The following is a 230,686-nucleotide window of genomic DNA, read 5'->3' as shown; positions in this document are numbered from 1 at the left end:
CGCGCGCAGGACCGACGGCGTGGTGATCGTCGCCTCGCAGCTGTCGACCGGCATCCAGGCCCAGCTCAGCGCCCGTTCGCTGCCGTTCGCGGTGGTCGACCCCGAGGGCGAGCCCGCCCCCGGCGTGGTCTCGGTGGGCGCCACCAACTGGAACGGCGGCCTGTCCGCGACCCGCCACCTGCTGGAGCTGGGCCACCGCAGGATCGGCATGATCAGCGGCCTGTCCGACATGCTCTGCAGCCAGGCCAGGATCGACGGCTATCGCGCCGCGCTGGAGACGGCCGGGCTGCCCGTGGCGCCCGAGCTGATCAGGCGCGGCACGTTCCTGGTCGACTCCGGCTTCGACCAGGCCCACGCCCTGCTCGACCTCGACGACCCGCCCACGGCCATCTTCGCGCACAGCGACCTGATGGCGTTCGGCGTCTTCGAGGCGGCCAGGCAGCGCGGGCTGCGCGTCCCCGAGGACCTGAGCGTGGTGGGCTTCGACGACCTGCCACTGGCCAAGTCGGCCTGGCCGCCGCTGACGACGGTACGCCAACCGCTGCAGGAGATGGCGGCCCTGGCCACCCGTACGGTGCTGGCCATGGGCCACGGTGACGTGCCGGAGACGAAACGGGTGGAGCTGGCCACGGAGCTGATCGTCCGGGAGAGCACGGCCGCGTACGGGTGAACCCCGGGGGTCACCCGTCCCTGAGCGGCATCCTGAAGACGAACCGGGCGCCGCGTTCTGAGTCCTCGACGGTCAGCGTGCCGCCGTGGGCCGTGACGATCTCGCGGGCGATGGGCAGGCCGAGCCCGCTGCCACCGGCGTCGCGGTTGCGCGCGGCGTCCAGGCGGGCGAACCGTTCGAAGATGACCTCGCGCTGCTCGGGCGCGATGCCCTCGCCGTCGTCCAGGACCTCCAGCACGGCCTGCCCGTCCTCCTCCCGCACCGTCACGGTGATCTGGCTCTCGGCGTGCCGGTCGGCGTTGTCCATGAGGTTCGTCAGCAGGCGGGCCAGTTGCAGCCGGTCACCCGTGACGACCACGTCCCGCCGCACGTCGGTGACGACCCGCTTCGAACGCCGCCGCACGGCCTCGGCGGCGACCGACTCGGCCAGGTCCACGGGCTCACGGCGGCTCGGGGCGCCCGCGTCCAGCCTGGTCAGCACGAGCAGGTCGGAGACGATCCCCTGCAACCGGTCCAGGCTGGCGAGCACCTCGGCGCTCGTCTCCATCCAGTCGGTCTCCTCGGGGTAGAGCCGGGCCTCCTCGATCTGGGCGCGCATGGCGGTGATCGGGCTGCGCAGGTCGTGCGAGGCGTCGGCGGCGAACCTGCGCTGCCGTTCCATCGCGAGCTCCTTCTCCCGCATCGCCGTCTCCAGCCGCTCCAGGGTGCGGTTGGCGGTCTCGGCCAGAGCGGCGATCTCGTCGTCGCTCTGCGGCACGGGCACGCGCATCCCGCCGCCGAACGCGGTGAGCTCGGCCAGCCGCTTCGTGATGGCGCTGACGGGGGCGAGCGTCCTGGTCGTCGCGCGCCACACCGCGAACCAGGTCAGCGCGACAAGCGCCGCCGCGAGGGCGACCTGCGAGAGGATCACCTGGGGTCCGACGTACCAGGGCACCGCAGACTCGAAGGCGTAGATGATCCACTCGCCGTCCGGCTGGTACGCGGTCAGGGCGACCACGAGCTCGCACTCGCCGGGGAAGCCGCTCAGCCCGCAGAGCTCGGCGACGGCGTTGGCCTGGCCGTCACGGGGGATCGCCGCCGTCTGCCTGGGCAGCCCGACCAGGTTGAGCGTCGAGGTGACCGGGCGCCCCGACGGGTCGATGACCTGGACGCCGTCGAGCCCGGCGTCCTCCAGCACCTGGGGCAGGCGGTCCGCCTTGATCTTGAGCAGCACGGACACGGCCCTGCCCGACATCTCCTGCGCCTGGATGTCGGCGAGCTCGTCGCGGATGCCGTGCAGCACGAATGCGCTGACGACGATGATCAGCAGCAGCATCGCGATGCCGGCGAACATCGCCAGTCGCACCCGCAACGACCGGCCCAACCATGCCCTCACGCGCCTTCCCCCGGCCATCAGAACATCACAGGCCTGACCTTGGCCGCCAATCCAGGGAGATTCCCGACAAAAGCGCACCTGCCGAGGCGCCCGGCTCAGCGGCGGCGGGCTCGCGAGGCGGTGGCGTGGGCGCGGTTCGCGCACCGGGTCGAGCAGAACTGCCGGCGGCCCGGGCGGCTGCGGTCGACGAAGGCGTCCTGGCAGGGCTGGGCGGCGCACAGGCGCAGGCGGTCCCAGCCGCCCGAGGCGGCGAGGTCGAGCAGCTCCGCCACCGCGCGGACGGCCAGCCGCTCCGCCACGGAGGCGCCGCCGGGCGCGGTGAGCCGGGCGCGCGGTGTGCCGTCAGAGTCGGCGACCGTCACCCGGACCGGCAGCTCGCTCGCCCACCGGGCCAGGGCGGGCGTGCGCTCGGGCGGGTCGCATGCCAGCACGGCGCGCAGGCGGGCGCGCACCGATCTCACCGCGTCGAGGTCTGCCCCGGCCTCGTCATGCTCGCCCAGCTCAGCGCAGAAGCGACGCAGCGCCGCCACGTCCGGCAGCCGCTCGGGATCGTCCAGATAGGTGTCCCAGGTGTTGGCCAGGTCGATCGCCACCACACCCGTCTCGGCGAACTGGCGCATCCGCGTCCCCCTTGCTACCGTCACGACTATGACCATAGTAACTCCTGACAGAAGATCGACGATCCTCGACGCCCCCTCCAACCTCGGCCTGCGCCCGCCCGCGGCCGGCGCCGTCCCCGGCTGCTACAAGGCCCCCTGGGCCCTGCGTGACGCCGGGCTGGTCGAACGGATCGGCGCCATCGACGCGGGCGCCCTCGTCCCGCCCCGCTACGTCGCCACGTGGCGGCCGGGCGACGGCGTGCGCAACGGCCCCGCCATCGCCGCCTACACCCGCGGGCTCGCCGGCCGCGTGAGCGCGATCAGGGCGTCGGGCGGGTTCCCCATCCTGCTCGGCGGTGACTGCTCGATCCTGCTCGGCCCTGCCCTGGCCCTGCGCAGGAGCGGCCGGTACGGGCTGGCGTACCTCGACGCGCACGCCGACTTCCGGCACCTCGGCAACTCCCCGCACGTCGGCTCGGCGGCCGGGGAGGACCTGGCCCTGGCGACCGGCCGCGGCGACGGCTACCTGACGGACATCGACGGGCTGAGACCCTACGTCAGGGACGAGGACGTGATCGTGCTCGGCGTCCGCGACGAGGAGGATCTGCGGGACATCGAGGGCAGCGGCATCGCATACGTCCCCGGCGCCGACATCTCCCTGGACGCCGCCGGGAAGGTCCTCGTCCGCGACGAGCTCGACGGTTTCTGGATCCACCTCGACGTGGACGTGCTCGACCCGTCGATCCTGCCCGCCGTCGACTCGCCCACCCCCGGAGGGCTCGACGCCGGCCGGCTCACCGAACTGCTGCGCGGCCTGCTCGCGCTGCCGGGCGCGGCCGGTCTGGAGGTCACGATCCTCGACCCCGACCTGGACGAGGACGGCGGCCAGGCGGCGCTGCTCGCCGACATCCTCGTCGCGGCGCTGGCCTAGCCGATCACGTATGGGCTCGTGCTGGTGTGGCCGGCGCCGTTCGTGGCCGTGACGGAGGTCCACGAACCCTGGGGAACGTACGGGGCCCACGCCGACTCCAGCCGGCCGCCGGAGTGCCACTCCTGCCGGACCACCGTGCCCTCCGGGCCGAAGCGCAGGGAGCCGCCCCGCAGGTTGTGGCCCTGGACCAGGATGCCGGCCCGTCCGTTCCTGTCCTGCCGCACGGCGTGGACGATGACGGGCTGCCGCCAGCCCTTCGCGATGTCGTCGGCCAGCGAGGGCGTGTCGTAGCGGGCCTGGCAGGTGAAGAACGGATCCCACCCGTACGAGATGATCTTCGTGGCGTGCGGGCCCGAGGCCATGATCTGCTGGTCGAGCCGGCTCTTCGTGGTCCGCCCGCGCAGCGGCAGCGGATCGACCCGCCCGCACTCGCCGGCGGCCGGGGTGGGCTCGAAGCCTTCGACGTTCACCCACAGCTCCACCCCGTCGGGCACCTCGCCGGCGGCCGCCTCGACGTAGTCGCGCGTGGCGCCGTGGTAGGCCTGGGCGTTGCTGACCTCGCCCACCACGGGCACCAGCCGCGGCACGACCGTGGCGCCCGCCTCGTGCGGGCCGTGGACCGGCACCTTGCCCGTGCCGCGCCCGTCCTGGACGGCGATGGCCATGGGCGCGCCGGCCCGCGTCGCCGCGATGTCCTCCACGCCGTCGCCCGCCTGCTCGGGCGGGAACCCGCGCCCGCGGCGGGCGTCGATGTACGGGCTGACCAGGATCGGCTTGCCCGGCAGGGCGCCGGCGACGACGGCGTGCTGGGCCGTGTAGAGCTCGATGATCGGGTCCTTCGGCGCGCGGTCCCGCATGGCCAGCTCGAACGACTGGTAGACCCCGCCGAAGGCGCCGGACGCCCCGAAGCGCGCCCGGTAGTCGGCGAGCACCCGAGCGGTGAAGGCGTTCAGCGCGCCGGTGTGGTCGTGGTCGGGCTCCCACGGCTTGTCCTCCCGCTGCGCGGCCGCCGGCAGCCCGGGGAAGACCTTCATGCCGTACGCCGCCGCCTCAGCCATCAGGTTGCCCAGCCCGTCGCCGTCCGTGGCGACGAGCACGAGGTCGTGCACGGGTTCGCGGCAGTCATCGGCCAGCGACAGCCGGTAGAAGACGCGGCCCTCGCTCTCGATCCGCCGTTCGAGCCCTGGGCAGCGCAGCATGCCCTTCCCGAACTCCTCGCTGGTCGTGTACGTGTAGACCTGCCTGATCCGCTTGCCCGGCACCTGCGCGCACGGGCGGCCGTCGACGCGGCAGGCGGCGAACCCGGGGTCCTCGCGGGCGTTGAAGCGCGGGCCGAACGTGATGAGCGTGTCGCCGCCGATGGTGTGGATCGCCTCCACCATGCGCTGGGTGACGCAGCGGTCGGCCCGCGGCATGACCCAGTAGCCGGTGATCGCGTAGGGGGCGGTGACCCGGGTGTCGCGCGGCGGGCACCCTTCGGGCTCGGAGGCTCCGGGCACGAACGCGCCCACGACGAGAGCCACCGCGACGATCGACCAGAGGATCCGGTGCACCCACGCCCCTTCCACGCCTGCCCCCACAGCCTACGCACCGGCGCCGGAGCCGGTGCGTGCCCGCGGAAGACCGATCGCCGAGAATGGCAGCAAGGGGGTGCGGAATCGTGCACATCGATCTCACCGGGAAGACCGCGCTGGTCACCGGGTCGACGCAGGGAATCGGGGCGGCCATCGCCGCCGTGCTGGCGCGGGCGGGCGCCCGGGTCGGGATCAACGGCCGGGGCGAGGGCTCGGTCGCCAAGGTCGTCAAGCGGATGGAGGGCGACCTGGTCGCGGCGCCGGGCGACGTGTCCAAGGACGACGGGTGCGAGCGGGTGCTGAGCGTGCTGCCGCAGGTCGACATCCTGGTCAACAACCTGGGCATCTTCGGCGCGCAGCCGGCGCTGGAGATCAGCGACGACGAGTGGCGGCGCTATTTCGAGGTCAACGTGCTGGCCGCGGTCCGGCTCACCCGCGCCTACCTGCCGGGCATGATGGAGCGGGGCTGGGGCCGGGTCCAGTACATCGCCAGCGACTCCGCCGTCGCGATCCCCGCCGAGATGATCCACTACGGCATGAGCAAGACGGCGCTGCTGGCCGTGTCCAGGGGGTTCGCCAAGGAGGCGGCGGGCAGCGGGGTCACCGTCAACTCCGTGATCGCGGGGCCGACGCACACCGAGGGCGTGGAGGACTTCGTCTACCAGCTGGTGAGCAGGGAGCTGCCGTGGGAGGAGGCGCAACGGGTGTTCATGCTGCGGCACCGGCCGCAGTCGCTGCTGCAGCGCCTGATCGAGCCCGAGGAGATCGCCAACATGGTGGCCTACCTCAGCTCGCCGCTCGCCTCGGCCACGACGGGCGCGGCGGTGCGGGTGGACGGCGGCTACGTGGACTCCATCCTCCCTTAGGCGGTGGACGGGCCGGGCGTGCCAGGATCGCCCGTATGGCTTTCGCTTCCAGAAGTTCCGCCGGGCCGTCGGACATCCCGGCTCCCACGCAGCCGTCGTGGATCCGTCCTGTCTCCGAGGGCGCGGAGCGGGCGGCGCCCAACGACTACGACAGCTTCGCCGAGGCGTACTCGGCCGAGAACGAGACCAGCCTGCTCAACGCCTACTACGAGCGGCCCGCGATGCTCGACCTGGCCGGTGACGTGGCCGGCCGGCGGATCCTCGACGCCGGTTGCGGCTCCGGCCCGCTGTCCGCGGCGCTGCGCGACCGGGGCGCCGTCGTGACGGGCTTCGACTCCAGCGCCAAGATGCTGGAGCTGGCCCGCCGGCGGCTCGGCGATGATGCGGACCTGCACCTGGCCGACCTGGGCGAGCCGCTGCCGTTCCCCGACGCCGCGTTCGACGATGTGGTCGCGTCCCTGGTCCTGCACTACCTGGAGGACTGGACGGCGCCGCTGGCCGAGTTGCGGCGGGTGCTGGCGCCCGGCGGCCGGCTGCTCGTGTCCGTCAATCACCCGTTCGTCGACTTCCTGGAGGCGGCCCGTTCCGGCGGCGGCTATTTCGGGGTCCGCGAGGCTCGTGAGGAATGGACCCTCGGCGGGCACACCGCGTTGATGCGCTTCTATGGCCGGCCGCTGCACGCGATGACCGACGCCTTCACCGCGGCGGGCTTCCGGATCGCGGTCATGAGCGAGCCACCCCCCGCGCCGGGCGCCCGCGAGCTCTTCCCCGACGTCTTCGCGGACAAGCCCTCGGACTCCTTCGTGTGTTTCCTGTTCTTCGTCCTTGAGTCCGCCTGATGCCGTGAAAGGCCACGTCCTCGCCGTGCGGCGGAGGCCGGCGGTCAGCGCCGGTCCAGGCCGGACAGCTGCCAGGCCAGCCGGCGCCGCACGGCGGGCAGCCGGCCCGCCAGCCGCAGCACGAGGTTGCGCAGCGGCCGCCTGGCCGCGCTCATGGTGGCCAGCCTCGTCAGGCGGCTCGCCAGCCCCACCACCTTCTCGGCGACGGGGCGGCGGGCCGCGGCGTAGCCGTCGAGCAGGTCGGGCGAGCCGCCTCCGAGCACTTCCGACAGCGTCTCGCCCAGCATGACGGCGTCCTCGATGCCGAGGTTCATGCCCTGCCCGCCTGCGGGCGAGTGCACGTGCGCGGCGTCGCCGGCCAGCAGCACCCGCCCCTTCCTGTACGTCTGCGCGATGCGGTGGTGGACGCGGAAGCGCGATCCCCACACCACCTCCTCCACCACGGCGGGCACGGCCTCGGGCCCGCGCGTGGCGAGCAGCCGCTGCACGAACTCCACGCCGGGCTCGTGCGGCGCCTCGTCCACGGTGGCCACGATCCGGTGCAGCCCGTCGGGCAGCGGCGCGACCACCACGAGGCCTTCGGGCGAGAAGTACAGGATGACGTCGTCGGGCGGCACGCCGCCGCTCAGCCGCACGTCGGCGAGGGTGAATGACTCGGCGTAGGTGCCGCCGCCGAAGGCGATGCCCGACTGCTCGCGTACGAGGCTGTTCATGCCGTCGGCGCCCACCAGGTAGGCGGCCCGCACCGAGCGCCCGTCGTCGAGCGCGGCGGTGACACCGCCGGCGTCCTGCGCGAACGAGGTCACCCGCACGGGCCGCAGCACCTCGCCGCCCAGCTCCTTCAGCCGGGCCAGCAGGTACGCCTCCGTGTCCGCCTGGGAGATCATCAGCGTGTACGGGTAAGGCGTGGGCAGCCCGTCGAAGGGCACCGGCACCAGCAGCCGGTCGCGGTCGCGGATGGTGAAGCGGGGCGTGCGCACCCCGCGCTCGACGAGCGCCGGCGTGACGCCGTACGGCTCCAGCAGCTCCAGCGTGCGGGAGTGCACGACGGCGGCCCTGGAGGTGTTGGCGCCTTCGGCCTGCCCGTCGACGACCACCACGTCGTGGCCGAGCCGGGTCAGGACGACGGCGGTGGCCAGCCCCACCGGGCCGGCGCCGACGACGAGCACCTCTGTGTCGATCATTTCTCCTCCTCAGGAGAGCCAACGTTCGTAGGCCAACACATGTTGACATTAAGGAGGACCGCCGCGCTTGTCAACAGTTGTTGGCCTACAGTTGTTGGCATGAGGAGATCATCCAGCGAGACGAAGGCGATCATCCTGGCCGCGGCCCGCGAGCGGTTCGCCGCCGACGGCTACGAGCGGGCCACGATCAGGGCCATCGCCGCCGACGCGGGCGTCGACCCGGGCCAGGTCATGCGCTGCTTCGGCAGCAAGGACCGGTTGTTCGCGGCGGCGTGCGCCATCCACCTGAACCTGCCCGACCTGCTCGGCACGCCGTCCGGCGAGGTCGCCACCGCGCTCGTACGCCACTTCCTGGAGCTCTGGGAGTCCGACGAGACCCTGCAGATCCTGCTGCGCACGGGCGTCACGAACGCGGCGGCCGCCGAGCGCATGCGCACCGTCTTCGTCGCACAACTCGTTCCCGTCGCGGCCGCTCTGACCGGCGACCCGGGGGGCGCTCCGGTCCGGGCAGGACTCGTCTCCGCGCAGATACTCGGAATGGCCCTATGTCGTTATGTTCTGGCCATCCCTCCCATGGTCGCGCTGACCAGGGAAGAAGTCGTCGAGGCGATAGGCCCGGCCGTTCACCGCTATCTCGGACTCGAATCGTGACGCACAACAGCCCCACCATTAACTGTGTTAGCAACTGCCCTCTTTGCACACACAACCGGATCATGTTAGATGGAGAGCAAAGGAACTGATCATGCGCCGGCAGAGAGGACCGGGCACCGTGACGCTGATACTCGATGGCGTCTTCGTGCGGCGGCGCGGGGAGACCTGGCTCGACGACATTCACCTGGAATTACCGAATGGAATGACCACCCTCGTCGGCCCCATGACCGCGGGAAAGACGACACTAATGCGCGTCGCAGCCGGTTTGCTGCCGCCCGAATCCGGCCGGGTGGTGGTCGGCGGAAAGGACGTGACCGGCATTTCCGTGCGCAAACGCTCGGTCGCCTTCGTCTATCAGCAATTCATCAACTACCCGTCCCTGACCGTCTACGAGAACATCGCCTCGCCGCTCCGCCTCGACCCGAAGTTCCGCCGCGACGGGATCGACCGGCGGGTCCGCGAGGTGGCCGAGCTCATGGGCATCGCGGGGCTGCTCGACCGCCGGCCCTCCGAACTGTCGGGCGGCCAGCAGCAGCGCACCGCCATCGCCCGCGCCCTGGCCCGCCCCGTCGACGTGCTGCTGCTCGACGAGCCCCTGGCCAACCTGGACTTCAAGCTGCGCGAACAACTCCGCGCAGACCTGAAGACCATGTTCGCGGACTCCCCCGGCGTCGTCCTCTACGCCACCGCCGACCCGAACGAGGCGCTCACGTTCGCCGCGCCGACCGTGGTCCTGGGCGAGGGCAAAGTCCGGCACACCGGCGAGGTGGCCGAGATGTACGCCCACCCGCCCACGCTGGACGTGGCGGCCACGCTCAGCGACCCGCCGCTCAACCTGCTGCCCGGCGTCGTACGCGACGGCCGCATCGAATGCCTCGGCACGTCGTTCCCCGCGCCCCGCGCCCACGCCGACGGCCACCGGGTCATGCTCGGCGTGCGCCCCCACCAGGTCAGCCTCACCTCCAACGGCGAAGCCGCGCTCGAACTGCCGGCCGAGATCCGGCTCGCCGAGGTCACCGGCAGCGCGACGTTCCTGCACCTGCTGCTCCGAGGCGGCCTCCACCTGGTCGCCCACCTGGAGGGCACCCAGCTCTTCACGCCGGGCGAGTCCACGGTCGCCTACGTGGACCCGGCGCACGTCTTCGTCTTCGACGAGTCCGGGGGGCGCCTGCTCGCCACCAGCGCCGCGGAGGTCGACCTGCATGGCTGACATCCGCCTCGAAGGCGTGGGACACAGCTACGACGGCGGCCGCACGTGGGCGCTCAAGCCGATGACCTGGACGTGGCAGAGCTCCCGGGCGTACGCGCTGCTGGGGCCGAGCGGCTGCGGCAAGACCACGCTGCTGAACATCATCTCCGGCCTGATCACGCCCACGGCGGGGCGGATCTGGTTCGGCGACCGCGAGGTCACCGGCGTGCCGACGGCGGGCCGCAACATCGCGCAGGTCTTCCAGTTCCCGGTCCTGTACGAGGAGATGTCGGTCTACGACAACCTCGCCTTCCCCCTCCGCAACCGGAAATTTCCCAAGAAAGAGGTGGACCAGCGCGTCCGCCAGGTCTCCCAGCTCCTCGGCCTCGACCAGGTCCTGCGCCGCAGGTCGCGCCGGCTCGACCCGGGCCGCCAGCAGATCGTCAGCCTGGGCCGCGGCCTGGTGCGCCCACAGGTGGCGGCGGTCCTGCTGGACGAGCCGCTGACCGTGGTCGACCCGGCGCTCAAGTGGACGTTGCGCAGCAAGCTCAAGGAGATCCACCGCGACACCGGCCACACGCTGATCTACGTCACGCACGACCAGACCGAGGCGCTGACCTTCGCTGACGAGGTCGTGGTGCTCAACGACGGGGCGATCGTCCAGGCCGGCCCGCCGGCCGAGCTGTTCCTGTCGCCGGCGCACGAGTTCGTGGGGCACTTCATCGGCTCGCCCGGCATGAACATGGTGCCCGCCGAGATCGACGGCGGCGTCGTACGCGTCGGCGCCACCGACGTGGGCGCCGCGCCCGACGGGCTGCCGCCGGGACCGGTCAGGATCGGGGTGCGGCCCGAGTTCGTCAGGATCGCCGGGCCTGACGCCGCACCCGGCGCGTCCGCCACGGTCACCGGGACCGACCGCATGGGCGCGTACGACCTCGTGCACATCCGGGTCGGCGAGCACCCGGTGATCGCCAAGACCGGGGCGGGCTCCGCCTGCGAGCCGGGCGCGGCCGTGTTCCTCCACTTCCCCGCGGAGCGGACGTTCCTGTTCCGCGACGAGGTCAGGTGCGGCTCCCTCGCGCCGCTGAACGGAAGGGGGCCGGCATGACCGACCAGACCACCGTCGCGCCGAACCCGGCCGGCCCCGCCGAACCCGCGCCCCCTCCGGCCGAGGAGGCGAGGGACGCCCGGGTGGACCCGAGGCCCAAGAACAACCGCGCGTGGTGGCTGGTCCTGCCGGTGGTCGTGTCCGTGGCGTTCACGGCGGTGATCCCGCTGATGACCGTGGTCAACTATTCCGTCCAGGACGTCTTCAGCCCGAGCGAGCGCATCTTCGTCGGCCTGGAGTGGTTCCGCGAGATCGCCCGCGACCCGGAGGTGCGCGGCGCGTTCGTGCGCACGCTGCTGTTCTCGGCGCAGGTGCTGCTCATCGAGATCCCGCTCGGGGTGGCCATCGCCGTGGCGATGCCGCGCCGCGGCGTGTCGGTGTCGGTGGCGCTGGTGCTGGTCGCGCTGCCGCTGCTCATCCCGTGGAACGTGGTGGGCACGATCTGGCAGATCTTCGCCCGCGGCGACATCGGGCTGGGCGGCTGGGCGATCAACAACGTGCTCGGCGTCAACTTCAACTACACGCTCGACTCCACCGACGCCTGGCTCACCGTGCTGGTCATGGACGTGTGGCACTGGACGCCGCTGGTGGCGCTGCTGGCGTACGCGGGGCTGCGCTCGATCCCCCAGCCGTATTTCCAGGCCGCGCAGATCGACGGGGCCTCGGCGTGGGCGACCTTCCGGCACATCCAGCTGCCCAGGCTGCGCGGGGTGCTGACGATCGCGATCCTGCTCAGGTTCATGGACAGCTTCATGATCTACACCGAGCCGTTCGTGGTGACGGGCGGCGGCCCGGGAAACGCGACGTCGTTCCTGAGCATCCTGCTGTCGAAGATCGCGGTCGGCCAGTTCGACCTGGGCCCGGCGGGCGCGTTCTCGCTGCTCTACTTCCTGTTCGTGCAGATCCTCTGTTACGTCTTCTTCACCGTGCTGACCAGGTCGGGAAGGTGAACCGATGAGACGGCTCCCGTGGGCGCGCACGGTCTTCTGGCTCTACGTGGCCACGCTCATGTTGCCGATCCTGTGGATGTTCGGCATGTCGATCCGGCCGAACGAGGACATCCTCGGCAGTTTCTCGCTCATCCCCGAACGGGTGACGTTCGACAACTACGCCACGTTCTTCGGGGAGACGTCGTGGTATTCGAGCTACCTCAACTCCATCATCTACACCGCGCTCAACGCCGTGATGTCGCTCATCGTGGCGTTGCCCGCGGCCTATGCCTTCTCGCGTTTCCGGTTCGCCGGTGACAAACATCTGTTCTTCTGGCTGCTCACGAACCGGATGGCGCCGCCGGCGGTGTTCCTGCTCCCGTTCTTCCAGATCTACCAGAGCGTCGGCCTCTTCGACACGCACCTCGGCGTGGCCATCGCTCACATGCTCTTCAACGTGCCGCTCGCCGTCTGGATTCTCGAGGGTTTCATGTCGGGAATTCCCCGGGAGATCGACGAGACCGCCGCGATCGACGGCTATTCGCTGCCGCGCTTCTTCGTCCGGATATTCCTGCCGATGATCCGCTCGGCCATCGGCGTCACCGCGTTCTTCTGCTTCATGTTCAGCTGGGTCGAACTCCTGATCGCCAGGACCATCACCTCGGTGAACGCCAAGCCCATCGCCGCGACGATGACGCGGACGGTGAGCGCGGCGGGCGTCGACTGGGGCCTGCTGGCGACCGCTGGAGTGCTGACGATCGTGCCGGGCGCGATCGTCATCTGGTTCGTCCGCAACTACATCGCCAAGGGCTTCGCCATGGGGAGGGTGTAGCCGTGCTCGACTGGATGGTCTGGACCGTCCCCACGGCCCTGGTCTTCGCCGGCCTCGCCGTGCTGCTGATCGCCATGACGGTCTGGGGCCGCATCTCGCCTCCCGTGGCCAGGCGGGGCTTCCTGCGCATCGAGACCGATCGCGGCGACCGGCTCTACATCGGCCTGATCAGCGCCGCCGTCGTGCTGGCGGGCTGGATCGCAATCACCGACCTGTCCATGTGGCTCGCGCTCGGCTGCGCGCTGCTCGTGGCGGTCGCGATCGGCATATGGGGCTAACGGAAAGGGAGTCAGACGATGAGGCGACGGACGACGAGGTCCGCGACCATGGGAGCGGCGGCGCTCATCCTGGTGGTGGCCGGCTGCACGCAGGGCGCGGACAAGCCCACGAGCGACTTCAAGGAGGCCGACGGCCGGGCCGCCGCCCAGCGGTGGGTGTCGGACGAGTTCACTCCGAGCACGCTGAGCAAGGACGAGCAGCTCGCCGAGATGGAGTGGTTCATGAAGGCCGCGGCCCCGTACCGGGGCATGCAGATCAACGTGGTCTCCGAGACGATCACCACGCACGAGTACGAGTCGCGCCAGCTCGCCAAGGCGTTCACCGAGCTCACCGGGATCAAGATCAAGCACGATCTGATCCAGGAGGGTGACGTCATCGAGAAGCTGCAGACCCAGATCCAGGGCGACCAGAACATCTACGACGCCTACGTCAACGACTCCGACCTCATCGGCACCCACTCGCGCGGCGACTACGTGCTCCCGCTGTCGGACTACATGGCCGGCGAGGGCAAGAACGTCACCTCGCCCACGCTCGACCTCGACGACTTCATCGGCATCAGCTTCACCACCGGCCCGGACAAGAAGATCTACCAGCTGCCCGACCAGCAGTTCGCCAACCTCTACTGGTTCCGCTACGACTGGTTCACCGACCCCGACATCAAGAAGCAGTTCAAGGACGCCTACGGCTACGACCTCGGCGTTCCGGTCAACTGGGCGGCCTACGAGGACATCGCCGACTTCTTCACCAACAAGGTCAACGGCGACGGCACCATCGACGGCAAGAAGGTCTACGGCCACATGGACTACGGCCGCAAGGACCCGTCGCTGGGCTGGCGCTTCACCGACTCGTGGTTGTCGATGGCGGGCAACGGCGACCCCGGCATCCCCAACGGCCTGCCGGTGGACGACTGGGGCATCAGGGTCGAGAACTGCCGCCCGGTCGGCTCGTCCGTCACGCGCGGCGGCGACACCAACGGGCCCGCGGCGGTCTACTCGCTCACCAAGTACGTCGACTGGCTCAAGAAGTACGCCCCCAAGGAAGCGGCGGGCATGAACTTCAGCGAGGCGGGCCCGGTCCCCGCCCAGGGCCACATCGCCCAGCAGATCTTCTGGTACACCTCGTTCACCGCCGACATGACCAAGCCCGGGCTGTCCGTGGTCAACGAGGACGGCACGCCCAGGTGGCGCATCGCGCCGAGCCCGCACGGGGCGTACTGGAAGGAGGGCAACAAGCTCGGCTACCAGGACGCGGGCTCGTGGACGCTGCTGAAGAGCACGCCGGAGGAGCGCAGGGCCGCCGCCTGGCTGTACGCGCAGTTCGTCACGTCGAAGACCGTGTCGCTGAAGAAGTCGATCGTCGGGCTGACGTTCATCCGCGACTCCGACATCAGGAGCGACTACTTCGCCGAGAACTCCAAGAAGTACGGCGGGCTCATCGAGTTCTACGGCTCGCCGGCCCGCAAGCAGTGGACCCCGACCGGCACCAACGTGCCCGACTACCCCAAACTGGCCCAGCTGTGGTGGCAGAACGTGGCCACGGCCGTGACCGGCGAGACCACACCGCAGCAGTCGATGGACAACCTGGCCAAGCAGCAGGACGACATCCTGTCCCGGCTGGAGCGGCTCTCGCGCGAGCGGGAGGGCTACGGCGGCCAGTGCGCGCCGAAGCTCAACCCCGAGCGTGACGCCCAGTACTGGTACGACCAGCCCGGCGCCCCCGCGCCGAAGCTGACCGACGAGCGCGGCAAGCCCGAGACGCTCGACTACGACAAGCTCATCGCCACCTGGAAGAAGTCCGACTAGCACCGCACGTGGCAGGAGCGCCGCCGCCCGTGGCAGGCCGGGCGGCGGCCGTCCGTCAGCCCGCCAACCGGCGGGCCAGCCAGTCGAAGGCCCGCTCCTGCATGGGCACGTCGAAGCTGTGCGGCACGTCGGCGAACACCGCCTCGTACGCTTCCTGGGCGTCGCGGTAACGTTCGCCGATCGTGGCGTGGGCGCGCCGCATCCCCGGCTCGGGGAACAGGTCGTCGCGCAGGGCGTACTGGACCATGAGGGGTCCGGGTGCGCGGGCGGCCACCAGGTCGGGCCAGTCGCCCAGGCGGGGCAGGCCCGGCGGGTAGAACATCCAGGTGTGCCTGGCGACGTGCCCGCCGAGCATGTCGCGGTAGGAGGACATCATCGCGGCGACGACGACCGCCCGCACCTGCGGGTCGAAGGCGCCGAGCAGCCCGGCGCGCAGCCCGCCGCCCGACAGTCCCGCGCACCCGACCGGCCCTACGTCCGGCCGGGAACGCAGGTACGCCGCCGCGGCCAGGTCCTCGCCCGCGACCACGCCCGCGAACGACGTGCCGAGCATCGCGCAGTGTTTGGCCACGACGTGCTCGTGCGCGACGGCGGCCCGGTCGTAGCGGTCGGCCTCGCTCTCCGGGCCGTCCCCGGTCTCCAGCGGGAAGCGGCGGCTGCCCCAGACGAACACGTCGTGCGCGAGCACCGCGAAGCCCCGGCGGGCCAGCTCGTTGGCGAACGCGCGCCCGCCGTACAGGTCCTGCCGCACCCTGCTCACCTCGGGCGACGGCCCTTCGGGACCGTCGGCGATCTTCTCCTTGCCGGCCCATTTCATCCCGGCGTGGCAGTGCAGCGCCACCACCCCGGGCAGCGGCCCGTCCGCGTCGCGCGGGCGCAGCAGGAACGCGCGGGTGCGCGGCCCGAACCCCACCGACCAGGACAGTTCCTCGCCCGCCAGGTCGCCGTCGGTCCACGTGCGCTCGACCCGCACGTCGCGGGCGGTCAGGTCGAGCACCCCCATCGCCGCACGGGCCGCCGCGCGCAGCTCGGGCCCCCCGAGCACGGGGTAGAGCCCGCGCTGCGCCGCGGCGATCTCCGCCAGCTCAGCGAACACGCGTGCCGTCGTCCTCCAGGACCACGGGGGCCCCGGTGCGGGCGGACATGGTGGCCGCGACGCCCGTCAGCACGCTGCGGATGCCGTCGCGGTAGCCGGCCTGCCTGGCCAGCGGGTCGTCGCCGGGGCCACGGAAGACGTCGTCGAGCAGGAGACGGTCACCACCGCCGTGCCCGCCGGCCCCGGTCTCGATCGGCACCTCCTCAGGCCGGCTCCAGTGGCGGCGCAGCGTGAGCCGCTCCCACGCCCCCGACGCGTGCTCCTTGGAGGCGGCGCTCGGGTCGATGGCGGCGTGCGGCGGCGTCCACTCCCGCTCGACGACGTCCAGCTCCAGCCGCCCCTCCGTGCCGTTGAAGGCCACGCGGTAGCCCTCCCAGGGTGCGTGGGCGTGCAGCGAGTACGTCATGATCGCGCGGTTGGTGTAGCGCACCAGCACGGACATGTTGTCGTCGATGGTGACGCCCTCGCCGAAGACGTCCTGGTCGCGGACGTAGCCGTCCTCGTGCTCGGCCTCGAGGTAGAGGCGCTTGAGGCGCGGGTCGGCGGAGATGTCCAGGATGAACGGGTCGCTGCCGAGGCCGGGCGCGCCCTGCCCGCGTTCTGGACGCGGGTCGAGCCCGCGCTTCCTGGCGTTCTCGGCGCCGTAGAAGCGCAGGTCGGTCTGCGCGAAGACGAGCGCCGGGGCCGCCCCCAGCCACCAGTTGACCAGGTCGAAGTGGTGGGTGGACTTGTGCACGAGCAGGCCGCCCGAGCTGTCCCTGTCGCGGTGCCAGCGGCGGAAGTAGTCGGCGCCGTGGATGGTGTCGAGCGTCCACTCGAAGTGCACCGAGGTCACCTCGCCGATCGCGCCGTCCATGAGGATGCGGCGCACGGCGGAGTTGCGCGGCGAGTAGCGGTAGTTGAAGGTGACGATCAGCTTGCCGCTGCTGCGCTCGGCCGACGCCGCGATGGCCGCGCAACCCTCGGCGTCGACGGTGAGCGGCTTCTCGACGACGACGTCCTTGCCGGCGTCGAGCGCCGCGCACACGTAGCGGGCGTGCGCGGCGTCGACCGTGGTGACGATGACCGCGTCGGCGAGCTCGAGCACCTTGTCGAACTCGGCGGGCGTGAAACGCGGCACCTGGGCACCGATCCGCTCGGCGTAGTAGTCCATGCGCGTGCGGTTGGTGTCGCACAGGGCGACGATGGTGCCGGCGTCGCGCCACTCCCCGAGCAGCGCGTCGACGTACATCTGCGCGCGGTGCCCGAGCCCGACGAACGCGTACTTCATGTCTCTCCTCTGGTGCGAAGGATCAGCCCGCGATCGAGGCGTTGGCCTCGGTCAGGAACTTCTGTGCGGCGTCGTCGGGGGTCATCCTGCCGAAGAGGACCTCCTCCGAATACCGCGTCAGGATGTCTTCCATGGCGCTGGCGCCCTTGGGCGGCGCGGCCGGCGGGTCCGACAGCTCGCTCCTGACCTCGTCGATGAAGTCCAGCGTCTTGATGTCGGTGTCCGGCAGCTTGTCCTTGACCGCCGCCAGGACCTTGGAGCTGGCCGGCAGGCCGCGGTCGCTCAGGATGATCTCGCCCGCCTCGGGGTCGTTGATCATGAAGTCGATGAACTTGGCGGCCTCGGCCGGGTGCTCGGTCTTCGACGAGGCGGTGTAGAGCATCGCCGGCTGCAGGAACATGCCACCGGTGGTGGCGCCCTCTGCCTTCGGCATCCGCAGCAGGCTGACGTCCTGGCCCGAGGCCTTGTTGATGGCGCCGAGCTGGTTGCTCCACCACATGCCCATCGCGCCGGTGTTGGTGCCGAGCAGCGACTGGTCCACGCTCTGGGCGCCGATCTCGACGCTCTTGGCGGCGTCGGGGGTGCCCTTGGACTTGATCAGGCTCTGCATGTTGGCCCACCACGCCTTGAGCGTGTCGGGCGAGATGCCGAGCTTGTTGCCCTGGTAGAACTCCTCGCCGCGCTGGGCGGCGAAGATCTGCAGGTAGCCGGGGTTGAAGCTCTGCTGCGTGCCGAAGACCTTGCCGCCGCTCTCGGCGGTGATCTTCGTCGCCAGGTCGACGTAGTCCTTCCAGGTCCACGTGGTGTCGTCGGGCAGCTTCTGCCCGTTCTTCTCGACCAGGTCCGGGTTGACGACCAGGCTGAAGGCGTTGACGCCGGTGGGGATGGCGTACTGCTTGCCGTCGAGGCTGCCGGTGGCCAGCACCTTGGCGTCGATGTCGGCGGTGTTGACCTTGCCGGCGAGATCGGCCAGCGCGCCGCGCTCGGCATATTCGCGCAGGCCGCGGATCTCGATGGTGATGACGTCCGGCGCGTCGTTGCCCGCGACCTTGGTGGCCAGCGTCTCGTAGTAGCTGCCGAAGTCGGAGAACTCGCCCTCGATGTCGATGTTCGGGTTCTTCGCCTCGAACTTCTTGATCGCCTCTTCGGTCATCTTCTGCCGCGCGTCGCTGCCCCAGTAGGAGAAGCGCACCTTGACCTTGCCGTCGGCGCTCTCGCCGCCGCTGTCACTGCCGCAGGCCGCGGTGACCGCCAGCACGGCGGTGGCGAGCAGGGCCGCAGACCACATCTTCTTGCCAGAGCTCACGGCTCTACCTCCTAGGGGGTCTTCTGGGTTGGGGGGTGGAGGAGCTACTTCAGTCCCGTGGTGGCGACACCACGGATCAGGTACTTCTGCCCGGCCAGGAAGAAACCGAAGATCGGGCCGAGCGCGATGATCGACATGGCGAACATAGGGCCCCACGACGACTCTCCACTAGAGTCCAGGAACGTCCGCAACGCGACCGGGACGGTGAAGTTGTCCGGGTTGTTGAGATAGAGCAGCTGGCTGAGGAAGTCGTTCCACGTCCAGATGAACGTGAAGATCGCGGTGGTGGCCAGGGCGGGCAGCGAGAGCGGCATGACGACCCTGATGAAGATGCGCCAGTAGCCCGCGCCGTCGATCTCGGCCGCCTCGTCCAGCTCCCTCGGCAGGGTGCGGATGAACTGCACCATGAGGAAGATGAAGAACGCGTCGGTGGCCAGCACCTTCGGCATGACCAGCGGCCAGATCGTGTTGATCAGGTCCAGCTCGGAGAACATGATGTACTGCGGCACGATCACCACGTGGTGCGGCAACATGATCGTGCCCAGCATGATCGTGAACCAGAGTTTCTTCAGCGGGAAGTTCAGCCGCGCGAAGGCGTAGGCGGCCAGCGAGCAGGCCACCAGGTTCGCCACCACCGACAGCGCGGTGATGACCGCGGAGTTCCACAGGTAGTAGCCGAAGGGGTGCTTCAGCGCGGTCCAGCCCTCGGTGTAGTTCTCCAGCGTGACCTCGTTCGGCAGCAGGCCGGGCTGCCGGAAGATGAGCTCCTCCGGCTTGAGCGAGCTGGAGACCATCCAGAGCAGCGGATAGAGCATGATCACGCCGAAGCCGATCAGCAGGAGGTGCTTGACCACCCGTCCGCCCTTGAGCGGGCGGAACAGAACCGGAAGCGGCCTACTTGGTGTCGCCATAGAAGACCCAATACTTGGAAGCGAGGAAGTTCACCCCGGTCAGCCCGGCGATGATGAGCAGCAGGACCCACGCCATCGCGGCCGCGTAGCCCATGTCGTAGTCCCTGAATCCGTTCAGGTAGAGGTAGAGCGTGTAGAACAGCGTCGAGTCGGCGGGGCCGCCGGTGCCGTTGCTCACGATGAACGACTGCGTGAACGACTGGAACGACTTGATGATCTCGAGCACCAGGTTGAAGAAGATGATCGGCGTCAGCAGCGGCAGCGTGATCGCCCTGAACTGCCGCAGCGGGCCGGCGCCGTCGACGGCGGCGGCCTCGTAATAGCTGCTGGGGATCTGGCGCAGCCCGGCCAGGAAGATGATCATTGGGGCGCCGAACGTCCACACGTGCAGGATGATCAGCGTGCCGAGAGCGTAGTCGGGGTGGCCGACCCAGCCGGGGCCCTGGATGCCGAATGCCCCGAGCAGCGCGTTGACCAGGCCGTCGGCGCCGAAGACCTTGCGCCAGAGGATCGCGATCGCGACGCTGCCGCCGAGCAGCGAGGGCAGGTAGAAGATCGAGCGGTAGATCGCCAGGCCGCGCAGCCCTCGGTCGAGCACCAGGGCCAGCGCGAGTGCGAAGGCGAGTTGCAGCGGCACCGAGACGACCACGTAGATCGTGGTGACCTTCAGCGAGGAGATGTACCTCGGGTCCTCGGTGAACATCTTGACGTAGTTGTCGAAGCCGATCCACTTGGCCTCCTCCAGGAGGCTGTAGTCGGTGAACGACAGGTAGAGCGAGGCGAGGATCGGGCCGATCGTGATGACGAGCAGGCCGGCGAACCAGGGGGCCAGGAAGAGATAGGCGGCCCGCGCCTCGCGACGGGAGCGTTTCGTGGAGCGGTGTCCGCCACCACGCGCGGGTCCGGTCACCGCCTCCCGGGGCCTCACCGCCACCGAGTCAGCCATGACGGAACTCACTCCTCATCAAGAACCCTCCGGCGAGATTGGTACTGGATAGCGCTTTCCTATAGCTGGCGGGAAAGGAGCGTCAACCCTTTGCAGCCGTTACCTAGCCGTTACCGATATATCGTTGACGTGTTTGCCCTGCTCAGCGAGTTGGCCTCAACAGAAGTCAGATGAATTTGGCCCTCGTTTAGTACAACCGTTTGCAGCCCTCCGCTAACGCGGAGCAGCCGTGGAGTCCCTCACGACCAGCCGGGTCTCCAACGAGGTGGTGGCGCTCACCTCCTGGATGAGCAGATCGACCGCGAGCCGCCCCGCCGCGGCGGTGGGCATGGCGACCGTGGTGAGTTTGGGACGGTTGAGCCGTCCGGGCACGATATCGTCGATCCCCACGACGCTCACGTCCGCGGGCACGCTCAGCCCCAGATCGGCGAGGCCCTCGATGAGCCCGATCGCGACCAGGTCGTTGTAGGCCAGCACGCCCGTCACCCCGGCGTCGCGCACCCGGCCCGCGGCGGCGAAGCCGCCCCGCTCGGTGGGCGCGTTGGGGCCGATGACGGCGAGCTCCACGCCCGGCACCTGCTCGGCGGCGGCGCGGATCTCCGCGCTCGTCCACGAGCCGGCGGGACCGGACACCAGCGCCACCCGGCGGTGCCCGAGCCCGGACAGATGCTCGACGGCCAGCCTGGCGCCGTGGCCGACGTCCATCAGCACGGTGGCGGCCCCCCGCAGCCGCCGGTTGATCACCACGAACGGCACCCGCTCGGCCAGCCGTTCCAGCGCCTTGTTGGACGAGCGCGGGCTGCACAACACCACGCCGTCCACCTGCTTGGAGAAGGCCTGCACCAGCTCCTCCTCGGCGGCCGGCTCCTCGTCGGTGTCGGCCACGAACAGGTGGTAGTCGCGCTGCCTGGCAGCCGCGTGGGCGGCCTTGATCAGCGGCGGGAAGAACGGGTTGGCGATGTCGGCCACGATCAGGCCGAGATTGTGGGTGCGCCCGGTCGTGAGCGCCCTGGCCGCCCGGTTGGGCCGGTATCCGAGCTCCTCGGCCACCGTCAGCACCCTCGTGCGGGTGGCGGCGTTCACCATGTGCGGCGCGGAGAACGTCCGCGACACGGTCGATACATGCACGCCGGAGGCCCGGGCCACATCACGAATCGTCACAGTCACAATCGCACACCCTAACGCAACCGCTTGCAGAGGCCATGGGGCAGATGAAAGCGCTTGCTGTACTATCCCGCACCCTGAGCAACCAGAAAACCCCAGCTAGACAGCTGGCCACGAAATCACCTCTTGACGCCCTGGCCTTCCTGACACAAAGGTTTAGTGCAACTGTTTGCAGTCTTGAAGGAGCCCCTCACGGTGAGCAGAGTCCTCGTCACCGGAAGCGCAGGACGCCTCGGCCGCAGCGTGGTCACAACGCTCGCGAAGGCCGGGCACGAGGTCGTCGGCGTGGACCGCGCCCCAGGAACCCCAGGTGAGGCCGCCGCCACCTTACCCGCCGACCTCACCGACACGGGAGAGGCGTTCGAGACGATCGCCCGATTCCGGCCGGAGACGGTGATCCATCTGGCCGCGATCGCCACCCCCTTCAGCCGCCCGGAGTCGGTGATCTACAAGATCAACACCCAGCTGGCGTTCAACGTCTGCGAGGCGTCCGTGGCGCTCGGCGTGGCCGGCGTGGTCGTGGCCAGCAGCCCCACCGTGCTCGGGTACGGCGCCCCCGGCGGCTGGGCGCCGGCGTACCTGCCGATCGACGAGGAACACCCCGTGCGGCCGTGGAACGCCTACAACCTGTCCAAGGTGGCGGCCGAGCAGACGATGAGGGCCTTCGCCGTGGCCGGGACGACCAGGATGGCCGCGGTCCGGCCGTGCTTCGTCATCCCGCCCGAGGAGTGGGCGGGCGCGCCGACCCAGTCGGGGCACACCGTCAAGGAGCGGCTGGACCGGCCGGAGCTCGCCGGCGTCTCGCTGTTCAACTACATCGACTCCCGCGACGCCGCCGACATGATCGCCGTGCTCGCCCAGGCCCTGCCGGAGCTGCCGAACGGCGAGGTCTTCTTCGCCGGCGCCGCCGACGCGCTGGCCAGGAAGCCGCTGGCCGAGCTGCTCCCCCAGGTCGTGCCCGGCACCGAGCAGCTCGCGGCCGGGCTCACCGGCGCCTCCCCCGCCTTCTCGACCACCAAGGCAGAGCGCCTGCTCGGCTGGCAGCCGAAGCGGAGCTGGCGCACCGAACTCAAGGACGTCTGATGAATCTCAGCGGTGTGCTGTTCTTCCCCGTGACCCCGTTCGACGCCGGCGGCGGGCTCGCCGAGGAGGTGCTGGCCGAGCACGTCTCCCAGCGCATGGAGCACGGCCCGGGCGCCGTCTTCGCCGCCTGCGGCACCGGCGAGTTCTCCGCCCTGTCGGAGTCCGAGCACGCCCGCGCGGTGCGGGTGGCGGCCGAGGCCGTGGGCGGCCGGGTGCCGGTGTTCGCGGGCGCGGGCGGCCCGCTCGGCGCGGCGCTGAGCCAGGCGCGGGCCGCCAGGGAGGCGGGCGCGGACGGGCTGCTGCTCATGCCGCCGTACCTGGCGCAGGGGCCGGGGCACGGCTACACCGCGTACGTGTCGGCGATCGCCGCCGAGCTGCCGGTGATCATCTACCAGCGCGGCACGGTCGTGCTGGAGCCCGACGCCGTGGTCGAGCTGGCCGGGATCCCCGGGGTGATCGGGCTCAAGGACGGCCTGGGCGACATCGACAGGATGCAGCGCACCGTGCTGGCCGTGCGCGAGAGGTTCCCCGGGTTCCTGTTCTTCAACGGGCTGCCGACGGCCGAGCTGACCATGCCCGCCTACCGGGGCATCGGCGTCGAGCTCTACTCCAGCGCGGTGTTCGCGTTCGCGCCGGAGATCGCCACGGCCTACCTGAACGGCGACGAGCGGCTGCTGACGGAGTTCTACGCCCCCCTCGTACGGCTGCGCGGCAAGGTCCCCGGCTACCCGGTCTCGCTGGTCAAGGCCGGAGTCCGGCTGCGCGGCCTGGACGTGGGCGGCGTCCGCCCGCCGCTGGTTGACGTCACCGCAGAGCATCTCGAGGAGCTGGAGGCGCTGATCAAGACCGGTCTCGACCTGGTGGCGTCATGACCGTCACCGAGCTGCGTACCGAGCTGCGCAGCGTCCCGCTGCCCCGTCCCTGGGGCGCGGACGTGCCGGCCAACCACGTGATCGTCACCCACGTCACGCTGGCGGACGGGCGCACCGGCAGCGGCTTCTCGTGGACGCCGCAGATCGGCGCGCACGCCGTCAAGGCGCTGCTCGACCACGACCTCCGGGAGGCGCTGATCGGCCTCGACCCGCACCCCGAGGTGGTGTGGGACCGGCTCTGGCGGCACCTGCGGGAGGCCGGCCCCGGCGGGATCACCACGGTCGCGCTGGCCGGCGTCGACCTGGCGCTGTGGGACCTGCGCTGCGGTGAGCGCGACCTGGCCGGCGTGCTCGGACGGCGGCGCGACGAGGTCCCGGTCTACGGCAGCGGCGTCAACCTGCACTACCCCCTGGAGGAGCTGGTCGCGCAGGCCCGCCGCTGGGTGGCGGCCGGCTACCGGGGCGTCAAGATCAAGGTGGGCCGCCCCGACCTGGCCGAGGACGTGGCGCGGGTGGCCGCCGTCCGCGAGGTGATCGGCCCCGACCGGCTGCTGATGATCGACGCCAACCAGCGGTGGGACCTGCATCGGGCGCGGCGGGCCCTCGCCGCGCTGCGCCCGTTCGACCTGCACTGGATCGAGGAGCCGCTGCCCGCCGACGACGTGGCCGCGCACGTGGAGCTGCGCCGCTCCACCGACGTGCCGGTCGCCGTCGGCGAGAACGTCTACACCGCGTACGGCTTCCGCGACCTGCTGGCGGCCGGCGCGTGCGACGTGGTCCAGCCGAACGTGGCGCGGGTCGGCGGCATCACGCCGTTCCTGCGCGTCGTGGAGCTGGCCAGGACGTACGACGTGCCGGTCTACCCGCACCTGCTGAGCGAGATGTCGGGGCAGCTCGCGCTGGCCCTGCCGCTGCCCGCCATGGTGGAGGACGTGGAGGACGCCTCGTTCGCCGCCCTCGGGCTGCTGGCGGAGCCGTACCCGGTGGAGATCTCCGGCGGCGCCCTCCGCGCGGGCGCGCACGCCGGGCTGGGGCTGAGGTGGTCGTGATGGCGGCGGCGAGAATCGTGCTGGCCGGAGCACACGGGCACGGCCGGCACCACCTGCGTCAACTGCACCTGCTGTCCGACTCCGGCGTGGCCGAGCTGGCCGGGATCTGCGACGTGCGCCCGGTCGAGGTCGGCTTCGGCTCGCCCCTGCAGTCGTCCGACCTGCGCGAGCTGATCGCGAAGACCGGCGCGGAGATCACGATCATCTGCACGCCGATCCACACCCACGCCGACCTCGCGGTGGCCGCGCTGCACGCGGGCTCGCACGTGCTGCTGGAGAAGCCGCCCGCGGCGACACCCGAGGCGCACCGGAAGATCGCCGCCGCGGTCGCGGAGACGGGGCTGGCCTGCCAGGTCGGCTTCCAGTCCCTCGGCTCCGCGGCGATCCCGGCGCTGCGCGAGCTGATCGCGAGCGGCGGCATCGGGCGGGTGCGCGGCATCGGCGGCGCGGGCGCCTGGGAGCGTCCCGCCTCCTACTTCACCCGCTCGGCATGGTCGGGCAGGCGCCGGCTGGACGGCGCCGACGTGGTGGACGGCGCGCTCACCAACCCGTTCGCGCACGCCGTGGCCACCGCCCTGGCCCTGGTGGACGGCCCGATCGCGGACATCGAGACCGAGCTCTACCGCGCCAACACGATCGAGTCGGACGACACGTCCTGCGTGCGGATCCGCCTCGACGACGGCCTCGTGCTCACCGTCGCGGTGTCGTTGTGCGCGCCGGAGCGGCACGAGCCGTATCTGGTGGTGCACGGCGACGCGGGCCGGGCCACGCTCGTCTACACGCAGGACAGCGTCAGGGTCGAGCTGCCGGACGGGTCGGTCACGACCACCGTGTACGACCGTACCGACCTGCTGGACAACCTGCTCGACCACGTGCGCACGGGGACCCCGCTGCTGGTCCCGCTGGCCCGTACGGAGAGGTTCACCCAGGTGCTGGACGCGGTGCGGCTGGCGCCCGAGCCGCAGCCGATCGCCGAGCGGCACCAGGAGGTCGAGCGGGACGGCGAGGGCGCGGTCGTGCGCCGGGTCCTGCCGGGCGTCGCCGGCCTCACCGCCCGCAGCGCCGAGCGGCTGGCGCTCTACTCCGAGCTGGACGTGCCGTGGACCCGGGTGGAGCTGCTGGCCGGCGACCGTCCGGTGGCCCGCTACAAGACGCGGCCCGACCTGCCGGTGACCGACTCCCCCCGCCCCTACCTGCACCGGGTGCGTACGCTGGGCGGCGTCGAGGTCACCGAGGTCAGGCCCGAGGACCACGTCCACCACCTCGGCGCCGGTGTGGCCATCGCCGACCTGGGCGGGGCGAACTTCTGGGGCGGCCGCACCTACGTCAGGGACCAGGGGCCCACCTGGCTCGACGACCACGGCGTCCAGCGGCACGTGGCGTTCTCGCGGCTCGACGACGGCGGTTTCGTCGAGCAACTGGAGTGGATCGGGCCCGGCGGCAGGCTGATGGCCCGCGAGGAGCGCGCGGTCACCGTACGGCCGCTCCAGGACGCCTGGGCCCTGGACTTCGCGTTCACGCTCACCAACCTCACCGGAGCCCCGCTGGAGATCAACAGCTCGGCCACCAAGGGCCGCGCGGGCGCGGGATACGGCGGCTTCTTCTGGCGCGCGCCCGGCGCCTCCACTGCCAGGGCCACGGTGCCGGGGGACGAGCGGGCGGTGCACGGCAGCCGGGACCGCTGGGTCGCCATGTCCGGCACCGACCCGGACGGGCGGGACTGGACGCTGGTGTTCGCGCAGGACGGCGACGACCCCTGGTTCGTGCGCGTCGAGGAGTATCCGGGGGTGGGCCAGGCCCTGGCCTGGGACCGGCCGCTGATCGTCGAGGACACGCTGACCAGGCGGGTGGTCACGGCGGTGATCGACGGCCGGCTGGACGCCACCGCCGCCGGGTCCGTCGCGGGCGAACTGCTGCGATAGCGCGGGGGCCGCTGGAGTGTCGTCCGGCGACCCCGCCTCTCCACGCTGCATATCTAACGCCGTATGAATATTTCTTGACCTATGGAGCGGCCCATGTGAAGATCACCCCGACTGTCGACCTGGGGGACGGCGAGACACGGTGACCGACACGCAGCCGGCCTATCCAAGATTCTCCTGGCGCGATCTGAGCCTGGCCCGGATCCAGGACACCTTCGACGAACGAAGACGCCTGCTGGCGCTGTTACGTTTCAGCCGCCCACGTACGCTGGCCGCCCTGTGCGCGACGGTGGCCACCTCGGTCGCCGCGGCCCCCTTGACCGCCATCTTCGCCAGCCACGCGGTACATGCGATGACGGCGGCGTCTCCCGAGGCCGGCCTGCTACCGCTGGTGTGGCCGGTGGCGGGGTTCGCGGCCGCGATGCTGGCCAGGCAGGCCGCCGAGGTCCTCGCGTGGGCGCTGAAGGCGTCGGCGAGCAGGCGCATCGACGGTGTGGTGCGCTCCCGGGTACGGCGAATCGCCCTGCGCCCGGATCGCATCGCCCACCTGGAGGACCCGGAGTTCCACGACGTGGCCGTGCGCGCCGGCGACCAGGGCTTCACCTGGCGGATACGCTCTCCCGGTGCCGCTGCCGTGGGCCAACTGGAGATCACCGCGCGAACGATGTCGGCGGTGGCGATGGCGGCGGTGCTGGCCGCGTACTTCCCCGTGCTGGCGGTGGTGCTGCTGGCGCTGTCTGTGCTGATCCGGTCGATCACCCGGCGGCAGTGGATGCATCTGGAGGCGGTCAAGGACGCGGCGACCCCCGAGCGGCGCAAGGTCGACTTCTGGGCGGACCTGGCGGCAGGGTCCGACGCGGCCAAGGAGGTCCGGCTGTTCGGTCTGGCGGGGTGGGTGAGCGAGCGGCGTCTGGCGGCGCACCACGCGTGGGAGGCCGGCCACTGGCGAACCCGCCGGCGCGTGCTGCGCAGCCAGAAGGCCACGTTCCTGCTCGCGGCGCTGTGCGCTGGACTGGGCCTGCTGGTCCCCGGGCTCGCCGCGTGGGCCGGGGCGCTGAGCATCGCCGAGCTGTCGCAGTGCCTGGTGGCGGTCTGGGGGATCCTCGCGATCTCGGCGATGGGCGGGGAGTCGTACGACATCGACTACGGCAGGACCGCGGTGACGGCGCTGCGGAAGCTGGAGGACCTGACCGGCCCGGATCGGCACGCCCCTCGGGAAAGCGCTCCCCCTGACGGCCCCGCGCCCCTGGTGCGGTTCGAGGACGTGTCCTTCCGGTACCCGGGCGCCTCCGTGCCCGTGCTGCGAGGGCTGAGCCTGACCATCCGCCCCGGCGAGCGGCTGGCGATCGTCGGAGCCAGCGGGGAGGGCAAGACCACGCTGGTGAAGCTCCTGGCCGGCCTGTACGAGCCCACCGAGGGCCGCATCACCGCCGACGGCACAGACCTTCGCTCGCTGGATGCCACGGCGTGGCGGCGCGGGATGACGGCGCTGTTCCAGGACTTCGTCCACTACCCGCTCACCGCGCGCGACAACATCACGCTGGCCGCTCCTGAAGCCGCGCCGGCCGACGACGAAAGACTCCTGGAGCTGGTACGGGAGGGCGGCGCGCAGCCGGTGCTGGACCGGCTGGAATCGGGGCTCGACACCGAACTGTGGCGGACCGGCGCCGACGGCCGTGACCTGTCGGGCGGGCAGTGGCAGAAGCTCGCCGCGATCCGGGCACTCTACGCGGTGGAGCACGGGCGGCGCCTGGTGGTCCTGGACGAGCCCACCGCACACCTGGACGTCAAGGCCGAGGCCCGCTTCCACGAGCAGGTGATCGGCTCGGTCGGGGACGCCTCGGTCGTGCTGATCTCGCACCGGCTCTCCACCGTGCGTCCCGCCGACCGCATTGTCCTGCTGCGGGAGGGCCGGATCACCGAGGAGGGCTCCCACGACGACCTGATGCGGCTAGGCGGCGAGTACACCCGGCTCTTCCTGCTCCAGGCGTCAAGATTCCACAGGCCCACGGCCGGCGACGACAGGGCCACCGGCAACGGAGCCGCCGACAGCCGGGCCGACGGTGCCGGGGCCGTCGATTCCGAGCAGGGAGCCGTCGCTCGCGAGGGCGGCGAGGAGGCGCGATGACACTGCGGGACAGCGCCCGGATGGCGCGGCACACCCTGGCGCTGGGCCTGCGCGCGGACCGCCGCGTGAGCATCACGGTGGGCGTGCTCGTGCTGCTGCAGGCCGGGATGGCCGCCGGCATCGCCTACGCCCAGCGGCATCTGGTCGACGCGGCCGGCGCCCACCTGCTCGGCGGGCTGCTGGCCGCGGTCGCGCTGGGGATGACCGCCCACGCGCTGCAGCTCATCGGCTGGCGCTTCACCCACAACCTGCGCAATGATCTGCGCGACCGGATCCAGCTGGCGCTGGAGCAGGAGATCACCGAGGCAGCGGCGAAGATCTCGACCATCACCCACCTGGAGCGGGCGGACTTCCTCAACCGGATCGCCATGTTGCGCCGCGGCACGCTGGCGCTGTCGAAGACCGGGTGGGCGGCGGCGCACACGGCCTCCACCCTCGCCGGGATCGGGCTGAGCCTGTGGTTGCTCATCCAGGTGCATCCCGCGCTCGCGCTCCTGGCGGTGGCGGCCGTGCCGATCCTGCCTCTGGCCAACCGGGCCATGCGGATGCAGCGGCAGGCGCTCGACGCCACGGCCGAGTCGCTGCGCCGCGAGAGCAGGCTGCACGACCTCTGCCTGAACCCCGACCCCGCCAAGGAGGTCTGGATCTCCGGCAACGGCGCGGAGCTGGACCGGCACGCGCGCGCGTTGTGGGAGGAGGCGGCCGACCTGGAGGCCAGGGCTCGGCTGCGCGGGCTCGGTGGCGAGATCGGCGCCTGGGCGCTCTACTTCTCCATGCTGGCCGGCGCGCTGCTGGTCGTGGGGCTGCTCCTGGCCCGCGGCCAGGCCACTCCCGGCGACGCGGTGCTGATCATCTCGCTGGCCGGTCAGCTACGGCAGCAGCAGCAGAGCGCGGTCGAGTCCATCGCCCTGGTCGCCGACGGCGGCCGGGTGGCCGAGCACCATCACTGGCTCCTCACCTACGCCGCCGAACACGGCGTACATCCTGCGGGGACGGCCGTGCCGGCCCAGCTGACCGCCGGCATCGAGTTGCGCGACGTCTGCTTCACCTATCCGGGAACGGACACGATGGTGCTCGACCACGTGAACCTCACCATCCCCGCCGGCTGCACGCTGGGCCTGGTGGGCATCAACGGCGCGGGCAAGTCCACCTTGATCAAGCTGCTCATCGGGGTGTACCGGCCCACCTCGGGCACGATCCTGGTGGACGGCGTCGACCTGCGCGATTTCGATCCGTCCGGATGGGCGGCCGGGTGCACCGGCACGCTGCAGGACTTCCTCAAGCTGCAGACCCCAGTGGCCGACTCGGTCGGCGCCGGCGACCTGTCCAGGATCGACGACACCGCCCGGATCGGGCTGGCGCTGCGGCGAGCGGGCGCCGGCGGGATCGTGGAGAGCCTTCCCGACGGCCTGCGGACGCAGCTCGGACGGACCTTCGGCGGCGCCGAACTCTCCCACGGCCAGTGGCAGCGCGTCGCACTCGCCCGTGGCCTCATGCGTGAGACTCCGCTGCTGCGCGTCCTCGACGAACCCACGGCGGCGCTCGACCCGCAGGCGGAGCACGACCTCTTCGAGCTGTACGCCGAGCAGACCCGCGACTTCACCGAGCGGGGCGCGGTGACCGTTCTGGTCTCGCACCGGTTCTCGACCGTGCACATGACCGACCACATCGCGGTGTTGTCCCATGGGCAGGTGGTGGAGCAGGGCAGCCACGCCGAGTTGCTCACGGCGGGTGGCGACTACGCCGACCTCTATCTCACCCAGGCACTCGCCTACCGATGACCGCCCGCCGGGCTCTGAGCCCTAACAGGGCTCCGGAGGGCGCGGACCTTCGTCGCGGCCCGCGCCGGACCTGAGCAGGCGCAGCGCGCCCCGCGACAGGGCCACCAGGATGTCGGCCGCCTCGTCGAGGTCGGGGTAGCGGCCCTCCAGGTGGCCGATGGCCAGGGCGTTGGTGGCCGCGTTGATGCCGTCGGCGATCATCTCCAGCCGCCGCCTGTCGTGCTCGTCGTCGGCGGTGTAGCCGAGGGCGGCCAGGTCGGCGGCGTGGTGCTCGCGGTAGGCGGCGGCGGTCTCCGTGGCGAAGTCGCGCAGCGAGGACGACGGGTCGTGCCGGGCCCGCAGCTGGATGCGGAGCAGCTCGGGGTGACGGCAGATGGCCTCCAGGGGGATGCGGAAGGTGTCGCGGTGGGCTTCGAGGTCGCCGGGGGCTTCGCGGGCGGCGCGCCGGGCCTCGCGCATGGAGTTCCGCAGCCGCCGGCCGCCCTCCTCGGCGAGCACCAGCAGCAGGTCCTGCATGTCCTTGAAGTGCACGTAGAAGCTCGACTGCGCGATGCCGGCGGCCCTGGCGACCTTGACGGTGGTCAGCCCGGCCTCGCCCTCCTCGTCGAGGATCGCCAGCGCGGCCCTGACCAGCTTGCGCCGGGTCAGGTCTTTCGCCTCGCTCCTGCTGCGCGGTGTGCTCGTCATCGATGCTCCCTCCCCTCCCGTAACGATTCTCCCGTGGCTCTTGTACGGATTTTCACCGATAGTACTATCGGTGAAATTGCTCTCGGGGGCCTACCGGGAGGAGGCGCGGATGAAACGCTGGAGGACGCCGGCCACGTTGATGCTGGCAGCGGCGGTGATGCTGGCGTGCAGCGGGCAACGCCCCGTCGCCACCCCGCAGGCGGGCGCGTCCGGCCCCGCCCAGGGCGGGCGCCTGGTGTACGGGTTGAGCGCCGACGCCAACGGGTTCAACCCCGTCACCGACCAGTTCGCCGGGCAGAGCTACAGCATGGCCGGCACGATCATCGAGACCCTGACGGCCGTCGACGCCAACGGCGACTGGAAACCGAACCTGGCCGAATCGCTCACCCCCAACGAGGCACACGACGAGTGGACGATCAAGATCAGGGAGGGGATCTCGTTCTCCGACGGCCTCCCTCTGACCGGTGACGTCGTCAGGGCCAACCTGGAGGCGCAGAAGGCATCCCCGCTCAACGCCGCCGTGCTGGCGCCGGTCAAGGCGATCGAGCCGGCCGGCCCGATGACGGTCAAGGTCGTGCTCAAGCAGCCATGGGTGGCCTTCCCCTACTACCTGGACGCCCAGGTCGGCATGATCGTGCCGCCCGCCTCGCTCGAGGACCCCAAGGCGGCCAGCCTGAAACCGGTGGGCACGGGCCCGTTCCTGTTCAAGGAGTACGTGCCGGACAACCGCATGGTCGTCACGCGCAACCCGCGCTACTGGCGGCAGGGCCTGCCCTACCTCGACGAGATCGAGTTCCGCATCCTGCCCGACAGCCAGACCCGCGCCCAGACGCTCGACGCCGGCGGCATCGACGCCATGGGCACCTCACGCGACGAGGACCTCACCAAGTACGCCGCCCAGAAGGGCGCCTACACCGTCCAGCGGTCGGAGGGCATGGCCGTGGCCGAGTACATGTTCATGCTCAACACCACCGTGCCCCCGCTGGACGACCTGCGCGTCCGCAAGGCGCTCGCCCACGCCACGGACCGCGAGACCGTCATCTCGACCCTGCGCGGCGGAATGACCGAGCCGGCCGACGGCCCGTGGACGAAGGACTCCAAGTGGTACGCCGAGGGCGGCGGCTACCCCGCGTACGACCCGGCCAAGGCGGCGGCGCTGGTCAAGGAGGTGGAGGCCGAGAAGGGCCCCATCCGCTTCGAGATGATCTCCACGCCCGACCCGAACACCATGCAGGGCATCGAGCTGGCCCAGGACATGTGGCGCAAGGCCGGCATCGAGGTCACCATCAAGCAGGCGGACCAGGCCGACCTGATCAACCGCGCCGTCACCGGCAACTTCGCGGCCACCGTGTGGACCCAGTTCTCCTCCCCCGACCCCGACGGGGAGTACATCTGGATGCACCAGGCCTACTCCCAGCCCGTCGGCAAGGTGTCGCTCAATTTCTCCCGCTTCAAGGACAAGCAGCTCAGCGACGCCTTCGACGTCGGACGCACCGACCCGGACGAGGCCGCGCGCAAGAAGGCGTACGCGACCGTGCAGCGGCGGCTGCGCGAGCTGGTGCCGTACGTGTTCGTCGACCACCTGAACACCGGGGCCATCGTGGCGCGCACGAAGGTGCACGGCATCGGCGAGCACCGGCTGCCCGACGGCGAGCCGGGCCTGCCGCTGACCGGGTCGCCCATCCCCTACCACCCGTTCGCGCAGCTCTGGGTCGACGCGCAGTGATCGTCGTCCACCGGCTGGTCCGGCTCGCCGTCGTCCTGCTCGTCGTGACCTTCCTGTCGTACGCGCTGCTCGACCTGCTGCCCGGCGACCCGGTCACGCAGATCCTCGGCCTGTCGGCGACCGAGGAGGCCCGCGCGCAGGTCCGCCAGGACCTCGGGCTGGACCAGCCGCTGCTGGTGCGCTATCTCGGCTGGCTCGGCGGGCTCGTCACCGGCGACTTCGGCGAGTCGTACATCACCCGGATGCCCGTCGCGAGCGAGCTGGCCGAGCGGCTGCCCGTCACCCTGGAGCTGCTGGTCGCGGCGCAGGTCATCGCGCTGGGCCTGGCGATCCCCGTGGGCGTGGCCGCCGCCCGCCGCGCCGGCCGGGCTCTCGACCAGGTGCTCACCGCGCTCAGCTTCGCGCTGCTGTCGACCCCGGTCTTCGTGCTGGGCGTGCTGCTCATCCTGGTCTTCGCCGTCACCTGGCAGGTCGTGCCGGCGACCGGCTGGACCCCGATCTCGCTCGACCTGGGCTGGAACCTGACGTCGGTGATCCTGCCGGCGATCACGCTCGGGTGCGGGCAGCTCGCCGTCTACGCGCGGCTGCTGCGCACGGACCTGATCGCCACCCTCCAGGAGGACTACATCACGCTGGCCCGCGCGCGCGGCCTGTCGCCGCGCCGCATCCTGTGGCGGCACGCGCTGCGCCCGTCGGCCATCTCCCTGATCACCGCGGTCGGGCTCAACCTGGGCGCGCTCATCGGCGGCACAGTGATCATCGAGACCCTCTTCGGCCTGCCCGGCGTCGGGCGGCTCATCGTCGACTCCATCTTTTCCCGCGACTACCTGACGGTTCAGGGAGGCGTCGTGCTGATCTCGGTCGGCTACGTGGCGGTCAACTTCGCGGTGGACCTGGTGTACGCCGCCGTCGATCCCAGGATCCGGCATGCGTAGCCGGTTGGGGCGCGGGTTGGGGCGCCGGTTGGGGTGGGGGTTCTGGGCCGCCGCCGGCTGGATCGGGCTGGTGCTGCTGGCCGCCGTCCTGGCCGACGTGCTGCCGCTGGCCCGCTACGACGAGACGCTGGCCGGGCCGCCGCGCTCGGGTCCCGGCGCCGCGCACCCGTTCGGCACCGACGGCCTCGGCCGTGACGTGCTCAGCAGGGTCGTGCACGGCGCCCGCGTCTCGCTCGGCGTGGGCGTCGGGGCGGTGCTGCTGGGCCTCGGCATCGGCGCGCCGCTCGGCATCCTCGCCGGCTACCGCCGCCGCGCCACCGACGCGGTCATCATGGCGGTCAACGACGTGGCGCAGGCCTTCCCCGCGCTGGTGTTCGCGCTGGCCGTGGTGGCCTTCGCCGGGGCGAACCTGCGCAACGTGCTCATCGTGCTCGGCGTGCTCGGCGTGCCGTCCTGGGTCAGGCTCATCAGGGGCGCCACGCTGAGCTACGCCGAGCGCGAGTTCGTGCTGGCCGCCCGCGTGCTCGGCACCCGCGACCGGCGCATCCTGTGGCGGGAGATCGTGCCGAACGTGGCCGTGCCCGCGGCGTCGTACGCGTTCATCGGGATGGCCGTGGTCGTCGTCGCCGAGGGCAGCCTCGCCTTCCTCGGCCTGTCCGTCCAGGCGCCCACCCCCACCTGGGGCGGGCTGATCAACGAGGGCCGCACGCTGCTGGACAGCGCGCCGCACGTGGTGCTGGCGCCCTCGCTGGTGATGTTCCTGACCGTGCTCTCGTTCAACCTGGTGGGCGACCGGCTCAGGTCGCTGACGGACGTGCGGGAGAGCGGCCTGGAGCCGGTCCGCCAGGCCGCCCCCGCCCCTGCCGGGGAGCACGAGGTCCGAGCCGACTGCCTGCTGCAGGCCGAGGACCTGCGTACGCACTTCGTCACCCCGCGCGGCGTCGTCAAGGCCGTGGACGGCGTCTCCTTCACCCTGCGCCGCGGCCGGACGCTGGCCATCGTCGGCGAGTCGGGCTCCGGCAAGTCGATGTTGATCCGCTCGATCCTGGGCCTGCTGCCCGGCTCGTCCGTCAGGAGCGGCCACGTCTACCTGTCGGGCGACGACCTGACCGGCCACAGTCCCGCCCGGATGCGCTCGGTGCTGGGGCGGCGGCTCGGGACCGTGTTCCAGGACCCGATGACGGCGCTGAACCCCGTACGCACGATCGGCACCCAGGTGACCGAGCCGCTGCGGGTGCATCTCGGCATGAACCGCCGGCAGGCCCGCGCCGACGCCGCGCGGCTGCTGGCCTCCGTCGGCATCCCCGACCCCGAGCGCACGCTGCGCCGCTACCCGCACCAGCTGTCCGGCGGGATGCGGCAGCGGGTGACGATCGCGATGGCGCTGTCGTGCGGGCCGGACGTGCTGTTCGCCGACGAGCCGACGACCGCGCTCGACGTCACCATCCAGGACCAGGTGCTGCGGCTGCTGCACCGGCTGCGCGAGGAGCGGGACATGGCGGTGGTGCTGGTCAGCCACGACCTGTCGGTGGTGGCCCGGTGGGCGGACGAAGTGATCGTGATGTACGCGGGCAAGGTCGTGGAGCGGGGCCCGGCGGCGGAGGTGTTCGCCCGGCCCCGGATGCCGTACACGGAGGCGCTGCTGCAGGCCGCGCCCAAGCTGACGGACCCGGTGCACCACCGGCTGCGCGTCATCCCCGGCCGGCCGCCCGACCTGGTGGACCTGCCGCGCGGGTGCGCCTTCCAGCCGCGCTGCCCGTACGCGCGGGACCGCTGCGCGAAGGAGGCGCCGCCGCTGACCGGCTCCTACGCCTGCTGGTACCCGCGCGAGCACGCGCAGGCTCTGAAGGAAGGGGCGGACAGCGGTGGCCGGTAGCGGAAACGCGCACCTGCGTCCCCGTGACGAGGTGCTGCTGCGGGTGGAGGATCTGGTCGTGGAGTTCCCCGCCGGGCGCGGCCGTACGGTGCGGGCGGTCTCCGGCGTGAGCTTCGACCTGGCGCGGGGCGAGACGCTCGGGATCGTCGGCGAGTCCGGCTGCGGCAAGTCGAGCGCCGCCAGGGCGCTGGTCCAGCTCCCGCCGCCGCGGTCCGGGTCCGTCCGGCTCGACGGGCAGGAGCTGACCGCGCTGCGCGGCGAGGCGCTGCGCAGGACCCGCCGCCGCCTCCAGATGATCTTCCAGGATCCCGTCTCGTCCCTGAACCCGCGCCGCCGCGTCCGCGAGATCGTCGGGGAGGGACCCCGCGTGTGGGGCCTGCCCGGCGACCGGGTGGACGAGGTCCTGGAGGCGGTCGGCCTCGATCCGCGGGCGGCGGCGGTACGCAGGCCGCACGAGTTCTCCGGCGGCCAGTGCCAGCGCATCTCCATCGCCAGGGCGCTCATCCTCGATCCCGAGGTGATGATCTGCGACGAGCCCGTGTCGGCGCTGGACGTCTCGGTGCAGGCGCAGATCCTCGGCCTGCTGGAGGACCTCAAGGACCGCTACCGGCTCACGCTCGTGTTCATCGCCCACGACCTGGCCGTGGTGAAGAACGTCAGCGACCGCATCATGGTGATGTACCTGGGCAAGGTGTGCGAGCTCGCGCCGAGCGCCGAGCTGATCTCCCGGCCCGCCCATCCGTACACGAGAGCCCTCATCGCCTCCATCCCGGGCGGCGGCCTGGACCTCCCGCCGGCAGACACCCTGATCAGCGGCGAACCGCCGTCGCCCGTCGACCCGCCGAGCGGGTGCCGGTTCCGTACGCGATGCCCGCGCGCGTCCGCCAGGTGCGCCGAGGAGGAGCCCCGGATCCGGCGGGTCGGTGCCGATCACTGGCTCGCCTGCCACCACCCGACCGGCTCACCTGACTGACCACGAGGAGCAGCATGGCCATCGACTTCACCCTCGCCCCCGAGCACGAGGAGATCCGCAAGCGGGTCCGCGCCTTCATCCAGGGCACCGTCGCGCCCGCCATGGAGGAGCTGGAGGAGGGCGACCGCGACGCCTACCTCCGCACGATCTTCCACCTGCGCTCCCTGGCCAAGGCCGAGGGGCTGTGGCTGCCGCACATGCCGAAGGAGTGGGGCGGCATGGGCCTCGGCCACGTCGAGCTGGCCATGGTGCAGTCGGAGGCGGCCAAGACCCGCATCGGCCCGTGGGTGCTCAACTGCCAGGCCCCCGACGAGGGCAACATGCACACGCTGCTGCACTGGGCGAACGACGAGCAGAAGGAGAAGTACCTCCGGCCCCTCCTGGAGGGCACCAAGATGTCGTGCTTCGCCATGACGGAGCCGGAGGTCGCGGGCTCCGACCCCACCCTGATCCGGACGACCGCCGTACGCGACGGCGACGAGTGGGTGATCAACGGCCACAAATGGTTCATCTCCAACGCCCGCCGGGCCAACTTCGCCATCCTCATCGCGAGGACCGAGCAGGACGTGCCCGAGGGCTCGCGGGGCGCCAACACCGCCTTCCTCGTCGACCTGCCCGATCCCGGCTGGAACGACGTGCGCGAGGTCGAGACGATGCACGGCTCGACCGGCCACAGCGAGATCGTCATCGAGGACCTGCGGCTGCCCGGCAGCCAGATCCTCGGCGGCCGGGGCAACGGCCACCGCCTCGGCCAGTACCGCCTGGGCCCGGCCAGGCTCGCCCACTGCATGCGCTGGATCTCGCAGGCGGAGACGGCCCTCGACATGATGGTCGGCCGCGCGCTCACCCGCTACAGCCACGGCTCCCTGCTGGCCGAGAAGCAGGGCGTCCAGTGGCTCATCGCCGACTCGGCCATGGAGCTCTACCAGTGCAAGCTCATGGTGCTGCACGCCGCCTCGAAGATCGACAAGGGCGAGGACTTCCGCACGGAGGTCTCGATGGCCAAGCACTTCGTCGCGAACAGCCTCAACCGCATCATCGACCGGGCCATCCAGGTGCACGGGGCCCTCGGCTACTCGACGGACACGCCGCTGGCGCACATGTTCCAGCACGCCCGCTGGGCCCGCTTCGCCGACGGCGCCGACGAGATCCACCAGATGCGCATCGCCGAACGCACCATCGCCGCCTACCAGGCCACCGGCTCCACCGCCTCCGCCACCGGCGACCTGCCCCTCTGACGCCGACAGTCTTCCTACTCATTTGATAATCTGGTTCCATGAAGGAAGACTCGTACGCCATCGGCGAAGGCCCTGCGACCAGGGTCAGCCTTTCCCTGCCGGAAGGCACGGCGGCGGCCATAAGCGAGAGGGTCGGCAAGCGCGAGTTCTCGGCCTACGTCGCGGCCGCGGTCGAGCGCGAGCTGCGAGGCCAGATCCTGGACGAATACCTCGCCGACTACGAGCGGCGCAAGGGCGCGATATCAGCGCAGGAGCAGGACAAAGCGCGCCAGATCTTCGACGAAGTGTTCGCCGACGAGGCCCAGTGGCCCGCCGCAAGCTGAGCCATGAGGGGACCCTCGTCCTGGATTGCGAAGGTCTCTCCAGACTGTTCGACGACCACGAGCCCACGGCCGCGCGGGTGGCCGAGGCTCGTCGCCGGGGCATGGAGGTCCTGATCAATGCCCTGACCATCGTGGAAGCCACACATCGCCACACCGACCAGACCCGGCTGGCCTGGCTCCTGTCCGGTCTGCGCATCTCACCGGTCAGCGACAAGGAGGCCAGAGCGGCGTCCGCTCTCCTGCTCGGCGCAGGGCTGCACGGGCACAAATACGCGATCGACGCTGCGGTCGCCGAGATGGCCATACGACAACAACGGCCTGTCGTCATGCTGACCTCAGATGTGGACGACATGAAGAAGCTCTGCGGAAATCGGGTACGACTCGTCGGGATATGAGTCGGGCAGCCTCGCTGCTTCAGATGGCCACCTGGGGAGCGGGCAGTGGGACGATCTCGCGCTCGTAGAAGGCCCTGAAGTCCTCCCCCGCGGCGAACAGCTTGTCCAGCTCGCCCCTGCAGGCCGCGATCACCTCCGGGTCGTCGATCCGCCGGGCGCCGCTGTGGGTGCCCAGGGCGTCGTACGTCACCTCGTACATCACCGAGGTCCCCAGCACCACCAGTTCGGGCAGCCGCCGGCCGACCTCGAGATCGGCCACCTGCTGAGCATCGAGCACCCGCACCTGCTCGCCCGCCCTGCCCCGCAGTGCCAGGACGTGCATCTCCCACCGCAGGTAGGGCGTGATGGGCGGCTCGACGACCCGCAGCCGCCTGCGCGCGAACCCCCCGGCCCCAGCCTGCCCGTCGTCGATCAGCTTGAGCGACCGGTCCCAGTCGTCCGCCATCAGCGCGGCCCAGCCCGGCTCCTCGGCCGCGCGAAAACTCTGGGCGCGCTCGAGCTTCCACAACACGTCGTCGGTCCGACGGTAACTCGGCCAGAAGTCGTCGAGGTAGTCATCGGCGCTCAACAGGACGGCCGGTATCTCGTGGATGCGCTCAAGCATGAAGACTGTCCCTCGTGGCCGGCCGTCGCTGCAGGTCGTTACGGTGCCTATCACCGGCCAGGCCCCGGATAAACGGATGCGGCTAGCCTGGTGCGGTGCGTACGTGCTCGGACGAGACGCGGCTGATCGTGCTGCGCGGCAACTCCGGCTCGGGCAAGACGACGGTCGCGCGGGCCGTCCGCGACGCCCTCGGCCACGGCCACCACGTCGTCCTGGAGGGCATCCTCACCGCAGCCCGCTATGGCGACATGCTGACCGCGCTGCGCCGCGACCATCCGGGCCGCAGCCACTTCTTCTATCTCGACGTCTCCTTCGAGGAGACCCTGCGCCGCCACGCCACCCGCCCCCAGAGCAGGGAGTTCGGGGCCGACATGATGCGCGGCTGGTACGTCGAACGCGACCTGCTCCCCGGCGCCGGCGAGATCGTCATCGACCAGGCCAGCTCGCTGGAGGAAACGGTCAGGCGCATCGTGTCGCGGACGTTCACCACGGCACCGTCTTCGCCTCCCGCAGATCCGCCAGGGTGGTCCGCCCGTTCCTGACGTGGACAGTGATCAGCTCCAGCGCCTCGTCAACGGTCACGTGCCGCCCGTGGGAGCACCGCGCCTGGGGATCGGGCGACTCGGCCCACAGCCGCATCCCCGGCTCCCACGCGAGCTGCAGGGTGGGCCCCGACCGCCCGCGGTAGCAGACGAAGTTGCCGTCGTGCGGGGTCAGCCAGAGCAGCAGGTCGCGGCATTCCTGCGCCGACATGGTCAGGGGCTCGTCGCGCCAGATCGAGGTGTAGTCGCAGAAGGTGACCGGCACGGTGGGCTGGGCGGGTGCCCGCTCCGCCCCCGGGTGGCCGGCCAGTGGCCCGAAGCGCCGCCGCTGCCAGTCGAGCGGCACGTGGACGCGCTGCCGGACGTCGCCGTCCCATTCGGGCTCCAGCCCGCGGCGCCGGCAGGCGGCCACGATCTCCGCGCCGATCTCGGCGGCGTCACCGTCGCCGGTGGCCCCGTAGGCGAGCATGACGCCGCCGCCCCCGGCCGCCGCCTGGGCGTCCTGGCGGTGGTAGAAGGTGTAGCCGCGCATGCCGGGGAGCTCGGCGAGCTCGCCGCCGAGCTCCGTGCGCCCGCAGTTGAGGCAGTCGGTGTAGCTCTCGCGCGGCAGGATGCCGGCCAGCGCGAGGTCGATCATGGCCATGCTGAGCCGGTCGCACGCGGTGACCTCCGGCCAGGTGTCCTGCGCCGCGAGGTGCCCGGCGAACTCGCGCCCTGCGATCTCCTCGGCCGCGCGCACGAAGAGGTCGTGGTCGTCCGTTTCCTGCTCCCACACGTCCAGGGCGCCACGGATCACCTGCTCGAACGTGCTGCGCCCGATTGCCACCTCTGTGCGGATATGGGCGGTGAGCACCTTTCGCATCAACTCGTCGTCCATGGCGATCACTATGCCACCTGGCGGAGACAGGAAAGATCCTCCTGGGGCGCGAGATAGCGCCGCACCACCGGACGCCAGCGGTTGCCGCCCGGCAGGTCCCGCAGCGCCGCCATCCCGATGCAGTATTTGCTCACGCTCACCGGCCGCACCCCCATCCCGCGTAACACCCTGTCGACCAGCGCCCTGCCGTCAGCCGACTTCGACTCCAGCAGCACCAGGTCGCGCCGGGCGGGCACGTGCCGGCGCCCGTCGTGGCAGAGCAGGCCCGTGTCGCAGGTGAGCCGGGCCGCGCCCGCCCGGTCGATGAGCGTCACCCGCCGGTAGTCGGTGGACAACACCGGTGCGAGCCCGGCGGGCGGGGCGAGGCGCAGCTCCCCGACCAGCGTGTTGTGCACGAAGTCGCGCGCCTCCCGGGTGAGGACGTGCGCGGGCACGCCGTCGTACGGGATGCGGTGCTTGTCGGTGCTGCCGCGCGCTCCGCTGAGCTTGAGCTCCAGCCACCGCCCGCCGCCGTCCAGGTAGGTACGGGTACGGAGCTTGAACCTGCGCCGCCTCCCCTGGCGGTGCTGGCGGAAGGTGAGCAGGTCGGGGGTGTCGAAGTAGGTGGAGGTGTAGCGGAACTGCCGTCGCCCGCCGATCCGCAGCACGGAGAACCGGTCCCCCAGCTCCCCCGCCAGCCGGGCCATGGTCGCGCCCGTCACGAGATACTTGTTGTCGACCCGGCTCATCAGCTCGGGCACGTCGGCCAGCCCGACCGGCCTGGCGGCCGCGGCCACCCCGGCGAGCAGCACGTCCGCGTCCGTCATCGCGGCACCCCCGTCGCCTTGGGCGCCGTGACCGCGTACCGCACGTCGACCACGGTCACGTCACGCACGTAGTCGACCTGGGTGACCACGTGGTGCAGCACCCGCGCGCGCAGCCGGCTCTCCAGGTCGGCGCGGAGCAGGTCGGGGTCGGCGTGGACGACGTCCAGCGTCACGACCTGCTGCCGGGTGCGGCCGAGCAGCCGCGGATGGTCGGCGACGTACATGATCGCCAGCAGCACGCCGTTGAGCAGCAGCGCGGTCAGCGGCCACGCCCCGGCCAGGCCGTTGACCAGCCCCAGCACGATCGCGATGAAGTAGTAGGCGATCTCCTGCTGGGTGATCTCGCTGGACCGCAGCCGGATGATCGACAACACCCCGAACAGCCCGAACCCGACCGCGATGTCGACCCGCTGGACGAGCAGCAGCGACACCACGGCGAAAATGCCCACATTGAGCGCGACGTAGGCGAACAGCAGGTCGCGCCGGTGGTGCCGCCGATAGTAGAGCCCGTACGCCAGCGCGACGATCGCCGCGAGGTCCATCACCAGCCCGGTTGCCACGTTTTCTCCCTCTGTAGTGCCGTTGATGAACAGCCTCTACGTACGGGGTGAAGCAACCGTGAGGTGATGATTAGGCCACTCTCATCCGGTAGCCGGTGCCGCGGACGGTCTCGATGCGCTCGGCGCCGATCTTGCGTCGCAGATAGCGTACGTACACGTCCACGACGTTGGAGCCCGGGTCGAAGTCGAAGCCCCACACGTGGCTGAGCAGCTGCTCGCGGGTCAGCACCTGGTCGGGATGGCGACAGAAGATCTCCGCCAGCGCGAACTCCCTGGCCGACAGGTCGACCGCGTGCTCCCCCACGTACGCCCGCCGCGTGCGCAGGTCGAGCGACAGGTCCGAGACCCGCAACACGGTCACCTCGGGCGTGCGCTCCGCGCGCAGCCGCAGCCGCACCCTGGCCAGGAGCTCCTCGAAGGCGAAGGGTTTGGCGATGTAGTCGTCGGCGCCGCCCTCCAGTCCCGCCACGGTGTCGCTCACGCTGTCGCGAGCGGTCAGGATGATCACGGGCATGGTGACCCGCGACTCGCGCAGCCGCCGCAACACCGTGAACCCGTCGCTCAGCGGCAGCCCGATGTCGAGGATGAGCAGGTCGAACCCGCCCGCGCAGGCCAGGTCGTACGCGGCGACCCCGTCGCCGACCACGGCGGTCACGAAGCCGTTGGCCCGCAGCCCCTTCTCCACGAAGGAGGCGATCCTGGACTCGTCCTCGGCGATCAGAATGCGGTTCACCACTGCCTCCACACCTGCCGCAGCGGCAGGGTCATGACAAAACGGGCTCCTCCGCCCGGAGCCTCGGTCACTTTCACGTCGCCCCCATGGGCCTCGGCGATGGATTGCACGATGGCCAGCCCCAGGCCGGCCCCGTCGTGGGCGCCGGTGCGGCCCGTGCCGCGCACGAACCGCCCGAAGATGCGTTCGCGCTCGGCGGGCGGCACGCCGGGGCCGCTGTCGCGTACCCACAGCTCCACCTGCCGGTCGCGGACGGCGGAGCCGACGGCGATCAGGTCGCCGTCGGTGGTGTGGCGCACGGCGTTGGCCGCCAGCTGCATGAGCGCCTGCGTGAGCCGCTGCCGGTCGGCCGGGAGCCGCGCCTCGGCCACCTCGTCGACCCGCCACCGGCGTTCGCCGAGCGCGCGGGCCTTGGCGACCACGCTGACCGTCAGGTCGGCCAGCTCGACGTCGTCGACCGTGAGGAATCCCGGCTGCTCGGCCTTGGCGAGGGTGAGCAGGTCGTCGACGATGCGGTGCATGCGGTCGAGCTCGTCGGTGACCAGGGCGATGGTCTCGGCGCGGTCGGCGGGGTCGTCGCCCATGAGCTCCAGGTGGCCGCGGATGACGGTGATCGGGGTGCGCAGCTCGTGGCCGGCGTCGTCCAGGAAGCGCCGCTGCCCGACGAACGCGCGCTCCAGCCGGTCGAGCATGTGGTTGAACGTCGCGGCCAGCGCGGCCACGTCGTCGTTTCCGGGCACGTCGAGCCGGCGCGTGAGGTCGGTGGAGTCGCTGATCTGCTCCGCGGTCTGCCTGACCAGCCGGACCGGGGCGAGCACGCGCCCGGCCACGAGCCAGCCGGCGCCGCCCGACAGCGCCATCGCGGCCAGCGCGGACAGCCCGAGCGTGCTCACCGCCTCGACGATCTCGTCGCGGTGCCGCTCGTAGAAGATCGCCACGACGAAGTGGCCCCGGCGGGGGTCGCCCTGCACCCGCACCGGGATCACGGCGTACTTGACCGGGCCCTGCTCGCTCTCGACCGTGCCGCGCTCGGCCTCGGTGGCCTCGGCCATGTCGGCGACCAGTTCGGCGTCGGTGTCGATGCGTACGGGCGGCGGGATGGCGGTGACCTTGTGCGCCTCGCCGTCGACGATGCTGAAGAAGGTCTCCCACCGGTCGGGGGTGTTGACCGACAGGTATCCGTCGAGCAGGTCTTCGAGCGCGGTGAACGAGTGGCCGGTCTTCGGGTGGACGTAGGCGCGCAGCTTGTCCACCTCGTTGCTGATCTCGAGGTTGATCCGGCTGTCGAGCCGGGCGAGCAGGACGGACCAGGTCGCGAAGATCGACACTGACAGGGCGAGACCGACGACGGCGAGCATCCAGCCCACGATCCGGGCACGGGCGCTCACCCGCATGCGACCTCCCCGTCAGTCGTCGTCGTCATCGTCGTCGTCACCATCATCGTCGTCGTCGCCACCGCCCGGTCTCGGCGAGGGTGGCCTGACCGGCTCCGCCTTCGTCCTGCGCGGTGTGGGGCCGACGCTGTGGCGGGGACCGGGGCTCGTGGACGGCGAGCCGGAGACGGCGGGCTCGGAGGTCTGCTGGCCGCTCGGGCTGGGATCGGACGTCCGGGGATCGTACGTGCTGTGCCCGTCCGGTGAGGGCGTCACCACGACGGGCCCGCCCAGATCGGGCTCCTCGGCCGCCTGCACCAGCCCCACCGACATGAATCCCGCCACGGCCGCCGCCAGGACGAGGAGGATCACGGTTCCCCGCTGCTTCATGGGGTCGAGCCTGACGCCCTTCGAGGAGACCACGCTGAGGTGCAGATGAGAGAACTCTCATCTGGGGGCAGCGCCGACGCAGTAGAATGTTGTTCTGTTACCGGTCGATCGTCTCAGGCTTTCAGGAGGAGCACGGATGCGCGCAGAGGGCAAGGTCGTCGTCGTCACGGGCGCGGCCGGCGGGATCGGCAGGGCGATGGCCCGCAGGTTCGCCGCTGAGGGGGCGGCGGGCGTGGTGGTCGCCGACCTCGACGCCGCCGGAGCGAGCGCGGTGGCCAAGGAGATCGGCGACCGGGCCGCCGCCGTACGCGTGGACGTGTCGTCCGAGCAGGAGGTCGCCGCGCTCGTCGACACCCCGTTCGGCCCCGTCGACCTGTTCTGCTCCAACGCCGGCGTCATCGACGGCCACGGCCTGGACGCCTCCGACCAGGACTGGAACCGCCTCTACGCGGTCAACGTGCTGGCCCACGTCTACGCCGCCCGCGCCGCCGTGCCCTCCATGATCGCCCGCGGCGGGGGCTACCTGCTCAACACCTGCTCGGCGGCCGGGCTGATCAGCTGCCCCGGCGACGCACCATATGCGGTGACGAAGGCGGCGGCGATCGCGTTCGCCGAATGGCTGGCCATCCACTACGCCACCCAGGGCATCGGGGTCAGCGTGTTGTGCCCGCAAGGAGTGCGTACGGCGATGCTGGAGCAGGGCCTGGCGGACGACCACCTGACCGCCCGGGCCGTCAGCGCCTCCGCGCCCGTTCTTGACGCGGAGGACGTGGCAGGAGCGGTGATCGAGGGCCTGGCGGCGGAACGGTTCCACATATTTCCTCATCCGGAAGTGGCCGAGTACGTCCGCCGCAAGGCCGACGACCCCGATCGGTGGCTCACCGGGATGTCCCGCTTCGTCGACTCACTCACGACCTGAAGCGACCGCCCGCCCTCGGACCGCACCGCGCTCGCCGGCCCCCGGATCGGCGGCGCGGCGACGGCCTCCGTGGCACGGCCCGCGACAGGCCCCCTCGCTAGACCGGCTCGCTAGACCGGGCAGCTGGGGCCGAGCCGCTGCCAGGGCGAGCAGTTGTCGGCGGAGGACGAGCAGCACAACCTCCTGTGCCAGCCGTTCGTGAAGCACTTGTACTGGTACGCGCACACGGCCGCCGCCTTCTCCTCCGGAAGTACCAGCTCCAGAGCCCTGTCGATGATCACTCTCACGTCCTGCCTCCTCGTATCGCCTGCCTGCTGACGGTTGTGGCGATTATCGGGAGGGGCACTCGCCGCCGGTTAGCGCGGCGATAGCGCGGCGCGCGCCGCCGGCGAGCGAGGCAGGGCACGGGCGGCACCGGCCCAGATCGCCACCGTCGCCATCGACAGGCTCGCCACGGCCGTGGCCGGTGGCGCATCCACGGCCAGCAGGATCGTGCACGGTGTCCAGCCGAGCCCGCACAGCGCCAGCGCGAGCGTGAACCTCGCCGCGAGCGGGTCGATGAGCGCGCCGGCCAGCTCGCTCGCGCCGGCGATGAGCACGGCGGTGATCGGAGCCAGCAGCACCCCGGCCCACCACATGGTCGCCCCGACCGCGGGCGAGAGGATCTGGGGCAACCACAGCACCTCCAGCGCCACGGCCGTGCGCGCCACCGGGAGGATGTTGGCCCAGATCAGGACCCGCTCCATCCGCATGCCCGTCACCCGCGCGAAGTGGTGGTCGCGCTCGACCGCCACGCCTCCGACGAGATGCTCGCCCAGCAGATGCGGCACCGCCGGCAGCAGCGGCACCCAGCCGTACGCGGGAGCCACCACCATGAGTCCCGCCACCGCCGCCAGGAGCAGGACGGGCATGACCAGACGGTCGGCCAGTACCCGCCGCTCCTGCGCCAGGGCCCGGTAGAGCACCGCCCGCTCACCGGTGAGTGCCGACGGTCGCCTGAGCGAGGCGACCCCCGTTCGGAACCGCTCGGCTCCCAGCTCCTGGCCGGAGTGGGAGTGGCGCAGCACCTCCTGCGCGCCGGCCCTCTCCCGCGCAGCCGCGTCGGCGGGCTCCTGGTAGCCGTCGGCCATGGCGATCAGGAGAGCCGCTCCGCACATGAGAGACGCCAGGCCGGCCAGCAGCAGCGGCGCCGATCCTGGTGCCGGTTCGAACAACAGTCCGGCCAGTCCCCGCACGAGCGGCGCCAGCCGGACCCAGGCCGCGGCGGGCAGGTCGGAGGCGTATGAGATCAGCATCGCCACGGCCCACACCGCTCCGGCGACGCGCAAGGTCACGCGCGCCGCGGCGGGCCCCAGCACCAGCAGATGGCGTACGCACGCGACCAGTCCGAACAGCAGGAGCAGCGCGGCGCAGGCGGCGGCCGGCTGCCACGCCCACACCGGGTCGAGCCCCGCCCACCAGCGGGTGAGCGCTCCGGCGGCCAGGACCATCAGCGCGAAACGCGCCGGCCCGGCCAGCAGATGCCTGGCCAGCAGAGCGCGGCCGCCTCCGGGAGCGGTCAGCGACCACGAGGCGTCGGCGGTCGACAGCCGCAGCGGCGAGCGACGCGTCGCGGTCAGCAACAGCAGGGGAAGGATCAGCGGCGCGACGGTGGTGACCCGGTCGGCCACGCCGTCCTGGCCGGGAGGCGCGAGCGCGGTGAGCCGCAACTGGAGCAGGGCCACCAGTGCCGCCCCCGCCGCCAGCAGCAACATCCGCCACGGGCGCAGCTCCCGCACCCGCCGGGACCAGGCGGCGCAGGAGAGGTAGGCAAGGGCGCGGCTCGCGGCCGCGAACGCCCTCACCGGCTCTCCGCCGTCAGAGCGAGGTAGGCCTCTTCGAGCCCGATCGGCCCGGACAACCCCGCCTGGCGCACGAGGCTGGAAAGGTCGCCGCCGGCTATGACCCGTCCGCTCTCCAGCACGATCACGCGATCGGCGATGCGCTGCGCGTCGTGCAGGATGTGGGTGGCCACCACGACGGCCGCACCACCCGCCGCCAGGTCGGCGAGGGTGGCGCGCAGCCGCATGGCGCTGTGGGGGTCCAGGCCGTTGAACGGCTCGTCGAGCAGCAGCACCTTGGCCCCGTGCAGCAGCGCCATGACCAGGGCGAGCCGGCGCCGCAGCCCTTGCGAGAGCTCGTGGGGCAGCGCGTCGCGCCGGTCGGTGAGCTCGAATCGCTCCAGCAGCTCGCGGGCGCGGGACTCCCATGCGGGCAACCGGTAGGCCAGGGCGACGAAGGTGATGTGCTCCCAGAGCGACACCCCCGGGTACAGGTCGGGCTGCTCCGGCATGTAGGACACCGCCTGCTGGGCCCGGGTGCTGCCGGGTGAGTGGCCGCCGACCAACGTGGCGCCCGCGTCGAGCCGTACGAGTCCGGCCGCCGCCTTGAACAGCGTGGACTTGCCGGCGCCGTTGTGCCCCAGCAGCGCGGTGATCTGCCCGTACTCGCACCGGAAGGTCGCACCGTCCACAGCCGTCCGGTCCGCGAACCGTTTGACGGCTGCCTCGCACTCCCACGCCGCCGTCATCGTGCGCCCACCACGTCCGCCTGCCAGCCGCGCACGAGGTTCTGCCAGCCCTGTGAACCGAGAGGGCCGCTGCCGCGCACCACGCCCGACTCCACGTGGCAGTAGAGCGGCGTGGCCTGCCGCGGGTTGTAGAGCTCGCGCAAGGGGTGGCCCGGCGCGGCCAGCACGGTCCTGGCGGGGACGTCGTGTTCGGCGACCAGCCGCTCGGCCTCGGCACGGCTTCCTGACTCCTCGTCGAAGACCACCATCACCAGGTCGCTCCCCGCGGACGCGGCCAGCGACCACAGCGCTCTCATGTGAGGGAGGTGCTCGCGGCAGCTCGGACAGTGGTGGGAGACGAAGACGAGGGTGAAGGCGCGCTCGGCGTAGTCCTCGGTGTCCACCACCGCCCCGTCGAGCGTGGACGCGGAGAAGGCCGGCGCGGGCGTGCCCTCGGGGAGTCCCAGGTCGGCCGGCTGATGGCGGAAGGGATCGAGCACGAACCTGAGCTTGGCCGCCATGAGGAGGGTCAGCGCCACCGAGCCGAGCAGGACGGCCCAGGTGAGGGCGAACATCGTCGTCGTGGTCATGAGAGGCTCTCCTTCGTGGCCGCCGCCTGCCGCGCCGGGCGCAGGATCAGGCCCAGATCGGGCAGGCGCAGCCAGACAGTGACGAACAGCAGGGCCATCACCGCGACGAGCGCGAGCGCGTCCGCGCGGAGGACACCCTGGTGCGGCGTCAGCACCCGCAGGACGAGCGCGGCGCAGGCGCAGGCGATCAGCCCGGCGTTACGGAGCAGGTCGAGCGCCGAGATGGGCTGCGTGCTGCGGCCGAAGCAGTTGCAGGAGATCCTCCGCCCCCTCAGCAGGGCCAGCGTGAGCTGGGCCGAGAACAGCAGCAGGAGGCCCGCAGCGAGCAGGAGCCCCCACGTCAGCGCGGCGCCACCGGCCGCGATCAGCACGGCGGCGGTACCCTCGGCCAGCACCACCGCGGTCGCGGCGGGCCGGGCTGCGCGGGCGGGCAGGCCCGACAGGTCGGCGGTCGCCTTCGTGAAAGCCGGCAGGTTGCGCAGCTTGGCCACAACCGCCAGGACGAAGACCAGCGTCAGGCTCAGACGGAAGAACAGCAGCGCGTATTCGGGAAAAGGGCTCAGCATGCGCGTTCACCTCCGGTGTGGTCGAACTCCCAGTAGGGGCGGGGCGGCTGGTCGGGCGTGGGGGCGGTGAAGAACCTGCGGGCGCGAAAGCCCTCGGCGTCGGCCACCATGCCGAGCAGGCCGCCGCTTTCGTCGCTGCGCACGAGCCACTCGCGCAGGGGCTCGGCACAGCGCCACATCAGCTCCTCCTCCCGCGGACTCGGGATCGTCACCCGAAGCCCCAGCCGCGCGGTTTCGGCACGCGTGATGGCGTGGCCGTGGCTGTCGTAGCCGGAGACCAGCTCGTCGACGACGCGGGCGCGTCCCTCCTCGTCCAGGCCGGGCCGCTGGAGGGCGATGAGCTCCCGTGCCGCCCTGCGGATGTTGCGGTCGGCGCGGTAGAAGGTGGACAGCGTCGTGGGGAACAGCCGCTGGCTGACGGCCGAGAAGATGTGCAGCTGGTCGGCCTTCTGGTCCAGGCCGAACCACTCACCGGCCATCCGGGGCAGGAGCCGGATGTCCTCGGCGGAGATACGGCCAGGACCTGCCGCGTGCTCTCCCAGGGCGGAGACGTGCGGGTCGATCGGCCCGAGTTGCGCCATCGGGCCCAGCACCAGCTCGTCAGCGGCCAGACACAGCAGGGTGCCCGCGGATTCGGCGTGGTCGGGAACGAGCACGGTCAGCCGGTCGGCGTGCTCGCGCAGGAGCAGGGCGATGCGCCGCGTGGCGTCCACGTCGCCTCCGCTGGTGAAGAGCACGAGGTCGATGCGCTCGGCGCGCTTGCGGCCGCGCAGGCACTCGTACAGAGCGTAGGCGTGCGCGGCGTCGAGGCGGTCGGCCAGCAGCGCGAGAGCCCGGCCACCGCGTACGCCCTCCAGCTCGGCCAGCGCGTCGGCTACCGCGTGCCCGCTCACGACGGTCGTCCCGCGTTGAGCAGGCAGCCGGCCAGCGCGTCCGTCATGCGCAGCTCAGGCACGCGCTCTTCGATGTAGACGAACTGGCCGATGGGATTGTTCTCCAGGAAGACGTGGCGGCCGTCCGGAGTCAGGATGAGGTCGAGCGCGCCGAAGGTCAGGCCGTAGCTGTGCACGAACTCCAGGCATCGTCCCGCCACCTCGTCGGGCAGCCGGGCCGCGCGGTAGGGCACGTCCACGTCGAAGTGCCGCAGGTCCACCGCGGTCTCCGGCCGTTCCTGCGAGTGGATTTCGGCGGCGAAGACCTCATCGCCGATGACAGTCACCCGCAACTCCCTGTCCTTGTCGACGTACTCCTGGAACAGGCAGGGGGTCAGGCGAACGGCCTCCAGCGCCGCCAGCTCGGCTTCCCCGAGCATGGTGGTCGGCATCTCCAAGGCGGTCGGCGGTCCGGGCACCCCTGCCGCGACGGACTCGACGGAGGCGAGCGCGGCGGGTCCTGTCATGCTTTTGAAGATCGTTCTTCCCCCGCACTCGGCGTGGAAGGCGCGCACCGCTTCCGGGTCGCTGGTGATGAGCGTGCGCGGCACCTCGAACCCCATGCGTGCGGCCCGCCGCAGTTGCTCGGGTTTCCAGCTCGCCGCCCTGACGTCGCCGGGACGGCTCATCCAGTAGCAGTCCAGCGATGCCAGGAGCCCTCCCATGGTCTGCTCCAACTCCGCGGCGGCGAAGGCGCGCTCCGTCGGCCCCAGCGCGGCCGACGGACCGTAAGGGTAGGGGCGGCGCAGCCACACCGACCGCACGCGCTCCAGGTCTGCCACGCGGTCGCCGGCACTTATGTGAAACCCGCCCGTCCAGCGCGGGCCGCGCAGCGCCGTACGGATCACCGCCGCGTCAGGCAGGTCGTCGGAATTCAGCCGCACGGGCTCATGACCCCAGCCGGTCAGCTTTTTTATGATGACGTCGGCATGCGGGTCCATCGTGTTCGTGAATATCAGTATCTGCGATTCCTGCATTTCTGCGGCCCGCCAATTCGTAGGGATGGAACGGGGTGGGGAGCTCGGGGGCGGACGCCGCGGGTGCGTCCGCCCCCGAGCTGTCCCGGCGGGTCAGCAGCCGATGGGGCCGGTGTCCCAGAGCTGGCGGTTGTAGGTGATGCAGCCGCCGAGGGCGCACACCTTGAACTTGGTGCAGTAACCGGCGGAGACATCGTCCCCGCCGACCCACACCTGCTGGTCGGCGTCGTAGGCGCCGGTCGGCTCGCCGGTCGCCTCGGCGGGGACGGTGCGCGCGATTCCCAGACCGAACGGAGAATTCATTTTCTGTTCCCTTTCTTTGGGGCGATGTCTTTATCGTGCCGACGGCCGGGCGATGACGACAGTCACGAAAACACCTGACAGCCGCATAGTCAGGCAACCGCGCAGGCAATAGAGTTGAAGATCATTGATCTCGCGCGGCTGGAGGTCGTACGTGGACGGTCGGGTCAGGCGGCTCGTGGGCAGGCAGGCCGAGCTCTCGGCGCTCGACGGCGTGCTGGAGACCACTCTCGGCGGGCGTTTCCAGCTCCTGGCGGTGACCGGCGAACCCGGCGTGGGCAAGTCACGGTTATTGGATGAGGTGACGTCCAAGGCCGAGCAGCGTGGCATGTGCGCGGCCAGGGGACTGGCCTCGGAGTACGAGTCTGATCTGCCGCTCGCCCTGGTCGTCGACGCCCTCGACGAGCGGCTTGCCGGCCTGCGCGAGGAGCTGCGTGAGCGCCTCGGCCGACCGGCGATCTCCCTGCTGGCCTCCGTCTTCCCCGCTCTGGCCGGCGAACCGGCCGGCGAGGCGCAGCTGAGTCCCTTCACCCGCAACCGGTTCTACCGGGCCGTCAGGGGCGTGCTGGAGGAACTGGCCGCTCCCAGGGGTCTGGCTCTGGTCCTCGACGACGTGCACTGGGCCGACGAGGCCTCGGCGGAGCTGCTCGGCTATCTGATCCGCCATCCGCCTGGCGGCGGCGTGCTCATGGCGCTGGCCTACCGTCCCGCGCAGGCCCCGTCCCACCTGGCCAAACTGGTGCAGCCCGCCAAACACGCCCACCGGCTGGCGGTGGATCCCCTGAGCCATGCCGAGGTGGAGGAATTTCTCGGCCCGGCGGCCGGGCCCGCCCGTTCACAGGCGCTGTACGAAGTCAGCGGCGGCAACCCTTTCTATCTGGAGGTCCTGGCCGACCTGGATTCACCGGTCATGGCCGAGGCGCCGCCGGGCGGCCTGCCCGCCGACCTGCGTACCGCGCTCAGGCTCGAACTCGACGCGCTGCCGCCCGACGCGCTGCTGGTCGCCCACGGTGCGGCGGTCGCAGGCGAGGAGTTCGATCTGCCGATCCTGGAGGTGGCCGCTGCCCTGCCGGAAGAGGCGGTCGCGGAGAGCATGGACCGGCTGGCCGCTCGCGACGTCATTCGCCCGGCCAGGTCGGCGAGTCACTTCCGCTTCCGCCACCCCCTCGTCAGGAGCGCCGTCTACGACTCGGCAGGCGCCGGCTGGCGGGTGCGGGCGCACGCGCGCATCGCCGCGTACCTCGCCACGATAGGCGCGCCGGCGTCGTTACGCGCCCACCACCTGGTGCAGTCGGCCCGGCCCGGCGACGCCGGCGCGATCCGGACGCTGAAGTCGGCAGCACGATCGGCGGAGGAACACGCTCCTGCCACAGCCGCGCGCTGGCTGCAGGCGGCGCTGCGCCTGATGCCGGAGGAGGAGCAGGACCGGGTGGAGGTCCTCATGGAGCTGGCCAGGCTCCAGGCGATCAGCGGCCAGCTGAACGAGGGCAGCAGCACCGCGCAGCAGGCGCTGCGGTTGCTGCCCGACTCCGATCACGCGCGACGGGCGTCGGTGGTCCGGCGCTCGGCCATGATCGACCGGATGCTCGGCCGACCGGCCGAGGGGCAGGCCCTGCTCATGGCGGAGCTCAACCGCATGCCCCATCCCCTGCTGCGCGCGGCGGTGCCCCTGCGGCTACGGCTCGTCGGGGACAACCTCATGCGCGGTGACGTCCAGGCCGCCCGGCACTACCTGGATCTCATCCCGGAGATCTCCGTCCAGGAGGAGCCGGGCATGGCCGTGGCCGTGGCCGCGCTGCGGCCCATAACGGCCTATTCGGCCGGGCGGGCGGAAGACGCGCTCTTCCACATCGAGGCCGCGGAGCGCCTGGCCGGCAAGACCTCCGACGAGCACCTGGCCGAGTGGATCGACGCCCTGTCCTGGTTCTGCTGGGCACAGACGCTGCTGGGCCGCCAGCAGCCGGCCCTGCACTGGTTCTCGCGCGCTGTCGCCGTGGCCCGATCGACGGGCCAGAACTACATCCTGCCGAACCTGCTGGCCGGGCAGGCTCGGACGCTCTGGCAGGCCGGCGAGCTCTCGGCAGCGGAGATGGCGGCCGACGAGGCGACAGAGATGGGCAGATCGCTGTCCTCGGTGCAGCTGCTGGTCTTCGGACTGACCGAGCGCTGCCTGGTGGCCTCCTGGTCGGGGCGTCACGAGGAGGCCCTGCGACACGCCGAGGAAGCGATGCAGGTGTGCGCGGGCAGAGCGGAATCGTGGGCGGCCACCGCCCGCTACGCCGGTGCACGGGCGCTGATCAACTCGGGGAAGGTGGCCGCGGGCGCGCAGGCGCTGGAACAGGTCTGCGCGCCGTCCACCAGGATCCTCCTCGACCGGGCCACGCTGCTGGCCTGCTACGAGGCCATGGCCTTCGCCGAGATGGCCCAGGAGCGAGGCGAGCAGTCCGCGCTGTGGGCCGAGCGCGCCACCCGCGTTGCCTCGTCCGCCTTACCCGCCTCCCAGGCAACGGCCCGGCTGAGCAGAGCCCACGCGCTGCGCCTCGACGACCCCGCCGCCTCGGCCGGGCAGGCCGCACGCGCAGCCGAGGAGTTCACCCATGCCGGCCATTGGGTGGATGCCGGGCGCGCGTGGCTGGTCGCGGGCACCGCCTTCACCACCGCGAACGCGCGCGACCCCGCCCGTGCGGCCCTGCAGCGAGCAGCGGAGATCTTCGTCCGATGCGGGGCCAGGCACCTGCTGGCCGAAACCGTCCGGGAGCAGCGCAGGAGCGGCGTGCGGGTGTCGTCGTCGCCGGGCCGCGCGGCGGGGCCGTTCGGGCTCTCGCGCCGCGAGATGGACGTGGCCGAGTTGGCGGGCGGCGGCAGCAGCAACAAGCAGATCGCCCAGCAACTGTCGATCAGCATCCACACGGTGGAGACCCACCTGTCACACATCTTCACCAAGCTCGGGGTCACCTCCCGCATCGGGATGAAGAACGCTCTCGATGGCTGGATGTGACCACCACGCACCCTGATGCGGCCGATCGCGGGAATCAAGGTTTACCGCGATGTCCGCGTGCGCCCTCGTGCCGCATGCTGAGCAGGTCCGTCACAGAGCTTGGGGTGCCCATATGACGATCATCTCTGTTGTCTCACCATCGCCGATCCTCACCCGCGGCCTGTCCGAGGTCCTCCATGAGGAGGGCATCGACGCCGCCACCATCACACCCGTCCTCCTCCTGGTGGCCGGCGGGGAGCGCGGCGAGCTGATCGAGAGGGTCGTGGGAGTGATTCAGGAAGCGGTGGAGAACGACCCGCCCCCGCATCATCCCGATCTGTCCATCAGGGAGAACGAGGTTCTCCAGCGGGTCGCCGACGGCCTGACCCAGCAGCAGATCGCGCAGAGCCTGGGCATCAGCCGGCACACCGTCGACACCTACCTGCGCAGGATCAGGACCAAGCTGGGGCTGGGCAACAAGGCCGAACTCACCAGGGCGGCCGTGCTCGGCCATCGGGCTGAGCCGGCGCTGGCGGCGGGCCGGAGCGCCTGAAGCGGCACGCCGCGTATCGCGCCTGACCGCGGAGTCCTTCAGCCGCTCCAGGAAGAACGCCGGGTCATTCGCCGGCGTCCTGCTCGTAGGCGGCCAACGCCGGCTCGCCGCCTTCGCGCAGCTCGAAGAGCACGCCGTGGTCCCCCGGATAGCCCTGCCGGTGGTCGAAACCGCCGAAATAGATCTGGTCCGGCACGCCGCCGGGAAACGCCGCGCAGAACGGCAGGACCCGGTCGGCCGACGTCGTCCCCGCCGGGTTGGCCCGCTTCCTGATCCGGGAACACGCGTCGCAGATGGCCGGCCGTAGCCGCATGTCCTCCCCCTCATGTCTTCTCTATGGCGGTTCGTAGTCGGGGTTGTCGTGCCACGGACCATATTCCGGCTCGGCCAGATGGTTGCCGACCGCTTCCTCGTTCAGCATCACCCGGAATCTCCGCACGTGCTTGAAGGGGAAACCTCCGGGGATGGCGACCTCCTGCTGGTGCCCGCCGTACAGCTCGCTGCCGACGGTCCTGTCCGCGTCGACGCCTCCCTCCAGGTCGAGCTCGTACTGGTATTTCCCGCGCCAGGGCATCACGGGATTGCGGCTGGTCGACACGAAGGCCCTGTTGCCCGCGCCGAGGTGCTGGTCGAGGTCGGCGTCGTGGATGTCCTTCGCCAGGAAACCGGTCTCCTTCAACTGGTCCGGGCCGCGGTTGTCCACACGGTAGAGCGGCTCCCGCGTCTCCCGTATCACCACGTTGTCGACATGGTGTCCCAGGTTGGTGATGACGTATTCCGACAGGGCCTTCCACTGGTCGTCGGTCCTCGGAGGGGCGACCCGCCCGGCCGCGTACTCGTTCGGCGGGGCGTAACCGGTCGGCGAGATGCCCTTGGGGAAAAGGCTGAGGCCGAGCCGGTCCTTCACCCGCCCGCGCTGCTTGATGTCATCCTCCGTCCGCACCGCCATGTCCATGATGTGGGCCGGTATCCAGCGCTCGCCGAGGCGCGTGTCCCACACCGTGCGCTCGATGACGACGTCGGCGCGGACGGCTCCGATTCTCTTGTGCAGCGGCAGCCGCCCGTCAGCCGCCACCTCCACCTCGCGGCCGCGCCGGTCGTAATGGACCCCGCCCCGGACGCGATAGCCCCACACGCCATCGAGCAGGCCCGGCCCGTGGCCGGCGAACCACTCGGCGAGCTCCTCGCGGGCGTACGTCATGGCAGCGTCCTTGGCGGGTCCCGCGAAGTGCACGTCGCTCCTGTGCAGATCGGGCCGGGCCTTCTTGACGTGCTCCATCCCCGCTGCCCAGGCGGCGTCGACGGCGTCCGTCAAGGTGTCCCTCAGGTGGCGGAGCGTCCGCTGGATCTGCCGCTGCACGAGCCGGTGGTCGTTGGGCAGCGCCGGATCGTTCAGCGGCGATACGAACTCGCCGCGGCGCGCCGCCGCCTCGGCCTTCTCCTCCGCCCTCCTCACATGGCCGGCGGCGTCGGTGGACAGCGAGACCACGCCGGCGCCGGCCGAGGACGGCTCCGCCGCCGACGGGCGCGCGCCGGAACCCGCGCGATCGCCCTCCCCCGCCGTCCGGCCGCCCTCGCCCTCCGGGTAGAGCTCCTCGTGCGTCCTGCCGAAATGGTTCCTCAGCGTCCCGTAGACGTAGTCGTGGCCCTTCCTGATGTCGCGCCATCGCGGATGATCCGGCGGTACCGCTCGCCCGTTCTCCTGGAACTCCCGCCAGGCGGCCAGGTCGTCGAGCCCGGCGGCGATGACCAGCTCCCGCTCCGAAGCCTTGCCCTCCTCCCAGCGAACCCACTGGTGGTTCCGCGCCGCGGCGGCACGGTCCTCCCCGATGTGGAAAGCCTCCAGCGCCACGTCCACCCAGAAGCCGTCGGCGTCGTTCGGCCGCGGGGAGAAGGCGTCCCTGGCATGCACCTCCTCCAGCTCCCGCGTACCGGACTCCGCGGGACCGCCTGGCCGGCTCGCCGCGTCACGGGACAGGTGCCGGTCGATCAGCCGGCCGATCGCCGTGGCCAGCGGGCGCGGCCGTTCGGCGTTGTGGAACTCGGTGAACGCCTCCGCGATCATCTCGTGCGGGTCGGCCGCCCCGATGGTCGACAGGTGCCACTCGACCTCGGTCCTGATCGCCGGGTCGTCGTGGAAGTCCCCCGCGTCGTACCGCATGCGCAGCACCCGCGACACGGCCCGGTCGAGTTCCGCGCGGAGGGCGGGGTCGCCCAGCAGGCCCTCGGCGAGCTGGTGACCGTACTCGTGGTGGACGATGCCTTCGACCGTGCCCCCGCCGGGCACCGTACGGCCGGTTTCCTCGTCCCGCGCCGCACGCGCCACCACGCCGGGGGGGTCGGCGAACTGCCGCCGGTTGAGATAGACACCCCGGCGTTCCCCGGTGGTGACGGCCACGGCCGGCTGCGTGTCCGCGCCAGGGATGTGGGCGAAATCCTCATCGAAGTTCACGGCCCGGAAATGGCGGAGCCCTTCGACCGGATAGCGCTCGGCCAGCCTTCGCACGGCCGCCGCACTCGCACGCGCCGCCTCCGGGTGCATGCCGTCGAGATCGACGCGGAGGCCGGTGCCAGGCAGGCGCTCGGCCGGCCGTTCCGCCTCCCGCCGCGCCTCGCCCTCGTACGTCTGCTGCCCCGCTTCCCTCGCCACCGCGCCGGGTGCGGCTCCTGCACCAGGAACGTCGTGGGCCGCTGTCACCGGCTGGGCCGGCGCAGAGGGCGAAGCCGCGGGGGCGGAGGACGCGGTTGCGGAGGCCGTCGGGCTCCCGTGGGCCGGGCCCTGCTGAGCCGCGGGCGGGGAACCCGCGGGAGCTGGTTCGGCCGTCCGCGCCGGCGCGCCCGACGACGGATCCGCAGAGGGAGCGGCAGGGCTGGTGACCGGGACGTCCGTCCCGCCGAGCGCGCTCGTCAGATCGGCGGCGGACGGGACGACGTCCTCACGCGCGAGTCCGGCGTCGTCACCGGAGGAAGGGAGCGGGGCCGCAGGCGTGCTCGGCGCTCCGGCATCCGGCGGCGCGGCGTGCATCGGCCCGCCATCTTCGTGCCCTGCGTGACCGGACACCCGGGAGGCCGAGGTCGGGGAGGGCGCGGCCGTGGGAGGACCGATCGTACCTGGCGCGGATGGCGCCGCGGCGGCCGGGTGATGGGACGGACGCGGTGCGGACCCGGCCGGCGGAGCCGGTGCGGGGTCGGTGTCGGCGACCGGAGGTCCGGCGGGTGGGAGAGACGGGTCCGCCGCGGGCGAGGGGCCGGCGCCCCCGGAAACCGGCGCGGCGGACAGGCCCGCGCCCCTGGGAGGCCCGGAAGGGGGTTCGGCGGTCCCTGCCGGGCCGGGAAGGGACCCGGAAGCGGAGCCGGCGGGCCCCGAAGAGCCGGTCGACGGCGCGGCGGGCGCCGGGCCGGCGTCGAACGGGGTGATCAGCTCGCGGATGTCCGTGGCCGTGCCGATGACGGATTGGGAGACGCCCGCACGAGCCATGTCCTCGAGCGAGACGGGCTGCCCCGTGATGAAGCCCATGACAGCGGCCGCAGCGGCGCCACCGGTGGCGCCGCTGAACGCGCTGTGGCCGGCGGATCGCAGCAGCAACATCCGGCCGGCGTCGGCGATGCCGGTCGCACCCGGCGTGCCCCTGCGGTTCAGGGCGCCCTGGGTGAGGCTCTGCACCACCGACTCCATGGCCTCCTGGAAACCCTCCATGGCGGCCTTGCCGAGATCGATCCGGCCGCGGTTGCCCTGGAACGCCTGTATGCCCTGGACCGCCATGGACAGACCGGCCCCCGTCGCGAAGTCGACGGCGGCGTACCGCACCAAGGCCTGCAGCAGTTGCCGGTAGATGAGCGTGATCCGCATGCGCTGCTGGGCCAGCCGGGCCGCGACCGCAGCAGCGGTGATCCCGCCTGCCCAGAGCGCGGTCACGAGCCGCACGATCGACACGACCACCACGGCCAGGGTGGCGAGGATCATCATCTGGGCGTACTCGATCTCGGTGGCGGCGTCCTTGAACTGCGTGCCCATCGCCCGGCAGAGCTGTTCGAGCCGGGCGGCCGACTCGCGCAGCTCGGACGCGCGGCCCGAGAACGCAGCGGACGAGTCGCCCTTGTTGTGCGACATCACCTGACCGAGGGCCTCGTCCAGGGCGGGAAGGAGCGCTTCTATGCCGTCCGCGGCGCGCAGCCACGCGTCGCCGAGGCGGCGCATGCCCTCCAGGTCGACATCCGGCCACTTGCAGCCGCCGAGCCATCCGGCCGCCCATTCGGCCCAGGCGGGGAACTCCATGGATCAGGCCTTCATGCCGCCGTCGGTATCCGCCGCGAGGCGACCCGTGGCCTCGACCTCGTCCGCGGTGCCCGACAGCTGCGTGACCACCTGGCCGAAAAGGTGCATCGCGACGTCGCTGTTGGGCTCGAGCGATTCGGCGAGCTGCCGGCCGGCCTCGTCGTTCCGCTCCCAGCCCTCGTTGGCGGCGATCTCCCCCTCCAGCATCGACCTGATCTCGTCGAGCTCCCCGGCCAGGGCGCGCAGCCGCGCGGCGTCGCCGGACAGCCCTTCAGGCTGCACTTCCATGCGCCCGACGTTCACATTCCGCCCTTCCTTGCGTGGGTTACGGCGCCGATGGCTGAATATCAGGTCAACTATCGGCGAAGTAATGTGAACGCAGTTTCGGATTGCGGCATCAGGCCATCGTACTGTCGCTGCGCCGCAGGGCAGAATGCATGAAAAAACTTCGAAACATGCCCCGCGCCTTCGGCGGAAGCGCCTCCGGCAGACCGGCCCTTCAGCCCGCGGGAAGGTCATGCGGGAGACGACAACGAGCCGGCCGGGCAATGGTCGCATGGCGGCCGACGGCAGCCCGGCCGTCGGCAGCCCGCCGGTCTACTGCTGCTCGGCCTTGGCTGCGGGGTCCGGGTCCGCCGGGCAGCGGGTGCCCTTCGCGGGCACCTTCAGCGAGATCAGGTACTTGTCCATCGCCGCCGTGGTGCACTGGGTCATGCCGTAGATGCCGTGGCCCCAGCCCTCGTAGCTGAGCAGCGTGGCCTTGGAGCCGAGTTGGCGGGCCACGTTGGCCGACCACTTGTACGGCGTGGAGGGGTCATGCCTGGAGGCGCCCACCAGCAGCGGAGCGCTCCCGGTGTACCGAAGCCGGTGCTGCGGGTTGTTGACCGGGTGGCCCTGGCACCTCGGCATGTCGCCCATCGGCATCGGGTTGTACCGCATGTCCGGGGCCGCCGCGTTGGCGCCGCGCATCACATCGGCGTACTCGGCGTAGTCGCGGAGCTTGAGGTTGAAGTCCTCGCAGAGGATCGCGGTGGGGAATTCGGCGTGCTCACCGCTCACGGGCCCGTTGCCGGGAGGGTCCGGCATGTCATCCGGCACCGGCCCGCCCTCGAGGGCGCGCAGCACCTTGGCCTCCAGCGGCCAGTCCGGTCCCTCGTTCATCACCACGCCCAGCCAGAGCAGGTTGTGGGCACTCACCGGACGGTCGGAGACCCCCGGCCAGTACAGCTTGCCGCGGTCAGCCTTCTTGAGCAGTCCCTTCCACAGCGCCCGGACGTCGCGCCCGTGCAGGACGCAGTCGGTGTCCCGCTCGCACCAGGCGACGAACTCGTCGAAGCCGTCCTGGATGGCGGCCGCCTCGCTCACCTGGAACGCCTTGGCGTTCAGGCTGTGGTCCATGTTGCTGTCCAGCACCATGGCCCGGACCCGGTTCGGGAACAGCTCGGCGTACATCTGCTGGGCCAGCGTGCCGTAGGAGACGCCGTACGAGGTCAGCTTGTCGTCGCCGAGCGCGGCGCGAATGGCGTCCATGTCACGGGCCACGTTGACCGAGTCGATGTGGTCGTACAGCGGGCCGGTGAGCTTGCGGCAGTCCGCGCGCAGCTTCTTGTTGAAGGCGATCCACCTGTCGTAGTCGGCCTGGCTGGTCATGACCTCGTACGGGATCTTGTTGTACAGCGAAGCCGAGCAGGTCACCGAACCGCTGCGGGCGACGCCCCGGGGGTCGTAGCTGACGATGTCGAACCGCCGCTGCACATCCTCGCTGAACCCGGAAGGGCGAAGGATGTCGTTAACGCCGGAGTTGCCCGGTCCGCCCGGGTTGGTCAGCAGGCTTCCGATCCGCGCGGAGGGGTCGGTGGCCTTGCGCCGGGCGAGGGTCAGGTCGACGGTGGGTCCTTTCGGCTTGGACCAGTCGATCGGTACGGTCAGCGTGCCGCACTCGACGGTGGGGGCTTCCTTGCACGGCGCCCAGGCGATGCCCCGTTGTCCGACGCTTCCCGCGGCTTTCCCTCCCGGGGCCGCCTCGTTGCCCGCCGCGCTTATCGTGGCGGTGACAGCAGCCGCCGTCACCACGAAGGCGGCCAGCGTGGACAGTCCTCTCCGCACTTTGCTCCAATCGTCGATCGGCGGACCTGGTCGCGCACACGGAACACGACCGACCTCAACCTGGCGCATCCGCCAGCCGCACAGAGCGGAAACAGAGGCTCGCCGACATTCAGCCGCAGGCTATTGAGCTGGCCTTATACCGCTACAGCATCATTGGTGCCTGCCATTTTCGATCTTCTGACCATCGAATATAACAGACATAATCCTCATTTCGTCCTCAATATTGCATCGCCCCCTTGCGACCGGCCTGACGTCGGCGACCGACCAAGATGGCCGGCAGCCCCGCAGGCGCGCCAGACATACGGCTCGCAGCCAGGCTCAGGCCGGCCACCGGCGAGAACGTGACGTGATCACGCGACCACGCCAGTGATCCCGCTGAAGCCGCATCGATCCTGGTGGCGGGCGTTCCCAGGTAGGGCCGGCCCTACCGAAACCCCGGGCCGCCGCCGAAGCGCGCGGCATGGAGATGTACGGGATGTCCGGAGAATGCCCGGTCATCGTCCTGGCCGGGCCGTCGTCACCAGGAGAGCGTGACAGGGACAAGCCGAACAGCCAGAAGGCTGTTCGACCACCTGATGAGGGAACGGATCCGCTGCGGCACGTCGTGGCTCCACAGCCCTCGGAACGGAAACCACCATGAAGAGAATCCACCTGCTCCTGTCGGCGCTCGCCGCCGCCGTCCTCCTCCTGGCCGCATCCGCCGCGCCCGCGGCAGCAACCGCCGAAACACCGGCCCCATCCGGCCAGTACTGCGTGATGGTCATCGGCAAGGCGCCGCCAGGAAAGGCGTCCCCCGTCCGGTCACACGAATGCGCCGACGACTATGCCACCGCCTCCCGCAAGGCCGGCGCGAGCGACACGGTGCTCCTCATGGAGTGGTTCTGGAACGCCAACAACTCACCCTCCAACCTGACCCGCATCCACGGCGACTACGGCAACTGCGACGCCGATGGCTATCACATCAACATCCTCGACCATTGGGCTAACAACATCTCCGGCTTCAACTCCTACAGCCGGTGCAACGTCGTCACCGGATACAACTTCACCCTGTGGGAGGGCGACCGCCAGACGTGGTCGATGAACAAACCCTGCCGGTGTCTCCTGCAGGGATGGGTGGGCTCGTACATGAACGACCGCATCGAGTCCTTTTGGATCCGCCAAGGCTGACCGACCTGTTCATGCAGAACGAACCGGGAGGAGGGCGGGCACCCGGCCCGCCCTCCTCTCGCCTTGTGCGCTCCTTCGACCCGTGGGAAGAGACGGAATGTCATGCTCGAACCAGCTCGCTTCGTGGAGCAGACTTTCAATTGCGATCAGGCAAGCGAGGGCCAGCAGACCGCCCTGTCCACGCGGCTGCGCGATTGGAGCCTTTCCACGAGAGCGAGGTGCGGCTGAAACAAGGACACCACTCCATGCGCATTCCGACGACTGACGGCATCGAGACGGGATTTCTCGCTGGCTTTCGATCTGACCCGTAAGGGCGCGGCCGACGCCACGGTGCTGGATCTGATCCAGGCCGTACGCGGCATCCACGATTCGCTGCGGGACGCGGCGGGAGGGGACGAATATCGCCTCCAACTGCTTCAGCTGGAGTTGCCGCTGCTGGGCGGACGACTGTGGTCACGCACCGACGCCGGCCGACGCGACGACCATTCGTGGATCAGATTCGTGTCGGCCCGAGTCCAGGAATATCGCGAACGCGCCACGACCTTACGGCAGGCGGTGGAGCAGTGCGTGACCGATGAAGACAGCATTCGATTAGCCAGGGACATCGAAGACGTCAAGAGGCAACTCCTGGAGCGCAAGCAGTGCGCCTTCTCCGGAGCACAGCCGTACCAACGGTTCCTCTACCGGGAGTTCGTCGATGCGTGGAAGCGCGCCGGAAGGTGAAGCTCTCGGCTGACGGGCTCAGGTGACGAGGCGGTCCAGGGACGTGGTCGGCAGGGCGATCCAGCCTTCCGTGGCCGCGGCCTGTGCCTGGTCCCCGTCGGGCATGGTCGCGAGGCCGAGCGCCGACGCGCGGGCCGCGAGGCCGGAGATGACGGCGTCGGTGACGTCGTCGGAGGCCCGGCAGAGCGGCTCGTACTCGCCCAGGTCGAGCCACGGCGCCGCCTCCCGCAGCCGGTCGACGAGCTCTCCCAGCCCGGCGAGGTTGGCGGTGCGCTTGTAACCGCGGTGGGGCAGCCCCCACTGTTTGAGGCTGGCGGCCGGGTAGACCTCGACGACCGCGCCGCCGCCCCGCCGGTCGACGGGCCGGCCGCGGCGGGCCAGCTCGGCCAGCAGCGCGGCGCAGCGCATGGTGGCGTGCGCGATGCGGTCGGCGGAGACGCTGAGCGGCGTCAGCCCGGTCCGCGCGTGCACCACCTGGTCGGTGACCCGCCAGGCCAGGTCTCGCCGCCAGGCCCGGCCGGCGAGCCCGTCCGGCACCCGGACGTGCCCGGCGCGGTGGGCGGTGACGAAGTCGACGAACCTGTCCGGCCACCCGAGCGGGCAGTCGACCCCCGCCTTGCCCGCCTCCATCGCCGCCTCGACGATCACCTCGTCGTCGGCGCCGGTCCGTACGTCGACGAGCCGTGCGCGGCCGTCGTGCCAGTCGAGCCAGGCCACCGCGGTCCGTGCCGCCTCCGCTGCGAGATCGACGCCGATGGTCAGCATTCGTCCACGGTAGAGCCCCGGGCGGGCAGAAGGGCGGCGGGAAATACGGACCGGGCAAACTCGAATTTCGGCTGTAATTCGCCCTGGGCCGATATCGAACGACTGCATAACAGCCACACATGCGTCGGATAGGCGGATTAGTCTTCAGGTGATCCCGTCGCAGGAGGGCGCCCTTTCACATGAGCGATGTCCAGCCGGAGAATCCCCCTGCGCCGGAGCCGGGTAGGTCGCGGTTCGCCGCAGCGGTGCAGACTGCGGTGATCGGTGCCCTGGCCGGCGCGTTCGTGACGTGGATCTCCGCGCCGTGGCTCGACCTGTTCACGAGCCAGCCCTTGCACATCCAGCTGTGGGGGTCGCTGGGGACGGGCGTCCTGGTCGGGGCCGTGGCGCTCATCCCGGTGTTGCGCGATCTCATCCAGAAGCACCCGAAGGAGGTCAGGACGGCGCTGTGCGTGCTGGCCGGCGGGGCGCTGGCCACCGGGGTGTGGACCGGGGTGCGGGCGGTCGCCGCGGACGACCAGTGCCCGGCGCCTGCCGAGCTGCGGCTGGTCACCGCGCCCGAGAACGTGACCGAGCTGACCGCGCGCGCCCGGAGCTACGTGCGCGAGCACCAGACGGAGGACGGCTGCCCCGTGGTCAGGATGACCGTGGCGGTGGCGCCGCCGCCCATCCATCTCCATGACGCCTTCGACAACCGGTGGGAGTGGCGGGAGGACCGTCGCGACCAGCCGTACGCCCGCCTCTATGACCTGCAGCCCGACGCCTGGGTCGCCTCTTCCGCTGCCGAGCCGGACGAGCTCAGGGCGGGCGAGCTCCGCTCGCTCGGCGCTCCGAAGCCGGAGGACGCGGTGGGGCGTGACCAGCTGGTCCTGGCGATGACCGGGCAGCGGCACGAGGAGCTGGGCACGTACATGGACAATCCGGACGGCTATGCGTTCGGCGAGGTGTGGGACACGCTGACGAAGAAGATGGGCATGACCATCGCGCGGCCGTTCCCCGAGACGTCCGTGGCCGCGCTGATCGGCACCCACGACGTGTTCCACGACCGCGGGCTGCCCGAGTCGCGCTATCTGGAGGCCGAGCAGGAGCTGGTGGAGAACGGGCTCGGCGCGGACACCGTCACCTCGTTGTTGTGCGAGTTCGACCGGCTGGCCGACAGGTCGGGCGCCGGCGATCCGAAGATCGCGATGCTGGTTCCAGGGCACAGCGTGGACGACTTCAACGCGGGCCGGGTGAAAGGCTGCGAGGGGACGGGTGACAGCGCGCGCCTCGTCGCGGTGCGGCACCACGACCTGAGCACGCTCGACTACCAGTTCGTCAAGGTGTCCTGGCCGGACCAGCGTTCGGCCGAGCGGGAGAAGCTGGTCGACCACTTCGGCGCGTGGCTGCGGGCCCACCCGCTCTTCCCCAACGCGCCGGGGCCGGCCGACGGCGAGCTCGACCGCCATGACCTCGGGCGGCTCAAGAAGCTGGTGCTGGACGAGCTGCGCCCGAAGCTCGACCTGCGGCTGCTCGTCGACACCTCGGGATCGGCGGACCGCCCGGTGCGGGTCCGGGCCGCAGAGGCGGTTCGGGCCAACAGCCGGCTGCTCGGGCCGCGCGACGGGGTCCGGGTGTTCGGCCTGCACGCGCGTACGAGGAACGGGCCCGCCGAGGTCACGAGCATCGCCGCCGACAGCACCAGGGAGCAGCTCGGCGCCGTGGCCGCGAGCATCGAGAGCACCGCGTTCGACCACTGGGACGCCCCCGCCTCCGCGGGGCTGACCCGGCTGGGCACGGGCGACGAGGCGGTGGCCGCTCCCGTGGTGCTGCTGACCGACGGCAGGTTGTTCGACAACGAGGGCAGGGGCGAGGCCGCGAAGGTGATCGCCCGAGCTCTGGAGCGCGCACCGACGGTCTCGGGTCTGTACGTGGTCGTCTTCGGACAGGACGCGTGCGCCGTGACCGCGCTGCCCGGCTCGGGCAAGCCGTACCGCTGCGTGACGGCGAGCGAGGGCGCGGACAAGGCGCTCACCCGGGCCATCATCACGGTGCGGGGGTGGCGATGAGGACGTGGCTCCAGGCAGGCCGGCGCGAACGTGTCCGGCGCGGGAACGTGGTGGCGTTCGGCTGCGGCGCCCTGCTGATGGTGCTGCTCCTGACCTGGCAGTCCGGCCTGTCCGCAGGACCGTCCCAGCCGGACCGTCCCCGGTCGACGATCTCCCCGCCCTCGGTGCCCGTCACGCCTCAGGAGAGCTGCGGCGGCAACGACGCCGAGCTCGTCGTGGCCACCGGCGACGACGTCAGCACGGGCAGCGTGCGGCGGGAGGTGATCGAGGAGTGGAACGGCCTGCTGAAGCCGCCCGGGGACCCGCGGGCCAAGCTGCTGGAGCTGTCCGCCAGCACCGACGTGCGGCGCGCCCAGATGGCGGCGCTGGCGCAGGCGGGCAGCTGCGCGTACGACATCCTCGTGCTCGACGTGGCGTGGGTGACCGAGTTCGCCCGGCACGGCTACATCCAGCCGATCGATCTGGCGGATCGCGACGACGAATTCCTGTCCGGCCCGCTGGGGGCCGGGCGGATCGACGGCGAGCAGTACGGCGTGCCGTTCGCCGCCGACGCGCCGCTGGAGTTCCGGCGGCTGGACCGGCGGTCCGGCGGCTACCTGCTGCAGCTCGACGACAACGAGATGGGCACCATCAATTTCCTGGAGACGATCGAGCTGGCCGGCGGGAAGGTGCTCGGCGGCGACGACAGGACCTCCATCGTGCTGGACCAGCAGCGCGACGCCACGTGGGAGGCGCTGAGGTCGTTCAGGCGCACGCTGTCCACCACGGGGGGAAACGTCGCGGTGCTGCGCGAGTCGCTCCAGATGGACGAGGACGCGAGCGTCGTGGCCTTCAAGGAGGGCCATGTCGGCGGGCAGCCGGTGTCCTGGATGCGCAACTGGCCGATCGCGTTCCACCAGCTGGCGGCCGATCCGCGCATGCGCGACTCCGGCGAGGACCTGCGCTTCGACGTGTACGCGCCCGCCGCGCGCGGCGGCGTGCTCGGCGGGTCGGTGCTGGCCGTCTCCCAGCACATCAAGCCGGCCAAGCTGGCTCCCGCCAGGCGCCTGATCGACCGGCTCACCAGCCCGGAGGTGCAGGCCACGTTGTTCGCCTGCGGCGGTTACTCTCCGGTGCTCACCGAGGTGTACGAGCGCTACGCGGGCGGCGGCGGCCCGTCGTGCCAGCGCCAGGACGGCTCCGACATCACCAACCCGAGCCTGGACGAGCTGGCGAGGCTGGCGGCGGAGACGAAAAGGTCGATCGACCGGGCCAGGCCGCGGCCGAAGTCGCCCTACTATGCCCAGTTCAGCGAGCTGTTCCGCCGGTGTGCCCGGGGCGTCTGGGAGGACAAGGTCTCGCGGGAGACGTTCTTCGCGTCCGTGGACGCGCTGGAAGGGGCGCTGAACGGCCGGGTGCAGGACGACCGCCCGCTCTGCGGAAAGGACGGCACTTGACAGAGGCTTCGATGACGGCGGGTCCGCGGGGGAAGCTGCTCGTACGGGCCGTGATCTGCGTGCTCGTCGCGGCCGGGCTGGCGCTCTTCGCGGGCGGCCCCACGTGGGCCGTGGTGGGGCTGTCGATCGCCTTCATGGCCGGCTCGTTCCTTACCTCCCTGCCCACCGGGCAGTTGCTCGCGCGGTCCGCGGACCCGGCTCGGCACATCACGGTGGTCATGGTGGTCCATCTCGCGCTGCAGGAGCTGATCCGCCTGGGGCTGGTGCTCTGGTCGGGCATGAGCGCGGTCGAGGCAGCGTGGATCGGGCTGCTGACGTGGAGCCTCGTGCTGCCGCTCGGGCTGGTCGGGCTGAGGCGCCTGCCCGCGGCCGAGCGCGGGCCGCAGGAGAGGCCCGAGCCCGCGCTGGGACCGGTGAACGTGCTGATCAGCGGCGGGATGATCGCCAAGGAGATGGCGGCGTGGCTGCTGGTCGTGTGGAACCCGCTGCTGGTCCTGCTCACGTTCGCGGTGCAGGCGGGGGCCGGCCTGCTGGAGCTCCGGGCGGAGCGGAAGCAGGTGTTCGGGGCGGTCGCCGGCTACGTGCTCATGGTCCTCGCGCTGGTGTTGTGGCTCGTCTGAGACAGGTGTGACTAAAGGGACAAAAGTGTCAGTTGCGATGTTTGGTACGTCGAATCCCGGTTAGTACGTAGTCGATGACCCTGTGGGAGTACGTCGAGGACCGGTGGGACCTCATCCTCTTCGAGACGGCGCAACACGCGAGCATGGTCGCCCAATGTGTCCTGGTGGCGGCCGTCCTCGGCGTGCTCATCGGCGTGGCCACCTACCGCCGCCCGCGGCTGGCCTCGCTGGCCACCGCCTCCTCCGGGGTGTTGTTCACCGTGCCGTCGCTGGCCATGCTGGGCCTGCTGATCCCGGCGCTCGGGCTCGGGGTGGCGCCCAGCGTGACCGCGATCACCCTGTACGCGCTGCTTCCCATCATCCGCAACACCGTCGTCGGCCTGCAGGGCGTCGACCAGCTCGTCGTCGACGCGGCGCGCGGCATCGGGATGGGCCGGGGCCGGTCGCTGGCCAGGATCGAGCTGCCGCTGGCCTGGCCGGTGATCCTCACGGGCATCCGGGTGTCCACGCAGCTGGCCATGGGCATCGGCGCGGTGGCCGCGTACGTCTCAGGGCCTGGGCTGGGCGAGCAGATCTTCTCCGGGCTGGCCAGGCTGGGCGGCGCCAACGCGGTCAACTCCACGCTGACCGGCACGATCGGGGTGGCCATCCTCGCGCTGCTCTTCGACGGCTGCTTCGTGCTGATCGGGAAGCTGACCAGGCCGGAGGGCCCGCTGAGCCGGCGCCTGACCACAGGAGGCGTCCGTGGCTGACCAGAGCACCGGCGGGGTGCCGATCGAGTTGCGCAAGGTGACCAAGGCCTTCCCCGGCGGCGGCGACCCCGCCGTACGCGAGCTCGACCTGAACATCCCCGCGGGCGAGATCGTAGTGCTGGTCGGGCCGTCCGGGTGCGGCAAGACCACCACCATGCGCATGATCAACCGTCTGATCGAGCCGACCTCCGGCGACATCGTCATCGACGGCCGCAGCTCCCACGACATCGACCCCGACCGGCTCAGGCGCAACATCGGGTACGTCATCCAGCAGGCCGGCCTGTTCCCCCACATGACGGTGGCCGCGAACATCGCCCAAGTGCCGAAAATGCTCGGCTGGGACCGCGCCCGCATCGCCGAGCGGGTCGACGAGCTGCTCACGCTGGTGGGCCTGGACCCGCAGGTCTACCGCGACACCTTCCCGCGGCGCCTGTCCGGCGGCCAGCAGCAGCGCGTCGGCGTCGCCAGGGCGCTGGCCGCCGACCCGCCCGTGCTGCTCATGGACGAGCCGTTCGGCGCGCTCGACCCCATCAGCCGCGAACGCCTGCAGGACGAGCTGCTCGGCCTCCAGGACGACCTGGCCAAGACGATCGTCTTCGTCACGCACGACATCGACGAGGCGCTGAAGATCGGCGACCATATCGCGATCATGAAGGCGCCCGGCCACATCGTCCAGTACGCCAGCCCCGCCGAGATCCTCACGAACCCGGCCGACGACTACGTCGAGCAGTTCCTCGGCGCCGGCTCCTCGATGCGGCTGCTGCGCCTGACCAAGGTGGGCGACATCGAGGTGGACCAGGTGCCGTACGCGTCGGAGGACGCCGACGCGGCCGGGGTGCTCGCCGAGATCGAGCGCGACGGCCGGGGCTACGCGCTGATCACGGACGGGATGCGGCGGCCGCTGCGCTGGGTCGGCGCCGAGCACCTCCAGGGCATCGAGGGGCCCGTCGGCTCGGCCGGCGACCCGATCACCGGCACCCTCGGCCACCGGATGACGTTGCAGGACGCCCTGGAGTCCCTGCTCAACGCCGACAACGACGTGGTGCCCGTGGTGGGCAGGCGCCGGGCGTACGCGGGGGCGCTGTCGCTGAGCACCGTGCAGAACGCGATCCAGACGATCAAGACCAGGGAACGCGAGCGCCGCCTGCACCGCAACCACCCCGGGGAGAGCGGATGACCGCTCCCACGGCCGCCGCCGACGAAGCCGTCAGCCCGGAGCCGCGGCTCGGCCGCTCCTGGCACATCGTGCTGCCGCTCCTCTGCTACCTGGCCGTGGGCGCGGCCATGATCATCTATACGCAGTCGGTGCCGCTCGACGGCATCGAGCGCGGCTCGCTCAACCTGCCCTACATCTTCGGCCGCACGTGGGAGCACATCCAGCTGGTGTTCTACTCGACCCTGCTGGTGCTGCTGGTGGCGCTGCCGCTGGGCGTCATGCTCACCAGGGGCGCGATGCGCCGGGCGACACCGTTCGTGCTGGCCGTGGTCAACCTGGGCCAGGCCACTCCGGCGGTGGGGCTGGTCGTGCTGCTGGCGGTGGTCTTCCAGATCGGCTTCTGGACGGCGGTCGCGGCCCTGTTCGCCTACAGCCTGCTGCCCACGCTGCGCAACACCATGGTCGGGCTGCAGCAGGTGGACTGGCGGCTGATCGACGCCGGCCGGGGCATCGGCATGTCGGCGACCAGGGTGCTGTTCAAGGTGGAGCTGCCGATGGCCGCGCCGGTCATCCTGTCGGGTGTCAGGACCACGCTGGTGCTGAACGTCGGCACGGCCAGCATCGCCGCCTTCATCGGCGCGGGCGGGCTCGGCGACCTGATCACCACCGGTGTGAGCACGCAGCGCAACCTGGTACTGGTCACCGGGTGCGTGCTGATCGCGGTGCTCGCGCTGATCATCGACTGGGTGGGCGGGCTCGCGCAGCGGGTCCTCGCCCCGAAGGGGCTGTCGTGAGAGCGTTCCTGGCCCTGCTGCTCGTCCTGGTGCCCGTTATGGTGACCGCCGGGTGCGGGCTGCAGCCGGCGTCGTCGTTCGTGCCGCCGGTCGAGCCGGCCGGCATCCAGCCCATCCCGTCGCTGGAGGGCACGCCGATACGGGTGACGTCCAAGGAGTTCACCGAGCAGCTCGTGCTCGGCAAGATCGCGGTGCTCGCCCTCACCGCCGCCGGCGCCGACGTGCGCGACCAGACGAACGTGCAGGGCAGCGTCAACGCCCGCGCCTCCCTGACCCGCGGCGACGCCGACCTGATGTGGGAGTACACCGGCACCGGCTGGATCACCTATCTCGGCCAGACCGAGGCGCTGCCCGACCCGCAGGCGCAGTACGTCGCGGTCCGCGACCTCGACCTGCGGAAGAACGGCATCGTCTGGCTGCCGCCCGCACCGCTGAACAACAGCTACGCCATGGGCGTCACCCGGGCCACGTCGCAGAAGTGGGGCGTGAAGACGATCTCGGACATCACGAAGATCCCGGTGAACGAGCGCACGTTCTGCGTCGACCACGAGACCTTCGGCCGCGACGACGGCTTCCTCGGCATGCTCAAGGCGTACAGCATGACCTACGGCAAGGAGGTCCCGAGAGCGAACGTGCGCCTGGTGTCCGTGGGCGTGCTCTACAACTCCGTCGCCAGCGGCCAGTGCGCCGTCGGCATGGTCACCACGACCGACGGCCGCGTCCAGGCGCTCGACCTGGTGCTGCTCGAGGACGACAAGAAGTTCTTCCCCAGCTACAACGCCGCGGTGACCATGCGGCGCGAGCTGGCCGACGCGCACCCCGAGATCGCGAAGATCTTCGCGCCGATCAGCGCCAAGCTGACCGACGACGTGATGCGCGGCCTCAACGCCCAGGTGGACGTGGACGGCGACGTGCCCGCCCTGGTGGCGCGCGAGTGGCTGCGGGACGAGGGTTTCGTCCGGTAAGGGCGTTAGCCCGGCCCGTGCGCGGGCAGCCGCTGGGCATGTCGCAAACACCACCCGCCCAGAACCAGCCGTACCCGGGCCGTACGGACGAGATGGCCCCTGAGCCGCGCGACGAGATGCGCGACTACGTGGGCCGCGACCTGCTGGACGGCAAGAAGGCGCTGATCACCGGCGGCGACTCCGGCATCGGCCGGGCGGTCGCCGTGGCCTTCGCCAAGGAGGGCGCCGATGTCGCGATCGCGTACCTCAGCGAGCACGAGGACGCCGCGCACACCCGCAAGCTGGTGGAGGCGACCGGACGGCGCTGCGTGCTCCTGCCCGGCGACCTGGGCGACCGCGACCACTGCGCGTCCGTCGTCGAGCAGACCGTGGCCGAGCTGGGCGGCCTGGACGTGCTGGTGAACAACGTGGCCTACCAGGCGCCCGTCGACGGCCTGGAGGAGCTGACCGACGAGCAGTGGGAGCACACGTTCGCGGTCAACATCCACAGCTACTTCCGCGTCATGAAGGCCGCGCTCCCCCACCTGCGCGAGGGGAGCGCGATCATCAACACCTCCTCGATCAACGGCCTGCGCGGCAACAAGACGCTCATCGACTATTCCGCCACCAAGGGCGCCATCAACGCCTTCACCTACTCCATGGCCCAGAACCTGGTCGATCGCGGCATCCGGATCAACGCAGTGGCGCCGGGCCCGGTCTGGACGCCGCTGATCCCGGCGACCCTGCCGGAGGACAAGGTCGGCTCGTTCGGCGGGCACGTCCCGATGGGCCGGCCCGCCGACCCGGACGAGATCGCCCCCTCGTACGTGTTCTTCGCCTCCGGCCGGATGTCGTCGTACTACACGGGCGAGGTGCTGGCCCCGATCGGCGGCGAGACGCTGCCCGGTTAGTCCGCGATCGGCAGGTAGACCCGGCCGCCGCGCTCGGCGAACTCGGCCGCCTTCTCCGCCATGCCGGCCTCGATCGCCTCCTGCGTGTCCAGCCCGTGCTCGTCGGCGTAGCGCCGGACGTCGTGGCTGATGCGCATGGAGCAGAACTTGGGGCCGCACATGGAGCAGAAGTGGGCGGTCTTGGCCGGCGCGGCGGGCAGGGTCTCGTCGTGGAACGAGCGTGCCGTGTCGGGGTCGAGCGACAGGTCGAACTGGTCCTCCCAGCGGAACTCGAACCGCGCGTCCGAGAGCGCGTCGTCCCACGCCTGCGCCCCCGGGTGGCCCTTGGCGAGGTCCGCGGCGTGGGCGGCGATCTTGTACGTGATCACGCCGGTCTTGACGTCGTCCCTGTTCGGCAGGCCGAGGTGCTCCTTGGGGGTGACGTAGCAGAGCATGGCGGTGCCGTACCAGCCGATCATGGCGGCGCCGATGCCCGAGGTGATGTGGTCGTATCCGGGGGCGACGTCCGTGACGAGCGGGCCGAGGGTGTAGAACGGCGCGTCGTCGCAGAGCTCGCGCTGCAGGTCGACGTTCTCCTTGATCTTGTGCATGGGCACGTGCCCCGGGCCCTCGATCATCACCTGGACGTCGTGCGCCCGCGCGATCGTGGTCAGCTCGCCGAGCGTGCGCAACTCGGCGAACTGGGCCTCGTCGTTGGCGTCCGCGATCGAGCCGGGGCGCAGCCCGTCACCGAGGGAGAACGACACGTCGTAGCGGGCCAGGAGCTCGCACATCTCGTCGAAGTGCTCGTACAGGAAGCTCTCGCGGTGGTGCGCCAGGCACCAGGCGGCCATGATCGAGCCCCCGCGCGAGACGATCCCGGTCTTGCGGCGGGCGGTGAGCGGCACGTACGCCAGCCGCACCCCCGCGTGCACGGTCACGTAGTCGACGCCCTGCTCGCACTGCTCGATCAGGGTGTCGCGGTAGACCTCCCACGACAGCTCCTCCGGGCGGCCCTTGACCTTCTCCAGCGCCTGGTAGATGGGCACGGTCCCGACCGGCACCGGCGAGTTGCGGATGATCCACTCGCGGGTCTCGTGGATGTCGGGCCCGGTGGACAGGTCCATGATCGTGTCGGCGCCCCACCGGGTGGCCCAGGTCATCTTCTCGACCTCCTCCTCGATGGAGGAGGTCACGGCGGAGTTGCCGATGTTGGCGTTGATCTTGACGAGGAAGTTGCGGCCGATGATCATCGGCTCGGTCTCGGGGTGGTTGACGTTGGCGGGGATGATGGCCCGGCCGGCGGCGACCTCCTGGCGTACGAACTCGGGGGTGACGCCCTCCCGCACGGCCACGAACTCCATCTCCTTGGTGACGATCCCCCGCTTGGCGCAGGCCACCTGGGTCACCGGCTCGCCCGCCGCGCGGCGGGCGGCGACCCACGGCTCGCGCAGGCCCGCCAGCCCGCGCCGCACGTCGGTCTCGACGTACGGGTCGGTGTACGGGCCCGAGGTGTCGTAGAGCGTCACCGACGAGCCGTCGGAGAGGTTGACCTGGCGCTTGGGCACGCGGAGGTCGCCTTCGTAGATCTTGGTAAAGGTGGGGACACGCGCGTCGGTCATCGCGCAAACTCCCTTCGCCGGCATTACCCGGAGCAGGTTCTGGCGGTCGGCGGCTCGCAGCCGTCCTCTCAGCCCGGTCCGCACCGGGCTCCCGCGTTGGACGGCGTTGATCCTACCCACGCCCCCGCCAGAACGAAACATGACATCATCCGCAAAATGGAAGATCCCACGTCAACGACCGCAGCCACCTACGACCACATCGCCCCCGCCTTCGCCGCGAACACCGAGCGGCCCGACGCCGGCCTCCAGGCCTTCAGGCAGCGCTTCGCCGACGCCGTGCCCGCCGGCGGAACGGTCGCCGACCTGGGATGCGGGCCGGGCAGGGACGCCGCCTGGCTGGGCGAGCGCGGGCTGCGGGTCGTCGGCGTGGACCGCTCGGCCGCCATGACCGGGCTGGCGGCGGCCCGCGGCGTGCCCGCCGTGCTGGGCGACCTGCGCCGGCCGCCCGTGGCCCCCGGCTCGCTCGCCGGCCTGTGGTCGGTCGCGGCCCTCCTGCACGTGCCCGCCGCCGAGACCGATGCCACGCTCCGCGCCTGGTCACTGACCCTGCGTACGGGCGGCGTGCTGGGCCTGAGCACCTCGGCGGGCGACTCGGAAGGGTGGGAGGAGGTTCCGAGCCAGGCCGGCCGGCACCGCTGGTTCGTCCACCGCGACCCCGGCGCGCTCCTGCGCCTTCTCCACGCGGCCGGATTCGACACCGTCGAGCACGGCCTGAACACCGCCGGGCGCACATGGCTGAGCGTCCTGGCGATCAAGCGCGAGGTTTGACGGCCCTCTCCAGCGGTACCAACCCCATCAGGGGGACTATGAAAAAGATCGCCGCTGTCGCAGGACTCGTGCTGCTGGCCACGTTCGGCGCCCCCGCCGCCCACGGCGACGGGACGGACCAGCACGAGGTGAGCAAGGAACAGTACCGGACGCTGCTCGCCCAGTGCCGCTTCGCCGACACGGGCAAGGCTCGTTGCCGCTCGACGGTCAAGGAGATCTTCCGTATCGGCGCAAGGGACGCCGATCTCGACTGCCGTACGTACGCCGGCGTGACCGTGTGCGGCACGCTCCAGCTCAGCGAGGCCGAGCGCGCCTGCATCCGCGACTCCGAGGAGCACGGCATCTCGTTCCGCCGCGCCGAAGTGGAGTGCTACGCCTTCTCCTGAGGGGGCAGACGCCATGATCATTGTTGGGGTGGACGGCTCGCGCGCCGGGCTGGAGGCCTCCGGCTGGGCAGCCACCGAGGCGGCGCTGCGCCGTACCCGGCTGACCGTGGCCCACGCGGTGCCGCGGTGGGTGTGCGAGGAGCTGTCCGCCCGCTACGCCGAGGTCGCCCGGTGGATGCGCGACGAGGCGAACTCGGTGCTCGCCGCCGCACGCGACCGGGCGCTGCGCGAACGCCCCGCGATCATCGTCGAGACCACCCTGCTCCCCGGCGACCCCCGCACGGCGCTGATCAAGGTCGCGGAACAGGCCGACCTGCTGGTCGTCGGCGGCCACGGCATCGGCGGCGTACGCGGGCTGCTGGTCGGATCCGTCGCCCACGGGGTCGCCGCCCACGCCCGTACGAACGTCGTCGTGGTCGGAGAGCGGCCCGCGACGCCCCGCGGCGAGATCGTGGCCGGCACCGACGGCTCGCCTCCCGGCCTGCGGGCACTCGACTTCGCCTTCGCCGAGGCCGAGCTGCGCGAGGCGCGGCTGCGGGTCGTACAGGCGTGGGCGTGGCCGCGGCCCGGCGGCTTCTTGCCCGCCGACCCCGAGAACGAGCAGCACACCCTGCACCAGCTGCAGGACCTGCTGGCCGAGCGCCAGGAGCGGCACCCGGACGTGGACGTGCTGCCCGAGGTCGTGCACGGCCACCCCGTCGAGGTGCTGAAGGAGGCGGCCGAGGGCGCCGACCTGCTCGTGGTCGGCTCGCGCGGGCACGGGCAGCTCGCCGGCATGCTGCTCGGCTCGATCAGCCAGGCCCTGCTGCACCACACCCCCTGCCCGCTCGCCGTGGTGCGGGCCTGACCCCCTCCGTGGTGCGACCTTCGGCGTGGCGCGGGCCTGAAAGTTACATCCGTCTTCGCAGGTCACCCGGGCGGGCACGGGCACGTGCTTCCCGCCGCGGACCGGCGCTTCCTACCATCTGCGCAGGCGACGACGGGAGAGCGGACGATGCGAAGGATCAGCGCCGTGCTGGCGGCGATGCTGGCCGCGGCCGCCGCGGTGTTATTCGCGACGACCGCGCCGGCCGGCGCCGCCGCGACCAGGATCATGCCCCTGGGCGACTCGATCACCGGCTCCCCCGGCTGCTGGCGGGCGCTGCTCTGGAACAGGCTCCAGAACGCCGGCCACACGGACATCGACTTCGTCGGCACCCTCCCGCCCCAGGGTTGCGGCGTCGCCCACGACGGCGACAACGAGGGCCACGGCGGCTTCCTGGCCACCAACGTCGCCGCCCAGAACCAGCTGCCCGGCTGGCTCTCCGCGACCCGGCCCGACGTCGTGCTCATGCACTTCGGCACGAACGACGTGTGGAGCAACATCGCTCCTGCGACGATCCTGGGCGCGTTCACCACGCTGGTGAACCAGATGCGGGCGAGCAACCCCGCCATGAAGATCCTCGTCGCCAAGATCATCCCGATGAATCCGTCCAGCTGCGCGGACTGCGCCCAGCGGGCCGTGGCCTTCAACAACGCCGTCCCCGCCTGGGCCGCCGCCACCACCACCGAGCGGTCGCCGATCACGGTCGTCGACCAGTGGACGGGGTTCAGCACGGCCACGGACACCTACGACGGGGTGCACCCCAACGCCGCAGGCGACCAGAAGATGGCCGACACGTGGTATCCGGCGCTGGTGGACGCCCTGGCCGGCGCCGACCCCGACCCCGACCCCGATCCCACCGACCCGCCTCCGGGCGGCTGCGCGGCCGTGTACAGGAACGCCGGCCAGTGGCAGGGCGGCTTCCAGGGCGAGGTCACCGTCACGAACACCGGCACGGCGCCCATGAACGGGTGGGAGGTGCGATGGGCGTTCGCCGACGGGCAGCGGATCGACCAGATCTGGAACGGCACGCTGAGCGCCAGCGGCTCCTCGGTGATCGTGCGCGACGTCGGCTGGAACGGCACGCTCGCGCCCGGCGCCTCGGCCACGTTCGGCTTCCTGGCCTCGTGGAACGGCGCCAACACCGCGCCCGTACCCACCTGCTCCTAGTCCTGGCCCGCGCTGATCGCGGCCGGCGTGAGGCGTACGCGGTCGTCGGCCGCCGGTGCCGTCTCCCTCCCCAGGGGGAGGCCTTGCACGCGCGCCGGCCATAGCTTGTCGGCCATGAGACCACATGCCAGGCCGGCCCTGCTGACCGCGGGTTTCGCAGGAGCCGCCGCGCTGGCGCTGGTGGCGCCGGGAAACCTCGTCATGCGGCTGGCCTTCGGCAAGCTCGACGATCCGGCACTCGGCCGGCAGCTCCTGCTCACCGCCCTGGGCGTGCTGCTCGCCCTGGCCACCGTGCGCCACGGCAGCCGCCCTCTCTCCCGCGAACCCGACGGGACGGTACGGCCGGCGCGCTGGGCCAGGGCGGCGACCTGGGCGGCGGCCGGCGTGCCGGTGCTGGGGTTCTCCGTACCGCACCTGCTGTGGGGGCTCGGCGTGCCGTTCGGCGTGGCGGGACCCTCCGCGGCGGGGCTCGCGGCGCTTCGCGGCTCGCCGGTGTACTGGGGGCTGCTCGTCGCGGGGCCGGTGGCCGGCGGCCTGCTCACCCTCGGGCTGATCAGCCAATGGGGGCAGATCGTGCCCCCATGGGTGCCGTGGCTCGGCGGCCGGCGGGTGCCGACCGGCCTCGCCGCCGTCCCGGCCCTGGCAGTCGGGCTGCTCGTCGGCCAGTACGGGGCGATGATGACGAGCTGCCTGGCCTTCGGCATCACCCGCACGTGCGCACCCGAGGGTGGCGCTGAGGTTCTCGACGGCAGCTGGGCGTTCGCCGGGACGTACCCGGTCTTTCTGGCGTGGGGGGTGTGCCTGCTCGGCGCCGCCATCGGATATGTCCACACACGGCGCGGCTGAAGGCTCCCGGCGACCTCGACGCCGACGATCACACCGACCTCGCGGCCATCAACCCCGAGGGCGTCCCGGGCGCGGGACCGCGCACCGTCGCGGGACAGTGCGAGCCGGGCGCCCTGGCACGTCCGCACCCGGCGCTTTCAGGTGTCGGTGGACAAGTGCTGCCTGCTGAGCGACAGCCCGTGCTGGTCAGCGAAGGCTCGCCGGCACAGGCCGTGGCAGAAGCCGTACAAGGTGCCCTGGTGAACGAGGGTGAGAGGCGTGTCGAGATCCACGCTCATGCCGCAGATCGGGTCGATCAGCTTGTCATCCACCTGGGGCGGCGCCTCACGCTCGGGCGCGCCGTCGCGGTACGGGCGCGAGACGAACTCGGTGAGATCCATGCTGTCCATGACCCTCCCTTGGATCCCGATGCCGCCCTCGGTGATGCCCTCGACGAGGATCATCGCGTGGGGCTCGCGTCGCACGCGTTCGGGATCGCGGCCGGCCTCCCGCTCGATCTCGGCCAGGATGGCGGTGATGGTTTCCACCATGTGCTCGCACACGTCCTTCCGCCACGACGCCGGGACGGTGACGCGTACGAGATAGCGCGGCGGAGCCGCGGGATCCGTCGCCGGCCGCTGACCGAGAACCCAGGTGGCCGGCTCGTGCACGAGCACCTGCGTGATCAGCCGTTGCGCATCGATGATCTCGAGGGCGTGGCTGTCGTCCTCGACCATCAGCGTGTCGATGAGCCGGCGCCCCAGCGTCTGGCGTTCGTCCTCGCTGAGAGCGCCTCTGGGAACGTACACATCGATCAGCAGCATCGCGCTCACCCAACCCTTCGGAACGGACTTCTCCCTCCACAATGCCGGGGAGGGGTATACGAAGCATCCGACGGGAGGAGCGTCTCTTCCCTACTACGGAGGAAGTAGGCCGAGGCGAACACCCTCACCGACCTGCACCGGAACCGAAGCGGTCAGGAAGCCTGCACCACGGGAGCGCCTTCGCTGGCCTGCACCAGCACGAAACCCTGCCCGTTGAAGGCCAGCTGCATGGCCTCGCCGCTCCCCCGCCCGATCAGCGCGCCCGCCTTCACCGTCCGGTTCACCCCCACCTGGAGGCTGGTGCTCCAGCACACCGCGGACTGGCCGTCGGCGTACGTCGGCATCTGCGCGGCGTCGAGCAGCACCGGCGTCCCGTGCGTCGTCACCGCCACCCACCCGGTGCCGGTGATCGTCGTGTTGAACAGCCCGCCCGCCGCGACCCCCGCGCCCTGAACCCGCTGGATGTCCCACGACAACTGCGGCTGGAAGGCGAGCAGGTTGCGCCCGTTGACCGTGAGCCCCTCGTTCTCCAGGTAGAACAGGTGAATGTCGTCGGCGTTGTCGGCGAGGTAGAGCAGCCCTTCGCCACGCACCCGCATCAGCGACGCGCCCTCGCCCGTCATGGCCTTCTTGAACAGCTTGCCGAGGCCGCCCGAACCTTCGTAGTCGAAATCCATCCGCCCCTGGAAGGCGACCATCGAGCCCTGCTTGGCCAGCACTTCGGGCAACTGCACCCGGAGCATCTTGCCGTTCTGGAGGGCGAAGCCAGGGGGCAGCGGCTGGCCGTCGAGGTTTCCGAAGATGGAGCTACGCACGTTTTCTACCTTTCGAGAAGTCGTGCCGCCAGCGTACGGAAAACGGGACCCGACCCGCACACACATCGCGAACCGCTCGACCGATCACGACCCGCATCCCAGGCCGGCCCGCTCACCTGCTGTGCCCCTGCTCCATCAACCCCGCTGAACGCCCTCCGCCAGATCCCTGACGACCTGGATCAACTCCGCCGGATCGAACGGCTTCGTCAGGTAGGCGTCCACGCCGATGCCGAGGCCACGCGCCCGGTCATCGTCCTGCGCCCGCGCCGTGATCAGCACCACCTTGATGTGACTGGTGGCCTCGTCGGTGCGCAGCTTCTCCGCCGTCGTCCATCCGTCCAGGCAGGGCATCATCACGTCGAGCGTGATGACGTCCGGCATGACCTCGAGCACGCGATCAAGGCAGTCCTGCCCATCGGTGGCGGTCGTCACCTCGAACCCCTCCAGGTTCAGGTTGACCGCGATGAGCTGGCGGATGACCTCGTCATCGTCCACGACCAGTACTTTCCCAAGAACCTCGCCCACGGGCGCCAAGTTAACCTGTAGTGAGGTAGTCACGCCGGGTTTTCACGGGATGTGTTCAAGGAGCGTTATCCGGTGCCGAGTGGTGTCGGGATGCTGATAGCCTTGTCACTCGTCAGCCCCCTTAGCTCAGGGGATAGAGCACCGGCCTCCGGAGCCGGGTGCGCAGGTTCGAATCCTGCAGGGGGCACCAGACAGAAGGTAAGAACGATGGGTCGCCGACTCTCCTGACGGAGGGTCGGCGAATTCGTTTGTCATGGCCGCGATCGCGGGCACATTGTCCTCCTTCACTGTGATCCTGATCAGCACCTCATGGGTGTCGACGCGGTAGCGCAACTCCAGGTTGAAGGCTTCGAAGAGCTTGCGCTGAAGCTCCTCCGGGACGCCTCGGAGACCCCTGGCCAACGCCGGGAGCTCACCCAGGATGCCGAGGTCCTCCTTGCCGGCCTGCGGTTCCTGCTCGGCCAGCGCCTTCACCTCTGTGATCTTCGCCTTTCCGGCCCGGGCCAGGTCGGCGTGGCGACGCTGGAGCCGTTCACGGAAATCACTGTCGATGTCGTCGTCGCCCGTCGGGACGTGATCTTCTCTCTGAGCGAGCACGTTGTTCTGCCGTTTCTCCAGGTCGAGGATCTCCTTTCGCAGCTGCTTGATCGCGGTGTCATCCTGCGGGGCACTCTGAGCCAGGTCTGCGCCGGGCTGGGCCAGGCGATGCGGGTTGAAGACGCGATCGGCGAAGAACTCGTGCACGAGATCCAGCAGGTCGTCCTCCCGGATCCACAGGCTCTTGGGGATGGGCGGCGTACCAGTCGCGACGATCCTTGTGGTGCCGCGGATCCGGCTCGCACGCGTAGTAAAAGGCGTCCCAGGACAGCTCCAGCATCTGCAGCACGTACCACTCGGCCACGGCCTGCTTGACCCGCCGCGTCAGGACGGGCGTCGCGCGCTTGCGGGCACGCCCGCCGCGGGGTCGGTCGAGTTGAGGCAGCGGCTCATCGGCCGCCAGCAGCATCACCCCGGCCACTCCAGCTCATACTCGATCTTCGTACCGAAGTACGTGCGACGGGCCACTCGTTCGACGGGCTCGCAGATGACCGCGGCGAAGCGCCGGTCGGGGCGCTTCGCCTCGGCCAACACCTGCGCCTCGTATAGGCCAGGCACAGGATCAACGCCGCCTTTGGACCGTAACAGCATGATGGCTGCGATCAGCCGTCCATGACGAAGGTGTTCGTCGATTCGATCACGAACCCGCGGGGACAACTCTGCCCACCGCCTATCCCGCGCTTCCACACCTCCTCAGTCTGACCAGCGATGATCACGGTGTTGCTACACCCCTCTCAAACACGCTCTGAGGAAGAGTTGCCCCCATCTCGGAACTGAAGGCTCCCCTGCCGGCGGACAGCACAATGACCGCTGAACGACCGCTAAACGACCGTCTGATGGCCTGGTTTTTTCGACCATCACCTCGATAATTACCAAATAACGGCGCAAGCTGAGCTGTTGCCCGATGCCCACTCACTGGAGCATCAGGAGACGAATCCGGAAGAGAGGACGCAAGTCATGACATCAGTTCTGAACCGAGTAGGCGATCGGCTGCTCGCGCATCTCGCCCCCAAGGAAACCGCCGGCGCAGGAGGATGCGAATACTGGAGAGGGTGCGTGTCCGCCTCCGGCTGTGGTCCGATCCACACACAGATATTGACGGTCTACACCAACTGCCACACCGAGAGGGGAGCCTGCTGCTGATCGCAGGCACCCGACCCTGACCATTCCGTTCGGTCCCGCGGCCCGCCGCCGAGCCGGGCATGAATGCGCCGCGTCTCGGGGCCGTGCGGAATTCAACCGAAGAAACAGCCGGAGGGAGTGAATCAACGTCAACGGATTGATCGCCTATATTGGTTTCGGCTGTCGGCTGCTGCTGGCGGTGGTGTTCCTTGTCGCGGTGGCGGGCAAGCTGTTTCGGCGGCGAAATCTTACTGAATTCCGGTCGTCGCTGGCGGCCTTCGGCGTGCGGCCGCGCTGGAGGCCGGCGGTCACGGCGGGAGTGGCCGGGGGCGAACTCGCCGCGGCGGCCCTGCTGCCGGTCGAGGTCACCGCTCTGGCGGGTCTGGCCATCGGGGCGGCGCTGCTGATCGCCTTCACGTCGGCGATCGCCGTGGCCCTGCGGCGCGGCACGCCGGCCGATTGCCGCTGCTTCGGCGGTTCGGCGCGGCCACTGGGCCTACGGCACCTCGTACGCAACGCCATCCTCCTGTCGATCGCGGCCTGCGGAACGGCGGGAACCGTGCTGGCCACGAATCCGGGGGCCGCGGGATGGGACGCGGTTGCCCTGCTGCTCTCCGGATCCGTGGCCCTCTTTCTGGCGGCGATGCTCATCGCCTACGACGACCTCGTGTCCTTGGTGCTCGCTCGTTGACGCCCTGCCCGCCGACCCTCGAAAACCTGACCGATCAGGAGTGTGTTGATGAATGCCGTACTGACCGCCGCGGTCGCCATCGTCGGTGCGCTGTGCGGGCTCAACCTGTTACTGATGCTCGCCGTGCTCCGCCGCCTGCGCGATGACCAGCAGAGGAGCCATGACCCTCTCGCGGAGCGCGGATTGGTGCCCGAAACAGGAACCCGCGTGACCGATTTCACCGCGACGACGATCGACGGGGACGAGGTCTCAACGCACGGCCTGGACGGCCCGCTGCTGACCGGGTTCTTCTCCTCGGGATGCCCGTCCTGCCGGGACGAGCTTCCCGCCTTCGTCAGATTCGCTGGCGCCCTGCCCGGCGGACGCGAACGCAGCCTGGTGGTGCTCGCCGGGTCGGCCGAAGAAGGCGCGGACATCATCGACGCCGTACGCGAGGTGTCCCGGGTGGTGGTCGAGCCGCTGCGCGGTCCGGTGGAGAGCGCCTTCGGTGTACGGGTCTGGCCCAGCTTCGTGGTGCTCGCCCCGGACGGCACGGTCTCGGAGAGCGTCTCCGGCGTCGACAGGCTGATGCCTGCCCAGGCCGTCATGCGCTGATGGGAAGAGGTGACTACGCGGCCGGCGGCGACACCCGCTGGCCGGAGAGATGCCTCGCCGCCCTGGCCGTGGCGTGGCGTGTCAGGGCGGCGTTGCTGGTGGCCCAGATGGTCATGGTGTTCGTCATGGGCGCCGCGCCGGTGGGTGTCGCGTGGGTGACCAAGCAGGTGCTGGACGAGCTGCTGCTGCGGCAGCGCTCCATCGGCTGGCTGGTGGGGCAGGGCTCGCTGCTGGCCGGCCTGGGACTGCTCGCCGCGGCGCTGCCGCACTTGTTCGCGTACACGCAGGCCGAGATGGGGCGGGCCGTCCGCCTCCACAACCAGGACCGGCTGTACGGAGCTTTGTCGCGTTTCTCCGGGCTGGCCAGGTTCGACGATCCGGCCTTCTACGACCGTATCCGGCTGGCCCAGCAGTCCGGGGATCAGGCGCCGCAGCTCGTCCTCGACGCGTTGCTGGCAGGAGTGCGCAGCCTCGTCACCATGACGGGCTTCGTCGTCTCGCTGCTGGCGGTGAGCCCTGTCATGGCGGGGGTGGTCCTGCTGTCGGCCATCCCGGTCGTGGTCGCCGAGCTGAGCCTGAGCAGGAGGCGGAGCGAGCTGTTGTGGACCACCAGCCCGAACGTGCGCAGGCAGGTGTTCTACGCCCAGCTCATGATCGACCGTACCGCCGCCAAGGAGATCCGCCTGTTCGGCCTGGGCGGCTTCGTCCGGTCGCGCATGCTGAAGGAGCTGCGTCAGGTCAACGACGCCGAGCGGGCACTCGACCGGCGTACGTTCCACACCCAGTTCTGGCTGGCCGCGCTCACCGCCACGGTCGCGGGCGGCGGCCTGGTCTGGGGCGTTCTGCTGGCGCGCGCGGGCCGGCTCACCCCCGGTGACGTCGTCATCTTCACCGCCGCGGTCGCCGGGGTGCAGGCAGGGTTGTCCGGGCTGATCGCCCAGGTGGCGAGAGGACATCAGGCGCTGCTCCAGTTCGGCCACTACCTCGACATCCTGAGCACCGAGCCTGACCTGATGACGCCGGCCGGCCCGGTGCCGGCGCCACCGTTGCGGAACGCGATCGAGCTGAAGGACGTCTGGTTCCGTTACGACGAGGACAAACCGTGGGTGTTACGCGGGCTCGACCTGCGGGTCCCCGCCGGCGCGCTGCTCGCCTTGGTCGGAACGAACGGCGCCGGCAAGAGCACGCTGGTCAAGCTCCTGTGCCGCCTGTACGATCCCACGCGCGGTCAGATCCTGTGGGACGGCATCGACATCCGGCTCTTCTCCGTCGCCAGCCTGCGAGAGCGCATCGGCACCGTGTTCCAGGACCACATGAACTACGACTTCACCGCCGCGGACAACATCGGCATCGGCGACCTCCCGGCGCGCGACGACCGCGACCGGATTCGCGCCGCCGCTGTCTCCGCCGAGGTTCATGACACGATCGCCGGCCTGACGCGTGGATACGACACGCTGTTGAGCCGGATGTTCTTCATGAGCGCCGAACCCGACGACGACAGCACCGGCCTGACGTTGTCCGGCGGCCAGTGGCAGCGGATCGCCCTGGCCCGTGGCCTGATGCGGGGCCGCAGAGACCTGCTCATCCTCGACGAGCCCAGCTCGGGCCTGGACGCCGAAGCCGAGCACACGATCCATCAGCGGCTGGTCGAGCATCGCCGCGGAAGGACCAGCGTGATCATCTCCCACCGGCTGAACGGCGTGCGCATGGCCGACCATATCGCCGTACTCGACGGCGGCCAGGTGACCGAGCAGGGCACCCACGACCGGTTGATGGCCCGGGACGGCACCTATGCCAGGCTCTTCCGGATGCAGGCCTCGGGATACAGCACCGAGCCGGACGCGCGGCCGCTCTCATGATGGTCTGGGCGATCGTCCTGCTCACCACGGGCGTGACCGTGGCCGCCCTGCTACGACGGCGCATCGTGGTCGTCACGGTGACCGGGATCAGCATGACACCGACGATCCAGCCGGGAAACCGGCTCCTGGTGCGCCGGTGCGGCATCGCCGGGCTGAAGATCGGGGACATCGTGGTCCTGGAGCCGCCCCAGCCGTACATCCCCGACGAGGTCACACAGCTCGTCCCCATGCGACCGCAACCGCGATGGAACGTCAAACGGGTCGCGGCCCTCCCCGGCGACCCGATCCCCGCGCAGGCTCAGGCCGCGACGGGAGCCGCCCGGATCGTCCCGGCAGGTTCGCTGATCGTCCTCGGCGACAACGACGAGGGCCGCGACTCCCGCCAGGTCGGCCTCTACCCCGCCGACCGCATCCTCGGAGTCGCCCTCAGAACACTGGCGGTGTGAAATGTCCCTTCACGGTGGCGCGGTAGCGGCGCAGACCGATTTCGGCATGGTCGATCTCGTTCCGGACCAGGGCCGCCCCGGAGCCTGGATGTTGCTGCTGGACCATTTTCCGCAGTCTTTTGTGGATCTCGCCGACCCCCGCCACCTGAAATTCAGGTATGTGCGGTGGCTCGCGTCGATCGCCGACATCGTCGCGGAACCCGGCGCTCCGATCAGGGCACTGCACCTGGGCGGCGGTGCTCTCACCCTCCCCAGGTACGTCGCCGCCACCCGGCCGGGCTCGGCCCAACTGGTCGTCGACCGGGACGCGGCGCTGATGGCGCTGGTCCAGCGGGTGTTGCCGCTGCCGGCCGCGGGCGGGCTGCACGTCCACATCGCGGACGCCCGCGACGCGATACGGACGCTACCCGCGCGATCTCACGACCTTGTCGTCACGGACGTGGTGAACCGGACCGGGGTGCCCGCACGGCTGGCGAGTGTCGAGTTCGCCACCGAAGCCGCACGGGTACTGGACCGGAACGGACAGTACGCGTTGAACGTCATGGATTCTGCACCTTTCGCCTTCACCCGAGGCGTGGCTGCGACGTTCTGTGCGGTCTTCGGCGACGTGGGCCTGTTCTGCGAACCGGAAGTGCTGCGCGGCGACCAGATCGGCAACCTCATACTCGTGGGTACGAACGACCGCCTGCCGACGCGGCCCCCGGCCACGCGTACGACGCGTACACCCTCTCCGGTGCGGCTGCTGAGCGGGGAGGAGTTGAGCCGCTTCATCGGAGACGCCCAGCCCATGCCCGACACGGCCGCGGTCGATTCGCCGTCCATCACCTGATCGCTTGAGGCCGACGCGGTTCGAATCCCACCTTCCTACGGGAATCCGCAGGTTCTCCTCGTGGTCAGCGGGAGCTGAGGGCGCGGATCGCTTCATATGCGGTCCGGCCTCAGCCTCTCGGCGTGAAACGCGCCCTCAACCCGTCGGGCACCAGGAGTGCCTTCGGATTCGGCAACTTCTCGGTGACGTTCACCGCCTCGATGTCGTACGTGTCGGCCAGCCAGGCGATCGCGAGGGTCAACTGCACCAGGCCGAGCTGGTTACCGAAGCAGATGCGCGGACCGGCGCCGAACGGGAAGTACGCCCGCCCGGCGTAGGGGCGATCCCGGTCGAGCCAGCGTTCCGGCCGGAACTCGTGCGGCTCGTCCCACCAGCGCGGATCGCGGTGCACGTGGAAGGCGCTGAACATCACCTGCTCACCGCGCCGGAGCCGGAAACCGGCCAGCTCGGTGTCCCGTTGCACCCAGCGCCCCATCAGCCAGGTCGGCGGGAACACGCGGAGCAACTCGCTGAGGAACGCCGCCGTGTAGGGAAGATCCGTGACCGCGACCGGCTCGCCGTGCCTGGCCGCCCGGACCATCGGGCCCTCGGCGCGAATCCTGTCCAGGTGCGCGGGCTGCAGCGCGAACTGCCGGATCGCCCAGGCGAGCGTGGCACCGGGCACGCCGTGCGAGGCACGCAGGACGACGTCGATCAGCCGTACGACGGAGGTCCTGTCGAGGTCTGCCTCCCCGCCGGTCAGCAGCACGTCGAGGAGATCCCTCGCCTCCACTCCGGCGGGCACCGCCGGCCGGTCGGCCACGTGCCGTTCGAGGAGTGCCATCGCGCGCCGGCTGGTTCTCTTGATCCGCAGGACGCTGGGCAGCGGCAGCCAGCGCGGCAGGCTCAGCGAGCTGTCCATGAGCCGTACGGCCATGGTCGCGCCGGCGGCGACGGCGTCGGCGATCTCCGTGACGTCGTCGCCGTGGCCGCCCAGACAGTAGTCGGCGACGGCGAGACCGGAGAACTCCCGCATCAGCGGAAAGATTTCGACAGCCTGATCGCTGGAGCGACGGACCAGCCTGTCGAGCTGTTCGAGGAAACGCGCGCCGTGAGCCGCGGCGGCCGATTTGTTGGCGCCCCGCCACCCCTTCCTGCGGGCGAGCATGTTGGACCCAGCCTGCGCCTCCCATGGATCCCGGTCACCGGAGAACAAGGAGCCCTCGGTGCGGAAGTCGGTATTGGTACGGGTGAAGAGGTCGTGGATGACCTCCGGATCCGAGACCACCACGGTCGCCCGGCTGAACCGGAACACGTCACCGAACTCACGCCGGCAACGGGTGATGAAGCCGAGGCGGTCACGCTCGTACTCATAGGTGGCATCCAGCAGTTGACGCCCAGAAGGGCCCGGTATCTGGCCAGAAACGGTTGCGGTCATTCGGTGCGGCTTTCCGGTTTCTCCGTGAGGGTGGGCGGCTGAGAGAGCAGCCGCCCACCCGGACGAGGGTTTAGTGGAACCACCAGTAGCGGCCGCCCATCTTCCCCTTGCTCAGCCCAATCACGGTCGCGGTCCGGTAAGCGATTTTCCGCATCATGATGCTTCCTTCCACATACAATCCGAATATTGCCGTGTTCCAACCGTGCACGATCAGCGATGACCAGGGCCAGGGCGCTGGCTGGACATTGACCGGACACATGGATCAGGTCGTCGAACCGGACCGCGAGCAAGCCGGCCACCAGTCCCCCGGCCGCTCGGCCCGCCACCACCGCTTCGGGCGCGGGCAAGCGGTCGCCCGCCGGCCCGCCCAGGCTCATTGAGGCAATGGGTTTCGCTTGTCACCACAAATCTTTCGTGAGCCACAGAGCTCCGGCAAGGACAGCGGCGGGACATATTCTGGGCATTCCCGCAGTGGCAGCGCGAGCGGGGTGAATGTCAACGCGCGCGCTTTGTCCCATGACGGCTCCCGCGAAGAGCCGGCCGTCAGCACCCGTACGAAGCCGATCACGATCCGCTGTCGCCGCGTGAGGCCGGTAATGGAGCAGCGCCCTACTACGCGGCGACGCGTAGCCGCCGGATACGGCTGTGGAGGGAAGACACGGGCGGCGTGTCACGATGAGGGTGAGGGGCATGTTGAGAACCCTTTTCCTCAAGACGGCGACGATCGCGTCAATCCTGATGGCCGGCCTGACCGCACCAGCCCATGCCGATGCCGCGGTGGTGCGGACCACCGACGGCCCGGTGCGCGGGAAGGTCACCGACGGCTCCCGCCTGTTCCAGGGGATCCCCTACGCCGCACCACCGGTGGGTGCGTTGCGCTGGCGTGCCCCCGCCGCGGTGACCCCGTGGACCGCGGTTCGAGAGGCCACCAAACCGGGCTCGGCGTGCCCCTGGCGAGAGTCACCCGACGAACCACCGCAGGGCAGTGAGGACTGCCTGTATCTCAATGTGGCGACGCCGGCCGCGGCGTCGTCCCGGCGCCTGCCGGTGATGGTGTTCGTCCATGGCGGCGGTTTCACCAGCGGCAGCGGCGGAACGTACGACGCGAGGCGCATGGTCGAGCGCGGTCAGGTCATCGTCGTGACCCTGGACTATCGGCTCGGCGCGCTGGGCTTCCTCGCCCATCCGGGGCTACGCGAGCCGTACGGCGGCAACTTCGGCATCGCCGACCAGCAGGCGGCGCTCCGCTGGGTGCGCGCCAACATCGACCGGTTCGGCGGCGATCCGCGGAACGTGACCCTGTGGGGTCAGTCGGCAGGTGCCGTCAGCGCCTGCGCCCAGTTGGCCGCTACCGGCGCGAAGGGCCTCTTCCACAAGGCGATCGTTCAGAGTGGCCCGTGCGGGAACGCGCTGCTCGCCAGGAAGGTGGCCGAGCGCCGGGGCCTGGACACGGCGCGCCGGCTGGGCTGCGCGGATCCGCGTACCGCCGCCGCCTGTCTGCGCGCCAAGCCGCTGGACGATCTGGTCGGCCTGTACGAGGACCAGGTCGCTTCGATCGAACCCCGGCGCACTGCGATGCCGTGGGGGCCGGTGGCGGACACTCCGGCCATCCCGGTCCAGCCGGTGAAGGCGCTGCGGGCTTCATCGATCCCCATGATCCACGGCGGAACTCGCGACGAGATGACCGTCGTGGTGGCCCGCCGCCACGCCAAGATCACCGTAGCGGAGTATCGGCGAACGGTGAAGGAGCTGTTCGGAGCCCGGCAAGGCCAGCGAGTGCTGCGGCAGTATCCGGCGGATCGGTATGCCAGCCCGGCGTGGGCGCTGGCGACCCTGCTCGGCGACCACGGGGGCAAGATCGGCGCCTGCTCCCAGTTGCCCGCCAACGACGCGGCGGCCCGAAAGGCCCAGGTCTTCGGTTACGAGTTCGCCGAGCCGGTGAAGGGGGCGGTCATCAACGGCATGCCCATCGGCGTATCGCACAACGCGGACGTCCCCTATCTGCTCGACAGCCTCGATCCGGACCGCCCGTCCGCGCCGCCGTCGCCCCTGCGCGACAGGATGGTCGACTACTGGACGAGCTTCGCCAAGTCCGGCACGCCGGGATCTGACTGGCCTGTGTACAAGCCTGCGACGGTACTGTCCATCGACGCCCAGGGCGTCAAGCCGGTCGACGTGTCCGCGGCGCATCACTGCGACTTCTGGAAGCGGCTCCCCGGCGGCTCCTGACCCGCGGCGATCCGCTCCGATCCCTCGCCTGGGCCCGCCGGTGTACCTACATCGGCGGGCCCAGGTCGGACTGTATGGCGAACACCACGAGTTGCGCCCGGTCGCGGGCCTTCAGCTTGAGCATCGCCCGGCTGACGTGGGTTCGGACGGTTTCGGTGCTGAGCACCAGCTCGCTCGCGATGTCGTCGTTCGACAGGCCGGCGGCCACCCAGGCCACCACCTCGCGTTCGCGCGCCGTGAGATCCTTGACGTCCGGGTGCGCGATCATGACGGGGGCACGGCGGGTGAACTGGGAGATCACGCTGCGGGTGACCCCTGGCGACAGCAGCGACTCCCCCCGTGCCACCACACGTACCGCGCGTAGTAACTCCTCAGGGTCGGCATCTTTGAGGATGAATCCGCTGGCACCATCCCGCAGAGCCGCGAAAACATACTCATCCAGCCCAAACGTGGTCAGCATGACCACTCGGACCGACGCCAGCGCCTGATCGTCGGTGATCTCCCGCAGCGTCGCGAGGCCGTCCATCTCCGGCATCCTGATGTCCATCAGGACCACGTCCGGCGCCGTGTCGCGGACCACGGCCAGCCCGGCACGACCGTCGGCGGCCTCGCCGACCAATTCCGTGTCGGGCTCGGAGCGCAACAGCGTCCGCACCCCGACGCGGATCAAAGCTTGATCGTCCACGACCACGACGCGGATCATGTCGCCTCCACCGGCATCTGGGCCCGGACGGCGAATCCCCCGCCGGGACGAGGACCTACTTCGAGTTTTCCGCCGAGCGTCTCGGCCTGCGCCCGCATGCCCCGAATGCCAAGACCTTCGTCCGGCGCCGACAGCGTGCCGGCACCTGTGTCGGTGACCTCGACCAGGAGTTCGGACCCGTCGCGGCACACCAGGACACGGGTGTTCGCCGCACCGGCGTGGCGCAGCACATTCGTCAGCGCCTCCCGCACGATCCGGAACGCCGCCGCGTCCACCGGCCCGGCCAGGCCGAGGTTCGGCTGGACCTCCACGGTCACCTCGATCCCGGCCGCCCGCACCCGGTCTGCCAACGCGGCCAGGTCGTCCAGACCAGGTGCCGGCGCGTGCGGCGCGAACCCGTCGCCGCGTAGCCGTTCCAGCTCCACCCGCAGGTTGTCCAGAGCCTCACGACTCGTGGCGCGTACGGCCCGCATGGCGTGGCGTGCCTCGGCCGGATCGCGATCGAACACGTGCAACGCCACCCCGGCCTGCATCGCGATGGCCGCCAGTCCGTGACCGATGGTGTCATGGAGATCCTGCGCCATCCGCAACCGTTCCTCGGAGGCCACCCGCCGCGCGTGCTCGTTACGCAGCCCGTCCGCGGCCTCCCGCCGCACTCGTACGCTGATCCCGGCCGCCACCGTGACCAGGGCGACCGCGGCCCAGATGAACACGTCAGTGGCCAAAGTCGACGACTCGCCGGCCATGGGAGCGGCCTTGGCGAACAGCGCCACCACCTGCACGCCGAGGTCCGCCGACACGGCAGAGGTCGCCTGGCCGATCGGCCAGGCGGCTGCCACGCTGAAGACCGCGACGGGGAGCGTCAGCAGGATCGGGCCGAACGGGTATCCCGCCGCCAGATACGCCGCCACCGCGGCACCGTTGACCGCCAGTGCCACACCCGGCCGGCGCCGTAGGGCCAGCGCGAGTGCCGCCGTCACCACCAAGGCGTAGGCGAGCGGGTCCAGCGGACGGGCCGCCTCCGGCTGAAACGTGGCCGCCGGCCCCGTGCCTATCAGGCCGACCGCCAGAAACGGCAGGCACGGCCACGCTTCGACCGACCAGCCCTGCGCCCGTTTCCAGACATCCCTCACGTTACCGACCATAACGCCGCCTGAACGCCGCACGCCGTACGCAACCTTGCGTATACGCGAAAGCCGCAGCCACGGGGATGCCCTGGCCGAGGCTTCCGGCCCATAGTGAACTCTTCAGCTCTCACGAAAGGACGAGGCCATGAACGTCAGGCTTTCGGGAGTCCGGCTGGCCACCGTAGGCGGGTTGATCACCGGCGCGGCCGGAATGGTCATCCAGGGGGTTTCGGGGGTCCCGATGCCGATCGTCCCGCCGGGTCTGGTTCTCCTGGTCGGAGCAGCCCTGCTGATCGCCTTCACCAGGTGGCGCTGGACGCCGGCGCTCGGCGCACTGGTAGGGCTCGCCGAGGCCGCGGCCATCGGCATCGGTCAACTGGACACCCTGGCCGACCCGTCCGCACTGGGGATCTTCCTCGGCACCTGGATCAGAACCCTCGGCGTCGTGCTGGCCATCACCGCCGGTGTGGCGGCCACCGTGATCGCGTATCGCGGTGCGAGGGGCAGGCGTTCCGCAGACGACCTCGGCAACGGAGTTTCGCACATCGCGGATGGCGGCGGTCAGTCGGCGACTTCCCGCGGCCGTTAGAGGATCGCGGTCTCCCGCCCCTCCGAAAGCCGGCTGAGACAAGACGGGGTCGGCCCGGATTTGCGGCCACCGACCATCGGCCCGACCGGGTCGACCGACATTCTTCCTCATCAGCAGCCATTCGGATTTCGGGAGCAATTCGACGGACGATGGGTTGACCGCGGTCCGGTTCGGACAGGTGGATTGCAGCGCATGACGCAGACCGGAATCACCCGATGACTTACTCATACGCATGTGGGTGGATGTGCTCATTGGAGATGTTTGATGTTCGCAAGAGAACGAGACACAGCCGATACCGGTCCGGTTGACAAAGAACAGACCCTGGGGGGCCTGCTGCGAACGTGGCGGGAACGGGCACTGCTGACTCAGGAGCAACTGGCTCGCCGCACCGGGCTCAACACGCGTACTGTCCGCCGGCTGGAACTCGACGAGGTTCATCGCCCGCGCACCGCGTCACTGTACGCGCTGGCCAGGTCGCTGGGGCTGAAGGACGCCGAAAAGGAAGAGCTGATCGCCGCGGCCCGCACCGCTTCGGTTCGAGTGCTGAACCTCCCCAGGCTGGGAAATTCCGCGGCCGGCGGCCGCGGGGTGACCGCCGACGACGACTTGCGACCGCGTCTGATGACCACGCCGCAGCAACTGCCACCCAACGCCGCACACTTCGTCGGGCGGCGTATGGAGCTCGCCGTCTTGGACGGCCTCTTCAAGGAACCAGAATCGGCCGTGGAGCCGAATCTCCGGGTTCTGGTGATCGTCGGTGGCGCTGGAATCGGCAAGACGACGCTGGCGCTTCAGTGGTGCTCGTCGGTCGCGGACGAATTTCCGGACGGGCAACTGTACGTCAACCTCAGAGGCTTTGGAACGCTCGCTCCCATCGAGCCGGTGAGCGCCTTGGCCATGCTACTCCGCAGCATGGGTGTAGCCCCTGACGAAATCCCTGACGACCCGGTCGACGCGTCCGCGTTGTTCCGGACCCGTACCGCGAACAAACGCCTGCTGCTCCTGCTGGACAACGCGCTGGACAGTGAGCACGTCCGCCCGCTGCTGCCCGCCCCTGGCTGTACTGTCGTCGTCACCAGTCGCGACCAGCTACGCAGTCTGGCGGCACGCGACGCCACCGCCCGTATCAGCGTTCCCCCGCTCGAACTGCGGGACTCTGTCGAACTGCTGAGCCGGGTCTCGGGCCGGTCCACGGTCCCGTTCGACGACCCGACCGTTCGCGAGCTCACGGATCTGTGTGACAACTCACCTCTCGCGCTGCGGATCATCGGTGAACGCCTCGCACGGCGGCCCGATATCCGCCTGTCCGACGTCGTCGACGAAATCACCCATGAGCGGCTCGAAGTCTTCTACAGCGGCGACGACGCCCCGTCGGACATGCGTACGGTTCTTTCATGGTCCTATCAGCACCTCGACAGGGACGCCGCGTGGATGTTGCGCGCGCTGGGCGCGCTTTACCCCGGGAGTGACTTCAGCCTGGCGGCGGCCGGCGCTCTTTCCGGGTTTTCCCCCGGGCAGGCGCGCAGGCATCTGGACCGGTTGGTCTCCACGCACCTTGTGCAGCAGCAGAGCCATGACCGCTACAACCTGCATGATCTGGTGCGCGCGTACGCAGCCGAGGAGAGCCGCCGGCAGGACGCCACCTCGGTCCGCACCGACGCCGTCTCACGGCTTCTGACGTGGTTCATCCACGGCATGTACGCCGCCGACGTCATTTTCACGCCCGGCCGCATGCGGGAGCCTCTGGGCGAGCTGAGTGAGCTGGGCGAAACAATGGCGCCCTTCGCCTTTTCCGATGAGTCTGCGGCCCGGCACTGGTACGAACTGGAACACCAGACGCTGATAGCGTTGCCCGCCTGGGCGTATGACAATGGCGAGTCTCTTGCCGCCTGTCAGATCGCCTACCTGCAAGAGGTATACCTTTTTCATTACAGCTACTATCACGAACTGCTCAGCGGCCACAAGATAGCGGTAAAAGCGGCACAGAAGATCGGCGACCTCCGGCTGGAGGGGCATCTGCTCAGCGCGATGGGTAACACGTGCTCTGAGCTCCTTCGCCTCGACGAGGCGGCCCGATACTTCTACCAGGCGCTGGCGGCGGTCCGAGAATGCAAAGACCGCCGCGGCGAGGCCAAGGTTCTCGGGAACATCGCCATGAACGCCATCGACGTCCAGGACTATGAGACGGCGCGAAAGCGATGTGAGCAGGCGATAGCCGTGGCCGTCGACTCAGGATACGAGCGGGGCCACGCCCACACTCTGGACACGCTCGGCGAGGCGCATTTGGGCCTTGGTGACATCGCCTCGGCCATCGAGTGCTGGCATCAAGCGCTCGTCATCAATCGTCGGAGCGGTGCCCTCTTCGTTCAGGCGACGAACATCTCCAACCTGGGGCGTGCCTACTCTGCCCTAGGGGACCACGAATACGCGATCAAACACCATCTGGAAGCGATCTCCGTATGCCGGGCGATCGAGAGCCCGCGAGGACAGGCCATGGCCATGTTCAACCTGGGTCATGCCTACCGTTCTCAGGGGAGCCTGGCGGAGGCCGAGGCCGCCTGGCAGGAGTCGCTGGCCATTTTCTCCAAAATTCGAGATGCCAAGGCCGATGAGGTCTGGCGCGAGCTCCAGACGATCCGCGAGGACACTCAATGACACATTCTGATTCCGCGCGGTTCCGCGCGCTGCTGGGCGTCGGTTCGCGGACAGGCGTTGGCAGAGCCCTCGCCGGAGGTCCTCAGATGATGCCGGAGTCGGTCGCATGAGAGTCCTCATCTTCGGCGGTACCGGATTCACCGGCAGACGGATCACCCGGCGGCTGGCCGAGCGCGGCGACGAGGTCCTGGTCGTTCATCGAGAAACGACCATGGCAGAGGACCTGCCGGGGGTGTCTCACCTGCTCACCGACCGTCAGGCGCTGGCCGGTCACGCCGCCCGCGTCCGCCGGTTCGCCCCTGAGGCAGTGGTCGACGCCTTCGCGTTGACGGGCGCTGATGTGGACGCGGTTCTGCCGGTCCTGCCGGACGTCCCCGCGGTGGTGCTGTCCAGCGTCGATGTCTATCAGGCGTTCACAGGACTGAACACCGGCCGCGAGCTCGCCGCCATGCCCCTCGACGAAGAGTCCGAGCTGCGCCGTGACCGTTACCCCTACCGTGGCGCCGGCCTGCCGGGTGTGCCGGATGACTACGAGAAACTCGACGTCGAGGAGCGGTGGCTGCCCCGTGGCGCCGTGGTGCTGCGGTTGCCGATGATCTATGGCGCGCACGACTGGCAACGCCGCGAGGACCCCATTCTCCGCAGGGTCCGCGCCGGCCGTCAGCGCATCCCCGTCGGCGCGGCCAACCTGCTCTGGACCCGGTTGCACGTCGACGACCTGGCCTCGGCCGTCCTCGCCGCGCTGGACACCCGGGCCGCCGACGGACAGGCCCTCACGATCGGCGAGTCACGCACCCTGACTCTGGGAGGCTGGTTCCGGCAGATCCTGGATGCCGCCGGCTCGTCCGCGGAGCTGGTGCGCGTCCCTGACGCCGCTCTTCCGCCCTCACTAGCGCTGGCCGGCGCACCGCTCCAGCACATCCTCGTGGACTCCCACCGCGCCGCCTCACTGCTCGGCTGGTCAGCCGGCGACCCCGCCGAACGGGTCTCCCAGTCCGTACGCTGGCACCTGGATCACCCCTCCCCATCACCATGGACAGAGGAGGAGGCGGCAGCCGACGATGCCGCACTGGCCGCGAGCGGCTGAAAACACATATGCGCCGGCGCCCAATCTCGCATGACGGCTTCACTTTGACTTCATCGGCATTTCCGGACTTCGATGACAACGATTACGCCTGAGCCCGGGGGCGCCGGTGTGATGTATTTGCGTTCATGAGATTTCGACGAGCCTCCGCGTTCTTGGTGGTGCCGGCCTTATGCGTCTCCCTCGTGCCCGCGACGGCGCCTTCTGTCCATGCGATGGACGGCGCCTGCGTGCCACCACCGGCCAGCAGTCCCGACTATTACCAGTTCGTTCAGACATATCGCAGCGAGTGTTCTTCCGTGCGCAACTGGAACCGTACGTTCCCCGACGTCTCGGTGTCGGCGTTGGTCGATGACCGCAACAACCTCGCGGTGACGAGTTCCACCTCGCTGGCCGGGGCGATCGCCTCGGTCAAGGCGGGCGGAAAGGAATTCGTCGCCAGCGGCGGGCACGGGGCCGCGCTCCAATACGCCTTCCACGCCTGGCAGAAGACCGGGAGGGCCACCGAATGCTACAACCCCACACAGGCGGGGGCGCGCATCGACGACGTGGGCCAGCGCGAACCGTATCACGGACCCAGCACAAGTGCCCTGTACGTCATGGCCAAGGCCGGCTCATCGATTCGCACTGAATCGCGACCGGCGATGTACTTGACCCGGGCCGATCGCCAGCCAGGCTATGACGGCTGCCTGGCCGCCAATGTCCAGCCCAACACCAGTCCATTCACCTTGGGGTTGTCGCCGTACTGGCTGCGCACCCAGGTCCAGCTCGCTCCCGACAACAAGGTCGCGGCGCTGAAGAATGTGGTCCGGCTGTCTGCTGACTTGACCTCCGAAGACTCTTTGCACGAACAATTCGACGGGGTGCTGATAGCTTATCTTCAGCGGGATTTCGTGCGCGTCTACTCCTACGAGCCGACTGGCGATGTCCTCACCCCTGGCCCGGCCGCCGAATACGTCACAAAAGACCCCGTATTACGCTGCACCGCCGACCATCTGCACTGCCTCGGCATGTATGTCAGGCCGGCCGTACTGGGCACATCCGCCTACTACTACACGATGACCCGACCCCCGTCGCCGTACAACGGCATGGCGGGCGAGTACACCATGCAGGTGACCTCCCCTGCCGTTGACGTCGCGAAAGGCGACGTCTTGACCTACGAGACCTTCCTCGTCGTGGGAAACCGTGACCGGGTCGCATCGACGATCCGGCAACTGCATCAAGCGCTCACGTGAGTCGCCGATGACCACCCACGCGTTTCCACGGGGATAGGGCCGCCGGCGGGCCACCACACAAGTACGGCCCGCCGTCATCCCGTTCTCCGGATGTGCCCGTTCTCCCATGCCCATGCGGCGATGCCGACCCGGCTGGTGGCGGCCACCTTTCGTTGAACGCTCGCGACATGGGTCTTCACCGTGCCGATCGAGATGAACAGCTCCGTCGCGATGTCGGTGTTACTGAGCCCTCGCGCGACCAGCCTGGCGATCTCCAGTTCGCGCTCGGTCAGAGGCGTTTCCCGCGGCTCGTCGGTGCCCGCGTGCTGACGGCGGAAGTGCTCCAGGAGCCGGACGGTGATCTGCGGGCTGATGAGTGTGTCGCCGTTCATCGCGGAGCGCACCGCCTCGATGAGAAGAGCGGGGCCGGAGCGTTTCAGCAAGAATCCGCTGGCGCCGTCCCGCAGCGCGATGTAGGCGTATTCGTCGATCTCGAACGTCGTGACGACGATCACCTTGACGGCGCCCTTGAACTCCGGCCCGGTCAGGCGCCGAGTCAGCTCAAGGCCATCGAGTACCGGCATCCTGATGTCCGCGAGCACGACGTCGGGACGATGCTTCCGGACCGCTCTCAGCGCCTCCTCACCGTCGCCGGCCTCCGCCACGACACACATGTCGGGTTGCGCATCCAAGATCATTCTGAAGCCGATCCGGACCCGCTCGTGATCATCTACGATGAGGATTCTGGTCCCCATGACACCTTCTTCCGGGGAAGCGACGCCTTGACGTGCCATCGCGAAGGTTCGGCGAACCCCGCGGCGAACGTCCCCCCGAGCACCTCAACCCGCTCCCTCAAGGCGATCAGGCCGAATCCGTCGGAACCCGCGGTCAGCGGATTCGCCGGTTCCGACGTGTGATCGCTGATCACTTCGACGGTCACGTACGACACGGCGCCTTTCCACGCCGATGCGACCCTCACCTCGACCGTGGCGGCATCCGGCGCGTGCTTGCGGACGTTCGTCAATGCCTCCACCACGATGCGGAAGATCGTGGCCCCGACCTCCGGAGTGACGTTCTCCTCGACGCCCGGCTCCAGGTTCAGCTCCGTATGAGCGGTGCCGCTGTCATCGAAGCGGCGCACCAGCTCTGGCAGGTCCCGGAGCTCGGCGGCCGGTCGCACACCATTCTTCTGCGCGGCGGATCCGTGGGCCGATTCGTCTTCGCCCTCGCCCCACAACGTACGCACAGTACGGTCAAGCGTCGAAAGCGCGCGCAGCGCGTCCGCTTCGATACCGCGCAACGCGACCCCTTGCTGGGCCGGATCGTCGTCCGCGACGGAGATCGCCGCCTGAGCCTGCACCAGGATGCCGCTGAGATCGTGGCCGAGGAAGTCATGGAGGTCCTTGGCCAGCTCGACGCGCTGTGACCGCCGGACCTGAATGGCCCGCCGTTCACGCACGTGATGCCGGCGGCGGCCGGTGGCACCGGCGGCCACCGCGGCGCAGGCGAGCGCCCCGCCGAACAGGGACATGCCGAGACCCTCCAGCACGGAAGCGATCTCTGTCAGCCGTAGCACGAGCACGGAGGTCGCCAGGCCGGCGAGCAGGCAGCAGACGACAGCAACCCCTGCCGGGACAAACCGGGCGGACAGGAGGATGAGGACGATCAGGCCGGCGGCCTCCGCAAGGGTGGCCACGCCCTCCGCCGATCCCGCGGGCGGAGAGTAGAGCGAGGTCAGCCCGATCGAGACCAAGGCCGCCGCGAACGTCAGCACCACCGTCGTCGTCGAACGACGGGCGTGGAAGAGAACGGCGGCCAGCACCGCCGCGCCGACGCACACACCGGCGCCAAGCGCGCTGAGCGGTTCCGTCCAGACGAACGCCGCGAGCGTGACGGCCAGCGTCACGCACACGGCTCCGGTCACCACGCCGGCTTGTGCGTGTCCGCTGCCGTTCATGCGGCGAAGTCTATGACGCGTCCACATTCGTCACCTCCGCCGCCAGTCAGAGATTTCGCCCCTCGACCGCACGTCATCTCTGCCTCCAGATGGATGCCGGCGACTCGCTCACACCGGCAGGCTCTTCCTGACCACCACCAACGACGCGGAGACTCACATGACCCACGCCGCCACTCTCAGACCCCGATCCACGACCACGAAGACCATGGGCTACCTGGCCGCCGGCATGGCCACAGCTCTCGCGACAGCACACCTGACGATCTACACGATCGGATACCTCAACACCCCGGACACGCCCATCAGCGCCTACCTGCTCGGCGGCGTCGCAATCGCGGCGATGGCGCTGGTGTTCGCGGGAGCGGCTCTCAAACTGACGCGCACCAGCGGTCCGCAGAGGTGGCGCCGGACGCTTCTCACGCTCTGCTGGACCGCCGCGCTGCTCCTGGCCTTCCAGACGCTGATGATCGCGCTTCAGACACCTGGACTGCTCATCCAACCGGCAGGGCCAGGGCCATGGTCCCTCGTCGGCGGGCCCGCCTTCGCCGTCTTCGCCTGGCGGTCACGCCGGCGCAGGCCGCGCACGTGACCGCCGTGGGCAAGCGGGGGGTCCTGTGGTGGACGGCCGCGGCGATCTGGACCGCGGCATACGGGGGTCTCGGTCTGTACTGGGCGAGGGGCGGAGCCGGATTCCCCTACGCCGAGGCCGGCGCCGCGCGCTCCGCGGGCGCCCTTCTCGTGGGACTGCCGCCCGGCGCGACAGGGGTGACGATCGCGATGATCGCCGTCGCCCTTCTGGCCCTTGCCGCACTCCGCCTGTTGCGCCGGTCCGAGACGACCATGTGGTCCGCGCGATCGGCAGGGGCGGTCGCCGCCCTCCTGCTCCTGGCCGTCCCCGACGCCCGTCTCCTCGTCGCTCTGGTCAATGTGCTGATGCTGCGCCTCGGCGACCTTCCTGCGATGGTGCCGCACCAGGTCTTCGTCCTTGCCGGCGCGTTCGCCTGGTGGCGGGCGGCACAGGCGGACCGTCCGCCGGGTGCCGGCACGCGGCCGTCCGGTCACGAACGCCGGGTGTGGCTGGCCGCCGTAGTCCTTCCGCTGTTGTACGCGGCCCGGCAGTTGACCTGGGCACTCGGAATCCATGTCGGAGTCTCGGAGGAATTCGTGCGGCCGTACACCGCTCCAGGGGCCCGTCTGACGGAGGCCGTTCTCGGCGCGATGACCGTCGCCGGCGCGCTGCTCACCCTGGGCCTGCGCCAGAAGTGGGGGAGCCGCGTGCCACGCTGGAGCCCGATCCTGCCCGGCCGGCCGGTGCCCGTGCTTCTGGTGGCGATCCCCGGCGGACTGGCAGCGATCATTCTGTCCGCCGCGGGGCTGTCGATCTATCGGGGCCTTCTGTCGATGGCGCTCGGGCTCACGCCCGCCGGGCCGAGCGCCGCCTTGGAAAACTGGGCCGTCTGGCTTCCGACACTCGCCTGGCTCCCCTGGGGGCTCGCCCTGGGCGGCGCGACCCTGCACTACCACCGCCGCAGACGCGCGACCGCGCCGCTCGGCCACCGGCATGTGCCGGGGAGTGGGCTGTCTTAATGCCGCTGGGATGGGCGGTGGAGCAGATCACCCACCCACCCCAGCGGCGCTCAGGGGACCCACCGGTGACGGCCGCCTATCCGGCCTCGCTCATCCGCACCTCGGAGAGCCGGCGGAGGGTCCGCCGAGGCCCGGCGGGAAGGTGGCCCGCTACCTCAGTCGGCGCTCTTGAACTGGTAGAACACCCACCCGTCGAGCTCCCAGCCGGGCTCCTTGGCCAGAATGCTCTCCTTGTGCTCGTCGATCGCCAACCGCCAGCGACTGTTGCTCGACAGGCGCCAGACCTTCACCTCGCCCCCGGCCTTCCGGTTGGCGGGTGCGTAGCCGAGCGTGCCGTCGTAGTGGTAGTTGCCCGTGGCGACCAGCCGATCGCGTTCCGTCTCGGTGGTCGAGACGATGTAGGAGGTCGTCTTCTTCCAACGCAGCCGGTAGAGAGGCTTGCTGCCGGCGAACGGCGTGCTCGCGATGTAGTACATCGGGGTCTTCGTGAGGCGCCAGCCGTACTGGAGGGCTGTCCGCTTCTCCCGCTCGTTGGCCGTGTAGAAGAAGCCGCCCGTCTTGGTGACGAACTCGTAGACCTTGACACGCGGTGCCGCCGTGCTCGACGTGGACTCGCTCCCCGCCGTGGAGGCCGACGCCTGGACGGCGGTGCCGGCGGACAGCGTGGCGCTCACGGCCAGCACGAGTCCGAGAACCGCCGAACGGCGCGACCACGCGGTTGATGATGTCATGTGCAGGTATGCCTCTCGATGTGAATTGTGATGCGTTCCGGCGGCAGGAAGCCAGGCCCGCCAGTCGCGTAGGTCGCACGAGTCTCTGCCATCGGAGGGCAGAGTGACCAGGTCAAGGGCGGGGCTTTTGGCGGGCATTGCGGATGTACCCCTCGAAAGCCCGGCCGGCCGGCGCGGAGGCCTGGGCCCGCCGGTTGTCAGGTCGTGCGGCGGGTGCGGTAGAGCTCCGCCTGGCCCGGTGCGAGGCTCACGCTGAACGTGCGTCCCCCGTCCCGGAGGGGCACCGGAACGTACTCCCTCACGTGTGGAATGGAGGAAGGGCTGAACACCTCCGCGGAGCTCACCTCCGGCTTGAGCGTGAACGACACGTCGGTGGTCGTGGTGTACGAGCGGTTCACCGCGAAGATCCAGCTCTGCCCGTCGTCAGTCGGCCGCTCGTACTCGCCCAGCACCATCGGCGACGACGACACCGCACTCAGCACCCGGGAACGTGCGGCGGAGAACGGCTCGGCACCGAGCGGCTGGGAGGGCCCCGTGTGGAAGACCTGCTTGCTCTGCAGGTGCTTGAGCTGCCGCCCCACCGGCTGCAGAAACGTCCGGTTGAACGTGCTCGCCGCGTCATAGAGCGGCGTCTGGCAGCCCGCCTTGTCGATCAGAGCCGTTCCGAACTCGAAGTCAGGTCTCGCGGTCGGTGTCCAGTACGTGAAGTACTTGACCCCCTTGCAGCCGTACGCGAGCCCCATGTTGATCTGCCAGGCCAGCTCGGCCGGGGTGGGCCGCTTCATGACGCCGTGGTCGACCGAGCAGACGTAGACCCACGTCGGCAGGCCGGCCCTGTTTCCGGCCTCCCGGATCAGCTTGTGGTTGAGAAAGAACGTCTGCCTGAAGGTGCCGTCCTTCAGCAACGGATAGTGGTCGAACGACACGAACGACGGCGCGATCTGCTCGACGTACCGCTCGAGATACGTCTCGTACGCCCGGTCCCAGGCCGGGTTGTACACCGGCACGAGGTTGAGGTGGCTCAGCTTGCTGGGAGCGGCCTCGGCCAGCACATCGGTGATCATGCGATAGCGCGGATAGGTGACGGGGTTGGGCTCGTCCACGATCCGGAAGCCGGCGAACGCGTTGTACTGCTGATACTCCTCCAGCACCGCACGGATCCGGTCCGCATAGCCTGGCGTGGGCACCGCGCTGCTGATGCGCTGATCGACGGCCAGCACGCGAAGGCCATGCCGGTCGGCGACCTCCAGCAGCCTGACGTTGGCGTTCTTGTTGTAGACGTCGTTGCCGCCGAGAACGAGGTTGAACCCGGCGGAGGCGATCTCGTCATAGCGCTCGTCGTTGATCTGCCGCCGCGGCGGCGGCCAGTAGAAGCCGATGGGGAACACGTCATCGGCCAGCAGGTCGGGGACGGCCGCCTGGGGCAGGATCGCGCCGACCTGAGCCGCCGAGGCGGGTGCGGCTGACAACGCGGGCGGGAGCGCCGCGGCGCCGGCGACACCGGCGGTCAGGCGGAGCAGGTCGCGGCGGGTCAGGTGCTCGGTCATCGGTTGCTCCAGGAGGCACTCGCCGGACCTGAGGTGAACGTCTGGTCACCGGTGGAGACCCATGACGTCCAGGTGCCGTTCGCCGGGACCCGGTGCCGCTCCCAGATGCGCCCGTCCGTGCCGAGCGCGAACACGTTCAGCGTGCCAGGCGCGTGCGAGACCGCGGCCGGCACGTCGGTGAAGGTCTCGCCGCCGCTGAACTGGGTCCAGCCGCCCCACCCGACCCCGAAGTCGTAGGTGTTGTGCCACACCTTCCGGTCGTCGCGGCCCACGACGAACAGCGCGAGATGCGTCGGCCCCCACGACACCGTCGCCGGGCCCGCCAGCGCCGCGAGAGTCCCGATCGGCGCCCACTCGGTCCACCCGCCCTCCGGCTTCAGGTGGATGTCGTAGATCCGATCCTGCGCGCCCTTGACGAACACGTGCAGGCGGTTGACGTCGTACGCGACCGCCGCCGGTGCGGAGCCGAAGGTCCGGTCGCCGGGTAACGCGTTCCAGCCGGTCCAGCCTGGACCGCCGAAGCGATAGGTGTTCTGGCGGACCTTGCCTTCGGTGTCCAGCGCGAACATGGCGAAGTGATCGGTCCCCCACGATGTGGGCGAGGGCGCTGAGCTGAACAATCCGGTGCCGGGCTCGGTCCAGCCGCTCCACCCGTTCAACAGCATGGGAGGCCCGCCGTTCGTGAACGACCGGTCGTAGATCTTGCCGTCGCGGCCGAGTATTCCCAGGTGCAGGATGCCGGAGTTGTGAGTGCCCACACCGACGCCCGCGGCGAGATCCCCGCGCAGGCTCTCCCAGCCGGTCCAGACGCCGGGTTTCCACCAGCGGTGGTAGAGCTGATTGTCCGGGCCGCGGGCGAAAACGTCCAACGTCGGCTCGGCGTTGGTGCGCGTCGGCGGCGCGGCAACCGGTGGCCCCGGGTCGAAATCAATGTCGGCCGGATTTCGGCATTCGGCGAGCGGCGTCACGGTCATATGCGACTCCTTGGCTATTGAACGGCAATGAACGATCGTCCCCCATCAATGGCACTGCTGCCAGGCCAGAAAGAGGGCATATAAAGGACATTAATCGGGCACTTTTGAGCAAAAGGAACAAAACTCTGGACCGAACACTCGGGCGAGAGTGAGAATTCGCTGGGCGATTCAGAAGATCGTCAATGCCCGGCCGATCCGTTCGGCATGAAACCACGCTCACTCTCCCACTCCATCCCGGCGAGGCCAAAGTGCGGGTTGTACGTCTTTCAAGTGCGGCGGCGATGGCGCTTTCCATCGTGATCATCCCCCCGAATCCGGTCGTCCAGGCGGTCACGCCACCGGCGGCACCCAAGTCCGCGCAGACGATCTCCTACGACCAGACGATCTCCCCTGAGCGGGCCGCGGCCGCCCAGGCGCGGCGCGAGAACCGGCAGGTCGAGGTCAAGTCGATGACGAACGAGACCCGCCAGGTCTTCGCCCAGCCCGACGGCACCTCCACGATGGAGGTGCACGTCCGCCCGGTACGCGTGCGCAAGGACGACCGCTGGGTCCCCGTGGACACCACGTTGCGCCTGCGTCCCGACGGCGCGGTCGAGCCCGTGGCCGCCGCCGTCGGCCTGACGTTCTCCGGCGGAGGGTCGGCCCCCCTCGCCCACCTGTCCCGCGGCGCCAAGTCGTTGGAGCTGGGCTGGAGCGGCGGGCTGCCCAAGCCCGCGCTGCAGGGCGACACCGCCACCTACGCCGAGGTCATGCCGGGTGTGGACCTCCAGGTCACCGCCGACGTGGACGGCTTCTCCCACCTCCTGGTGGTCAAGTCGAGAGCCGCCGCCGCGAAGCTGACCGAGCTGGAATTCCCGCTCGCCGCCGAGGGCCTGACGCTGACGTCGGACAAGGCGGGCAACCTGAAGGCCGTCGACGAGGGCAAGGGCACGATCTTCATCGCGCCCACCCCGAAGATGTGGGACTCCAAGGGGATGACGAGCCCGCAGGCGCTCAAGGAAGGGCGCTCCCCCGAGGCGCGCGAGGCCACCATGGGCGTGGAGCTGGCCGGCGGGCGACTGCGGCTCAAGCCGGACCGCGAGATGATGACGGATCCGCAGACCGAGTTCCCCGTCTACCTGGACCCGTCCTATACCGCCGCCCGCGGCTCCTGGACCGCGGTCTGGAGCAACCATCCGAAGAGCAATTACCTGAATTCCAGCGACATCGCGAGGGTGGGCTATGTCGAGGGACAGAAGAACCGCTCGTTCTTCAACATCAACTCGGGCACGACCATCCACGGCAAGCACGTCATCAAGGCGACACTGCGCGCGTTCGAGACGTGGTCGTACTCGTGCGGGAAAAGGGCTGTCGAGGCGTGGGGAACCGGCAATGTCAATGCGAGCACCACATGGCTCAACCAGCCGCCGTGGACCCGGAAACTCGACACGGTGAGCGTGGCCAAGGGCTACGGCACGGGAGAGTGCGCGCCGGGCGGAGTGGAGTTCGACGTCACCTCGTGGTTCGCCGACGCCGCCCGTCTGAAATGGGTGCACCCCACCGTCGCCCTTAAGTCTCCCAACGAGGTGGATCCCTATTACTGGAAGAAGTTCAGAAACAACCCGGTCGTCGTCATCGACTACAACTCCTACCCCGCCGCCCCCGTGGCCGCCGACGTGTGGTCGGATCCGGGCGGCCCGTGCGTCTCGGGTGACGACCGCCCGATCATCAGCACCCCCGCGCCCAAGTTGTGGGCGAAGCTGAAGGACGACGACAACTCGGTCCAAGGCCGTTTCGAGTGGTACGACGCCGCCGGGGTGAAGGCCGGCGAGTACGTCACCCCGCTCGGCTCCTCCGGCACGGCCTTCTCCGCCACGATCCCGCGGACCCGGTACGCCGACGGCGAGCTGATCCGCTGGCGCGTGCGGGCCGAGGACGGCATCGCCACCAGCGAGTGGAGCCCCTGGTGCGAGGCCACCGTGGACGCCACCGCCCCCGGCCGCGAGCCCACGGTGTCCTCGCCCCAGTTCGCGGAGAACGCGTGGAGCGATGGGGTCGGCATGGCCGGCACGTTCGCGTTCGGGCCGAACGGCGTGGCCGACGTGTCCGCCTACGTCTGGGGCCTGGACTCCACGCCCACGACGGTGGCCACGCCCGGACCGGACGGCACTGCCACCGTCACGCTGACGCCGCACCACGAAGGCCCGAACGTGCTGGCCGTACGCAGCAAGGACCGCGCGGGCCAGCTCGGACCCATCCGTACCTACGTCTTCATGGTCAACCCGGGCAAACGTGCGAGCGGCCACTGGCGGATGGACGAGGGCCAGGGCACCGTGACCGCCGACGCCACCGGCGCCCACCCGGCCACGCTGCACGGCGCCACCTGGACGCCCGGTAAGACCGGCACGGGCCTCAAGCTGGCCGGCGCCTACGCGCAGACCTCCGGCCCCGTCATCGACACCAGCCGCAACTTCGCCGTCACCGCCTGGGCCCGCCTGACCGGCAACGCCGCCTCCGCCACGGCCGTCACCCAGGAAGGCGGCAGGACGGGCGCGTTCGCCCTGCAGTACACCAAGGCCGAGGACCGCTGGGCGCTGGCCATGACCGGTTCCGACACCGACGCGGCGCCGATCCGTGCCCTGTCCACCGCCGCGCCCAGACTGAACGAGTGGACGCACCTCGCCGGCGTCTACGACGGAGCAGCCCGCCAGATCTCGCTCTACGTGAACGGCCGGCTGCAGTCCACCGCCGACGTCCCACCCTCCTGGAACGCCACGGGCCCGCTGACGATCGGCCGCGGGAAGAACGGCGGGGTGCCTTCCGACCACTGGTCCGGAGACCTCGACGAGGTGCGGGTCTACGGCCGTGTCATCTTCGCCGCTGAAGTCGCCGAACTGGTCACCAGCGCCGTCACCCTGGTGGGCCACTGGAAGCTGGACGAGGAGTCCGGCAGGTCGGCCGCCGACTCCTCGGGACGAGCCACCGCGCTGGGCCTGGACGGGATCTCCACCTGGACGCCCGGCTGGCTGGACGGGGCCCTGGCGTTCGATGGCTTCAGCGGCCAGGCCCACGCCGCCGCGCCCGCGGTCAACACCGCTACCAGCTTCACCGTCGCCGCATGGACCCAGCTCGACTATCTGCCCTCCCGCGACAAGGCGTTCGTGTCGCAGCCGGGCGACAGAGCCGCCGGGTTCCAGCTCGGATTCGACAAGGAGCATACGCGGTGGGCCTTCGCCATGGCCCCCACCGACACCGACACCGCCGTGCCCGTCGGGGCCCGTTCCGGCCCCGTCCCCAACTCGATGGAGTGGACCCACATCACCGGCGTGTACGACGCGCTGGCCGGTGAGCTGCGCATCTATGTCAACGGGCGCCTGTCCACCGGCACCGTCACCAAGCACGTGAGCGCCTGGAACGCCACTGGCCTGCTGCACTTGGGACGCACCAAGGCGGCGGGTGGGTTCACCGGCTACTGGCCGGGGACCGTGGACGACGTCCGCACCTATGACGGCGTTCTGACCGACGAGCAGATCATCCAACTCGCCGCCCAATAGTCCCGACCAGCATTTCCGAGAGAAGAAGGCTCATGGAATCATGGGATGAGTTAGAGCTGCCCGAATCCCGCTGGAATGGTTTCCAGCGATCCGACGCCCCCGACGAACCCGACATTCCCTCTCCCTCCTGGAACCGCTCCTGGAAGGTCAAGCCCGAGTCTCCCTGGCCGCGCAGGCTGGCGGGCGTCCTGTCGATCGTCCTGATCGTGCCTCTGGTGAACGCCATGCCGGCGTACGCCGCACCCCGCGAGGCCCCGGCCACGCAGCAGGAAGTACCGGTCACGGGCAAGAAGGTCCCGGTGCGCCCGCCGCTGGCGGATCCGGTGCAGAAGCACGCGTGGAAGGCGCCACCCGGCGTGGCCTGGCCCAAACCGCAGAAGGTGGAGCTGGGCACGGCGAGCACGCCGCCTGAGGGCTTCCCGGTACGGCTGGCCCCGGAGCGGGCCTCGAAGGCGGCGGCCGAGCCGGTGGGCGTCGAGCTACTGGAGACCGACCGTCTCGGCCTGGCGATGCGGGTCTCACCAGGGCAGGAAGCCACGAAGACGCGGAAGACCCGGCTGGAGATCGACTACTCCGGTTTCCGTTACGCCTATGGCGGTGACTACGGCGCCCGCCTGCGCTTGGTCAAGGTGCGGGATTGCGCGCTCAAGGACGCCACCCTCGCGAACTGCCCGCAGCCGGAGCCGGTCTCGTCCAGCAACGACGCCGGGAAGGGCACGCTGACCGCCGAGGTCGAGACGGGTGCGGTCTATGCGTTGGCCGCGGCTCCCTCGGGTCAGTCCGGCGACCACTCGGCCACCTCTCTCGCGCCGTCGTCGGCGTGGAGCGTCGGCACGCAGACCGGCGACTTCTCTTGGAGCTACGACATGCGTACGCCGCCCGCGCTGGGCGGCGAGGAGCCGGAGCTCTCCCTCGCCTACTCCTCGCAGAGCGTGGACGGCCGTACCGCCTCCACCAACAACCAGGCGTCCTGGGCCGGTGACGGCTTCGAGCTGAACCCCAGCGGCTACATCGAGCGCCGCTTCAAGTCGTGCATGATCGACGGCAAGAAGACCGGCGACCTGTGCTGGGACCAGGACAACGCCACGATGTCGCTGGGCAACTCCTCCGTCGAGCTGGTCAAGGACGCCACCACCAAGCAGTGGCGGCCCAAGCGCGACGACGGCACCCGGATCGAGGCACTCACCGGCGCCGCCAACGGCGACAACAACGGTGAGCACTGGCGGGTCACCGCACTGGACGGCACGCAGTACACCTTCGGCCTGAACCGGCTGCCCGGCTGGACGACCGGCAAGCCGGAAACGAAGTCGGTGCAGAACGTGCCGGTGTTCGGCAACAACAGCGGGGAGCCCTGCTACTCCAGTACTCCGGCCAACGCGTGGTGCCAGCAGGCGTACCGGTGGAACCTGGACTACGCGGTGGACACGCACGGCAACGCCACCACGTACTGGTACACGCAGGAGAAGAACTACTACGGCCGTAACATGAAGCCCGAGCTGGGCACCGTGTACGACCGGGCCGCGTACCTCAACCGGATCGACTACGGCTACCTGTCCAGCGAGCTGTTCACCAAGTCGCCCGCCGCGCAGGTGGTCTTCGACGTGGCCGAGCGCTGCCTGCCCAGCGGCACCGTGACCTGCGCACCCGACCAGTTGAAGAAGGAGACCGCCAGCCACTGGCCGGACGTTCCGTTCGACCAGATCTGCAACTCGGGCGTGAAGTGCACCGACCGGCTGGCGCCGACGTTCTTCAGCCGCAAGCGGCTGACCAAGGTCAGCAGTCAGATTCTCAAGACGGCCGGCGGTTACGGCCCGGTGGACTCCTGGGAGCTGACCCATCAGTTCCCCGCCCCAGGTGACGGCCTCAGCCCGGCGCTGTGGCTGGCGTCCATCCAGCAGACCGGTCACGTGGGCGGCACGATCGCACTGCCCAAGACCACGTTCGCCGGCGTCCAGTTGGCCAACCGGGTGGACGCGAAAGAGGGCCGCGCCCCGCTGTACAAGTGGCGTGTGCAATCCGTCCGCGAAGGGTCCGGCGGCGAGTTGCGGGTCAAGTACCAGACCGCCGAGTGCAAGCCCGATGCGCTGCCCGTCGCCGACGACAACGCCAAGCTGTGCTTCCCGCAGCGCTGGTCACCGCCGGACGAGGAAGAGGTCAGCGACTGGTTCCACAAGTACGTGGTGGCCCAGACGCTGCAGGTGGACCTCGTCGCCGGCTCGCCCAACGTGGAGACCAACTATGAGTACCTGGAGGGCGCGGCCTGGCACTACGCCGACAACATCCTGGTCAAGCCGGAGCACCGCACGTGGGCGGACTTCCGCGGCTTCGGCCGGGTCCGGGTGCGCGAGGGCGACGGCCAGGACACCAAGCGCACGCTGACCGAGTTCCGTTACTTCCGCGGCATGCACGGCGACAGGAAGGCCGACGGCTCCAAGCGCAGCGCGCAGGTCGAGGACTCCGAGGGCGTCAAGCTGGACGACCTCGACCAGTACTCCGGCTTCGAGCGGGAGGAGATCCTCTTCGACGGCGACGGCGGGTCCATCGTGACCGCCACCGCCGAGAAGCCGTGGTCGGTCAAGACGGCCGAGTCCACGCAGGGCGGCGTGACCAAGGCCGCACACATCGTCGAGGCCGACTCCATGGTCACCCGGACCGCCCTGGCGGGCGGCAAGTGGCGGCGCACCGGCGAGAACCGCCTGTACGACAGCGCGGGCATGCTCACCTGGGTCGAGGAGAAGGGCGACCTCGCCTCGACCGATGACGACCAGTGCACCCACATGTTCTACGCCCGCAACGACACGGCCTGGATGCTCGACTACCCCAGCCGCATCCAGAAGGTCGCGGCGAACTGCGGCACCGCGGTCTCCACGCTGGCCGCCGGCGAGATCATCTCCGACGAGAAGGTGCAGTACGACGGTCAACCGGTCGGCGAGGCGCCCCGCAAGGGCGACGTGACCGCCGTGCAGCAGGTCGTCTCCGGTGACGGGCAGACGATCACCGACAGCACGCACACGTACGACGTCTACGGCCGCGAGACCAGCAAGTCCGATGCGGTCAGCACCACGTCCACGATCGCCTACAGCCCGGCCACGGGCGCCCTGGCGACCGAGGTCACCGAGACCAATCACCTCGGCCACCGCCTGCGCACGATCCTGGAGCCGGCGTGGGGTGAGCCCATCGCCCAGATCGACGCGAACAACCGCCGCGTCGACATGGAGCACGACGCCCTGGGCCGCCTGGTCAAAGTCTGGCAGCCGGACCGCAGCAAGGCGGCCGACCAGTCGCCCAGCACGGAGTACTCCTACACCGTGCGGTCCGACGGACCCAGCGTGGTCACCACCAAGACGCTGCTCACCGACACGACCTACATCACCAGCCACGAGCTGTACGACGGCCTGATGCGCGAGCGCCAGACTCAGGAGCCCGCGCCCAGGGACGAGCAGACCCAGGACCCAGCCCTGCGCGACGGCCGTACGATCACCGACACCTTCTACAACTCCCAGGGCGAGCAGTTCAAGCAGAACACCGGCTACTTCGCCGCCGGAGCCCCCTCCACCGAGCTGCTGCCGAAGCCGGCCGACACCGACGTTCCCACCCAGGTGGAGTCCTTCTTCGACGGCACCGGTGAGGTGGCGTCCCAGGCGCTCACATCAAAGGGAGTGAAGAAGCTCGAGGTCTCGGTCAAGCGGGAGGGCGACCGGATCCACGTGACCCCGCCCGCCGGCGGCACGGCGACCACCCGCATCGGCGACGCGCAGGACCGGCTGATCGAACTGCGCCAGTACAAGGGCGCGACGCCGACCGGCGAGTACGACTCCACCAAGTACACCTATGACCCCGCGGGCCGCCTGGCCACGGTGACCGACCCGGCCGGGAACGTCTGGCGCCACCACTACGACCTGCGCGGACGGGAGATAAAGACCGAGGACCCGGACAGGGGCGTCACGACCACCACGTACAACGACGCCGACGAGGTCGTCTCCACCACCGACGCGCGGGGCAAGACGCTCTGGTACGGCTACGACGCCCTCGGGCGCAAGACGCAGCTACGCGACGGGGCGGAGACCGGCACGCTGCTGGCCGAGTGGAAGTACGACGCGCTGGCCAAGGGGCACATGAACGCCAGCATCCGGTACGCGGGCGGGCAGGCATACAAGGCGGAGATCAACGCCGTCGACGCCGACTACCGCGCACTCCGCCAGACGGTGACCATCCCGGCACGGGAGGGCAAGCTGGCGGGCTCCTACCTGCTCAACACCCGCTACACGCTCGATGACCAGGTGCAGTCCGTGAGCTTCCCGGCCGCGGGCGGGCTGGCCGAGGAGCAGGTCGCCTACAGCTACGACGCGCTCGGCCAGCCGACCAAGGTCGCCGGCCTGTCGGCGTACGTCAGCGCGGCCCGCTACTCCAAGCTCGGTGAGACCCTCCAGTACGAGCTGGGCGAGGGCGACAGGAAGACCTGGCTCACCTACACCCACGACGAGGGCACCCGCCGCCTGACCGGTGTGCGCCTGGACCGGGCAGGTGCCACCGCCAGCGATCTGGACCTCCGTTACAGCTACGACGAGGTCGGCAACATCACCAAGATCGCCGACAGGGCGAGCGGCCAGGACACGCAGTGCTTCAAGCACGACCACCTGCGCCGCCTGACCTCGGCGTGGACGGCCACCGACGACTGCGCCAGCGGCACCCCGCAGTCGGACAAGATCGGCGGCGTGGCCCCGTACGCGGTCAGCTACGCCTACGACGTCACCGGCAACCGGACCAAGGAGACCAAGCACGCCTGGGGCGGCGGAAGCGAACAAGTACGGAACTACGCCTATCCGGCGGCGGGCGGCAAGCAGCCGCACGCGCTGCAGAGCGTCGGCGCGGACCTGTTCGCCTACGACGCGGCGGGCAACACGACCAGGCGCAAGGTCGGCACGTCCGACCAGAGCCTGGTGTGGGACGCCGAGGGCAATCTGGAGTCGGTGACCGAGGCCGGAAAGACGACCTCGTTCCTCTACAGCGCCGATGGCGACCGCCTGCTCCGCAGGACGCCGACCGACGCCACCCTCTACATCGACGACATGGAGTTGCGCTTCGACTACGCCAAGGACGTCGTCGAGCAGACCCGCTACTACACCATCGACAACCAGCCCATCGCGGTGCGCGCCCCGGACAACCAGGTGTACTTCCTGGCCAACGACCACCAGGGCACCGCACAGGCCGCGGTGAACGCCGGCACGGGTGACGTGGCGATACGGAGGCAGACACCGTTCGGCGAGGATCGCGGCGCCCCACCGCCGTGGTGGCCCGGCCAGCTCGGCTTCGTCGGCGGCACCCAGGACACCGAGATCGGCCTCGTCCACCTCGGCGCCCGCGAGTACGACCCCAAGCTCGGCCGCTTCATCTCGGTCGACCCGATCATCGACGAGAGCGATCCGCAGCAGCTCAACGCCTACGCCTACGCCAACAACAGCCCGGTCAGCGCGAGCGACCCCGACGGCCAGCTCGTCTGGTTCATCGTGGGCGCCGTGGTCAGGGTCGGGGCCCGCTGGGTCGCCAAGAGGATAGCCAACGCCGCCGCCAGGCGGGCCAAGGCCCGCCAAGAGGCGCAGCGGCGGGCGGCCGCCGAGCGAGCGAGGCTCCGCAGGGCCGCTGAAGCCAGAAGAAGGGCGTTGGAAGCGGCCGCCAAGAGGGCTCGCGCGACGGCGCGGCGGCGCGCCATCGCGGACGCCATCAAGAAGGCGGTGGCGAACGCGTACAAGGCGGCCGCTGCGCGGGCCAGGCGGCGGGCCGCCCAGCCCAGGGCAATCGCCAAGGGGCGACCCGCGGTCCGGCCGGCACCCAGCAGGCGAGCCGGCAAACCTCCGGTCCGCGCCCGTCGAGAACCCCCAGCAAAACGCCCGACCAGCCACCGCGCAAAACATCGGCCGTCACCGCCAAAGGCCCAACGCCAACCCGTGACCCAGCCACAGCCGGGGCGTCAGCCACTCAGCATCATCATCAACGGCCGCCGCGTCACCGAAGGCCAGCGAACTCCCTCATGGGCTGGCATACAAGGTAAGAATCCGAGCCTCCACATCGCGAAGGAACTGGGGAAGGACGAGGCCGAGGGACTGGGTTACCGGGCTTATACCGTCGTGAACGCCATCGACGACGTGCGCCAGAACGAGGGGCGGATCTCGATCTTCGTCGAGTTCATCAAGGACCTATTCGGCCTCAACGGCTGATCATCGGCGCGGAGCCCGCGGGCTCCGCGCCGATGGCGTGTCCCGGCACAACGCTCACACCGATCACCAGAAAACTCGCCCGGCAGAATGGAGCAAAGACCCCGATGCCCCGCCTATCACTGTGGTGTGCTCTCGCGGCCATCGCCCTGAGCATGCTGGTCGGACCTGCCTCGGCAACCGCCGCCCAGCTCACGCTGACGTACCGGAACCCGGTCAACGCAAGCGCCGACCCCAGCCTCATGTACCACGACGGCAACTACTACGTGGCCACCACCCGCGGCGACCGGATCGGCATCTGGAAGTCGCCCAGCCTGGCCACCCTGCTGGCCGCCCCCGAGCAGGTGGTCTGGCGCGACAGCGATCCGAGCCGCAACAAGCAGATGTGGGCGCCGGCCTTCCGTCACGTGGGCTCGCGCTGGTACATCTACTACACCGCCTCCGACGGGGTCGGCGCCAACCACCGCATGTACGTCCTTGAGTCGGCCGGCGACGACCCGATGGGCCCGTACGCGTTCAAGGCCAGGATCGCCGACTTCGGCGAGTACGCGATCGACGGCGAGCCGATCACCCACAACGGACAGCAGTACTTCGTCTGGAGCGGGCCGGGACGCGGCATGACCGGCCCTCAGCAGCTCTACATCGCCCGCATGAGCAACCCCTGGACGGTCACCGGCGGCCGGGTCGCGATCCCGGCGAACGGCGGCTGCACCGAGGTGCGCGAGGGCCCGACCCCGCTCTACCGCAACGGCCGGACGTTCCTGACCTACTCCACCTGCGACACCGGCAAGCCCGACTACCAGCTCTGGATGAAGAGCATCGCCAACGGCGCCGACCCGATGGTGGCCGCCAACTGGAGGCAGCACGCCGGGCCGGTGTTCGCCCGCCACGACGCCGGCGGCGTGTGGGGGCCGGGACACCACTCGTTCTTCCGCTCGCCCGACGGCACCGAAGACTGGATCGCCTACCACGCCAAGAACACCAGCACCTACACGTACTCCTTCCGCACCACCCGCGTGCAGGAGTTCACCTGGAACGCCGACGGCACCCCGAACTTCGGCCGCCCGCGCGGCGCCGGCGCCACCCGGGCGCTGCCCTCGGGGGACCCGGGTGCCACCACCTCGGTGATCAACGACACCGACCCGCAGGTCACGTACGCGGGCACGTGGAAGTCCGGGTCCGCCTGCGGCATCCAGTGCTTCTGGGGCAATGACCACTGGAGCGGCCAGGCGGGCGCCACCGCCACCATCCAGTTCACCGGCACCCAGATCGCGCTGCTGAGCGTACGCGACGTGGGCAACGGCATCGCCGCGATCTCCATCGACGGCGGTCCCGAGCAACGCGTCGACTACTACAGCAGCATCCGGGTCGGCGAACACCTCAACTACAAGAGCCCGGTCCTGCCCGCCGGGCCCCACACACTGCGCGTGCGCGTCACGGGCGACAGGAATCCCGCCTCAAGCAACACGGTGATCAGCATGGACAGGATCGAGGTGTACTAGGACCTGCATCGAAGTTCGGATCTTCAGGTGGGGGCGCAGGCTCCGGATCCACACGATGGCACCGCGCAGGCAGAGACCAGCAAGGTGGCTTTCGGGCGTTGTGTCGAACCGGAAGGCCGGCCCTCACTCTCGGCTCGGCGCGCGAAAAGAGGTTATCGGTCAAGTTGCGCCGGGCTTTGCCATGTCCTTATGCAACACCTCAAAATTGTCCGGATCTCGCCCTGGAAATGGTCACTTCCACTGAAGATACTGACGATGTTCATCGCGTACATCCCGAAAGACAGGAGGAGAAGTGACCGGCTTATCACGTTTCACGGCCTGGCGGCGCGTCGTCAGTGCTCTCGTACTTCCACTGGTAGTGCTGGTGGGCATGACAATCGCGCCCGCAGCCGCATACAGCGCGGCCGATACTCCGGAGTTTTCCTATAAATCCCAGCAGGACGAGGTCTCGGCGAACGAGACCTGCACGGGCTGGTGGGCGCTGGTGAATTCTGATGGCAGGACGGTCGGAAAGACCACCTGGTGCAACGACGGGCCGAACCAGAATCACTTCATCATCTGCGATTTGTGGGGTGACCCCTACAGCCCGGCCATCGTCGTCGACCCGGAGGGCGCGGGCCCTCCTGATGTGATCGTCTATTACGACGAGAATGGCGCGAACGACGAAAGCTGCTTCCGGCACAACATCGGCTACCAGGTTCGTAAATGGGCCAGAGGATGGACGAGACACGACAATCCGCAAGGTAGCGCTTATATCAAGCTACCTTGGATGAGCCCCGCGGGACCGTTCTAGTGATGACCGGCGGCACCACGCAGTAGAGAGGGCGGCCCAGTCGGTGGACTGGGCCGTTTCTCTGGTTCGGCGTTGCCGGGCGTGCAAGGAGAATAGGTCTTTCTTCTCAACCCCCTCACCCGATACGGAGGTCATCGAGCGTGACCGTAGGCACCGTGCCCCACGGCGATCTGGCCCGCACCGGCCGGTGTGCCGGTCCGGGCATCGTCAGCGAACCGCAGGTGGTAAGGAGGTTCTCCACTCCTGCGAGCCCTTCGCTTCCGGCTGCCGCCGATGGGGTGATGTACGTGAGCGACGCCGAGGGCAACGCCTGCGCCTTCGACCTCGGCACAGGCCATCGGCTGTGGATTCGGCAGCACTGCGCCAACCCCCTGGATCACGACGACTGGGGTCGGTTGCGCTTGCAGCGGCCCCCGGCTCTCACTCGCGGCCTGGTCATCATCGACACAGGTGAGGAGATCTTCGGGTGCGACAGAGGCGACGGGACGGTTGAGGTGGAAGTCCGAAGGAGCAGGCAGACCCACCGTGGTCGACGACCTGCTTCTGGCAACCGATTTTGGGCTCATGGCGCGCGACGCTGCCTCGGGCCGGCTCCTCTGGCAGGCCGACGAGCGATCCGGCGACCACACGTACGCCCTGCTCAACGTCCATCCCACCATCGCGGAGGACATGCTGCTGGTGACCGAGGGGTATGAGCCGCACCGCCACGAAGACAGCGGGGTGCATGCCTTCGACCTGCGCACCGGCGCTCTGCGCTGGGAGATCTGGGGAGATGACGAACCGGCGTGCGCCCAGATACCGCCCTGTGCCAACCCGGACGCCGTGCTGGTCATGGGTCCGCCCGTCTGGGCACGCGGTCTCGTGTGGATACGCCATTACCGGGTGCATGGTGCCGATCTCCCGGACGAAACGAAGCTGGTCGGCCTCGATCTGAGGACGGGGCGACCGCAGCGGACACTTGCCTTGGAGGGGGTTGACGACTATTTGGAGCCTCACATCGGAGCGCCGATCTTCGGGCCCGATCTGGCCTACTGCCAGGCCGATAAGCGGATCGACGCGCTGGATCTCGTCACCGGGACCGTTCGATGGAGCAGACGCCTGGCCACGTCCATGGTGGGAGCGCCATTGCTCGCCGGAGACGTGCTGCACGTGGCCACCGAGAACGGTGGCCTGCACGCCTTCGACGCCGGCACCGGCGACCCGAGATGGAGCATCGCCTTGGAGGAGACCACCACGTGGTCGGCGGCGGACTTCCTCTACAAGTTAGGCGAGGTGGCGGGATATGACGAGGTCGCGGCCCCCTTCGTCCTCACGGACGGGCATCTTTTCGCCCGCACCGACAACGCCGTGCTCATGCTCCGCTGAAAGATCAGCCAGCCCTGCGCCGAGGCCACCGCTTCAGCCACGGTGATGCGGTTCGATCGAACGCCGGGATCTCATCCCGGCGTTCGATCGCGTCACGACAGCGGCAGCGGGGCGAAGCCGTCAAAGGAAGCCCGGTACGACGTCCAGCGCGAGGGTTCCGCCCTGCCATCCGCTCACCAGCCAGGGCACGGCGGCGTAGTAGAGCCCGATCCCGAGCACGAGTCCCAGCATCAGGCCCCCGGCGGACCACAGAACCCGTCCGCGGCTCCCGGCGAAGGCGCCGAACAGCAGGCCGAATCCGGTCACCAGGACCAGGGCGAGCGCTCCCGGCAGCAGGCCGGGGGGCGCGGCCATCAGGTTCCGCGGGTCGATCACCGTGACGTCCCAGTCGGCTTGGGCCACCGCCGCACGGACCCCGCTCACGTCCCCGGCGAGCCACCAGTCGGGGATGGGCAGTGGCGGGCGTGCCGACGCCAGGTTCCACGCCTGCAAGGACGGAAGGTCCACCAGAGCGCCGGGCTCATTGAGCGGAATGCCTGGCATGTGCTCGACGACACCGGCGAGCTGAACCCGCACCCGCTGCCGCCCCAGAGCCATGAAGCCGGTCTCGCCCGTGGTGAGCTTCGCGGAGGTGGCCAGCTCGGGCGTGAGCACGATGGGCAGCGGCCGGTCAGGAGAGGCGTCCACCGGCACCGGCCGCACGACGGCCGCGGCGGCATTCACCTTGAGCGAGAACAGCCCTCCGCCGTCCTGCGCGCCTTCCGACCAGCGCTGATCCCGCGTCAGGGCCACCTGCCGGCCGTCGGCGCTCAGCACGGTCACGGTGACCACATGAGGGAAGTCGTCGGTCGAGTCCGCCAGGAAACCACGGACGGCGAGCGGATAGGCGATCTGGCCGCCCGGCCCCGCCAGACCGGCCAGGTCCACGTCGGCCTTCGTGGTGCCCTCGCGCAGCGGTGCGACGGGCAGGTGGTGCCAGACGCCGAGCGCGTCGGAGAGCACCACGCGCAACCGCGGCGGGTCGGCGTCGGCGGGCGCCTCCGTCTCGACGGTGAGCGTACGAGGGGTGCCGGGGAGGTTCAGGGCGCCGATCCTCGGACGACCGGCGGCCATCGCGGCCGCCATCTGGGTGACGCTACGGTCCGACAGGCCGGGCCGTAGCCGCATCACCTCGGCAAGGTGGTCCGCGTCGATGCCCAGGAGCGTGGTGCGCCGAAGGTCGACCTCGGTGCGGTCGCGGTGGCCCGGCACGGCGGCGGTGACGCCGGGCAGCGCGGCGAAGGCCGTGCCACGGCCCAGCACGTCCGGCTTGCCGCCCGCGGCGGGGCCGGTCAGCCGCAGATCCGCTCCGGTCAGGTGGGCCGCCTGATCCATCTGGGACGTACGCCAGGTCGCCGCGCCTCCGGCCGCGACCACGGCCACCGCGGCGGCCACGGCGGCGGCGGTCGCCGCCCTACCCGGTCTCGGCACCTTGACCTCGACGAGCAGGAGCACCGCCGCGAGCAGCGCCATCGCCATCGCCGGCAGGAGCGACCCCACATCGAGGCCCGGCGGCGGTGGCCGCAGCCCTGAGGCGGGCCACCATGGCAGCGTGCCGGCCAGGGTGAGCAGGGGCCGGGCGGCGAAAGGCCCGACGATCGCGCAGCACGCGACCAGCACCGCCGTACCCGGGTGCGGCTTGCTCTGCCCGGGGCTGGGCAGCAGCACCAGCGCCAGGGCCAGGGCCGCCGTCAGGCCGAGGACCGTCCATCGGGCCGCCGAAGCGCCTGCCTCCTGCCGGGCGAGCGACTCGGGAAGGGCGCTGAACGGCGCGCAGTCGGGACATCCGCTCGCCTGAAACCGCTCCCGCAGGCCGGCCAGCCGGGTGGCCGCCTCATGCAGCCGCCCGAGCGACATGCCGCGCAGATCGGGGGTGATGGTCCAGGTCGCGTCCACCGTCGTTGCGAAGTTGTCAAGGAAGGTCGCCTGATCCACCATGAGCGGGCCGTACGTCGTGTAGCCGTCCCGCTGGACACCGGGGCCGAACATCGGGTCGGCGGCCCAGCGTGGGCCACGCGGGTCCTCCGGCACGAACACCCCGGTGATCCTGACCTTCACCGGCTTGGCGTCGATGCGACCGACCGTGGTGAACACCTGCCCGGTCGTCAGACCGGTGTACGAGGCGGCGGCCTGGGAGATCGTCGCCTCGATCGGCTCGGTGCGCGAGCGCGGCCAGGAACCGGACACCAGCCTGGCATGCTGCTGGAACCCGTCGAAACTGTCGAACCTGAGCCGTTCCGGCCGCCGGTATCGCACGTTCTCCTGGCCCGGCATGGCGTAGCCGTCCGAGCGGAGCAAGGTGGTCACCTGCCGGGGCTCGCCGCCCAAGGCCCAGTCCGCCTGCTCCCGGACGATGCGGTCAATTGTGGTGAAGGTCTCCACGTTGATGAATCCGGCGACCTTGACGTCGACATCCTGCGGTGACGCGGTCTCCATGGCATGCCGCACTCCCCCGTCGCCCAGGGAGAAGGCGCTCAGGCCGAGCCCGCCGAACACCGTGGCCACCAGCAGGACCAGCACGGCGAGCCGTAACCCGGGCACCGCGCTTGAGCCGTCTTCACGTGTCCCCATGGCCAGCCGGCTCCCTTGGTGTCGAGATCCCTGATGATCGGATCGGTCGGACATGCCGACGGTTTCGGGCGGAGACAAGCGCTCAACGTCCGCACAGAGACTATGAGCGCAGGTGAGGACATCGCGAGGGCATGCGATGGACATTTGCGGGGCACCGGGCTTGTGTCGTGGGAAACCGCGTTACTGTCCCGACCATGGTGGAGAATCGCATCAATTCGGAGATGTTGCTTCGACATCCCGGCTTACCCGACGGCCCCGATCTGCGATACGCCCACGTCCTCATGGAGGAGATCGAGGCTCTGCGCGGGCAGCCCCGCGAAGCCTGGCCCATGCCGTACGCGCTGGCCCAGCCGTTGCGGAGGCTCGGCGCCGAGTTGGAGCACCCAGGCTGGTACTCGCTCGCGCGGCTGGCCTATCTCGAAGCGACCGATGTCTACCGAGCGGATGACCAGGCCGCCGGCGACGTCCTAGACGACTACCACCACACGCTCAGCTCTCTGGGCGACGTTCTCATGGAGTTGCGGCGCTACGAGGAAGTTCTGCCGATCAAACAGGAAGAGCAGGCGGTGGGCCTGCGCCTGGCGATCATGGACACGTCCGCCCTTGACCTGGCGAACGACGCGCGAACCATGTTCATCCGCATCTTGGTGCGGCTCGGGCGGCACGGTGAAGCGCTGGACTCGGCGGCAGAGGCGGTCCGGGAGATCCGGCGGCAACCGGACGGCAAACCCGGCCGGCCCAAGGACTACACCCTGGCGTACGCGCTCGCCCAATATGCCGACTGCCTGACCGGCGTCGGCCGTTTCGACGAGGCCGTCGGCGCCGCCGCTGAGACGGTGAACATCTGGCGCGGTCACCACGGCACCGGTGATGAGCTGGACTGGCTCGTCACGAGCCGGCTCTGCGAGGCGTTGGGGCGGCTGGGCGACGCCTTCGCGGAGGTCGGGCGATACGAGGAGGCGTACGCGGCCTTCATCGAGCGCGTGGAAGTGTGCAGGCGGTCGGTCGATGGGGACGACGACTTCTACGGGTTGCGCGCCCTGGCCATCACGCTGAACAACGTCGCCATCGGCCTGAAACGGTCAGGTCGGTGGCGAGAGGCGGTGGCCGCCGACGAGGAAGCCGTGGAGCTCGATCGCGCACTCGCGGCTCGGGCGCTGGACCGCCGGCACCGGTTCGAGCGCTTGTTTCCCGATCCGGATGAGGAGCAAGCTCTCTACGCGGGTGGTCAGCCGATGGGCAGGGACCTTTTCGACGACGGCGGGCTGAGCGAAGTCAATGACCTTTTCGATGACGAGGAACTCGACGAGGAATTCATCGAGACCGTCGAGTTCGACGGTGAGATCCGGGACGATCACCTCGCCGTTTTCCGCGAGGAGGTCCGCGAGGCCGAGCTGAGCTTGTGCGTCAGCCTCGACAACCTGGGCGTTGACCTGCATGACCTGAACCGGCCCGAGGCCGCGCTGGCGGCGAGCGTCGAGGCCGTCGAGATCGCCCGCCGTAACCAGGACGCCGCCCCGCAACTCGCGCTGGCGTTGAACAACATGTCGTGCGACCTGGCGGTCCTGAACCGCCAGGAGGAGGCGGTGGAGGCCGCGCGGGAGGCCGTCACCCTGCTCACCACCCTCGCGGCCACCGACCCCGAGACGCACGAGCGGACTCTCGGCCTCGCGCTGCACACGTTGTGCGTGTCGGCGTCGAGAACGGACCCTTACGAGGCATCGAGAACGGGCCCGTACGAGGAGGAGGCCCTGGCCGCCTCGCTGCAATGCCTGACCGTCTATCGGCGCCTCCACCAGCTCGGCCCGCACCGTCTGGCCGGAGACCTCGCTCTGGCGTTGACCGACCACGGCCTCATACGATCCCGGCGAGGTGAACACGCCGAGGCGCTGGCGGCCACGGCGGAGTCGGTGGAGCTGTACCGGCTGCCGGCCGCGCGGCATCCGGCTAGCTTCGGCGGCGGGCACGCGAGCGCACTGCTGAATTTCGCCGAGGTCCACTCGGCCGCCGGCGCGCATGTGGAGGCCCGTACGGCGGCGGAGGAGGCGGTCGCGCTGTACGAGTCGCTGGCCGTGGACCTGCCCGAGGCTTATGAGCCCGGCCTGGCCCGCGCGCGCTCGGTTCTGAGCCGCCTGATGTAAGAAGAGCCGGGTTTCGGACCCGTTTCATCGCCGCTTCAGGCCACTGCGAGCGGGTGCGGGCGTTATCAATTGACGAATGCGTCCGCGACTTCTGACACTTTATATGCGTGATGCGAAAGGCAAGAAGAATGTTTGTTCTGCGTACGGCCGTGCTCATCGCGGCGACCATGGCGACCGGCCTCGTGGCGGGAGTGTGCGGGCTCTACCAGCACACCATTATGCGCGGCCTCGCCCGCACGGACGACCGTACCTTCGTGAGCGCCTTTCAGGCCATCGACCGCGCCATCATGAACCCCTGGTTCATGATGGCCTTCATGGGTGCGCTGGTCTTCACCGGGCTGGCGGCGGTGCTCCACTTCGCGCAGGACGTCCGCTCGGTGCTGCCCTGGCTGATCACCGCGTTCGTCCTCTACCTGATCACCTTCGGCATCACGATGGCCGTCAACGTGCCGCTCAACGAGGCCATCAAGGCGGCCGGCGATCCGGCCGGGATCGCGGACCTCGGTGAGGTGCGCCGCCAGTTCGACGAGGCGAGGTGGTCCGGCTACAACCTCGTCCGCACGATCACCACCACCGTGGCGTTCGGCGTCCTGTGCTGGGCGCTCGTCATCAGCGGCAACGCCGACTGACGGTCCCGCGCGCCCGTGCGGTGCCCGCAACAAGTCTTGTGAATGTCCGGTCGAATTGGTGGTCGAACCCACCGGACCTGCGCCATGATGAATACGGGGAGCACAGGTTTCAATACGGCCCGGCAGACCTGCCGACCGTGATTATCGAAGACCAGTCGGCTATTTCTTCGACGGTCGGGTCCGACGGCAGGCCGGCGACGGCGCCGTGGATTCATGAGGTTCAATGGTGTTCGAAGATACTGATCTCGCATTCAATGTGCTGGGGCCTTTGGAGGTGTATGTGCGAGGCCGGCTGGTGCCGGTCGGCTCTCCCAAGCAGCGGGCGCTGCTGGCGACGTTGGCGCTGAAGGCGGGAAGCCCGGTGTCCAACAAGGACCTCGCGGTCGCGGTGTGGGGTTGCGACCAGCCGGAGGCGCCGCGCCGGGCCGTGCAGCTCATCGTGTCGCGGGCTCGTACGCTGCTGGGCGGAGCCGCCATCGTCACGTGCGCCGACGGCTACCTCATAGAGGTTCGGCCGGAGCGGCTCGATCTGGGGCGGTTCCGATACTGGCTGGAGCAGGCGGAGGTGGCCGCCGGACGCTCGGATCCGGAGATGGAGGCAGCCGCTCTCACCGAGGCGCTGGCCCAGTGGCGCGACAGACCGCTGGCGGGCATCCCGTCCGATTTTCTCGAACAGCAGGCGAACCAGCTGGTGGAGCGGCGGCTGCGGGCGCTGGAGCGGCGCTTCGACGTCGACCTGCTGCTGGGCCGCCATCACGACCTCGTGAGCGAGCTCATGGAGATGACCACGCGGCATCCGTTGCGTGAGCGGTTCTGGGCCCAGCTCATGACGGCTCTGCATCACAGTGGCCGGCGGGCGGAGGCGCTGGAGGCCTATCACACCGGGCGGCGGCACCTCGTCGAGACGCTGGGCATCGAGCCCGGGGAAGAGCTGCGCCGGCTCCAGATGACCGTTCTCGGGCATGGGGCGGCCGAACCGGAGGTCTCGGCGACGACCCTCACCGTGCCGAGGCAGTTGCCGTCGCCGATCTCGGTGTTCGTGGGGCGGAGGCGGGAGATCGCCGAGCTGGACCGCCTGACCAGGGAGCGGGGACCGGGTCCGGGATCGATCGTGCTGATCAGCGGGACCGCCGGGGTGGGCAAGACCGCGCTGGCACTGCACTGGTCCCGCCGCGTGGCCGACCTGTTTCCCGATGGCCAGTTGTGGGCCGACCTGCGCGGCTACGATCACCGCCCGATGACGAGGCCGGAGCAGGTGCTCACCTCGTTCCTGCGTGCCCTGCACGTGCCGGAGCGGGACATCCCGCCGGATCTGGAGAGCCGGAGCGCCCTCTACCGGTCGCTGATGGACGGCCGGCGCGCGCTCGTCGTGCTCGACAACGCGCGTACCGCGGAGCAGGTGCGCCCCCTGATTCCCGGCAGTGCCCCCAACACCGTGGTCGTGACCAGCCGCTCGCGGCTCACCGGCCTGGTGGCCGCCGACGGTGCCCAGACGATCGCCCTGGACGTGTTCAGCTCTCAGGACGCCGGCGAGATGCTGAGCGCACGGCTCGGGGCCGACCGGATCGGCGCCGAGCCCGCCGCCACCCGGCGGATCGTGGAGCGGTGCGCACACCTGCCACTCGCGCTCGCCGTCGCTGCGGCCCGCCTGAGCCAGCAGCCTCATCAGACTCTGGCGGCGGTCGCAGACCGTCCGCAGGCCCTATGGGAGATCCCGGACGAGTTCCCGGGTCCCGACACCGCCACCGATGTCCGCGCCGTCTTCTCCTGGTCATACCGGACGTTGAGCGAGCCGGCCGCACGCCTCTTCCGGCTCATGGGCGTGCACCCCGGGACCCAGATGACCGCCGCCGCCCTGGCCAGCCTGGCAGCGATGCCGCTCGATGACCTGCAGCCGTTGCTGGACGAACTGACCGGCGCCAACCTGGTCACCGAATCCGCGACCGGCCACTACGGCCTGCACGCACTGCTCCACGTCTACGCCGGCGAACTCGCCAGGACGCATGATGACGCGAGCGAGCGACGGGCGGCCCTGCGCCGGGTCCTCGACCACTATCTGCACACCGCGTACGCCGCCGCCACGCTGATCGAGCCGGCGGACGACCCCATCCGCCTCGCGCCGCCCGACTCCGCGTCGACGCCGTTGTCCCTTCAGGACCGGGACCAGGCCCTGGCCTGGTTCAGGGCCGAGCACACCAACCTGATTGCGGCGATCGAAAGGGCCTTCGGCCACGGGTTCGAGACCCATGCATACGTGGCAGGTGGCCGACAAGCATCCAGCGAGTGAGCCGGAAACTCCCGCAGACCATGACCCGAAACCTCTATCTCACACGCGTCACGGCTGAGGCCACTCCCGACGAGCAGGGTCGCACGGTCGATCTGCTCGCCAGCGGAATCGACGACTGGCACGGGCAGGTCGGCACCCAGGGCGGATAGCGGCGCCCGTGCGGGATCAGCCGCAGTTGTCTTCCATTTTGATCATGCACTGCCAATCCACCACCCAGAGCCGGTGGTCGCCTGTGGTGAGCCCGGCGACCACCTCAAGGTCCTCTATGAGTTCTCCGGGCTTCGGCGGCTCGTCGCGCTTCAGGAGCTCCTTGCAGGAGTAGGCGGACCATTTCTGTGCTGCGAGACCTTCCTCGCCCCGCTTGCGACACTCGTCCTTGCTGAAGGTGCCGTAGTAGATCTCCCCTCCCGGCTTGCCCGTCCAGGTGGGGCTTGAGTGAGGTGAAGCCGCGGGGTGAGATTCCACAGGGGAGGAGGGCGAGGGAGAGACCGGCACCACAGGCGCCTGGAGCGTCCCCGGAGTGGGCGTCGAGACAGGGTCGGCCGCTCTCGCGAGTCGAATCCCCTGACGAGAAGAGGCCCCCGACGTTTCGCCTGCCGTGCCCGTTGTGGAGGTGACCACGATCACCACGCTGACCACTGAGCTCACGATGAGGATGAGCACGGCCGCAGCGCAGGAAACGACGACTCCGGACCGCCACCGCTTATCCCGCGGAAATGCCACGTGACCTCCCAACGCTCCTGGGGACAACCGCATGAAGGCATACGCCTTCATTTTTCGGAGTAGAAAGCAACCGATCAAGGCTTTGCGACCGGACATATTCCGAGCATTTTGGTCGGTGGTCGGCCGAAGCGGTCGGCCGGAGGACCGTCGCCCATCACCAATCGTAGGCCCGGTCGATCTCCCTGGCGTATTCGTTCTCTGCGGCCAGGTCTGCCCGGCTCGGCACATACCACAGGAACGGCGTTCGGACGTTCAAGAGATCGACGATGTACCGGCCGATGTCAATGCGGACCAGTTCCCGTGCCGGGACGGAGCGGAGGAGCCGGGCTTCGAGGACTTCGCCGCATAGCTGGAAGATGCTCTTTCCACCGATGCCGCGCCAGGGCAACAAGGAGATCGTCACGCCCAGTGCCTCGGCCACCAGCGCCGGCGCCTTACAAAATGTCCCTTCCCGGAACGTGCAACCGAGCGCCGGCTCCAAGGTGCTCGCCATATCCTCCGGCGAGACGAACGGCTTGGTCGGCTCGTCTGGAGTGAGGTCGGCATCCGTCCGAATCGAGAAGCCGACTTCCGTCACTCTCAACATTCGTGCAGGCTAGCATTGAATGCTTTTCACCCTGGGGCGAGATTCGGCTCTTGAGCGGGGCATTCGCCCGCTCGCCCGGACTTTTTCCGGGCATCTACACCGGCGTCGCCGTCGCCCGGCAGCGAGTGTCACACGCACCTGAGACGATGCATCACATGCTGCAGGTCTGTCTGAACGGCGCCAGAAACCGAATCGAGTCGGCCCACCTCCCCATGACCCCACAGGACCTGGCGGAGGCCGCCCGTGAGGCCGTCGAGGCCGGAGCTCAGGACATCCATCTCCACCCCAAGAACCACGACGGCGAAGACACTCTCGACCCCGCTCATGTCGACGCGGCGATCACTGCCGTGCGAGCGGCTGTCCCAGCCGTCCCCATCGGGGTCACAACCGGGGCGTGGACATTGCCCGATGCTCGGCAACGAGCCGCGATGGTCGGCTCCTGGGCCGTGCTACCCGATCACGCGTCTGTGAACTGGCACGAAGACGGCGCCACGATCGTCGCGAGCGCACTGCTGGAACGAGGTATCGGAATCGAAGCCGGTATCTACACCGAAACCGAAGCCGCCCGGCGCTTCCTCACGTGGCCACAACGACACCGCGTGCTGCGCGTCATTGCGGAGGTCACCGACACCAACCCGCAAACGGCCGCAGCCACCGCCATCACCCTGTTGAACGAGCTCAGCGGCACGGGCCTGCCGATCCTTCTCCACGGTGAGGAGACAGCGGCCTGGACCGTGCTTCGCACCGCGGCCATTCGCGGGCTGGACACCCGGATCGGCATGGAAGACGTACTCCGGCTACCCGATGGAGCTCCCGCCACGAGTAACGCCGCTCTGATCCGGGCCGCGCATGCCATGATCCAGGAATTCCGGCCGTTCCCATGACCAACGTCACCATTACTCCGGGCCCTCCGCAGAGGCCCTGCTCTATTCGCTGTCGGTCCGATGTCGGTGCATTGCGTCAGGGGCGCTCATCGCCACCGACGTGAACCAGTCGAGGGTGAAGCGGTGCGAGGCTATGCCGTATTCGAGAGTCGCCTTCTGATAAACCGCGATGTCGCGCTGCTCCTCACGCACGTCCACGGCGGCGATGTGCCGGCCGAGGGCGGAGAGCGCCGCGAGGTCGGTCTCGATGCGCGCTGTGATGCGGCGGAGCACCGGGACGCGTTCGGCGGGATCGAGCAGGCCGAGGAAGTACAGCCTCGACAGCGCCGCGGTCTCAAGGTCGGGCCCGGCCGGCTCCCCCATCATCCACGTGCGGAACTCCTCGCGGCCGGCGTCGGTCAGGCGGTACACCTTGCGTCCCCGGCCTCCGGTTTCGATGCTTGCGACCTCGATGAACCCCCGCTCCAGCAGGGTGCCCAGCGCGCGTTTGATGCTGCCGGAGCTGGCGCTGTAGAAGAGCGCGACGCCTGCCTCGAAGCCTTTGATGAGGTCGTAGAAGCTCGCCGGGGCGATCAGGAGCAGACCGAGGATCACATGGGCCATTGACGAAGCATATCTCGTTGACCCTCATAGACATGTCTAGTAGATATATTAACTGTGCACAAGACGGATGCGCCGCACGAGCGCGGCGAGGTCGGGTCCGCCACCTCGCGAGCCACACACATGGGTCTCAGCCGCCGTCCCTCCGAGGGTCTGGCCGTGTCCTCTAACCTCCATCCCCAGGGTCACACCATGTCAAGAGAAGCAGGAAAAGAGGCCTACGCCGCCACGGTCGGGAACGAACCGAGCCTGGGAGCCCTGCTGCGGGCCTATAGGGAACGGGCACTGCTGACTCAGCAGCAACTGGCCGACCGTGCCGAACTGAACGTCCGCACCATTCGCCGGCTCGAACTCGACATGGCGCGGCGCCCCCGCAGCACTTCCGTCTACGGGCTGGCCAAGGCGCTGAGCCTGACCCTCTCTGAGGAGAGGGAGCTGGCCACCGCGGCCCGCGCCGTTTCGATCGGTGCGGGCGACGTCCCCGCGACCGCCGGCAGTGGTGCTGAAATGGCCGCCGACGAGCCGCCTGAGCCGGACAGCACGCCGCGGCAGCTTCCGCCCGTCGCCGCGCATTTCGTTGGCTGGCGTACGGAGCTGGCCTTGCTGGATGACCTGCATAAGGAGTCCGGATCAGTGGCCGGGACACATCTGTCAGTGCTGATCGTCGGTGGTGCCGGAATGGGCAAGACGACGCTCGCGCTCCAGTGGTGCTCGGCGGTCGCGGACGACTTCCCGGACGGGCAGTTGTACGTCAATCTCAGAGGTTTCGGCACGCTGAGTCCCGTCGAGCCGTTGAACGCCCTGGCCGTGCTGCTGCGAAGTCTGGGCGTGGCCCCCGAAGAGATCCCCGATGACCTGGCGGTCGCGTCCGCGCTGTTCCGTAGCCTTACGGCGAACAGCCGGCTGCTGCTCCTCCTCGACAACGCGCTGGACAGCGAGCAGGTTCGCCCTCTGCTGCCCGGACATGGCTGCGCCGTCGTCGTCACCAGCCGTGACCAGCTACGCAGCCTGGCCGCCTGCGAGGCCACCGCCCGCATCCACATCCCGCCGCTCGGACCGCGAGATTGCGTGGAGTTGCTCAACCGGGTGTCCGGGCGGACCACGATCTCGTACGACGATCCGGCCGTCCATACGCTCACCAACCTGTGTGACAGCTCGCCTCTCGCGCTGCGGATCATCGGCGAACGCCTCGCGCGGCAGCCCGACGTCACTCTGCCCGAGATCGTCAACGAGATCGCCAACGGCCACGAACGGTTCGAGGTCTTCTACAGCGGCGACGACGCCCTTTCGGACCTGCGTACGGTCCTTTCCTGGTCCTACCAGCGGCTCGACCGGGACGCGGCGTGGATGTTGCGCGGGGTGAGCGCGCTCTATCCGGGCTCCGACTTCAGCCTGGCGGCGGCCGGCGCCCTGTCGGGGTTCTCGGTCAAGCAGGCGCGCAGGCACCTGGATCGGCTCGTCTCCACGCACCTCGTGGAACAACACGGTGACCGCTACTCGCTGCACGACCTGGTACGCGCGTACGCTGCCGAGGAGAGCCGCCGGCACGATTCGCCCTCGACGCGCGCCGCGGCTGTCTCACGACTGCTGACCTGGTTCATCCACTCCATGTACGCCGCCGACGTCACTTTCACGCCCGGTCGCATGCGAGAGCCTCTGGGCGAGCTGGAAGCGCTCGGCGAAACGATGGAGCCCTTGGTGTTCGCCGACGTGTCCGCGGCCCTGGCCTGGTGCGACCTGGAACACCAGACGCTTACGGCGTTGCCCGCCTGGGCCCACGACAACGGCGAGCACCTCGCCGCCTGTCAGATCGCCTACCTGCTGCAGGTGTACCTCTTTCACTACGGGTACCACCACGATCTGCTCGCCGGCCACCGGGTCGCCCTGAGAGCGGTGCGGGAGATCGGAGACCGGCGGCTGGAGGGACACCTGCTCAGCGCGATGGGCAACGCGTCGTCCGAACTCGTCCGGCTGGAGGACGCGTCCCGGTATCTCCTCCGGGCGCTGGCGGTGATCCGGGACAGCGAAGATCGCCGTGGTGAGGCCAAGGTCCTCGGGAACCTCGCCATGAACGCCATCGACGTCCGCGACTACGCGACGGCACGAGAGCGATGTGAGCAGGCACTCGCCGTGGTGGCCGACTCAGGATACGAGCGTGGCCATGCGCACACCCTGGACACCCTCGGCGAGGCCCATTTCGGCCTGGGGGACATCGCCTCGGCGATCGAATGCTGGTCGCAGGCACTGGAGATCAATCGCCGCAGCGGCGCGCTCTTCGTACAGGCGACCAACATCACGAACCTGGGCCGCGCCTACTCCGCCCTGGGAGACCACGACAACGCGATCAAGCACCACCTGGAGGCGATCTCCGTGTGCCGGGCCATCGCAAGCCCCCGGGGAGAGGCCATGACGATCTTCAACCTGGGCAGCGCCTACCGTTCCCAGGGAAGGCTCGCGGACGCCGAAGCCGCCTGGCGGGAGTCGCTGGCCATCTTCTCCAGAGTCCGCGATGCCAAGGCCACCGACGTCTGGCGCGAGATGCAGACCCTGCGAGAGGCGAGCGACTACCGCTGCGCTCAGCAGGGCGATTTCACGTGAGCGCTAAGGAGGACCAGAATGGGCCCACGTCCACCATGGCGGAACAGTCCTCCCGGCGTGCGGATCCGGCGATGGCTGTCTGACGCGGGATCCGGCCTGCACGTCGTCACCGGCGGGGCGGCAGCATCCGAGCTGCTGAGCCGGGTGCTCGATGAAGTCCGTGAGGTGCCGGACCAGCCGACGTTCCCGATCGCGGACGGGGTCGGAGTGGCGCTGGGGCTGGCCGGCATGTCCGTACGCGACTGCGTGCGCCGGCTGGCCGGCGCGCTGACCCCTACGAGGCCCGCACATCGCATGGCCGACCTTGCGGACGCGCTGGCCGACCGCGACAGCGGCACCGTGACAGTGATCATGGACGGGCTGGAGGCCGCCCGCGACCCGCTTGGGGTGGCCGGCACCGTGGCACGCCGGCTGGCGGCCGAGCCCGGGGCGCGGGTGCTGGTCGGCACCCGGCCGCGTACCACCGGCAACGCCGACCTGGTGGCGGCCCTCGGGCCGGCCACGATCCTCCACCTGCCCGCGACCGACGACGACGCCGTGGTCCGGTCATGGCGGGAACTCCTGCGAGGGCTCGCCGATCGGGCGCCCCATGCCCCCGCGCTGCTGCACGCGCTCGGGTACGCGCTCGGCGGTGGCATGCCGGTCCGAGGTGAGGTTTGGCCGGCGATGGCGGCGGCGATTCACCACGACGGCACACGCCCCACCGAGGCCGAAACGGCACAGGTGTTACGGCTCGCCGAGGAGCTGGTCATCGCCGATGCGCCGGGCCTGATCCGGCTCCGTCACCACGACCTCGCCGCCGAATGCGGCCAGGGCGCCGCACCCGCGTCACGAGCGGCAGGGCACCGGCGGATCGCCGCCGCCCTACGGGATCTGGCCGCGAGACGCGGCTGGCCCGACGCCGACCGCTACATCCAGACCCGGCTCGCGGCCCATGCCGCGGCCGGCGACGCGATGGACGAGCTGCTGGCCGACAACGACGCCTTGGACCACCTCCACCCGGACCACCTGGCGGATGAGGTGACCAGACACTACGCGGGTCGCGCGGACCGGCCCGCGACCGCGGCCGGCCTGCTCATGAGCCAGGAGGCGCTGGCTGAGGCGGCCCCGGCCGAGCGGCGCATGCTGCGAGTGCTCGGCGCCAGAAAGGCCAACGCCACCCCGGCGGACACCCCCGGATCGGAGACCACGTGGTGGCCGCGATGGGCGAACCACCGCACCATCGGCTCACTGACCCGCCTCACCGGCCACCGGGCCTCCATCAACGCGATGGTGGCACTCCCGGTGCCCGATGGCCGAGTGATCATGGCCTCCGGCTGCGACGACGGTGTGATCCGGTTGTGGGATCCGCTCGCCGCCGAGCAGATCGGAGCGCCGCTGACCGGCCACCCTGGCGGCGTCCATGCGCTGGCCGGGCTCCCGCTCAAGGACGGCCGCACCGTGCTGGCCTCCTGGGGGCGGGATGGCCTGGTACGGCTGTGGGACCCGGTCACCGGCAAAAGCGCCGGCGTCTCCGCACACGGTCACCACGCCCGGAGGGACGGCACCGCGGCCGTCAGCGCGATGACCGCAATGCCCTGGCCTGACGGACGGCACATGATCGCTTCGGCCGGGACAGAGGACGGCACCATCCGGTTATGGGATCCCGCGACCGGGGCCGACCTGGGCGGCGTGATCGTCGATGGCGCCGGCATCGCTAGCGCGATGACCACCGTACGGCTGCCCGGCGAGCGCACCCTGATCGCGGCCGGATTCGGCCGGCAGGTGTGCCTGTGGGATCCGTTCCTCGCCGCGGGCCACCCGGTCGGCCACAACCACCCCGTCTGGACGATGACCGCGGCGACCCTGGCCGGGAAACCGCTGCACGGGCCGACGGGACAATCCATGCTGGCCTCGACCGACATGTATTCGGCCCGGCTCTGGGATGCCGACACGGGCACACCGATCCAGCACTTCGTCCCCCCCGGCGTGCATATCGTGATGGGCACGATACCTCTGCGGAACGGCCAGGTGATCGTCAACGACGACCGCACACGGCTGTGGGACCCGCTGACCGGCAAGCAGGTCGCGGGGAGGTCGCGATCGTCGTTCACCGTTCCGGTACAACATCCCGACGGTGCCGTGCTGGTCGCATCCGCCACGTCCGGCCACTCTCCCCAGGTGGAGTTGCGGAACCTGGCCACCGGCGATCGGACCGCCGTCCTCATCTGGCCAGAGGGCCGGATCCGCGCCGTCCGGACGGTGCCCCGCCCGGACGGTCACGTGTGGCTGGCGTGCCGCACCGACGACGACACGGTGCGATTCTGGGACGTCACCACTGGTGAGCCGGTGGGCCGCCCGCTGCCCGACGAAGTCCGTGAGCACCGGCTGCTCACAGCCGTGACGCTGCCGGGCGGGCTCTCGGCGGTGGTCACCGGCGCCGACGACGGCACGGTGCGCTGCTGGGATCCCGCCACCGGCACCGCCGTCGGACCGACGCTGGCCGGACACCACGGCCCGGTGCGCGCCGCCGTCGCCGTGCGCGGCACCTCGGACCGGGTCTGGCTCGCCACCGGCGCCGACGACGGCCTCGTACGGGTGTGGACGATCGACGGCACCTGCGTGATGCTGATCCGGCTCGGCTCACCGGTACACGCGATGTCCACGGCGCCCGATGGTGGCGTGGCCGTCGGCACGGACCTTGGTCTGGTCGTCCTCGACATGTGGCCCGAACGCGCGCACACCGCCGTCCAGGAAGCGGCGACGGCCGTCCCGGAAACCCGGGTAGCCGTCCCGAAAGCCCAGATGACCGCCGCGTCGCCCGGAGCGGTGCGGCTCGACTGGCGTGTCGCCTGGCAGGTTGGCGGGGGCAAGCGGTCGTTGCCGGCCACGACCGTGCTGGACGGGCGGGAGACACTGGTCGCCCTGGCCTCCGATCACATGATCGGCATCTGGGACACGGCCCACGGGACTCCGGCCGGGCAGCCTTACACCGGCCACGCCGGCGACGTGACCGGCCTCACCGCCACGGTGCTCGACGGGCGTCCAGCGGTGATCTCGTTCGGCGAGGAGACCGCGCCGACGGAGTCCGAGCACGACCATCGGCGGCTGATCAGGGTCTGGGATCCGGTCACCCACGAGCCGGTCGGGACGCCGATCGATGACGGCGGCTTCACGGAGAACGGGCTCCATGCCGGCGGTCTGGCGGTGGTCCCCGGCGGCGGGGAACCGCTGCTGGTCGGAATCGAGGGAAACGAGTGGGGCTCCCAGGCCGTGGCATGGAGTTTGCGGACCCGGCGCGAGCATCGGCGCTTCACCCTTGAGATGGACTTCGACATGTACACCGACGCGCTGCTTCCCGTGATGATCGACGGGACTCCCGCGATCGTCACCGTAACGAACGACGACGAGGACGAGGGGGACGAGGAGGATGTGCTGCTGGTGTCGGTCTGGGACGTGCACACCGGCGACCTGATCGGTCAATCGTGGCGCGTGCCGTACGACGGCCGGAGCACGGTGGTAACCGCGGGACTCGTGTCCGGGGTGCCGGTGATGGCCTTGTACGCGCCCGACGACAGGATCCGGTTGCGGCGGCTGCCGGACAACGCACCGATCGGCAGCCTGCCCGTGGCCGACGTGGGAAAGCCGAAGGTGATCTGCATCGGCAACCTCGGCGACGTTCCGATCCTGGCCGCCGGCCACAACGATGGTGTGGTCACCCTGTGGGATCTGACCCAACGCCACCGGTGCGCCACCATCGACGGGCTCGGGACCATCAACGATCTCCTGGTGACGGCGACCGGTCTGATCATCGTCGCCACCGACGATGGCCTGACCGCCATCCGCGCCTCCCTGGCCCCCGCCGGCGCGCCGCCCGAAGAGACCCGGGCACCCTGACGAGCGCGAATCTGGAGCTGACAGGGCGCCCCGGGCAGGCAGGCCGCCTGCCCGGGAGTGCCGGTCAGGTGAGCGGCTGGTAAGTCAGGTGGAGGACGCCGTTCCCGAACTCCTGGTGGGCCTTCAGGCTCATGGTCAGGGGCGGGGCGTCGGGCGGGAAGAGACGGCTTCCCTGGCCGAGGGTCAGCGGGTAGACGAAGAGGTTGAGCTCGTCCACCAGGCCATCGGCGAGCAGGGCCCGCACCAGGGTGCCGCTGGCGCTGATGAAGATGTCGCCCTCGGCCTCGTCCTTGAGCTTCCGGATGACGTCGGGGTCGTACGGGCCCAGGATGGTGGAGTTTCGCCAGGTCAGCTCGCTCAGGGTGGAGGTGACGATGTGCTTGGGCGTGTCGTTGAAGAAGGACGCGTGCGGGTCGTCAGCGCTGGAGCGCGTGGACCACGGCTCCTCGAATGCCTCATAGGTGACTCGGCCGAACACGATGGCGCGGCAACGCCGCGTGATGCCGGCAACGGTCTCGTTCATCGCGTCGGTGAAGGTATAGCCGGCCGACCAGCTCGGATCGTCGATCACGCCGTCGGCGGTGATGAACTCGTGGACCAGGATCTTTCCCAAGGTGATGCCTCCCTATGGGGTGCCGTGCGGAAGCGCGGGCGGCACTGGCGGTGGTGGGTCGTATGAACGGGCGATCGAGCCTCGTCAGGGCTGCTTCAGCCACTCGATGAGCGCAGCGGCCAAGTGCTCCGGGGACACGCCGTGGTTCTCGCCGGGGAGTTCGCGAGCCGTGGCGTCCGGCAGGACGCCGACCAGGGCGTGGGCCGCCTCCGCGAACCCCGGGAAGGCGCCGTCGCCGTACGCCACCAGCGTCGGCAGCCCGATCCCCGCGAACCGCCCGAGGGCCGCGGGGTCGCCGCTCATGGTGTCGCCCATGGCGGCGGCGTCGTTGGGAAGCGAAGACGCGATCCGCTCCAGATCCGCCCAGAAGGGCTCGGCACGCATCCCCTCGACGGACTCCGCGGGGAACGCGCAGGCTTCGACGAAGAACAGGGTGACCGCGTCACCGGGGCGTCCGCCGGCCAGCTCCCGCTGGACCCGCTCCCGGTAGCCGGGCGCGAGCGGCGGGCGGGCGTCGGTGACGACGAAGGGCGGCTCCCACAGCGCGAGCGCGGTGATCGGCAGACCCGCCAGCACGGCGTGCAGGGCCAGCACCCCGCCCGAGGAGAACCCGAGCACGGCGGCCGTACCACCGACCTGGCCGATCAGCGCGGCGATGTCGCCGACCTCCGCCCGGATCGCCGCCTCCGAAGCCAGCGCCGGATCGGTGGGACCGCTCTCCCCCCGCCCGCGCCGGTCATAGGTGATCACGGTGTGATGGCCGGACAGCCCTCGGGCGATGTCACCCTCGGTGGGCTGGGTGTTCCGATAGTCCATGGCACCGTTGACGATCACGATCCCCGGCCCGGAGCCGACCGAGGTGAACGCGATCTCGGTCCCGTCGGCCGAACGAGTGGTGCCATTGATGGCGGTCATGTCCAACTCCCTGGATATTCCTCGGCATGAAACAGTGCAGAAACTTCGGCTCGGTCGATTGCCCTCAGCGGAGGCGATCGACGTGCTCCACGGCATCGCCCCGCGGCTGGGGCAACCGCGACGCCGGGCGTATATTCACTTTCTGGGTGCGGAAGTCTTCGTCACGCACCACACGTCCTGATCGCGGGCCGTAACGCTCCGGAAGATATCGTCACGGAGCCGGAAAAGGCCTTCTGATCATCAGAGGCGATCAGCCCTGACGCTTCCGGCGCGGAGATTGTCCTCAGCGACGCTGCCCTGACGACGCGACACCGCTGATCTCGTGCTCATGAACGCTTTCCTCCGGCCGCTGGAGCTTTCTTGAGAGTATGGGCCTTCGGCTCCACCCGGAAAAGGGCACAGACCGGACAATTTCCGGACATTTCATCGCGATCCGCTTGGAGGCGGGCAGGAGTGGCGGACCATGATCCGCACAGCGGAACGGACGCATTCTCCAAGCTCTCGAACTTCGGCCGCCCGAGCATACCGTTCCGGCGACTTCAGACCAGCGTCACCGCCTTGCGGCAACAATCCCCTTTAAAACGCAAATCGTTTTGTGGCCGACGGGAACAGCGAACGCCTTCCGCATGGTCACGTCGGCGCCGCTGGTAGCGGCTTCGGCGGGGCGGGCGTCCCGCGCCGCCGCATGGGGCCGAGACGATGCGACCGCTCGGCGCCGATCCTAGAGCGGCTGGCAGGAAGTGATCACCTGCCGGTGGACGATCACGTCGAACCACTGCGCCAGCGAGCCGCCCTCCATGTACGACTTCTGCGCGAACTCCGGGTTGTAGCCGGCATAGCCGCGTACCTTGGCTGGGGCGCGCAACCACTCACGCACGGCCTCCGGTGCCTCGCCCCGCAGGTCCACGACGTACTCGGCGGGACCGTTGCCGGCGAAGGCATCGCCGAAGACGCGGTTGGCGAAGCCCGGGTCCGGGCGCGGCACCGGTGCGGGAGCGACGCCGCAGGCGGAGCCGGTGCCAAGCGTGCCGTGGTCGAACTGCACGCCGATCGACCGATAGCGGTCGCCGTACCAGCGGCGCAGGTAGGAGCCGGCGTTGTCGAAGACGAGTGGCGGGCCGCCGAGCGTCAGCCGCAGGCCCGGGGCGGCGGCGGTGTGCGCGGTCGACGCCCAGTAGGCGACCTTGTCGCCGGTGCGGTGCTGCCACCAGCGCAGGTTCTCGGCGGCGCGGGCGTCGCGATAGGCGTAGATGTCCTCGAACGGCAGGTTGAAAGCCTCGTACCAGGACAGAATCTGGCGGGCGTTGTGCAGGGCCAGTTGCTGGTCGTCGTTCTTGGGCAGCCGTTCGACCAGTCTGTACACGGCGCGGGCGTGGCTGATGAAGGGCCGCTTGTTCGTCACGCCGCGGTACCAGGTCAGGTTGGCCTGGGTGTTCTCGTGGCGGGGTGCGATGAACTTCAGGTGGCGCCGCACCTCTCGCAGCCGATGCGGCGCGGCCTTGGCCACGTACGAGGAGACGGCGTCGTGCGCCATGGAGCGGGTGGCGTAGTACTCAACCCCGACGAACTTCACCTTACGGTCGGGGTGGCCCGCGTTGTAGGACCGCAGCCAGGCCAGCACGTCACGTACCTCGCGGGTCCGCCACGTCGTCGTCAGCTCGCCCATGAGCGCGTCGAGGTCGCCCTCGCCGGTGAGGACATAGCGGTTGACCCGCACGCTTGTCGTCCAGTCCTCCTCCCACGCGATCGAGCGGAATCCCATCTCCTCCACCAGGTATTTCAGGAGGCCGAACTTGACCACGGCCTCCTCGTGAGTGCTGTGGGTGGACTCGCCCAGGCCGACGATGGTGGCCCCACCGATCGACTCCTTGGTGATCTCCTGCCGCGAGTTCTGCTCGATCCAGTCGATCACCTGAGGGTCGGTGACAGGCGTGGCGGCCAGAACGCCTGCCATGAGTAGATGCAACATGAGGACTCCGTTCCGAATGAGGCGATGAACCAAGAGTTCCGCTCACCGGGGCCTGGGACATCCAGCAGGCGAGGCATCGCCGACTACACCGAGCGACGTAATTGACGGCGCTTCTGGGTCAACCCGCCCGCCCGTGATCGGCTGAGGAGGGTTCGTCAGCGCGCGATATCTCCAGAGAAGACGCCAGGTCAATGTGGGTGCCACCGGAGGTCGTATTTCCCCGGCTGCGAAGCGTGCGCCCTGTGCGTGGCATTCGGTAATGCCGTCCATGAAGCCGGGGTGAAACCGGCTTCTTCCTATGATGCTCCCCCAGCGCGCCAGACTCGGTGGCGTCCGACTTGGACAGGAAGAAATGAAACAAAGAATGTTCGGCCGTATTCTCGTGTTCGCGGCAGCGACAATGGTCACCTTGGGCGGGCAGGCGAAGGCCTTCGCGGACGACCCCGGCTACAACCCTCAGCTCATTGGCGGGAGCCCGGCCACCGAGCAGTATGAATTCGCCGCGACGCTGCTGTACAAGGACCAGGGTGAGCGGCCGACCCCCGTCCGGTGCGGAGGCGCGTTGATCGCCCCCGAGTGGGTCATCACCGCGGCGCACTGTGTCGCCGGCCGGAATCCCGCCGACTTCAAGGTGAACGTGGGCTCCAACGACTACCTGGGTGGCAAGATCGTCGATGCGGCCGCGTTCGTGGCGCACCCGTACTGGGACGACACGACCGTGAAGAACACAGGTGACATCGCGCTGATCAAGCTGGCGACACCGTCGCGGGCCCGGCCGATCAAGGCTGTCCGGGAACCGGACGCCGGCACCCCGGCACGCCTGATCGGCTGGGGCAGGACGGTGGCCGACGATCCCGCGTCGATGCCGCGCGAACTCCTGCAACTCGATACGAAGCTACTGCCCACCCCAGCGTGCGACTTCGGTGACGACTTCTCGATCACCCCCGGCGACCTGTGCGTCGAGCGAGGGAACGACGGTGCCGCCGGTGCGTGCAACGGTGACTCAGGAAGCCCACTGCTGCAGAACGTCAGAGGCGAATGGCGAATCGTCGGCGTCGACAGCCGTAGCGGCGGCGATTCGTGCCTGGCCACCGACGAGGTCTTCACGTCCACCGCCTACTACTGGAGCTGGGTCACGAGCACCATGGCCGCACCCCGGTCCCTCTGATGTCAGGCGTCGCGACCGCCGCGGGCCCCGAATCTCACAGTGGTACGGCGAGTGCCCGGCCAGGTCCGCGGGCCGGCCTTTCCCGGCTCGTCACGAGGCCCATCGCGGAGGCGGGCCGGCAGTGAAGGGCGGGCCGGTCGCGGTTTACCAGGTCGGTGTTGCCGTCGCGCCGTGGGCGGGTGCCCGCTCGTGGGTCCGACCGGCCGCCGGCGGATCACGGTCATCAGGAATGGCCTCGTCCAGCACCTGGCAGTGTTCACCGGTTAAGTGGCTGTTCGCCCCCTGCTGACTTTGCCGGGGCCCCCGTCGTGGCGACTGATGAAGCCGGCTTGAAGCCCGTCGACTGCTTCAATGGGCCGTAGTCACAAGGACGGCCAACGCCGTCGTCATAGTGATCACCGATCGTATCGGCGACAGAGCCGGATCGTTGGAAACCGCCAGGAGACACCGAAAGGAGATTCAGAAATGACTCTCGAGCAGTTGGCCATCCAAGTCGAGGAAAAGTTCGACGTGCTCTGCGCGTACACGGTGCGTTGCATGTCCATGACCGAGGCCTGATACAGCGCATGGACCTTGCCAGAGGCGCTACGCCGGCCATGCTCACGGAGCAGATGCGGAACGTCCTCACGGAAAAGCTCTCAGACAGGACGGCTGCGGAACTTGAGCTCCAGATCGATGAGTGCCTGAAGTTTCTGACAATTACGTCGGTCATGCAGGAGAACTTTTTTCCGTTGAGCAAAGAAGTCGATGAGGTCTGGCACGAGTTGATCTCCGAGACGGGAGAGTATCAGCGGCTGTGTGACCGACTGCCAGGACGACGGTTTCTTCACCATTCCGCGATAACTCTGGCCGAGTACGCTCAGCAGCGCGACACATCAACCGTGGTAAAGCAGTTGCTGGACTGGATTCCGAACTATGTGCACTATTTCGGCGACTATACGGAGGAAAGCGCCAGACATTGGACGATCTGCGAGTTCCTACGCAACGAGTTGGGGCTTTCGCTGGACGAAATCAATCAGATCGGCAGGAACTCAGCGCGTTCTATCGCCGCTGAAGTGTCGTGATCCTGCATCAGTAATCCAGTGCGTTTCGTATAGCCGTCTGAGTCGATCGGTCACCGCCAAGGAGCCTTGACCATGGAACAAGCGGTCGGCCGGTCCGACTCGGTGCTGAACGGGTGTCCGGTCGCAGGCATGCCCACACCGGCCCTCCTGCCGACGGAGTTTGAGCACCCACTCCACCCGCCGCGAAGGCTGGCCACACTCAATCGCGAATTTCCGGTGAGTCGGTTGCTGTATCCAAGCGGCGAGGTGGGTTGGCTGGTCACACGGCATACCGACGTTCGTGCGGTGCTCGCGGACACGCGGACCTTCAGCTCGAAGAACCGTGCCAGGTTCTTCAATCCGACGAGTTCGAGGCCATCGGAGCACGCCGATCGAGTGTCGCCGGCGGGGGCGTTCATAAGTGAGGACCCTCCGGCCCATGGGTTCTATCGGGGCAGGTTGGCCGGGTACTTCACCATGCGACAGATGACGGCTCTCCAACCACGTATCCAGGAGATCGTCGATCAGCAGTTGCACGAAATGGTGCGTGGCCCGCGACCGGCTGATCTGGTTCAGGCGTTCGCGGCTCCGGTACCCTCGCTCGTGATCTGCGAGTTGATCGGCGTCGCTCCCACCGATCAAGCACTGTTCCAGCGGGTCGCGGCCACGGTGTTCAGTTTGACAGCGAATCCGGATGAGGCCGAGGCGGCGACCGACGAGCTTCGTGAGTTCATGCTTGAGCTGGTGCGGCACAAGCGAGCGAATCCTGATGGGGCGCTTCTGTCCAGGCTGGTCGCCGACGAGTCCGGCGCCCGGCCACTCACCGAACAGGAACTGGTCAATATTTGCCTGCTGCTCCTTGTCGCCGGTTATGAGTCCACGGTGAATACGCTGGCTCTGGGTGTGCTGACCCTCCTACGCAACCCGCTACAGCTCCGGCGGCTACACGCCGACATGTCCCTGGTTGACAATATGGTGGAGGAGCTTCTGCGGTTTCTGCCGATCACGCGGATCGGTCTCGTACGCGTCACGACCCGGGACACCACGCTGGGGGGACAGGAGATGAAAGCCGGAGAACCAGTGGTGGCCGCCATCGTGGCCGCCAACCGTGACCCGAATGTCTTTACCGACCCCGACTTCCTGGACATCACGCGCGACACCCGCCATCATGTCTCCTTCGGTCATGGCCCGCATTTGTGTATCGGTCAGCAACTGGCTCGAACCCAGCTACGCATATCTTTCCGTGCGCTGTTCGAGCGATTTCCGAATCTCGAACTCGCAGTACCGCTGGAACGGATTCGGTTCCGCATCGATCGAGAAATCTACGGCGTCCATGAACTGCCGGTCACCTGGTGAGCCGCCCGGTGACCCGGGAGGAGTCTCACCTCTGGGCCACACGGCGCCGGCGCACGAATTACGCGGAACATCGGCTGGTGAGGGTCCGCTCGCGGTGACCGTCGCGCTGGGTGGTGCGCTCTGGCCGCGCCGATCACGCTTTCCTGGCCGACGGGCCGGCCGGGCTGCGGTGGCGGTCGTTCGTCGGGCTAGGGCATCTTGCCAGAGCTCGGTAGGGAATTGGTGTATCCCATCGATGAGGAGATTGCTCTGGCCGCGTCCGTCAGAGGGCCGGTCGCGTCCTTCATGCGGCTTTCGTCGAACCAGGTCGACGGTCCGGAGACGCTCAGTGCTGCTACCTCCGACATGGAGATGGGAATGGGTGCGGCGACCGTGTGGACCCCTCGCATGGTTTCTTCGAACGCCCAGGCGTACCCGCGCCGGCGTGTTTCCTCGATTTGAGCGAGAAGCCCGTTCAACGTCGGAGGGGTTACGTGGGTGAATGCCGCGTCTCCCACGTCGAGCGTGAACTGGATGAGTTCTTCGCGTGACAGGCTTGCCAGTAAGACCCGGCCTGCCGCACCGGCCCACAGCGGGTACGGTCTGCCGACCTCGGCCTTCGCCTTGAGCCCGGACCGCGACTCGACCTGCTCCACGTAGACCCGCGAATGCCCTACGCGCACCGCGAGAGCTATGGTCTCGTCAAGGTCGTCCCGCAGCCGCATCATGTGCGGTAGCGCCTGGGAGCGGACGTCGATTCGGTCCAGGTACGACATGCCCAGGGTCAGGGTCTTCGGGCCGAGGCCATATCTGCGTGAGGCGGAATCCTGCCGGACGAGGCCGCTCTGCTCCAGCGCCTGCAGCAGTCGCTGGACGGTGCTCTTCGGCAGGTCAAGGAGAACGCCGATTTCGCGGGCGCTGGCGTCACGGCCGACCTCGGCGAGGGCGGACAGGATATCCGCAGCTTTGCGGACGGATTCGTTCATGTTACTCCCTCGCAGCAGGCTGCTGTGATTATGGCACCTCAGGCTTTGCGGGAGGCCACCGGCGTCGTACCGGTAGAGATCGGGGCGACCGCCGGCTTCACGCGGGCTTGCGGCCGTTCTCGGCGTCGTTCCGGTGCCTCGATCACTTCCCCGCCCCGAGGGTGATGCCCTCGATGATTCGGCGCCACAACCACAGGTAAAGAGCCAGCATGGGCAGGACGAGAATGCATACGCCGGCGAACAGCCCGCCGTAGTCGGCGCCCGAGAACTGCATGCTCGACAAGAAGTTGAGCAGCGCCAGGGAAACCGTGTACTTGTCCACGGTCTGCAGAAAGACAATGCCGAGCAGCGTCTCGTTCCACATCGAGATGATGTTCAGGATCAGGACGGTTATAAGGCCCGAGCGAGCCAGGGGCAACATGACCTGCCAGAATGACCTGAACGGGGAGGCCCCGTCGATCGCGGCCGCCTCCTCGATCTCACGCGGCAGAGTGCGCATGAATCCGGTCAGCAGGAACACGGTGAATGGCACGTGCGTCGCGGTGTAGATGATGAAGAGACCCAGGAGGCTGTTGACCAGGCCGACTTTCGACATCATCTCGAACAGCGGGATGACGGTCACCTGCGCCGGGATGCCGAGCCCGAGCGCGAAGAACACGCTGAGCGGCCCGGCGGAGCGGGTGCGGATGCGGCTGAGCACGTATGCGGCGGGGGCGGAGACCGCCAGGGTACAGAAAGAAGCTCCTAGCGCGAGCCCGGCCGTGTTGAGCGTGGCGCGGGCGAAGCCGCTCTCGTTCCATGCGTTCTTCCAGTTTTCCAGGTGGAGCGAGCTCGGAATCCCCCAGGGCGCCCTGAAGATGTCAGTGGTGTTCTTGACCGATGACAGGATCAAGAACGCGAAAACCAGCAGGTTGAAGGCGACGAAGGCCCAGACCAGAACGCGGCCGAGGGCGCGGAGCGGGTCGCCCCCCGCCGTTCTGACGAGCGGGGATCTTCCACGGGACGGACGTCGGTCACGGCCCTCGCGTACAACGGCGGGATCGCTGCGCGGCTGCAACACCCCGGCCTGCGCACCCGGGTTCTCAAAATTCAATGGGATCCCTCCGGAGCAGGCGCCTCAGGACGACGATCAGGACGGTGAACAGCACCAGCATGAGAATGGCTGACGCTGATGCGTAACCGAAGAGGTACGACGGGCTCCTCCCGCCGAACGACTCGCCGTAGACGAAGAGCGCCGAATTCCACACGGCCGGCGGTGGCAGATCATTGGTCGTTCCGCCGAAGGCGTAGATGAATTCGAAGATCTTCAGCGAACTGATCGTCCAGAAGATGGCGGCAACCGATATCACGTCCCACGACAGCGGCAACGTGACGAATCGTAGCCGCTGATATGCGTTCGCCCCGGCCAGCAGCGCGTCCTCGTAGAAGTACCGCGGAATACGGTCAACGGCGGCCAGGATGATCGTGACGTAGAGACCGGTGGAGATCCAGACCGTGCCGATGAGGATCATCAAGAAGAGATTGTCGGCGTTCAGCCAGGGGATCGGTTCCGTCCCGAACACCTTGGACAGGATGGTGTTGACCGTACCGTTGTGCTCGAAGATGAACCCCCACACGATCGACAAAACGATGGCGGACACGATGTGGGGAAAGAAGAGCACCGAACGGATGAACGACCGCCCACGCATCTCGCGGACGATCATGGTCAGGACGAAGCTGACGGCGAAGATGGCGGCGCCGGCTCCGACCAGGATGATGAGGGTGTTGACCAGCGCGGTGCGGAAGGTGGGGTCGCCGAAAAGCGCGAAATAGTTGTCAAGGCCGTTCCACCGCATCTCGCTCACGCCGTCCCACCGGTGGAAGCTGATCCACAGCGCGGCGAGGGTCGGCCCGATGATGAAGGCCAGGTACAACACGAGCGCGGGAACGACGAAGGGCAGGTACAACCGTCGGCGCGACCGGTCGAAGGCCCCCGTGCTCCGGGGTGAGCCACGCCAGAGGCGCGGCCCACCCGCAGGAGGTGTCGCGAGCGTCATGAGTGGTGTCCCGCCCAGAAGTCGCGCTGACCGGCGGTGATCTGGGCGATGAACTCGTCCGGTGTGACTTTGCCGGTCATGAGCTTGAGATTCAGCGGCTGGAAGACCTTCTTGTCGAAGTCCGAGAAGTCTCCGAGAACTCCGTCAGTGATCTTGCTCAGGTTCTTCTCCTGCAGGAGGGCGTTGACGTCCGCCAGCTGCTTGGGCACCTCGACATCCGATCGGGGGGTGAGGTTGTTCGCCTCGCTGGAGATCTTGGACAGCCGCTCCTTGTGGAGGAAGTGGGCGATGAACTTCTGGGCCTCCTCGGCGTGGCCCGCCGCCTTCGGGACAGCGAATCCGATGACGCTCGCCGGCAATGAGTCGTCATTTCCGAGCGTCGGGAAGTTGAACGACCGGTACTCGAAACCGGGTGCCGCCAGCGTCTCGGTCTCGGTCGGAGCCCAGCTGCCCATGTAGAGGAAGTCCGCCTGGTTCTGCGCCCACTTCGTCTGGATGGCGGGGAACTTGCTGCTGTCGTACCCCGGTATGAAGTAACCCTGCTTCGCGAGGTCGGCGATGGCGGTGAGCGCGTTGCGGACGTCGGCGTTGTTCCAGCCGCTTGCCTGCTTGTCCGACACGAGCTTGTAGAAGCCACCTGTGCCGAGCGTTCGGGCCAGTGCCGTCGCCGTCCAGAACTCCGCGTACCCGGCGATGTCCCCGTCGAGGGCGATCGGGTTGCGGCCGGACGCCTTCGACTTGGCCAGGACGTCCGTGAATTCCTGCCACGTCTTCGGCGGGTTGCTCGCGACGTCGGGCAAGGTCTTGGCGTTGTACCAGATCGAGTATCCGATCACCTCGTACGGGATCAGGAACTGGGCGCCGTTGGCCGCGGTCGTGAACTGGTCGTATTTTTTCGGGATCACCTGGCGGACGGTCTTGCCTTCGCCAGGTATCTCCATGTTGTGTACGTCGCTCAGGTCCTTGAACTGATCATTCTTGACGATCGCGTTGCTGACCGTGAAGTACTGCTGATCGATGAGGTCGGGGACGTTGTCGGTGCGCAGCGCCGCCAGGAGTTTCGTGACATTGTCGCGCCCCTGCCACTCCACCTTCACCTTGATGCCGGACTCTTTCTCGAAGTCCGCGAGCGCCTTCGCCAGAACTTTGGCCTGCGGCTCTTTCTCCTGCCACATCGACCAGTAGGTGAATTCCTGAGCCGAGTCGTCCCCCGAGCCGTCGGCGGAACAGGCCGAACCGAACAGTCCAAGTGTGACGGCGAGCATGAGGGCGGCTGCTCTCTTGCGGCGGCGCCGGTGTCGCATCTGCATGGGCGCATCCTTTCAACGCGTCCCATTCAGCGGGACAGCGGACCGTTTCCCGAGGGGGTCGAAGCTAGGCGGTGCTTGCGGTGCGTGTCAACGGCCCCACCCAAGATGCCTGCGGAACGCCACCTCCTGTTCGCATTGCCGCCATTGATGGCAGCCCACGAAGCATGATTGACTCGATCTCCGTGCCACCTATAATGGTCCACTGTCCCATAAAATGGGACAAAGCAAATGAGGATCGAGGGTATCTCGTGGTGGAGTCTGGACCGCGACCGTCGGCCGGAATCGTTCCTTCTACAGCACCTGAGCACGCCGTTCCCGCTCACGACCTCGCCGGCCACACAGTCCTTGTCACCGGGGCGTCCGGCCCCGGAATCGGCTCCGGGGTGTGTGACGCGCTCCACGCGGCAGGGGCGCGACTCGTCATCAACGACCTGGTCGATGAGCACGTAGAGAGAACGGTGCGTCGCTACCCCGGCGCGGTGGGTGTGGCCGGGGACGTCTCGCGGCCGGACGACGTGGCGCGGATATTCGAGGAGGCGATCGACCGCGCCGGGCCGCTGACCGGACTCGTCAACAATGCCGGCGTCGGGCTCATCGCACCGATGCTCGACGCGACCCAAGCCGAGTTCGACCGCGTCGTCGACATCGACTTCCGGGGTGTCTGGCTGATGAGCCAGGCCTTCGCCCGGTCAGTGGTGACGCACGGCCGGCCGGGCGCCATCGTCAACGTCTCGTCGGTCCACGCCGACAAGACGATCGGCCAGTACGCCATCTACGCCAGCGCCAAGGCCGCGGTGGAGGGGCTGACCCGCGCCTGCGCCGTCGAATTCGGATCGATCGGCGTGCGCTGCAACGCCATAGCGCCGGGATATGTCCCGATCAACCGGGATCTGGTGCCGCCCGGCTATCCCGCGCACGACGCCTCCTGGATCGCCGCGCACACCGGCAGCGAGCAGGTGCTCCAGAGGACGATCGAGCCGATCGACTGTGGCTGGGCAGTGCGGTTTCTCCTGTCGGAGCAGAGCCGGTGCGTCACGGGCCAGGTGATCACCATCGATGCCGGGCTCACCGCCCGGCTCTACAACGGCGAGATGAGTGCTCGCATCTATGCCGATCGAAAACGGCAGGCGGCGCTACGTGCGGAAGGCCCGGACGCGCGATGAACGATCCCATGCGGATTTCACGGATCCGCGCGACCGAGGTCGTCGTGCCCGCGCATCCCGGAGTCATCGAGTCGCCATCGCTTCACCGCCCGCTGCACAACAAGCCGTGGAAGGGCGCCGCGAGCTGGTCCGTCCAGTTCGACGAGATGCCCAAGGTCATCCTCGAACTCGAGCTGCGGGACGGGACGGTGGGCCTCGGCGAGTTGTACCGCGCGCACGACTGGGAGTCCGTGGACGCGCTGGCCACCGCGCTGGTGGGCCTGGATCTGCGGTCAGTGAGCATGCAGGACGTGCCGCTTCCTCGTGTCCACGAGTTCGACGGCTTCGAGATGGCCGTCTGGGATGCGTTCGCGCGATCCCTCGGGCTGAGGGTCGTCGACCTGCTCGGCGGACCGCTGCGCGACCGGGTCGCGGTGAGCGCGTGGTCGAGCCACCGCCCAGTGGATGACGTCGGCGATCTGGTCCGCTCCTTCGCGTCCGCGGGCTTCACGACCGTCAAGTTCAAGTGCTCGCTCGAGGACGACGTCGTGGCGTGGTGCGGAGCCATCGCCGAGCGGGCACCCGCCATGTCCGTCGTCCTCGATCCCAACGGCCGCTTCGAACACCTCGCAGAAGCGCGCGCCATCGGGCTGGCGCTGGCCGAGATAGGCAATGTCGCCTGCCTTGAGGATCCGATCCCGCACTGGATGCTCGATGAGTGGTCACGGTTGCGATCCGTCGTCCCGATACCGCTGGCACGCCACCTGTCGCTCGCCTACCCGCAGTTTTCCGACCGCGGCAGTGAAGCCGTCGCGGTACTCCAGCGCGGCACCGCGGACATGTTCAACATCACCGCGGGGTTGAGCGATTTCCGTCGCCTCGACCACGCCCTGGACCTGTTCAACCTGCCGACCTGGCATGGATCGCAGGTCGACCTCGGTATCGCGGAGGCCGCCTATCTCCACTCCTGCGCCGCCGCACGAACGTGCGTGCAGCCCAGCGACATCTTCGGACGCCTGATCCGGTCCCACGACCTGCTCCGCCAACCACTACGGATCGAGCCCCCTTACGCGTTTCTTCCAGACGGAATCGGTCTAGGCGTCGAGCTCGACGAGCAGGCCCGCGTCGAGTTCCGGACAGCCGAGAAGGAGTACCTGCCGCAGTGAGCCCAGAGAACCCATTCCCAGCAGATCCCGATCGCGGCGCGATCTGGACGATGCTCGTCGATCGCGACATCAGCGCGTACGTCCGCAACGAGTGGACCATGGTCGAGGCCGACTATGTCAGCTCGTCGGAATTCGTGTCGATCGATGCCAGAAGGACGTCGAACCCCGATTCCTGGAGAGTCGGGCAGAATCTCGCGGCCTACCGTGACTCATGGTCGGCGGGCAGCGCGGAACTGGGCGCGGCCGTTCCGGCTGACACGTTGGAGGCCGGGTTGCGGGAGGCCACGACGCTGCGGGACATCGAGATTCACGAGGCGGACGCTGTCGCGCACAAGAAGTTCGACGGGACGATCCGCCGTCGCGACGGTGGACTGGTGCACCTCAACTGGCAGACCCTCTACCTCTGCCGGCGGGACGCCGATCGCTGGCGCATCAGGGGGTTCATCGGCCGGCTGCCGAACCCGATGGGGGACAGCTCCGTCGCGTCCCCCGCGAAGGACCTCCCTGCCCATGCCACCCAACATGCCACCGCCGGGCCCTACTCCCCGGTCCTGACCGTGCGGGCGGACCGCCTGGTCGTGGTGTCCGGCCAGGCCGCGATCGTGCAGGACGGCTCGGTCGTCGGGGATGACATAGAAGAGCAGACGCATCTCACTCTCCAGAACTGCCGACGCCAGCTGGCGTTCGCCGGATGCACGCTCGCCGACGTCGTGAAGGTGAACGCCTATCTCACCGACATGGCGACCTGGGGACGTTTCAACTCGGTCTACCGGACGTACATGCCGGAACCCTGCCCCGTGCGCACAGTGGTCGGAGCGGCCCTGCTCGACGGGCTCCTCGTCGAAGTGGAGATGTGGGCGGTCGCACGATGAGAGCCGCCTCATGACGTACTGGGAACAGATGACCTCGGCCCGACTCGCCACGGTCGACAGGTCCCTGCCGGTCATACTCCCGCTCGGTGCGGTCGAGCAGCACGGACCACACCTCCCGCTGGCGACGGACCGTATCCTCGTCGACCACTTCTGTCAGGGGATCGACCGGCACCTCGGTGACGACGTGCTGATCCTGCCCACCGTCTCGGTCGGCTACTCCAAGCACCACGACGACTTTCCCGGCACCTTGTCCCTGACGCACGAAACGCTGCTGCGCCAGATCGTGCAGACCGCCGACTCAGCTCTGCGGCACGGCATGACCAGCCTGCTGATTCTCAACGCCCACGGTGGCAACGAAGGCATCGCCCAGGTCGCCCTGGAACAGCTCGGGCACAGCCGGCCCGAATGCAAGATCGTCCGGACGGCGTGGTGGCAGATAGCTTCCGAGGCCCTGCTCGCCATCAGTACGACCGGCCCGGGCGGTGTCGGTCACGCATGCGAACTCGAAACCTCGCTGCTGTTGGCCATCGCCCCCCACCTCGTTGACGAGTCCGCCATACCGCCGCGCGAGAACAAGAGCTGGTTCAGCTGGGACACCGCCGACATGCTCCGCTCGGGGAGCGCCATCATCTACCGCCGCTTCGCCGACGTCTCGTCCACGGGCGTGTTCGGCGACCCCCAGGCCGCCTCCGCGGAAAAGGGGCAGCAGATCAGCGAGATCGTCACGCAGCGCCTGGTTGACCTCGTCCGGTCCATGACGGTCCGGTGAGGGCAGACGTCATTCGTGCAGGACTTCCGGGCCCCACTGACGAGAGGAACCCCGTGCGAGGCGACAACGAGTGCAGGCGCGCAGGCCGGACCGTGCGCCCCGGCGCGCGCCGGGGCGCGTACCGGGCCGTGATCTGCGACCTCGACGGCACCGTGTATCGAGCGGGCCGGCCGCTGCCGGGAGCCGTCGAGAGCTTGGAGCGGATGCGCGCGGCGAACGTGCCCGTTCTCTTCGTCTCCAACAACCCCACCCGCTCCTCGGCATCGTACGCCGAACGGCTGCGGGCGCTGGGCGTGGCCGCAGCGCCGGAAGACGTGCTGACCTCTGGTGGCGTGGTCATAGATTGGCTCCTGGCCGAGGCGGCGGGCGCACGGGTCCTGCTGGTCGGCGAATCGAGCCTGCACGCCGAACTCGCCGGACACGGCATCGGTCTCGTCGACAGCGGCCGCGACGCGGATGTGGTCGTGGTTTCGTTCGACCGTACCTTCGACTATCGCAAGTGGATGGAGGCGTTCCGCGCGCTGCGGGCCGGAGCCCGGTTCGTCGCCACGAACCCCGACCCGACCTGTCCCGTCGACGATGGGGAGGTCCCCGACTGCGGGGGAATCATCGCCGCTCTCGAGGTGACCGTCGGACGCCGGGTCGAGGTCGTCGTGGGCAAGCCGTCGGCGATGATGGCGCACGCCGCACTCGATCGGCTGCGGGCCGCCGCTCATGAGGTGCTCGTCGTCGGGGACCGGCTCGAAACAGACGTTCGTCTGGGCACGCGCAACGGCCTGGACACAGCGCTCGTCCTGACTGGTGTGACCGATCCGGCCGACCTGCACACGGCACCCGACCAGCCGACCTTCGTCCTGGACGATCTCGCGGCGCTGCCGTCCCTGGTGGGGCTCACCGAACCGGAGGCCGGCTGAGCATCCTCAGCACCAGGCTTCCGGCCGGCACCGGCTTGCCGCCGAGGTATCCGACGAGCAGGTCGCGAACCATAACGGGGCCCGGAAGACTACGGGGACGCCCGCGTGCCCCGTAATTCAGCGGTCTGGAAGAATCTTGGGTGAGCTGACATGGGTACGGCCGGGTCGGTGATTTAGTTCGTCACGGCCGTGCCTTTATGTCGATACAACACGCTGGTGGGCGCGCACTGCCGTCGGCCGCAAAGAGTGTCAGAAGATCGCTTGCGTGCGGCATTCAGGAAAGTGCGGTGGCCGGAAATGGCGGCCAATTCCAGCCGCGCGACCGCCGCTAATCGACCCTTTTGGAAGGTAGAGGAATTGGGTCCTTGACGCGGCACCTGTCCCTATATACGTTGATCGCAACAACCTTCCATACCGCCCCCGACGCCGCACCTCACCGGTGTCAGGCGGGCATGGAACGCGTGCTTGTCAAGTTACTCAGAATGACTCGGGGGCCGCGCAGTGGCTGGGGGTTTTGGAACGCCGTTCCGGATCCTCGGGCCCATCGAACTCTGCAACGGCGACACCGTCGTGCCCATCGCACCCGGGCGGCAGCCGATCGTTCTCGGGGCGCTGCTGCTGGAAGCCAACCACATCGTCAGCACCGAGCATCTCATCGACGCCGTGTGGGACGAGGATCCTCCGTCGAGCGCGCGCAGCCAGGTGCAGATCTGCATTTCGGCACTGAGGCGGCTGCTCACGCTCTTGCCGGTCGAGGCCGAGATCGTCCGGCGCTCGCCCGGCTACCAGCTCAGCATCACGCCGGAGGATCTGGACTCGTACTGCTTCGAGAGCTTGGTGCACGAGGCCGGGAACCTGGCGCAGGCGGAGGACATCCTCGGGGCGGCCGAGATGTTGCGGGAGGCGCTGTCCCTGTGGCGGGGACCCGCGCTCAGCGGGGTCGCGAGCCAGGTGCTGGAGAGCAAGGCGCTGCGTCTGGACGAGTCCCGGCTCACCGCCCACGAGACCTGCATCAACCTCGAACTGGAGCTGGGCAGGCACCGCGAGCTGATCGGCGAGCTGACGGACCTGGTGCGGCGCAACGCGCTGCGCGAGCGGCTGCGCGGCCAGCTGATGCTTGCCCTGTACAGATCGGGACGGCAGGCGGAGGCCCTCGACGTCTACCGGGCCGGGCGTACACACCTCATCGAGGAACTGGGCCTGGAGCCGGGCGAGGAGCTGCGCCAGCTCGAATCGGCGATCCTGGCGGGCGACGAGTCGCTGCTGCTCGACCGGCCGGCTCACGTCACCGCCACCGCCGCGTCCGCGTCCGAACAGCCCGCGGTGCTCCTGTCGGTCACCCCGCACCAGCTCCCGACCGACATCCCGGACTTCACCGGGCATCGGTCCCTGATCGAGACGGCGGAGAACTTCTTACGCGGAGGCGATGCCGAGGCGGTCCGCATCGTCGTGATCAGCGGCAAGGCGGGGGTGGGCAAGAGTTCCCTGGCCGTGCACCTCGCTCACCGCCTGTCCGGCGAGTTTCCCAACGGGGAGCTCTACCGGGACTTACGGGGCAGCCAGCCTCAGACCGTGCCACCCGCCGACACGCTTGGCACGTTCCTGCGCTCGCTCGGGATCCCGGGCCCTGCCGTGCCGAGCAGCGTCGAGGAGCGTACCGCCACCTATCGCAGCATGCTGGCCAACACGCAGACGCTGGTGATGCTGGAAGACGTGGAGAGCGAGGCCCAGGTCGTCCCGCTGCTGCCGGGCAGCGCCGGATGCGCGGTGATCATCACCAGCCGTGCGCGGCTGACCGGGCTGCCCGGCGCGCTGCAGCTCCCCGTGGAGGTCATGGACCAGGAACAGTCACTGGAGCTGATCGGGAAGGTCATCGGCCCCGACCGGGTGGCGGCCGAGCCGGAAGCCGCCGCCGCGCTGACCCAGGTGGTGGGCGGCCTGCCGCTGGCGCTGAGGATCGTGGCGGCCCGGCTCGCCGCCCGCCCGCACTGGTCGCTGGCCTCGATGGTGGGCCGCCTGGCCGACGAGCGGCACCGGCTCGACGAGCTCGCTCACGGCGAGATGGTCGTCAGGAAGAGCCTTTCGCTCACGTACGAGAGCATGGACGAGCGCACCCGCAGGCTCCTGCGGCTGCTGAGCGTGGCGGAGTCCGTGACGATCCCCGCCTGGTTCGCCGGGGCCCTGCTCGACGACGACGTGTACCGCGCCATGGACCGGCTGGAGCAGCTCGTCGACGACCAGATGCTCGACGTGGCCGGGGTGGACGCGGGCGGCGATCCGCGCTACAAGTTCCACGGCCTCATCCGGGTGTTCACCCGGGAGCGGCTGCACGAGCACGAGGACGAGCCGACCAGGCTCACCGTACTCGGCCGGGTGACGGGCGCATGGTTGCACATCGCGGAGGAGGCGCACCGCCGCCTGCACGGGGGCGACTACACGCTCCTGCACGGCTCGGCCCCGCGCTGGACACTCCCGGGCCACCACCTCGACCGGCTGCTGGAGAGCCCGCTCGACTGGCTCGAACGCGAGCGGGGCAACCTGTGCGCCGCCGTGATGCAGGCCGCCGACCACGGCCTGGACGAGGCGTGCTGGGACCTGGCGGTCACCCTGGTGTCCCTCTTCGAGACCCGCAGCTATTTCGAGGACTGGCAGCACACGCACGAGAGGGCGTTGATCGCCACCAGGTCGGCGGGCAACGTGCGCGGCATGTCGGCGCTCATGTGCTCGCTCGGCTCCATGCATCTCAACCAGCGCCGCACCTCCCTGGCGCGCCCGCTGCTGGAGTCGGCGCTCGCCCAGTTCCGCGAACTCGGCGACGAGCACGGTACGGCCCTGGCCTCGCGGAACCTGGGCCTGCTCCACTACCGGCAGGGGGAGCTGGACAGGGCCGCGGAGCTGTACCGGCAGGCACTGGCCGGGTTCCGGCTCCACACGGACCTGGTCGGCGAGGCCCACGTCCTGGCGAACATGGCGCAGATCGAGCTGGACCTGCAGCAGTACGCCGCGGCGGAGGAACGGCTGAACCGGGCCCTGGAGATCGTCAGGGAGACCAGCAGCCGCCGGGTGGAGGCCCAGGTGCTGAACAAGCTCTGCAAGACGCACCTGCTGAGCGGCGACTACGAGCGGGCCGAGCAGGTCGAGGGCACCGTCCTGCGCATGGTGCGCGACATCGGCGACATCATCGGCGAGAGCTACGCCCTGCAGAACCTCGGCATCGTGTACGGCCGGCAGCGGAAGTTCGACACGAGCGAGCGCATGCTGCGGCAGGCGGTGGAGGTCCGGGAAGGGATCATGGACCATCTGGGCGCCTCGCAGATCCGGCTCGACCTGGCCGAGATCCTGACGGTCAAGGGTGACACCACCGAGGCGCTGGCGGTCGCGGAGAAGGCGCTGGCCATGTTCCAGGAACGGCAGGCCGAACAGTGGTCAAGGAGGGCCGACGAGATCGTCGCGGCCCTCCTTGACCGGGGGTGACCCGGCTGCCGGGGTCGGCTGCCGGATTCGGGCGGGTTCAGCCCACGGGGGCGGGAGTGGGCTGGTCCCACGGCGTGTCGTTCGTGGGGGTGGAGCTAGTCCCAGGGCGTGTCGTCGTTGGTGGGGGTGGGGCCGTCCCAGGGGGTGTCGTTGGTGGGGGTGGGCTGGTCCCAGGGGGTGTCGGTGGTGGGGGTGGGTCCGTCCCAGGGGGTGTCGGCGTAGGCGATGGCGGTGGCGGGGCCGAGCAGGGTGGCGAGGGAGATCGTGGCGGTGATGACGATCTTCTTGATCTGCATGGCGGGGACCCCTTCACCTGGGCTTTCGGCTGGTTGCTGCGATGCCTCAGAAGGTATGGAAGGAGTCATTCGCGGCCCTATCGCGCGGCTTATCGCCGCCGGGTGCGTCCCGTGATGGCGCGACGATAGGTTCGTGACAGCCTCGTGACGGCTTCGCCTACCTGAACACCACCACCCGGTTGCCGTTGAGAAGGAGCCGGTGCTGGATGTGCCACTGGACCGCCCGCGCCAGCGCCAGGCACTCGACGTCGCGCCCGGCGGCGGCCAGGCGGTCGGGACAGAAGGTGTGGTCGACGCGGACGACCTCCTGCTCGATGATGGGCCCCTCGTCCAGGTCGGCGGTCACGTAGTGCGCGGTCGCGCCGATCAGCTTCACCCCGCGGACGTGAGCCTGCCGGTACGGCCCGGCGCCCTTGAAGCTGGGCAGGAACGAGTGGTGGATGTTGATGGCCCTGCCGTCGAGCTGCTTGCACACGTCGTCGCCGAGGATCTGCATGTACCTGGCCAGAACGACCAGGTCGATCCGATGCTCCTCCACCAGCGCCAGCAGCCTGTCCTCCGCGTCCTGCCTGGTGTCCGGGGTCACGGGGACGTGCTCGAAGCGGATCCCGTGGGAGGTCACCAGGTCGGCCAGGTCGGGATGGTTCGACACCACGAGCGGGATGTCGGCGGGCAGCTCTCCGATGCGCCGGCGGAAGAGCAGGTCGTTGAGGCAGTGGCCGTACTTGGAGACCATGATGAGGAGGCGCGGCCTGGCGGAGGCGTCGGCGAGCCGCCATTGCATGCCCAGGCTCTCGGCTGTCGGGGCAAAGTCGGCCCGCAGCTCCGCGAGGTCGCCCGGCGCGCTGAAGTGCACGCGCATGAACAGCCGGCTCGAGGCGTTGTCCCCGTGCTGCTGGCTCTGCAGGATGTTGCCGCCGTGCCGCAGCAGGAATCCGGAGATCGCGTGAACCACGCCCGCGCGGTCGGGGCAGGCGAACGTGAGCACATACTCCTCCGACATGCCATCCTCCTAGGTCAGCCAGGGGCGATGAAGTAGAACGTCTGCTGGGCGGAGAAGAGGCCGCTGGCGGAGAGCGTGAAGACGTCGGCGAACTCCAACGGCCCCTCGCCGGGCTCGTCCGGCTCCCGCGTACGGCTTCCGACGACGGCGATGTGTTCCGTGGAGGCGATGACCGTGCTCACCGTGTGGTGGCAGCGCCCGACCCGCTTCTCCTGGAAGCGCTCCAGCTCGGTCCGGCCGCGCACGGTCAGGCCTGGCCTGCTCAGCACCACGTCCTTCTCGAAGAGCGAGGCGTAGGCGTCGACGTCGCCGGCGTCGAGGTATTCGTAGCTGAGCTGGGCGTGGTCCACGGCGATGGAGGCGAGGCCGGCGCTGCGGACGCATCCGGCCCGCGGATCATCGTGAGACATGGTTGCGGTTCCCTCTGTCTGCGGCGGGCGGGGCGGGCCGGCGGTCAGGAAGCTCCGTGCCGCTCCCGGACCATCAGCAGGAAGAGCTCGTCCTTCTGGTCCAGGGCGTGGATGCGGGAGAACATGCCGTCCAGGTCCCGCGGGCAGGACAGGCGGCGGTGGTGGCGGCTGCGGAAGGCGTCGCAGCGCTGCTCGATGACCTGGCCGTAGTCGTTCATGGGTGTCCCTTCTCGCCGCTAGCCGCGGCTGAACTGGAGCTGGCCGAGCAGCTCTCCCACGGACTCCAGCACCGTGGGCAGCTCCTCGTGGATGAAGAAGTGGTCGCCCGGCAGCACGCGCATGCTGAACGGCCCGCCGGTCAGGTCGCCCCAGGCGGCGACGTCCGCCACGGAAACGGCGGCGTCGGCGGCGCCGCACAGCGCGTCGATCGGCACCGGGATCGGCGTGCGGGGAGCCCAGGACTGTCCGGCCACCACGGCGAAGTCGGCTCGCAGGGTGGGCAGGGCGAGGTCGACCAGCTCGGGCGAGTCGAAGAACGCGGGCGGCGTGCCGCCGAGCCCGCGCAGGTGAGCCAGGAACTCCTGGTCAGGCAGCAGGTGGGCGGCGGCGGGCGGCCCCAGGTGCGGCGGCGGCGAGCCGGCCGCGATGATCCGCTCGGGCAGCGGCCAGCCCCGCTCCAGCAGGGCGCAGGCGACCTCGTACGCGATCCGCGCGCCCATGCTGTGCCCGAAGATCGCGAACGGCCGGTCAAGGTACGTGCGCACGCCCGCGAGGAGGTCGTCCACGAGAGCGCCCATGTCGTGGTGCGGCGGCTCGCTGAACCTGCTCCCCCTGCCGGGCAGCTGGAGCGGGATCACCGCGGCCCCGTGGATCTCCCGTGGCCATTCCTGGTACACGTTCGCGCTGCCACCCGCGTAGGGCAGGCAGAACAGGATGCGCTGCGCGTCGCCTACGGGCCGGGCCGTCCAGCGGCCGGGCCGGGTTCTGAGGGACATGGGTCCTCCTTGACTTCCCTGTGTCTCCAAGGTCCCCGCAACAGCCGCGGGACACAATCAGGGGAAATCCCCTGATGCGCGGACCCAGGGGGAAGTCCCGCAGGTCGCTTGCCCCGTCCGGGGTGTTCGGCATATCACCGATTTCAGGCCGCTCTCACGGAAAGGTGTTCGGCGATGTGTGGAATAGTCGGATGGGTCGACTGGCAACGTGACCTACGCGACCACCGCGACGTGCTGGCCGCGATGACCGAGACGCTGGCCTGCCGGGGCCCTGACGGTTCCGGCGTGTGGACCGCCCGTCACGTGGGGTTCGGGCACCGCAGGCTGGCCGTGCTCGACGTGGCGGGCGGCGCCCAGCCCGCGGTGGCGGAGGCGGTCGCGATGACCTACAACGGCGAGGTCTACAATTTCCGCGAATTGCGCGATGAATTACGGGCCAAGGGCCACCGCTTCACCACCACGTGTGACACGGAAGTGGTCTTGCGTGCCTATCTCGAATGGGGAGAGGATTTCGCCGGACGGCTGTCCGGAATATATGCGCTGGCCATCTGGGACGGGCGTACCGAAGAGCTGGTGCTGGTGCGGGACCGGCTCGGCGTGAAGCCGCTGTACTTCACCGGGACCCCGCACGGAGTGATCTTCGGCTCTGAGCCCAAGGCCCTGCTGGCCAACCCCGGCTTCGCGCCCGTCATCGACGCCGACGGGCTCGCCGAGCTCTTCGCCGCCGCGTCGGCGCCCACGCCCGGCCGCTCCCCCCTGCGCGGCCTGTCCGAGGTCCGCCCCGGAACGCTGGTACGGGTGAGCAGGCGGGGCACGCGCCACCGCACGTACTGGAGCCTGACCGCGCGGCCCCACGAGGACGGCGACGAGGCGACCGTGCGGCGCGTGCGCGAGCTCCTGAGCAGCGCGGTGGACGAGCAGCTCGTCTCCGACGTGCCGCTGTGCAGCCTGCTGTCGGGCGGCCTGGACTCCAGCGCGGTGACGGCCCTGGGCGCCCGGTCCTACCGGGGCGGCGCGTACGGCGACAAGCTGAGCAGCTACGCGGTCGACTTCCACGACAGCGGCAAACATTTCCAGGAGACCACGCTGCACCACAGCCTCGACGCGCCCTACGCCCGGGCGGTCGCCTCCCACGTCGGCACCAGCCACACCGAGGTGCTGCTCGACGTGCCCGACCTGCTGGCCTGGTCCGACGCCACGACCAGGGCGCGCGACCTGCCGGGGCTGGGCGACGCCGACATCTCCCTGCACCTGCTCTTCCGCAGGGTGGCCAGGGACTGCACGGTCGCGCTGTCGGGCGAGTCGGCCGACGAGGTGTTCGGCGGCTACCCGTGGTTCGCCAGGGAGGCGGCCGAGCCCACCGGGTTCTTCCCCTGGTACCGCGCCGCGCCGCTGGGCCTGGCGGGCCTGCTCGGGGCGGAGGCCGCGGCCTGGTGCCGGCCCGGCGCGTACCTGGCCGAGAGTTACGCGCAGGCGATGCGGGAGGTGCCGCGGCTCGGCGGGGAGAGCTCCGCCGAGCGGCGGCTGCGCGAGGTCGGCCACCTGTACCTCACGCGTTTCCTGCCTCTCCTGCTGACGCGCATGGACCGCATGAGCATGGCGGCGGGGCTGGAGGTCCGGGTGCCGTTCTGCGACCACCGGCTGGTGGACTACGTCTGGAACGTGCCGTGGCGGCTCAAGAACGCCGGCGGCATCGAGAAGGGGCTGCTGCGCCGCGCCGTGGCGGATCTGCTGCCCGCCGAGGTGCTCAACCGGCCCAAGAGCGCCTACCCCGCCATGCAGAACCCCGCCTACGTGGCATCGCTGCGCGCCCGGGTGCGCGACGCGGTCGCCGATCCGGCCGGTCCGCTGAAGGACCTGCTCGATCCGGGCGCGGTCAGGGCGCTGCTCGACCCCGGCGGCCCGCAGCCCGCCACCACCCTGGGCAGCGTCCGGGCGCTGGGGTTCCTGGTGCAGTTCGACCACTGGTTCCGTACGTACGGCGTGGCGTTCGCCTGAACGCCGGCGGCCCGGCTCGTCGTTCACGAGCCGGGCCCTCGTGCTCTTCAGTAGGGAAGTCTCCGCCCGGAGGGCGTGCGAAGATCGGGCTGCTGCTCGCGCAGGTGCTTGGAGGGGCGCTTGGGGAGCTGGATGCGCTTCATGGTCCGGTCCTTCCCTGGTTCCGGCGTTTCCTCTCACCTCCACGATGCGAAGTACCCTTATCGTCGCGGCATCATCCCGCTCTCATGGCGGGCCGGGAACTCGGCGCCACGGGGGCCCGGGGCCAGCAGGTCGGCGAAGATGGCGATGGCCCGGTCGATGGCCTCCCGCCCGACGTACGCGTGCGTCACCGCCCGGATGCGCCCGCGACCGAGCTCCTCCACCCGCACGCCCCGCCGGGCCGCGGCGGCGATGAACGACCTGGTGGTGTACCGGTCGTCGCGGATGCGGAAGAAGACCATGTTGGTCACCGGCGGGCCGGGGTCGAGGCGTACGCCGGGCAGCCTGGACAGCCCTCTGGCCAGCCGGGTCGCGTTCTCGTGGTCCTCGGCCAGCCTGTCGGTCATCTCGGTGAGCGCGATGATGCCGCACGCGGCGATCATTCCGGACTGGCGCATGCCGCCGCCGAGCATCTTGCGCATCCGCCGGGCGTGCGCGATCAGCTTGCGGTCGCCCACGAGCACGGATCCGATCGGCGCCGAGAGCCCCTTGGACAGGCACACCTGGATGGTGTCGGCGTAGTGCCCGATCTCGGCGGGCGTGACGCCGAGCGCCACCGCCGCGTTGAACAGCCGGGCCCCGTCCAGGTGCAGTCCGACGCCGTGACGGCGGGCGAGCTGGCCTACCTCGGCCAGGTAGTCGAGCTGGAGGGGCAGCCCGCCGCACCGGTTCTGCGGGGTCTCCAGGCTGATCACCGCGGGCGGCGCGATCTGCGGGTCGGAGCGGTCGACCGTGCAGGCCTCCTCGATGTCGGCCAGGTCGATCGTGCCGTCGCGCTGGTTGGGCAGTGCGTCGTAGACGATGCCGCCGCACAGTGAGGCGCCACCAGCCTCGTAGACGTAGATGTCCGACTCATGGCCGACGATGGCCTTGCCTCCGCGCGGGCAGTGCGCCAGCAGCGCCGTGAGGTTGGCCATGGTGCCGCTCGGCATGAGGCAGCCGGCCTCCTTGCCCAGCAGGTCGGCCGCCAGGGCCTCCAGCCGGGTCACCGTGGGGTCCTCGCCGTAGACGTCGTCGCCGAGCGGGGCGCGGGAGGCGGCCTCCAGCATGGCCGGGGTCGGCAGGGTGAAGGTGTCGCTCCTCAGCTCCACATGGCCGGAGGACTCGGGAGAGCCCGCGCCGCCGGCCGTGAGGATCGGCGCGGGGTCGTGCATCACGTCGTACGTAGGGTTGTGCAGCAGGCTTGTCATGGGATCTCCAGGGGAGCAGCGCGGCGGCGGAGGTGCCGGCCGCCCCGGACGTCCGGAGCGGCCGGCGGGGAAGGGCTAGCGGGCGGTGGCGGCCATGTGCTCGCGCAGGCTGCGCGGGCGCATGTCGGTCCAGATCTCGTCGATGTGTGCCAGGCAGTCGTCCTTGGGCCCGGCGAACCCCTGGGCCTGCCAGCCCTCGGGCGGCTGCCGGTCGGCCGGCCAGATCGAGTACTGGTGCTCGTCGTTGCGTACCACGGTGTACTGGCGCTCGGTCATGATGCTCTCCTCATGCGGTTTTCTGGTGGTTGGTGAGAATGTCGTGCACGGCCGCGTCGAGTTCGGCGGCGGCCTCGGCCCACCGCCTGCGACGGCGGGCCGCGCGGCGGCGCAAGTCGGTCAGGCGGGCGCCGACGTCGGGCAGGGCCGCTTCCAGCGCTCCCGGCCCCGGCCCGCCTCCGTAGTTCGCGGTGGCCGCGACGGCATCGGGGTCGAGCCCCGACCACACCGCCGGCCCGTACTGGGGCAGGCGCTGCCGGGCCACGTCCTCCAGCGGCCGGCCGGTCTCCAGCGCCTCGACCGCGATGGCGCCCACCCGGTGGTGCGCGCTGCGGAACGGCATGCCCGCGCTCACCAGGCGCTCGGCCAGGTGGGTGGCCACGGTCTGCCCCTCCACCGCGCTCTGCCGCATCCGCGCCGCGTCCGGCTCCGCGCCCTCCAGCACCAGCCGGAGCAGGACGACGGCGTCCGTCGCCGCCTCCAGCGTGGACCAGATGTGCGCGACCGCCTCGGTGCCCACGGCGATGGCGTTCGTGAAGCGGGAGGTGCACATGGCGCTGACCGCGGCCGTGAAGGCGCCGAGCGCCACGGTGGCGCGGCCCTGCACGTGTTCGAGCAGGAACGGGTTGCGCTTCTGCGGCATCATGGAGCTCGACCCCACCACGTCGTCGGCCAGGTGCAGCAGCCCGGACTCGACGCTGGACCAGTGCTGCACGTCGTGCGCGACGCGGCACAGCAGCACGCCCAGCACCGCCGCCGCCGACGTCAGCCGCAGCACGACGTCCCTGGAGGCGACCGCGTGCACGGAGTTGGCCAGCGGCTCGGAGAAGCCCAGCAGCCGGGTGGTGCGCCGCGGGTCGATCGGCAGGGACGTTCCGCCCACGGCCCCGGCGCCCAGGGGATTCTGCTCGATCTCCTCCCCCGCGTTCCACAGGTCCGCCATATCCCTGACCAAGGCGGCCGCCACGCCGACCAGGTAGTGGCCGTACGTGATGGGCACCGCGGGCTGGTGGTGGGTGTAGGCGGGCATCGTCACGGCGGCGTACCGGCGGCCGTCGCTCAGCAGCCGCCGGCCCAGCAGGTCGCACTCGGCCAGCAGCCGGTCGTACGGCTCGCGCAGCCGCAACCGGATCACCGTGGCGTTGAGGTCGTTGCGGGAGCGGCCGCTGTGCAGGATGCCGCCGACGTCGGGCCCGAGCGTGTCGATCAGGTACGACTCGTAGGCCAGGTAACGCCCGCGCGGCGCCGGGAGGTCGATCAGCGGCCCGAAGTGCGCCTTGCGCAGCCGCTCGATCCCTTCGAGCAGCCGCTGGGCCGCCTCGGGCGCGGCGATGCCCTGCTCGACCAGCATGACCAGGTGCGCCCGGTCCACCTGGCTGATGAGCTGCAGCTCGGCCGCGACGGGCTCGGCCGACGGCCGCAGGTGCCGGTCGAAGAGGATCTCCTGCGCGGCCGCGCACACGGGACGCTTCAGCCGGCCGGAGTCCCAGGACGTGGGAGAGGAAGCGGGGATCGACGTCGTCGGGCTACTCATGGTGACACTCCTTCGGGGAGCGGCCGGATGGCTGTCCTGAGACAGTCCAGGGCGGCGGCCGCGGCCGCGCTGCTCTCTTCGGCCCGGTCGGACACGGTGAGCACGTGTCCGATCCGGTCGCGGAAGTCGCGAGCCGGCCGCAACCGGTCGCCACGACCGCGATACAACGTGATCTCTTCCACGCCGGGCAACCGCGTGGCCGCGCCGAGCGTGTCAGGAGGGCCGTCCAGGACGGCCGGGAGGTCGCTGACCAGGAAGCGGATGCAGGCGTGCCGGTCGTGGACGGGGGTCAGCCTGACGCGCGCGCCGAGAGCGGCGGCCACCTGCGCGGTGACCAGGTCGAGCCCGCTGGCCCTGCGGACCATCTCGGGGATCATGCCGCCGGCCAGCCTGCAGTTGACCTCGATCACCCGCGGGCCGTCCTCGGTGAGCCTGAGCTCCACGTGTGCGGCGCCGAAGCCCAGGCCGAGCCCGCGCACCGCGTGCTCGGCGGTCTGCCGCATCCGGGCGGCCTCGGGGTACGGCAGTCCTGCGGGCAGGTCGTGACCGATCTCCACGAAGTACGGGGCGGGCCCGAGGTGCTTGGCGACGACGGCCACGGCGAAGCCGGCGAAGGTCTCCACCGAGAACTCCGGGCCTCGTACGTACTCCTCGACCAGCACCAGGGGCTCGACCGGCAGGCCGCGCTCGTTGGCGGTGACGGCGAGCAGGCTCTCGGCGTGGCCCGCCACGTCCTTGTCGTCGGAGCACTTCAGCACGCCCGTGCTGCCCGACCCGGCGGCCGGCTTGACGACCACGGGATAGCCGATGGCCCGCGCGGCCGTCACCGCCTCCCTCGCCGAGGCGGCGGCGGCGTGGCGCGGCGAGGGCACGCCGGCGGCCGCCATCGCGTCGCGCTGCCGCCCCTTGTGCCGGCAGGCGGTCACGGCGGCGGGGTCGGGGCCGGGCAGGCCGAGCTCGGCGGCCACCTGGGCGGCCGCCGGCACGTAGTACTCGGAGCTGGTGGTCACGCCGGCCAGGTCCGGCACGTCGCGCGCGGCGCGCAGCACCGCCTCGGCGTCGCCGGTGTCCACGCGGCGGGTCTCGATCCGGTGCTCGCGGGCGTAGCCGTAGCGGTCCGGGTCGGTGGCCAGCAGCAGCGGCCGGGCGCCGAGCTCGCGGGCACGCCGGGCGAACAGCGGGCCGGTCCCGGTGCTGTTGCTCTCGACGAGCAGCAGGGTCGCGGTCATGGCCGCACCCCGATCAGGTCGTGGAGCCGCCGCCGGTTCCAGTCGATGCGCGACCAGCCGCCGAGCTCCTGTGCCGGATGGGCGACCTCGACCGGCTCGGGGGCCACGGGGGCGTCGAGCAGATCGATCGCGCGCAGCCACTCGTCGTCGTAGACGGTGTCCAGGTAGCGGTAACCCTCGTCGGGGAGCAGGGCGACCACCTGCGCGTCGGGGTTGCACCTGGCCCACCAGGAGGCGACCAGGAAAGCGGCGCCGCTGGTCGGGCCCATGAACAGGCAGTGCCTGCCGTAGAGCCGGCGGGTGGCGTGGAAGGCCTCGGCCGGGCCCACCCAGTGGACCTCGTCGTAGCTCTCGTGCTGGACGTTGCCCGGCACCAGGCTGTTGCCGAGGCCGCGCAGGAGGCGGGGCCGGTCGGGCTGCCCGAAGATGATGCTGCCCGGCGTGTCCACTCCGACCAGGTGCAGGTCGGGCGACACGAGCCTGAGGAAGGAGCTGGTGCCGAGGGTCGAGCCGCCGGAGCCGACGGCCCCGACCAGGCAGTCGATGGGCCCGATGGCCTCGGAGAGCTGCTCGGCGACGACGGAGTAGGCCGCGGGGTTGTCCGGGTTGCCGTACTGGTTGGGGATGTAGTGGTCGGGATGCTCCTCACGCAGCTCGGCCAGCCGGTCCAGGCGGGCGCGCTGGTAGCCGCCCTCGGGGCTCGGGTCCTCGCAGATCTCCACGCGGGTGCCGAGCTGGTTCAGCCGCCGCCGCAACCCGGGGTCGATCGCGGGATCGCCCACGATCGTCAGGGCGTTGCCGCGCAGACGGCACACGATCGCCAATCCGAGCCCGAAGGTGCCCGAGGAGGTCTCCAGCACCGTGGTGCCCCAGTCCAGCTCGCCCCGCTCGGCGGCGCGATCGAGCATGTAACGGGCAGGCAGCAGCTTCATCAGCCCGAACGCGGCGACATGCAGGTTGTGCCCGATCCGGATGAGCCTCGGCAACTGCGTCGCTTCGACAATGGATCGGCTGGGCGCGACGGATCGCATGGTTGATCATCCCTTCGTGCTGAATCTCCAGGTTTCGGTGATGCCTAGGCAGCGCAGCCGCTCGCCGGCCCGCTCCACCCGGTCGGCGGTCGCCGGGTCGGACGCCGGGAACAGCAGCCCCGCGATGTCGCCGCTGTGGGCGACCTCGACGCCGGCCGCGCCGCACTCGCGGGCCACGCGGATGATGTCGTCGAGCTGGGGCACCCGCAGGTGCCGCTGGTTGAGCAGGGCGCTGGCGGTGGCGACCCTGCCGAGCAGGTACGCGTCCCGGGTCCGCACGGCGCGCCGCAACATCCCGAGCATGGGCCGGAACGCCTCGATCTCCCATGAGGAGTAGCGCGCCGGCGGCATGTCCAGGGTGTTCACGCCCTGCCCATGGGAGCTGGTGCCGAAGCCGAGCACCTCCAGCGGCACCAGGTCCTGTCCGAGGTCCTCGATGACCACGCCCTCCCGGTGGGCGAAGAGCACCGCGCGCCTGCCGTACACGAGCGAGTCCGACGCCCGCTCCGCGCTGACAGCGATCTTGGCCACGGCGGCGGGCGGCAGCGCGCGGCCGGTGGCCACGACGACCGCCTGGATGGCGGCGGTGACGTCGGCGGTGGACGATCCGAACCCGCGCGACAACGGGATGTCGCTGGTCAGGCTGAGCAGCCCGCCGGGCACCGGCCAGCCGAGCGCGGACAGGGTCAGCTCGGCGGCCCGGGTGGCCTTGGTCCGCCAGCCGGGCCGGACCGTCACGCCGTCGTCGCCGGTCGGCATGAACGTGGCATGGGTGCTGTAGAGCGGGCAGGGCAGCGTGACCAGGCCGCGCCGCAGCCGCTCCCCGTCGTGGAAGACGCCCTGGAGTATCTCGCCGTGGTGGGCGTTCACCCGGCTGCCTGCGGTGTCCGGCAGGGGGAGCAGGTCCTCCAGGAGCCGGGGCCCTTGGTCGACTCTCATCGGTGTTCCTTTCCGAGCAACGAGGCGGCGATGATCCGGGCGAGCGTCGCGGCGTGCGGCGGTTCGACGACGTTCCAGTGGTTGGCGGCGATCTCGGTGGCCTGGAAGCCGCCGCGCGTCCTGCTCTCCCAGCTCTCCGCGTGCACCTCCGGCCTGCCGTGCTCGGAGTGGCGCTCCGTCGTACGGATCAGGTGCAGGCCGGTGTCGAGCACGGCCCCGCACCGGTAGCGGGCGGCGGCGCGGCTGTTGGCCAGGTAGACGGCGGCCATGCGGGCGACGACCTCGCTCCTGGCCGCGTCCGGCACCAGCTCGCGGGTCCTGGCCTGGGACAGCAGCTCGCTCATCGCCTCCTCGGGCGACAGCCCGGCCAGCGCGGCGGGCTCGACGTCCAGCATGGTCCTGCCGAACAGGGACAGCGCGTCACCGGTCTCGACCTCCGGCGCCTGCTCCAACCGGTCCACGCCGAGCACCGAGGAGTCGATGACCCACAACCCCGCGACCTGCCGGCCCGCCTCCTCCAGCAGGCGCGCCATCTCGAAGGCCACCGATCCGCCGAAGGACCACCCGGCCAGCGCCACGGGCCCGTCAGGCAGCTCCCGCACGTAGCGGGCGGCGATGGCCTCCACCGTGTCCATGGGCTGCTCGCCGCCTTCGTAACCGGGGGCCTGCAGGCCGTACACGGGCAGGCGCGGATCCAGCTCCTCGACCAGCGGCAGGTAGGGGAAGGGTGTGCCCGCGGTGGGCGGCACCAGGAACAGCGGCACACGATCCGGCTCCCCCGCCCGCATCCGGATGAGGCAGTCCCCGGCGGGCGGCGCCTGCAGCGCCTCGCACAGGCCGCGCACGGTCGGGTGGCGGAACAGCGACGCCAGGCCGACGTCGAGGCCGAGCTCGGAGCTCAGCCGGTCGACCAGGCTCACGGCGAGCAGCGAGTGGCCGCCGAGCTGGAAGAAGTCGTCGGTGACGCCGATGCCGAGCTGCCCCAGCGACTCCTCCCACGCGCGCAGGACCGCCAGCTCCAGCGCGTCGCGGGGGCGGGCGCCCGCCGTCGCCGCGGCCGGCTTCGCCTCGGGCGCGGGCAGGGCGGCCCGGTCGATCTTGCCGTTGGCGGTGAGCGGCAGCTCGTCGAGCACGCTCAGGTAGGCGGGCACCATGTACTCCGGCAGCCGGGCGCCCAGGTGCTCGCGCAGCGCCCGCTCGTCCACCCGCGCCTCGGGGCCGGCCGCCGCGTATCCGGCCAGCCCGTCCCGGCAGGGCACCACCACCGCCTCGGCCACCGCCGGATGGCTCAGCATCGCGGCCTCGATCTCGCCCAGCTCGATGCGGTATCCCCGGACCTTCACCTGGTGGTCACGGCGGCCCACGAACTCCAGGGTGCCGTCGGCCAGGTACCTGACCAGGTCGCCGCTGCGGTAGAGCCGCCCGGGGCCGAAGGGGTTGGGCACGTACCGGTCAGCGGTCAACCCCGGGCGGCCCACGAAGCCGCGTGCCACGCCGACACCGCCGGCCAGCAGCTCGCCGGTCACGCCGATCGGTACGGGCCGCAGGTCCTCGTCCACGATGTAGATCTCGGTGTTCCAGATGGGTCGCCCGACGGACACGGGGGTGCTGGTGGCCTCGGCGGCGGGCAGCAGGTTGATGACGTTGGCCACGGAGGTCTCGGTGTGGCCGTACTCGTTGGAGACCACGACTCCGGGGGCGTTCGAACGCCAGAACGCCAGCGCCTCGGCGGTGAGCTGCTCGCCGCCCACCACGAGGTAGCTCGCCGCCGCGGCGGCGTCCGGATCGTCCTGGAGGCAGCGCTGCAGCGGCTCCAGGTGGGCGGGGGTGAGCTTGACGAAGCTGAAGCGGCGCCCGCTGGACAGGGCGTCGGCCAGCCCGGCGATCGGATGCTCGTCCTCCGGGATCAGGGTGACCGTCGTGCCGCACATCAGCGGCAGGAACAGGCCCGTCACGGTGAGGTCGAAGGAGAGCGAGGAGTGCACGGGAGCGCCGTCGCCCCGGTCGGCCTCGTACGCCTGCCGGCACCAGCTCAGGTAGTGCACCACGCCGCGATGGCTGATCATCACGCCCTTGGGCCTGCCGGTGGATCCGGAGGTGTAGATGATGTAGGCCAGGTTGTCGGGGTGCACCGGCGACTCGGGCGGCAGCTCGGCGCTCTCGTCGGGCCGCTCGTCCAGGAAGAGCTCCCGCCCCTCGTAGCCAGGCAGCCGGCCGCCGTAGCCGGAGGTGGTGAGCAGGACCGGGGCCCCGGCCTCCGCCAGGATCCAGCCCAGCCTCTCCTCCGGGTAGGCGGGGTCGAGCGGGACATAGTGGCCGCCCGTCTTGAGCACCGCCAGCAGCGCGGGCAGCAGCAGCGGCGAACGGTCGCACAACACGCCGACCGGCGTCTCCAGGCCCACGCCCGCCTCGCGCAGCCGGTGGGCCAGGGCGTTGGCGCGCTGGTCCAGCTCGCGGTAGGTGAGCTCGTCCGCGCCGCACCGCACGGCCACGGCCTGCGGCGTGCGGTCCGCCTGCGCCGAGATCAGCTCGTGCAGGCACGCCACCGGGTACGGGGCCGCCGTGGCGTTCCACTCCCGCAGCAGCAGCGAGCGCTCCTCGCCGGCGAGCAGCTCCAGCTCGCTGAGCCGGGCCCGCGGCCGGGCCGCGACCTGCGACAGGAGCTGCGCGATGTGGCTGCCGAGCCGCTCGACGCGGCCCCGGTCGAACAGCGCGGTCGCGTACTCGATCAGGCCGCTGACGGAGCCGTCCTCGGCCTGCTCCATCCCGATCGTCAGGTCGAACTTGGCGCTGACCGACGGCGGCGTCAGCTCGGAGACCGACAGCCGCCCCATGGGCGTGCGATCCGGGCCGGCCTCGCCGGTGACGAACATGACATTGGTGAACGGGGTCCGCGACAGGTCGCGCGTCACGCCCAGCTCGTCCACGAGCTGCTCGAAGGGCAGGTCCTGATGCGCGAAGTCGGCCAGCACACCCTGCCGCACCCGCTCCAGCAGGTCGGCGAAGGCCGGGTCGCCGGACAGGTCCGCCCGCAGCACCAGGGTGTTGACGAAGAACCCGACCACGTCCTCGGTCTCGCTGCGGTCGCGGCCGGCCACGGGGGTGCCGACGGCGAGGTCGCGTTGCCCGCAGTGCACGGCGAGCACGGCCAGGACAGCGGTGAGCAACGTCGTGAACGGCGTCGCGCCCTGCTGCCTGCCCATCGCCAGCACGGCCTGGGCGACGGGGGCGGGCACGGTGAAGGCGACCGCGTCACCGCTCGTGTCGCGCCGGGCCGGCCGCGGCCGGTCGGTGGGCAGCTCCATCGGCTCCAGCCCGGCCAGCCGGGTGCGCCAGTAGCCGGCCTGCCCGTCCAGGGCCGCGCCCGCCGGCCGCCCGCGCTGCCAGTGCGCGAAGTCCGCGTAGCGGATCCTGGGCGGGGGCAGCGGGCTGTCCTGGCCGGCCAGCAGCGCGGGATAGATCTCCGCCAGCTCCCTGCGCAGGATGCCCAGCGACCAGCCGTCGCAGGCGATGTGGTGCACGGCCAGCACGAGCACGTGCTCCTCGGGTGCCAGGCGCAGCAGCAGGGCGCGCAGCACCGGCCCGCGTTCCAGGTCGAACGGCTCGGACAGGTGCTCGGCCACCAGCTGGTCGAGCCGCCCGGCCGCGTCCGTCAGCGGCAGGGGCACCGGGCCCGGCGGATCGACGATCTGGTGCGGGCCCTCCTGGCCGCCGGCGTAGCGGGTGCGCAGTGTCTCGTGCCTGGCGACGAACTCCTCCAGGGCACGGCGCAGCACGTCGTGGTCGAGAGGGCCCTCCAGGCGCAGCATGAGCGGCACGGTGTACTCGACACCGCCGGGCTGCAGGCGGTCGAGGAACCACAGGCGCCGCTGGCCGTACGAGAGCGGGATCGGGACGTCGTCCGGGCAGGGCGGGATGGTGGTCGTACGGCTTCTGCCGCCGCGCAGGCGCCGCGCCAGCAGGGCACTTCTGAGGTCCGCGGAGCTGGGGCCGTTCGGCGGCGTGGTGGTGACGGTCATGACGAGACCTCTCGTTCGAGCGAGGCGAGCAGTTCGTGGTCGGACAGCCCGGCCAGTTCGTCCTCGATGGCGCGTTGCACCTCGGCGGCCTGCTCGGCGATCGAGGTGGCGGCGAAGAAGCCGTGCATGGGGAGGTCGACGCCGAAGTTGTCCTGCAGCCGCATGCGGAGCCGGGCGACGAGCAGGCTGTGGCCGCCGAGCTGGAAGAAGTCGTCGAAGGCGTCGCGCACGGGCCGGCCGAGCAGCTCGTGCCACACGTCGGCGATGATCTCCTCCGCGGGTCCCTCGGGCGGGCGGGACGGCCGCGCGGGCTCGCCCGGCGCCGCGGTGGCCGAGTCGTCGCCGCCGTCCCGCGCGATGCCGCCGAGCGGGGCGTACGGGCTGCTCAGCGCCGTCGCGAGCAGTTCGCGGAAGCCGTTGGCGAAGCTCGCCACGGTGTCCTCGTCCAGCAGGATCGGGGAGTACTCGATGACGCCGGCCAGCCCGTCGGCGGTGCGGGTCAGCCCCATCGCCAGCTCGTACCGGGCGGTCAGGATGCGTTCGGGCAGGCGGCGTACGTCCAGACCGGGCAGCGTCCATTCCTGGGCCGGAGCGGTGTCGAGGGTGAAGTGCACGGGCGACAGGGGCGGCCTGGCCGGATCGCGGTCGGTGACCAGCTCGCTCACGACCCGCTCGAACGGCAGTGCCCGGTGTGCCAGCGCGGCCGTCACCCGCCGCTTGGCCTGCCGTACGACCTCGGCGAACGTGGGGTCGCGCGACAGGTCGGCGCGGATCACCAGGGTGTTCACGAACATGCCGACGAGGTGCTGGATCTCGACGTTGTCACGGTTGGACACGGGCGTGGTGACGGCCAGGTCGCCCTGACCGGACAGCCGGGCCAGCGCCGCCTGGAAGGCCGCCAGCAGCACCACGAACGGTGTGGTCGCGTTCGCCCTGGCGAAGGAGTCGACCTGGGTCGCCAGCGCCTCGGGAAGGGTGAAGGCGTGACAGGCGCCCGCGGGCCGCCGCACCGCGGGCCGCTCCCGGTCCACGGGCAGCTCCAGCGGTGGCAGCCCCGCCAGCTCGGCGCGCCAGAAGGCCAGGTGCTCGTCCTCGCCGGTGAAGTGGTCGCGCTGCCAGGCGGCCACGTCCGCGTACTGGACCTTCAGCTCCGGCAGGTCGGCGGGCGCGCCGTGCGCGGCCTCGGCGTAGCGGCCGGCCAGCTCCTGCCTGAGCAGGTCGATGGAGGCGCCGTCGGCGCCCGCGTGATGCATGGTGATCAGGAGCAGGTGGTCGTCGGCGGCCAGCCGGACCAGCCTGGCCCGCAGGAGCGGGTCCTGGCCGAGGTCGAACGGCGCCGCGGCCGCGGCGGCGACGATCTCCTCGGCCGCGGCGGCGGGGTCGGCGGCGGCGGTCACGTCGTCGACGGGCAGGGCGACCTCGCCCGGCGGGGCGATCTCCTGGACCAGCACGCCCTGCTCCGACAGGCGCAGCCGGGTACGCAGGGACTCGTGCCGGCCGAGCACGGCGGTCAGCGCCGCGCGCAGCGCCTCGACCTCCAGCGGACCGCGCAGCGACAACTCCACCGGCAGGTGGTAGTCGGGCACGCCGGGGAACATCTGGTCCAGGAACCACATGCGCTCCTGCCCGAACGACGCCCGCGGCGGCCGGTCGCGTGGCACGACGGCGATGTGGTCGCCGGCCAGGCCGTCCTCGGTGGCGAGGCGGGCCGCGAGCCCTGCCACGGTCGGGGCGTCGAACAGCGCCCGCACCTCCACGGCGGTGCCCAGCTCGGCGTTGACCCGGTTCATCGCCTGGACGGCGAGGAGGCTGTGGCCGCCCAGGGTGAAGAAGTCGGCGTGCACGCCGGGCACCGCCACCCCGAGCACGTCCGACCACACCTCGGCGACGAGCTTCTCCAGCCCGCTGCGCGGCGCCTGGTCGGCCTCCGGCGCGGCGGAGACGGCCGGCGAGGGCAGCGCCTTGCGGTCCACCTTGCGGTTCGGGGTGAGCGGGAAGTCGGGCAGCGTCATGTAGACGGTCGGGACCATGTAGTCGGGCAGCTTGCGTGCCAGGTGGGCGCGCAGGTCCGCGGGGTCCGGCTCGCGGCCCGCGGCGGTGAGGTAGGCGACCAGGCGGCGGTCACCCGGGGCGAACTCGTGCGCGACGACGACGGCCTGCGCCACGTCCGGGTGCTCGGCCAGCCTGGCGTCGATCTCGCTGGTCTCGATGCGGAAGCCGCGTACCTTCACCTGATGGTCGTTCCTGCCCAGGAACTCCAGGTCGCCGTCCGGCAGCCGGCGGACCAGGTCGCCGGTGCGGTAGAGCCGGGTCCCTGGCGGGCCGTAGGGGTCGGGGACGAACCGGTCGGCGGACAGGCCGGGCCGGCCGTGGTAGCCGCGGGCCACGCCGTCCCCCGCGATGTACAGCTCGCCCGGTACGCCGGTGGGCACCTGCCGCAGGTCGGCGTCCAGCACCAGGCAGCGGGTGTTGGCGATGGGGGTGCCGATCGGCAGGGCCGCGGCGCCGCGGGTCAGGTCCCGCCCCGCGATCGGGCGCACGGTGGACCAGATGGTGGTCTCCGTGGGGCCGTACATGTTCCACACGCCGCGCGCGGCGGCGGTGAGCGGGCCGGCCACGTCGGGGGTCAGCGCCTCGCCGCCGACCAGCACCGTCAGCCCCTCCAGTTCGGGGCAGTCGCCGAGCAGCCGCCACGTGGCCGGCGTCGCCTGCATGATCGTCGCCCCGCTGGAGGTGATCAGCGCGCGCAGCCGGTCGCCGTCGAGCGCGGTGTAGCGGTCGGCGATCACCACCTTCCCGCCGGTGACGAGCGGCAGGAACAGCTCCAGCGCGGCGATGTCGAACGACGGCGTGGTCACCGCCAGCAGCACGTCGTCCCCGGTGATCCCGGGCCGCTCGGCCATCGTGGCCAGGAAGTTGCTCAGCGCCCCGTGCGGTACGGCGACGCCCTTGGGCCGGCCGGTGGAGCCGCTGGTGAAGATGACGTACGCGAGGTCGTGCGGGTGCCTGTCCAGCTCGGGCGGCGTGTCCGGCATGGACGCGATCGCGGCGGCGTGCTCGGCCGCCACATGGATCTCGGCGGCGCCACCGGGCAACTGCGGCAGCAGCTCGCGCTGGGTGAGGATCATCGCGGGCGCGGCGTCCTGCAGGATGAGCGCGACGCGGTCGGCGGGCTCGCCCGGGTTGAGCGGCACGTACGCGGCTCCCGCCCGCTGCACCGCGAGCAGGGTGACGGGCAGGTCGAGCCCGCGTTCCAGGAAGACCGCCACCAGGTCGCCGCGGCCCACGCCGGCGCGCCGGAGGTGGTGGGCCAGCCGGTTGGCGGCCTGTTCCAGCTCGGCGTAGGTGAGCCTGGCGTCACCGTACTGGACGGCCTGCCTGTCGCCGTGCCCGGCCGCCTGGCGCGACACCATCTCGGGCAGCGGCACGCGCTGGTACGCGCGTACGGTGTCGTTCCAGCCCTCCAGCTCGCGCAGCTCGTCGTCGGGCAGCAGCCGCAACGAGCTCAGCGGCAGGTCGGGCGCGTCGGCCGCGGACTCCAGCAGCCGTACGGCCCGGCTCGCCAGCCGGTCCGCGGTGGCCGCGTCGAACAGGGCGGTGGCGTATTCGAGGGTCAGGACGAGGTCGTCGCCCCGGTCGCGGAAGAAGAACGACAGGTCGAACTTGGCCACGTCGTTGGCCACGGCCAGCTCCTCCACCCGCAGCCCGGGCAGCCGCCAGCCCTCACCGGTGCCCCGGCCGAGCTGGACGAACACCTGAGCCAGCGGGTTGCGGGCGGTGTCGCGCTCGGTGACCAGCTCGCGTACGAGCCGTTCGAAGGGCAGGTCCTGATGGGCGAACGCGTCAAGGACGGTGGCCCGCTCGCGGGAGAGCGCGCCGGCGAAGGACGGGTCGCCGGACAGGTCGCCGCCCAGCGCCAGGGTGTTGACGAAGCAGCCGACGACCTCCTCCAGCTCGGGCCGGTCCCGACCGGCGATGGAGGTGGCCAGGATGAACCTGTCCTGTCCGCTGTGCGCCCGAAGGAGTGTCCTGACCGCGGTGAGCAGCAGCATGTAGAGGCTGGCGCCGCACCGGTCGGCCAGCTCGCGCAGCCTGGCGGTCAGGTCGGGCGGCACCGTGACCCGGGTCTCGGCGCCGTCGTGGCGGAAGGTCGCCGCTCTGGGGCGGTCGGTGGGCAGCTCCAGCACGTGCGGCTGGCCGGCGAGGGCCGAACGCCAGTGGTTCAGCTCGGCGCGCAGCCGGTCGCCGCTCAGCCGCTCGCGCTGCCAGACGGAGAAGTCCCGGTAGCGGGTCCCCGGCTCGGGGCGGGAACGGCCGGCGTACCCGGCGGCCAGGTCCTCGGCCAGGATCTCGGTGGACCAGCCGTCGGTCACGATGTGGTGCAGGACCAGCACCAGGACGTGCTCCTCGGCGCCGCGCCGGAAGAGCGCCGCCCGGCACAGCGGGCCGCTGGTGAGGTCGAACGGGGTCCGGCATTCCGCCAGCACGCGCCGCTCCAGCTCATCCGGCGACAGGCCGCTCAGGTCGCGCTCGGTCAGCGGCATGGTCGTGCCGGAGCCGACCACCTGCACCGCGGCGGGCTCGCCCGGGGCGAACGTCGTGCGCAGCGCCTCGTGCCGTTCCAGCAGCCCGTCGAGGGCCCGCCGCAGCGCGGCCCGGTCGAGCGGGCCGGCGACGCGGAAGGCGTGGTAGACGTTGTACGTGTGGTCCTGGCCCTGGAGCTGGTCGATCAGCCAGAGCCGCTCCTGGGCGAACGACGTGGGCGCGGGTTCCTGGCCGTCGTGGCGCGGGATGACCGATGACGGGGCTGCCTGGGCGGCGCGCACCCGGTCGGCCAGCAGCTTGCGCCGGGCCGAGGCCGGGAGGTCCTTGGGCCTGATGCTCATCTCTCCTCCGTCTCCATCAGGTGGGCCAGGTCGTCGTCGCTCAGGTCGTCGAGCTCGGCCAGCAGCACCCGCTCGACCGCGTCGGCGGCATCGGCCAGGGTGGCCGCCTCGAACAGCAGGCTGAGCGGCAGATCCGCGTCCAGCTCGGCCCGCATGCGGGAGATGGCCCTGGTCGCCAGGAGCGAGTGGCCGCCGAGGTCGAAGAAGTTGTCGTCGGCGCCGACCCTCGGCAGGCCGAGCAGGTCGGCCCAGATGCCCGCGACCAGCTCGGCGACCGGGCCGTCGGGCGCGCGGTAGGCGCTCGCGGCGCTTTCGCCCTCCTCCGGAGCCGGCAACGCCTTGCGATCGATCTTGCCGCTCGTCGTGGTGGGCATCTCCGGCAGCAGCGACAGCGCGGCGGGCACCAGGTAACTCGGCAGCCGTTCCTTCAGCCGCTCCCTGAGCAGGGCGGGCGTCAGGTCGCTGCCCGGCTTCGGCACCGCGTATCCGGCCAGCCGCTTGTCCCCCGGGCTCGGCTCCCAGACGGTCACCGCGGCCTCGCGTACCCCGGGCAGTTCGAGCATGGCCTGCTCGACCTCGCCCGGCTCGACCCTGATCCCGCGGATCTTGACCTGGTCGTCCTGCCGTCCGAGGAAGACGATCTCGCCGTTCGGGCGCAGCAGCCCGCGGTCCCCGGTGCGGTAGAGCCGCTGTCCGGGCCGGAACGGGTCGGGCCCGAAGGCGCCGGCGGTCTTGGCGGCGTCATTGAGGTAGCCGCGGGCCAGCGCGTCGCCGCCGATGTAGAGGTCGCCTGGCACCCCGATCGGGGCCGGGTTCAGCTCGGGGTCCAGCACGTACACCTGGTTGTTGGCGATCGGCGTGCCGACGCTGACGGAGGTGTGGGCGCGGACGTCGGCCGGCAGGCAACGGTGGGCGGTGGAGTCGATGGAGACCTCCGTGGCGCCCCACTGGTTGTTCAGCGTCGGGCCGTCGTCGCCGAAGCGGTCGAGGAACAACCGCAGCAGCTCGGGCTTCAGCGCCTCGCCGCTGGAGATGACGTGCCTGAGCGCGTCCAGCCGGGACAGCCGCTCGCCGTCCAGGGCCTCCAGGAACAGCGTGAGCATGCTGGGGACGAACTGCAGCACGCTCACCCGGTGCCTGGCGGCGTACTCGGCGATCTCCACCGGGTCGCGGTGCAGGCCCGGCGGGATGAGCGCCACCCTGCCGCCCACCAGCAGCGGCCACAGGCACTCCACCGCGGCGTCGTCGAAGACCAGGGTGGTCTTCTGCAGCACGGCCTCGCCCGGACGCAGGCGGTAGGTGTCCTGCATCCAGCGCATCCGGTTGACCCAGCCGCCGTGCGTGCTGGCCACGCCCTTGGGGCGGCCCGTCGAACCGGAGGTGTAGTAGATCGAGACGAGGTTGTCCGGGCTGAGCTCCACCTCGGGCGGCGTGGCCGGAGCGTCCGCGGGCGCGTCGTGCACGGCGACGAACGTGACCGGTCCTGGGTCCGCCGGCGCGCGGCCCGCGTCCACCAGGCAGACGGGGGCGGCGGCGTCGGCCAGGATGCCCATCATCCTGGGCTCGGGGGCGTCGGTCTCGATCGGCACGTAGCAGCCGCCGGCCTTGAGTATCGCGAGCAGGCCCACGATCAGCCCCACCGAGCGGTCCAGCCGCAGGCCGACCGCCGTGTCCGGGCCGACGCCCAGGGAACGGAGGTGATGGGCGAGCCTGTTGGCCCGTGACTCCAGCTCGGCGTAGGACAGGCGGTCGTCGGCGTACTCGACGGCGATCGCGCCGGGGGTCCTGGCCGCCTGGCGCTCGATCAGCTCGTGCATGCACTCGCCCGCCGGGTAGTGGACCTTGGTGTCGTTCAGCGCGTGCACGAGCTCGCCCCGCTCCCCCGAGGTCAGCAGGGGGATGAGCCCGACGGGCAGGCCGGGCCGCGCCGCCGCCTCGGTGAGGAGGGTGACGTAGTGGCGGGCGAGCCGGTCGATGGTGGCCGCGTCGAAGAGCGCCGTGGGGTATTCGACGGTGCCGTCGAGCGAGCCGTCGGGGGTTTCGCGTACCGCCATGAACAGGTCGTACTTGCTGGTGCTGGTGTGCGCCGGGATACGCGCGACCGACAGCCCGCGCAGGTGCCAGGACTCCGTGTCCGCGGTCTGGAGCGCGAAGACGTGCTGGACGAGGGGGGTGCGGGTGAGGTCGCGTTGCGGGTGGAGTTCTTCGACGATGCGGTCGAAGGGCAGGTGCTGGTGTTCGTAGGCGGCCAGCGCGCTGTCGCGGACGCGGTCGATGAGGTGGTCGAAGGTGGGGTCGCCGGTGTGGTCGGCGCGCAGGACGAGGGTGTTGACGAAGAAGCCGATCAGGTGGTCGAGGTCGGGGTGGTCGCGTCCGGCCACGGGGGTGCCGACGGCGAAGTCGTGCTGGCCGGTGTAGCGGTGGATGAGGGTCTGGAAGCCGGCCATGAGGACCATGAACAGGCTGGCGTTGTGACCGCGAGCCAGGGCGTGCAGGCTGCGGGTGGTGGCGGCGGGGATGCGGAAGTCGCGGCGGTGCCCGCGGATGTCGCGGCTGGCCGGGCGGGGCCGGTCGGCCGGCAGTTCCAGGGTGTGCGGCATCCCGGCCAGCCGCTCACGCCAGTAGGCCAGCTCGTGGTCGAGCGCTCCCTGCTCCACCAGGGTGCGCTGCCAGGCCGCCACGTCACCGAACTGCACCGGCGACTCCGCCACGTCCTCGTGGCCGGTGGCCAGGTAGCCGGCCGCGATCTCCTCGGCCAGGATGCCGACCGAGCGGCCGTCGGCCAGGATGTGGTGCAGGACGAGCAGCAGCACGTGCTCCTCCTCGCCGACCCGGCCCAGCACGGCGCGGAAGACCGGACCGGTGGCCAGGTCGATCGGCCGCCGCGCGTGCTCGGCCAGAAACGCCTCCACGTCGCCCACCGGCACCACGGGCAGCTCGAAGGCGCCCGGCGGATCCACCACCTGCACCGGCACGCCGTCCTGCTCGACGATCCGCGTCCGCAGCGCCTCGTGGCGGCGCGTCACGGCCTCGATGGCGACGCGCAGCGCCTCGTGCTGGAGCGGGCCGCCGACGCGCAGCGCCATCGGGATCACGTACTCGGCCGTGTCGGGGGCGAGCCGGTCGGTGAACCACAGCCCGGCCTGGTTGTACGTGAGCGGCGCCGGGGTTCCGGCCGGCCGCCGGGGGATGGCCGAGGAACCGGTACGGGCCGCCTGCTCCACGACCGGAGCCAGCTCGGCGATCGTGGGATGCTCGAAGATCGCCCGGACCGGAAGGTCGGCCTCCATCCGCTGCCGCAGCACGGACAGCACCTTGGTGGCCAGCAGGGAGTGGCCGCCGAGGTCGAAGAAGTCGTCGTGCACGCCGAGCCCGCCGGCGCCGAGCACCTCGGACCAGATCTCGGCCAGCGCGGTCTCGACCGGTGTGCGCGGCGGGACGTACTCGGCGGCATCGCCCTCCCACGACGGCGCGGGCAGGGCGGCGCGGTGCACCTTGCCGTTCGGATCCAGCGGGAACTCCGGCAACGCCACGAACGCCGCAGGAACCATGTACTCCGGCAGAGCCACCCGGCAGAACTCCCGCAACTCCGCACGACCAGGCACCTCCGCACCCGGCTCCGCCACCACATACGCCACCAGCCGCTTGTCCCCCGGCGTGTCCTCACGCGCCAGCACCAACGCCGCATGCACCGACCCATGAGCCACCAGCCGAGCCTCCACCTCCCCCGGCTCGATCCGATGCCCACGAATCTTCACCTGATGATCCGCCCGACCGACGAACTCCAACTCCCCACCCGGCGACAACCGCGCCAGATCACCCGTCCGATACAACCGGCCAGGACCGAACGGATTCGGCACGAACCGTTCCGCGGTCAGGCCGGGGCGGCCCCGGTAACCGCGGGCCAGGCCGGGCCCGCCGATGTACAGCTCGCCGGGGACGCCCACCGGCTGCCGGTTCAGCGCGGCGTCCAGCACGTACACCTGCGTGTTGGAGATCGGCCCGCCGATCGGGATGGCGGACTCGGTGTCGGCGCGCGTGATGCCGCTCTTCACGCAGCTGAACGTGGTGCACTCGGTCGGGCCGTAGCCGTTGCTGACCTTGACCCGGGTGCCGTCGAGCACGGCTCTGACGTGCGCGGGCGAGAGCACGTCACCGCCCGCGACGAGGTGCCTGAGCTCCGCCAGCGCCTCCAGCCGGGTCTCCACCAGCAGGTGGAACAGGCCGGCCGTCAGCCACAACACCGTGACGCGGTGCCGCCGGATGGCCGCTTCGAGCCCGTCCGCGGTCGGCTGCCCCACGGGGTAGATCGCCAGTGTGGCGCCGTTGCACAGCGCTCCCCACAACTCGAAGGTGGAGGCGTCGAACGACAGCGGAGCGAGCAGCATGAACACCTGGTCGGGCCCGAACTCGACGTAGTCCGCCCGGTGCACCAGGCGCACGATGCCCCGGTGGGTGACCTGCACGCCCTTGGGCCGGCCCGTCGAGCCGGAGGTGTACATGATGTAGGCGAGGTTGTCGGGCCGCACGCGCACGTCGGGCGGCTGCGCGGGCTGCTCGCACAACATCTCGCGCACGTCCTCCCAGATCAGCCTGCGGACGCCCGAGGGCGCCTGGAGTCGCTGCGCGAGATGGCGCTCGGCCAGCAGGATGGGCGCCTGCGTGTCGGCCAGCATGTGCGCGATGCGCTCGGCGGGATAGTCGGCGTCGAGCGGGACGTAGCAGCCGCCGGCGCGCAGGATGCCGAGGAGCACGACCGGCACGTCGAGGCCCCTTTCGAGGCAGACCGCCACGGGCGTCTCCTGGCCGACGCCGCACTCGCGCAGGTGGTGCGCGAGCTGGTTCGCCTTCCAGTCCAGTTCGGCGTAGCCGATCCACTCGCCTTCGTACTCGGCGGCGACCGCGTCGGGCCGCTGCCGCGCCTGGTCGGCCACCAGGTCGGGCACGGTCAGCTCGCCGAGGTCCTGTGCGGTGTCGTTGACCAGGGCCTCGAGCTCCTGCCGCGCCGCCCGGTCCATGAGCTGCGCCCGGCTCGCCGGGGCGCCCGGGTCGGCGGCCAGCTGGCCGAGCAGCGTCACGAAGTGCTGGGCGAGCCGGTCGACGGTGGCCGCGTCGTACAACGCGGTGGGGTATTCGACGGTGCCTTCGAGTGAACCGTCCGGCCGCTCCTCCAGTGCCATGAACAGGTCGAACTTGCTCGTGCCCGTGTGCAGGGGCAGGCGGCGGGCCTGCAGCCCGGGAAGCTGCCAGGACTCCGTGGCCGCGGTCTGGAGCGCGAAGACGTGCTGGACGAGGGGGGTGCGGGTGAGGTCGCGTTGCGGGTGGAGTTCTTCGACGATGCGGTCGAAGGGCAGGTGCTGGTGTTCGTAGGCGGCCAGCGCGCTGTCGCGGACGCGGTCGATGAGGTGGTCGAAGGTGGGGTCGCCGGTGTGGTCGGCGCGCAGGACGAGGGTGTTGACGAAGAAGCCGATCAGGTGGTCGAGGTCGGGGTGGTCGCGTCCGGCGACGGGGGTGCCGACGGCGAAGTCGTGCTGGCCGGTGTAGCGGTGGATGAGGGTCTGGAAGCCGGCCATGAGGACCATGAACAGGCTGGCGTTGTGACCGCGAGCCAGGGCGTGCAGGCTGCGGGTGGTGGCGGCGGGGATGCGGAAGTCGCGGCGGTGCCCGCGGATGTCGCGGCTGGCCGGGCGGGGCCGGTCGGCCGGCAGTTCCAGGGTGTGCGGCATCCCGGCCAGCCGCTCACGCCAGTAGGCCAGCTCGTGGTCGAGCGCGCCCTGCTCCACCTGGGCGCGCTGCCAGGCCGCCACGTCACCGAACTGCACCGGCAACTCCGCCACGGGCCGGCCCGCGTAGAGCTGGTGGATCTCGTCGGCCAGCACGGAGATGGACCAGTCGTCGGCGACGATGTGGTGCAGGAGGAGCAGCAGCACGTGCTCCTCCTCGCCCACCCGGCCCAGCACGGCGCGGAAGACCGGACCGGTGGCCAGGTCGATCGGCCGCCGCGCGTGCTCGGCCAAGAACGCCTCCACGTCGCCCACCGGCACCACGGGCAGCTCGAAGGCGCCCGGCGGATCCACCACCTGCACCGGCACGCCGTCGTGCTCCACCACGCGCGTGCGCAGCGCCTCGTGCCGCGCGACCACGGCCGCCAGCGCCCGGCCGAGACCGGGCACGTCCAGCGGCCCGCGCAGCTCCAAGGCGATGGGCACCACGTACTCGGCCGAGTCCGGTGCCATTCTGTCGGCGAACCACAGCCGCGTCTGCGCGGGGGAGAGCGGCGCGGAGGAGCCGTCGGGCCTGACCGGGATACGCTCGCCGGAGCCGGCCCTCGCCGTACGCACCACCTCGGCCAGCTCCGCCACGGTCGGAGCCTCGAACACCGAGCGCAGCGCGAGGCGCGTCCCCAGCCGCTCGCGCAGCCGGCCGACCACCTTCGAGGCCAGCAGGGAGTGGCCGCCGAGGTCGAAGAAGTTGTCGTGCACACTGGCGACGCCGGCGCCGAGCACCTCGGACCAGATCTCGACGATCAGGGACTCGACCTCGTCGCGCGGGGCATCGCGCAGCTCGACCGGGCCGAGCGAGGTCTCGGGGGCGGGCAGGGCGGCGCGGTGCACCTTGCCGTTCGGATCCAGCGGGAACTCCGGCAACGCCACGAACGCCGCAGGAACCATGTACTCCGGCAGAGCCACCCGGCAGAACTCCCGCAACTCCGCACGACCAGGCACCTCCGCACCCGGCTCCGCCACCACATACGCCACCAGCCGCTTGTCCCCCGGCGTGTCCTCACGCGCCAGCACCAACGCCGCATGCACCGACCCATGAGCCACCAGCCGAGCCTCCACCTCCCCCGGCTCGATCCGATGCCCGCGAATCTTCACCTGATGATCCGCCCGACCGACGAACTCCAACTCCCCACCCGGCGACAACCGCGCCAGATCACCCGTCCGATACAACCGGCCAGGACCGAACGGATTCGGCACGAACCGCTGCTCGGTGAGCTCCGGACGCCCCCAGTAGCCGCGGGCCAGGCCGGGCCCGGCGAAGGCCACCTCGCCGACCGCGCCGGGCGGCACGAGCCGCATCCGCTCGTCCACCACGTACATGCGCATGTTGGGGTTCGGCCGGCCCAGCGGCACGATCTTGCGGTCGGGCGGGCCGTCGAGCACGTACGAGCAGCCGCCGACCGAGGTCTCCGTGGCCCCGTACTGGTTGAGCACCATGGTGTCCGGAGCCAGCCTCCACCACTCCTTGACCAGCCCGGCGTGCAGAGCCTCGCCGCCCACGAACAGCGCGCGCACCGAGGGCCCGGCCTCCCGGTCGGCCAGTTGCCGGTTCAGCACGGCCAGGTGCGAGGGGGTGAGCCGGACGAAACTGAAGTCCAGCCCGGCGGCCAGCGCGTCCCCCAGCTCGTCCAGCCCGTCGCCCTCCGGCAGCAGGACCACGTCGCTGCCGGAGATCAGCGGCAGGAACATCGACGGCACGGTGAAGTCGAAGCCGAAGGGCGAGTGCATCACGGTGCCGTGCCGGCCCGTCATGGGGAACCGCTCGGCGGCCCACATCAGGTAGTTGACGATCCCCCGGTGCTCGATCATGGTGCCCTTCGGCCGGCCCGTCGAGCCCGAGGTGTAGATCACGTACGCCAGGTCGTCCGGACCGGCGACCGGCTCCGGCCGGGCGCCGGCCTGCCGCGCGATCAGGTCGGCGTCCTGGTCCAGGCAGACGGCCTCGCACGCGGGCAGCCGGTGGCGCAGGTCCGCCGTGGTCAGGATGACGCGCATGGCGGTGTCGGCGATCGTGTACTCGATCCGCTCGTCGGGGTAGCCCACGTCGAGCGGCACGTAGCAGCCGCCCGCCTTCAGCACGGCCATCGTCGCGACGAACGTCTCCGGCGACCGGCCCAGGAAGATGCCCACCGGCGTCTCCCTGCCGACGCCCCGCTCGCGCAGGTGCCGGGCGAGCTGGTTGGCCCGCCGGTCCAGCTCGGCGTACCGAAGGGTCCTGTCGCCCTGCCGTACGGCCACCGCGTCGGGCGAGCGGTCGGCCTGCCGTTCCACCAGCTCGTGCAGGCACAGGTCCAGGGGGTAGTCGCGGCCGGTGTCGTTCCAGCGCACGACCAGCTCGTCGTGCCCCCGCTCGCCGAACAGGTCCAGCTCCGCCAGCGGGCGCGACGGGTCGGCGGCGACCTGGTCGAGCAGCAGCGCGTACTGGCCCGCCAGCCGGTCCGCCTCGGCGGGCTCGAACAGGTCCACGTCGTAGACCAGCAGCAGCCTGCCCCCGGCGGTCAGGTGCGCGGCCAGATCCACCTCGGTCGTCGTGGGAGGGGCGTCGATCCTGGTCGCGGAGAGTCCCCCGGCCGCCCAGTTCTGCTCGCCCGGCTCCGCGGTGACCACCTGTGCCTGCACCAGCGGCGGCCGTCCTGGGTCGCGGGCCGGCTGCAGCAGGTCGATCACGGCCTCGAACGGCAGGCGATGGCGCATGCAGGCGGCGAACTCGGCGGCGTACCGGCCGAGCAGTCCGCGCAGGCTCACCTCGTCGTCCGCGACGCACCGTACGGGTACCAGGTCGCTGAGCGGGCCGACCGCCTCCCCCGCGCTCTCGGACCTGCACCGCACGCCGAGCGCGAGGTCATCGGCCGCGCCCAGCCGGCGCAGCAGCAACTGCAGCGAGGCCGCCAGCACCAGCTCCACACCCGCACCCGCGGCCGGGCCGGCGGAGTCGCGCAGCCGATCCAGCGAGTCCGGTGCGACGGGCACGGCGGCGGCCGCCGCCCTGCCTCGCCGATGTGACGGGCGCGGCAGGGCGCAGGGCAGCTCCAGCGTCGGCAGGCCGACCAGCCGCTCGGTCCAGAACCGCGTGCGTTCCTGCGGCGTTCCGCCCTGTGCGGGCTCGACGGCCACCGGCGCGGGCTCGTCCAGGCGGCCACCCGACAGCAAGGTCCACAACTCGCCCATCAGCAGCTCGGCCGAACGGTCGTCGGCGACGATGGCCGAGGCCGTCAGCACGAGGAGGTGGTCACGGGCGCCGAGTTTGATCAGGCGCACCCGCATGAGCGGCGCTCGGTCGAGCTGGAAGGGCTCCAGGGTCTGCGCGGCCACGAGCTGTTCCAGCCCCGTGTCGGGGGGCGGCTCGACGATCGCGACGTCCGCCGCGACGGCGGGCTCGGTCACGGCGACGGGGCCGGATTCGCCCGCGGTCAGCCGGGTGCGCAGGACGTCGTGCCGGGCGAGCAGCGCCTGCGCCGCTCTGCGTACCTGCTGGAGCTCTAGGTCACCGCGGACGCGGAGCGCGCGGCAGGCCGTCACCTGCACGTCTCCAGGCCGCAGTTCGTCCAGGAACCAGAGCCGGCGCTGCGCCGCGGTGACGAGGGACGGGGTCGGGCTGGTGTACAACGTATTCACCTGGCTCTCGAAGAGAAGTTCGCCTGCGGGGCCGGGTCGAGCCTGCGCCGGTGGAACGACAGGTCGGCCAGGAAACGGCGGGAGCCGATGCGCCCGCCGCCCAGGCCTGCGGGAATGGGCATGGCGCCCGTGTCGCTCCACTGGAGCCCGTCGGCGCCGATCACGGTCCGCGTCCGGTTGCGGTTGTCGGGGTGCAGGCAGTACGGAACGTCCAGCAGCCCGCGCTCGAAGGCGGCCGGCAGGGCCTGCGTGAGTGAGGGGGCCAGGCCGCGTACCTCGTCCACGAGCACCTTGGCCTGGTGATAGATCTCCGAGTCCGCGTCGGCGGACGGGGTCGAGGCGGGCCCGGCCTGCTCCCGAGCCGCGTCGTGGGCCAGGCGCAGCGCCGCCGTGTTCTCCTCGATGGAGGGGATCCGATGCGCCTCGGCGACGGTCTTCACGATGAGCCGTTCGGTCCCGGTGGCCGCGGCCAGCCGGGCGCTTTCCCTGATGAGCTGCTGCGCGCCGGTGACGCTCTCGGGGAAGAGCCCCATGAACGTGTAGAGCACCACGTGCCAGTCGACGCCGGTCAGATGCTCGGCGCACAACCGCCGCAGCGCCGTCAGGGCCTGGGCGTCCTGCCGTTGGTGGGTCTGCTGGGCGTAGCTCGCCGACACGCTCGGCACGCCGTGCTCCTGGAAGAACAGGCATTCCAGGACGGAGAGCGCGACCAGCAGGCTCGGCGGGCAGAGCTGGCCCAGCATGCAGCCGCCGAACGATTCGAGATGGCACGACACGCCCCGCTCGCGCTGCTCGGCCAGCAGCCGGGCGGCCTTGGACCACGCGACGGCGGACTCGCGCAGCGGCATCCTGCTGTAGGGCAGGCAGTAGGAGACCGGCCCCCCTTCCGAGGCGTCCACGCCGGCGTCGAGCATGGCGCGGAAGATCTGCTCGGGGAACGGGGAGCCGTGCCGCACCTGGACCGGGAAACCGGCGCCGATGACGCCGTCGAGCATGCGCGCGGTGGTCTCCGCCCCGTGCGCGACCAGCGGGTAGCCGTTGAGCCGCAGGCCCGACTCGACCGCCATCTCGGCCCGGTCGTGCTCCCCCTGGCGCGTGTAGCTGTCCAGCGTGACGGTGCCGATCGCCGTCACGCCCGCCGACCGTACGGCCAGCAGCCCTCGTCGCATGAGAGCCGGATCGTCGAAGCCCATCCTCGGCTGCACGATCAGCGTCCCGGTCTTCCTGACCAGGGCGACGAACTCGGTGAACAGCGAGCGCACCATCACGTCACCTGCTGCACATGCGAGCCGATGTAGCGGCGGAACGCCTCGATCGCGTGGGCGGAGTCTCCCGCGCCGACGTGGAACACCGCGTCGAACCCCAGCTCCAGCAGCTCCTGCTCGAACTGGCTGTTCGCCTCGCCCTCGACGCCGAGCTTGCCCCCGATGACGACGTTGAGCCCGGCGAGCCCGGGGTCGGCGCGCAGGGCGGTGATGAGCCGGGCCCCGTCGATGTGGCCATGGCCGTTGACGCTGCTGATGACCACGCAGTCGGGGCGCTCCGCGTGGCACTGCCGCAGCAGCAGGTCCGTGGGAACGCAGGCGCCGAGATTGACGACCTCGTGTCCCATCTCCTCCAGGAGGATCTGTAGGGCGACCAGGTTCCACATGTGCGAATCGGAGGGAACACTGGACACCAGGAATTTGCGGGTCCGGGACACCAGAGGGCCGAATGCGTCCCGCTGGCCGAGGTCTTCGAATATCTCTACGCTCGTCATTTCCGGTCGCTCCTCGTCAGTGGTCAAGAGGCCGATGAGACCAGGTTCTCCGGGTATTCAGCCCGGCAACAGCCGGGGAATCCCCTCGTCCTGCCGGGTCAGGGAATTCCCCTGATCAATGGCCGGGTCGCCGAAATGCGACCGGGTGAACAATGTCGCCAGGGCGGCGCGCGAGGGAATGTCCAGTTTTCTGTAGACGCGGGACAGGTGCCCTTCCACGGTTTTCTCGCTCACGCCCAGGCGGCGGGCCACCTGGCCGTTGGTGACGCCGCTGCTGACGAGCTCGGCGATCTCCAGCTCGCGGCAGGTGAGCAGGTCCATCGTGGTGCCGTCGGGCGTACGGGAACGCTCCTCCGCCTGGCCGCGTACCGACTCGGCCAGGGCGCGGACGTGCGCGGCCGAGCCGGAAGCCCCCTCCCGGTCCATCAGGTCGGCCGCCGCCGCCGCTCTGGCCGCGGCCTTGGCCGGCTGACCGGCGGCCAGCAGCGCCGTCGCCGAGGCGACCATGCTGAGGCCGATCCGCCCGGCCAGCCCCGTCGCGTCCGCCTCCTTCTCCAGGAGCTCTCCCCAGTGCGCGAGCTGGTCGGTCAGCCCCAGCACCCTGCCCGCCGTGATCACGGCCAGGTAGAAGTCCGCCCGGTACAGCGCCGGCAGCGCGGACAGCCGCGGGCCGCCTGCGTGCCGGAGGAACTCCCCCGCGTCCCGCTCCGGCGCCTCCCCCGCGCCCAGGCGTGCGGCGGAAAGGTGCGCGGCCGCCAGCCGGTCGGGCGTCGCGGCCAGCGCGCGCCCGGCCCAGCGTGCCGCGGCCGGCAGGTCACCGCCCCGCCGCGCGGTCGCCGACCGCTCGATCAACGCGTGCGCCCGCAGGTAGGCATGATCCTCGCCGGCCAGTACGGCCACCGCCTCGTCCAGCGCCGCGGCCGACTCGGCCGGACGGCTCAGGTACCCCGCCGCGCTTCCCGCCACCGTGAGCAGCAGGCCGAGCGGCACGGCACGGCCGGCGGCGCGAGCGAGGGCGGCGGCCCTGCGGCTGTGGCGCAGCGCGTCCGCGTGCCGCTCCAGGCGCAGCTCCGCCCAGCACAGCCAGGCGACCAGATCGAGCCGGCCGGCGAGCTCGGCGTCCGGCGTCTGGTCGACCAGCCGGATCGCGGTACGCAGATCGTTCGACGTGCCGCCCTCGCCCATGAGGGCCTCGCACACGGCGTGCACGGCCGAGCAGAGGGCGCGGGTGACCCGGCAACCGTGCGCGGCGAGGTGGCCGAGCTGCTGCCGCAGCCGGCAGAGGTCGAGCCCGGGCTCCACGTCCGAGAGCTGCGTGATCGCCAGCCACAGCGCCGTCTCGGCCCGATCTCCCGGCTCCTCGGCGACGTCCAGCGCCTCGAACAGCAGCGCTCCCGCCTCGGCCGTCCGCCCGAGCAGGCGGCCCGCGTACGCCGCCATCCGCAACGCCCGCACCCGGTCCGGCGAGCCGGCCTCGAGCGAGGTGTCGGACGCCTCCAGGGAGAGCCGGTAGGCCCGGCGGAGGTGGCCGGCATCGAGGGTCGCGGCGGCCCGGTCGAGCAGAAGGCCGGGGCCCTGGCCGGGGGCGTGCTGGACGGCCAGGTCGAGCCAGTGGGCCGCGAGCGCGGGACGTACCGGAAGCACGGCGCGGCCCGCGGCGGCGAACTCCCGCGACAACGACGGCCCGTCCTCGCCGGCGGCCCATTCCAGGTGTCCGGCGTACTCCTGGGCCGGAGCCCCGCGGGCCTTGAGCGCGTCCAGCGCGCGCCGGTGCGCGGTGATCCGCCAGGCGTGCCCGGTGGTCTCCAGCGTCGCCTTCCAGGTCAGCGGGTGGCGGAAGGCGTAGTTCCGCTCCGAGTGGCGTACCACGTCCGCGCTGACCAGCTCGTCCAGCCCCAGCAGGACGCGTTCGCCGTCGATGCCGCAGATGGCCGTGACCAGCCCGAGGTTGAACCGCTCGCCGGCCACGGCGGCGGCACGCGCGACGAGTTGCGCCGTCGCACCGAGCTCCGCCAGGTCGCGGGTCAGCTCGGCGGCGACGCCCGGCGGCAGGAGGGGCTGCCGCCAGTCTCCGCCCGGCGGGACGAGATCGAGTCCACGTCCCTTGGCCAGCGCGGCGAGATACAGCGGGTTGCCCTCGCAGAATCGGTTGACGGGCCTGACCCGAACGTCGTCGGCGTCGGCGCGAAGGAGGCGGGCCGCGGTCGCGTCGCAGGCGGGCGCGAGGGAGAGGCGGGTGTCCTCGCGGTCCAGGCCGGCCAGCACCGAGGCGAGCAGCGCGGGCGCCTGTCGCGGCCGGTAGGAGACGCAGACGAGCAGCGGGCCGGAGGGACGGTGCCTGGTCAGGAAGCACAGAGCGCGCAGCGATGCCTCGTCGGCGGCGTGCGCGTCGTCCAGGACGACCAGCAGGGGGCCGCCGCCGGCGCGCTGTCCGAGCCGGTCGCGCATGAGCCTGCCGACGGCGTGGGGGTCGTGGGGGTCGCACTCGTCCAGGCCGAGGTCCTCACCGAGGCACTCGCAGGCGTCCTGCAGCAGCGCGTACGGGCCGCGCGGTACGGATCGCGCGCTGGCCAGCACCGCGGTCCCGCCATGGGAGCGCACGTGTTCGGCCAGCAGGCCGAGCAGATGGGACTTGCCGAGTCCGGGATCGCCGGCCACCTCGGCGAACCGGCTCGCGCCCGTGGACGCGTGCTGCCACGCGTGCTCCAGCGCGTCCCACGCCGGCGGTCTCGGCGGTTCGTCGTCTCTCGTCCTCATCTCCATCCTTGGCCTCCCTCTGCCGGCGACGCGCCCACGGCGATAGGACTCATGCCTCTTATGTTGGGAAGTTGGCCATCATGGCCCCATCGTGGCGCTATCACGGGAACCGCCCGGCGGCGATAAGCCGCGCGATAGGGCCGCGAATGACGCCTTCCATACCTTCTGAGGCATCGCAGCAACCAGCCGAAAGCCCAGGTGAAGGGGTCCCCGCCATGCAGATCAAGAAGATCGTCATCACCGCCACGATCTCCCTCGCCACCCTGCTCGGCCCCGCCACCGCCATCGCCTACGCCGACACCCCCTGGGACGGACCCACCCCCACCACCGACACCCCCTGGGACCAGCCCACCCCCACCAACGACACCCCCTGGGACGGCCCCACCCCCACCAACGACGACACGCCCTGGGACTAGCATCGGCTGAACCCGCAGGTAGAAGGGGCGGACCACCACGGTCCGCCCTTTTTCGTGCCAAGATCGCAAAATTGTATTTGCAAAAATGTCTTTGCGAATCTATCGTGAAGACATGACAGCGGACTCAGCCACCACAGCGCCCCTCACCGCCCGCGCCGCAGCCGGCCGCTACGCCCTCATCAGCTTCCTCGCCTGGCTGCCTGCCGGCCTGATGGGAGCGCCCATGGTCCTGCTGATGCTCCAGCGCGGCATGGACGTCGCCACCGTCGGCCTCGTCATGGCGATCCACTCCATCGCGGTCGTCTCCCTGGAGTTGCCCACCGGCGGGCTGGCCGACGTCATCGGCCGCCGCACGACGATCGCGGCCTCCGCCGTCTTCGCCCTGGCGAGCCTGCTCCTGATGGGCCTGGCCACCGGCTTCGGGCTCTTCGCCGTCGCCTTCGTGCTCAAGGCGGTCTCCCGCGCCCTGGCCAGCGGCCCCGCCCAGGCGTGGTACGTCGACACCATGCACACCATCGACGGCCCCGACGCCAACCTCAAGCCCGGCCTGGCCCGCGGCGCGTCCATGTCATCCATCGCGCTGTGCGGCGGCACGCTCGTCGGCGGCATCGTTCCGCTGGCGCTGCCCTCGTCCTGGTCGTTCGGCCCGCTCGTCCCGCTGTCGGTGCCCATGCTGCTGGCCGCCGCGGCCGCCGCCGTGCAGTTCGTCGTCACCCTCGTGGCCATGCCCGAGCCGCCGCGCCGCCGCGCCTCGTTCGCACACGTGCTGCGCGGCGTGCCGGTCGCGATCACCGGCGGGCTGCGCAGCGGGCTGCGCGAGCGCGCCATCACCAGGCTGCTGCTCGTCGCGGGCGGCGTGGGAGTCGTGCTCACCTCCATCGAGATCTTCACCCCGAGCCGGCTGCAGGACCTCACCGGGCAGCCGGAGAGCGCGGGCATGATCTACGCCGTGGTCGGCGCCATCGGCTACGCGGGCAGCGCCCTCGGCAGCGCGCTGGCCCCCCTGGCCGCCCGGGTGGCGCGCGGCTCGCGACGGGGAGCCGTCATCGGCACCTGCGTCACCGCGGCGGCCCTGTCGATCCTCGCCGCCTCCACCCCGCTCGGCGGCACCCTGGGCATCGTGCTCGCCGGGCTCGGCTACGTCACCCTCTACCTGGGGTGCGGCATCAGCGAACTGCTCCGCGGCGAGATGCTGCACCGGCGTGCCACCTCGGCGGAGCGCACCACGCTCCTGTCGGTCGACTCGCTGCTCCTGCAGGCCGGCGGCGCCGTGGCGGCGGCGGGCCTGGGCTGGGTCGCGATGCACCTGGGCCTGGCCACCGCCTGGTGGATCACCGCCGCCACCATCCTGGCCACGGTCGTGCTGTTCCCCCGCACCAAGCCCTCCCGCCGGGCGCCCGCCTCCCCCGCGACGCCGCAGGCCGCGCCCGAGCCGGTCGGCGCGCAGGCATAGTTCCCGTACGTCGAGGGTGGTGGCGCGGACCTGGTCCGCGCGAGTCGAAGGCGGTGGCGCGGGCCACCGCCTTCGGCGTGCGTGGGAGGGTCACGCGAGATCGAGCCCAGCGGCCCACAGTGCCCGGAACCTGCGCCCGGAACCTGCGCCCGGAACCTGGCAAAGGTTGTCAAGGGTGCGCTCTGCCGCCCTCTTTCAGGCGTCCGGCCGTTTCCACGAGTTCGGCCAGTGCCGTGGATCGCACCCCGGCGGGCCAGGCGAGCAGGGTCGTGACCGGAGGAGCGTCGAGAACGGGGACCGCGGCGTGTTCCGGCCACTGCCAGGCGCGGCTGGACGCGGGAATGACCAGGAGCGTTCGCCCGAGAGCGACGAGTTGGGCCAGCTGGCTCTGGCTGTGGACCTCTGGTCCTGGGCCGGGCGGATAGGTGTCGTCATGGCGCGGCCAGCGGGCGATCGGCAGGTCGGGGACATCGCTGACCTCGGCCATGGTCAGGCTGGAGCGCCGGGCGAGCGGATGCGACGCCGGCACGATGGCGACCTGGCCTTCCGTCAGGATCTCAGCGCTGTCGAGGCCGGTCATCACGTCGAAAGGAGCGTGCATGATCGCCACGTCGGCACGACCGTCGCGCAGGAGTCTCCGCTGCTCACCGATCTCGCACAACACCACGTCGATGTCCACGGCACCGGGCCGTGCGGCGTAGGAGTCGAGAAGCTCTTTCAGCAACTCGTGGGAGGCGCCTGCCTTCGTGGTGAGCACCAGGGAGGACTGCGCCGATGCGGCGCGGCGGGTGCGGCGTACGGCTGCGGCGACGGCATCGAGTGCCGCTCGGGCTTCCACCAGCATGGTCTCACCTGCGGTGGTGAGCGAGACGCCCCCGCGGCCCCGGTCCAGCAGCACGACCCCCAGGCGGCGCTCCAGCTGCTGGATGGCGCGGGACAGCGGCGGCTGGGCCATGTTCAGGCGCTCCGCGGCACGGCCGAAGTGCAGCTCTTCGGCCACCGCCACGAAATACCGAAGTTCGCGAGTTTCCAGCCCGTCCACCAACGCAGGATACCGGTGGGGTATCAGGCCTGATCGAACCGGTCTTGGACGGCGTCGCCTCCTCACCAGCACCATGTGGTGCCGGGAAACGCCCGGACGGCGAGCGTCTCCCCCTCCTACGAAAGGCCAGAACGTGAGCACGACCTCTGACTCCCTACCCGGCGGCACCTGGACCCTGGGCGACCTGACCGTCACCCGATTCGGCTACGGCGCCATGCAGCTCGCCGGGCCCGGGGTGATGGGCCCGCCCGCGGATCGCGACGAGGCCCTCGCCGTCCTCCGCGAGGCCGTCGACCTCGGCATCACCCACATCGACACCGCCGACGCCTACGGCCCCCGCGTCACCAACGAGCTCATCCGCGAAGCGCTGCACCCGTACCCCGGCTCGCTGCACGTGGTCACGAAGGTCGGCGCGACCCGTGACGAGCAGGGCGGATGGCCGCCGGCTCGTGAGCCCGACCAGCTGCGCCGCGCGATCGACGCGAACCTCGACGGCCTCGGGCTCGACACGCTGGACCTGGTCCACCTGCGCCTCGGCAACGCCGAGGGGCCCCAGGCGGGCTCGCTTTCCCGCGCCCTCGAAACGCTCGTCGAGCTGCGGCAGCAGGGCCTGATCCGGCACCTCGGCGTGAGCAACGCGACAGCGGAACAGGTCGCCGAAGCCCAGGCGATCGCGCCGATCGTGAGCGTGCAGAACATGTACAATCTCGCCTTCCGCCACGACGACGAGCTCATCGACCGGCTCGCCGCCGAGAAGATCGCGTACGTACCCTTCTTCCCGCTCGGCGGCTTCAGCCCGCTCCAGTCCGAGGCGCTTTCCGCAGTGGCGGCCCGACTGAACGCCACACCGATCTCCGTCGCGCTGGCGTGGCTGCTGCAGCGCTCGCCGAACATCCTGCTGATCCCGGGGACCTCCTCCGTGCGGCACCTGCGGGAGAACGCCATCGGCGCCGGACTCGCGCTCAGCGATGAGGACGTCGCCGAACTGGAAAAGATCAACGACCAGGCCTGAAGGCCCTTGGCCACCCCGTCGGCGTAACGCCGGGTCACGGCCAGCGCACCTCCGGGGTGCGTTCCACGAACCGCGTGTACTGCTCGAACGCCCGCTCAACCTCCGCCCGTTCGCTTCTGTGGAGTGGTACGAGCGGCTGCACGGCGATCCGCACCCGGCTCTTCGTGAGGGTGCGTTTCCAGGTGGCCACGACCCGGCCGGCGCGTACCACCGTGGACTGGAAGACACCGTTGTTCCCGGGGATGATGGCTGCCTTGTGCTCGTCGGCGACCATGAGTGAGCGGTCTTTGTAGCCCAGCAGGTATTCGTCGAACCCGGGCAGCACGAGCACCTCGTCGTCTCCGGCTGGGAGAGGGGCGGTGTCGAGGAGCGCGGCGTCGAGGTGCGTCTCCACCCCGTGGACGGTAACCCTGGCCAGCGCTTCTCCGGCCACGGCGATGCCGCGTTTGGCGTCGGCCGCGGTCAGGCCGGTCCATCCCGCGAAGTCGTGCCGGGTGGCCGGCCCGCGGCCGCGGAAGTAGCGCAGGGCGATGGTGCCCAGCGCCTCGTCGCGCTCCGGCCGGTGCGGGTCGGGAACCCACTCGTCGAGCAGGACGAAGCTCTGCTCGTTGCCGATGTTGGGGGCGATGCACAGCAGGCCCCGCTGGCTGGCGTACCACAGCAGGTGGTAGCCGCGCTGCCCACCGGTGTCGATGCCCTTGTCGGCCAGCACGGCCAGGCACTCCGACCGGCTCAGCCGCCCGCCGCCGGCCAGGGCCGCGCCCAGCACCTCCATGGCCTGAACGGCGGTCTCCTCCGAGAGACCGAGGTATTCGCGCCGCCTCGCCGCGCCGTTCAGCACCCGGACGCCCATGAGCTCGACCATCCAGCGGGCGTCGCGGGACGGGACGAAATGGATGGTGCCGCGCATCGGCCACGTGCGCAGCGCCTCACGCCGCTCCAGAGCGGCGGTGACGTCGGCGGCGGTGAGTCCGGGCAGGCGCACGCCGAACGACCACAGACCGCTGGCCAGGTCTTGCGCCTGCATCGCCCCGAGCCAGCTCACCACCTCGGCCACGCTCGTCGCCCGCCTGGCATCGCCGGGCGACGCTCGGAGCAGCAGGCTGGACATCCGCAGGCGGAGCACCTGCTGGGGGGAGAGTTCCACCGCTCAACCGTATCCTCCGCCACCGACAATCCCGCCGATGTGACCGCCTGCCGTCCCGCCCGGAAGGGGGCGTGCGGGCGGGACCTACGGGCCGGCGACCTGAACCCCTGGGCGTACGCCAGGCCACCCGTGGCCCCGCCGGCCGGGCTCGACCCCCCGACCGGCGGGGCGGGCCGGCCGCTCTCCCCGCGGCTTCGCCGGCGTTCAGCGCCACTGAGCGCGAGCCAGAGTGAGCCCGTACACGTGCACCGCGCCGCTCGCCTTGAGCCGCATGGCCACCGCGTTGAGGCTACTGCCGGCGGTGAAGACGTCGTCGTAGACCATGACGCGTCGGCCTCGCACGCGGGCCGGGTCCGGCACATGTAGCGCGGCGTACAGCTCATGCGACGCGATCTGACGCTCAATAAGCGAGGTCGTGTCTCGCATGCGGGGAGTGGCTCGCGTCTTCTCGATGAGCGGCGGATCCAGCACGAATGGGAGATTCTCATCGTCTTCGAGGATCGCCCGTTCGATGACGTACCCAGTGTGATCATTGCCTTTGCGTGCCTGGTGTGGCCCAAGATAGGCGGGCATCGGGATGATGGCGTCCACCTCGTCGACGAGTTCGGGGTGGGTGTAGAGGTGGCCCAAGATGATCCGTGCGAAGATCATCCCCCAGCCGTATGCCCCGCGCTTCAGTCGGAGAACCCCCTGCTCCAGGGTGCCGGCCTTGACCCCGACGACGGCCGTCCACTCGAAAGCACGTTGTGGGTCGCTGCAGAGCCTGTTGGAGCAGGTGAGCTCGCCACTCCGCAACGCTTGGCGGCAGATCCGGCAGTTGGGTTCGTTCGGCGGCTGCAAGCTCTCCGATTGCGCACTCGTGGCAGATGCGGACGTGCCCCGCTTGCAAGTAGGGGCATTCGCCGCAACTGCCGAACCCGGCGGGGGGTGGGCCGTCGCCGTAGGCCAACCGCCCTGGTTTGGTCACCACAGCGCCCCGGGCGACGGCTCCTCCAGGTTCAGATCTTCGAAGTCGAGGGTCAGTTGAGCGCGGGACTCGTTGACCGCTTGGATGCGATCCGGGCTGGACAGGCTCTTCACGACATCGTCCACGTCCTCCACCATGAGCGCCCCGCGCGTCTTGACATACTCCTGTGCCCACGGTTGAGCCTCGGTGAGGCTACGTAGCAGGAACACCCTTTTGCCATGCTCCAGCGCCAGCCGCGCCTGCATCTTCGCCCCGGACGTGCTCGCGGCTTCGATCACCACCGTGCCTTGCGCGATGCCGGACATGGTGACATTGCGGCGGGGAAAGGTATAGGTCGCGCCGTTGGCTTCCGGCCAGAACTGGGAGACCACGGCCCCGTTCTCGGCGATCCGGTCGGCCAGGGCGCGGTTCTCGGCCGGGTAGCAGCGCAGGATGCCTGTCCCCACGACCGCGATCGTCCTGCCGCCGGTATCGAGCGCCGCAGTATGCGCCGCGGTGTCAACGCCTCGGGCGAGGCCGGACACGACGGTGACCTGACGTTCGGTGAGCAGGGCGGACATCCGGCGTGCCCGGCGTAGTCCATCATCGCTCGCCTGGCGGGTGCCGACGACGGCCACGCTGCGCAGGTCCTCTTCGCGCAGCTCGCCCCGGACGAACAGGAACGGTGGGAGATTGAAGATCAACCGGAGGGTGGCGGGGTACTCCTTGTCCAGGACAGTGACGAGTCGAGCCCCGCTGTCGGCCGCGAGTTCGGCCTGCTTGACGGCAGAGTCGACGTAACGATTGAGCTCCTGGGCGCTGTTGGCGATGAGGGCTCTGGCTTTGGTCGCCTCAGGGGAGGACTCGATGATGTCGCCCGACCACAGGCGCGCCAAGCCGTTGGGACGTTGAGCCTCTCGCGCGATGAGGTACCAGCTAACGCCTTTGACCATGCATATCGCGAGCAGTCGTGACTGCTCTTCAGTGATCCGCATCCTACTCTCCAAACAAATGTTCGAATGCGTGTCTTATGGTACTGCAGATGCCCATGCCGCTCGAAGATATGTCCATATTGCCAGGTAGTACTAGATGTCCCACGAGCTGCATCGATGGTCGACATGGCGGCGAGTGTGATCGATATCCGCCCGTAGCTTGAGTAGCGCAAAGGCACTGAGCTCTTACGGTGAGTATACGAAAGACGTGTTCGGATGGCGGCTCATCGGGCCTGGCCGGCGAGCAGACGGCGCCACCACTCTTGCGCTTCCCCACGGCGCCACCACTCAGCGGTCCAGGACACGGGCGGCACGCCCTGGCGGGGAAGGGTCCGGCGGCGGATCTGGTAGACGCCGCCGCAGGCGACCAGCTCGTAGGCGGTCATCTGGCAAGAGCAGGTGTACGCGACGACCCGGCCGGGCCCGAGACCCTGCTCGATCCACCGCAGCGCCGTACACCCGGAGCGCGGCACGGCCCGATGCGGTGAAATCCCCGGGCAGTCCTCGTCCGTGAGGACATCAGGCGGAGCGAGATCGACGGCGAACGCGGTCACCGCGTTGTCCGTACGATCCGGCACTTCCGCTCGGCGATGCCCTCCTGGTCCGCGATGGCCTGGCACAACCCCACCAGGTCGTCGGCGTCAACCGTCCGGTGCGCGCCCGCGTCCTCGACGGCCCGGGGGAACGGTCGCTCGCGGGTCGCCCAGAACCGCCCGGCGTCGCTGCGCATGATGCGCCACCCGGCGAACACCGGACTTGCGACGGCTACAGCCCTATCGTGTGTCATGGGTCAGGACCACCATCCTGATCAAGGGGTCCGTACGGCGGTTCCAGCGCCTACGGACCCCGGCTTCGATCACGTCACCTCCGATTACAACAGCGAGTAATTCTTCGATCACAGGTGTGATCGGGGGACACCAAGGGTGGTCAGAACGTCTCCCAGGCCTGAGAGCGAGGTGCTCACGATGGTGACCGAACTGCCGACATGGGCCGTACGACTGTGCCGACTGATGACAAGTTACTTGCGGCCTCCGCCGAGAATTTCCTTCTCATACTTCACCTAGAGTGATTAATCAGACACTTCCTGTGTGCAAACCCATGGCGCTTCCGTTACTGTGATGCCATCTTTACCTACTAGGTAAATCTCGCAGGTGGGAGGCGCGGGTAGGTTGGAGGTGTACTACGAGGATGCGAAGTTCAGGAAGAGGTGTGAGTCCGACAAGGAGCGGCGCCGACACTTCGGTCATGACCGGGCCGTCGCCTTGGCGAGGCGCATTCAGCACTTCCAGCAGGCCGAGACGCTCGATGAAGTGCGTCATCTCGGCGGCCGGTGTGAGGAGCTGACAGGAGACCGTAAGGGCCAGCTGTCTGTCCGGATCGACGCCAACTACCGGCTCATTTTCGAACCTGAGGAGTGGATCGCGGACGATCAGGGCTCGCTCGATTGGACGGCCATCACTTCGGTCGTGCTCATCGAGATCGTGGACTACCACTGACGCCGGCACCAGCGGGCTGAACGACAAGCGGTACAACACCGTGAGGAGGGAGAGCAATGGCCAGGGCCAAGACCACGCGCACGCTGTACGCGGCTGGAGATCTCGACTACGCGGTGCCGCCGGGGGAAACCCTGCGGGAGCTTCTCGAAGAGAAGGGGATGACTCAGCGTGAGCTGGCCGAGCGGGTCGGTTTGTCCCCGAAGCATGTCAACCAGTTGATCCACGGACTCGTACGCCTCACCCCCGAGGTGGCGGAATCGCTGGAACGAGTAGTCGGGACGCCGGCGAAGCTTTGGAACCGGCTTGAGGCGGACTACCAGTCCACACGGGCACGGCTGCGCTCCGCCAGAGACCTGGAGCAACACGTCGGATGGCTCAAGGAACTTCCGGTGTCCGAGCTGGTGAAGCGCAAGATCCTCCCCGAAGGGCCGAGCGACAAGATTTCGCGTATCGATCAGCTTCTCGCGTTCTTCTCCGTCGCCTCGGTCGATGTGTGGCGAGACCTGTACGAGCAACCGGCGGCGTACGCGTTCAGAAAGTCGAAGGTCCAGGACTCGAAGCTCGGCCCCTTGGCCACGTGGCTGCGCCTCGGCGAGATCGAGGCGCAGGAGATGCTGTGCGGCTCGTACGACGCGACCGCTCTTCGGGCCTCGCTCCCTGAGCTGCGGGCCCTTACCGTGCTGCCTGCCCAGGAGTTCCGGCCGCGGCTGCAGAAGATCTGCTCCGCCAGCGGGGTCGCCGTCGTCTTCACCGAGGAAGTCAAGGGTGCGCGCGTGAGCGGTGTCACGCGCAAGATCGGAACCAAGCGCGTAATCCAGCTCAGCCAGCGCTACCGCACCGACGATCAGCTCTGGTTCAGCTTCTTCCACGAGATCCACCATGTTCTCAACGGTGACGACGAGATGCGTATCGAAATAGCGGGGAGAACCGACACCGAAGACCCGAAAGAGCTGGAAGCGGACCGGTTCTCAGCGGACACCCTCATACCTCCTCAGCACGCTTCCCGACTGGCTGGACTGACTTCGAAGGCGGCGGTGCGAGCCTTCGCCGAGGAGATCGGCATCGCTCCGGGGATAGTCATTGGACGCCTGCAACGCGAACACCCCCGACGCTGGCCCTACAGCAATGGGAACGACCTCAAGCGCAAGCTGGATCTGCTCGAAACTCAGTAACAACCGGCATGAGCCGGGACCGGCTGACCGCGCCTCTCCGGTCCCGACAGCACGACCACGACGCCCCCACGTCTGACAGCGAGGTGCTCACGATGGTGACCGAACTTCCGGCATGGGCCGTACGGCTGCGCGCCGAGCGGCGCAATCGGTTCTGGAGCCAGAAGGACATGGCCCGACGCCTGGTCGAGGCCGCCGACGACGACGTACGAGCCCGGCTCCCTTCCCGGGAGAGCATCGTGCGCCGGATCAAGGCGTACGAGGCCGGGCACAACCAGCCCGACGACCCCTACCGCCTCCTGTACGCCCGCGCCTTCGACCTCACCGAGGACGAGTTGTTCGAGCACAACCATGGAACCCTCGGGTTCGCCGGTGACGACGAGTGGGACGCTCTGGAACTGGCTCGCCGCGCCGCCGCCACCGAGGTCGGGCGGGAGACACTCGAACGGCTGGAACTGGCGGTCGATGACCTGGCCGTGGCCTACCCCGAGACTCCGCCCCGCGAGTTGCTGGTGCGGGTGCGCCGTCACCTCTACTACGTCTCCCAACTCCTGGACTCCAAGAAGACGCTCACCGAGCATCGGCGGCTCCTGGTGGCCGGCGGCTGGCTCTCTCTCCTCGCCGCGACCTGCCTCATCGACCTGCGCTGGTTTCCGGCCGCCGCCGCGCGGCTTCGGACGGCTGCCCAGCTCGCCAAGGAAACAGAGCATCGCGAGATCGCCGCCTGGTGTCTGGAGACGGAGGCGTGGCAGGTCCTCACAGAAGGCGACTTCGGTCGAGCCCTGACCTTTGCCCTGGCAGCGCAACGAGTCGCGCCCAGCGGAAGTTCGGCGTACATCCAGGCGACCGCGCAGGAGGGCCGGGCTTGTGCACGCCTCGGCGAGGCCCGGGAGACCCACGAGACGCTGAACCGGGTGATGCGGCTCGTCGCGCCTCTGCATGTCCCAGACCGGCCCGAACACCACTTCCGGTACGATCCCGCCAAGTCCGACGCCTATATCGCGACCACCTTGTGCTGGCTCGGTGATCCATCGGCCGAGCCGTACTCCCGAGGAGTGCTCGCCCGGCTGGAGTCGACGACAGACGGCCCGCCACGGCCACGCAGGGCGGTGGCCGCGCGGCTCGACCTGGCGCTCGCGCTCCTGGCCGCCGACCAGCCCGACGAGGCTGGACACCTGACTCTCACCGCGATGACCAGCGGACTCCTCGTTCCGTCCAACTACTGGCGGGCAGCCGAGGTGGTCAGAGGTTTGGAAACAAGACGCGCACCCGTGGCCGCCGAACTGCGCGAGGCATACCGCGAGCTCCGCGCCCCTGCCGCCCAGCCTTCATGACAATTGCTCGCGATTTCCCCGTGACCGTCATCTGGCCCGAGGGCGCCGCGAGAGAAGGTCACGTGACCCTGCCGTCCTTCGACCAGACTCTCGTGCGATCCAGTCCTTCTTCAGGTTGGCCGGCTGGTCAGGGGCTGGCTGGTCAGGGCCGGTTGTCCTTGCCGTCGAGCCACAGCGTGTCGGACTCGTCGCGATGGGAGCCCGAGCTGCCGACGTGTTTGGCGTCGATCTGCGGACCCTTCTTGATCACGTGCACCAGGGCCATCGCGTGCCCACGTCCGAGGCCGTAGTCCTCCTTGAGCCAGTCGATGATCGCACCGGCTTTCACGGACGGGTCGTCGAAGCCGCGCCCCTTCGCCAGGGCGATGAACTCCCGTGGCGTCAGCCCGGTCTTGCCTTCAATGTTGTCCAGATACGCCTGGAAGGACATGAGGTTCTCCATTCTGTGGGGTTATGTCGGCACATGACAGGTCCATGTGCCGCCCGCAACCCCTGCGAACAGTAAGCTTGCATTTTGCAAGTCCGATATGTCAACTGAAGTATGGGATGAGATCACGGCCTTGCACGGCGCGCTGGGGTCCGGCAAGAAGCCAGGCGAAGGTGCTCATCCCACCTTCGCCTGCGACGACGCGCTCGCTCCCCGGCTGCTGGGGTCCTGGAAGCCGGTCAGGCCGGGGGTGTCGTCCGTGGTCAGCACGATCTGGTTGAGCACCAGCCCCGCCTCACGAGGCGCCAGCGAGATCGTGTGCTCGCCCGGCTCGAGCGCCAGCGCGGCGGCGGCGACGCTCGTGCTGCCGTACCAGGTCTCGAACCCGGTCTCCGGCCCGGACTTGCTCGAGTGGTATCTCCACTGCCCGTCGACGAGCACGTGGTAGGAGTCGGCGTCGGGGTTCGGGTTGCTCGTGTTGGCGAACAGGTAGTACGTGCCACCGGTCCGGATGTCGACGGTGAAGTCGAGCCGCGGTGGTGCGCCTGCCGCGGAGCTTCCGTTGACCTTCTCTGCCGGGCCGGCCTCGAACAACGCCTCGGCCTGGGCCGCGGTGGTCGCCAGCCAGTTCGCCTTGGCGCCGGCGTCGGCCGGCGGGACGACCTGGAGGCCGTTACGGGCCAGCGCCCAGGTGTGCGTCCCGTTGTTGCTGTCGGTGGCGTGGGCGGCGGCACTCTTCTCGAGCGCGTCGGCCGCGTCGATGACCGCCAGGCCGTCCCGCTCCTCGTACGGGCCGGTCGGCGAGCCCTCGGCCCTGCCCACCGTGACCGGCGCCACCCAGGCCTGCCCGCCACCGGCGGTGATGGAGAGCTCGGCCGTCCCCACCCTGTGCCCGGTGACCCGGATGCGGCCGTCCTCCACGGCGACCGACGCGGCGGTCGTGTTGTCGGACCCCGCGGCCTCCACGTCCCGCACGCCGTCGACCGTGCTCGTCTCGCCCACCGACGTCTGGATGGCGGGCAGCCGGTGGAGCTCCGGCATCGCGGGCGGAAGAGGCGCCACGGTGGCCTTCTGGGGAGCGGCGATGTTGTTCGGGCTCTCGGGCGGGCCGACCAGGCCGTCACCGGCCGCGCCGGCGCGGGTCTCGATGATGATCCGGTCGAAGAGGATCGCCGCGTCCGAGCGGTAGACCACGAGGTCGTGCCAGCCCGGTGTGGTCACGTCTACGGTGAACCGCAGGGGTTCGATGGCATGCATGATGTTGAATCCCCAGGGGCTGGTGCTCGTACCGGCGACGGAGTTGCCGCGCAGCAGGCTGGGGGCCTGCTTGTCGAGCCCGATCGCCGTGCGTGCGGTTCGCGGCGTGCCGTCGTCGTCCGTGCCCTCGTTCAGCGTCGGAATGCGGTAGAAGGTCCCGGTGAACTTCCCGGTGGAGGTGAAGTGGACCCGGTATCTCAGGCGGGCGGTCGTCTCGAAGCCCGAGTCGACCCGGGGCGCGATCTCCGGGAAGCTGCCCATCGATGCCCCGCGCTGGCCCACGCCCTGGAGTGGCGCCCAGCGGCTGCCGTCGGCGCCGGGCACGTTCTCGGAGAAGTGCTCGGCCTCGATGGTCACGTGTCCGCCGGCCTCCAGGTGCGCCGGCTCGGCGGCACGGCGCAGATCCACGGCTGCCCGCTCCGCCTTGACCGTGAACGTCGCGACCGGGTCGCCGGCCTTGACGCCGTCGACGGCGTTGAAGACCCGGATCGTCCCCGTCGTGGCCGGGTTCTTCTTGGCGACCGTCACCGTGACGCGCTGTTCTGTCGCGGTCTTGCCCGAGCGCCGGGAAAGGATGATCCACGGAGCGTCCGCCTCGGCGACCCACTCCTGCGGGTCGGCCACGTCGTCCCGGGAGAACACGTCGAAGAAGCGTTTGTCGTCGGGCGCGGCCGAGTTGAACGTCAGCGTGCCGCGGCCGGGCTCCTTGCTCCCCTCGGCGGCGGCGCCCACCGCGTCGGCCGGTGTGGCCACCCGGGCATACCGGTCGTTGGTGAGCATGACGGCGCCCTCGTTCGGGAAGCCTTCGGGATGGCTGTGGCCGATGGCGTCGTCCCACTTGCCGTCGCTGATCGTGTTCCAGTGGTCCTCGTCGGTGAAGACGCGCTGACGGGCCTGCTTCGAGAGCAGCTCGTAACTTCCCGCGCTGGCGTAACGGCCCTGGGCGGCGGCGAGCTGGTTCTTCCAGTAGTAGCCGATCTGCTCGGCCATGTTGCGGTAGGACCGGACTCGGTGGAGCACCTGCTGGTAGAACGTGGAGCGATAGCGGGGGTCGAGCTTCGCGGAAACGCGCTCGAGAACCGCCACCAGTTCGTTGGACTCGTTGATGTAGCGCTGGAGCTCGTCCCCGTCCGAGGTGGCGCTGAAGGGGAAGACCTGACCGTTGTGGATCCTTCCCGAGTTCGCGTTGGAGGAGTTGACCTCCCCCCAGGACTCGGCGCGCTTGGTGTTCTCGAGCACGTCGAACCTTTCCAGCGCGTCGACGACCGCGGCCGCGTCGCCGCCCCTCAGCCGGAAGTCCCTCTGCACGTGCTCGGTGAGGAACTTCTTGCCGATGTTCGTGTCGTCGTAGCCCTCGACGTGCCACGCGAGCTTGGCGAACAGGTCGAGCTTGATCTCGCCGGGCTTGATGTCCCCGACGTTGAGGATCCAGTAGCGTCCCGCACCGGAGTTCCACGCCCGGTGCAGTTGCTGCACCATGAGGGACATGGGCGTCGAGTTCAGCCACAGGTAGCTCTTCGGCTCGCCCCAGTAGGAGATGTGGTAGTAGACGCCGTTCCCGCCGGACCGGGCCGCTTCTGTCCGCGTGGGCACCTGGCGCAGGTAACCATGGTTGTCCTCGGCCCACATCAGGGTCACGTCGCCGGGGATGTGGTCCTTCAGCCCGGCGTTGTAGAGATCGTTCATCTCCTTGTAGGGGATGAACACCTGGGGCACGGCGTCGGCTCTGCCGTAGATCTCCGCGATCAGCCGGCGCTGCTCGCGGATGACGTCGGCCAACATCTCGATCTTGTCCTTGAACCCGTACGGGTTACCGGGCGTGAACACCGGATCGCTGTCGTGCACGCCGCGGATGCCCAGGGCGAGGATGTTCTCGAAGCCGGCGTTGGCGACCACGCGCTGGCGCCAGTACTCCAGGATCGCGGGCTTGTTGATCGAATAGTCGAAGGCCGCCACGGCGTCCGGGCCCTTGATGTCCCACGCGTCCTTGTTGCGGTCGTACCACTGTCGCCATTCGCCCTCGTTGTTGCGCAGCATCAGCTCCGCGTGGGAGGAGGACGCGACGATGCCGAACGCCGCCGCCTCGCGCGCGTTGACCGGTGTTCCGTTGTCGTACGTCCCGGTGTCGGTGACCGCGTTGAACGCCGTCGAGGCCAGGTGCATCGCCGGCCAGAGCGTGTTCAGCCTGAGCCGCAACATCAGCTCGAAGACGTGCCGGTAGTAGTTGACCTCAGGCGTGCCCTTGCCGGTGGGGAACTTCTTCTTCGCCCACGCGACGGTGCGTTCCTCGTCGTTGACGAAGATTCCGCGGTATTTGACGTCCGGCCCGTCGTCGACCCTGGCCTTGCCCTTGACCTTGATGTCGTCGCGCTGCCTGACCGGTACGTCGGCGTACCAGTACCACGGCGAGACCCCGATCTCCTCGGAGACGGAGTAGATCCCGTAGATCGTCCCGCGGGCGTCGCTGCCCGCGATCACCAGGGCCTTGCCGACCCCGGGGACCGGGTTCTTGACGGTCTTGGCCGCGTACGCCTCCCACCTGCCCTCGATCCCGGCGGCCTCGTCGAACTTGCCGGCTTCGACGATCTCGTCGATCAGCCGGCTCTGACCGAGCTGGCCGACGATGATCGCGGTCTTCTGGCCCGCGGCCTCGGTCAGCAGGGCCGGCGTCTTCCTGCGGTCGGCCTTCGCCAGCCGCGCTTCCTTGGCCGGCTCGTCGTCGACGAACAGGCTCTGCACCTCGCCGGGGTCGATCGCCCCGGTCACCATGGCGACGTCCTGGCGTAAATCCTGGACCGCGCGACGCACCTGTCCGTAGTCCCGATCGGCGTGATCGCCGCCATAGGACGGGTCGATGAGGATCGGCGCGGTCGTGCGGCCGTCGAAGATGGTGAAGTCGGTCGATGCCGCCTGTGCCGGCGTCACCCCCACCGACGTCAGTGACACGGCCAGCATGGCGCCGGTCGTCACGACCGCGGACCACCGCCTGACCCGACTGCCGATCGTGCGCTGCTCGTGCTGCACAGCTTGACCTCTTCGCCCGGGCTGCGACATCCCTCGCTCCTCTCGCCCGACACGTCACCGTGTGGCCGGCATGATCGCAACGTAGGTACGACGCGACAATTTCTGCAAGGTGTTGCCAGAATTTCCATATTCGTGGCTAGATGCGTTCGTGCAGCCCACCATCTTCGACGTCGCGCAAGCCGCCGGCGTGGCAGCGTCGACGGTCTCCCGGGCGTTCAACAACCCCGGCCGGGTCAACGAGGCGACGCGACAGCGGATCGTCGCGGCCGCCGCGCAGCTCGGCTATCAGCACAGGCCGCAGAACCGCGCTCTTGCGGGTCTGCGCCACCGCACCATCGCCCTGGTGCTGTCCGACATCACCAATCCCCACTTCTTCGAGCTGATCCGCGGCGCCGAACAGCGCGCGCGGGCGTCCGACGCCACTCTGGTGATCGTCAACGCCGAGGAGTCCCGGCGCATCGAGGAGAACCAGATCCGCGGCCTGGCCACCGGCGTGGACGGGTTCGTGCTGGCCTCCAGCCGGCTCGGCGACGAGGTCCTGCGTGACCTCGCCAAACTGCACCGGATCGTCCTGTTCAACCGAGAGCTGCCCGGGTTGACCAGCGTGACGTTCGACACCGTCACCGGCTGCCAGCAGATCCTGGAGCACCTGGCCTCGCTCGGGCACCGGAGCCTCACCTACTGCGCCGGGCCTCCCAGCTCCTGGATGGGCGCGACGCGCTGGGCGGCACTGGGCGCCGAGGCCGGAGCGCAGGGTCTGACGGCCCACCGGATCGGTCCGTACGCCCCCAACGTCGCGGGCGGCGGGGCCGCCGCCGACGGAGCGCTGCGCACCGATGCGACGGCGGTCATAGCTCACAACGACCTCCTGGCGATCGGCATCATCCGGCGCCTCGCCCAGCGTGGTGTCCGCGTCCCGGCCGACGTCAGCGTGATCGGGTTCGACGACATCTTCGCCGCCGACTTCGTCCATCCCTCGTTGAGCACCCTGGCCGGGCCCGGCTCGCACGCCGGCCGGCTCGCGGTGGAGCTCCTGATCGAGCAGCTCGCCGCACGGTCACCACGCGAGGGCGAGGCGATCCGCCTGCCCACCGAGCTGGTGATCCGCGAGTCGTCCGGACCGGTGGAACGCCGCGGCTGAGCGGCCCCGGCCGCACGAACCGGGAAATCGCCTCGGCGCCGGGTGAGTACCGTGGCGTCTGCGGGCAAGAGCCTTCGAGACGAGGGTAGTGAACCGGTGCCGGCTCACATCTGCGACGGAGGCCGAGCCGGGTCGGACAACCACGTGAGTGATCATCTGCCGCGAAGTGGCTTGCGCTTCAGGGGGCCGCTCATGAGAACGGATCTCTCATCCGCCCGTGCGGAGCACGGCGGAAGCCCCACCCTGACTCTGGGCGTGGAGGAGGAGTTCGTCCTGCTGGACCGCTCCGACGGGCGTCCGGCCGACCGGGCGCCCGCGATCCTGGCCCTGCTCGGCGGCGAGCCGCTGGTCAAGCATGAATTCCTGCGCTACCAGCTGGAGACCGTCACCGGCGTGTGCACGGATCTGGGCCAGGTGGGGAAGGAGCTGGCGCGGAGTCGACGGCTGGCCGCCCGCGCGGCGGCGGAACTGGACTGCCATCTGGTCGCCACCGGCATACCACCGCAGCCTGGCCCCGGCCCGTGCCCGGTCACGGCCGATCCCCGCTACCTGCAGCTGATGGCCCGCTACGGTTTCCTGGCCGCCGGCCCCGGCACCTGCGGGTGCCATGTGCACGTCGGCGTGCCCTCACGGGAACTGGGCGTGCGGGTCCTGGCGCGGTTGCGGCCGTACCTCGCCACGCTGCTGGCGCTCAGCGTCAACTCTCCCATCGCCGACGGCTGCGACACCGGTTGGGCAAGCAGTCGCTACCCCTGGTGGACCCGCAGGCCCTCGGCGGTGCCTCCCCGGGTGTGGCGATCCGCGGCCGCCTATGACGCCACCGTACGCCGCCTGATCCTCCGGGGGGATGCGCTGGACGAGCGGGGTGTCTACTTCCACGCTCGCCTGTCACCGCGCTACCCCACGGTGGAGGTGCGCATCATGGACGTCTGCCTCACGGTCGATGACACCGTTCTGGTCGCCGGACTGGCACGGGCCCTGGTCGCGTTGGCGATCGACGACGAGCGACGCGGCGTGCCGGTCAAGGTCATCAGCGGCCGGCGGATCACCGCCGACCTGCGCGCCGCCGCCCGGCACGGCCTGGCCGCGCACGCCGTCGATCCGTACACCGGATTCCTGGCGCCGCACCACCATCTGGCGGATGCCGTCCTGAACCGCCTGCCCGAGCCCGAGCCGATCGCCGGCCTGCTCCGCTGCCTCGTCCTTCACGGTACGGGTGCCGACAGGCAGCGCGCGATGCTGGCCCGCGCCGGCACGCCGCAACGCTTCGCCCAGTTCCTCGCCGAGGCGACCCTCCGGTGAATCCGCGCCGTCCACGGACCCGGGCCGGGCGCCTTGCCGCCGCACATCGCGCCTGACGCGACGGCGCATGTGCCGCGGCTCATCTCAGGCCACCGACGGACAGCCCTCCGCGCCAGTGTCGTTGAAGAGTGAAGAAGGCGATGACGAGGGGGATGACCGACACGAGCGCGCCCATGATGATGAGGCTCCAGAGGGAGGTGCTGCCCGCGTTGTTCGCCGAGGCGATCCCCTGCCAGAGGCCGAGTCCGACGGTGACGGGGAAAAGGCGGTTGTCGGAGAGCATGGCCAGGGGCAGGAAGTAGTTGTTCCAGGATGCCACGGCGGACAGGAGCAGCACGGTGACCACCGCAGGCCGCATCAGCGGGAACGCGACCTGGAGGAACGTTCGTATCTCACCCGCGCCATCGGCCCGCGCCGCGTCCAGGATCTCGTCGGGAACCGCGTCGCGCGCGTACACGTGCATCAGATAGACCCCGAAGGGGTTGAGAAGCGAGGGGAGGATCACCGCCCAGATCGTGTTCGTCAGTCCGAGCTGGGAGAACATCATGAAGGTCGGAATCACCAGGGCCGTCGCGGGCACCATCAGCGCGCCGAGCACGAGTGCGAAGCTGAAGCGTCTGGCGGCGAATCGGTATTTGGCGAATCCGTAGCCGGCCATGACGGCCAGGATCGTGGCGCCGATCCCGCCCGCGACGGCGTACAACGTGGAGTTCAGGATCCACCTGCCGTAGATCCCGTTGTCGTAGGTGAACAGCTGCTGGAGATTGCCGACGTAGTCGATCTCGGTGGCGAACCACAGGGTGTTGCCGCCGCCGAACAGGCCGGGGGCGTCTTTGGAGCTGTTGACGATGACCCACCAGAACGGCACGAGAAAGTACACGACCAGAAAGCCGAGGAGCACCTGCAGGGGGAGATGGCGTTGTGGCCGGCGGCGGGCGCCGGCGCGGGAGGGGGCATTCGTCACAGGAAGCTCCTTCGCTTGCGGGTGAAGAACAGAAAGGCGTAGACGCCGACGAACACGATCCCGCCGAGAGCGAAGGAGATCGCCGATCCGTAGTTGAAGTTCGCGAGTGAGAACGCCTGCTGGTAGGCGTACATGTTGGGGGTGAAGTCCGGCCCGATGGTGCCGGCCGCGAGCGACCGCAGAATCTGTGGTTCGTTGAAGAACTGCAGGGTGCCGATGAGCGAGAAGACCAGGATCAGGATCAGCGCTGGGGCGATCAGCGGGATTTTGATCCGCAGGGCGATCTGCCACTTGCCGGCGCCGTCCATGCGGGCGGCCTCATAGAGTGCCGGGTCGATGCCCTGGAGCGCCGCATACAGGATGATCATGTAGTAGCCGGCCCACTGCCAGGTCACGACGTTGACCAGACCGTAGAAGATCAGATTGCTGCTGAGGAAGTCAGGCGGGGTGGCGCCGAACAACCCGAAGATGTCGGAGAACGGCCCGAAGCTCCTGCTGTACAGGAACCCCCACATGACGGCCCCGATGACCGTGGGAATCGCGTAGGGGAGAAAGATCATGAGGCGGGAGAAGCGGGTGAACAGGGAGGTCACCGCATCGAGGATCAGGGCCATCGCGAGGGCGATGATGATCTGCAGCGGAATGGAGACCAGCGAGAAGCGGATGACGAACCACGACCCCGACAGGAAGCTCGGGTCGCTGAACGCCTTCACGTAGTTGTCGAGGAAGACGAAGCTGGTGCCGCCGATCAGCTTCTTCTGAAAGAGACTGAGGTACAACGCGTACCCGAGCGGCGCGATGAGCAGGGCGAGGAAGACGATTCCGAATGGCCCGACGAAGAGCCACCCCATCAGATGCTCGCGGAGGCGAACCGTGCCGCGGGTTCTGCGTGTCCTCTCCTGGGTGGGTGGTGTGCTCTTCTCGATCAGAATGGTCACGTTGGGCTCCGGAATGTCGGTGCTGGCAGATCACGGGTGGGCCGGCCGAAGACGGGCGCGGCCCACCCTGCTCGTCACTTGACGGTGAAACCTTGTTCCTGGGCGTAGCCCACCACGTCCTCCTGCAGCCGGTCGGCCGCCTGCGCGCCGGTGTCGGAGCCCTTGATGAGCGCGCTGACCTGCTTGGTCATGGCGTCGAAGTAGTACTGGCCGAACGGGCTGTAGGTGACACCCTTGTAGGCGTTCGCCGCGGGGACGTAGACCTCCTTGTTCGCCTGCTGGCCGTCGAAGAAGTCCACCTTCAGGTTCACGAACTCGGGGTCGTTGAGCGCTTTGAGGTTCAGCGGGAAGATGATCTGGTTGGTCCAGCCGTGGGTGAGCGACTCCTTGTCGGCGTAGAGGCCGTACGCCACCTTCGCCGCGAGTTCGGGGTTCTTCGCCTGGCTCGTCACGGAGAAGGCCGACCCGCCCCAGTTCACCTGCACGGGGTTGTCGGCATCCCACTGCGGCAGCGGGGCCACCGCGAACTTGCCGGTGTCCTCGCCCTTGCCGACGCCGGCGCCGGTGAGGTAGCCGGGCGCCCAGGCCGCCGAGATGTACGTCGCGTACTTCCCGTTGATCACTCCGGAGATGTACTCGGGCGTGAACTGGTCCTGCGTCCCGACCAGCCCCTTGCGCGCGAGGCCCGCCCAGTAGTCGAGCACGTCCTTGGAGCCCTGGTCGTTCAGCGCGATGCCGATCGTGCTCTGCTGCGCCGGATCGTAGGTGAACGGCACGGCGCCCTTCTGGATCTGCAGCGCCATCGTGAGGGCGGACACGTTCGCGGCGAAGTCACCGAACTGCGGGCCACCCGCGTCCTTCATCTTCTGCGCCGCCTGCTCGTACTCGGCCCACGTCTTCGGCGGCTTGATGTCGTACTTGTCGAAGATGTCCTTGCGGTAGATCATCGCCATCGGGCCGCCGTCGACCGGAACGCCGTAGACCGCGTCACCGACCGAGACGTCCTTCCACGCGCCCTCGCTGTAGTCGGCCTTGACGCCGTCGAAGCCGTACTTCTTGATGTCCACGAGCGCGTTCTGGATCTGGAAGGTCGGGATCCGGTCCATCTCGATCATGATCACGTCGGGTGCGCCCGTGCCCGCCGAGATGGACGTCTGGAACTTGTCGTACTCGTCACTGCCCTGGCCGACGTTGGTCCAGCAGACCTGCACCTCGCCGTTCTGCTTGTTGAAGTTGTCGACGACGAGTTGCATGTTGGGATACCAGCCCCACATCGTCACGACCGGAAGGTCCTTCTTGGGGATCGTGTTCGTGCAGTTGCTCGCGTCGTTTCCGCTCGCGTCGCTCCCGCCTCCTTGCTCGCTGGAGGAGCAGGAGGCGAGCGCGGTCGCGGCGGCGAGCATGGCTGCCGCGACAAGGAGCGTTTTCTTCTTCATTGGCATGTTTCCCTCTGGATCGCAGCGCACGGAGGTTCCTGCGCTGCCGCTGTGATCGAGCGACCGACCGGGACGGGGCACAGGTGACGCGACCTGTGCCCCGCCCGATCGTGTCGCCCTTGTGTGAGCGCTAACATCATCGATGTCCGACAGCGCCCGGGAAGGCCCCCTAGCGCTTGAACAGGCGTGGCGCCAGGTCGATGAGGTTCTTCTGCCACACGTCCCAACCGTGCGGCCCCGGGGTGACCCCGTCGAACTCGTAGCGGATGCCGAGGTCGTCCAGGGTGGCCAGGGACGTCGTGAACGACGGGTACACGAAGTCGGTCTGGTCGCCGACGTACAGGCGCAACAACGTGGTCCCGTTGTTGATCGCCTCCGCGTCGACGCCCGCGCCGCTGCCGAAGCCGGCCGAGAACGCCGCCACATAAGCGAACGTGCCCGGGTGCGCCTTGAGCACCCCGAACGTCTGCCCGCCTCCCATCGAGAGGCCGGCGAGGGCCTGCTGCGACGGGTCGCTGGAGACGTTGTAGCGGTCACGGACAGCCGGAACGATGTTCTCCAGCAGTTCCTTGTTGAAGTCGGGCACGTTGCCGTTGCCCATCACGACCACCATCGGCACCAGATCCCCGTCGAGGAACTGGTGGTCGAGGATCTGCTTCGCACGTCCCATCTCGACCCAGTCCGTGTAATTCTGTCCGCCACCGTGCTGGAGGTGGAAGACGGGGTACGGCTCCGCGCGGTCCGGGTCGTAGCCGGGCGGGGTCCACACCAGCGCGGTCCGGTCCTCATTCGCCACACCGCTCCGGTACGTCATGCTCTCGACCTTGCCGCCCTTGCCGGCGGGAACGTCCGAGAGCAGGCGCGCCCTGTCGCCGGGGACGAAGAAGGTGCTCCACGTCGGCTCCGAGGTCACCTTCGTCGGGTTCGACGCGTCCTTGACCGCGACCCGATCCACCATCAGCCGGTAGTAGTAGAACCACGGGTCGAGCGGACCCACGGTCGCTCGCCAGCGGTCGCCCGCACGGGACAGCGGGATGCGCAGCCAGCTCCCGTTGGGAGCCCAGTTCGCCCACACCGTGACCTGCTGGGCGTCCTGGAAGTCCGTGGTGGTCTCGAAGGTGACGAACCCGTCCTCGGCCACGAACGGCGTCGGAGTGGTGCCGGGCGCCGGCGGGGTGAACTCGCCCTTCAGCCGGCCGTGACCGTCGCTCGGGCCGTGATCCGACACCTTGCGGAACAGCCGCGGCACGAAGTCGATCAGGTTCTCCTGCCAGGCGTTCCAGTTGGCCCCGGCGTCGGGGTTGACCCCGTCGAACTCGTACGTGACGTGGGCGCGGTCCAGCGCCTTCGTCAGGCGGTTGGTCGCGTTGTACGCGGGATCCGTCACGTTCCCCGTGTACAGACGCAGCAGCTTGACGTGGCGGTTGATCGTGTTCGCGTTCGCCCGGCCGACGCCGTCCGCCAGGAGGCCTGAGAACGAACCGGCGTAGGCGAAATGGGTCGGGCGGGTCAGCGCGGCACGCAGAGCCCGCGTCCCGCCCTCGGTCACACCGGCGATCGCCTGATGCGCGGGGTCCCGGTGGATGCGGTAGCGGTCCTCGACCGCCTTCCGGAGATCCTTCACCTCCTTGTCGCCGGCGGACCCGTGACCGTCGCTGATCACGACCACCATCGGCTCCATGTCCCGCTGAGCCGACAGATTGTCGAAGATCTGCTTGGCCCGGCCGAGGTCGAGCCAGTCGGTGGCGCTCACACCGTCACCGGACTGCAGGAACAGCACCGGATACGCCTTGGGGCCAGGAGCGGGGTAGCCGGGCGGCGTCCACACCAGAGCCGACTTCTCCTGCTTCCCGGCCCGGTAGGTCAGGGTCTCGACCTTGCCGCCCTGTCCCTCGGGCACGTCCGCCAGCGGGCGCACCGCGTCGCCCGGCACGAAGAAGGTGCTCCAGAAGGGCTTGGACGCCACCTTGGTGCTGTTCGTCGGATCCTTGAGGCCGGTGCCATCGGCCGTGACCTGGTAGGAGTACAGGCCCGGCTTGAGCGGGCCGAGGACCCCCGAGTAGACATCGCCCCGGCGGGTCAGGCCGAACTCCGCCCAGGCGGCAGAGGGGCCGAAGTTCCCCTCGATGACGACCTGCCCCGCGCCGCCCTCGATGGCGGCCGCCGGGACGCTGAACGACGCGTAGCCGTCCTCGGAGACGGTGAGCCATGGTGTGTCGGCCGCCGCCACCGGCCCCGGCGCGAGCAACACCGCCGCGATCGCCATGACGCCGGCGGCGATCACCGACGTGAGCCGGCGCACGCCCTGGGGGCGCGACCTGCCGTGATAAGGTAAAAAAGGCATGCAGAAACTCCCTTGATGGCCTGGCCACGGATGGTTACCTGCGGGCCGGCCTAGATCAGCGATGGTTGTGTTGGGTTCTGTCAACACCTCCGTCCGTAGGGGTTCGACTTGCCCACCTGCCGTTCGTTGCCGCGAACGTTCAGGTGTGCTGAGACGCCGCACCTGTGGGTGGCGTCACGTTCTCACGCAGTACTCGGCGCCGCGGTCGAGCCGCGCACCACCAGGCGGGTCGGGAGCACGATCTGGCCGGGGCCCTCCCAATCGCCGCGCACCAGCGACTTCAACATGCGCGCGGCCTCGTTCCCGAGCAGGTACATCGACTGGTCCACCGTGGTCAGCCCCGGCTCGGCCAGCGCGGAGTCCGGGATGTTGTCGAAGCCGGCCACCGACAGGTCGCCGGGAACGTCGAGCCCCAGGTCTCTTGCGACCTCCAGGGTTTTCAGCGCCATGCCGTCGTTCGCCGCGAAGATCGCCGTCGGGCGGTCCTGCCTGTCCAGCAGCGCCCGCGCGAGCGGCGCCGCCGACTCGGGAGTGAAGTCCCCTCTCGCGATCAGCTCCGGATCGACGGGGATGCCTGCGTCGGTCAGCGCCCTCCGGTAGCCCTCCTCGCGCGCCACCGCGGAGGCCAGGCTGGAGCGGCCGGCGATGAAGGCGATCCGCCGATGCCCCAGGCCGAGGAGATGCCCGGCCACCGCGGTGGCACCGGCGAAGTTGTCGGCCGTCACCGACGGCGCCGTCGAGCCCACCGCCGGATCGATGACCACGACCGGAGTGCCGCTCCGCACCTCGCCCGAGGGCGTGACCACGATGGAGCCGTCCGTGAGCGTGCCCGCCAGGCGGGCCAGATGCCGCTGCTCCCAGCCCTCGGAATAGGACCCGTAAAGGTCGCTGTTGGCGTAGATGATCAGGTCGAAGCCCGACTGGCTCAGCTCGTCCATCACGCCCTTGAGCACCTCGGCCGTGTAGGACTGGAAGCTGTGGGTCACCAGCCCCAGGACGTTCGTACGGCTGCGCCGCAGGCTCGTCGCCACCAGGCTCGACTCGTAGCCGAGCTGCTCGATGGCCGAACGGACCTGCGCGATCGTTCTCGCGCTGACGCCGTAACGCCCGTTGACCACCCGCGACACGGTGGCGGTGGAGACGCCCGCCGATCGTGCGACATCGCTCATCGTCACCGGTGCGCCACCCTCGGCCATGCCGCCCTCACCAGTTGCAATCGTTATCGGTTACGTTTGCAGCGTCACGGTAAGCGATCACGATTGCAGAAACAAGACCTTTTCGGACGGCCGTTCATCAGGTATAACGTTGACCGGATCGTGCGGGCCGGACCGGGCGTGGCGCCGCCCTGGTCCGGCCAGGGCGGCCAGTGCCCCTGCCGACCTGGGGCTAAGCGAGCGGAGAGACAGGCCCCGTCGAGTCGTGAATGCTGAGGGTCGTCGCCAGCTGGAGGTGCCGGGAGGCGGGCTGGACACCGTCCGCCATGCCGAAGACGGTCTCGACGGCCATCCGGCCCATGCCGAGCAGGGGCTGCCGGACGGACGTGAGCCGGGGCGTGGTCCACTGGGCCTGCGGCGTGTCGTCGAACCCGGTGACCGACAGCTCGCCGGGGACGGAGACGCCGAGCTCTATGGCCGCGGCGATCGCGGTCGGGTCGCCGGCTCGCTCGTCAGGTTCACGCTGACCGTGCCCGACGACGGCGTGCTGAACGTCGACGTCGAGCTCGCGCCCTGGGCGGTGATGTCGCTGCGGCAGTCGAGGACGGCGGCCGGGCGCTAGCGTTGCAGGCGCACCGGGGCGCTCGGCGCGTTGCGCCGGACGAGCCAGGCCTCGGTGATGTGCGTGAACATCGCTTCGGCGGCGCCGTCGGGGTCGTGGGCGGCGATGCGCTCGTAGATCCGGCGATGGCCCTGGTTGGACGCCACGCACAGAGCGCGCTCCGGCTTGCCCATGTAGCGGGCGGTGTTGATCACCTGGCTCTCCAGCGCTCGCACCACGCCCCGGGCGATGCGGTTGCCGGACGCCTGCATGATCACGTCGTGGAAGGCTCGGTCGTGGTCGGCGTAGGTGACGTGGTCGTCCACGAGGTCGTCCATCCGGTCCACGAGCGCGCGCAGCTGCTCGACGGTCTCCTCGCCTGCCACGCGGGCGGCGAGGTGGGCCATGTCGGACTCGAGCAGCCGGCGGGTGACGACGAGGTCGTCGAGGATGCCCAGGCTCTCGTCCATGTCGATGGTCGCGGCGAGCACGAGCTCGTCGAGCATGTCCCACATCGTGGGCGGGGTGACCATGGTGCCCGCGCCCTGGCGGACCTGGACGAGCCCCTTCTCCTGGAGGATCTTCACGGCCTCGCGCACGACGGTCCGGCTCACCGAGAAGGTCTCGCACAACACGGGCTCGGGGGGAAGGGGCGTGCCGGACGGGTGCACGCCGCGGACGATGCGCTCGACGAGCTCCGCCGTCACCGCCTTGGCGAGGCTGGCCGGCCGCCGGACCCATGCGGGCGGGACGGCGTCGCTGCCGGTCGATTCCCGCGATGCCGTCATAGCCCCTCCAGTGCCTCGACCGGCGCCAGTATATGGCAACCCTGTTGACGTCATACATCATACGAGTTACGTTTCCGTGGCAGACGGCCGAGGACGCCGGCCGCGTTCTGGAGAGGCAACACCCATGAAGCAGCGAAGACTCTGGTCGGCCGTCCTCGTCACAGGCCTGGCCGTGACCGGCTGCGGGAGCGCCGCACCGACGCAGCCCTCCTCCGGGGACACCGCGAGCACGATCGTGGTGTGGGACTGGAAATCCGGCGAACCCGGCGTGGCCTCCTACCTGGAGAAGGCCAAGGCCGATTTCGCCAGGAAACATCCCGACGTCACCGTCGAGTTCGTGGCCCAGCCGTTCGACCAGTACTACACGCTCCTCGGGGCGGCCACCCAGTCGGGGAAGGGCCCCGACGTCATGCTGTTCAACGGCGGCGGGCAGATCCGCGACCGGGTGGACACGCTGCTGCCGCTGGACCGGTACGTGGCCGACGACAGGCAGCGACTGGCCGGCTGGGACGCCTTCAGCAAGGACGGCAAGGTCTATGCCGCCCCGGTGACGTTGCAGGGCCACCCGATCTACTACAACAAGACGATCTACCAGAAGGCCGGGCTGGACCCCGCGGATCCGCCGAAGACGTGGAACGAGTTCGTCAGCGGCTGCGCGGCCATCAAGAAGGCGGCCGGCGCCAGGTGCCTCGCCCTCGGCAACAAGGAAGGCTTCGGGATCCAGTTCTTCATGTCGGGCCTCGGGCCGGGAATCCTGACGCCCGAGGAGTACGACGACTGGATCGCGGGGAAGCGCGACTGGACCTCTCCCCACGTGAAGGAGATCTTCAAGCTGTGGAAGAAGGTCAACGACGACGGCCTGAACAACGAAGGGCCCAACTCCACCGCGCTGTTCAACGACGCCTTCGCCCTCTTCAACACCGGTAAGGCCGCCACCATCATCGGGCTGATGTCGGATGTCGGGCACTGGAAGGACTTCGGCGAGTTCCTGGGCGCCGGTCAGGTCGGCGTCATGACGGCCCCGGTGGTCACCGGCGAGGCCACGCCCGTCCTTCCCTACGACGGCGGCATCGGCTACGCGGTCGCCAAGTCGGCCAAGGATCCCGAACTGGCAGCCGACCTGGTGCGATCGCTGACCTCGACCGACGCTCTGGCCGCCTTCTACACCGGCGCCGGCGCGATCACCTCCGACACCACGATCGACGTGTCGCAGGGCGCTCCCGCCGTGGCGGCGATCGTGCCCCAGATCAAGACCGGCAAGCCCGCCCTGCACGTCGCGCTGTCCAGCAAGACCCTGGAGCTGATGGGCAGGCTGTCCCAGCAGCTTCTGAGCGGGTCCGCGAGCGTCGACGACGCGGTGAAGCAACTGGCCGCCTCGGACAAGGCGAGTTGATCGCGTGCCGATCGGAGGTCCCCCCGGGGCGCGGGCCGAGCGTTTCGCGCCCTTCGTCCTGGTGGCTCCAGCCGTACTGATCATCGTGGCCCTGCGGTTGTGGCCGCTGGTGCTGGGCGTCAACTTCTCCCTCACCGGAGACGGCGAGCGCAACGGGATGGCCGTCGGCTTCGACAACTACGCCGAACTGCTGAACGACCCGTTGTTCCGCACCGCGCTGGGCAATGTCGGACTGCTGGTGCTCCTGCTTCCCGTCGCGGTGGCGATCCCCGGCCTGCTGGCGACGTTCATCTATCTGCGGGTGCCCGGGCATCGGCTCTTCCGCGGCGTCTACTTCTTCCCCGCCGTGCTCTCGCCGGTGATCGTCGGTGCGATCTTCAACCTGATGCTCGGCTTCGACGGCCCGTTGAACACCGCCCTGGGACAGATCGGCCTCGGCCCCGTCGACTGGCTCGGCGACCCGGACCTGGCCATGTTCACGGTCATCGGCGTGCACGTCTGGGCGACGTTCGGGATGGCCCTGGTGGTCTTCCTCGCCGGCTTCTCCACTCTGGACGCCGCGCTCCTGGACGCCGCCCGCATGGACGGCGCGTCGCTTCCCCAGACCATCTGGCACGTCATCGTCCCGGGCCTGTCGCGCACCATCCAGTTCGTCTTCGTGACCACCATGATCGGAATGCTGACCTCGATGTTCGGCCTGCTGTACGTGATGACCAGCGGCGGACCGGAAGGTTCGACGTACCTGCCGGAGTTCTACGTCTGGATCCAGCAGGGACAGATGAACCGGCCGGCACTCGCCTCGGCCGCATCGACGGTGTTGTTCCTCATCATGCTCGTGGTCGGAATCCTTCAGGTGGCGGTGCTGCGCCGGGCGGGGAGGGAGGACTGATGCGCGGCAGGCGCCTGGGCAGGTGGCTGGCCGCCGTCCCGATGGCGCTCCTCGCGCTGGCGACCGTCTATCCCCTCGTGTTCACCACCAACGTCGCCATGAAGACCCGGCGGGAGTACATCTTCGACCGGTTCTCCCCGGCGAGCTCCCCGCACCTGGAGAACATCGCCGCGGCGTGGAACAGCGTCGGCATGGCGCGCTACTTCGCCAACTCGCTCTTCGTGGTGACGGCCGCGGTCGTCCTGCTGCTGCTCTTCGGGTCGATGGCCGGCTTCGCACTGGCCCAGTTGCGTTTCCGCGGCTCCTCGGTGTTGTTCCTCGGCTGCCTGGCGGCGTTGTTCGTCCCGTTCCAGGTGATCATGGTGCCGCTGACCCGGGTCATGGCGGCCGGGGGCCTCATCGACACCTACCCCGGACTGATCCTGACCTACGTCGCGCAGTTCCTCCCCTTCACCGTCTTCCTGATGACCAGCCACTACCGGACCATCCCCGTGGAGATCATCCACGCCGCGAAGATCGACGGGAACTCCACCTACGGCGTCTACCGGCGCATCATGATCCCGCTCGGCGCTCCGGCCCTGCTGTCGGTCGGCATCCTCGACGCTCTGTTCTGCTGGAACGACGTGCTCATCTCCCTGCTGATGACGCCGTCCCCGGAGCATCGCACCCTCATGGTCGGGGTCACCGCGTTACGCGGCCAGTACTCGGACAACATCCCCCAATTCGCCTCGGGAGTTCTGATCGCCGCGGTACCGGTCCTGTTGATCTATCTCTTCCTGCAACGCCAGATCGCCGACGGTGTCACCGCCGGTTCCACGAAGGGCTGACATGCGCATCTCGGGGTATCGGACGCTGACGACAGTGCATGAATGGGGCCGCACCGTCGGCGACGCCAACGGCGTCCACACCGACGGGATCGTGCCGGTGCCGATCATCCTGGTGGACACCGACGAAGGCATCACCGGCGTCGGTCTCGGGCCGCACGCCCACCTCGACACCTTCTTCGCCGCCATCGAGGGAGAGGATCCGCGCGGCGTGACGGCGCTCTACGACCGCATGCTGCGGCAGACGTTCAAGGCCGGTCACGCGGGCGCCGTGTTCGGGACCATCGGCGCGCTCGACACCGCTCTGTGGGACATCAAGGCGCAGGCCGCCGGCGAGCCGCTCTGGCGTCTGCTGGGCGGTCGCGACAGGCGGGTCCCCGCCTACGCCTCCGGCCTGGACATCAGCCAGACCGACGACGAACTCGCCTCCCTCTACCAGGAGTACGCCCGGCACGGACTGCGGGCGGCCAAGCTCAAGGGCGGCCTCGACCTCGAACGTGACCGGCGCCGCCTCGCCCTCGTACGAGAGGTCCTGGCCGAGGCCGCGCACGGATCGCGGCCGGGTCTGATGCTCGACGTCAACGAGTCCTGGACCCGGAAGCAGGCGGTCCGGCACGTCTGCGAGCTGGAACGCACCCTGGACCTGGTGTGGATCGAAGAGCCGGTCCGGCGGTGGGACGCCGAAGGTCTCGCCACCGTCGGCCGCGGGATCCGCGCCTCGATCGCCACGGGCGAGAACCTCACCGGGCTCGACCAGTACCGGCCCCTGCTGGCGGCGGGGGCCGTCGACATCGTCCAGACCGCCGCCGTCTGGGGAGTCACCCATTTCCTGCGCGTATCCGCTCTGGCGCACGCCCACGACCTGCCGGTCAGCCCGATCGGCACCACTCCGGCCGGGCTGCTGCACGCCGCGACGTCGGTGCCGAACCACCTGGTCAGCGAGCTGCAGGACCTGCGGCCACCGCTCGGGGTGTCCCTCGATCTGACCGTCGAGGACGGCGCGTTCATCCTCGGCTCCTCCGCTGGACTGGGCGTCACGATCGACGAGGACACCATCGCCTCGCTCGCCCGCCGGCCCGGCGACGCCATGGCGGCCGGCACCCCCAACGTCCGGCCCGAGCACGCCGGACGACGCCTGCTGACCGGGACCGATCACGGCGCCGGCCCGCCCTCCGGCCCCTGACCCCGCACGACCGGGCCGCGACGTCAACGCGCGCCATTCGTCCACGTCACGGGCGCGCGAGGCGGCGGCCGAGGGCCGGTCGCGGGACCGGCCGACGGAGCCTGGCTCCGTCGGCCGGTTGACCTGCGTGCCCGCGGCGCCGGGTCAGGAGGCGTCGCAGGAAAGGGCGGGCGTGGCCGGGGAGCCGCCCGCGGTGAAGCCGAACGTGGTGGTGCCGTTGGGGGCGATCGACCCGTTGTAGGCCTCGTTGCGTACGGTCACGCCGGTTCCTGAGCCGGAGCGGACGCCGTTCCACAGGCTGCTGATCGTCTGCCCGCCCGGCCAGGTCCAGCCGACCGTCCAGCCGTTGACGGCGCTGCCGCCGGCGCGGACGGTCACGGTGGACTGGAAGCCGCCGCCCCAGGAGTTGACGGTCTCCATCGTGGCCGTGCATCCACCGGGTGCGGGGGTCGGCGACGAGGAGCTCCCGAACTGGGAGAAGAATTTCCACACCTCCGCCTTGGTCCAGGTCGTGACGCCGTTGTCGGTGTAGGTGCCGTCCACCGGGGCGGGGGTGTGGCCGTTGTCGAACGCGGCCCAGACGACCGGATAACCGGCCCGGCACCCGGAGTAGGCGGTGACGATGTGGCCGCGGCTGCCCGAACTCGGCTCGGGCGGGTTCTGCGCGGTACAGCCGTTGTTCCGGACGAACCTGTCGCGCAGCGCCCGTCCCTGCGCGATGCCGAGCACGGTGTCTCCGAGGCCGTGCAACCCCATGTACGCGACGGGCTGGGTTCCGCCGCTGCACCCGCTGAGCTGCGCGCCGGAGAAGACCGCGACCGCCCGGAAGACCTCCGGCCGCGAGCACGCGAGAGAGAAGCTCATGCCCCCGCCGTAGCTGAAACCGGTCGCGAAGCGCTGCGAGGTGTCGACGCAGAGGTCCCCCTCGATGAGCCGGATCAGGTCGTCGACGAAGGTGACGTCCTCACCGTTGTTGTTCGCCCAGCCGTTGTTGAAGCCCTGGGGCGCGACGAAGATCGCACCGTTGCCCGACAGCTGCCTGAGGCCGTAGAAGGACCAGGGGTATCCGCTGGCTCCGCCGGAGTCGACGTCGGCGGCGGTGCCGCCCAGCCAGTGGAAGCCGAAGATCAACCGGTAGGGGGTGGCGTTGTCGTAGCCGTCGGGCAGCCGGAGGATGAACGAGCGGTTCCTGCCGCTGGTCTGGATCGAGTGCGTGCCGCTGCTCAGCGTCGGGGTCTTGCCGCATCCGTCGGTCGTCGCGAGGGCGCCTGCGGGCGCCGCGGCTGTGCCGGCGTCGCTGCTCATCGCCGCGCCGCCCGTCGCCAGTACGAGAAGCGCCGCGGCGGCGACCGCGATGGTGGTGAAAAGGGAGCCGCGTCCTGACATCACGTCACTCCGTTCTTGGTCCGGATGGCGATGCGTGTGGATGGAGGAGCCATGGCGGGAGCATCGGCAGGCTCGGTGCTACTGGGGCGAGGCGTCGTTGCCGGAGGAGCCGCCGGTGAACTGCCACCAGTTGACGTTGAACAGGTAGCCGCTGCCGCCGGTGTACCTGAAGTACAGGTCGCGGGTGCCCGTCGCGCCGTTCACCGGGCAGGTGACCGTCGTCCACGCCTGCCAGCCGCCGGTGCCCGGGACGGTGCACGTCCCCACCAGCGTGCCGTTGGCGCCGTCCAGGCGGAGCTCCATGCGGCCACCGCTGGTCGCCGATGCCACCCGCGCGCTGAAGGACGTCGCGCCGGAGCCGAAGGCTACGCCCTTGACCTTGATGTGGTCCCCGTTCTCGATCCACCCGACGTTCATGCCGCCCTCGCCGGCGGGTTCGGTCTCCACGCCGGACGCCCAGGCGATCGTCTCGGCCTCCTGGCGGGCGTAGGGGTTCACCGTGCCCACCTGGGGAGCTCCGGCCGTGGTCATGGAGATCGTGGGGATGCTTCCGTCGGCGTTGTAGGTGAACTTCTCGACGGCCACCGAGCGGGTGAAGCCGCCACCGCCCGGCAGGGCGCCGTTGTGGTAGAAGAAGTACGATCCGCCCTTGAAGTCGATGACGCCGGGGTGGTTGGTGAAGCTGCTGCCCTGGGTGGGCATGACGGTCCCGCGGTAGGTCCACGGGCCGGTGGGGCCGGGCGCCGTCGAATAGGCGACGAACTCCGAGCAACATCTCGCTGCGAAGACGTTGTAGTAGAGGCCGTTGCGCTTGTAGACCCAGGGGCCCTCTTCGTACAGGGTGGGACGGTTGCTGTCGCCGGTGCGGGTGCCGAAGCCCGCGGTGGTGAGCGGGATCTGGGTGGGGCTGCCGGAGTACGAGATCATGTCGGCGTTGAGCTTGACGTACCAGAGGTTGGGGTTGCCCCAGTACAGGTAGGCCTGCCCGTCGTCGTCGATGAAGACGCTGGGGTCGATCTCGCCGTTCCTGACGAGGGGGCGGCCTAGGGCATCCGTGAAGGGCCCGGTGGGGCTGGTGGAGACCCCGACGCCGATGGCCATCTGGCCGCTCGCCCGGTCCTTCACGGGGACGTACCAGTAGAACTTGCCGTTTCTGTATACGGCCTGGCCCGCCCACGCGTCCGCGCTCGCCCAGCTGAAGGTGGCCACGCTCATCGGCGAGCCGTGGTCGGTCCAGTTCACCATGTCCGCGGACGACCAGACCCGCCACTCCTTCATGGTGAACCACGTCGAGCCGTCCTCGTCGTGTCCCGTGTAGAGGTAGACGCGGCCGTTGTGCACCAGCGGAGCGGGGTCGGCGGTGTAGATCGTCTGGACGATCGGGTTGTCCGCCCTGGCCGTGCCCGGGATCGCCGCCACGACGCAGAGCAGCGCCACGATCACCATCGCGCAGCGCCTCGCCATGACGCCGAACCGAAGGGGGGATGCGACTTTCATGGTCACCTTCCGAAGTCGGGCGGGCATTTGTGCGAGGCGCGGCGGTCAGGTCATGGGTACGCCTCTTCGCTGTTAGCGCTAACAAACCGTTGTCCGGTCGAGCTCCCTCCAGGGCCGTGGGATGTGGTGGCGCAACGGAGCAAATACGAGACGGAAAGCTACTGTCAAGAGCGTCTTAACGTGCAGTTGGTCGGCGGACGCAACGCTCCAGCGCACTCACCTCGGTCGATCGGGCCCGAGCGCCGCCCAGCAGCGAGAGCGTCGCCATGAAACTTTCAGCCGAGCCCCACCCAGGCGCGTCCGGCCGAAAGCATCGAGGCCGCGCGCCACGCGTCGAGCCAGGACGACCGGCACTGACGAGGCAGATGCTCCGAAACATTTCACTAGATTCTTGACAATTTTCGGTGCGCTTCCCACACTGAGTGCCCAAGGTGATCTCCCTGACCAGGTCAGTGGCGCTGAGCAGGGGGACGCCGTCCCGACGCCTGTGGTGTGCGTCCCCACCGGGGCGCGGCGCGGGTCCCGGGGGATCCTTCCCCATGGTTCGCTTATGGAGGCTCAAGCATGCGTGTCAACGCCATGTCCCCACCCCCCGCCCGACGGTCGCCCGGCGCGCGCCGCCGGGCACTGATCACCGGCGCACTCGGCGCGATCGGCCTGGTCACAGCCCTGACGACGGCGATTCCCGCCAGCGCGGCGGAGAGCACGCTCGGCGCGGCGGCAGCGCAGAGCGGCCGCTACTTCGGCACCGCCATCGCCTCGGGCAAGCTCGGCGACTCCCAGTACACCTCGATCGCCGGCCGCGAGTTCGACATGGTGACGGCCGAGAACGAGATGAAGATCGACGCCACCGAGCCCAACCGGGGCCAGTTCAACTTCAGCCAGGGCGACCGCGTCTACAACTGGGCCGTGCAGAACGGCAAGCGGGTGCGCGGGCACACCCTGGCCTGGCACAACCAGCAGCCGAACTGGATGCGGCAGATGGAGGGCGGCTCGCTGCGCCAGGCGATGATCGACCACATCAACGGCGTCATGAACCACTACAAGGGCAAGATCTACGCCTGGGACGTGGTCAACGAGGCCTACGCCGACGGCAACTCCGGCGGGCGGCGTGACTCCAACCTCCAGCGCACCGGCAACGACTGGATCGAGGTGGCCTTCCGCACCGCGCGCGCCGCCGACCCGAGCGCCAAGCTGTGCTACAACGACTACAACATCGACAACTGGAACTGGGCCAAGACGCAGGGCGTCTACAACATGGTCCGCGACTTCAAGTCACGCGGCGTGCCGATCGACTGCGTCGGCCTGCAGTCGCACTTCAACAGCAACAGCCCGTACAACAGCAACTACCGCACGACCATCCAGAGCTTCGCGGCGCTGGGGGTCGACGTGCAGATCACCGAGCTGGACATCCAGGGCGGCTCGGCCACCACGTACGCCAACGTCGTCAACGACTGCCTGGCGGTGCCGCGTTGTACCGGCATCTCGGTCTGGGGGGTTCGCGACAGCGACTCCTGGCTGGGCGCCAGCGCCTCCGCGCTGCTCTTCGACGGCAACGGCAACAAGAAGGCCGCCTACACCGCGGTGCTCAACGCGCTCAACGGCGGCGACACGACACCGCCTCCCGGCGGGGGCGACGAGGGGCAGATCCGGGGCACGGCCTCCGGGCGCTGCGTGGACGTGCCCAACGGCAGCACCACCGACGGCACCTCGGTGCAACTGTGGGACTGCCACGGCCAGAGCAACCAGCAGTGGACGCAGACCTCGTCCGGAGAGTTGACGTCCGGCGGCAAGTGCCTGGACGCGGGCGGCTCGGGCAGCGGCGCCAGGATCCAGATCTACTCCTGCTGGGGCGGCGACAACCAGAAGTGGCGCGTCAACTCCGACGGCACGATCGTGGGCGTGCAGTCCGGGTTGTGCCTGAACGCCAACGGCTCCGGCAACGGCGCGCAGTTGCAGTTGTCCAGTTGCTCAGGCAGCAGCAACCAGAAGTGGACCTACAACGCGGGCAGCGCGTGAGCCGCACCAGCCCGTCGCCCAGGCGCCTGCTGACCCAGGCCGGCTCCATCTGCTGACCGCACCACTGGTGCGACCCTTCTTCAGCCCCGGTGGGGAGGCCGGGGAAGGCTGAGCCGCACCCGGCCGAAGCGGCGGGTGCGGCTCGACAACGTTCAGCATCCCGAGGCGGCAAGTTAACCGGAGTTCGCCGCAACTTACCGTGGCGACAGCCGGTGGAGCCGGTGAAACTTTCACCGGCACGTGGAGCGCGAAACCGCAGGCGGGAAGGGGCTTCATGGCATCGCCCAGGCCGGCGAGGCACATCCCTCGTTGACGCCGTGCCGGACCGTCGGCTGTACTCCGCGACAACGTGCTCAACGATCCGTCCACCGCCTGCCGCGAAGGGATGTTAACGCTAACAAACGTGGCCGGCGGCGGCCGGCCACCCCCCACCTCCAAGGAGCCCCATGTCCTTGAGCCGCCGTCAGCTCTTACAGGCCGCAGGCGCGACCACCGCGCTCTCGGTCGCCGGCCAGGTAGCCGGCGCCTCCCCCGCCCTGGCCGCACTCCCATGGGCCAGATCCGACATCGGCGTCTCGGCCTACGCGTTCGACCTCGGCCAGGTCCGGCTGACCTCGGGCCGCCTGCTGGACAACCAGAACCGCACCCTGAACTACCTGCGCTTCGTCGATGTCGACCGGCTGCTGTACGTCTTCCGGGCCAACCACCGCCTGTCCACCAACGGCGCGACGGCCAACGGGGGCTGGGACGCGCCCAGCTTCCCGTTCCGGTCCCACATGCAGGGCCATTTCCTGACGGCGTGGGCGCAGGCCTACGCCGTGCTCGGCGACACCACCTGCCGGGACAAGGCCGAGCACATGGTCGCCGAACTGGCCAGATGCCAGGCCAACAACGGCGCCGCCGGGTTCACCAGCGGCTACCTGTCCGGCTTCCCCGAGTCCGACATCACCGCCGTGGAGAACCGCAACCTGACCAACGGCAACGTGCCCTACTACTGCATCCACAAGACCCTGGCCGGGCTGCTGGACGTGTGGCGCCTGATCGGCGACACCCAGGCCAGGACCGTGCTGCTGAGCCTGGCCGGCTGGGTGGACACCCGCACGTCGCGGCTGAGCTCGAGCCAGATGCAGGCCATGCTCGGCACCGAGTTCGGCGGCATGAACGCCGTGCTGACGGACGTGTACCAGATGACCGGCGACTCCCGCTGGCTGGCCACGGCCCAGCGGTTCGACCACGCGGCCGTGTTCAACCCGCTGGCCGCGAACCAGGACCGGCTCAACGGGTTGCACGCCAACACCCAGGTGCCCAAGTGGATCGGGGCGGCCCGGGAGTACAAGGCGACGGGCTCCACCCGTTACCGCGACATCGCCGCCAACGCCTGGTCCATCACTGTCAGCGCGCACACGTACGCGAACGGCGCCAACAGCCAGGCCGAGCACTTCCGCGCCCCCGACGCGATCGCCGCCCACCTGACCAGGGACACCGGCGAGGCGTGCAACACCTACAACATGCTCAAGCTGACCCGGGAGTTGTGGCTGCTGTCGCCGACCCGGGCCGACTACTTCGACTATTACGAGAACGCCCTGCTCAACCACCTGATCGGGCAGCAGGATCCGGCTGACGCACGCGGCCACGTCACCTATTTCACTCCGCTCAACCCGGGCGGACGCCGCGGCGTCGGCCCGGCCTGGGGCGGCGGCACGTGGAGCACGGACTACAACTCCTTCTGGTGCTGCCAGGGCACCGGGATCGAGACCAACACCAAGCTGATGGACTCGATCTACTTCCACAACGGCAGCACGCTGTTCGTGAACCTGTTCGCCCCCTCCACGCTCGACTGGAGCCAACGCGGCATCACGGTCACGCAGACCACCTCCTATCCGGTCAGCGACACCACGTCGCTGCGGGTCACCGGTGACGCGGGCGGATCGTGGACGATGCGCATCCGCATCCCGGCCTGGACCCAGGGCGCCACCATCAGCGTCAACGGCGTGCAGCAGGACATCTCCGTCGCCCCCGGCGCGTACGCCGATCTCACCCGATCGTGGACGCCGGGCGACACCGTGACCGTGCGGCTGCCCATGCGCGTGGTCATGAAGGCCGCCAACGACGATCCGAACATGCAGGCCGTCACCTACGGCCCGGTCGTGTTGTCAGGCGACTACGGCAACAGCAGCCTGTCGGCGGCTCCCGCCCTGACCCCCTCGTCGATCAGCCGGACCAGCACCTCGTCCCTGGCCTTCACGGCCACCGCCGATGGGGCGCCGGTGCGGCTGGGGCCGTTCTACGACGCCCATGACCACAACTACGTCGTCTACTGGAACACCGGTGGTCAGGGCGACACCGGCGAGGCCACCTTCCGGCTGCTCAACGCGGCCAGCGGGCTGGCCCTCGGCATCCAGGACATGTCCACCGCCGACGGCGGCCTGGCCCTCCAGTGGACGGACAACGGCACCGCCGACCACGACTGGGTTCCGGTCGTCGACGGCAACGCCCTGCGATTGCGCAACGCGCACAGCGACAAGGTGCTCGGCGTCGAGAACATGTCCACCGCCGACAACGCCCGGGTGCTCCAGTGGGGTGACACCGGCACCGCCGACCACCGCTGGACGATCTCGGACGTCGGCGACGGCTCCGTCAAGATCCGCAACGTCCACAGCTCCAAGCTGCTCGGCATCCAGAACGGATCGACCGCCAACGGCGCCCAGGCGGTCCAGGACTCCGACGACGGGAGCGCGGACAACCAGTGGCGGTTCGTGCCCAACGGCGCGCGGCGCGTGCAGAACGTGGGCACCGGGATGGTGCTCGGCGTCACCGGCATGTCCATGGCCGACGGCGCGCTCGTCATCCAGTGGGGCGACACCGGCACCGCCGACCACCTGTGGACGGCGATCGTCGACACCGGCGGCTACCTGCGGCTGCGCAACTCGGGCAGCCAGAAGGTGCTGGGTGTGGAGAACATGGGCACCGCCTCGGGGTCGCGTGTCCTGCAGTGGGCCGACAGCGGCACCGCCGACCATCGCTGGCGGCTGCGCCACGGGTCGGCAGCCGCCTTCCGGATCCAGTGCGCCAACGGCGGCCGGGTGCTCGGCCTCGCCGGCACCTCCCAGGGCGCGCAGGTCGTGCTCGCCGACGACAACGGCTCGAACACCAACCTCTGGAGGTTCCTGTGAGACGCGTCCTCGCGGTCCTCTCGTCGCTGCTTCTCGTGGGCGTGCTCCTCACACCCCAGGCGTCAGCGGCGACGGTCGACACCAACGCGTGGTACGTCCTGGTCAACCGCAACAGCGGCAAGGCCCTCGACGTCTACAACCTCGCCACCAACGACGGCGCCCGCATCACCCAGTGGTCCCGTAACAACGGCAACCAGCAGCAGTGGCAGTTCGTCGACTCCGGCGGCGGCTACTACCGCATCAAGTCCCGCCACTCCGGCAAGGTCCTCGACGTCTACAACTTCTCCACCGCCAACGGCGGCGCCATCGTCCAGTGGAGCGACCACAACGGCAACAACCAGCAGTGGCGCCTGGCCGACAGCTCCGACGGCCACGTGCGGTTCATCTCCCGCCACAGCAACAAGGCCCTCGAAGTGCAGAACGCCTCCACCGCCGACGGCGCCAACATCGTCCAGTACGACGACTGGGGCGGCGCCAACCAGCAATGGCAGCTCGTCCGGGTCGACGACGGCGGCGACCCTGATCCCGGCAGCACCTACACCAACCCGGTCGTCTGGCAGGACTTCGCCGACGGCGACATCATCCGGGTCGGCGACGCCTACTACTACTCGGCCTCGACGATGCACTACTCGCCGGGCGCGCCGATCCTGCGCTCCTACAACCTGGTCGACTGGGAGTACGCCGGCCATTCGGTGCCGAGGCTCGACTTCGGCTCGGGCGCCTACGACCTCAACGGCGGCCGGGCGTACGTGAAGGGCATCTGGGCCTCGACGCTCAACTACCGGCCCAGCAACAGCACCTACTACTGGATCGGCTGCGTCGAGTTCAACAGGACCTACGTCTACACCGCCTCCGCCGTGGACGGCACGTGGACCAAGCGCTCGCAGATCAACAACTGCTACTACGACGCGGGCCTGCTGGTCGACAGCGACGACACGATGTACGTCGCCTACGGCAACGGCACCATCAGCGTCGCCCAGCTCTCGGCCGACGGGCTCAGCCAGGTGCGCGCCCAGCAGGTGTTCCAGACTCCGAGCAGCGTCGGCACGCTGGAGGGCGCCCGCTTCTACAAGCGGGGCGGCTACTACTACATCTGGCTGACCCGCCCCGCCAACGGCCAGTACGTGCTCCGCTCCACCTCGCCGTGGGGCCCGTACGAGATGCGGCAGGTCCTGCTCGACATGCCCGGCCCCATCTCCGGAGGCGGCGTGCCGCACCAGGGCGGGCTCGTCCAGACCCAGAACGGCGCCTGGTACTACATGTCGTTCGTCGACGCCTACCCGGGGGGCCGCGTCCCCGCACTCGCGCCGATCACCTGGACCAACGACTGGCCGACCGTGCAGACCGTCAACGGCGGCTGGGGTGTCACCTACCCGAAGCCGGACATCCAGACCAGCCGGACCGTGGCCTCCATGATCGGCCCCGACACCTTCGCCTCGGGCAGCCTCGGGCACCGCTGGGAGTGGAACCACAACCCCGACACGAGCCGCTTCTCCACCGGCGACGGCCTGCGCCTGCAGACCGCGACCGTGACGAACGACCTCTACAACGCCCGTAACACCCTGACCCACCGCATCCAGGGCCCGTCATCGACGGCGACGATCGAGCTCGACTACTCGCAGATGGCCGACGGCGACCGCGCCGGGCTTGCCATGCTGCGCGACCAGTCGGCCTGGATCGGCGTCAAACGCGACAACGGCGTCAACCGGGTCGTGATGACGAACGGGCTGACCATGAACAGCTCGTGGCAGACCACCGGCACCGGGACCGAGGCGGCGAGCGCGAACGTCTCGGGCGGCCGGATCTGGTTGCGGGTCAACGCGGACGTCCGGCCCGGTTCGGGCAGGCAGGCCCGCTTCTCCTACAGCACCGACGGCAGCACCTTCGTCAGCCTCGGCCCGGCCTTCACGTTGAACAACGCCTGGCAGTTCTTCATGGGTTACCGCTTCGGGATCTTCAACTACGCAACCCGGTCCCTCGGCGGCGCGGTCACCGTGAGCCGCTTCGATCTCACCACCCCCTGACGCAACACATCGACACACAGGAAGGCATCAACCACCCATGGCGAAATCCAGATCCCTGTCCGTCCTCGCGGCGGTGGCCACCTTACTGGCGAGCCTGCTCGTCGGCCTGCAGGCCCAGCCGGCCGGCGCGGCCACCGTCGACACCAACGCGTGGTACGTCCTGGTCAACCGCAACAGCGGCAAGGCCCTCGACGTCTACAACCTCGCGACCAACGACGGCGCCCGCATCACCCAGTGGTCCCGTAACAACGGCAACCAGCAGCAGTGGCAGTTCGTCGACTCCGGCGGCGGCTACTACCGCATCAAGTCCCGCCACTCCGGCAAGGTCCTCGACGTCTACAACTTCTCCACCGCCAACGGCGGCGCCATCGTCCAGTGGAGCGACCACAACGGCAACAACCAGCAGTGGCGCCTGGCCGACAGCTCCGACGGCCACGTGCGGTTCATCTCCCGCCACAGCAATAAGGCACTGGAGGTCCAGGGCGCCTCCACCGCCGACGGCGCCAACATCGTCCAGTACGACGACTGGGGCGGCACCAACCAGCAATGGCAGCTCGTCCGGGTCGACGACGGCGGCGACCCCGGCGAGCCCGGCGAGTGCGACCTTCCGTCGAGCTACCGCTGGACCTCGACGGGAGCGCTGGCGACGCCGAGGTCGGGCTGGGTCTCGCTCAAGGACTTCACCGTCGCCCCCTACAACGGCAGGCACCTGGTCTACGCGACGACACACGACACCGGCACGCGCTGGGGCTCGATGAACTTCAGCCCGTTCAGCAACTGGTCGGAGATGGCCTCGGCCAGCCAGAACGCCATGTCCTCCAGCACCGTCGCGCCCACCCTGTTCTACTTCGCCCCGAGGAACGTCTGGGTGCTCGCCTACCAGTGGGGCAGCACGCCGTTCTCCTACCGGACCTCGACCGACCCGGCCAACCCCAACGGCTGGTCGGCGGAGCAGCCGCTGTTCACCGGCAGCATCTCCGGCTCCGGCACCGGCCCCATCGACCAGACGCTCATCGGTGACGGCACGAACATGTACCTGTTCTTCGCCGGCGACAACGGCAGGATCTACCGGGCGAGCATGCCGATCGGGAACTTCCCCGGCAACTTCGGCTCGTCCTCGACGGTGATCATGAGCGACTCGACGAACAACCTGTTCGAAGGCGTTCAGGTCTACAAGCTTCAGGGCCAGAACAAGTACCTGATGCTCGTCGAGGCGATCGGCTCGCAGGGCCGCTACTTCCGCTCGTTCACGGCGACCAGCCTGAACGGTTCGTGGACGCCGCAGGCCGCGAGCGAGGGCAACCCGTTCGCCGGCAAGGCCAACAGCGGCGCCACCTGGACCAACGACATCAGCCACGGCGAGCTGATCCGGGCGAGCGCCGACCAGACCTTCACCGTCGACCCCTGCAACCTGCAACTGCTCTACCAGGGCCGCAGCCCCAACTCCGGTGGCGACTACGGCCTCCTGCCCTACCGTCCAGGGCTGCTGACCCTGCAGCGCTGACGACGTGACCCCGGCTCTGACGGTCCTGACGTTCACGGCCCCATCGGATGGGCGCTGTCACGGCACACGATCAGGACCATGAGGGCCGGGGTGGCGGGCTCGGCACACGGCCGAGCCCGCCCGGGGCCCCGTACCCCGTGATTAGACTGCCGCCATGACCACGGAGTCGTCCCCCCTCACCATCGCCCAGCTCGCCGAGCTGGCGGGCGTGTCCACCGCGACGGTCTCCAAGGTCGTGAACGGCCGGTCGCAGGTGTCGTCCG

184 protein-coding genes, 1 tRNA gene and 1 riboswitch (2 of these 186 only partly in view) are annotated in these 230,686 nt (G+C 69.9%); of the genes, 96 read left to right on the top strand and 89 right to left on the bottom strand.

The window, feature by feature from the left end:
* Window positions 1-670 carry the 3' portion of a LacI family DNA-binding transcriptional regulator gene (locus ABGB14_RS12095; protein WP_347643695.1) on the top strand. It extends 341 nt beyond the left edge of the window, so only the last 670 of its 1,011 coding nucleotides appear in the window; the start codon falls outside the window, past its left edge; its stop codon occupies window positions 668-670.
* A 10-nt stretch (window positions 671-680) separates the two neighbouring features.
* On the opposite strand, the gene ABGB14_RS12090 is transcribed toward ABGB14_RS12095, so the two are convergent.
* Both ABGB14_RS12090 and ABGB14_RS12085 read right to left on the bottom strand, forming a co-directional pair.
* Window positions 681-2,045 carry a HAMP domain-containing sensor histidine kinase gene (locus ABGB14_RS12090; RefSeq protein WP_347643694.1) on the bottom strand — a complete coding sequence of 455 codons (1,365 nt, stop codon included), beginning with the start codon at window positions 2,043-2,045 and terminating at the stop codon, window positions 681-683.
* A 95-nt stretch (window positions 2,046-2,140) separates the two neighbouring features.
* Window positions 2,141-2,689, bottom strand: coding sequence for a CGNR zinc finger domain-containing protein (locus ABGB14_RS12085; RefSeq protein ID WP_347643693.1), 549 nt, complete (start codon window positions 2,687-2,689; stop codon window positions 2,141-2,143).
* A gap of 4 nt (window positions 2,690-2,693) precedes the next feature.
* Here ABGB14_RS12085 and ABGB14_RS12080 point away from each other — a divergent pair, with 4 nt between their 5' ends.
* Window positions 2,694-3,575 (top strand): arginase family protein, encoded by an 882-nt coding sequence (locus ABGB14_RS12080; protein ID WP_347643692.1) that lies wholly within the window; start codon window positions 2,694-2,696, stop codon window positions 3,573-3,575.
* Here the strand turns inward: ABGB14_RS12080 and ABGB14_RS12075 are convergent.
* On the bottom strand, window positions 3,572-5,128 hold the full coding sequence (locus tag ABGB14_RS12075; protein WP_347643691.1) for a DUF4434 domain-containing protein: 1,557 nt from the start codon (window positions 5,126-5,128) through the stop codon (window positions 3,572-3,574). The genes ABGB14_RS12080 and ABGB14_RS12075 overlap by 4 nt on opposite strands.
* Window positions 5,129-5,235: 107 nt before the next feature.
* On the opposite strand from ABGB14_RS12075, the gene ABGB14_RS12070 reads away from it, so the two are divergent.
* Together ABGB14_RS12070 and ABGB14_RS12065 are read left to right on the top strand one after the other, a co-directional pair.
* Window positions 5,236-6,015 carry an SDR family oxidoreductase gene (locus ABGB14_RS12070; RefSeq protein ID WP_347643690.1) on the top strand — a complete coding sequence of 260 codons (780 nt, stop codon included), beginning with the start codon at window positions 5,236-5,238 and terminating at the stop codon, window positions 6,013-6,015.
* Window positions 6,016-6,050: 35 nt separating this feature from the next.
* A complete protein-coding gene (locus ABGB14_RS12065; protein ID WP_347643689.1) occupies window positions 6,051-6,854 on the top strand; it encodes a class I SAM-dependent methyltransferase in 804 nt (267 codons plus the stop codon).
* A 44-nt stretch (window positions 6,855-6,898) separates the two neighbouring features.
* Here ABGB14_RS12065 and ABGB14_RS12060 read toward each other — a convergent pair whose 3' ends face one another.
* Window positions 6,899-8,038, bottom strand: coding sequence for an FAD-dependent oxidoreductase (locus ABGB14_RS12060; RefSeq protein WP_347643688.1), 1,140 nt, complete (start codon window positions 8,036-8,038; stop codon window positions 6,899-6,901).
* A 99-nt stretch (window positions 8,039-8,137) separates the two neighbouring features.
* Between ABGB14_RS12060 and ABGB14_RS12055 the strand changes: the two genes are divergently transcribed.
* The 7 genes from ABGB14_RS12055 to ABGB14_RS12025 all read left to right on the top strand — a co-directional run bounded on the left by ABGB14_RS12055 (window position 8,138) and on the right by ABGB14_RS12025 (window position 14,828).
* Window positions 8,138-8,689 carry a TetR family transcriptional regulator gene (locus ABGB14_RS12055; protein WP_347643687.1) on the top strand — a complete coding sequence of 184 codons (552 nt, stop codon included), beginning with the start codon at window positions 8,138-8,140 and terminating at the stop codon, window positions 8,687-8,689.
* Between the two features lie 91 nt (window positions 8,690-8,780).
* Window positions 8,781-9,899 (top strand): ABC transporter ATP-binding protein, encoded by a 1,119-nt coding sequence (locus ABGB14_RS12050; RefSeq protein ID WP_347643686.1) that lies wholly within the window; start codon window positions 8,781-8,783, stop codon window positions 9,897-9,899.
* Window positions 9,892-10,986: an ABC transporter ATP-binding protein gene (locus tag ABGB14_RS12045; RefSeq protein ID WP_347643685.1), complete on the top strand. Its 1,095-nt coding sequence runs from the start codon at window positions 9,892-9,894 to the stop codon at window positions 10,984-10,986. The genes ABGB14_RS12050 and ABGB14_RS12045 overlap by 8 nt, the downstream gene beginning before the upstream one ends.
* Window positions 10,983-11,936 carry a sugar ABC transporter permease gene (locus ABGB14_RS12040; protein WP_347643684.1) on the top strand — a complete coding sequence of 318 codons (954 nt, stop codon included), beginning with the start codon at window positions 10,983-10,985 and terminating at the stop codon, window positions 11,934-11,936. Before ABGB14_RS12045 ends, ABGB14_RS12040 begins: the two co-directional genes overlap by 4 nt.
* Before the next feature lie 4 nt (window positions 11,937-11,940).
* The gene (locus ABGB14_RS12035) at window positions 11,941-12,747 is read left to right on the top strand and encodes a carbohydrate ABC transporter permease (RefSeq protein ID WP_347643683.1); all 807 of its coding nucleotides are present in this window, start codon (window positions 11,941-11,943) and stop codon (window positions 12,745-12,747) included.
* A 2-nt stretch (window positions 12,748-12,749) separates the two neighbouring features.
* Window positions 12,750-13,025: a DUF2160 family membrane protein gene (locus ABGB14_RS12030; RefSeq protein WP_220446759.1), complete on the top strand. Its 276-nt coding sequence runs from the start codon at window positions 12,750-12,752 to the stop codon at window positions 13,023-13,025.
* A gap of 18 nt (window positions 13,026-13,043) precedes the next feature.
* Complete coding sequence (locus ABGB14_RS12025) at window positions 13,044-14,828, top strand: ABC transporter substrate-binding protein (RefSeq protein WP_347643682.1); 1,785 nt, start codon at window positions 13,044-13,046, stop codon at window positions 14,826-14,828.
* Between the two features lie 55 nt (window positions 14,829-14,883).
* Here ABGB14_RS12025 and ABGB14_RS12020 read toward each other — a convergent pair whose 3' ends face one another.
* The 6 genes from ABGB14_RS12020 to ABGB14_RS11995 all read right to left on the bottom strand — a co-directional run bounded on the left by ABGB14_RS12020 (window position 14,884) and on the right by ABGB14_RS11995 (window position 21,524).
* On the bottom strand, window positions 14,884-15,924 hold the full coding sequence (locus tag ABGB14_RS12020) for a hypothetical protein (RefSeq protein ID WP_347643681.1): 1,041 nt from the start codon (window positions 15,922-15,924) through the stop codon (window positions 14,884-14,886).
* Window positions 15,914-17,194 carry a Gfo/Idh/MocA family oxidoreductase gene (locus tag ABGB14_RS12015; RefSeq protein ID WP_347643680.1) on the bottom strand — a complete coding sequence of 427 codons (1,281 nt, stop codon included), beginning with the start codon at window positions 17,192-17,194 and terminating at the stop codon, window positions 15,914-15,916. The genes ABGB14_RS12020 and ABGB14_RS12015 overlap by 11 nt, the downstream gene beginning before the upstream one ends.
* A 22-nt stretch (window positions 17,195-17,216) precedes the next feature.
* On the bottom strand, window positions 17,217-18,500 hold the full coding sequence (locus ABGB14_RS12010; RefSeq protein WP_347643679.1) for an extracellular solute-binding protein: 1,284 nt from the start codon (window positions 18,498-18,500) through the stop codon (window positions 17,217-17,219).
* Window positions 18,501-18,544: 44 nt separating this feature from the next.
* A complete protein-coding gene (locus ABGB14_RS12005) occupies window positions 18,545-19,411 on the bottom strand; it encodes a carbohydrate ABC transporter permease (RefSeq protein WP_347643678.1) in 867 nt (288 codons plus the stop codon).
* On the bottom strand, window positions 19,395-20,357 hold the full coding sequence (locus tag ABGB14_RS12000) for a sugar ABC transporter permease (protein ID WP_347643677.1): 963 nt from the start codon (window positions 20,355-20,357) through the stop codon (window positions 19,395-19,397). Before ABGB14_RS12000 ends, ABGB14_RS12005 begins: the two co-directional genes overlap by 17 nt.
* A gap of 213 nt (window positions 20,358-20,570) precedes the next feature.
* A complete protein-coding gene (locus ABGB14_RS11995) occupies window positions 20,571-21,524 on the bottom strand; it encodes a LacI family DNA-binding transcriptional regulator (RefSeq protein WP_347643676.1) in 954 nt (317 codons plus the stop codon).
* Window positions 21,525-21,716: 192 nt separating this feature from the next.
* Between ABGB14_RS11995 and ABGB14_RS11990 the strand changes: the two genes are divergently transcribed.
* The 6 genes from ABGB14_RS11990 (at window position 21,717) to ABGB14_RS11965 (ending at window position 30,353) form a co-directional block, all read left to right on the top strand.
* Entirely contained in the window at window positions 21,717-22,604 is an 888-nt protein-coding gene (locus ABGB14_RS11990) for an NAD(P)-dependent oxidoreductase (protein ID WP_347643675.1), read from the top strand.
* Complete coding sequence (locus ABGB14_RS11985; RefSeq protein ID WP_347643674.1) at window positions 22,604-23,476, top strand: 5-dehydro-4-deoxyglucarate dehydratase; 873 nt, start codon at window positions 22,604-22,606, stop codon at window positions 23,474-23,476. Before ABGB14_RS11990 ends, ABGB14_RS11985 begins: the two co-directional genes overlap by 1 nt.
* Window positions 23,473-24,525: a mandelate racemase/muconate lactonizing enzyme family protein gene (locus tag ABGB14_RS11980; RefSeq protein WP_347643673.1), complete on the top strand. Its 1,053-nt coding sequence runs from the start codon at window positions 23,473-23,475 to the stop codon at window positions 24,523-24,525. The genes ABGB14_RS11985 and ABGB14_RS11980 overlap by 4 nt, the downstream gene beginning before the upstream one ends.
* Window positions 24,525-26,447, top strand: coding sequence for a DUF6807 family protein (locus ABGB14_RS11975; RefSeq protein ID WP_347643672.1), 1,923 nt, complete (start codon window positions 24,525-24,527; stop codon window positions 26,445-26,447). Before ABGB14_RS11980 ends, ABGB14_RS11975 begins: the two co-directional genes overlap by 1 nt.
* A 139-nt stretch (window positions 26,448-26,586) precedes the next feature.
* Complete coding sequence (locus tag ABGB14_RS11970) at window positions 26,587-28,572, top strand: ABC transporter ATP-binding protein (RefSeq protein WP_347643671.1); 1,986 nt, start codon at window positions 26,587-26,589, stop codon at window positions 28,570-28,572.
* On the top strand, window positions 28,569-30,353 hold the full coding sequence (locus ABGB14_RS11965) for an ABC transporter ATP-binding protein (RefSeq protein ID WP_347643670.1): 1,785 nt from the start codon (window positions 28,569-28,571) through the stop codon (window positions 30,351-30,353). The genes ABGB14_RS11970 and ABGB14_RS11965 overlap by 4 nt, the downstream gene beginning before the upstream one ends.
* 21 nt (window positions 30,354-30,374) lie before the next feature.
* Here the strand turns inward: ABGB14_RS11965 and ABGB14_RS11960 are convergent, their stop codons facing one another.
* Window positions 30,375-31,040 carry a TetR family transcriptional regulator gene (locus ABGB14_RS11960; protein ID WP_347643669.1) on the bottom strand — a complete coding sequence of 222 codons (666 nt, stop codon included), beginning with the start codon at window positions 31,038-31,040 and terminating at the stop codon, window positions 30,375-30,377.
* Window positions 31,041-31,149: 109 nt separating this feature from the next.
* Between ABGB14_RS11960 and ABGB14_RS11955 the strand changes: the two genes are divergently transcribed.
* The 7 genes from ABGB14_RS11955 to ABGB14_RS11925 are packed head-to-tail and all read left to right on the top strand — an operon-like array spanning window position 31,150 to window position 38,506.
* On the top strand, window positions 31,150-32,766 hold the full coding sequence (locus ABGB14_RS11955; RefSeq protein ID WP_347643668.1) for an ABC transporter substrate-binding protein: 1,617 nt from the start codon (window positions 31,150-31,152) through the stop codon (window positions 32,764-32,766).
* Window positions 32,763-33,701, top strand: a complete 939-nt coding sequence (locus ABGB14_RS11950; RefSeq protein ID WP_347643667.1) for an ABC transporter permease — start codon at window positions 32,763-32,765, stop codon at window positions 33,699-33,701. Before ABGB14_RS11955 ends, ABGB14_RS11950 begins: the two co-directional genes overlap by 4 nt.
* On the top strand, window positions 33,694-35,577 hold the full coding sequence (locus ABGB14_RS11945; RefSeq protein ID WP_347643666.1) for a dipeptide/oligopeptide/nickel ABC transporter permease/ATP-binding protein: 1,884 nt from the start codon (window positions 33,694-33,696) through the stop codon (window positions 35,575-35,577). The genes ABGB14_RS11950 and ABGB14_RS11945 overlap by 8 nt, the downstream gene beginning before the upstream one ends.
* Window positions 35,567-36,550 (top strand): oligopeptide/dipeptide ABC transporter ATP-binding protein, encoded by a 984-nt coding sequence (locus ABGB14_RS11940; RefSeq protein WP_347643665.1) that lies wholly within the window; start codon window positions 35,567-35,569, stop codon window positions 36,548-36,550. The genes ABGB14_RS11945 and ABGB14_RS11940 overlap by 11 nt, the downstream gene beginning before the upstream one ends.
* Before the next feature lie 14 nt (window positions 36,551-36,564).
* Window positions 36,565-37,788, top strand: coding sequence for an acyl-CoA dehydrogenase family protein (locus ABGB14_RS11935; protein WP_347643664.1), 1,224 nt, complete (start codon window positions 36,565-36,567; stop codon window positions 37,786-37,788).
* 38 nt (window positions 37,789-37,826) lie between these two features.
* Window positions 37,827-38,111 (top strand): hypothetical protein, encoded by a 285-nt coding sequence (locus tag ABGB14_RS11930; RefSeq protein ID WP_347643663.1) that lies wholly within the window; start codon window positions 37,827-37,829, stop codon window positions 38,109-38,111.
* Window positions 38,093-38,506: a DNA-binding protein gene (locus tag ABGB14_RS11925; protein ID WP_347643662.1), complete on the top strand. Its 414-nt coding sequence runs from the start codon at window positions 38,093-38,095 to the stop codon at window positions 38,504-38,506. The genes ABGB14_RS11930 and ABGB14_RS11925 overlap by 19 nt, the downstream gene beginning before the upstream one ends.
* 19 nt (window positions 38,507-38,525) lie before the next feature.
* On the opposite strand, the gene ABGB14_RS11920 is transcribed toward ABGB14_RS11925, so the two are convergent.
* Window positions 38,526-39,110 carry a DUF6879 family protein gene (locus ABGB14_RS11920; RefSeq protein WP_347643661.1) on the bottom strand — a complete coding sequence of 195 codons (585 nt, stop codon included), beginning with the start codon at window positions 39,108-39,110 and terminating at the stop codon, window positions 38,526-38,528.
* A gap of 95 nt (window positions 39,111-39,205) precedes the next feature.
* On the opposite strand from ABGB14_RS11920, the gene ABGB14_RS11915 reads away from it, so the two are divergent.
* Window positions 39,206-39,652, top strand: a complete 447-nt coding sequence (locus ABGB14_RS11915) for a hypothetical protein (protein WP_347643660.1) — start codon at window positions 39,206-39,208, stop codon at window positions 39,650-39,652.
* On the opposite strand, the gene ABGB14_RS11910 is transcribed toward ABGB14_RS11915, so the two are convergent.
* The 6 genes from ABGB14_RS11910 to ABGB14_RS11885 all read right to left on the bottom strand — a co-directional run bounded on the left by ABGB14_RS11910 (window position 39,594) and on the right by ABGB14_RS11885 (window position 44,391).
* Entirely contained in the window at window positions 39,594-40,529 is a 936-nt protein-coding gene (locus ABGB14_RS11910; protein ID WP_347643659.1) for a hypothetical protein, read from the bottom strand. The genes ABGB14_RS11915 and ABGB14_RS11910 overlap by 59 nt on opposite strands.
* 8 nt (window positions 40,530-40,537) lie before the next feature.
* On the bottom strand, window positions 40,538-41,335 hold the full coding sequence (locus ABGB14_RS11905) for a polyphosphate polymerase domain-containing protein (RefSeq protein ID WP_347643658.1): 798 nt from the start codon (window positions 41,333-41,335) through the stop codon (window positions 40,538-40,540).
* Entirely contained in the window at window positions 41,332-41,877 is a 546-nt protein-coding gene (locus tag ABGB14_RS11900; protein WP_347643834.1) for a DUF4956 domain-containing protein, read from the bottom strand. Before ABGB14_RS11900 ends, ABGB14_RS11905 begins: the two co-directional genes overlap by 4 nt.
* Before the next feature lie 88 nt (window positions 41,878-41,965).
* Window positions 41,966-42,628, bottom strand: a complete 663-nt coding sequence (locus tag ABGB14_RS11895) for a response regulator transcription factor (protein WP_347643657.1) — start codon at window positions 42,626-42,628, stop codon at window positions 41,966-41,968.
* Window positions 42,625-44,022 carry a HAMP domain-containing sensor histidine kinase gene (locus ABGB14_RS11890; protein WP_347643656.1) on the bottom strand — a complete coding sequence of 466 codons (1,398 nt, stop codon included), beginning with the start codon at window positions 44,020-44,022 and terminating at the stop codon, window positions 42,625-42,627. Before ABGB14_RS11890 ends, ABGB14_RS11895 begins: the two co-directional genes overlap by 4 nt.
* Window positions 44,023-44,034: 12 nt before the next feature.
* Window positions 44,035-44,391: a hypothetical protein gene (locus ABGB14_RS11885; protein WP_347643655.1), complete on the bottom strand. Its 357-nt coding sequence runs from the start codon at window positions 44,389-44,391 to the stop codon at window positions 44,035-44,037.
* Window positions 44,392-44,527: 136 nt separating this feature from the next.
* Between ABGB14_RS11885 and ABGB14_RS11880 the strand changes: the two genes are divergently transcribed.
* A complete protein-coding gene (locus ABGB14_RS11880; RefSeq protein ID WP_347643654.1) occupies window positions 44,528-45,310 on the top strand; it encodes an SDR family oxidoreductase in 783 nt (260 codons plus the stop codon).
* 110 nt (window positions 45,311-45,420) lie between these two features.
* Here ABGB14_RS11880 and ABGB14_RS11875 read toward each other — a convergent pair whose 3' ends face one another.
* The 8 genes from ABGB14_RS11875 to ABGB14_RS11840 all read right to left on the bottom strand — a co-directional run bounded on the left by ABGB14_RS11875 (window position 45,421) and on the right by ABGB14_RS11840 (window position 51,226).
* Window positions 45,421-45,597, bottom strand: a complete 177-nt coding sequence (locus tag ABGB14_RS11875) for a hypothetical protein (protein WP_347643653.1) — start codon at window positions 45,595-45,597, stop codon at window positions 45,421-45,423.
* Window positions 45,598-45,666: 69 nt separating this feature from the next.
* Complete coding sequence (locus ABGB14_RS11870) at window positions 45,667-47,154, bottom strand: hypothetical protein (RefSeq protein WP_347643652.1); 1,488 nt, start codon at window positions 47,152-47,154, stop codon at window positions 45,667-45,669.
* A complete protein-coding gene (locus ABGB14_RS11865; protein ID WP_347643651.1) occupies window positions 47,151-47,879 on the bottom strand; it encodes an ABC transporter ATP-binding protein in 729 nt (242 codons plus the stop codon). The genes ABGB14_RS11870 and ABGB14_RS11865 overlap by 4 nt, the downstream gene beginning before the upstream one ends.
* The gene (locus tag ABGB14_RS11860; RefSeq protein ID WP_347643650.1) at window positions 47,876-48,448 is read right to left on the bottom strand and encodes a redoxin domain-containing protein; all 573 of its coding nucleotides are present in this window, start codon (window positions 48,446-48,448) and stop codon (window positions 47,876-47,878) included. The genes ABGB14_RS11865 and ABGB14_RS11860 overlap by 4 nt, the downstream gene beginning before the upstream one ends.
* Window positions 48,445-49,014 (bottom strand): MauE/DoxX family redox-associated membrane protein, encoded by a 570-nt coding sequence (locus tag ABGB14_RS11855; protein ID WP_347616102.1) that lies wholly within the window; start codon window positions 49,012-49,014, stop codon window positions 48,445-48,447. Before ABGB14_RS11855 ends, ABGB14_RS11860 begins: the two co-directional genes overlap by 4 nt.
* On the bottom strand, window positions 49,008-49,907 hold the full coding sequence (locus ABGB14_RS11850) for a hypothetical protein (RefSeq protein ID WP_347643649.1): 900 nt from the start codon (window positions 49,905-49,907) through the stop codon (window positions 49,008-49,010). The genes ABGB14_RS11855 and ABGB14_RS11850 overlap by 7 nt, the downstream gene beginning before the upstream one ends.
* Window positions 49,904-50,923, bottom strand: a complete 1,020-nt coding sequence (locus tag ABGB14_RS11845) for an MvdC/MvdD family ATP grasp protein (RefSeq protein WP_347643648.1) — start codon at window positions 50,921-50,923, stop codon at window positions 49,904-49,906. Before ABGB14_RS11845 ends, ABGB14_RS11850 begins: the two co-directional genes overlap by 4 nt.
* A 93-nt stretch (window positions 50,924-51,016) precedes the next feature.
* Window positions 51,017-51,226: a hypothetical protein gene (locus tag ABGB14_RS11840; protein ID WP_347616105.1), complete on the bottom strand. Its 210-nt coding sequence runs from the start codon at window positions 51,224-51,226 to the stop codon at window positions 51,017-51,019.
* Between the two features lie 151 nt (window positions 51,227-51,377).
* On the opposite strand from ABGB14_RS11840, the gene ABGB14_RS11835 reads away from it, so the two are divergent.
* Window positions 51,378-54,221 (top strand): AAA family ATPase, encoded by a 2,844-nt coding sequence (locus ABGB14_RS11835; protein ID WP_347643647.1) that lies wholly within the window; start codon window positions 51,378-51,380, stop codon window positions 54,219-54,221.
* Window positions 54,222-54,333: 112 nt separating this feature from the next.
* Entirely contained in the window at window positions 54,334-54,753 is a 420-nt protein-coding gene (locus ABGB14_RS11830; RefSeq protein ID WP_347643646.1) for a helix-turn-helix transcriptional regulator, read from the top strand.
* A 64-nt stretch (window positions 54,754-54,817) separates the two neighbouring features.
* Here the strand turns inward: ABGB14_RS11830 and ABGB14_RS11825 are convergent, their stop codons facing one another.
* The 4 genes from ABGB14_RS11825 to ABGB14_RS11810 all read right to left on the bottom strand — a co-directional run bounded on the left by ABGB14_RS11825 (window position 54,818) and on the right by ABGB14_RS11810 (window position 61,135).
* A complete protein-coding gene (locus ABGB14_RS11825; protein WP_347643645.1) occupies window positions 54,818-55,066 on the bottom strand; it encodes a hypothetical protein in 249 nt (82 codons plus the stop codon).
* A gap of 21 nt (window positions 55,067-55,087) precedes the next feature.
* Entirely contained in the window at window positions 55,088-59,029 is a 3,942-nt protein-coding gene (locus ABGB14_RS11820; protein WP_347643644.1) for a hypothetical protein, read from the bottom strand.
* A gap of 3 nt (window positions 59,030-59,032) precedes the next feature.
* Window positions 59,033-59,317 carry a hypothetical protein gene (locus ABGB14_RS11815; protein ID WP_347643643.1) on the bottom strand — a complete coding sequence of 95 codons (285 nt, stop codon included), beginning with the start codon at window positions 59,315-59,317 and terminating at the stop codon, window positions 59,033-59,035.
* Window positions 59,318-59,626: 309 nt separating this feature from the next.
* Window positions 59,627-61,135, bottom strand: a complete 1,509-nt coding sequence (locus tag ABGB14_RS11810; protein WP_347643642.1) for an alpha/beta fold hydrolase — start codon at window positions 61,133-61,135, stop codon at window positions 59,627-59,629.
* Between the two features lie 636 nt (window positions 61,136-61,771).
* Between ABGB14_RS11810 and ABGB14_RS11805 the strand changes: the two genes are divergently transcribed.
* Entirely contained in the window at window positions 61,772-62,302 is a 531-nt protein-coding gene (locus ABGB14_RS11805) for a hypothetical protein (protein WP_347643641.1), read from the top strand.
* Between the two features lie 330 nt (window positions 62,303-62,632).
* Window positions 62,633-63,025 carry a hypothetical protein gene (locus ABGB14_RS11800; protein WP_347643640.1) on the top strand — a complete coding sequence of 131 codons (393 nt, stop codon included), beginning with the start codon at window positions 62,633-62,635 and terminating at the stop codon, window positions 63,023-63,025.
* Window positions 63,026-63,043: 18 nt separating this feature from the next.
* On the opposite strand, the gene ABGB14_RS11795 is transcribed toward ABGB14_RS11800, so the two are convergent.
* Window positions 63,044-63,790, bottom strand: coding sequence for a DUF429 domain-containing protein (locus tag ABGB14_RS11795; protein ID WP_347643639.1), 747 nt, complete (start codon window positions 63,788-63,790; stop codon window positions 63,044-63,046).
* Between the two features lie 179 nt (window positions 63,791-63,969).
* Here ABGB14_RS11795 and ABGB14_RS11790 point away from each other — a divergent pair, with 179 nt between their 5' ends.
* The 8 genes from ABGB14_RS11790 to ABGB14_RS11755 all read left to right on the top strand — a co-directional run bounded on the left by ABGB14_RS11790 (window position 63,970) and on the right by ABGB14_RS11755 (window position 72,451).
* Window positions 63,970-65,838 (top strand): hypothetical protein, encoded by a 1,869-nt coding sequence (locus ABGB14_RS11790; RefSeq protein ID WP_347643638.1) that lies wholly within the window; start codon window positions 63,970-63,972, stop codon window positions 65,836-65,838.
* Window positions 65,835-67,274: an extracellular solute-binding protein gene (locus tag ABGB14_RS11785; RefSeq protein ID WP_347643637.1), complete on the top strand. Its 1,440-nt coding sequence runs from the start codon at window positions 65,835-65,837 to the stop codon at window positions 67,272-67,274. The genes ABGB14_RS11790 and ABGB14_RS11785 overlap by 4 nt, the downstream gene beginning before the upstream one ends.
* Window positions 67,271-67,894 carry a hypothetical protein gene (locus tag ABGB14_RS11780; protein ID WP_347643636.1) on the top strand — a complete coding sequence of 208 codons (624 nt, stop codon included), beginning with the start codon at window positions 67,271-67,273 and terminating at the stop codon, window positions 67,892-67,894. The genes ABGB14_RS11785 and ABGB14_RS11780 overlap by 4 nt, the downstream gene beginning before the upstream one ends.
* Before the next feature lie 74 nt (window positions 67,895-67,968).
* Window positions 67,969-68,646 (top strand): ABC transporter permease, encoded by a 678-nt coding sequence (locus ABGB14_RS11775; protein ID WP_347643635.1) that lies wholly within the window; start codon window positions 67,969-67,971, stop codon window positions 68,644-68,646.
* Window positions 68,639-69,823, top strand: coding sequence for a betaine/proline/choline family ABC transporter ATP-binding protein (locus tag ABGB14_RS11770; protein WP_347643634.1), 1,185 nt, complete (start codon window positions 68,639-68,641; stop codon window positions 69,821-69,823). The genes ABGB14_RS11775 and ABGB14_RS11770 overlap by 8 nt, the downstream gene beginning before the upstream one ends.
* Window positions 69,820-70,596, top strand: a complete 777-nt coding sequence (locus ABGB14_RS11765) for an ABC transporter permease (RefSeq protein WP_347643633.1) — start codon at window positions 69,820-69,822, stop codon at window positions 70,594-70,596. Before ABGB14_RS11770 ends, ABGB14_RS11765 begins: the two co-directional genes overlap by 4 nt.
* The gene (locus ABGB14_RS11760) at window positions 70,593-71,561 is read left to right on the top strand and encodes a glycine betaine ABC transporter substrate-binding protein (RefSeq protein WP_347643632.1); all 969 of its coding nucleotides are present in this window, start codon (window positions 70,593-70,595) and stop codon (window positions 71,559-71,561) included. Before ABGB14_RS11765 ends, ABGB14_RS11760 begins: the two co-directional genes overlap by 4 nt.
* Before the next feature lie 38 nt (window positions 71,562-71,599).
* Window positions 71,600-72,451, top strand: coding sequence for an SDR family oxidoreductase (locus ABGB14_RS11755; RefSeq protein ID WP_347643631.1), 852 nt, complete (start codon window positions 71,600-71,602; stop codon window positions 72,449-72,451).
* Here the strand turns inward: ABGB14_RS11755 and thiC are convergent.
* Window positions 72,448-74,052, bottom strand: coding sequence for a phosphomethylpyrimidine synthase ThiC (gene thiC, locus ABGB14_RS11750; protein ID WP_347643630.1), 1,605 nt, complete (start codon window positions 74,050-74,052; stop codon window positions 72,448-72,450). The genes ABGB14_RS11755 and thiC overlap by 4 nt on opposite strands.
* A riboswitch (TPP riboswitch) is annotated at window positions 74,045-74,157 on the bottom strand. It overlaps the preceding gene by 8 nt.
* 51 nt (window positions 74,158-74,208) lie before the next feature.
* On the opposite strand from thiC, the gene ABGB14_RS11745 reads away from it, so the two are divergent.
* The 5 genes from ABGB14_RS11745 to ABGB14_RS11725 all read left to right on the top strand — a co-directional run bounded on the left by ABGB14_RS11745 (window position 74,209) and on the right by ABGB14_RS11725 (window position 78,084).
* On the top strand, window positions 74,209-74,820 hold the full coding sequence (locus ABGB14_RS11745; RefSeq protein WP_347643629.1) for a class I SAM-dependent methyltransferase: 612 nt from the start codon (window positions 74,209-74,211) through the stop codon (window positions 74,818-74,820).
* Window positions 74,821-74,858: 38 nt separating this feature from the next.
* The gene (locus tag ABGB14_RS11740; protein ID WP_347643628.1) at window positions 74,859-75,206 is read left to right on the top strand and encodes a hypothetical protein; all 348 of its coding nucleotides are present in this window, start codon (window positions 74,859-74,861) and stop codon (window positions 75,204-75,206) included.
* 13 nt (window positions 75,207-75,219) lie between these two features.
* A complete protein-coding gene (locus tag ABGB14_RS11735) occupies window positions 75,220-76,053 on the top strand; it encodes a universal stress protein (protein WP_347643627.1) in 834 nt (277 codons plus the stop codon).
* Between the two features lie 147 nt (window positions 76,054-76,200).
* Window positions 76,201-77,238, top strand: coding sequence for a cellulose binding domain-containing protein (locus tag ABGB14_RS11730; RefSeq protein WP_347643626.1), 1,038 nt, complete (start codon window positions 76,201-76,203; stop codon window positions 77,236-77,238).
* Between the two features lie 114 nt (window positions 77,239-77,352).
* Window positions 77,353-78,084, top strand: a complete 732-nt coding sequence (locus ABGB14_RS11725) for a hypothetical protein (RefSeq protein WP_347643625.1) — start codon at window positions 77,353-77,355, stop codon at window positions 78,082-78,084.
* A gap of 137 nt (window positions 78,085-78,221) precedes the next feature.
* Here ABGB14_RS11725 and ABGB14_RS11720 read toward each other — a convergent pair whose 3' ends face one another.
* The 3 genes from ABGB14_RS11720 to ABGB14_RS11710 form a co-directional block, all read right to left on the bottom strand.
* Window positions 78,222-78,887 (bottom strand): hypothetical protein, encoded by a 666-nt coding sequence (locus ABGB14_RS11720; RefSeq protein ID WP_347643624.1) that lies wholly within the window; start codon window positions 78,885-78,887, stop codon window positions 78,222-78,224.
* A gap of 152 nt (window positions 78,888-79,039) precedes the next feature.
* A complete protein-coding gene (locus ABGB14_RS11715) occupies window positions 79,040-79,702 on the bottom strand; it encodes an AIM24 family protein (RefSeq protein ID WP_347643623.1) in 663 nt (220 codons plus the stop codon).
* 135 nt (window positions 79,703-79,837) lie between these two features.
* Entirely contained in the window at window positions 79,838-80,227 is a 390-nt protein-coding gene (locus ABGB14_RS11710; protein ID WP_347643622.1) for a response regulator, read from the bottom strand.
* A gap of 115 nt (window positions 80,228-80,342) precedes the next feature.
* Between ABGB14_RS11710 and ABGB14_RS11705 the strand changes: the two genes are divergently transcribed.
* Both ABGB14_RS11705 and ABGB14_RS11700 read left to right on the top strand, forming a co-directional pair.
* A tRNA-Arg gene (locus ABGB14_RS11705) sits at window positions 80,343-80,417 on the top strand.
* Window positions 80,418-80,536: 119 nt separating this feature from the next.
* Window positions 80,537-81,139, top strand: a complete 603-nt coding sequence (locus ABGB14_RS11700) for a hypothetical protein (protein WP_347643621.1) — start codon at window positions 80,537-80,539, stop codon at window positions 81,137-81,139.
* Between the two features lie 93 nt (window positions 81,140-81,232).
* On the opposite strand, the gene ABGB14_RS11695 is transcribed toward ABGB14_RS11700, so the two are convergent.
* Window positions 81,233-81,382 (bottom strand): hypothetical protein, encoded by a 150-nt coding sequence (locus tag ABGB14_RS11695; RefSeq protein WP_347643620.1) that lies wholly within the window; start codon window positions 81,380-81,382, stop codon window positions 81,233-81,235.
* Between the two features lie 721 nt (window positions 81,383-82,103).
* Here ABGB14_RS11695 and ABGB14_RS11690 point away from each other — a divergent pair.
* Genes ABGB14_RS11690 through ABGB14_RS11670 form a run of 5 tightly spaced genes read left to right on the top strand, consistent with a single transcriptional unit; the run spans window position 82,104 to window position 86,365 of the window.
* Window positions 82,104-82,637, top strand: a complete 534-nt coding sequence (locus tag ABGB14_RS11690) for a MauE/DoxX family redox-associated membrane protein (protein WP_347643619.1) — start codon at window positions 82,104-82,106, stop codon at window positions 82,635-82,637.
* 48 nt (window positions 82,638-82,685) lie between these two features.
* Entirely contained in the window at window positions 82,686-83,231 is a 546-nt protein-coding gene (locus ABGB14_RS11685; protein ID WP_347643618.1) for a TlpA disulfide reductase family protein, read from the top strand.
* On the top strand, window positions 83,231-85,090 hold the full coding sequence (locus tag ABGB14_RS11680; RefSeq protein WP_347643617.1) for an ABC transporter ATP-binding protein: 1,860 nt from the start codon (window positions 83,231-83,233) through the stop codon (window positions 85,088-85,090). Before ABGB14_RS11685 ends, ABGB14_RS11680 begins: the two co-directional genes overlap by 1 nt.
* The gene (locus tag ABGB14_RS11675; protein WP_347643616.1) at window positions 85,087-85,536 is read left to right on the top strand and encodes a S26 family signal peptidase; all 450 of its coding nucleotides are present in this window, start codon (window positions 85,087-85,089) and stop codon (window positions 85,534-85,536) included. The genes ABGB14_RS11680 and ABGB14_RS11675 overlap by 4 nt, the downstream gene beginning before the upstream one ends.
* Before the next feature lie 46 nt (window positions 85,537-85,582).
* Window positions 85,583-86,365 (top strand): fused MFS/spermidine synthase, encoded by a 783-nt coding sequence (locus ABGB14_RS11670; protein ID WP_347643615.1) that lies wholly within the window; start codon window positions 85,583-85,585, stop codon window positions 86,363-86,365.
* A 109-nt stretch (window positions 86,366-86,474) separates the two neighbouring features.
* Here the strand turns inward: ABGB14_RS11670 and ABGB14_RS11665 are convergent, their stop codons facing one another.
* Complete coding sequence (locus ABGB14_RS11665) at window positions 86,475-87,782, bottom strand: cytochrome P450 (RefSeq protein WP_347643614.1); 1,308 nt, start codon at window positions 87,780-87,782, stop codon at window positions 86,475-86,477.
* 738 nt (window positions 87,783-88,520) lie between these two features.
* Between ABGB14_RS11665 and ABGB14_RS11660 the strand changes: the two genes are divergently transcribed.
* Complete coding sequence (locus ABGB14_RS11660; protein ID WP_347643613.1) at window positions 88,521-90,011, top strand: carboxylesterase family protein; 1,491 nt, start codon at window positions 88,521-88,523, stop codon at window positions 90,009-90,011.
* 46 nt (window positions 90,012-90,057) lie between these two features.
* On the opposite strand, the gene ABGB14_RS11655 is transcribed toward ABGB14_RS11660, so the two are convergent.
* Together ABGB14_RS11655 and ABGB14_RS11650 are read right to left on the bottom strand one after the other, a co-directional pair.
* Window positions 90,058-90,714, bottom strand: a complete 657-nt coding sequence (locus tag ABGB14_RS11655) for a response regulator transcription factor (RefSeq protein ID WP_347643612.1) — start codon at window positions 90,712-90,714, stop codon at window positions 90,058-90,060.
* On the bottom strand, window positions 90,711-91,847 hold the full coding sequence (locus ABGB14_RS11650) for a sensor histidine kinase (protein WP_347643611.1): 1,137 nt from the start codon (window positions 91,845-91,847) through the stop codon (window positions 90,711-90,713). The genes ABGB14_RS11655 and ABGB14_RS11650 overlap by 4 nt, the downstream gene beginning before the upstream one ends.
* A gap of 139 nt (window positions 91,848-91,986) precedes the next feature.
* On the opposite strand from ABGB14_RS11650, the gene ABGB14_RS11645 reads away from it, so the two are divergent.
* The 4 genes from ABGB14_RS11645 to ABGB14_RS11630 all read left to right on the top strand — a co-directional run bounded on the left by ABGB14_RS11645 (window position 91,987) and on the right by ABGB14_RS11630 (window position 97,404).
* Window positions 91,987-92,430 carry a hypothetical protein gene (locus ABGB14_RS11645; RefSeq protein WP_347643610.1) on the top strand — a complete coding sequence of 148 codons (444 nt, stop codon included), beginning with the start codon at window positions 91,987-91,989 and terminating at the stop codon, window positions 92,428-92,430.
* Between the two features lie 264 nt (window positions 92,431-92,694).
* Window positions 92,695-95,085: a tetratricopeptide repeat protein gene (locus ABGB14_RS11640; protein WP_347643609.1), complete on the top strand. Its 2,391-nt coding sequence runs from the start codon at window positions 92,695-92,697 to the stop codon at window positions 95,083-95,085.
* Between the two features lie 106 nt (window positions 95,086-95,191).
* Window positions 95,192-96,172 carry an NAD-dependent epimerase/dehydratase family protein gene (locus ABGB14_RS11635; RefSeq protein ID WP_347643608.1) on the top strand — a complete coding sequence of 327 codons (981 nt, stop codon included), beginning with the start codon at window positions 95,192-95,194 and terminating at the stop codon, window positions 96,170-96,172.
* A 296-nt stretch (window positions 96,173-96,468) separates the two neighbouring features.
* Window positions 96,469-97,404 carry a hypothetical protein gene (locus tag ABGB14_RS11630; RefSeq protein ID WP_347643607.1) on the top strand — a complete coding sequence of 312 codons (936 nt, stop codon included), beginning with the start codon at window positions 96,469-96,471 and terminating at the stop codon, window positions 97,402-97,404.
* A gap of 74 nt (window positions 97,405-97,478) precedes the next feature.
* On the opposite strand, the gene ABGB14_RS11625 is transcribed toward ABGB14_RS11630, so the two are convergent.
* Window positions 97,479-98,177 carry a response regulator transcription factor gene (locus ABGB14_RS11625; protein ID WP_347643606.1) on the bottom strand — a complete coding sequence of 233 codons (699 nt, stop codon included), beginning with the start codon at window positions 98,175-98,177 and terminating at the stop codon, window positions 97,479-97,481.
* A complete protein-coding gene (locus ABGB14_RS11620) occupies window positions 98,114-99,340 on the bottom strand; it encodes a histidine kinase (RefSeq protein WP_347643605.1) in 1,227 nt (408 codons plus the stop codon). The genes ABGB14_RS11625 and ABGB14_RS11620 overlap by 64 nt, the downstream gene beginning before the upstream one ends.
* A gap of 157 nt (window positions 99,341-99,497) precedes the next feature.
* Between ABGB14_RS11620 and ABGB14_RS11615 the strand changes: the two genes are divergently transcribed.
* Together ABGB14_RS11615 and ABGB14_RS11610 are read left to right on the top strand one after the other, a co-directional pair.
* Window positions 99,498-99,926: a hypothetical protein gene (locus ABGB14_RS11615; RefSeq protein WP_347643604.1), complete on the top strand. Its 429-nt coding sequence runs from the start codon at window positions 99,498-99,500 to the stop codon at window positions 99,924-99,926.
* Window positions 99,927-99,931: 5 nt separating this feature from the next.
* A complete protein-coding gene (locus ABGB14_RS11610; RefSeq protein ID WP_347643603.1) occupies window positions 99,932-100,924 on the top strand; it encodes a hypothetical protein in 993 nt (330 codons plus the stop codon).
* Between the two features lie 155 nt (window positions 100,925-101,079).
* Here ABGB14_RS11610 and ABGB14_RS11605 read toward each other — a convergent pair whose 3' ends face one another.
* The 3 genes from ABGB14_RS11605 to ABGB14_RS11595 all read right to left on the bottom strand — a co-directional run bounded on the left by ABGB14_RS11605 (window position 101,080) and on the right by ABGB14_RS11595 (window position 104,176).
* Window positions 101,080-101,655, bottom strand: coding sequence for a hypothetical protein (locus ABGB14_RS11605; protein ID WP_347643602.1), 576 nt, complete (start codon window positions 101,653-101,655; stop codon window positions 101,080-101,082).
* 197 nt (window positions 101,656-101,852) lie between these two features.
* Complete coding sequence (locus ABGB14_RS11600) at window positions 101,853-103,202, bottom strand: hypothetical protein (protein ID WP_347643601.1); 1,350 nt, start codon at window positions 103,200-103,202, stop codon at window positions 101,853-101,855.
* Complete coding sequence (locus tag ABGB14_RS11595) at window positions 103,199-104,176, bottom strand: hypothetical protein (RefSeq protein WP_347643600.1); 978 nt, start codon at window positions 104,174-104,176, stop codon at window positions 103,199-103,201. Before ABGB14_RS11595 ends, ABGB14_RS11600 begins: the two co-directional genes overlap by 4 nt.
* A gap of 281 nt (window positions 104,177-104,457) precedes the next feature.
* Here ABGB14_RS11595 and ABGB14_RS11590 point away from each other — a divergent pair, with 281 nt between their 5' ends.
* The 5 genes from ABGB14_RS11590 to ABGB14_RS11570 all read left to right on the top strand — a co-directional run bounded on the left by ABGB14_RS11590 (window position 104,458) and on the right by ABGB14_RS11570 (window position 117,581).
* Window positions 104,458-107,709: a LamG-like jellyroll fold domain-containing protein gene (locus ABGB14_RS11590; RefSeq protein WP_347643599.1), complete on the top strand. Its 3,252-nt coding sequence runs from the start codon at window positions 104,458-104,460 to the stop codon at window positions 107,707-107,709.
* A gap of 32 nt (window positions 107,710-107,741) precedes the next feature.
* Window positions 107,742-113,924, top strand: coding sequence for an RHS repeat-associated core domain-containing protein (locus tag ABGB14_RS11585; RefSeq protein ID WP_347643598.1), 6,183 nt, complete (start codon window positions 107,742-107,744; stop codon window positions 113,922-113,924).
* A gap of 104 nt (window positions 113,925-114,028) precedes the next feature.
* Entirely contained in the window at window positions 114,029-115,423 is a 1,395-nt protein-coding gene (locus ABGB14_RS11580) for a glycoside hydrolase family 43 protein (RefSeq protein WP_347643597.1), read from the top strand.
* A 292-nt stretch (window positions 115,424-115,715) separates the two neighbouring features.
* Window positions 115,716-116,216, top strand: coding sequence for a hypothetical protein (locus ABGB14_RS11575; protein ID WP_347643596.1), 501 nt, complete (start codon window positions 115,716-115,718; stop codon window positions 116,214-116,216).
* Window positions 116,217-116,741: 525 nt separating this feature from the next.
* Entirely contained in the window at window positions 116,742-117,581 is an 840-nt protein-coding gene (locus tag ABGB14_RS11570) for a PQQ-binding-like beta-propeller repeat protein (RefSeq protein ID WP_347643595.1), read from the top strand.
* 120 nt (window positions 117,582-117,701) lie between these two features.
* Here ABGB14_RS11570 and ABGB14_RS11565 read toward each other — a convergent pair whose 3' ends face one another.
* Window positions 117,702-120,191 (bottom strand): hypothetical protein, encoded by a 2,490-nt coding sequence (locus ABGB14_RS11565; protein ID WP_347643594.1) that lies wholly within the window; start codon window positions 120,189-120,191, stop codon window positions 117,702-117,704.
* Between the two features lie 194 nt (window positions 120,192-120,385).
* On the opposite strand from ABGB14_RS11565, the gene ABGB14_RS11560 reads away from it, so the two are divergent.
* The 4 genes from ABGB14_RS11560 to ABGB14_RS11545 all read left to right on the top strand — a co-directional run bounded on the left by ABGB14_RS11560 (window position 120,386) and on the right by ABGB14_RS11545 (window position 125,397).
* On the top strand, window positions 120,386-122,332 hold the full coding sequence (locus ABGB14_RS11560) for a tetratricopeptide repeat protein (RefSeq protein ID WP_347643593.1): 1,947 nt from the start codon (window positions 120,386-120,388) through the stop codon (window positions 122,330-122,332).
* 128 nt (window positions 122,333-122,460) lie between these two features.
* Entirely contained in the window at window positions 122,461-122,961 is a 501-nt protein-coding gene (locus ABGB14_RS11555) for an anthrone oxygenase family protein (protein ID WP_347643592.1), read from the top strand.
* Between the two features lie 280 nt (window positions 122,962-123,241).
* Window positions 123,242-125,248 (top strand): BTAD domain-containing putative transcriptional regulator, encoded by a 2,007-nt coding sequence (locus ABGB14_RS11550; RefSeq protein ID WP_347643591.1) that lies wholly within the window; start codon window positions 123,242-123,244, stop codon window positions 125,246-125,248.
* Entirely contained in the window at window positions 125,245-125,397 is a 153-nt protein-coding gene (locus ABGB14_RS11545; protein WP_347643590.1) for a hypothetical protein, read from the top strand. Before ABGB14_RS11550 ends, ABGB14_RS11545 begins: the two co-directional genes overlap by 4 nt.
* A gap of 16 nt (window positions 125,398-125,413) precedes the next feature.
* Here ABGB14_RS11545 and ABGB14_RS11540 read toward each other — a convergent pair whose 3' ends face one another.
* Together ABGB14_RS11540 and ABGB14_RS11535 are read right to left on the bottom strand one after the other, a co-directional pair.
* Window positions 125,414-125,911: a hypothetical protein gene (locus ABGB14_RS11540; RefSeq protein WP_347643589.1), complete on the bottom strand. Its 498-nt coding sequence runs from the start codon at window positions 125,909-125,911 to the stop codon at window positions 125,414-125,416.
* 214 nt (window positions 125,912-126,125) lie between these two features.
* Entirely contained in the window at window positions 126,126-126,557 is a 432-nt protein-coding gene (locus tag ABGB14_RS11535) for a hypothetical protein (protein ID WP_347643588.1), read from the bottom strand.
* Between the two features lie 50 nt (window positions 126,558-126,607).
* Here ABGB14_RS11535 and ABGB14_RS11530 point away from each other — a divergent pair, with 50 nt between their 5' ends.
* The gene (locus tag ABGB14_RS11530) at window positions 126,608-127,441 is read left to right on the top strand and encodes a 3-keto-5-aminohexanoate cleavage protein (protein ID WP_347643587.1); all 834 of its coding nucleotides are present in this window, start codon (window positions 126,608-126,610) and stop codon (window positions 127,439-127,441) included.
* A 42-nt stretch (window positions 127,442-127,483) separates the two neighbouring features.
* On the opposite strand, the gene ABGB14_RS11525 is transcribed toward ABGB14_RS11530, so the two are convergent.
* Window positions 127,484-128,044, bottom strand: coding sequence for a PadR family transcriptional regulator (locus tag ABGB14_RS11525; protein WP_347643586.1), 561 nt, complete (start codon window positions 128,042-128,044; stop codon window positions 127,484-127,486).
* Between the two features lie 189 nt (window positions 128,045-128,233).
* Here ABGB14_RS11525 and ABGB14_RS11520 point away from each other — a divergent pair, with 189 nt between their 5' ends.
* Complete coding sequence (locus tag ABGB14_RS11520; protein WP_347643585.1) at window positions 128,234-130,639, top strand: tetratricopeptide repeat protein; 2,406 nt, start codon at window positions 128,234-128,236, stop codon at window positions 130,637-130,639.
* A 57-nt stretch (window positions 130,640-130,696) separates the two neighbouring features.
* Window positions 130,697-134,515: a WD40 repeat domain-containing protein gene (locus ABGB14_RS11515; RefSeq protein ID WP_347643584.1), complete on the top strand. Its 3,819-nt coding sequence runs from the start codon at window positions 130,697-130,699 to the stop codon at window positions 134,513-134,515.
* Window positions 134,516-134,579: 64 nt separating this feature from the next.
* Here the strand turns inward: ABGB14_RS11515 and ABGB14_RS11510 are convergent, their stop codons facing one another.
* The 3 genes from ABGB14_RS11510 to ABGB14_RS11500 all read right to left on the bottom strand — a co-directional run bounded on the left by ABGB14_RS11510 (window position 134,580) and on the right by ABGB14_RS11500 (window position 138,012).
* Window positions 134,580-135,128, bottom strand: a complete 549-nt coding sequence (locus ABGB14_RS11510) for a dihydrofolate reductase family protein (RefSeq protein ID WP_347643583.1) — start codon at window positions 135,126-135,128, stop codon at window positions 134,580-134,582.
* Between the two features lie 84 nt (window positions 135,129-135,212).
* Complete coding sequence (locus ABGB14_RS11505) at window positions 135,213-136,043, bottom strand: alpha/beta hydrolase (protein WP_347643582.1); 831 nt, start codon at window positions 136,041-136,043, stop codon at window positions 135,213-135,215.
* Between the two features lie 721 nt (window positions 136,044-136,764).
* Window positions 136,765-138,012, bottom strand: coding sequence for an erythromycin esterase family protein (locus tag ABGB14_RS11500; RefSeq protein ID WP_347643581.1), 1,248 nt, complete (start codon window positions 138,010-138,012; stop codon window positions 136,765-136,767).
* Window positions 138,013-138,310: 298 nt separating this feature from the next.
* On the opposite strand from ABGB14_RS11500, the gene ABGB14_RS11495 reads away from it, so the two are divergent.
* From ABGB14_RS11495 to ABGB14_RS11485, 3 genes are all read left to right on the top strand, one after another.
* Window positions 138,311-139,180 (top strand): serine protease, encoded by an 870-nt coding sequence (locus ABGB14_RS11495; RefSeq protein WP_347643580.1) that lies wholly within the window; start codon window positions 138,311-138,313, stop codon window positions 139,178-139,180.
* A 566-nt stretch (window positions 139,181-139,746) separates the two neighbouring features.
* Entirely contained in the window at window positions 139,747-140,244 is a 498-nt protein-coding gene (locus tag ABGB14_RS11490; protein WP_347643579.1) for a hypothetical protein, read from the top strand.
* Between the two features lie 72 nt (window positions 140,245-140,316).
* Window positions 140,317-141,579, top strand: a complete 1,263-nt coding sequence (locus ABGB14_RS11485) for a cytochrome P450 (RefSeq protein WP_347643578.1) — start codon at window positions 140,317-140,319, stop codon at window positions 141,577-141,579.
* Between the two features lie 188 nt (window positions 141,580-141,767).
* Here ABGB14_RS11485 and ABGB14_RS11480 read toward each other — a convergent pair whose 3' ends face one another.
* From ABGB14_RS11480 to ABGB14_RS11465, 4 genes are all read right to left on the bottom strand, one after another.
* Entirely contained in the window at window positions 141,768-142,544 is a 777-nt protein-coding gene (locus ABGB14_RS11480) for an IclR family transcriptional regulator (protein ID WP_347643577.1), read from the bottom strand.
* 142 nt (window positions 142,545-142,686) lie between these two features.
* The gene (locus ABGB14_RS11475; RefSeq protein WP_347643576.1) at window positions 142,687-143,604 is read right to left on the bottom strand and encodes a carbohydrate ABC transporter permease; all 918 of its coding nucleotides are present in this window, start codon (window positions 143,602-143,604) and stop codon (window positions 142,687-142,689) included.
* Window positions 143,605-143,626: 22 nt separating this feature from the next.
* A complete protein-coding gene (locus ABGB14_RS11470) occupies window positions 143,627-144,460 on the bottom strand; it encodes a sugar ABC transporter permease (RefSeq protein WP_347643833.1) in 834 nt (277 codons plus the stop codon).
* 116 nt (window positions 144,461-144,576) lie between these two features.
* The gene (locus ABGB14_RS11465) at window positions 144,577-145,890 is read right to left on the bottom strand and encodes an extracellular solute-binding protein (RefSeq protein ID WP_347643575.1); all 1,314 of its coding nucleotides are present in this window, start codon (window positions 145,888-145,890) and stop codon (window positions 144,577-144,579) included.
* Window positions 145,891-146,054: 164 nt separating this feature from the next.
* On the opposite strand from ABGB14_RS11465, the gene ABGB14_RS11460 reads away from it, so the two are divergent.
* The 6 genes from ABGB14_RS11460 to ABGB14_RS11435 all read left to right on the top strand — a co-directional run bounded on the left by ABGB14_RS11460 (window position 146,055) and on the right by ABGB14_RS11435 (window position 154,227).
* Complete coding sequence (locus ABGB14_RS11460) at window positions 146,055-147,053, top strand: SDR family oxidoreductase (protein ID WP_347643574.1); 999 nt, start codon at window positions 146,055-146,057, stop codon at window positions 147,051-147,053.
* Window positions 147,054-147,199: 146 nt separating this feature from the next.
* A complete protein-coding gene (locus tag ABGB14_RS11455; RefSeq protein ID WP_347643573.1) occupies window positions 147,200-148,198 on the top strand; it encodes a mandelate racemase/muconate lactonizing enzyme family protein in 999 nt (332 codons plus the stop codon).
* Window positions 148,199-148,296: 98 nt separating this feature from the next.
* Complete coding sequence (locus ABGB14_RS11450; RefSeq protein WP_347643572.1) at window positions 148,297-149,070, top strand: RidA family protein; 774 nt, start codon at window positions 148,297-148,299, stop codon at window positions 149,068-149,070.
* A 10-nt stretch (window positions 149,071-149,080) separates the two neighbouring features.
* Window positions 149,081-149,839 (top strand): creatininase family protein, encoded by a 759-nt coding sequence (locus ABGB14_RS11445; protein ID WP_347643571.1) that lies wholly within the window; start codon window positions 149,081-149,083, stop codon window positions 149,837-149,839.
* Between the two features lie 53 nt (window positions 149,840-149,892).
* Window positions 149,893-150,753 carry an HAD-IIA family hydrolase gene (locus ABGB14_RS11440; protein WP_347643570.1) on the top strand — a complete coding sequence of 287 codons (861 nt, stop codon included), beginning with the start codon at window positions 149,893-149,895 and terminating at the stop codon, window positions 150,751-150,753.
* A gap of 501 nt (window positions 150,754-151,254) precedes the next feature.
* Window positions 151,255-154,227, top strand: a complete 2,973-nt coding sequence (locus ABGB14_RS11435; RefSeq protein WP_347643569.1) for a BTAD domain-containing putative transcriptional regulator — start codon at window positions 151,255-151,257, stop codon at window positions 154,225-154,227.
* A gap of 95 nt (window positions 154,228-154,322) precedes the next feature.
* On the opposite strand, the gene ABGB14_RS11430 is transcribed toward ABGB14_RS11435, so the two are convergent.
* The 5 genes from ABGB14_RS11430 to ABGB14_RS11410 all read right to left on the bottom strand — a co-directional run bounded on the left by ABGB14_RS11430 (window position 154,323) and on the right by ABGB14_RS11410 (window position 156,931).
* Complete coding sequence (locus ABGB14_RS11430; protein ID WP_347643551.1) at window positions 154,323-154,523, bottom strand: hypothetical protein; 201 nt, start codon at window positions 154,521-154,523, stop codon at window positions 154,323-154,325.
* Between the two features lie 157 nt (window positions 154,524-154,680).
* Entirely contained in the window at window positions 154,681-155,526 is an 846-nt protein-coding gene (purU, locus tag ABGB14_RS11425) for a formyltetrahydrofolate deformylase (RefSeq protein ID WP_347643568.1), read from the bottom strand.
* A 14-nt stretch (window positions 155,527-155,540) separates the two neighbouring features.
* Window positions 155,541-155,936, bottom strand: coding sequence for a nuclear transport factor 2 family protein (locus ABGB14_RS11420; RefSeq protein WP_347643567.1), 396 nt, complete (start codon window positions 155,934-155,936; stop codon window positions 155,541-155,543).
* 44 nt (window positions 155,937-155,980) lie between these two features.
* Window positions 155,981-156,154, bottom strand: a complete 174-nt coding sequence (locus tag ABGB14_RS11415) for a hypothetical protein (RefSeq protein ID WP_347643566.1) — start codon at window positions 156,152-156,154, stop codon at window positions 155,981-155,983.
* Window positions 156,155-156,172: 18 nt separating this feature from the next.
* On the bottom strand, window positions 156,173-156,931 hold the full coding sequence (locus tag ABGB14_RS11410) for an alpha/beta fold hydrolase (RefSeq protein ID WP_347643565.1): 759 nt from the start codon (window positions 156,929-156,931) through the stop codon (window positions 156,173-156,175).
* Between the two features lie 174 nt (window positions 156,932-157,105).
* Between ABGB14_RS11410 and asnB the strand changes: the two genes are divergently transcribed.
* Complete coding sequence (asnB, locus tag ABGB14_RS11405; protein WP_347643564.1) at window positions 157,106-158,929, top strand: asparagine synthase (glutamine-hydrolyzing); 1,824 nt, start codon at window positions 157,106-157,108, stop codon at window positions 158,927-158,929.
* A 200-nt stretch (window positions 158,930-159,129) separates the two neighbouring features.
* Here asnB and ABGB14_RS11400 read toward each other — a convergent pair whose 3' ends face one another.
* The 12 genes from ABGB14_RS11400 to ABGB14_RS11345 form a co-directional block, all read right to left on the bottom strand.
* Complete coding sequence (locus tag ABGB14_RS11400; protein ID WP_347643563.1) at window positions 159,130-160,320, bottom strand: GntG family PLP-dependent aldolase; 1,191 nt, start codon at window positions 160,318-160,320, stop codon at window positions 159,130-159,132.
* A gap of 75 nt (window positions 160,321-160,395) precedes the next feature.
* On the bottom strand, window positions 160,396-160,596 hold the full coding sequence (locus tag ABGB14_RS11395) for an MbtH family NRPS accessory protein (RefSeq protein WP_347643562.1): 201 nt from the start codon (window positions 160,594-160,596) through the stop codon (window positions 160,396-160,398).
* Window positions 160,597-160,606: 10 nt separating this feature from the next.
* Complete coding sequence (locus tag ABGB14_RS11390; RefSeq protein WP_347643561.1) at window positions 160,607-162,130, bottom strand: argininosuccinate lyase; 1,524 nt, start codon at window positions 162,128-162,130, stop codon at window positions 160,607-160,609.
* Window positions 162,127-163,359, bottom strand: coding sequence for an ATP-grasp domain-containing protein (locus tag ABGB14_RS11385; protein WP_347643560.1), 1,233 nt, complete (start codon window positions 163,357-163,359; stop codon window positions 162,127-162,129). Before ABGB14_RS11385 ends, ABGB14_RS11390 begins: the two co-directional genes overlap by 4 nt.
* On the bottom strand, window positions 163,356-164,390 hold the full coding sequence (locus tag ABGB14_RS11380; protein WP_347643559.1) for a pyridoxal-phosphate dependent enzyme: 1,035 nt from the start codon (window positions 164,388-164,390) through the stop codon (window positions 163,356-163,358). The genes ABGB14_RS11385 and ABGB14_RS11380 overlap by 4 nt, the downstream gene beginning before the upstream one ends.
* A 6-nt stretch (window positions 164,391-164,396) precedes the next feature.
* The gene (locus ABGB14_RS11375) at window positions 164,397-165,329 is read right to left on the bottom strand and encodes a GHMP kinase (RefSeq protein ID WP_347643558.1); all 933 of its coding nucleotides are present in this window, start codon (window positions 165,327-165,329) and stop codon (window positions 164,397-164,399) included.
* Entirely contained in the window at window positions 165,326-169,348 is a 4,023-nt protein-coding gene (locus ABGB14_RS11370; protein WP_347643557.1) for an amino acid adenylation domain-containing protein, read from the bottom strand. The genes ABGB14_RS11375 and ABGB14_RS11370 overlap by 4 nt, the downstream gene beginning before the upstream one ends.
* Window positions 169,345-174,234, bottom strand: a complete 4,890-nt coding sequence (locus ABGB14_RS11365; protein WP_347643556.1) for an amino acid adenylation domain-containing protein — start codon at window positions 174,232-174,234, stop codon at window positions 169,345-169,347. Before ABGB14_RS11365 ends, ABGB14_RS11370 begins: the two co-directional genes overlap by 4 nt.
* Entirely contained in the window at window positions 174,231-183,623 is a 9,393-nt protein-coding gene (locus ABGB14_RS11360; protein WP_347643555.1) for an amino acid adenylation domain-containing protein, read from the bottom strand. Before ABGB14_RS11360 ends, ABGB14_RS11365 begins: the two co-directional genes overlap by 4 nt.
* A gap of 5 nt (window positions 183,624-183,628) precedes the next feature.
* Window positions 183,629-184,897: a methylaspartate mutase gene (locus tag ABGB14_RS11355; protein ID WP_347643554.1), complete on the bottom strand. Its 1,269-nt coding sequence runs from the start codon at window positions 184,895-184,897 to the stop codon at window positions 183,629-183,631.
* On the bottom strand, window positions 184,897-185,391 hold the full coding sequence (locus ABGB14_RS11350) for a cobalamin-dependent protein (protein WP_347643553.1): 495 nt from the start codon (window positions 185,389-185,391) through the stop codon (window positions 184,897-184,899). Before ABGB14_RS11350 ends, ABGB14_RS11355 begins: the two co-directional genes overlap by 1 nt.
* Window positions 185,392-185,448: 57 nt before the next feature.
* Window positions 185,449-188,148, bottom strand: a complete 2,700-nt coding sequence (locus ABGB14_RS11345; protein ID WP_347643552.1) for an AAA family ATPase — start codon at window positions 188,146-188,148, stop codon at window positions 185,449-185,451.
* A gap of 215 nt (window positions 188,149-188,363) precedes the next feature.
* Between ABGB14_RS11345 and ABGB14_RS11340 the strand changes: the two genes are divergently transcribed.
* Complete coding sequence (locus ABGB14_RS11340; protein WP_347643551.1) at window positions 188,364-188,564, top strand: hypothetical protein; 201 nt, start codon at window positions 188,364-188,366, stop codon at window positions 188,562-188,564.
* 112 nt (window positions 188,565-188,676) lie between these two features.
* On the top strand, window positions 188,677-190,017 hold the full coding sequence (locus ABGB14_RS11335) for an MFS transporter (RefSeq protein WP_347643550.1): 1,341 nt from the start codon (window positions 188,677-188,679) through the stop codon (window positions 190,015-190,017).
* Window positions 190,018-190,186: 169 nt separating this feature from the next.
* Here the strand turns inward: ABGB14_RS11335 and ABGB14_RS11330 are convergent, their stop codons facing one another.
* Window positions 190,187-191,059, bottom strand: a complete 873-nt coding sequence (locus ABGB14_RS11330; protein ID WP_347643549.1) for a LysR family transcriptional regulator — start codon at window positions 191,057-191,059, stop codon at window positions 190,187-190,189.
* Between the two features lie 133 nt (window positions 191,060-191,192).
* On the opposite strand from ABGB14_RS11330, the gene ABGB14_RS11325 reads away from it, so the two are divergent.
* The gene (locus tag ABGB14_RS11325; protein WP_347643548.1) at window positions 191,193-192,071 is read left to right on the top strand and encodes an aldo/keto reductase family oxidoreductase; all 879 of its coding nucleotides are present in this window, start codon (window positions 191,193-191,195) and stop codon (window positions 192,069-192,071) included.
* Between the two features lie 34 nt (window positions 192,072-192,105).
* On the opposite strand, the gene ABGB14_RS11320 is transcribed toward ABGB14_RS11325, so the two are convergent.
* The 5 genes from ABGB14_RS11320 to ABGB14_RS11300 form a co-directional block, all read right to left on the bottom strand.
* Window positions 192,106-193,218 carry a winged helix DNA-binding domain-containing protein gene (locus ABGB14_RS11320; RefSeq protein ID WP_347643547.1) on the bottom strand — a complete coding sequence of 371 codons (1,113 nt, stop codon included), beginning with the start codon at window positions 193,216-193,218 and terminating at the stop codon, window positions 192,106-192,108.
* A gap of 204 nt (window positions 193,219-193,422) precedes the next feature.
* Window positions 193,423-193,869 (bottom strand): hypothetical protein, encoded by a 447-nt coding sequence (locus ABGB14_RS11315; RefSeq protein ID WP_347643546.1) that lies wholly within the window; start codon window positions 193,867-193,869, stop codon window positions 193,423-193,425.
* A 312-nt stretch (window positions 193,870-194,181) separates the two neighbouring features.
* Window positions 194,182-195,159 carry a DNA-processing protein DprA gene (dprA, locus tag ABGB14_RS11310; protein ID WP_347643545.1) on the bottom strand — a complete coding sequence of 326 codons (978 nt, stop codon included), beginning with the start codon at window positions 195,157-195,159 and terminating at the stop codon, window positions 194,182-194,184.
* A gap of 221 nt (window positions 195,160-195,380) precedes the next feature.
* Window positions 195,381-195,710 carry a hypothetical protein gene (locus ABGB14_RS11305; protein ID WP_347643544.1) on the bottom strand — a complete coding sequence of 110 codons (330 nt, stop codon included), beginning with the start codon at window positions 195,708-195,710 and terminating at the stop codon, window positions 195,381-195,383.
* On the bottom strand, window positions 195,707-195,886 hold the full coding sequence (locus tag ABGB14_RS11300; RefSeq protein WP_347643543.1) for a hypothetical protein: 180 nt from the start codon (window positions 195,884-195,886) through the stop codon (window positions 195,707-195,709). Before ABGB14_RS11300 ends, ABGB14_RS11305 begins: the two co-directional genes overlap by 4 nt.
* Window positions 195,887-196,331: 445 nt before the next feature.
* Between ABGB14_RS11300 and ABGB14_RS11295 the strand changes: the two genes are divergently transcribed.
* From ABGB14_RS11295 to ABGB14_RS11285, 3 genes are all read left to right on the top strand, one after another.
* Window positions 196,332-196,652 carry a type II toxin-antitoxin system RelE/ParE family toxin gene (locus ABGB14_RS11295; RefSeq protein WP_347643832.1) on the top strand — a complete coding sequence of 107 codons (321 nt, stop codon included), beginning with the start codon at window positions 196,332-196,334 and terminating at the stop codon, window positions 196,650-196,652.
* Between the two features lie 56 nt (window positions 196,653-196,708).
* Window positions 196,709-197,824, top strand: coding sequence for a helix-turn-helix domain-containing protein (locus ABGB14_RS11290; RefSeq protein ID WP_347643542.1), 1,116 nt, complete (start codon window positions 196,709-196,711; stop codon window positions 197,822-197,824).
* A 92-nt stretch (window positions 197,825-197,916) separates the two neighbouring features.
* A complete protein-coding gene (locus tag ABGB14_RS11285) occupies window positions 197,917-199,155 on the top strand; it encodes a helix-turn-helix transcriptional regulator (protein WP_347643541.1) in 1,239 nt (412 codons plus the stop codon).
* 142 nt (window positions 199,156-199,297) lie between these two features.
* Here ABGB14_RS11285 and ABGB14_RS11280 read toward each other — a convergent pair whose 3' ends face one another.
* A complete protein-coding gene (locus tag ABGB14_RS11280; protein WP_347643540.1) occupies window positions 199,298-199,585 on the bottom strand; it encodes a DUF4287 domain-containing protein in 288 nt (95 codons plus the stop codon).
* Between the two features lie 174 nt (window positions 199,586-199,759).
* Window positions 199,760-203,863: a glycosyl hydrolase 115 family protein gene (locus tag ABGB14_RS11275; protein WP_347643539.1), complete on the bottom strand. Its 4,104-nt coding sequence runs from the start codon at window positions 203,861-203,863 to the stop codon at window positions 199,760-199,762.
* A gap of 148 nt (window positions 203,864-204,011) precedes the next feature.
* Between ABGB14_RS11275 and ABGB14_RS11270 the strand changes: the two genes are divergently transcribed.
* The gene (locus tag ABGB14_RS11270; protein ID WP_347643538.1) at window positions 204,012-205,004 is read left to right on the top strand and encodes a LacI family DNA-binding transcriptional regulator; all 993 of its coding nucleotides are present in this window, start codon (window positions 204,012-204,014) and stop codon (window positions 205,002-205,004) included.
* A 192-nt stretch (window positions 205,005-205,196) separates the two neighbouring features.
* Window positions 205,197-206,306 carry a YbdK family carboxylate-amine ligase gene (locus tag ABGB14_RS11265; RefSeq protein WP_347643537.1) on the top strand — a complete coding sequence of 370 codons (1,110 nt, stop codon included), beginning with the start codon at window positions 205,197-205,199 and terminating at the stop codon, window positions 206,304-206,306.
* Window positions 206,307-206,385: 79 nt separating this feature from the next.
* Here the strand turns inward: ABGB14_RS11265 and ABGB14_RS11260 are convergent, their stop codons facing one another.
* The 7 genes from ABGB14_RS11260 to ABGB14_RS11230 form a co-directional block, all read right to left on the bottom strand.
* Complete coding sequence (locus ABGB14_RS11260) at window positions 206,386-207,270, bottom strand: carbohydrate ABC transporter permease (RefSeq protein ID WP_347643536.1); 885 nt, start codon at window positions 207,268-207,270, stop codon at window positions 206,386-206,388.
* Window positions 207,267-208,208: a sugar ABC transporter permease gene (locus ABGB14_RS11255; protein ID WP_347643535.1), complete on the bottom strand. Its 942-nt coding sequence runs from the start codon at window positions 208,206-208,208 to the stop codon at window positions 207,267-207,269. Before ABGB14_RS11255 ends, ABGB14_RS11260 begins: the two co-directional genes overlap by 4 nt.
* Window positions 208,209-208,282: 74 nt before the next feature.
* Complete coding sequence (locus tag ABGB14_RS11250; protein WP_347643534.1) at window positions 208,283-209,644, bottom strand: extracellular solute-binding protein; 1,362 nt, start codon at window positions 209,642-209,644, stop codon at window positions 208,283-208,285.
* Between the two features lie 169 nt (window positions 209,645-209,813).
* Window positions 209,814-211,988 (bottom strand): alpha/beta hydrolase-fold protein, encoded by a 2,175-nt coding sequence (locus ABGB14_RS11245; protein WP_347643533.1) that lies wholly within the window; start codon window positions 211,986-211,988, stop codon window positions 209,814-209,816.
* A gap of 182 nt (window positions 211,989-212,170) precedes the next feature.
* On the bottom strand, window positions 212,171-213,157 hold the full coding sequence (locus tag ABGB14_RS11240) for a LacI family DNA-binding transcriptional regulator (protein ID WP_347643831.1): 987 nt from the start codon (window positions 213,155-213,157) through the stop codon (window positions 212,171-212,173).
* Window positions 213,158-213,374: 217 nt separating this feature from the next.
* Entirely contained in the window at window positions 213,375-213,587 is a 213-nt protein-coding gene (locus ABGB14_RS11235; protein ID WP_347643830.1) for a substrate-binding domain-containing protein, read from the bottom strand.
* A gap of 173 nt (window positions 213,588-213,760) precedes the next feature.
* Window positions 213,761-214,531, bottom strand: a complete 771-nt coding sequence (locus ABGB14_RS11230; protein WP_347643532.1) for a FadR/GntR family transcriptional regulator — start codon at window positions 214,529-214,531, stop codon at window positions 213,761-213,763.
* A 124-nt stretch (window positions 214,532-214,655) separates the two neighbouring features.
* Between ABGB14_RS11230 and ABGB14_RS11225 the strand changes: the two genes are divergently transcribed.
* From ABGB14_RS11225 to ABGB14_RS11210, 4 genes are read left to right on the top strand one after another with little or no spacing between them, the layout of a single operon-like run.
* A complete protein-coding gene (locus tag ABGB14_RS11225; RefSeq protein ID WP_347643531.1) occupies window positions 214,656-215,924 on the top strand; it encodes an extracellular solute-binding protein in 1,269 nt (422 codons plus the stop codon).
* A 4-nt stretch (window positions 215,925-215,928) separates the two neighbouring features.
* Window positions 215,929-216,813 (top strand): sugar ABC transporter permease, encoded by an 885-nt coding sequence (locus tag ABGB14_RS11220; RefSeq protein WP_347643530.1) that lies wholly within the window; start codon window positions 215,929-215,931, stop codon window positions 216,811-216,813.
* Window positions 216,813-217,640 carry a carbohydrate ABC transporter permease gene (locus ABGB14_RS11215; RefSeq protein ID WP_347643529.1) on the top strand — a complete coding sequence of 276 codons (828 nt, stop codon included), beginning with the start codon at window positions 216,813-216,815 and terminating at the stop codon, window positions 217,638-217,640. The genes ABGB14_RS11220 and ABGB14_RS11215 overlap by 1 nt, the downstream gene beginning before the upstream one ends.
* A gap of 34 nt (window positions 217,641-217,674) precedes the next feature.
* Entirely contained in the window at window positions 217,675-218,820 is a 1,146-nt protein-coding gene (locus ABGB14_RS11210; RefSeq protein ID WP_347643528.1) for a mandelate racemase/muconate lactonizing enzyme family protein, read from the top strand.
* 144 nt (window positions 218,821-218,964) lie between these two features.
* Here the strand turns inward: ABGB14_RS11210 and ABGB14_RS11205 are convergent, their stop codons facing one another.
* The gene (locus ABGB14_RS11205; RefSeq protein ID WP_347643527.1) at window positions 218,965-220,206 is read right to left on the bottom strand and encodes a cellulose binding domain-containing protein; all 1,242 of its coding nucleotides are present in this window, start codon (window positions 220,204-220,206) and stop codon (window positions 218,965-218,967) included.
* Between the two features lie 78 nt (window positions 220,207-220,284).
* Window positions 220,285-221,703 (bottom strand): glycoside hydrolase family 43 protein, encoded by a 1,419-nt coding sequence (locus ABGB14_RS11200; RefSeq protein ID WP_347643526.1) that lies wholly within the window; start codon window positions 221,701-221,703, stop codon window positions 220,285-220,287.
* Between the two features lie 564 nt (window positions 221,704-222,267).
* Between ABGB14_RS11200 and ABGB14_RS11195 the strand changes: the two genes are divergently transcribed.
* The 5 genes from ABGB14_RS11195 to ABGB14_RS11175 all read left to right on the top strand — a co-directional run.
* Entirely contained in the window at window positions 222,268-223,722 is a 1,455-nt protein-coding gene (locus ABGB14_RS11195) for an endo-1,4-beta-xylanase (protein WP_347643525.1), read from the top strand.
* A gap of 446 nt (window positions 223,723-224,168) precedes the next feature.
* Window positions 224,169-226,895, top strand: a complete 2,727-nt coding sequence (locus ABGB14_RS11190) for a beta-L-arabinofuranosidase domain-containing protein (protein WP_347643524.1) — start codon at window positions 224,169-224,171, stop codon at window positions 226,893-226,895.
* A complete protein-coding gene (locus tag ABGB14_RS11185; protein WP_347643523.1) occupies window positions 226,892-228,919 on the top strand; it encodes an RICIN domain-containing protein in 2,028 nt (675 codons plus the stop codon). The genes ABGB14_RS11190 and ABGB14_RS11185 overlap by 4 nt, the downstream gene beginning before the upstream one ends.
* 37 nt (window positions 228,920-228,956) lie before the next feature.
* The gene (locus ABGB14_RS11180; RefSeq protein ID WP_347643522.1) at window positions 228,957-230,423 is read left to right on the top strand and encodes a non-reducing end alpha-L-arabinofuranosidase family hydrolase; all 1,467 of its coding nucleotides are present in this window, start codon (window positions 228,957-228,959) and stop codon (window positions 230,421-230,423) included.
* A 154-nt stretch (window positions 230,424-230,577) separates the two neighbouring features.
* A protein-coding gene (locus ABGB14_RS11175) for a LacI family DNA-binding transcriptional regulator (RefSeq protein ID WP_347643521.1) crosses the window boundary here: on the top strand, window positions 230,578-230,686 show its start. 914 nt of this gene lie beyond the right edge of the window; the window shows 109 of its 1,023 coding nt (coding positions 1-109); its start codon is at window positions 230,578-230,580; the stop codon falls past the right edge of the window.

Origin of the sequence: Nonomuraea sp. B10E15 (assembly GCF_039871615.1) — a bacterium.
Lineage (GTDB): Bacteria > Actinomycetota > Actinomycetes > Streptosporangiales > Streptosporangiaceae > Nonomuraea.
Note: the sequence above shows the minus strand (reverse complement) of the source record. Positions and strands in the feature narration are given on the sequence as shown.

Bases quoted from the DNA above. Each gene is read 5' to 3' on its own strand.
- ABGB14_RS12080 (WP_347643692.1), top strand. From the start codon at position 2,694: ATGACCATAGTAACTCCTGACAGAAGATCGACGATCCTCGACGCCCCC.
- ABGB14_RS12065 (WP_347643689.1), top strand. From the start codon at position 6,051: ATGGCTTTCGCTTCCAGAAGTTCCGCCGGGCCGTCGGACATCCCGGCT.
- ABGB14_RS12060 (WP_347643688.1), bottom strand. From the start codon at position 8,038: ATGATCGACACAGAGGTGCTCGTCGTCGGCGCCGGCCCGGTGGGGCTG.
- ABGB14_RS12055 (WP_347643687.1), top strand. From the start codon at position 8,138: ATGAGGAGATCATCCAGCGAGACGAAGGCGATCATCCTGGCCGCGGCC.
- ABGB14_RS12050 (WP_347643686.1), top strand. From the start codon at position 8,781: ATGCGCCGGCAGAGAGGACCGGGCACCGTGACGCTGATACTCGATGGC.
- ABGB14_RS12045 (WP_347643685.1), top strand. From the start codon at position 9,892: ATGGCTGACATCCGCCTCGAAGGCGTGGGACACAGCTACGACGGCGGC.
- ABGB14_RS12040 (WP_347643684.1), top strand. From the start codon at position 10,983: ATGACCGACCAGACCACCGTCGCGCCGAACCCGGCCGGCCCCGCCGAA.
- ABGB14_RS12035 (WP_347643683.1), top strand. From the start codon at position 11,941: ATGAGACGGCTCCCGTGGGCGCGCACGGTCTTCTGGCTCTACGTGGCC.
- ABGB14_RS12025 (WP_347643682.1), top strand. From the start codon at position 13,044: ATGAGGCGACGGACGACGAGGTCCGCGACCATGGGAGCGGCGGCGCTC.
- ABGB14_RS12015 (WP_347643680.1), bottom strand. From the start codon at position 17,194: ATGAAGTACGCGTTCGTCGGGCTCGGGCACCGCGCGCAGATGTACGTC.
- ABGB14_RS12005 (WP_347643678.1), bottom strand. From the start codon at position 19,411: ATGGCGACACCAAGTAGGCCGCTTCCGGTTCTGTTCCGCCCGCTCAAG.
- ABGB14_RS12000 (WP_347643677.1), bottom strand. From the start codon at position 20,357: ATGGCTGACTCGGTGGCGGTGAGGCCCCGGGAGGCGGTGACCGGACCC.
- ABGB14_RS11985 (WP_347643674.1), top strand. From the start codon at position 22,604: ATGAATCTCAGCGGTGTGCTGTTCTTCCCCGTGACCCCGTTCGACGCC.
- ABGB14_RS11980 (WP_347643673.1), top strand. From the start codon at position 23,473: ATGACCGTCACCGAGCTGCGTACCGAGCTGCGCAGCGTCCCGCTGCCC.
- ABGB14_RS11975 (WP_347643672.1), top strand. From the start codon at position 24,525: ATGGCGGCGGCGAGAATCGTGCTGGCCGGAGCACACGGGCACGGCCGG.
- ABGB14_RS11965 (WP_347643670.1), top strand. From the start codon at position 28,569: ATGACACTGCGGGACAGCGCCCGGATGGCGCGGCACACCCTGGCGCTG.
- ABGB14_RS11960 (WP_347643669.1), bottom strand. From the start codon at position 31,040: ATGACGAGCACACCGCGCAGCAGGAGCGAGGCGAAAGACCTGACCCGG.
- ABGB14_RS11955 (WP_347643668.1), top strand. From the start codon at position 31,150: ATGAAACGCTGGAGGACGCCGGCCACGTTGATGCTGGCAGCGGCGGTG.
- ABGB14_RS11945 (WP_347643666.1), top strand. From the start codon at position 33,694: ATGCGTAGCCGGTTGGGGCGCGGGTTGGGGCGCCGGTTGGGGTGGGGG.
- ABGB14_RS11935 (WP_347643664.1), top strand. From the start codon at position 36,565: ATGGCCATCGACTTCACCCTCGCCCCCGAGCACGAGGAGATCCGCAAG.
- ABGB14_RS11930 (WP_347643663.1), top strand. From the start codon at position 37,827: ATGAAGGAAGACTCGTACGCCATCGGCGAAGGCCCTGCGACCAGGGTC.
- ABGB14_RS11920 (WP_347643661.1), bottom strand. From the start codon at position 39,110: ATGCTTGAGCGCATCCACGAGATACCGGCCGTCCTGTTGAGCGCCGAT.
- ABGB14_RS11910 (WP_347643659.1), bottom strand. From the start codon at position 40,529: ATGGACGACGAGTTGATGCGAAAGGTGCTCACCGCCCATATCCGCACA.
- ABGB14_RS11905 (WP_347643658.1), bottom strand. From the start codon at position 41,335: ATGACGGACGCGGACGTGCTGCTCGCCGGGGTGGCCGCGGCCGCCAGG.
- ABGB14_RS11900 (WP_347643834.1), bottom strand. From the start codon at position 41,877: ATGGACCTCGCGGCGATCGTCGCGCTGGCGTACGGGCTCTACTATCGG.
- ABGB14_RS11890 (WP_347643656.1), bottom strand. From the start codon at position 44,022: ATGCGGGTGAGCGCCCGTGCCCGGATCGTGGGCTGGATGCTCGCCGTC.
- ABGB14_RS11885 (WP_347643655.1), bottom strand. From the start codon at position 44,391: ATGAAGCAGCGGGGAACCGTGATCCTCCTCGTCCTGGCGGCGGCCGTG.
- ABGB14_RS11880 (WP_347643654.1), top strand. From the start codon at position 44,528: ATGCGCGCAGAGGGCAAGGTCGTCGTCGTCACGGGCGCGGCCGGCGGG.
- ABGB14_RS11865 (WP_347643651.1), bottom strand. From the start codon at position 47,879: ATGACGGCGGCGTGGGAGTGCGAGGCAGCCGTCAAACGGTTCGCGGAC.
- ABGB14_RS11860 (WP_347643650.1), bottom strand. From the start codon at position 48,448: ATGACCACGACGACGATGTTCGCCCTCACCTGGGCCGTCCTGCTCGGC.
- ABGB14_RS11855 (WP_347616102.1), bottom strand. From the start codon at position 49,014: ATGCTGAGCCCTTTTCCCGAATACGCGCTGCTGTTCTTCCGTCTGAGC.
- ABGB14_RS11845 (WP_347643648.1), bottom strand. From the start codon at position 50,923: ATGCAGGAATCGCAGATACTGATATTCACGAACACGATGGACCCGCAT.
- ABGB14_RS11840 (WP_347616105.1), bottom strand. From the start codon at position 51,226: ATGAATTCTCCGTTCGGTCTGGGAATCGCGCGCACCGTCCCCGCCGAG.
- ABGB14_RS11830 (WP_347643646.1), top strand. From the start codon at position 54,334: ATGACGATCATCTCTGTTGTCTCACCATCGCCGATCCTCACCCGCGGC.
- ABGB14_RS11825 (WP_347643645.1), bottom strand. From the start codon at position 55,066: ATGCGGCTACGGCCGGCCATCTGCGACGCGTGTTCCCGGATCAGGAAG.
- ABGB14_RS11820 (WP_347643644.1), bottom strand. From the start codon at position 59,029: ATGGAGTTCCCCGCCTGGGCCGAATGGGCGGCCGGATGGCTCGGCGGC.
- ABGB14_RS11815 (WP_347643643.1), bottom strand. From the start codon at position 59,317: ATGGAAGTGCAGCCTGAAGGGCTGTCCGGCGACGCCGCGCGGCTGCGC.
- ABGB14_RS11805 (WP_347643641.1), top strand. From the start codon at position 61,772: ATGAAGAGAATCCACCTGCTCCTGTCGGCGCTCGCCGCCGCCGTCCTC.
- ABGB14_RS11795 (WP_347643639.1), bottom strand. From the start codon at position 63,790: ATGCTGACCATCGGCGTCGATCTCGCAGCGGAGGCGGCACGGACCGCG.
- ABGB14_RS11790 (WP_347643638.1), top strand. From the start codon at position 63,970: ATGAGCGATGTCCAGCCGGAGAATCCCCCTGCGCCGGAGCCGGGTAGG.
- ABGB14_RS11785 (WP_347643637.1), top strand. From the start codon at position 65,835: ATGAGGACGTGGCTCCAGGCAGGCCGGCGCGAACGTGTCCGGCGCGGG.
- ABGB14_RS11775 (WP_347643635.1), top strand. From the start codon at position 67,969: ATGACCCTGTGGGAGTACGTCGAGGACCGGTGGGACCTCATCCTCTTC.
- ABGB14_RS11765 (WP_347643633.1), top strand. From the start codon at position 69,820: ATGACCGCTCCCACGGCCGCCGCCGACGAAGCCGTCAGCCCGGAGCCG.
- ABGB14_RS11755 (WP_347643631.1), top strand. From the start codon at position 71,600: ATGTCGCAAACACCACCCGCCCAGAACCAGCCGTACCCGGGCCGTACG.
- thiC (WP_347643630.1), bottom strand. From the start codon at position 74,052: ATGACCGACGCGCGTGTCCCCACCTTTACCAAGATCTACGAAGGCGAC.
- ABGB14_RS11745 (WP_347643629.1), top strand. From the start codon at position 74,209: ATGGAAGATCCCACGTCAACGACCGCAGCCACCTACGACCACATCGCC.
- ABGB14_RS11740 (WP_347643628.1), top strand. From the start codon at position 74,859: ATGAAAAAGATCGCCGCTGTCGCAGGACTCGTGCTGCTGGCCACGTTC.
- ABGB14_RS11735 (WP_347643627.1), top strand. From the start codon at position 75,220: ATGATCATTGTTGGGGTGGACGGCTCGCGCGCCGGGCTGGAGGCCTCC.
- ABGB14_RS11730 (WP_347643626.1), top strand. From the start codon at position 76,201: ATGCGAAGGATCAGCGCCGTGCTGGCGGCGATGCTGGCCGCGGCCGCC.
- ABGB14_RS11725 (WP_347643625.1), top strand. From the start codon at position 77,353: ATGAGACCACATGCCAGGCCGGCCCTGCTGACCGCGGGTTTCGCAGGA.
- ABGB14_RS11720 (WP_347643624.1), bottom strand. From the start codon at position 78,887: ATGCTGCTGATCGATGTGTACGTTCCCAGAGGCGCTCTCAGCGAGGAC.
- ABGB14_RS11700 (WP_347643621.1), top strand. From the start codon at position 80,537: ATGGGTGTCGACGCGGTAGCGCAACTCCAGGTTGAAGGCTTCGAAGAG.
- ABGB14_RS11685 (WP_347643618.1), top strand. From the start codon at position 82,686: ATGAATGCCGTACTGACCGCCGCGGTCGCCATCGTCGGTGCGCTGTGC.
- ABGB14_RS11680 (WP_347643617.1), top strand. From the start codon at position 83,231: ATGGGAAGAGGTGACTACGCGGCCGGCGGCGACACCCGCTGGCCGGAG.
- ABGB14_RS11675 (WP_347643616.1), top strand. From the start codon at position 85,087: ATGATGGTCTGGGCGATCGTCCTGCTCACCACGGGCGTGACCGTGGCC.
- ABGB14_RS11670 (WP_347643615.1), top strand. From the start codon at position 85,583: ATGGTCGATCTCGTTCCGGACCAGGGCCGCCCCGGAGCCTGGATGTTG.
- ABGB14_RS11665 (WP_347643614.1), bottom strand. From the start codon at position 87,782: ATGACCGCAACCGTTTCTGGCCAGATACCGGGCCCTTCTGGGCGTCAA.
- ABGB14_RS11660 (WP_347643613.1), top strand. From the start codon at position 88,521: ATGGCCGGCCTGACCGCACCAGCCCATGCCGATGCCGCGGTGGTGCGG.
- ABGB14_RS11655 (WP_347643612.1), bottom strand. From the start codon at position 90,714: ATGATCCGCGTCGTGGTCGTGGACGATCAAGCTTTGATCCGCGTCGGG.
- ABGB14_RS11645 (WP_347643610.1), top strand. From the start codon at position 91,987: ATGAACGTCAGGCTTTCGGGAGTCCGGCTGGCCACCGTAGGCGGGTTG.
- ABGB14_RS11640 (WP_347643609.1), top strand. From the start codon at position 92,695: ATGTTCGCAAGAGAACGAGACACAGCCGATACCGGTCCGGTTGACAAA.
- ABGB14_RS11635 (WP_347643608.1), top strand. From the start codon at position 95,192: ATGAGAGTCCTCATCTTCGGCGGTACCGGATTCACCGGCAGACGGATC.
- ABGB14_RS11625 (WP_347643606.1), bottom strand. From the start codon at position 98,177: ATGGCACGTCAAGGCGTCGCTTCCCCGGAAGAAGGTGTCATGGGGACC.
- ABGB14_RS11620 (WP_347643605.1), bottom strand. From the start codon at position 99,340: ATGAACGGCAGCGGACACGCACAAGCCGGCGTGGTGACCGGAGCCGTG.
- ABGB14_RS11615 (WP_347643604.1), top strand. From the start codon at position 99,498: ATGACCCACGCCGCCACTCTCAGACCCCGATCCACGACCACGAAGACC.
- ABGB14_RS11605 (WP_347643602.1), bottom strand. From the start codon at position 101,655: ATGACATCATCAACCGCGTGGTCGCGCCGTTCGGCGGTTCTCGGACTC.
- ABGB14_RS11600 (WP_347643601.1), bottom strand. From the start codon at position 103,202: ATGACCGAGCACCTGACCCGCCGCGACCTGCTCCGCCTGACCGCCGGT.
- ABGB14_RS11595 (WP_347643600.1), bottom strand. From the start codon at position 104,176: ATGACCGTGACGCCGCTCGCCGAATGCCGAAATCCGGCCGACATTGAT.
- ABGB14_RS11590 (WP_347643599.1), top strand. From the start codon at position 104,458: ATGGCGCTTTCCATCGTGATCATCCCCCCGAATCCGGTCGTCCAGGCG.
- ABGB14_RS11585 (WP_347643598.1), top strand. From the start codon at position 107,742: ATGGAATCATGGGATGAGTTAGAGCTGCCCGAATCCCGCTGGAATGGT.
- ABGB14_RS11580 (WP_347643597.1), top strand. From the start codon at position 114,029: ATGCCCCGCCTATCACTGTGGTGTGCTCTCGCGGCCATCGCCCTGAGC.
- ABGB14_RS11565 (WP_347643594.1), bottom strand. From the start codon at position 120,191: ATGGGGACACGTGAAGACGGCTCAAGCGCGGTGCCCGGGTTACGGCTC.
- ABGB14_RS11560 (WP_347643593.1), top strand. From the start codon at position 120,386: ATGGTGGAGAATCGCATCAATTCGGAGATGTTGCTTCGACATCCCGGC.
- ABGB14_RS11555 (WP_347643592.1), top strand. From the start codon at position 122,461: ATGTTTGTTCTGCGTACGGCCGTGCTCATCGCGGCGACCATGGCGACC.
- ABGB14_RS11535 (WP_347643588.1), bottom strand. From the start codon at position 126,557: ATGTTGAGAGTGACGGAAGTCGGCTTCTCGATTCGGACGGATGCCGAC.
- ABGB14_RS11525 (WP_347643586.1), bottom strand. From the start codon at position 128,044: ATGGCCCATGTGATCCTCGGTCTGCTCCTGATCGCCCCGGCGAGCTTC.
- ABGB14_RS11520 (WP_347643585.1), top strand. From the start codon at position 128,234: ATGTCAAGAGAAGCAGGAAAAGAGGCCTACGCCGCCACGGTCGGGAAC.
- ABGB14_RS11505 (WP_347643582.1), bottom strand. From the start codon at position 136,043: ATGACCGCCATCAATGGCACCACTCGTTCGGCCGACGGGACCGAGATC.
- ABGB14_RS11500 (WP_347643581.1), bottom strand. From the start codon at position 138,012: ATGTTGCATCTACTCATGGCAGGCGTTCTGGCCGCCACGCCTGTCACC.
- ABGB14_RS11495 (WP_347643580.1), top strand. From the start codon at position 138,311: ATGATGCTCCCCCAGCGCGCCAGACTCGGTGGCGTCCGACTTGGACAG.
- ABGB14_RS11490 (WP_347643579.1), top strand. From the start codon at position 139,747: ATGGACCTTGCCAGAGGCGCTACGCCGGCCATGCTCACGGAGCAGATG.
- ABGB14_RS11485 (WP_347643578.1), top strand. From the start codon at position 140,317: ATGGAACAAGCGGTCGGCCGGTCCGACTCGGTGCTGAACGGGTGTCCG.
- ABGB14_RS11480 (WP_347643577.1), bottom strand. From the start codon at position 142,544: ATGAACGAATCCGTCCGCAAAGCTGCGGATATCCTGTCCGCCCTCGCC.
- ABGB14_RS11465 (WP_347643575.1), bottom strand. From the start codon at position 145,890: ATGCAGATGCGACACCGGCGCCGCCGCAAGAGAGCAGCCGCCCTCATG.
- ABGB14_RS11460 (WP_347643574.1), top strand. From the start codon at position 146,055: ATGATTGACTCGATCTCCGTGCCACCTATAATGGTCCACTGTCCCATA.
- ABGB14_RS11455 (WP_347643573.1), top strand. From the start codon at position 147,200: ATGCCCAAGGTCATCCTCGAACTCGAGCTGCGGGACGGGACGGTGGGC.
- ABGB14_RS11450 (WP_347643572.1), top strand. From the start codon at position 148,297: ATGGTCGAGGCCGACTATGTCAGCTCGTCGGAATTCGTGTCGATCGAT.
- ABGB14_RS11445 (WP_347643571.1), top strand. From the start codon at position 149,081: ATGACGTACTGGGAACAGATGACCTCGGCCCGACTCGCCACGGTCGAC.
- ABGB14_RS11430 (WP_347643551.1), bottom strand. From the start codon at position 154,523: ATGCAGATCAAGAAGATCGTCATCACCGCCACGATCTCCCTCGCCACC.
- purU (WP_347643568.1), bottom strand. From the start codon at position 155,526: ATGTCGGAGGAGTATGTGCTCACGTTCGCCTGCCCCGACCGCGCGGGC.
- ABGB14_RS11420 (WP_347643567.1), bottom strand. From the start codon at position 155,936: ATGTCTCACGATGATCCGCGGGCCGGATGCGTCCGCAGCGCCGGCCTC.
- ABGB14_RS11415 (WP_347643566.1), bottom strand. From the start codon at position 156,154: ATGAACGACTACGGCCAGGTCATCGAGCAGCGCTGCGACGCCTTCCGC.
- ABGB14_RS11410 (WP_347643565.1), bottom strand. From the start codon at position 156,931: ATGTCCCTCAGAACCCGGCCCGGCCGCTGGACGGCCCGGCCCGTAGGC.
- asnB (WP_347643564.1), top strand. From the start codon at position 157,106: ATGTGTGGAATAGTCGGATGGGTCGACTGGCAACGTGACCTACGCGAC.
- ABGB14_RS11400 (WP_347643563.1), bottom strand. From the start codon at position 160,320: ATGACAAGCCTGCTGCACAACCCTACGTACGACGTGATGCACGACCCC.
- ABGB14_RS11395 (WP_347643562.1), bottom strand. From the start codon at position 160,596: ATGACCGAGCGCCAGTACACCGTGGTACGCAACGACGAGCACCAGTAC.
- ABGB14_RS11390 (WP_347643561.1), bottom strand. From the start codon at position 162,130: ATGAGTAGCCCGACGACGTCGATCCCCGCTTCCTCTCCCACGTCCTGG.
- ABGB14_RS11385 (WP_347643560.1), bottom strand. From the start codon at position 163,359: ATGACCGCGACCCTGCTGCTCGTCGAGAGCAACAGCACCGGGACCGGC.
- ABGB14_RS11380 (WP_347643559.1), bottom strand. From the start codon at position 164,390: ATGCGATCCGTCGCGCCCAGCCGATCCATTGTCGAAGCGACGCAGTTG.
- ABGB14_RS11375 (WP_347643558.1), bottom strand. From the start codon at position 165,329: ATGAGAGTCGACCAAGGGCCCCGGCTCCTGGAGGACCTGCTCCCCCTG.
- ABGB14_RS11370 (WP_347643557.1), bottom strand. From the start codon at position 169,348: ATGACCGTCACCACCACGCCGCCGAACGGCCCCAGCTCCGCGGACCTC.
- ABGB14_RS11365 (WP_347643556.1), bottom strand. From the start codon at position 174,234: ATGAGCATCAGGCCCAAGGACCTCCCGGCCTCGGCCCGGCGCAAGCTG.
- ABGB14_RS11355 (WP_347643554.1), bottom strand. From the start codon at position 184,897: ATGGTGCGCTCGCTGTTCACCGAGTTCGTCGCCCTGGTCAGGAAGACC.
- ABGB14_RS11350 (WP_347643553.1), bottom strand. From the start codon at position 185,391: ATGACGAGCGTAGAGATATTCGAAGACCTCGGCCAGCGGGACGCATTC.
- ABGB14_RS11345 (WP_347643552.1), bottom strand. From the start codon at position 188,148: ATGAGGACGAGAGACGACGAACCGCCGAGACCGCCGGCGTGGGACGCG.
- ABGB14_RS11340 (WP_347643551.1), top strand. From the start codon at position 188,364: ATGCAGATCAAGAAGATCGTCATCACCGCCACGATCTCCCTCGCCACC.
- ABGB14_RS11335 (WP_347643550.1), top strand. From the start codon at position 188,677: ATGACAGCGGACTCAGCCACCACAGCGCCCCTCACCGCCCGCGCCGCA.
- ABGB14_RS11315 (WP_347643546.1), bottom strand. From the start codon at position 193,869: ATGATCTTCGCACGGATCATCTTGGGCCACCTCTACACCCACCCCGAA.
- dprA (WP_347643545.1), bottom strand. From the start codon at position 195,159: ATGCGGATCACTGAAGAGCAGTCACGACTGCTCGCGATATGCATGGTC.
- ABGB14_RS11300 (WP_347643543.1), bottom strand. From the start codon at position 195,886: ATGCGCAGCGACGCCGGGCGGTTCTGGGCGACCCGCGAGCGACCGTTC.
- ABGB14_RS11290 (WP_347643542.1), top strand. From the start codon at position 196,709: ATGGCCAGGGCCAAGACCACGCGCACGCTGTACGCGGCTGGAGATCTC.
- ABGB14_RS11285 (WP_347643541.1), top strand. From the start codon at position 197,917: ATGGTGACCGAACTTCCGGCATGGGCCGTACGGCTGCGCGCCGAGCGG.
- ABGB14_RS11280 (WP_347643540.1), bottom strand. From the start codon at position 199,585: ATGTCCTTCCAGGCGTATCTGGACAACATTGAAGGCAAGACCGGGCTG.
- ABGB14_RS11265 (WP_347643537.1), top strand. From the start codon at position 205,197: ATGAGAACGGATCTCTCATCCGCCCGTGCGGAGCACGGCGGAAGCCCC.
- ABGB14_RS11250 (WP_347643534.1), bottom strand. From the start codon at position 209,644: ATGAAGAAGAAAACGCTCCTTGTCGCGGCAGCCATGCTCGCCGCCGCG.
- ABGB14_RS11245 (WP_347643533.1), bottom strand. From the start codon at position 211,988: ATGCCTTTTTTACCTTATCACGGCAGGTCGCGCCCCCAGGGCGTGCGC.
- ABGB14_RS11240 (WP_347643831.1), bottom strand. From the start codon at position 213,157: ATGAGCGATGTCGCACGATCGGCGGGCGTCTCCACCGCCACCGTGTCG.
- ABGB14_RS11230 (WP_347643532.1), bottom strand. From the start codon at position 214,531: ATGACGGCATCGCGGGAATCGACCGGCAGCGACGCCGTCCCGCCCGCA.
- ABGB14_RS11225 (WP_347643531.1), top strand. From the start codon at position 214,656: ATGAAGCAGCGAAGACTCTGGTCGGCCGTCCTCGTCACAGGCCTGGCC.
- ABGB14_RS11215 (WP_347643529.1), top strand. From the start codon at position 216,813: ATGCGCGGCAGGCGCCTGGGCAGGTGGCTGGCCGCCGTCCCGATGGCG.
- ABGB14_RS11205 (WP_347643527.1), bottom strand. From the start codon at position 220,206: ATGTCAGGACGCGGCTCCCTTTTCACCACCATCGCGGTCGCCGCCGCG.
- ABGB14_RS11200 (WP_347643526.1), bottom strand. From the start codon at position 221,703: ATGAAAGTCGCATCCCCCCTTCGGTTCGGCGTCATGGCGAGGCGCTGC.
- ABGB14_RS11195 (WP_347643525.1), top strand. From the start codon at position 222,268: ATGCGTGTCAACGCCATGTCCCCACCCCCCGCCCGACGGTCGCCCGGC.
- ABGB14_RS11190 (WP_347643524.1), top strand. From the start codon at position 224,169: ATGTCCTTGAGCCGCCGTCAGCTCTTACAGGCCGCAGGCGCGACCACC.
- ABGB14_RS11180 (WP_347643522.1), top strand. From the start codon at position 228,957: ATGGCGAAATCCAGATCCCTGTCCGTCCTCGCGGCGGTGGCCACCTTA.